At 62.9% G+C, this 186917-nt stretch carries 147 protein-coding genes (1 of these 147 only partly in view); 66 read left to right on the forward strand and 81 right to left on the reverse strand.

Going from position 1 to position 186917, the window contains the following annotated elements; genetic code table 11:
• Positions 1-583, reverse strand: the 5' end (the start) of a protein-coding gene (locus QN222_RS15700) for an acetyl-CoA C-acetyltransferase (protein ID WP_283960907.1). Its footprint begins 599 nt before the window's first position; 583 of the gene's 1182 nt are visible here — the first part of the coding sequence; it begins with the start codon at positions 581-583; the stop codon falls past the left edge of the window.
• A gap of 224 nt (positions 584-807) precedes the next feature.
• Between QN222_RS15700 and phaR the strand changes: the two genes are divergently transcribed.
• Positions 808-1386 (forward strand): polyhydroxyalkanoate synthesis repressor PhaR, encoded by a 579-nt coding sequence (phaR, locus tag QN222_RS15705; protein WP_136505331.1) that lies wholly within the window; start codon positions 808-810, stop codon positions 1384-1386.
• Between the two features lie 303 nt (positions 1387-1689).
• Here phaR and rpmF read toward each other — a convergent pair whose 3' ends face one another.
• From rpmF to mtgA, 3 genes are all read right to left on the reverse strand, one after another.
• Positions 1690-1875: a 50S ribosomal protein L32 gene (rpmF, locus tag QN222_RS15710; protein ID WP_003535764.1), complete on the reverse strand. Its 186-nt coding sequence runs from the start codon at positions 1873-1875 to the stop codon at positions 1690-1692.
• Positions 1876-2013: 138 nt separating this feature from the next.
• A complete protein-coding gene (locus QN222_RS15715) occupies positions 2014-2661 on the reverse strand; it encodes a glutathione S-transferase family protein (protein ID WP_283960906.1) in 648 nt (215 codons plus the stop codon).
• A gap of 77 nt (positions 2662-2738) precedes the next feature.
• A complete protein-coding gene (gene mtgA / locus QN222_RS15720) occupies positions 2739-3440 on the reverse strand; it encodes a monofunctional biosynthetic peptidoglycan transglycosylase (RefSeq protein WP_283960953.1) in 702 nt (233 codons plus the stop codon).
• A 310-nt stretch (positions 3441-3750) separates the two neighbouring features.
• Here mtgA and QN222_RS15725 point away from each other — a divergent pair, with 310 nt between their 5' ends.
• The 3 genes from QN222_RS15725 (at position 3751) to QN222_RS15735 (ending at position 6707) form a co-directional block, all read left to right on the forward strand.
• Positions 3751-4662 carry a polyprenyl synthetase family protein gene (locus QN222_RS15725; protein WP_283960905.1) on the forward strand — a complete coding sequence of 304 codons (912 nt, stop codon included), beginning with the start codon at positions 3751-3753 and terminating at the stop codon, positions 4660-4662.
• Positions 4663-4667: 5 nt separating this feature from the next.
• Entirely contained in the window at positions 4668-5723 is a 1056-nt protein-coding gene (gene hisC / locus QN222_RS15730) for a histidinol-phosphate transaminase (protein ID WP_283960904.1), read from the forward strand.
• Between the two features lie 342 nt (positions 5724-6065).
• Positions 6066-6707 (forward strand): LysE family translocator, encoded by a 642-nt coding sequence (locus tag QN222_RS15735; protein WP_283960903.1) that lies wholly within the window; start codon positions 6066-6068, stop codon positions 6705-6707.
• Positions 6708-6765: 58 nt separating this feature from the next.
• Here QN222_RS15735 and ispG read toward each other — a convergent pair whose 3' ends face one another.
• From ispG to QN222_RS15755, 4 genes are all read right to left on the reverse strand, one after another.
• Positions 6766-8019: a flavodoxin-dependent (E)-4-hydroxy-3-methylbut-2-enyl-diphosphate synthase gene (ispG, locus tag QN222_RS15740; protein ID WP_283960902.1), complete on the reverse strand. Its 1254-nt coding sequence runs from the start codon at positions 8017-8019 to the stop codon at positions 6766-6768.
• A gap of 170 nt (positions 8020-8189) precedes the next feature.
• On the reverse strand, positions 8190-9386 hold the full coding sequence (locus tag QN222_RS15745) for an MFS transporter (RefSeq protein WP_283960901.1): 1197 nt from the start codon (positions 9384-9386) through the stop codon (positions 8190-8192).
• A gap of 32 nt (positions 9387-9418) precedes the next feature.
• Positions 9419-9805 carry a VOC family protein gene (locus QN222_RS15750; protein ID WP_283960900.1) on the reverse strand — a complete coding sequence of 129 codons (387 nt, stop codon included), beginning with the start codon at positions 9803-9805 and terminating at the stop codon, positions 9419-9421.
• Positions 9802-10584 (reverse strand): DeoR/GlpR family DNA-binding transcription regulator, encoded by a 783-nt coding sequence (locus QN222_RS15755; protein ID WP_283960899.1) that lies wholly within the window; start codon positions 10582-10584, stop codon positions 9802-9804. Before QN222_RS15755 ends, QN222_RS15750 begins: the two co-directional genes overlap by 4 nt.
• Positions 10585-10875: 291 nt before the next feature.
• Between QN222_RS15755 and QN222_RS15760 the strand changes: the two genes are divergently transcribed.
• The 3 genes from QN222_RS15760 (at position 10876) to QN222_RS15770 (ending at position 13197) form a co-directional block, all read left to right on the forward strand.
• Positions 10876-11649 carry an amino acid ABC transporter substrate-binding protein gene (locus tag QN222_RS15760; protein WP_283960952.1) on the forward strand — a complete coding sequence of 258 codons (774 nt, stop codon included), beginning with the start codon at positions 10876-10878 and terminating at the stop codon, positions 11647-11649.
• Between the two features lie 109 nt (positions 11650-11758).
• Positions 11759-12439, forward strand: a complete 681-nt coding sequence (locus QN222_RS15765) for an amino acid ABC transporter permease (protein ID WP_283960898.1) — start codon at positions 11759-11761, stop codon at positions 12437-12439.
• On the forward strand, positions 12436-13197 hold the full coding sequence (locus QN222_RS15770; RefSeq protein WP_283960897.1) for an amino acid ABC transporter ATP-binding protein: 762 nt from the start codon (positions 12436-12438) through the stop codon (positions 13195-13197). The genes QN222_RS15765 and QN222_RS15770 overlap by 4 nt, the downstream gene beginning before the upstream one ends.
• A 413-nt stretch (positions 13198-13610) precedes the next feature.
• Here QN222_RS15770 and pyc read toward each other — a convergent pair whose 3' ends face one another.
• The gene (gene pyc / locus QN222_RS15775) at positions 13611-17069 is read right to left on the reverse strand and encodes a pyruvate carboxylase (RefSeq protein ID WP_283960896.1); all 3459 of its coding nucleotides are present in this window, start codon (positions 17067-17069) and stop codon (positions 13611-13613) included.
• 181 nt (positions 17070-17250) lie between these two features.
• Positions 17251-17991: an autoinducer binding domain-containing protein gene (locus QN222_RS15780; protein ID WP_283960895.1), complete on the reverse strand. Its 741-nt coding sequence runs from the start codon at positions 17989-17991 to the stop codon at positions 17251-17253.
• A 388-nt stretch (positions 17992-18379) separates the two neighbouring features.
• On the opposite strand from QN222_RS15780, the gene QN222_RS15785 reads away from it, so the two are divergent.
• Positions 18380-20137, forward strand: coding sequence for a glucan ABC transporter ATP-binding protein/ permease (locus tag QN222_RS15785; protein WP_283960894.1), 1758 nt, complete (start codon positions 18380-18382; stop codon positions 20135-20137).
• 299 nt (positions 20138-20436) lie between these two features.
• On the opposite strand, the gene QN222_RS15790 is transcribed toward QN222_RS15785, so the two are convergent.
• The 3 genes from QN222_RS15790 to QN222_RS15800 form a co-directional block, all read right to left on the reverse strand.
• Complete coding sequence (locus QN222_RS15790) at positions 20437-21537, reverse strand: OpgC domain-containing protein (protein WP_336621030.1); 1101 nt, start codon at positions 21535-21537, stop codon at positions 20437-20439.
• A 416-nt stretch (positions 21538-21953) separates the two neighbouring features.
• On the reverse strand, positions 21954-30563 hold the full coding sequence (gene ndvB, locus QN222_RS15795) for a cyclic beta-(1,2)-glucan synthase (protein WP_284005496.1): 8610 nt from the start codon (positions 30561-30563) through the stop codon (positions 21954-21956).
• A 355-nt stretch (positions 30564-30918) separates the two neighbouring features.
• A complete protein-coding gene (locus QN222_RS15800; RefSeq protein WP_283960891.1) occupies positions 30919-31812 on the reverse strand; it encodes a LysR family transcriptional regulator in 894 nt (297 codons plus the stop codon).
• Between the two features lie 113 nt (positions 31813-31925).
• Between QN222_RS15800 and QN222_RS15805 the strand changes: the two genes are divergently transcribed.
• From QN222_RS15805 to QN222_RS15820, 4 genes are all read left to right on the forward strand, one after another.
• Positions 31926-33326, forward strand: a complete 1401-nt coding sequence (locus QN222_RS15805) for a VOC family protein (RefSeq protein WP_283960890.1) — start codon at positions 31926-31928, stop codon at positions 33324-33326.
• Positions 33327-33336: 10 nt separating this feature from the next.
• Entirely contained in the window at positions 33337-34758 is a 1422-nt protein-coding gene (locus QN222_RS15810) for an FAD-binding oxidoreductase (protein ID WP_283960889.1), read from the forward strand.
• 86 nt (positions 34759-34844) lie between these two features.
• Positions 34845-36377 carry an aldehyde dehydrogenase family protein gene (locus tag QN222_RS15815; protein WP_283960888.1) on the forward strand — a complete coding sequence of 511 codons (1533 nt, stop codon included), beginning with the start codon at positions 34845-34847 and terminating at the stop codon, positions 36375-36377.
• Between the two features lie 41 nt (positions 36378-36418).
• The gene (locus QN222_RS15820) at positions 36419-37651 is read left to right on the forward strand and encodes a pyridoxal phosphate-dependent aminotransferase (protein ID WP_283960887.1); all 1233 of its coding nucleotides are present in this window, start codon (positions 36419-36421) and stop codon (positions 37649-37651) included.
• 170 nt (positions 37652-37821) lie between these two features.
• Here the strand turns inward: QN222_RS15820 and QN222_RS15825 are convergent, their stop codons facing one another.
• Positions 37822-38370, reverse strand: coding sequence for a cupin domain-containing protein (locus tag QN222_RS15825; RefSeq protein ID WP_283960886.1), 549 nt, complete (start codon positions 38368-38370; stop codon positions 37822-37824).
• Positions 38371-38515: 145 nt separating this feature from the next.
• On the opposite strand from QN222_RS15825, the gene QN222_RS15830 reads away from it, so the two are divergent.
• Positions 38516-39853 (forward strand): aspartate aminotransferase family protein, encoded by a 1338-nt coding sequence (locus tag QN222_RS15830; RefSeq protein WP_283960885.1) that lies wholly within the window; start codon positions 38516-38518, stop codon positions 39851-39853.
• A 108-nt stretch (positions 39854-39961) separates the two neighbouring features.
• On the opposite strand, the gene QN222_RS15835 is transcribed toward QN222_RS15830, so the two are convergent.
• The 9 genes from QN222_RS15835 to QN222_RS15875 all read right to left on the reverse strand — a co-directional run bounded on the left by QN222_RS15835 (position 39962) and on the right by QN222_RS15875 (position 49889).
• Positions 39962-41233 carry a glycerate kinase gene (locus QN222_RS15835; RefSeq protein WP_283960884.1) on the reverse strand — a complete coding sequence of 424 codons (1272 nt, stop codon included), beginning with the start codon at positions 41231-41233 and terminating at the stop codon, positions 39962-39964.
• A 4-nt stretch (positions 41234-41237) separates the two neighbouring features.
• On the reverse strand, positions 41238-41555 hold the full coding sequence (locus QN222_RS15840) for a Dabb family protein (protein WP_283960883.1): 318 nt from the start codon (positions 41553-41555) through the stop codon (positions 41238-41240).
• 11 nt (positions 41556-41566) lie between these two features.
• Positions 41567-43222: a GMC family oxidoreductase gene (locus tag QN222_RS15845; protein ID WP_283960882.1), complete on the reverse strand. Its 1656-nt coding sequence runs from the start codon at positions 43220-43222 to the stop codon at positions 41567-41569.
• A 102-nt stretch (positions 43223-43324) separates the two neighbouring features.
• Positions 43325-44098, reverse strand: a complete 774-nt coding sequence (locus tag QN222_RS15850; RefSeq protein WP_283960881.1) for a 3-ketoacyl-ACP reductase — start codon at positions 44096-44098, stop codon at positions 43325-43327.
• Positions 44095-45603 carry a GMC family oxidoreductase gene (locus tag QN222_RS15855; RefSeq protein WP_283960951.1) on the reverse strand — a complete coding sequence of 503 codons (1509 nt, stop codon included), beginning with the start codon at positions 45601-45603 and terminating at the stop codon, positions 44095-44097. Before QN222_RS15855 ends, QN222_RS15850 begins: the two co-directional genes overlap by 4 nt.
• 8 nt (positions 45604-45611) lie before the next feature.
• Entirely contained in the window at positions 45612-46724 is a 1113-nt protein-coding gene (locus tag QN222_RS15860; RefSeq protein WP_283960880.1) for an ABC transporter ATP-binding protein, read from the reverse strand.
• A 4-nt stretch (positions 46725-46728) separates the two neighbouring features.
• Positions 46729-47610, reverse strand: coding sequence for a carbohydrate ABC transporter permease (locus tag QN222_RS15865; protein WP_283960879.1), 882 nt, complete (start codon positions 47608-47610; stop codon positions 46729-46731).
• Complete coding sequence (locus tag QN222_RS15870; RefSeq protein ID WP_283960878.1) at positions 47610-48488, reverse strand: sugar ABC transporter permease; 879 nt, start codon at positions 48486-48488, stop codon at positions 47610-47612. Before QN222_RS15870 ends, QN222_RS15865 begins: the two co-directional genes overlap by 1 nt.
• A gap of 168 nt (positions 48489-48656) precedes the next feature.
• Positions 48657-49889: an ABC transporter substrate-binding protein gene (locus tag QN222_RS15875; RefSeq protein ID WP_283960950.1), complete on the reverse strand. Its 1233-nt coding sequence runs from the start codon at positions 49887-49889 to the stop codon at positions 48657-48659.
• Between the two features lie 342 nt (positions 49890-50231).
• On the opposite strand from QN222_RS15875, the gene QN222_RS15880 reads away from it, so the two are divergent.
• Positions 50232-51302 carry a LacI family transcriptional regulator gene (locus tag QN222_RS15880; RefSeq protein ID WP_283960877.1) on the forward strand — a complete coding sequence of 357 codons (1071 nt, stop codon included), beginning with the start codon at positions 50232-50234 and terminating at the stop codon, positions 51300-51302.
• 105 nt (positions 51303-51407) lie between these two features.
• On the opposite strand, the gene QN222_RS15885 is transcribed toward QN222_RS15880, so the two are convergent.
• Genes QN222_RS15885 through QN222_RS15905 form a run of 5 tightly spaced genes read right to left on the reverse strand, consistent with a single transcriptional unit; the run spans position 51408 to position 57348 of the window.
• Positions 51408-52916 (reverse strand): aldehyde dehydrogenase family protein, encoded by a 1509-nt coding sequence (locus QN222_RS15885; protein WP_283960876.1) that lies wholly within the window; start codon positions 52914-52916, stop codon positions 51408-51410.
• On the reverse strand, positions 52916-53695 hold the full coding sequence (locus QN222_RS15890) for an enoyl-CoA hydratase/isomerase family protein (RefSeq protein ID WP_283960875.1): 780 nt from the start codon (positions 53693-53695) through the stop codon (positions 52916-52918). Before QN222_RS15890 ends, QN222_RS15885 begins: the two co-directional genes overlap by 1 nt.
• Positions 53688-55301, reverse strand: coding sequence for an acyl CoA:acetate/3-ketoacid CoA transferase (locus tag QN222_RS15895; RefSeq protein ID WP_283960874.1), 1614 nt, complete (start codon positions 55299-55301; stop codon positions 53688-53690). Before QN222_RS15895 ends, QN222_RS15890 begins: the two co-directional genes overlap by 8 nt.
• 5 nt (positions 55302-55306) lie before the next feature.
• Complete coding sequence (locus QN222_RS15900; RefSeq protein ID WP_283960873.1) at positions 55307-56308, reverse strand: Gfo/Idh/MocA family oxidoreductase; 1002 nt, start codon at positions 56306-56308, stop codon at positions 55307-55309.
• The gene (locus QN222_RS15905; RefSeq protein ID WP_283960872.1) at positions 56305-57348 is read right to left on the reverse strand and encodes a LacI family DNA-binding transcriptional regulator; all 1044 of its coding nucleotides are present in this window, start codon (positions 57346-57348) and stop codon (positions 56305-56307) included. Before QN222_RS15905 ends, QN222_RS15900 begins: the two co-directional genes overlap by 4 nt.
• Positions 57349-57662: 314 nt before the next feature.
• Here QN222_RS15905 and QN222_RS15910 point away from each other — a divergent pair, with 314 nt between their 5' ends.
• Positions 57663-58835: a dihydrodipicolinate synthase family protein gene (locus QN222_RS15910; RefSeq protein ID WP_283960871.1), complete on the forward strand. Its 1173-nt coding sequence runs from the start codon at positions 57663-57665 to the stop codon at positions 58833-58835.
• Here the strand turns inward: QN222_RS15910 and QN222_RS15915 are convergent.
• Together QN222_RS15915 and QN222_RS15920 are read right to left on the reverse strand one after the other, a co-directional pair.
• On the reverse strand, positions 58832-60919 hold the full coding sequence (locus tag QN222_RS15915; RefSeq protein ID WP_283960870.1) for a M3 family metallopeptidase: 2088 nt from the start codon (positions 60917-60919) through the stop codon (positions 58832-58834). The genes QN222_RS15910 and QN222_RS15915 overlap by 4 nt on opposite strands.
• Before the next feature lie 91 nt (positions 60920-61010).
• On the reverse strand, positions 61011-61652 hold the full coding sequence (locus tag QN222_RS15920; RefSeq protein ID WP_283960869.1) for a LysE family translocator: 642 nt from the start codon (positions 61650-61652) through the stop codon (positions 61011-61013).
• Positions 61653-62035: 383 nt separating this feature from the next.
• On the opposite strand from QN222_RS15920, the gene leuB reads away from it, so the two are divergent.
• Positions 62036-63148, forward strand: coding sequence for a 3-isopropylmalate dehydrogenase (gene leuB, locus QN222_RS15925; protein ID WP_283960868.1), 1113 nt, complete (start codon positions 62036-62038; stop codon positions 63146-63148).
• 159 nt (positions 63149-63307) lie between these two features.
• Complete coding sequence (locus tag QN222_RS15930) at positions 63308-64006, forward strand: phosphatase PAP2 family protein (RefSeq protein ID WP_284005497.1); 699 nt, start codon at positions 63308-63310, stop codon at positions 64004-64006.
• A 102-nt stretch (positions 64007-64108) separates the two neighbouring features.
• Here the strand turns inward: QN222_RS15930 and QN222_RS15935 are convergent, their stop codons facing one another.
• Positions 64109-65998: an MFS transporter gene (locus QN222_RS15935; RefSeq protein ID WP_284005498.1), complete on the reverse strand. Its 1890-nt coding sequence runs from the start codon at positions 65996-65998 to the stop codon at positions 64109-64111.
• 102 nt (positions 65999-66100) lie between these two features.
• Positions 66101-66394 (reverse strand): hypothetical protein, encoded by a 294-nt coding sequence (locus QN222_RS15940; protein ID WP_283960579.1) that lies wholly within the window; start codon positions 66392-66394, stop codon positions 66101-66103.
• Positions 66395-66558: 164 nt separating this feature from the next.
• Here QN222_RS15940 and QN222_RS15945 point away from each other — a divergent pair, with 164 nt between their 5' ends.
• Both QN222_RS15945 and QN222_RS15950 read left to right on the forward strand, forming a co-directional pair.
• Positions 66559-67593: an aspartate-semialdehyde dehydrogenase gene (locus tag QN222_RS15945; protein ID WP_283960580.1), complete on the forward strand. Its 1035-nt coding sequence runs from the start codon at positions 66559-66561 to the stop codon at positions 67591-67593.
• Between the two features lie 192 nt (positions 67594-67785).
• Positions 67786-68607, forward strand: coding sequence for a lytic transglycosylase domain-containing protein (locus tag QN222_RS15950; protein WP_283960581.1), 822 nt, complete (start codon positions 67786-67788; stop codon positions 68605-68607).
• Between the two features lie 191 nt (positions 68608-68798).
• Here the strand turns inward: QN222_RS15950 and QN222_RS15955 are convergent, their stop codons facing one another.
• Positions 68799-69446, reverse strand: a complete 648-nt coding sequence (locus QN222_RS15955; RefSeq protein WP_283960582.1) for a carbonic anhydrase — start codon at positions 69444-69446, stop codon at positions 68799-68801.
• A 237-nt stretch (positions 69447-69683) separates the two neighbouring features.
• Complete coding sequence (pdxY, locus tag QN222_RS15960; RefSeq protein WP_283960583.1) at positions 69684-70565, reverse strand: pyridoxal kinase PdxY; 882 nt, start codon at positions 70563-70565, stop codon at positions 69684-69686.
• A gap of 282 nt (positions 70566-70847) precedes the next feature.
• Here pdxY and QN222_RS15965 point away from each other — a divergent pair, with 282 nt between their 5' ends.
• Complete coding sequence (locus QN222_RS15965) at positions 70848-75635, forward strand: NAD-glutamate dehydrogenase (RefSeq protein ID WP_283960584.1); 4788 nt, start codon at positions 70848-70850, stop codon at positions 75633-75635.
• A gap of 122 nt (positions 75636-75757) precedes the next feature.
• A complete protein-coding gene (locus QN222_RS15970) occupies positions 75758-77146 on the forward strand; it encodes an MFS transporter (RefSeq protein WP_283960585.1) in 1389 nt (462 codons plus the stop codon).
• 53 nt (positions 77147-77199) lie between these two features.
• Here the strand turns inward: QN222_RS15970 and purH are convergent, their stop codons facing one another.
• From purH to htpX, 4 genes are all read right to left on the reverse strand, one after another.
• The gene (gene purH, locus QN222_RS15975; protein ID WP_283960586.1) at positions 77200-78810 is read right to left on the reverse strand and encodes a bifunctional phosphoribosylaminoimidazolecarboxamide formyltransferase/IMP cyclohydrolase; all 1611 of its coding nucleotides are present in this window, start codon (positions 78808-78810) and stop codon (positions 77200-77202) included.
• A gap of 239 nt (positions 78811-79049) precedes the next feature.
• The gene (locus QN222_RS15980; RefSeq protein WP_283960587.1) at positions 79050-80735 is read right to left on the reverse strand and encodes a heparinase II/III family protein; all 1686 of its coding nucleotides are present in this window, start codon (positions 80733-80735) and stop codon (positions 79050-79052) included.
• 411 nt (positions 80736-81146) lie between these two features.
• The gene (locus QN222_RS15985; RefSeq protein ID WP_283960588.1) at positions 81147-82571 is read right to left on the reverse strand and encodes an RsmB/NOP family class I SAM-dependent RNA methyltransferase; all 1425 of its coding nucleotides are present in this window, start codon (positions 82569-82571) and stop codon (positions 81147-81149) included.
• Positions 82571-83530, reverse strand: coding sequence for a zinc metalloprotease HtpX (htpX, locus tag QN222_RS15990; RefSeq protein WP_283960589.1), 960 nt, complete (start codon positions 83528-83530; stop codon positions 82571-82573). The genes QN222_RS15985 and htpX overlap by 1 nt, the downstream gene beginning before the upstream one ends.
• A 186-nt stretch (positions 83531-83716) precedes the next feature.
• Between htpX and QN222_RS15995 the strand changes: the two genes are divergently transcribed.
• Positions 83717-83917 (forward strand): DUF1674 domain-containing protein, encoded by a 201-nt coding sequence (locus QN222_RS15995; RefSeq protein WP_283960590.1) that lies wholly within the window; start codon positions 83717-83719, stop codon positions 83915-83917.
• Between the two features lie 336 nt (positions 83918-84253).
• Here the strand turns inward: QN222_RS15995 and acs are convergent, their stop codons facing one another.
• Positions 84254-86203, reverse strand: coding sequence for an acetate--CoA ligase (gene acs, locus QN222_RS16000; protein WP_283960591.1), 1950 nt, complete (start codon positions 86201-86203; stop codon positions 84254-84256).
• Positions 86204-86512: 309 nt separating this feature from the next.
• Between acs and QN222_RS16005 the strand changes: the two genes are divergently transcribed.
• Positions 86513-87211 (forward strand): DUF1013 domain-containing protein, encoded by a 699-nt coding sequence (locus tag QN222_RS16005; RefSeq protein ID WP_283960592.1) that lies wholly within the window; start codon positions 86513-86515, stop codon positions 87209-87211.
• Positions 87212-87475: 264 nt separating this feature from the next.
• Here QN222_RS16005 and QN222_RS16010 read toward each other — a convergent pair whose 3' ends face one another.
• Both QN222_RS16010 and QN222_RS16015 read right to left on the reverse strand, forming a co-directional pair.
• Positions 87476-89383, reverse strand: coding sequence for an AMP-binding protein (locus QN222_RS16010; protein ID WP_283960593.1), 1908 nt, complete (start codon positions 89381-89383; stop codon positions 87476-87478).
• Positions 89384-89715: 332 nt separating this feature from the next.
• The gene (locus QN222_RS16015) at positions 89716-90375 is read right to left on the reverse strand and encodes a YggS family pyridoxal phosphate-dependent enzyme (protein WP_283960594.1); all 660 of its coding nucleotides are present in this window, start codon (positions 90373-90375) and stop codon (positions 89716-89718) included.
• A 327-nt stretch (positions 90376-90702) separates the two neighbouring features.
• On the opposite strand from QN222_RS16015, the gene leuS reads away from it, so the two are divergent.
• Genes leuS through holA form a run of 3 tightly spaced genes read left to right on the forward strand, consistent with a single transcriptional unit; the run spans position 90703 to position 94912 of the window.
• Entirely contained in the window at positions 90703-93333 is a 2631-nt protein-coding gene (gene leuS, locus QN222_RS16020) for a leucine--tRNA ligase (RefSeq protein WP_284005499.1), read from the forward strand.
• Positions 93320-93865, forward strand: a complete 546-nt coding sequence (locus tag QN222_RS16025; protein WP_283960596.1) for an LPS assembly lipoprotein LptE — start codon at positions 93320-93322, stop codon at positions 93863-93865. The genes leuS and QN222_RS16025 overlap by 14 nt, the downstream gene beginning before the upstream one ends.
• 12 nt (positions 93866-93877) lie before the next feature.
• Entirely contained in the window at positions 93878-94912 is a 1035-nt protein-coding gene (gene holA / locus QN222_RS16030; RefSeq protein WP_283960597.1) for a DNA polymerase III subunit delta, read from the forward strand.
• A 240-nt stretch (positions 94913-95152) separates the two neighbouring features.
• Here holA and QN222_RS16035 read toward each other — a convergent pair whose 3' ends face one another.
• The 8 genes from QN222_RS16035 to hemE all read right to left on the reverse strand — a co-directional run bounded on the left by QN222_RS16035 (position 95153) and on the right by hemE (position 104336).
• Positions 95153-96043 (reverse strand): ParB/RepB/Spo0J family partition protein, encoded by an 891-nt coding sequence (locus tag QN222_RS16035; RefSeq protein ID WP_283960598.1) that lies wholly within the window; start codon positions 96041-96043, stop codon positions 95153-95155.
• 33 nt (positions 96044-96076) lie between these two features.
• On the reverse strand, positions 96077-96871 hold the full coding sequence (locus QN222_RS16040; RefSeq protein WP_180939524.1) for a ParA family protein: 795 nt from the start codon (positions 96869-96871) through the stop codon (positions 96077-96079).
• 16 nt (positions 96872-96887) lie between these two features.
• Positions 96888-97529: a 16S rRNA (guanine(527)-N(7))-methyltransferase RsmG gene (gene rsmG, locus QN222_RS16045; RefSeq protein WP_283960599.1), complete on the reverse strand. Its 642-nt coding sequence runs from the start codon at positions 97527-97529 to the stop codon at positions 96888-96890.
• Positions 97526-99409, reverse strand: coding sequence for a tRNA uridine-5-carboxymethylaminomethyl(34) synthesis enzyme MnmG (gene mnmG / locus QN222_RS16050; RefSeq protein ID WP_283960600.1), 1884 nt, complete (start codon positions 99407-99409; stop codon positions 97526-97528). The genes rsmG and mnmG overlap by 4 nt, the downstream gene beginning before the upstream one ends.
• A 111-nt stretch (positions 99410-99520) precedes the next feature.
• Complete coding sequence (mnmE, locus tag QN222_RS16055; RefSeq protein WP_283960601.1) at positions 99521-100846, reverse strand: tRNA uridine-5-carboxymethylaminomethyl(34) synthesis GTPase MnmE; 1326 nt, start codon at positions 100844-100846, stop codon at positions 99521-99523.
• A 458-nt stretch (positions 100847-101304) separates the two neighbouring features.
• On the reverse strand, positions 101305-102570 hold the full coding sequence (gene rho / locus QN222_RS16060; RefSeq protein ID WP_180939528.1) for a transcription termination factor Rho: 1266 nt from the start codon (positions 102568-102570) through the stop codon (positions 101305-101307).
• A gap of 195 nt (positions 102571-102765) precedes the next feature.
• Complete coding sequence (gene hemJ, locus QN222_RS16065) at positions 102766-103308, reverse strand: protoporphyrinogen oxidase HemJ (protein ID WP_283960602.1); 543 nt, start codon at positions 103306-103308, stop codon at positions 102766-102768.
• On the reverse strand, positions 103305-104336 hold the full coding sequence (gene hemE, locus QN222_RS16070; protein ID WP_283960603.1) for a uroporphyrinogen decarboxylase: 1032 nt from the start codon (positions 104334-104336) through the stop codon (positions 103305-103307). Before hemE ends, hemJ begins: the two co-directional genes overlap by 4 nt.
• Before the next feature lie 406 nt (positions 104337-104742).
• Between hemE and QN222_RS16075 the strand changes: the two genes are divergently transcribed.
• From QN222_RS16075 to dnaQ, 5 genes are all read left to right on the forward strand, one after another.
• Positions 104743-105564: a pyruvate, water dikinase regulatory protein gene (locus QN222_RS16075; RefSeq protein WP_180939532.1), complete on the forward strand. Its 822-nt coding sequence runs from the start codon at positions 104743-104745 to the stop codon at positions 105562-105564.
• 28 nt (positions 105565-105592) lie between these two features.
• Positions 105593-106192, forward strand: coding sequence for a Maf-like protein (locus QN222_RS16080; RefSeq protein WP_283960604.1), 600 nt, complete (start codon positions 105593-105595; stop codon positions 106190-106192).
• Positions 106185-107045 carry a shikimate dehydrogenase gene (locus QN222_RS16085; RefSeq protein ID WP_283960605.1) on the forward strand — a complete coding sequence of 287 codons (861 nt, stop codon included), beginning with the start codon at positions 106185-106187 and terminating at the stop codon, positions 107043-107045. The genes QN222_RS16080 and QN222_RS16085 overlap by 8 nt, the downstream gene beginning before the upstream one ends.
• Entirely contained in the window at positions 107042-107626 is a 585-nt protein-coding gene (coaE, locus tag QN222_RS16090; protein WP_283960606.1) for a dephospho-CoA kinase, read from the forward strand. The genes QN222_RS16085 and coaE overlap by 4 nt, the downstream gene beginning before the upstream one ends.
• 217 nt (positions 107627-107843) lie before the next feature.
• Positions 107844-108542 (forward strand): DNA polymerase III subunit epsilon, encoded by a 699-nt coding sequence (gene dnaQ, locus QN222_RS16095; protein WP_283960607.1) that lies wholly within the window; start codon positions 107844-107846, stop codon positions 108540-108542.
• Between the two features lie 116 nt (positions 108543-108658).
• Here dnaQ and secB read toward each other — a convergent pair whose 3' ends face one another.
• Positions 108659-109162, reverse strand: coding sequence for a protein-export chaperone SecB (secB, locus tag QN222_RS16100; RefSeq protein ID WP_225168271.1), 504 nt, complete (start codon positions 109160-109162; stop codon positions 108659-108661).
• 200 nt (positions 109163-109362) lie between these two features.
• Positions 109363-109869: an FxsA family protein gene (locus QN222_RS16105; protein ID WP_283960608.1), complete on the reverse strand. Its 507-nt coding sequence runs from the start codon at positions 109867-109869 to the stop codon at positions 109363-109365.
• A gap of 134 nt (positions 109870-110003) precedes the next feature.
• On the opposite strand from QN222_RS16105, the gene QN222_RS16110 reads away from it, so the two are divergent.
• The 5 genes from QN222_RS16110 (at position 110004) to gyrB (ending at position 115321) form a co-directional block, all read left to right on the forward strand.
• Positions 110004-110708 carry a Tim44/TimA family putative adaptor protein gene (locus tag QN222_RS16110; RefSeq protein ID WP_283960609.1) on the forward strand — a complete coding sequence of 235 codons (705 nt, stop codon included), beginning with the start codon at positions 110004-110006 and terminating at the stop codon, positions 110706-110708.
• Positions 110709-110715: 7 nt separating this feature from the next.
• Positions 110716-111822, forward strand: coding sequence for a murein transglycosylase A (locus QN222_RS16115; protein WP_283960610.1), 1107 nt, complete (start codon positions 110716-110718; stop codon positions 111820-111822).
• Positions 111815-112378, forward strand: a complete 564-nt coding sequence (locus QN222_RS16120) for a Smr/MutS family protein (RefSeq protein WP_283960611.1) — start codon at positions 111815-111817, stop codon at positions 112376-112378. The genes QN222_RS16115 and QN222_RS16120 overlap by 8 nt, the downstream gene beginning before the upstream one ends.
• On the forward strand, positions 112375-112752 hold the full coding sequence (locus tag QN222_RS16125) for a helix-turn-helix transcriptional regulator (RefSeq protein ID WP_283960612.1): 378 nt from the start codon (positions 112375-112377) through the stop codon (positions 112750-112752). Before QN222_RS16120 ends, QN222_RS16125 begins: the two co-directional genes overlap by 4 nt.
• A 133-nt stretch (positions 112753-112885) precedes the next feature.
• Positions 112886-115321, forward strand: coding sequence for a DNA topoisomerase (ATP-hydrolyzing) subunit B (gene gyrB, locus QN222_RS16130; protein WP_283960613.1), 2436 nt, complete (start codon positions 112886-112888; stop codon positions 115319-115321).
• A 63-nt stretch (positions 115322-115384) separates the two neighbouring features.
• On the opposite strand, the gene QN222_RS16135 is transcribed toward gyrB, so the two are convergent.
• Positions 115385-115981, reverse strand: coding sequence for a nitroreductase family protein (locus tag QN222_RS16135; protein ID WP_283960614.1), 597 nt, complete (start codon positions 115979-115981; stop codon positions 115385-115387).
• Between the two features lie 138 nt (positions 115982-116119).
• Between QN222_RS16135 and QN222_RS16140 the strand changes: the two genes are divergently transcribed.
• The 3 genes from QN222_RS16140 to QN222_RS16150 all read left to right on the forward strand — a co-directional run bounded on the left by QN222_RS16140 (position 116120) and on the right by QN222_RS16150 (position 120083).
• Positions 116120-117526 carry a pyridoxal-dependent decarboxylase gene (locus tag QN222_RS16140; protein ID WP_283960615.1) on the forward strand — a complete coding sequence of 469 codons (1407 nt, stop codon included), beginning with the start codon at positions 116120-116122 and terminating at the stop codon, positions 117524-117526.
• Between the two features lie 33 nt (positions 117527-117559).
• Entirely contained in the window at positions 117560-119014 is a 1455-nt protein-coding gene (gabD, locus tag QN222_RS16145) for an NADP-dependent succinate-semialdehyde dehydrogenase (protein WP_283960616.1), read from the forward strand.
• 268 nt (positions 119015-119282) lie between these two features.
• Positions 119283-120083: an HpcH/HpaI aldolase/citrate lyase family protein gene (locus tag QN222_RS16150; RefSeq protein ID WP_284005500.1), complete on the forward strand. Its 801-nt coding sequence runs from the start codon at positions 119283-119285 to the stop codon at positions 120081-120083.
• Between the two features lie 32 nt (positions 120084-120115).
• On the opposite strand, the gene QN222_RS16155 is transcribed toward QN222_RS16150, so the two are convergent.
• A complete protein-coding gene (locus QN222_RS16155) occupies positions 120116-120994 on the reverse strand; it encodes a GntR family transcriptional regulator (protein WP_283960618.1) in 879 nt (292 codons plus the stop codon).
• 351 nt (positions 120995-121345) lie between these two features.
• Between QN222_RS16155 and QN222_RS16160 the strand changes: the two genes are divergently transcribed.
• The 15 genes from QN222_RS16160 (at position 121346) to QN222_RS16230 (ending at position 138253) form a co-directional block, all read left to right on the forward strand.
• Entirely contained in the window at positions 121346-122851 is a 1506-nt protein-coding gene (locus QN222_RS16160; RefSeq protein WP_283960619.1) for an altronate dehydratase family protein, read from the forward strand.
• Between the two features lie 41 nt (positions 122852-122892).
• Positions 122893-123912, forward strand: a complete 1020-nt coding sequence (locus QN222_RS16165; RefSeq protein WP_283960620.1) for an aldo/keto reductase — start codon at positions 122893-122895, stop codon at positions 123910-123912.
• A 268-nt stretch (positions 123913-124180) separates the two neighbouring features.
• Positions 124181-125170: an ABC transporter substrate-binding protein gene (locus tag QN222_RS16170; RefSeq protein ID WP_283960621.1), complete on the forward strand. Its 990-nt coding sequence runs from the start codon at positions 124181-124183 to the stop codon at positions 125168-125170.
• A gap of 160 nt (positions 125171-125330) precedes the next feature.
• Positions 125331-126878 (forward strand): sugar ABC transporter ATP-binding protein, encoded by a 1548-nt coding sequence (locus QN222_RS16175; protein WP_283960622.1) that lies wholly within the window; start codon positions 125331-125333, stop codon positions 126876-126878.
• A gap of 40 nt (positions 126879-126918) precedes the next feature.
• A complete protein-coding gene (locus tag QN222_RS16180) occupies positions 126919-127896 on the forward strand; it encodes an ABC transporter permease (RefSeq protein WP_283960623.1) in 978 nt (325 codons plus the stop codon).
• 14 nt (positions 127897-127910) lie between these two features.
• The gene (locus tag QN222_RS16185; protein WP_283960667.1) at positions 127911-128933 is read left to right on the forward strand and encodes a zinc-binding alcohol dehydrogenase family protein; all 1023 of its coding nucleotides are present in this window, start codon (positions 127911-127913) and stop codon (positions 128931-128933) included.
• Positions 128930-129763, forward strand: coding sequence for an amidohydrolase (locus QN222_RS16190; RefSeq protein ID WP_283960624.1), 834 nt, complete (start codon positions 128930-128932; stop codon positions 129761-129763). Before QN222_RS16185 ends, QN222_RS16190 begins: the two co-directional genes overlap by 4 nt.
• 327 nt (positions 129764-130090) lie before the next feature.
• Entirely contained in the window at positions 130091-131365 is a 1275-nt protein-coding gene (gene phaZ / locus QN222_RS16195; RefSeq protein ID WP_283960625.1) for a polyhydroxyalkanoate depolymerase, read from the forward strand.
• A gap of 169 nt (positions 131366-131534) precedes the next feature.
• The gene (locus QN222_RS16200) at positions 131535-131957 is read left to right on the forward strand and encodes a DUF2852 domain-containing protein (RefSeq protein WP_283960626.1); all 423 of its coding nucleotides are present in this window, start codon (positions 131535-131537) and stop codon (positions 131955-131957) included.
• Between the two features lie 89 nt (positions 131958-132046).
• Positions 132047-132802, forward strand: a complete 756-nt coding sequence (locus QN222_RS16205) for a SprT family zinc-dependent metalloprotease (protein WP_283960627.1) — start codon at positions 132047-132049, stop codon at positions 132800-132802.
• 302 nt (positions 132803-133104) lie between these two features.
• Positions 133105-133779, forward strand: a complete 675-nt coding sequence (locus QN222_RS16210) for a phosphoribosylanthranilate isomerase (RefSeq protein ID WP_283960628.1) — start codon at positions 133105-133107, stop codon at positions 133777-133779.
• Positions 133776-134996 carry a tryptophan synthase subunit beta gene (gene trpB, locus QN222_RS16215; RefSeq protein ID WP_283960629.1) on the forward strand — a complete coding sequence of 407 codons (1221 nt, stop codon included), beginning with the start codon at positions 133776-133778 and terminating at the stop codon, positions 134994-134996. Before QN222_RS16210 ends, trpB begins: the two co-directional genes overlap by 4 nt.
• 5 nt (positions 134997-135001) lie before the next feature.
• A complete protein-coding gene (gene trpA, locus QN222_RS16220) occupies positions 135002-135841 on the forward strand; it encodes a tryptophan synthase subunit alpha (RefSeq protein ID WP_283960630.1) in 840 nt (279 codons plus the stop codon).
• Positions 135842-135891: 50 nt separating this feature from the next.
• Positions 135892-136806, forward strand: coding sequence for an acetyl-CoA carboxylase, carboxyltransferase subunit beta (gene accD / locus QN222_RS16225; protein ID WP_180939561.1), 915 nt, complete (start codon positions 135892-135894; stop codon positions 136804-136806).
• Positions 136807-136909: 103 nt separating this feature from the next.
• Entirely contained in the window at positions 136910-138253 is a 1344-nt protein-coding gene (locus tag QN222_RS16230) for a folylpolyglutamate synthase/dihydrofolate synthase family protein (RefSeq protein ID WP_283960631.1), read from the forward strand.
• A gap of 91 nt (positions 138254-138344) precedes the next feature.
• Here QN222_RS16230 and trxA read toward each other — a convergent pair whose 3' ends face one another.
• From trxA to chvI, 12 genes are all read right to left on the reverse strand, one after another.
• The gene (gene trxA, locus QN222_RS16235; protein ID WP_180939563.1) at positions 138345-138668 is read right to left on the reverse strand and encodes a thioredoxin; all 324 of its coding nucleotides are present in this window, start codon (positions 138666-138668) and stop codon (positions 138345-138347) included.
• Between the two features lie 159 nt (positions 138669-138827).
• A complete protein-coding gene (gene addA, locus QN222_RS16240; protein ID WP_283960632.1) occupies positions 138828-142394 on the reverse strand; it encodes a double-strand break repair helicase AddA in 3567 nt (1188 codons plus the stop codon).
• Positions 142384-145560 (reverse strand): double-strand break repair protein AddB, encoded by a 3177-nt coding sequence (addB, locus tag QN222_RS16245; protein WP_283960633.1) that lies wholly within the window; start codon positions 145558-145560, stop codon positions 142384-142386. Before addB ends, addA begins: the two co-directional genes overlap by 11 nt.
• A gap of 1 nt (position 145561) precedes the next feature.
• Positions 145562-146293 carry a nucleotidyltransferase family protein gene (locus QN222_RS16250; protein ID WP_283960634.1) on the reverse strand — a complete coding sequence of 244 codons (732 nt, stop codon included), beginning with the start codon at positions 146291-146293 and terminating at the stop codon, positions 145562-145564.
• Positions 146294-146302: 9 nt separating this feature from the next.
• A complete protein-coding gene (gene tsaE / locus QN222_RS16255; RefSeq protein WP_284005501.1) occupies positions 146303-147811 on the reverse strand; it encodes a tRNA (adenosine(37)-N6)-threonylcarbamoyltransferase complex ATPase subunit type 1 TsaE in 1509 nt (502 codons plus the stop codon).
• Complete coding sequence (locus QN222_RS16260; RefSeq protein WP_283960637.1) at positions 147811-150294, reverse strand: ATP-binding protein; 2484 nt, start codon at positions 150292-150294, stop codon at positions 147811-147813. Before QN222_RS16260 ends, tsaE begins: the two co-directional genes overlap by 1 nt.
• A 396-nt stretch (positions 150295-150690) precedes the next feature.
• Entirely contained in the window at positions 150691-152091 is a 1401-nt protein-coding gene (gene ahcY, locus QN222_RS16265; RefSeq protein ID WP_283960638.1) for an adenosylhomocysteinase, read from the reverse strand.
• A gap of 200 nt (positions 152092-152291) precedes the next feature.
• Positions 152292-152585 carry an HPr family phosphocarrier protein gene (locus tag QN222_RS16270; RefSeq protein ID WP_283960639.1) on the reverse strand — a complete coding sequence of 98 codons (294 nt, stop codon included), beginning with the start codon at positions 152583-152585 and terminating at the stop codon, positions 152292-152294.
• Positions 152582-152983, reverse strand: coding sequence for a PTS sugar transporter subunit IIA (locus tag QN222_RS16275; protein WP_153440569.1), 402 nt, complete (start codon positions 152981-152983; stop codon positions 152582-152584). Before QN222_RS16275 ends, QN222_RS16270 begins: the two co-directional genes overlap by 4 nt.
• Positions 152984-153138: 155 nt before the next feature.
• Positions 153139-153597 carry an HPr kinase/phosphorylase gene (locus QN222_RS16280; RefSeq protein ID WP_283960640.1) on the reverse strand — a complete coding sequence of 153 codons (459 nt, stop codon included), beginning with the start codon at positions 153595-153597 and terminating at the stop codon, positions 153139-153141.
• Positions 153594-155378, reverse strand: coding sequence for a two-component system sensor histidine kinase ChvG (gene chvG, locus QN222_RS16285; RefSeq protein ID WP_283960641.1), 1785 nt, complete (start codon positions 155376-155378; stop codon positions 153594-153596). Before chvG ends, QN222_RS16280 begins: the two co-directional genes overlap by 4 nt.
• A 311-nt stretch (positions 155379-155689) precedes the next feature.
• Positions 155690-156415, reverse strand: coding sequence for a two-component system response regulator ChvI (gene chvI, locus QN222_RS16290; protein ID WP_180939573.1), 726 nt, complete (start codon positions 156413-156415; stop codon positions 155690-155692).
• Positions 156416-156746: 331 nt separating this feature from the next.
• On the opposite strand from chvI, the gene QN222_RS16295 reads away from it, so the two are divergent.
• The 4 genes from QN222_RS16295 to QN222_RS16310 all read left to right on the forward strand — a co-directional run bounded on the left by QN222_RS16295 (position 156747) and on the right by QN222_RS16310 (position 160440).
• Complete coding sequence (locus QN222_RS16295; protein WP_283960642.1) at positions 156747-158357, forward strand: phosphoenolpyruvate carboxykinase; 1611 nt, start codon at positions 156747-156749, stop codon at positions 158355-158357.
• 271 nt (positions 158358-158628) lie between these two features.
• Positions 158629-159063 (forward strand): alternative ribosome rescue aminoacyl-tRNA hydrolase ArfB, encoded by a 435-nt coding sequence (gene arfB / locus QN222_RS16300; protein WP_283960643.1) that lies wholly within the window; start codon positions 158629-158631, stop codon positions 159061-159063.
• 142 nt (positions 159064-159205) lie between these two features.
• Positions 159206-159679, forward strand: a complete 474-nt coding sequence (gene lysM, locus QN222_RS16305; RefSeq protein ID WP_283960644.1) for a peptidoglycan-binding protein LysM — start codon at positions 159206-159208, stop codon at positions 159677-159679.
• A 149-nt stretch (positions 159680-159828) separates the two neighbouring features.
• The gene (locus tag QN222_RS16310) at positions 159829-160440 is read left to right on the forward strand and encodes an alpha-ketoglutarate-dependent dioxygenase AlkB (protein WP_283960645.1); all 612 of its coding nucleotides are present in this window, start codon (positions 159829-159831) and stop codon (positions 160438-160440) included.
• 176 nt (positions 160441-160616) lie between these two features.
• On the opposite strand, the gene coaA is transcribed toward QN222_RS16310, so the two are convergent.
• The 7 genes from coaA to hisB all read right to left on the reverse strand — a co-directional run bounded on the left by coaA (position 160617) and on the right by hisB (position 165378).
• Entirely contained in the window at positions 160617-161612 is a 996-nt protein-coding gene (coaA, locus tag QN222_RS16315) for a type I pantothenate kinase (protein ID WP_283960646.1), read from the reverse strand.
• Positions 161609-161932, reverse strand: a complete 324-nt coding sequence (locus QN222_RS16320) for a phosphoribosyl-ATP diphosphatase (protein ID WP_283960647.1) — start codon at positions 161930-161932, stop codon at positions 161609-161611. Before QN222_RS16320 ends, coaA begins: the two co-directional genes overlap by 4 nt.
• A 132-nt stretch (positions 161933-162064) precedes the next feature.
• Positions 162065-162841, reverse strand: a complete 777-nt coding sequence (hisF, locus tag QN222_RS16325; protein WP_225108806.1) for an imidazole glycerol phosphate synthase subunit HisF — start codon at positions 162839-162841, stop codon at positions 162065-162067.
• A gap of 4 nt (positions 162842-162845) precedes the next feature.
• Positions 162846-163583, reverse strand: a complete 738-nt coding sequence (hisA, locus tag QN222_RS16330; RefSeq protein WP_283960648.1) for a 1-(5-phosphoribosyl)-5-[(5-phosphoribosylamino)methylideneamino]imidazole-4-carboxamide isomerase — start codon at positions 163581-163583, stop codon at positions 162846-162848.
• A gap of 34 nt (positions 163584-163617) precedes the next feature.
• Positions 163618-164268: an imidazole glycerol phosphate synthase subunit HisH gene (gene hisH / locus QN222_RS16335; protein ID WP_283960649.1), complete on the reverse strand. Its 651-nt coding sequence runs from the start codon at positions 164266-164268 to the stop codon at positions 163618-163620.
• Positions 164268-164744 carry a DUF2628 domain-containing protein gene (locus tag QN222_RS16340; RefSeq protein WP_283960650.1) on the reverse strand — a complete coding sequence of 159 codons (477 nt, stop codon included), beginning with the start codon at positions 164742-164744 and terminating at the stop codon, positions 164268-164270. The genes hisH and QN222_RS16340 overlap by 1 nt, the downstream gene beginning before the upstream one ends.
• Before the next feature lie 25 nt (positions 164745-164769).
• Positions 164770-165378: an imidazoleglycerol-phosphate dehydratase HisB gene (gene hisB, locus QN222_RS16345; RefSeq protein ID WP_283960651.1), complete on the reverse strand. Its 609-nt coding sequence runs from the start codon at positions 165376-165378 to the stop codon at positions 164770-164772.
• 431 nt (positions 165379-165809) lie between these two features.
• Between hisB and hslV the strand changes: the two genes are divergently transcribed.
• From hslV to QN222_RS16380, 7 genes are all read left to right on the forward strand, one after another.
• Positions 165810-166367 carry an ATP-dependent protease subunit HslV gene (hslV, locus tag QN222_RS16350; protein WP_283960652.1) on the forward strand — a complete coding sequence of 186 codons (558 nt, stop codon included), beginning with the start codon at positions 165810-165812 and terminating at the stop codon, positions 166365-166367.
• Complete coding sequence (locus tag QN222_RS16355) at positions 166357-166875, forward strand: GNAT family N-acetyltransferase (RefSeq protein WP_225108801.1); 519 nt, start codon at positions 166357-166359, stop codon at positions 166873-166875. Before hslV ends, QN222_RS16355 begins: the two co-directional genes overlap by 11 nt.
• Positions 166872-168176 carry an ATP-dependent protease ATPase subunit HslU gene (hslU, locus tag QN222_RS16360; RefSeq protein ID WP_283960653.1) on the forward strand — a complete coding sequence of 435 codons (1305 nt, stop codon included), beginning with the start codon at positions 166872-166874 and terminating at the stop codon, positions 168174-168176. The genes QN222_RS16355 and hslU overlap by 4 nt, the downstream gene beginning before the upstream one ends.
• A gap of 299 nt (positions 168177-168475) precedes the next feature.
• Complete coding sequence (locus tag QN222_RS16365) at positions 168476-169426, forward strand: DUF1402 family protein (RefSeq protein WP_283960654.1); 951 nt, start codon at positions 168476-168478, stop codon at positions 169424-169426.
• A 117-nt stretch (positions 169427-169543) separates the two neighbouring features.
• A complete protein-coding gene (locus tag QN222_RS16370; protein ID WP_283960655.1) occupies positions 169544-170944 on the forward strand; it encodes a cytochrome P450 in 1401 nt (466 codons plus the stop codon).
• 177 nt (positions 170945-171121) lie between these two features.
• On the forward strand, positions 171122-173125 hold the full coding sequence (locus QN222_RS16375; RefSeq protein ID WP_283960656.1) for a hydantoinase/oxoprolinase family protein: 2004 nt from the start codon (positions 171122-171124) through the stop codon (positions 173123-173125).
• A 312-nt stretch (positions 173126-173437) separates the two neighbouring features.
• Positions 173438-175609, forward strand: coding sequence for a malate synthase G (locus QN222_RS16380; RefSeq protein WP_283960657.1), 2172 nt, complete (start codon positions 173438-173440; stop codon positions 175607-175609).
• Between the two features lie 236 nt (positions 175610-175845).
• Here QN222_RS16380 and QN222_RS16385 read toward each other — a convergent pair whose 3' ends face one another.
• Positions 175846-176520 (reverse strand): L,D-transpeptidase, encoded by a 675-nt coding sequence (locus QN222_RS16385; RefSeq protein WP_283960658.1) that lies wholly within the window; start codon positions 176518-176520, stop codon positions 175846-175848.
• A 232-nt stretch (positions 176521-176752) separates the two neighbouring features.
• Between QN222_RS16385 and QN222_RS16390 the strand changes: the two genes are divergently transcribed.
• Positions 176753-177280, forward strand: a complete 528-nt coding sequence (locus QN222_RS16390) for an MmcB family DNA repair protein (RefSeq protein ID WP_283960659.1) — start codon at positions 176753-176755, stop codon at positions 177278-177280.
• Positions 177281-177315: 35 nt separating this feature from the next.
• Here the strand turns inward: QN222_RS16390 and QN222_RS16395 are convergent, their stop codons facing one another.
• From QN222_RS16395 to QN222_RS16430, 8 genes are all read right to left on the reverse strand, one after another.
• Entirely contained in the window at positions 177316-177900 is a 585-nt protein-coding gene (locus QN222_RS16395) for an ActR/PrrA/RegA family redox response regulator transcription factor (RefSeq protein ID WP_280660665.1), read from the reverse strand.
• Positions 177901-178005: 105 nt separating this feature from the next.
• The gene (locus tag QN222_RS16400; RefSeq protein ID WP_283960660.1) at positions 178006-179304 is read right to left on the reverse strand and encodes an ActS/PrrB/RegB family redox-sensitive histidine kinase; all 1299 of its coding nucleotides are present in this window, start codon (positions 179302-179304) and stop codon (positions 178006-178008) included.
• Between the two features lie 93 nt (positions 179305-179397).
• On the reverse strand, positions 179398-181857 hold the full coding sequence (gene hrpB, locus QN222_RS16405; RefSeq protein WP_283960661.1) for an ATP-dependent helicase HrpB: 2460 nt from the start codon (positions 181855-181857) through the stop codon (positions 179398-179400).
• The gene (locus tag QN222_RS16410) at positions 181857-182522 is read right to left on the reverse strand and encodes an ATP-binding cassette domain-containing protein (protein ID WP_283960662.1); all 666 of its coding nucleotides are present in this window, start codon (positions 182520-182522) and stop codon (positions 181857-181859) included. Before QN222_RS16410 ends, hrpB begins: the two co-directional genes overlap by 1 nt.
• Positions 182523-184223, reverse strand: a complete 1701-nt coding sequence (locus QN222_RS16415; RefSeq protein WP_283960663.1) for an ABC transporter permease — start codon at positions 184221-184223, stop codon at positions 182523-182525. It lies immediately after the preceding gene.
• The gene (locus QN222_RS16420) at positions 184207-185433 is read right to left on the reverse strand and encodes an ABC transporter substrate-binding protein (RefSeq protein ID WP_283960664.1); all 1227 of its coding nucleotides are present in this window, start codon (positions 185431-185433) and stop codon (positions 184207-184209) included. Before QN222_RS16420 ends, QN222_RS16415 begins: the two co-directional genes overlap by 17 nt.
• Positions 185434-185642: 209 nt before the next feature.
• Positions 185643-186590: an ornithine cyclodeaminase family protein gene (locus tag QN222_RS16425; protein ID WP_283960665.1), complete on the reverse strand. Its 948-nt coding sequence runs from the start codon at positions 186588-186590 to the stop codon at positions 185643-185645.
• Between the two features lie 120 nt (positions 186591-186710).
• The coding region (locus QN222_RS16430; protein ID WP_283960666.1) for a hypothetical protein at positions 186711-186917 on the reverse strand (207 nt) is incomplete at its 5' end.

Here is a 186917-nt window from a genome sequence, read left to right on the forward strand (position 1 = left end):
GGCCGGCCTTCTGTGCGGCTTCGGCCTTGTTCTGCGATGCGAGCGCGAATTCATCCTGCTCTTCACGGGTAAGCTGCCACTTGCGCGCGACGTTCTCGGCGGTGATGCCCATGTGATAGCCGTAGAAGGCGTCGGTCAGGCCGTCCTTGATCATCGTGTCGATCATCTTGAAGTCGCCCATCTTCACGCCGCCGCGAAGATGCGCGCAATGCGGTGCCATCGACATCGATTCCATGCCGCCGGCCACGATGATATCCGCATCGCCGGCCACGATCTGCTGCATGCCGAGCGCCACGGCGCGCAGGCCCGAACCGCAAAGCTGGTTCATGCCCCAGGCGGTCTTTTCCTGCGGGATGCCGGCCTTCATCGCTGCCTGACGGGCCGGGTTCTGCCCTTCACCCGCGGAAAGAACCTGGCCGAGGATCACCTCGTCCACCTCTCCCGCGTCGACGCCCGCCCGCTCGAGCACCGCCTTGATGGCGCCCGCGCCCAACTCGTGCGCAGGAGTGTTGCCGAAGGCACCGTTAAAGGATCCGACGGCGGTGCGAGCCGCGCTGGCGATCACGACGGAGGGATTGCTCATGGGACGTTTCCTCATATTTCGTTTGCCTGATTTAGCCAGACTGACAAAGCCGTGAGCGCAAGTCAAACGCCTTGATGCACTGCCGCAAAAGCTTCACGATTCGCGCGGTTACCATATTTCGCAGGTGCGTCGCCGCATTGCACAAATAGATTGTCAGAGCCTCGATTTTGCGGATACTCTAAAAAATACAATAAAGACGGGACGATGGGTAAGAGGAGACCCTGATGGCGAAGAATGAAGGCCAGATCGTTATCAAGAAATATGCGAACCGGCGCCTCTACAATACCGGCACCAGCACTTACGTGACCCTCGACGACCTGGCAGTGATGGTAAAGAAGGGTGAGGAGTTCGTGGTGCAGGACGCGAAGTCCGGCGAAGACATCACCCACTCCGTGTTGACGCAGATTATTTTCGAGCAGGAATCGAAGACCGGAAACACGCTCTTGCCGATTTCCTTTCTGCGCCAGCTGATCTCCTTCTACGGCGACCAGATGCAGATGGTGGTGCCGAGCTACCTCGAACATTCGATGCAGGCCTTCACCGAACAGCAGGCGCAGATGCGCGAGCAGATCAACAAGGCGTTCGGCGACACGCCGCTTGGCAAGAACCTTCAGGTGCCGCTGCAACTGGTCGAGGAGCAGGTGCGGCGCAACACCGAAATGTTCCATCAGGCCATGCAGATGTTCTCGCCCTTCATGGCCGCGCCCCCGGCCAAGGAAACGAAGAAGGCCGAAGCCAAGGATATCGACGAGCTCAAGGAACAGTTGCGCGCCTTGCAGACGAAGCTCGACAATCTCGGCTAAACTCAGTTCCCCCCTATCCAACTGCCGCCGCGGATCGGCCGACACAAAATCGCGCGCGGGAGCAATTCCAAGAAATAAACTGGGGATGCCGCTGGAAGGCCGATGGCTTTTCTACGGTTTTCGCGCGCTGGAGCAAATCCAGGAAAAGTGTAACGGTTTTCCGTCCGGAATTGCGTAGTTTCAAGAGTTAGATCATTTCACTGTTTCAATGAAACAATGAAATGATCTAACGGCAGAGATGCACACCAAATGAAAAAGGGCCGGCAGAGCCGACCCTCGAACTTTATCCGCGAACGGTAACGCTTATGCGTTTTCCTTCGGCGTCAGAACCTGGCGACCGCGGTACATGCCGGTCTTCAGGTCGATGTGGTGCGGACGGCGCAGTTCGCCGGAATTCTTGTCTTCGATGTAGGTCGGAGCCTTGAGGGCGTCAGCGGAACGGCGCATGCCACGCTTGGACGGGCTCGTTTTTCTTTTCGGTACAGCCATTTCATTCTCCACTTATCGGGCAAAACACTGTTCAGCAGCCGAAAATGGCCGGGTCAAACAGATGTCGATCTCGGAAATTTCGCGCGCTTATACATGGCCAACCGCAGTTTGACCAGTCCCCGCCTATAATTTTTCGAGTCACGCTTCGTCTTCCGGCACGATCCACGGTTCGGCCCTTGCCGCTTCCTCCCATTTGCGGAAGGCAGGGTGCCTCTTGACGGCATCCATATAGGCGAGCGTGGCGGGATCTGTCACCAGTTCGTAGACATCAAAACGGTTGACAACCGGGGCGAACATCGCATCCGCCGCCGTAAAGCGGCCGAAGAGAAACGGTCCGCCTGAGCGGGCGATCGATTCCCGCCAGATTTCTTCGATGCGGGCGACGTCGGCCTGGACATCGTCCGGGAGCGCGATCGCCCGGCGCGGCCGGCGAATGTTCATCGGGCAGGCGCCGCGCAGCGCCCGAAAGCCCGACAGCATCTCCATCGAATAGCTGCGGGCGCGGGCACGGTCCTCGCGGTTTTCCGGCCAGAGTCCGGCCTCGGGGAAAAGCTCCGCGACATATTCGATGATCGCCAGCGATTCCCATACACGGACATCGCCATGATGGAGCACCGGCACGCGTCCTGTCGGCGAGATCTCGCGGAAGCGCGGATTTCCGGCGGGGAAATCGAAGGGAATAACGACATCCTCGAACGGAACTCCGCAGGCTTGAAGCGCCAGCCAGGGTCGAAGCGACCAGGAGGAATAGTTCTTGTTGCCGATATAAAGGACGAGCTTCGTCACGTGCGTGTCTCCCACCTGCTTTGTGAGGCGCAGGCTTGCCACATCAGCGACAGGGAGGCCAATGAATTGCTGTCATCTTAATCATAAAGGCATGTGATGTAACCGCCGGAGCGGCTGGCGCGTCGCTCGATGAGCGATGCAAGCCGCCTCAGGCCCCGCCCGGGCTTGCCGGCGTTGCGGTCGATCGGATTGGGCAGCGATACGGCGAGCAGGGCAGCCTGGCGGCGCGACAGTTTGGCGGCCGAAACGCCGAAGTGGTGCTGCGCGGCCGCCTCGATACCGTAGATGCCTTCGCCCCACTCGGCGACGTTCAGGTAGATTTCCATCATCCGGCGCTTGCTCCAGACGAAATCGGCGACGATCGCAAGCGGCAGCTCCATCGCCTTGCGGACAAAGGAACGGCCGTTCCAGAGAAACAGGTTCTTGACCGTCTGCATCGGGATCGTGCTTGCGCCGCGCGTCTGTTCACCGTCGAGCGCATCCTCGACGACGCCGCGCATCTGGTTCCAGTCGATACCGGCATGCGAGCAGAACTGGCCGTCCTCCGACATCATCACCGACTGGACGAGCACAGGCGCGATGTCGTCGAACTCCACCCATTGCCGGTCAAAGCCGCGCAAGAGCACGAGGTCGCGCAGCATCAGTGTCGATATCGGGCGAACGAAATCCAGGGCATAGAAGACGATCAGCACATAGGGGAGCACAAGGAGGGCAAGGACGGCAAGAAAGAAGCGGCGAAGCCTTGCCCGCCATGCGGCAGACCAGCGATTGGCGGACATCTGGCCCTCCTCCAACGCTTCCGGAACGATGTCCACGCTCTTACTGTCCACCTCTTTGTCCATCCGCCTCTCTTATTTCATGGGCGAGCAAAGTTGAATGGCGTTTCTTGCAAAAGGCAAGACACTTGCACGCTCATCCCACGTAAAGCACCACAGCGCCGCGCGTCCAATCGAACGCGCTAAGTCGCTGTAGCACGTTGAAGTGCTGCATGATTTTGTCCTTAAATCGATTCCGATTTCAGGAATCATGCAGGCCCTGCGACGCGAATGCCCGTTGAAAGCCTCTCTGCCGCATGCCAAAGAGCGCTGCATGAAAGAGACGTCATCCTTTTCCGCACACCTGAAGGCCAATGCGCTTGCGGTGGAAGAACTGCTTTCTGCCCTTCTGGGGCCAGCCGTCGGCGCAGATGAAATCGCGCGGCCAGCGCAGCTGCTCGCCGCGATGCGCCACGGTGTCCTCAACGGCGGGAAGCGCCTGCGCCCGTTTCTCGTGAGCGAATGCACCGCGCTTCTCGATGGCGACGCCGATGCGGCGCTCAGGGTCGGCGCCGCGCTCGAATGCGTACATTGCTACTCGCTCGTCCACGACGACCTGCCGGCGATGGACGATGACGATTTGAGACGCGGGCAGCCGACGGTGCACATCGCCTTCGACGAGGCGACCGCGATTCTCGCCGGTGACAGCCTGCTGACCTTCGCCTTCGACATCATCGCCGCACCGGAAACGCCGCTTCCCGACCGGCAGAAGACGGCGCTGATCTTGGCGCTCGCGCGTGCCTCCGGGCACGGCGGCATGGCTGGCGGGCAGGCGCTTGACCTCGCCGCCGAGAAAACGGCGCCCGGCGAGACGGGGATTGTCACGCTGCAGGCGATGAAGACCGGGGCGCTCATTCGCTTCGCCTGCGAGGCAGGCGCAATCATCGCCGATGCCTCCGACGAGGATCGGCGGCGGCTGCGCGCCTTCGGTGAAAAGATCGGCCTCGCCTTCCAACTCGCCGACGATCTGCTCGACCTGACGGCGGATGCCGAGGCGATGGGCAAGGCCACAGGCAAGGACGCCGCGCGCGGCAAGGGCACGCTTGTGGCGCTTCACGGCCAGGCCTGGGCCGAGCGCGAACTGGAGCAACTGGTGGCGCAGGCGGAAAATCTGCTTCAGTCCTATGGCGCTCGCTCGGCCATCCTCGTCGAGACCGCCCGCTTCATCGCCAACCGCAGGAGCTAGTGCCCGTGAGCAAATACTGGTCGCCGATCGTCTCAACGCTGAACCCCTATGTTCCGGGTGAGCAGCCGCGCATGGCGAATCTCGTGAAGCTCAACACCAACGAAAACCCCTACACGCCTTCCGACAAGGCGATCGAGGCGATCCGGGCTGCGGCAAGCGCCGATCTCAGGCTCTATCCGGATCCGCTCGCGCTCGACCTGCGGAAAGCGATCGCCGCGCGATACGGGGTCGAACCGGAGCAGGTGTTCGTCGGCAATGGCTCGGACGAGGTGCTGGCGCATGCCTTCGCGGCGCTGCTGAAGCACGACCAACCGCTGCTCTATCCGGATATCTCCTACAGCTTCTATCCGACCTATGCGGGTCTTTTCGGCATAGACGCGGTCGAAGTGCCGCTCGATGCCGCCTTCGGCATCGACATCGCCGACTACCGGCGCCCCGCCGGCGCGATCATTCTTCCCAATCCCAATGCCCCGACCGGAATTGGCCTGCCGCTTGCGACGATCGAGGCGCTGGTGGCCGAGCATCCCGACCAGCCGGTGGTGATCGACGAGGCCTATGTCGATTTCGGCGGCGAATCCGCGACCGCTCTGGTTCCGAAATACGAAAACCTGCTCGTCGTGCAGACCTTTTCGAAGTCGAGGGCGCTTGCCGGATTGCGGGTCGGCTTCGCGATCGGCCAGAGGCCGCTGATCGACGCTTTGGAGCGCGTCAAGGACAGCTTCAATTCCTACCCGCTCGGGCGCACCGCCCAGGCCGGCGGCACCGCGGCGATTGAAGACGAGGCGTGGTTCGAGGAAACCCGCGGCAAGATCATTGCATCGCGGGAGAAGCTGACAGGCGAGCTCAAAAAGCGCGGCTTCGAGGTTCTGCCCTCCCAGGCAAACTTCATCTTCGCCCGCCATCCGGACCATGCCGGGCAGACGCTGGCAGCGAAGCTGCGCGAACGTGCGGTCATCGTCCGCCACTTCGCCAAACCGCGGATCTCGGATTTCCTGCGCATCACCATCGGCACGGACGAGGAATGCGCAAGGCTGGTTGCTGCGCTCGACGAGATTCTGTGAGAGTGGGACAGGGACGCCGCCAAGAGGCGAACGGCTCGTTTTGCCCCTCACCCTAACCCTCTCCCCGCATGCGGGGAGAGGGGATTTGGTCGCGGCATACCCCGTTTACGCGCCTGTTGGCGAGAGCGGGTGAGGGGCGCCGCGAGTCCCTTCGCCCCGCCTGCGGGGAGAAGGTGGCCGGCAGGCCGGATGAGGGGGAGCAGATGGCACAGCACCCATATTTTCCCGCCCGCAGCCCGAGCGGTAAGGGCAAAGCGGTTGAGACCCGCACACCGCCTCCCATTGGCACCGCCGGAAGCCTCGGCTACTGTCGCCTCCGCAATCATCGACGGACGCCGCGCCATGCTCGACCTCACGCCCTATCTGCCGCAACTCCTCGTCGCCTGGACGGCCTATATCATCGCCGTCGTATCGCCGGGGCCGGCGGTTCTGGCGATCATCGCGACGTCGGTCAGCCAGGGACGAAAAGCGGGCCTTGCGCTCGCCTTCGGCGTACTGAGCGGCAGCTATACCTGGGCGATGCTGACGGCCTCCGGCCTCTCGGCGCTCATCCGGACCTACGGACAGGCGATCGTCTTCCTGAAAATCGCCGGTGCCTGCTATCTCTTCTGGCTTGCCTACAACGCGCTCCGGGCGGCGATGCGCAGCGAGGCGTCACGGGCAGCGCTTCGTGTTCCGCCGCAGATGTCGTTGAAGAAGCTCTATCTCAAGGGGCTCGGTATCCACCTGACCAATCCGAAGGCGATCTTTGCCTGGATCATGCTGGTTTCGCTCGGCATGCCGCCGGGGGCGCCGGTCACCGTTACTGCCACCTTCATCGGGGGGTGTATGCTGATCGGCCTCGTCAGCTTCTGTGGCTTCGCGATCGTCTTCTCGCTCTCGCCGGTCCACCGCGCCTATCTCAAGTCACGGCGCGTGATCGAGAGCCTGATGGCGGGCTTCTTCGCTTTCGCCGGTTTGAAGCTGCTGACGGCGCGACTCTGATTAAAATGCGGGACACGGGCGGAAAAGCGCCTCACACTTTTCCTGTCCCGCTCTGGGACTATTCCGCCGCCGCCTGGCCGCCGCCGTAACGCTTCTCGATATAGTCGGCGACGAGAAGCTGGAAGTCCTCGGCGATCTTCGGTCCACGCAACGTCATCGCCTTCTGGCCATCGATGAAGACGGGTGCCGCCGGCGTCTCGCCGGTGCCGGGCAGTGAAATGCCGATATCCGCATGCTTGCTTTCGCCCGGGCCGTTGACGATGCAGCCCATGACGGCGACCTTCAGCGCCTCGACGCCCGGATATTTCTCGCGCCAGACCGGCATGCTTGCGCGGATGTCCTCCTGGATCTTCTGGGCGAGCTCCTGGAAGACCGTGGACGTCGTGCGGCCGCAGCCCGGACAGGCAGCGACCACGGGAATGAACTGGCGGAAGCCCATGACCTGCAGCAATTCCTGCGCCACCTGCACCTCGCGTGTGCGGTCGCCACCGGGCTCCGGGGTCAGCGAAATGCGGATCGTGTCGCCGATGCCCTGCTGCATCAGGATGCCGAGCGAGGCGGAGGAGGCGACGATGCCCTTCGTTCCCATGCCGGCTTCGGTGAGCCCGAGATGGAGCGCATGATCGGAACGGGCCGCCAGCATCGCATAGACCGCGATCAGGTCCTGCACGCCGGAAACCTTGGCGGAAAGGATGATGCGGTTGCGCGCCAGGCCAAGCTCCTCGGCCAGCTCCGCCGAGAGAAGTGCCGACTGCACGATCGTCTCGCGCGTCACCTGCTGCGCCGTCAGCGGCGAGCCCTTGGTCTGGTTCTCGTCCATCAGCCGGGTCAAGAGCTCCTGGTCGAGCGACCCCCAGTTGACGCCGATGCGCACCGGCTTGTCGTAGCGCATCGCCATCTCGATGATCTCGGCGAACTGCTTGTCCTTCTTGTCCTTGAAGCCGACGTTACCCGGATTGATGCGGTATTTCGCCAGCGCTTCGGCACAGGCCGGGTGATCGGCCAGGAGCTTGTGGCCGATATAGTGGAAGTCGCCGACAAGCGGCACGTCGATGCCAAGGCGCAAGAGCCGCTCGCGGATCTTCGGTACCGCGGCAGCACTTTCGTCGCGATCGACGGTGATGCGCACCAGTTCGGAGCCCGCCTTGTGGAGCGCCGCCACCTGGGCGACAGTCGCATCGACATCGGCCGTATCCGTGTTCGTCATCGACTGGACGACGACCGGCGCGCCGCCACCAACGATCACGCCGCCGACATCGACGGCGACGGAGGCGCGGCGCGGCTGTGGCTCGAAATCGAAGGCAGAAGTCATGAAGGCCTCTTCTTGGGTCCCGTTTCGCCCGAGCGGCATGCCGGCCGCGCCGAGCTTTCGCCTTTCAGGTGGCGGAGGAAAGCGTGCTTGTCAACGGCAACATCACGCGCTGACGGCGAATTGATGGCAGGGTGGCCGGCATGAGCCCCTGATCCGCCCGTGCACGCGAGTTACGAATGTTCCCTGCCGTGGTCCGCATGAACGGCGTGATGCGAGAGCAGGAGCACTACGATGAAGAGCACGGGGACGGAGGTGAAGATGATGGCGAAGCCGCTATGCTCCGCGATGAAGCCGATCAGTGACGGCGCGAAGAGCATGCCCGAGTAGCCCATCGTGGTCGCGACCGCGAGCCCGATGCCCGGCTGCAGCCCCGGCATGTTGCCGGCAGCCGAGAAGGCGATCGGCACCATGTTGGAGATGCCGATTCCGGCCAGCGCAAAGCCGAGGATCGCAATGACTGCGTTGGGCGCAAGCCCGGCGAAGACCATGCCGACAAGCGCGGTGACCGTGCAGATGCGCAAGGTCCGCTTGGCGCCGAGCAGATCGCGCACGTGGTCGCCGGCAAAGCGCATGGCCGCCATGGTCGCGGAGAAGGCGGCAAAGCCGAAGCCCGACAGCTCGACCGAGGCGCCGAGTTCGTTCTTGAGGTAAAGCGCGCCCCAGTCGAGCACCGCGCCCTCCGGCACCATCGAGAACAGGGCCATGATGCCGATCAGCCAGGGCAGGGGCGTGAGCGGCAGGCGCAGTTTCTCCTTGTTCGCCGCCGAATGTGGCCGGTCGGCAAGGATCATCGGCCAGGCGACGGCCAGAAACACGAGGCAGAGCACCGTGACCACAAGCACGTGCGGCAGGACGCCGACGCGCGCCATCAGGAAGCCGCCGATGCCGGCGCCGATCAACCCGCCGAGACTCCAATAGGCGTGGCAGGAGGACATGATCGCGCGGCGCATCGACTTTTCGACCTCGACCGCGTTGGCATTCATCGCCACGTCCATGGCGCCGACGAAGCCGCCGAGCAGGAACATGCCGATTGCCGCCGTCCAGACATTCGGCGTCAGTGTCAGGATGAGGAGCAGCGGCGACAGAACGATTGCCGTGACCTTGACCACCTTCTGCGAGCCGGCGCGGGCAATGAATCCGCCGGCAATCGGCATCAGCACCAGCGAGCCGATGCCGAATACCAGGATCAGCAGGCCGAGCACGCTCTCGCCGATCCCGAGCCGGTCCTTAAATTCCGGAATCTTCGGCGCCCAGCTGCCGGTGACGAAGCCGTTCATCAGGAACAGCAGCGATACGGCAAGCCGGTTCTTCGACATGTAACCCTGTCGGACGAGGCCTTCGGAGGCAGTTTGCGTGCGCTGATCCATGAATAACCTTCCCGCAGCCGGAACCGTCCGGCTCAAATGGTGATTTCGATGAGATTGCCGTCGGGATCACGGATCACGGCCTCGTAGAAGCCGTCACCCGTCCATCGGGCCTTGGAAACGAGCACTCCCTTGCGATCGGCCCGGTCCGCCATGTCGTCCACGGCCTCGCCACTGCCCAGCGAAAGGGCGAGATGCGCATAGCCGGCGCGTTCCACGGTCGCCTCGTCATGGGGAGTAAGCCACGGCCCTTCCATCACCTCGATCGAAGGCCCGCTCTCAAGCGTCAGAAAACGCGAGCGGAAACCGGGGCGGCGGCGGCTTTCATAGATTTCACCGGCCTCAGCCCCGAAGAATTCGGCCCAGAAGGCGGCGATCCGGTCGATGTCCTTCGTCCAGAGGGCGACATGCGCGACATTCATCGAGCCGGCTCCTTCGCCAGAACGACGTCAGCGCCGCGCGCGCCGAGGGCGACGATCGCGGCTTCGGGCGCGTCGGCCTCCAGAACCAGCGCCGTCACCGCGTCGATGCCGATAACCGCGTGTGGCGCAGCGGTTCCGAGCTTGTCGCTCGTTATGGCGGCGAGAACCGAGCGGCTCCGCGAGGAGATGAGACGCTTGAATGCCGCATCCTCGAAATGGAATGCCGTCAGTCCCGCTTCCGCGTCCGCACCGCAAGCGCCGAGAACGCAAAGGTCGGGCCGGAGAAGCTCGGCATCGCGCTGCGCTCGCGCGCCGACGGCCGCACCCACGGCGCGATCGAGCGGGCCGCCGATAAGGATAAGCTCCACGCCCGCCTTCTCCATCAGGGCGGCCGCAATGAGCGGCGTGTTGGTGACGATTGTTACCGGGAGGTCCGGCTCAATCGCCTCGGCAATCGCCAGATTGGCCGAACCCGCATCGAGGAACACCGTCATGCCCGGCCGGATGAATCCGACCGCGGCCCGGGCAAGCGCCGCCTTGCGCTCCGGCGCGAGAGAGGCACGCTGGCTGAGCGAGCCGGCCATCGGCGCGAGCGGCAAGGCTCCGCCATAGACGCGCTCACACAGGCCGGCCGCGGCCATCTCGCGCAGGTCGCGACGGATCGTGTCTTCCGAGACTCCGAATTCGCGCGCGAGATCGGCGGCCAGCACCCGGCCATCGGTTTTCAGCCGTTCCTGGATCAGGAATTTCCTCTCGCGCAGCAGCAGGTCAGTCGCCATATTTAAAATCGTGCATAAACGTGCATGAATCGGTTGAAACGTGAGTACCAGCCTTTCGCGGAGAATTCAATTGCTCCCCTGCGTAGAACTTCGCCCGCGCGCGGAACTTGGATTGACCCAGCACATTCACCAACGGAGTGTTTTCGCTGAGATTTTGGCCCGTTCGAGGAAAAATCTTCATCGAAAGCCGGATGAATTGGTGTTTTATGCGCTCAGATACGTCCGGTTTTATGCGAATCTCACTGCAATCCGGACGACGGGCCGGAGAACAAAAAGATGGAAAACAAGACAATGAAATTCCTTCCGACGCTTTTCGCTGCCGCACTTCTGCAAATCGCCGCCTTCGCTCCCGCCCATGCGGAATCGAACCTCGATCAGATCAAGTCTGCCGGCGTTCTCAAGATCGGCACCGAGGGCACTTATGCCCCCTTCACCTTTCATGATGCCGGCGGCGCGCTGGTCGGCTTCGACGTCGAAATCGGCCAGGAGGTCGCCAAGCGTCTTGGCGTCAAGGCCGAATTCCTCGAGGGCAAGTGGGACGGCCTGATCGCCGGCCTCGACGCCAACCGCTACGACACGGTCATCAACCAGGTCGGCATCACCGAAGAGCGCAAGAAGAAGTATGACTTCTCCGAGCCCTATATCGCCTCCAAGGCCGTGCTGATCGTCAAGGGCGACAACGAGGAGATCAAGGGCTTCGCTGATCTCAAGGGCAAGAAATCTGCCCAGTCGCTGACCAGCAACTTCGGCAAGCTCGCTCAGGCCTCCGGCGCCGAGCTCGTCGGCACCGACGGTTTCGACCAGTCGATCCAGCTCGTGCTGACCGGCCGCGCCGATGCGACGATCAACGACAGCCTGTCCTTCCTCGACTTCAAGAAGCAGAAGCCGGACGCGAACGTGAAGATCGCCGCCGAACAGGCCGACGCCGATTATTCCGGCATCATCATCCGCAAGAACGAGCCGGACCTTCTGGCCGCGATCAACAAGGCGCTCGCCGAAATCAAGGCCGACGGCACCTACGACAAGATCTCGCAGAAATATTTCGGCGCTGACGTCTCGAAGTAACGCTTGTGAAAGCGCGGGCCGATCGGGTTTTTCCATCGGCCTTTCTCGGTTATGAATCGCGATCCGTTCCGGCCCCCGGAGCGGATCGCGCTTTTTGAAAGGCTTCCCCTTGCCCCAATGGCTTCACCTGATGGCGGAATCGCTGCCGACCCTGCTCTGGGCCGGACTGATCTTCACGGTCCCGCTGACCCTGCTTTCCTTCGTGCTCGGTCTTTTGCTGGGACTTGTCACCGCGCTCGTCCGGCTCTTTGCGCCGGCTCCCTTCGTCGCCGTGGCTCGATTCTATGTCTGGGTGATCCGCGGAACGCCGCTCCTCGTCCAGCTCTTCGTCATTTTCTATGGTCTGCCGAGCATGAACATCTTGCTCGATGCATTTCCCGCCGCGTTGATCGGATTCACGCTCAACATCGGCGCCTACACATCCGAAATCATTCGCGCCACGATCTCCTCCGTGCCGCGCGGCCAATGGGAAGCAGCCTATTCGATTGGGATGAGCTGGAGCCAGGTGATGCGCCGGACGATCCTGCCGCAGGCGACCCGGGTTGCAATCCCACCGCTCTCGAACACCTTCATCTCGCTGGTGAAGGACACTTCGCTCGCCGCAGCCATTACCGTGCCCGAGCTCTTTCAGACGGCGCAGCGCATCGTCGCGACCACCTATGAACCACTGATCCTTTATATCGAGGCGGCGCTGATCTACCTTGCCATGAGTTCCGTACTGTCGGCCCTTCAGGCGAGACTGGAGCACCGCTTCGCCCGCTATGGCGGATTCCTGGAGGCGCGCGCATGATCGAACTCACCGAAATCGAAAAGCGCTTCGGCAACAACCTGGTGCTCAAGGGAATCACTGTGACGATGGCCGAAGGCACGGTAACGGCGCTGGTCGGCCCGTCGGGCGGGGGCAAGAGCACGCTTTTGCGATGCGTCAACTTGCTGGAAATCCCGACACAGGGCGCTATCCGGCTTGGCGAGGAGCGGCTGGAGTTCGCACCTCACCGTACGGTCGGCTGGAGGGCGATACAAAAACTGCGCCGGCAAACCGGCATGGTCTTTCAGAACTTTCAGCTCTTCCCCCACCAGACCGCGCTCGGCAACGTCATGGAAGGTCTTGTGACCGTTCTCAAATGGCCGGCCGACCGCGCCCGCGCCCGTGCACTCGAACTCCTGGAAAAGGTCGGCATGGCACACAAGGCTGATGCCTGGCCGTCGACCCTTTCCGGCGGCCAGCAGCAGCGCGTGGCGATCGCCCGGGCGCTCGCCCCCTCCCCACGCGTGCTCCTCTGCGACGAGCCGACCTCCGCGCTCGATCCGGAACTTGCCGAGGAAGTGGTGGAGGTGCTCAGCCGTCTCGCCCGCGAAGGCACGACAATGATCATGGCCACCCACGACCTGCGCCTCGCCTCACGCGTCGCCGATCACGTCATCTTCCTCGACGGCGGCGTCGTCGTCGAAAGCGGTCCGCCAAGGAAGATCTTTTCAACGCCCGAGCGCGAGCGCACGAAGAAGTTCATCGCCTCGCTGAGCGCGCCGATGAGCTATGATATTTGAGCGACCTTCGGACGCGATGACGGAGTTCCCGGGCGCACTGCTGCGCGCATTGTGCCGCGGGCATTTCCCTCTCTACCGTCATCCTCGGGCTTGTCCCGAGGATCCACGCGCGAGCATGCACGTCCACGGCATTCTGGGCGCGCGGTCGCTCCGTTCACGGATGCATATCTCTCGCTGCGTCTTGTGAATGGATCCTCGGGTCAAGCCCGAGGATGACGGCGGAGAAGAGACCGGCCTACTGCATTAATCGGAGCCGATTAAAGGACAAGAACATGCAGCAAAGGGCTACAGCGTTCTTTGCGCATCGGAAAAGACGCGCGGCGCTGTAGCTACTACCGCGGGCCTACCACAGCTTCACTTCCCAAAATGCGGCCGGAACACTCCGGCCGCTTTGGACACAAGGGCCTGGCGCATCAAGCACCAAATACGATCAACAAATCCTTGGCGTCGATCTGGTCGCCGGCCCTGACCAGCACCTCGGCGACCACGCCGTCCTTTTCGGCATGCAGCGCGGTCTCCATCTTCATCGCCTCGATCGACAAGAGCACGTCGCCGGCCTTGACCGGCTGGCCGGTGATGACGGCGACGGTCGAGATGACGCCCGGCATCGGCGCGCCGAGCTGGGCGGCATTGCCGGCTTCCGCCTTGCGCCGGATCGCGGCGGAAGCGCCGCGATTGCGGTCCGGCACCTTGATCGAGCGCGGCTGACCGTTCAGTTCGAAGAACATCTTGACCATGCCCTTCTCGTCGATCTCGCCCTGCGCCTGGTTGAGGATGACGAGCGTCTTGCCCTTCTCGATGTCGGCGAAGAGCTCCTCGCCCGGCGCCATGCCGTAGAAATAGGCCGGCGTCGGCAGCACACTGACCGGGCCGTAGGTCTCGGCGGCCAGCGCGTAGTCGGTGAAGACCTTCGGATACATCAAATAGGAGGCGAACTCGAAGTCGGTGACCTCGCGGCCGAGCTTCTCTTCGATGCTTTTGCGCTCCGCGTCGAGATCGGCAGGCGGCAGCAGCGAGCCCGGCACTGCCGTGTACCGCTCTTCGCCCTTCAGCACCTTCTTCTGAAGCGCCTCCGGCCAGCCGCCCGGGGGCTGACCGAGATCGCCCTTGAGCATCGAGACGACCGATTCCGGGAAGGCGATGTCTTTCGCGGGGTTCTCGACGTCGGCGACCGTCAGGTCCTGGGAAACCATCATCAGCGCCATGTCGCCGACGACCTTGGAGGAGGGCGTCACCTTGACGATGTCGCCGAACATCTGGTTGGCGTCGGCATAGGCCTGCGCCACCTCGTGCCAGCGGGTCTCGAGCCCGAGCGAACGGGCCTGCTCCTTCAAATTGGTGAACTGGCCGCCGGGCATTTCGTGCAGGTAGACTTCCGAGACCGGTCCCTTGAGGTCGCTCTCGAAGGCCGCGTATTGATGGCGCACGGCCTCCCAGTAGAACGAGATGCGGCGGATCCATTCCGGATTAAGACCCGGGTCGCGCTCCGACCCCGATAGCGCCTCGACGATCGAGCCGAGGCAGGGCTGCGAGGTGTTGCCGGAAAGTGCATCCATCGCCGCGTCGACGATGTCGACACCCGATTCGACCGCGGCGAGCACGGTCGCGGCGGCGATACCGGAGGTGTCGTGCGTGTGGAAATGGATCGGCAGGTCGGTCGCTTCCTTCAGCGCCTTGAACAGCACGCGGGCCGCGGCCGGCTTCAGAAGGCCCGCCATGTCCTTGACCGCGATGATGTGGGCTCCGGCCTTCTCCAGTTCGGCTGCAAGCGCCGTGTAGTACTTCAGATCATATTTCGGCCGGGCGGAATTCAGAATGTCGCCGGTATAGCAGATCGCCGCCTCGCAGATCTTGTTCTCTGCGGCGACCGCCTCCATTGCGACGCGCATGTTCTCCACCCAGTTCAGGCAGTCGAAGACGCGGAAGACGTCGATGCCTCCCTTCGCCGCCTGCGCGACGAAGTATTTGACGACGTTGTCCGGATAGTTCTTGTAGCCGACGCCGTTGGCGCCGCGCAGAAGCATCTGCAGGAGCAGGTTCGGCGCGCCCTCGCGCACCATCGCCAGGCGCTCCCACGGGTCCTCCGTGAGGAAGCGCATCGACACATCGAAAGTCGCGCCGCCCCAGCATTCGAGCGAGAAGAGGTTCGGCAGCGCCCGGGCATAGGTGCCGGCGATGCGGGCAATATCATAGGTACGCATGCGCGTGGCGAGCAGCGACTGATGGCCGTCGCGCATCGTCGTGTCGGTCAGCAGCACCTGAGGCTGCGCCTTGACCCATTCGGCGAACTTCTTCGGCCCGAGCTGATCGAGCCGTTGCTTGGTGCCCGGCTGCACCTCGCCGCCGATGAACGGCACTACGGGAGCGGCAATGTCATCATTGGGCTTCGGCCGGCCCTTGGCCTCCGGATGGCCATTCACCGTGACGTCGGCGAGGTAGGTCAAAAGCTTGGTGGCACGGTCCTGGCGCTTGACCTGCTGGAACAGTTCCGGCGTCGTGTCGATGAAGCGGGTGGTGTAGCTGTTGTCCTGGAAGCTCGGATGGCTGATGATCGCTTCCAGGAAGGTGAGGTTGGTCGCCACGCCGCGGATGCGGAATTCGCGGAGCGCCCGGATCATGCGGTGGATCGCCTCGTCCGGGTTCGGCGCCCAGGCCGTCACTTTTTCCAGCAGCGGATCGTAGTAGCGCGTGATCACCGCACCGGAATAGGCGGTGCCGCCGTCAAGCCGGATGCCAAAACCGGTGGCGCCGCGATAGGCGGTGATGCGGCCGTAGTCGGGGATAAAGTTCTGCTCCGGATCTTCGGTGGTGATGCGGCACTGCAGCGCATGGCCGTTGAGGCGGATGTCCTCTTGGCGCGGCACGCCCGATTCCGGCGTGCCGATGGCGAAGCCGTCGAGGATGTGGATCTGCGCCTTGACGATGTCGATGCCGGTGACGACCTCGGTCACCGTGTGCTCGACTTGGATGCGCGGGTTGACTTCGATGAAGTAGAACTTCCCGGTGTCGGCATCCATCAGATACTCGACGGTGCCGGCGCCGATATAGTTGGTCGCCTCGGCGATCTTCAGCGAATAATCGGCGAGTTCCTGGCGCTGCGCGTCGGTCAAGTAGGGGGCGGGGGCGCGCTCGACAACCTTCTGGTTGCGCCGCTGAATCGAGCAGTCGCGCTCGAAGAGATGCACGACGTTGCCGTGCGTGTCGCCGAGGACCTGGCTTTCGACGTGGCGGGCGCGCTCGACGAGCTTTTCGAGATAGACCTCGTCCTTGCCGAAGGCGGCCTTCGCCTCACGCTTCGCCTCCGTCACCTCGCGGATCAGGTCTTTCGGGTCGCGGATCGCCCGCATGCCGCGGCCGCCGCCGCCCCAGGAGGCCTTCAGCATCACCGGATAGCCGATCTCGGCGGCTAGCCGCTTGATCTCGTCGGGATCCTCCGGCAGCGGCTCGGTCGCCGGCACGACCGGTACGCCGATCGAAATCGCCAGGTTGCGCGCCGCCACCTTGTTGCCGAGCTGGCGCATCGTCTCCGGCTTCGGGCCGATGAAGGTGATGCCGTTGGCGGCGCAGGCTTCCGCAAACTCCGGGTTTTCAGAAAGCAGGCCGTAGCCCGGATGGATGGCGTCGGCACCGGAAAGCCTGGCGACGCGGATCACCTCGTCGATCGACAGATAGCTCTCGATCGGCCCGAGATCGCGGGCAAGGTGCGGGCCGCGCCCGACCTGATAGCTCTCGTCCGCCTTGAAGCGGTGCAGCGCCAGTTTGTCCTCCTCAGCCCATATCGCGACCGTTTTCAGTCCCAGTTCGTTGGCCGCGCGGAACACGCGGATGGCAATTTCGGAACGGTTGGCAACAAGGATCTTAGAGATAGGCAAGTCGGACTCCTCAAGACTTGAAAACGCGGGAATGCTGCACCCGCGAAATAAAGTTTTAGCGAGTCACTTGAGGAAGTGCAATTTCAGATGCGACATGGCGCAGGATGAGAAAAGCGCGTGCGGTTTTCCTCCCGCATCACGCTCTGAGCCTTTGGAAACGATCGCGCCTAACAGAATCCGTTCAGGAAATCAGCCCCAGACGGAAGGCGATGGCGACGACGTGGTGGCGGTTCTTCGCCTTCAGCTTTTCCTGAATGCCATTCATGTACCAGTCGACCGTGTGGCTCGATATGTCGAGGACCTTGCCGATGTCGTTCGATGTCATGCCGTCGGCAAGATAGTTCAGCGCCTCCATTTCGCGCCGCGTCATCTGGACTTCGACGCGCGAGATAAGCTCGGCCATGATCTCCGGATCGGTGAGTTCCAATAGCTTCCAGAAGAGCCTCTTGGCGATGGCGTCGAAAAGGCTCAATTCGACGGGGCTCAAGTCGACCACCCGACCGCCGACCGTGAGGTTGCCCATCAGCCCGCGCCGGCCGTGCACCGGGAAAATATAACCGTCGAACAGGCCGTGATTGCGCGCCTCGACCATCATGCTTTCCATGCGCTTGCGATGCGGGTCCGAGCGGAAGGCGGCGAGCGTGTCGCGCCAGCGAAAGCCACGCTGGGCATGGCCGAGATAACGGATCGTCGGATCGATGACGACATATTTCTTGCGGATGTAGATTTGCGGCCACCCGTCCGGCCAACGGCCGGCAAGCAGCAGCCTCAGCGGGTTCTCGTTGGGCTTCGGTTGGCGCACGATACCGTAAAAGTCGAAACCGCAACGATCGAGCAGCCGTTCGAACTCGGGCAGAATCTCCTCGCGCGTCTTCATCTCCTCCAGGAGCGCCAGAAACTGTACGAGCAACGTGATATTCATGGAACACCTTCAGGTCGAGAATGCGGCGGGCGCAGCGCTTGAGAACCTCACATGAACGCGCCGTTCAGAAGCCATTCATGTTGCAACCGCGATAATTCTTCTTATCACGCCCGGTCTTGCACGAAACCTGCAAAATATCGGAGTGGAGGCACAAAGATAGCGGACTATGGATTATCCCGCCAATCCTCCCTTGGCAACGGATCTTCCCGCAGTCGGCAGCGTTTAGCCTCCACGTTTTCGGCAGGGATTTCACAGGGCCGCCCAATAGGGCTTTGACGGCCGGCACGGTGGGAATTTCCGCCACCCCGGGGACTGTCAGAGGCGCAATGCACTGCCGCATCGAAACATTGCTGCGGCGCAACATCCGATGCCCAAAAGGGGTGAGACAGTGTCTTTGTTCCAGGTGTATGCAAGAGCCCTTCAGTATCTTGCCGTTCACAAATTTCGCGTCGGGGCGATCGTCATCGCCAACATCGTTCTCGCCGTCATCACGATTGCCGAGCCGGTGCTCTTCGGCCGCATCATCGACGCGATTTCGTCGCAAAAGGACGTCGCACCGATGCTCTTCCTGTGGGCGGGCTTCGGCCTTTTCAACACGATCGCCTTCGTGCTGGTCTCCCGTGGGGCCGATCGGCTCGCGCACGGTCGTCGCGCAACGCTGCTGACTGAAGCCTTCGGGCGGATCGTCTCCATGCCGCTCTCCTGGCACAGCCAGCGCGGCACCTCTAACGCGCTGCACACGCTGCTGCGCGCCTGCGAAACCCTCTTCGGCCTCTGGCTCGAATGCATGCGGCAGCATCTGTCGACCGCCGTGGCGCTCATCCTGCTGGTGCCGACCGCCTTCGCCATGGACCTCCGCCTGTCGCTCGTCCTCGTCGTTCTCGGCGCGACCTATGTCGCCATCAGCAAGGTCGTGATGAACCGGACGAAGGACGGTCAGGCCTCGGTCGAGAACCATTACCATACGGTCTTCTCCCACGTCTCCGACGCGATCAGCAACGTTTCCGTGGTGCACAGCTACAACCGCATCGAGGCCGAAACGCGCGAGCTGAAGAAGTTCGCGGATCGTCTCCTGTCGGCCCAGTACCCGGTGCTCGATTGGTGGGCACTGGCAAGCGCGCTTAACCGCATGGCCTCGACCATCTCGATGATGGCGGTCCTCGTCATCGGCACCATTCTCGTGCAGCGCGGCGAGCTCGGCGTCGGCGAAGTGGTCGCCTTCATCGGCTTTGCCAACCTGCTGATCGGCCGTCTCGACCAGATGAAGGCATTCGCCACCCAGATCTTCGAGGCGCGCGCCAAGCTCGAGGACTTCTACCAGCTCGAGGACTCGGTGCGCGAACGCGAGGAGCCGGCCGGCGCCAAGGAACTGACGGGCGTCGTCGGCGAGGTCGAATTCCGCGACGTCTCCTTCGACTTCGGGAACTCCGGCCAGGGCCTGCGCAATGTCTCCTTCACGGCGAAGGCTGGGCAGACGGTGGCCATCGTCGGCCCGACCGGCGCCGGTAAGACGACGCTCGTCAACCTTCTGCAGCGGGTCCATGATCCGAAGCACGGCCAGATCCTGATCGACGGCGTTGATGTCTCGGCCGTCACCCGCAAGTCGCTGCGCCGGTCGATCGCGACCGTCTTCCAGGATGCGGGTCTCATGAACCGCTCGATCGGCGACAACATCCGCCTCGGCCGCGAGGACGCCTCGCTCGACGAGGTGATGGCCGCCGCCGAAGCCGCCGCCGCATGCGACTTCATCGAGGGCCGCCTCAACGGCTACGACACGCTCGTCGGCGAGCGCGGCAACCGCCTCTCGGGCGGCGAACGCCAGCGTGTCGCGATCGCCCGGGCGATCCTCAAGAACGCGCCGATCCTCGTGCTGGACGAGGCGACGAGCGCGCTCGACGTCGAGACCGAGGCGCGTGTGAAGGACGCGATCGATGCGCTGCGCAAGGACCGCACGACCTTCATCATCGCCCACCGCCTGTCGACGGTGCGCGAGGCCGATCTGGTAATCTTCATGGATCAGGGCCGGATCGTCGAAATGGGCGGCTTCGCCGAACTCAGCCAAAGCAACGGCCGCTTCGCCGCGCTGCTGCGCGCCAGCGGGATCCTCACGGACGAGGACGTCCGCAAGAGCCTCACGGCGGCTTGATCCCTCTGCCACCGCGCCATGGAAACGAGATGCCCCGGGAGTTCCGGGGCATTTTTCATTTTCAACACACGCTTTTGTACGCCCACACGTTGGGTAAACTCGCTCCTACGCCCGGCGCTGGTGCGGCCGGTCACCCCGTCGGCGTTCGGCAGCTAAGTCGTGCTCGGTTTCCGGCTCATTCGCCCCTCATCCGCCTGCCGGCACCTTCTCCCCGCAAGCGGGGCGAAGGGACAAGCCACGCCGCCTTCGTCCCTTCTCCCCGCGGGTGGGGAGAGGGCTAGGGTGAGGGCGATTCTTGCTCACACAGCCCTAAGCGGCTTCGCGACCGCCACATCCTTCAGCCAGTCGAGGTAGTAGGCATAGACGAAGTGCAGGGCGATGCCGGCGATGACGAAGAGCGAACCGATGATCGGGTCGCGGCCGGTGACGAAGAGAAGCACCTGACCCGCCATCGCAAGGATTGTCCCGAAGATGAAGACTGCGAGAGAGTGGCGCCCGATCATCACCAGCGGATGGTTGTTCTCCAGCCTGGTCAACCGGCTGATACCAGGGATGATCGCCAGCAGATAGGCGAGCGCCAGCACATGCAGGAGCCGCGTCAGCGACAGGAAGGTCTTGTCGAAGCCGGTCAGCACCGCCGGCAGCCCGAAGGAGAAGTCGATGTTCCACCAGGAGAACAGGACCCAGAAGGCGGAGACGGTGAGATAGGCGGCGGAAACCCCGATCAACAACCAGTGCCGCGGCAGGCGTCCGCCGGCCCGCACATGGCTCATCGCAAGAATGCCGATGACGAAAAGGAACTGCCAGGACCAGGGATTGAGGAACCAGTAGCCTTCGTCGAGGAAGTTGGACGGCACCAGCTTGAACCAGCCGGCGGCGAGCCATAGCGCCGCCGATAGCGCGAGGACCAGCCAACGGCCCACAGCGTTCAGCCACAGGATGCCCGGCAGCATCAGGAACAGCGCCGCGTAGAGCGACAGGATATTGTTGTAGCCGAGCTGATGGCCAAGCAGCACCATCGCGACGATGCCCTGCTCCGCCTGCTCGACGATCGGCCGGATGTTGATTTCGCCGATCAGGTCCTGGCGGCCGAAATAGAGCGCGCCGCCGGCGAAAATCGCCAGCGTCACGACGCTCGTCATGATATGCGCGACATAGAGCGTCAGCGCACGCCGCCACATCTTCAAGGTCAGGGCGAGCCTTGCGCCGGCGACGAATTTTCCGCCATAGGCAGCACCCACCGCCAGGCCGGAGATCAGCACGAAGGCCTCGGCAGAGTCCGAGAAGCCGATGTTCTTGTGGGTCAGATATTCGAGATATTGGCCTGGGACGTGATTGATGAAGATCGTCAGCAGGCAGAGCGCGCGAAAGACGTCAAGGCGTGTATCGCGGTTGGTAATCGGCACAGGACGAGGAACGCTGATCTTGGACTGGTTGGAGCCGGGATCGTCGTAATCCGAGCCGGCGGCCTTGATCGGGTCCTTGCCAAATGTCGTTTGCAGCATGCGGTCTGGTATCCGGGATTTGGCGCCCCGCCCCACCCCTGTTGAAACAGGATGCCGAAAACGCGCTCCGGCGATCTCCGAGAGGCTTTCGGCACCGTCGATGAAGCGCGATCCCGAACACTGCATGTTTCCTTAGATCGTAGCCGATTTAAGGATAAAACATTCAGCAATTCGAAATGCTACAGCGTCCTTTGCGCGTCCGAAAAGACGCGCGGCGCTGTAGGGGTCGCGGCTGAAACTGAGCGGCAAACGAAAACCGGCCTTGCCCGTCTGGTACAAAGCCGGCTTCCTCCCATGCTCAATTCCGGCGGTTACAGCAAAATGCCTTCATGCGCGTTTTTTGTGACACTATTATTTACGCTGACGATCGGTTCACCGGTTTTTGAATCGCGACCCACGGAAATCCGATGCGTCGCGCCATTTACCCGGACCTCGGCGGAATAGCCCGCCCAGTCCGCCGGCAGCACGGGCCGAATCACCAGCTTCTTACCCTTCAGGCGAATGCCGAGTATGCCCTCGACGCCCGCGCGATAGAGCCAGCCGGCCGAGCCGGTATACCAGGTCCAGCCGCCGCGCCCCGCGAGTTCGCCCTCGCCATAGACATCGGCGGCGACGACATAGGGTTCGACCCTGTAGTGCTCGGCATCGTCGCGGCTCAGCGCATGCGATACGGGGTTGAGCATCTGGAAGGTTCGCCACGCCTCTTCCGCCCGCCCCTGAGCGGCAAAGGCGAGCACGACCCAAGTGGCCGCATGCGTATACTGGCCGCCGTTTTCGCGCACGCCCGGCGGGTAGGCCTTGATGTAGCCCGGGTCCTGCTGCGTCTTTTCGAGCGGCGGCGTGAAGAGTCGCACGATCCGTTTCTCCGGATCAACGAGTTCCGCCATCACCGCGTCCATGGCGTGCCTGGAGCGTTCTGCCTCGCCCTCGCCGGATAGCGCACTCCATGACTGGGCGATGGAATCGATTCGGCACTCGACGTTTTCGGCGGATCCGAGCGGCGTGCCGTCGTCGTAGTAGCCGCGGCGATAGTAATCGCCGTCCCAACCTGCGCCCTCGAGCGCGGCTTTCAGCATCTCGAGATGCGACTGCCAAAGCTTGGCGCGCGGCTCATCCTTCCGCTTGCGGGCATAAGGCAGGAAGGCACGCAGCGCACCGGCCAGGAACCAGCCAAGCCAGACGCTCGTGCCCTCCCCGGCAATACCGACGCGGTTCATGCCGTCGTTCCAGTCCCCGCCGAGAATGAGCGGCAGACCGTTCGCGCCGGTCCGCTTGATCGCGAGATCGAGCGCGCGGGCGCAGTGCTCGTAGATATCGGCCGTCTCGTCCGCGCCCTCGGGCGGGAAGAAGCTGTCGTGCTGCCCCTCTTCGAGGGCAGGCCCGACAATGAACGGCACCTTCTCGCCGAGGATGTCCGTGGCGCCGGTAACCGCGCAATAATGCGCGACCGCGTGGGCGAGCCAGACGACATCGTCGGAAATCATCGTGCGGACGCCAGCACCGGTGCCGGGCAGCCACCAGTGCTGCACGTCACCCTCGACGAACTGCCGGGCGGCCGCATTGAGGATCTGCGCGCGTGCAAGCTCCGGCCGATGCATGAGGAAGGCAAGCGTATCCTGCAATTGGTCGCGGAAACCGTAGGCGCCACTTGCCTGGTAGAAGGCGGAGCGCGCCATGATGCGGCAGCCGAGGCTCTGGTACGGCAGCCAATGGTTGACCATGTGGTTGAAGGCCCTGTCAGGCGTTTCAACCTTCACGACGCCGGTGAATTCGCTCCAGAATGCCTTCGCCGCCGCGAGCATCGTGTCGAAGGCGGTTCCCCGCAATTCGGCAAGAATCGACTGCACCTGGTCGCCGCTGTCGGCGTCGCCGAGGAAGAAGGTGATCTGCCGTTCCGCCCCCGGTTCGATGAAGAGATCGGACGAAAGGGCCGCGCAGGCATCGCCATCGGTCTCCGTGACACCGGTCAATGCAGCACCGGCGATAACCGCCTGCGGCGCCAGAATTCCGCCGGCCTGTCCCAGGAACTCCCGCCGGCTCGCCGTGTAGGAGGCGACCTGCGCGTCGATCGCGAGAAACGCCGAACGGCCGGCATAGTCGAGACTGTACGGATTGGTCGCAACAAGCGCCTGAGCGTCCTCATGCCATTCGGGCAGGACGAACGGAGCCATCCGGCCGCGATTGTTGCCGAGGACCCATTCGGCATAGCCGTAGATCCGCAATTGCCGCGCGGAGGCACCGCGGTTGCGAATCGAGAGCCGCACGAGTCTCACCGGCAAGGTCCTGTGCACGGTGTGGACCGCCTCGATTTCGAGCTCGTCCTGGGTGCTTGCAAAGCTCGAATAGCCAAGCCCGTGACGGGCCTCGAACACGACCGACTTGCGCCGCGAAAGCGCGGCATAGGGCGTCAGCACCGACCCGCTCGCCATGTCGCGAACGAAGATCGCCTCGCCCGGCCGATTGACGACCGCATCGTTGGTCCACGGCGTCAGCTGGTAGTCGCGCGAATTGCGGCTCCAGGAGAACGCCGAGCCCTCGGCAGAAACATGGAAGCCGAAGTGCTCGTTGGAAATGACGTTGATCCACGGATGCGGTGTCGCTTCGCCACCGCGCAGCCGAACGACATATTCACGGCCGTCGTCTGCGAAGCCGCCAAAGCCGTTCCAGAATTCCAGGCCGTCGCCGCTGATTTCGGCTGCAGTGGCCTCGCCCGCCTCCTGGATTACCGGCAGCAGCATCTGGGTGCTCTCGGTGATTTTCGCGGCAGGCTTCGCGTAAAGCGCCGTGGCGCGCGCGATCTGGTCGGAGATCGTGCCGTTGCGGGCGTGGAAGACGGCGCGCGACGCCGAAAGCAGCGTCGACCAGGTCTCAGGCTCCATCAAATCGCGACGCACCGCGAAAATGTGCTGCCGCGGACCATCGGAAAGGCCGCGCAGCCGCAGGTTTTCGCACATCGAATCGAGCGTGTGCTGGAGATCCTGGGCATAGGAGGACGCCCGCTCGTTGATGACGACAAGATCCGCGGTAATGCCGCGGGCTCTCAGGTATTCCTGCGCACGCAGCGCCTCGCGCGCAATGCCGAGATCGCCGTCGTCGTTGATCCTCAGGCAGAAGATCGGATAATCGCCCGAGATCGCCAGCGGCCACAGCGTCGCCTGCGAGGCGAGCCCCGACTTGACCGTCGCCGTATCGGCACGAAGGTGCATGTCGGGATAGACAAGGTAACGGCCGAGCATCTGGAAGCTCGCCGCCTCCTGCGACGTCACCCCGACATGGCGCATCTGCACCTGGCTGCGCGTCCAGGCATGGATCAGTTCGTGATTGAAGGTTTCCGGGTGCCGGTAGCGATCGATCGCCCGGTCGACGGTCTCGCGGTTCGGTGCGGCGATCGTCCAGAAGATGACGCTCACCTTTTTGCCCGCCGGAACGCGCACGACGCGGCGAAGCGACATTACCGGATCGAGCGTGAAGCCGTCGGTTCCCGAAAGCGTGACACCTGGGTCGAAAGCAGCAGCTTCCGAAAGCGTACGCCCCTGGCCGATGAAGCGGCGGCGGTCGGTTTCCGCCTGGGTATGGCGGTCGCTGCCGGCATTGTCCGTGATGAGGTGCGCGATTTCCATGTCGGCATCACCGGGGCTGCGCTTGTTGCGCGAGACACGGATGACGTCGCCCTGGCGGCTGATCTCGGTACGCAGGAACATCTTGGAGAAGGCGAGATGCGCGCTGTCGGCATCGTCCGTCGCAACGACCGGCTCCGCATAGGACGTGACTTCGATGAAGCGGTCCTCCGTGCCCGTATTGACCAGGATGACCCGGCGGCCCTCCGCATCGTGCTCGGTCGCGACGATGCATTCGACCTCGCTTGTGAGATCACCGACGATCTTGACGAATTCCGCCTTGTCGTCGCCGAAACGGGTCATGGTCTTTTCGCCGGCCGCGCGCCGCGGCTCGGCTGTGGCCGACCACCAGTCGCCACTGACGGTGTCGCGCAGGAAGATGAACGTCCCGGTCCGGTCTTCGACCGGGTCAGGCTTCCACCGCGTGACCGACTGGCCGTTCCAGCGCGCATAACCGGCGCCGGTCGCGGTCAGCATGATCGAATAGTGCCCGTTCGACAGGAACACCGTTTCGCGGTCCTGCGTCAGGGGATCCTCGATGACGCGGACTTCCGGTCTGAGGAGATCGGCCTGGCCCTTGCCGAGCGATTCCGGCTCGCGTTTGGCGTTCATCACCGGAATGTCGCGCGGCGCCTTCTCCTGCAGCAGCAGCTCGGCCGCTTCGATCACGGGATCGGCGTGGAACCACTCGCGCAGGCGCCCGTTGAACACGACGTTCGCGACCGCCGCAACCGACATGCCATGATGGTGCGCGTAGTAGTTGCGCACCACGGCGCATTTCTGCCCTTCGGGAACACGCGTCGGCGTGAAATCGACGGCGTCATGGAAGCCGTAGGCGCCGAGAGCACCGACCTCCCTCAACCGCGTCAGATTGGCGAGCGCAGACTTCGGATCGTACATGCAGGCGAGGATCGACGCGTAGGGCGCAATCACCGCATTCTGGCCAAGGCCGCGCTTCAGGCCGAGCGTCGGCACGCCGAAGTTCGTATACTGATAGGTCAGCTCGTGATCGCGCGCGTTGAAGGCGGCTTCCGAGATGCCCCACGGGGTCCCGAGGCGCCGGCCGTGGTTGATCTGCTCCTGCACCACCAGATTGCTCGTCTGGTTGAGAATGCCACCCTGGCGCTCCTGCATGACCAGCGGCGGCATCAGATATTCGAACATCGAGCCGGACCAGGAGACGAGCGCGCCGCGCGCGCCGACCGGTACGATCGGACGCCCGAGCTTGTACCAGTGCTCCGTCGGCAGGTCGCCCTTGGCGATCGCAAAAAGGCTCGTCAGCCGCGCTTCGGAGGCCAGCAGATCGTAGCAGGCCTCGTCGAGCTCGTTGGCGTTGACGCGGTAGCCGATGGACAGCAACCGCCGCTCCGGCCGGAACAGGAAGCCGAAATCCATCGAGAAGGCGATGTCGCGCGCGCGCTCCTTGAGCACCATGAGACGCTGGCGCAGTGCCTCGATCGCGCCGAGGTCGAAGACGCCGTCGGCAATATGCGCCTCGCAGGTGGAGACGAGCGAACCCGCCCATTTCGCCACCTCGGCGCTCTGGGCAGTGCGTACCTCGTGATCGAGGTTGGCCGCAAGCTTGTGCATGTCGCGCGCAAGCACGGCCAGGTTGATCACGCGGATCGATGCGAATTCACGCTCGCGCTTGACGGCGGCAAGCGCGTTCCGGAAGCCGGCGATGCGCTCTTCGATCAGGTGACGCAACGGCCGCACGGTCTTGCGATCATCGGGCAGTTCGTTGAGCACTTCCGAGAGAATGGCGGCGACGTCGCCGATGCCATCGAGACTGCCCTGGACATGGGCGGAGGGTGCCTCGGCCCATTCCCGGCACATGGACGAAACCGCGATCAGATGCCCGGCGAGGTTGCCGCTGTCGACGGACGAGACGTAGCGCGGCTCCATCGTTTCAAGCGATCGCGTCCGATACCAGTTGAAGAGATGGCCCCGATACTTCGGCATGCGGTCGATCGTCGCGATCGTCTGCTCGAGCCGCGTGATCGTGTCTTCGAAACCGATCCAGCCGAAATCGCGCGCGGACATCACCGACAGCAGATAGACGCCGATATTGGTGGGCGACGTACGCTCCGCGAGCACCGGTTGCGGCGTTTCCTGGAAATTGTCCGGCGGCAGGAAGTTCTGCTCGGCGGTCACGAAAGTTTCGAAGTAGCGCCAGGTACGCCGGGCGATCTTGCGCATCTCGTCGATCGCTTCATCCGACACGACCAGTTGGTCCTCGGTTTCGGCCGATTGGCTGACAAACCACGCAACCAGGGGCGAAGCCGCCCAAATGAGCGCGAAGGGGATGCCGATGTAGGGCAGTCCGGTATCGGACACCGCGGCAAGCGCCAATGAAATGACCGAGAGAGCCGGCGCCGTCCACATCGCGCCGAAATAATCGCCGATCGAGCCGTGGCCGGCGCTCTGAACCTGCGCGGCGGTGCGCCACTCGAGCATCAGCTTGCGGCTGACAAAGGTTCGGTAGAGCGAACGAACGATCGCATCCGCCATCATCGCGGCATTGTGGGCGATGAAGACGATGCGGAGCGCCACCTGGGCATTGGCGGCGCGGATATCCGAGAGCACCGTATGCAGATGCGCCCTTGCGACGATATCGTTGCGGCGCGGCATGATCCCGTTGATCAGCGACAGGGTCGGCGCGACGAACAGGCTGAAGATCAGCACGAGCTGCCAGATCAGCGCCTCGGTCGGCTCCATGTAGTACCAGCCCATGACCGACGCGACGAGCCAGGCGACCGGGATGAGCGACCGGCGCAGGTTGTCGTACATCTTCCAGCGGCCGAGCATCGACAGGCCGTTCGACGGATTGAAGATATAGGGCAAGAGCTGCCAGTCGCCACGTGCCCAGCGATGCTGGCGCGACATTTCCACCTCGTAGCGGGTCGGGAAATCCTCGACGAGCTCGACGTCGGTGACGAGCGCACAGCGCGCATAGGACCCTTCGAGCAGGTCGTGGCTGAGCACGGCATTCTCTTCGATCCGGCTCTTCAGCGCCGCCTCGAAGGCATCGACATGGTAGAGACCCTTGCCCGTGAAGGTGCCCTCGCTGACGATGTCCTGATAGACGTCGGAGACCGTGAAGACATAGGGATCGATGCCGCGGTGGATCGAGAAGATGCGCTGGAAGGCGGAAGCCTCGCTGCCCGTGGTGAGCGATGGCGTCACGCGCGGCTGCAGGAGGCTGTAGCCGGTAAGCACTTCCTGCTTCTTGTTCACGACCGGCCGGTTGATTGGATGGTAGAGCTTGCCGACGAGCTTCGTCACCGCGTCGCGCATCAGGCGCGTGTCGGAATCGAGCGTCATCACGTATTGGACGCCGTCGGGAACCATGTTGGCCCCCTGCAGGAACGAGGTGTCGCGGTCGCCACGGAGCAGAAGGTTGAGCTCGTGGAGCTTGCCGCGCTTGCGCTCCCAGCCCATCCAGACACCCTCGGCCTCGTTGAAGAGCCGGCGGCGATGCAGCAGGAAGAAGCGCGTCTTGCCGTCATAAGCGTATCGGGCCGAGAGCTCGGCGATTTCGCGCTTCGCATATTCGAGGACGTCCATGTCGGTGGGCGTTTCCTCGAACTTGCTGTCGGCCCAGTCGCTGAGCAGGGCGAAGTAGATCTCGCCGCGCGGGTTGGCGAGATAGTGGACCTCCAGATTGCGCACCAGTTCGTCGACATGGTCGCGCTTGGCGATCAGGCACGGGACGACGACAAGCGTGCGCGCATCCTGCGGGATGCCGTTGAGGAACTCGTAGCCGACGAGCCGCGACGGTTTGACGACCAGCGTGACCAGCGTGTTGAAAAGCCCCATCGCGCCTTCCGAGGCCGGCAGCGCGAAAAGCAGCAGCATGATCAGCTTGGCGCCGTTTGGGATTTCCATCGGGCTGACGAAGGCATAGACCGTGACCATCGCGAGAATGGTCAGGAGAATATTCGGTCCGGCGATCGCGAACCAGCCGAGCTTGCGGCCGAAACGGATGATGTGCTGGAGCGGCGACGGTGAATAGCCGATCCTGTTCTCCAGGTCCTTGTACTGTGTGCCGACCAGGAAGGAGCCGACGTTCGGTTCCTGCAACGGCGCTTCGACCGCCGCCGCCGCCCTTGCTTCCTCGACCATCTCGATCGCGATCTGGGTGACTTCATGCTCGCTGTGGCCGGAGCGGCGCGCCAGTTTCTCGATCGTTTCCCTGTACTTGTTGCGCGAGCCGAAATCGAGCGAGGCATAGTCGGAGCCTTCGCGAAGCGTCGCATCGATCTTGCTTACGCTCTCGAACCAGACGGCCCAATCCGTGTCGTCGATCTCGCGCAGGCTACGGATGATGTTGCTCATCGTCGCGTTGCCGGAGCCCAGGCGGTTCTGTTCGGCGACGAGCGCCTCCTCGACGTCGGTGCCGCGCCTTTCGAGCCGTTCCTCGATCCAGCCGATCACCGCGCCCGAAGTCTGGGAACCATCGCGCATGCGATAGAGAAGCTGCGCGATGAACGTATTGTCGGCCGAAAGTGCCTCCGACTCCGCGAGCAGTGTGCGGCACCTTTCGGGATCGTTCAGCCGCACGATCTGGTCGGCGACCTCGTTCGCCTTCTGCCGCATCCCGCGCGAGCGCTCGACCCGGATGGCGATCCGGCGCAGGTTCTCGATCAGCACGAAACGCAGGATCGATGGCAACGCCCACAACTCGCCGATCTTGAAGGTTTCATGCTGCTGGAAACCCTCGACCATCGCGGTGATGTTTTCCCGCGAAACCATGCTGTGGGTGTGGGCGACATAGAGCCAGGCCAGCGCCATCGTGCGCGGGATGACGACACCCGACACCGAAAGCGTCGGCAACTGCCGGTAGAACCTGCGCGGAAAATCGCGCCGAACTTCCTGGATCGCCTCCTCGACGACGTGGTGGTTGTCGAGCAGCCACTCGGCTGCAGGCGTGATCGAGGCGCCGGCCTCCACGTCGGCCGCCGTCGCGCGATAGACGCGGAGGATTTCCTTTTCATTTTCGCGATGGCGCGCGCGGAAATCGAACGAAAAGAAACCGGGTAGCGACGAAGCACCCTTCAGGGCGAGATTTTCACCGCATTGCCGAAGGTCGTCGATCGAGAAATAGGTCGAGCGAATCGAATCGTTATAATCGATTTGTTTGGCTTCGGGGTCGCGCGGCGAATGGGACGGCTTGTTCTGAAGGAGCATGGCTGCGGTTTCTGATTCCAACCGGGGTTGATCGGCCCGGCTTTCGTTGTTCGGCCAGGTCGATTGCGGCCCTGGTGGTCCAAGCGGCGTCGGCGCGTTTCTAGACACGGTCATGTGTCCCCCCATCCGCCATCATCCTCAAAGCGGGAATGCGCCGGAAGCGGGCGCCGCCTGGGATTTGGGCATCGGAGATCGCAAAGCCGACGGCGCGTTGGATTTCACGGCCGCGTGATGCATGAAAGTGGCATTTTTTAGCCACAGTGTCAGCAGCTTGCAAGGATTGCGAGCGCAGGTTCGGACGAATTGGGCGAGTCCGGAACGGGAGAAAGCGGACCACCGCGCAGACTCCCGCCGGTTCGATGAACGTTCCTGTCAAGTCAGCCCCTTCCTGGTCGTGTTGCGGCATGGCGGAACAAGACACGGAGCCGCCGGCAAAGGTCCGCTTCAGGCGGTCCGCGACGGACCGACCTCAACCGACCTGTTCGACGATCCATTCCCTGAAGGCGAGGCTGATTGGGTTTTCACGCTTGCCCTCCGGAACGGCGAGATAGTAGCTGTTTTCGGTCTGCATCGGTCGGTCGAGAACGATCCGCAGCGTGCCTGCGGCAAGTTCCTGTTCGATCAGATAGCGAGGCAAAAGGGCAAAACCGAGACCTGCGGTTGCCGCCTCGATCACCATCGAGAACTGGTCGAACCGGTTGCCGCGGTAGGCGCCATGTCCGTCCACCCCGTTTATCTCGAACCATTGCGCCCAGAGCTTGGGACGTGTGGCGAGATGGAGCAGTGGGCCGCCGCCAATATCCTCCGGCGCCTCGACCGGATTGGTCTTGAGGAGTGAGGGACTGGCGGCCGGAACGATAACTTCGTTGCAAAGATAGCTGCAGGTTGCGCGCGCCCAGACCGGCTGGCCATAGTGGATCGCCAGATCGAAATTCTGCTCGTCGAAATCGAACGGTGCCGAGCGCGAGGCGATATTGATGACGGTGCCCGGATGACGCTTCAGGAAATCGGGCAGGCGCGGCACCAGCCAGCGGCTGCCGAAAGTCGGCAGCGATGCGATGGACAAAGTTGAATCAGCACGCGCCGAAGCCATGGCGCGCACCATTAGCTCCTCGGTCTGGTGCAGCAGCCGCCGAACCTCCGGCAGAAACTTCTGCCCGGCGTCGGAAAGGATGACCCGCTGGCGCACGCGTTCGAAGAGCAGGACGCCGAGCTGGGTTTCGAGGTCCTTGATCTGTCGGCTGACCGCGCTTTGCGTAAGGTTGAGCTCGGCCGCGGCCTGGGTGAAGCTGCCGTGGCGCGCGGCGCATTCGAAGGCCTGCAGCGTCGTCACGTCAGGAACCAGTCGTCGGCTTAACTTCATTCCAGCCTCGCATCAACATAGTCAGAAGCAGCGCGATCCAAGGCTGCGTCGTTCGGATATGATCAGAAATAAGAATGACCTTGTCCTTCACCCTTAGCGCGAGGCGAGCCACAGTGAAAGAAAATAGTTTCGTATCTGCCGACGAGATCCGCTCGGCTTTCTCTGCCGCCATGTCGCTCATGTACCGTGAAGAGGTTCCGGCCTATGGCACGCTCATGGAACTGGTGGCGAGGGTCAATGCCGATACGCTGGCGGTGGACGCGACGTTGAAGGGGCGCCTCGAGGCGACCGACTCGCTCGACCGCATCTCGGAGGAGCGCCACGGGGCGATTCGCCTTGGCACGCCGGCAGAACTCTCGATGATGCGCCGCGTCTTCGCCGTCATGGGCATGTATCCGGTCGGCTATTACGACCTTTCGACCGCCGGCGTGCCGGTCCATTCGACCGCCTTCCGGCCGGTCGGCGACGCCGCGTTGAAGCGTAATCCGTTCCGCGTCTTCACTTCGCTGCTGAGGCTCGACCTCGTTGCCGACGAGACCTTGCGTGCCGAGGCGGAAGCAATTCTGCGCGAGCGCCGGATCTTCACCCCCGGCGCGATCGAACTGACCGAGAAGGCCGAGCGCGACGGCGGGCTCGACAAGGACGATGCCGAGCGTTTCGTTGCCGAGGTGCTCGAAACCTTCCGCTGGCATGACAGGGCCAATGTCGGTGCCGATATGTACGAGCGCCTGCACGACGCGCACCGGCTGATCGCCGACGTCGTTTCCTTCAAGGGACCGCACATCAACCATCTGACGCCGCGCACGCTCGACATCGACAAGGTTCAGGCGCTGATGCCCGAATACGGCATTGCCCCGAAGGCCGTCGTCGAGGGCCCGCCGACGCGCAAGTGCGCGATCCTGTTGCGCCAGACATCGTTCAAGGCTCTGGAAGAAGCCGTCTGCTTCCGCGACACAGATGGCGGCTGGAAGGCCGGATCGCACACGGCCCGCTTCGGCGAGATCGAACAGCGCGGCATCGCGCTAACACCCAAGGGGCGCAGCCTCTACGACCGGCTGCTCGACGAATCGCGCAAGATCGTGCGGCCCGCTGCCGACGGCTCCAACGCGATGCAATACGAAGCAGCCCTTGCCCGGGCCTTCGAGGCCTTCCCCGACAGTTGGGCTGAGATCCGTGAAGCGGGGCTTGGCTATTTCAGCTATTCTCTCACTGAAAGGGGCCGGCGGACGAAGCTCGCCGGACGCCGCGACCTCGATACGCTGATCGCCGACAGCCTCGTTGAATTCGATCCGATCGTCTACGAGGACTTCCTTCCGGTCAGCGCCGCCGGTATCTTCCAGTCGAACCTCGGCGACGGCGCCCAGCAGGAATTCGTGGCAAGCCCGAACCAGAAGCGCTTCGAGGCCGACCTCGGCGTCGCCGTGCTCAACGAGTTCGATCACTATGCCGGTATCGAACAGGCATCGATTGAAAGCTGCCTTCAGGCGCTCTCGGCGGCGATGGCAGCGGAATGATACGCTGACGATGATTGACGAGCACCATATCGACGCGTTGACGAAGATCCTTGGCGACAAGGGCGTCGTCACGCGTCCGGAAGACATGCAAGCCTACGAGACCGGCGCGCGCTACGACCAGGGCTGTGCGGCCGTCGTGCTGCGCCCGTCGACAACGGCGGAGGTCTCGGCCGCGCTTGCCTATTGCGTCCGCAACGGCCTCGCGCTGATCCCGCAGTCCGGCAATACCGGCGTCGTGTCGGGATCGACGCCGGACAATACGGGCAGCGAGACCGTTCTCAGTCTCGATCGGCTGACGAGGCAGTTCGAACTCGACAGCGACAACCGCTCGGTGCGCGTCGATGCCGGCTTTCGGCTCTCCGATCTCAACCGGCGGCTGGAAGAACACGACCTGTTCTTCCCGATCGATCTCGGCGCCGATCCGCGCATCGGTGGCATGATCGCGACCAACACCGGCGGCTCGCGCTTCCTGAAATACGGCGACGTGCGTCGCAACACGCTGGGCCTGAAGGTTGTGCTCGCCGACGAGGACGGCACGATTCTCGACCTCGATTGCGACCTCCGCAAGAACAATACCGGCGTCGACTGGAAGCAGATCTTCATCGGGACCACCGGCGCCTTCGGCATCGTCACTGAATGCGTGCTGAACCTCGAGCGGGTGCCGAAACAGACGGCGACGGCTTTCCTCGTTCCTGCAAGCGGCGCCCATGTGCTGCCGCTGTTGAACGCGATGGAAGAGCGGCTTGGCGCCTACCTTTCGGCCTTCGAAGGCATGTCGAAGAACGCGATCGCAGCCACCTTCGCTCATGTGCCGTCGCTGAAAAATCCCTTCCAGGGCGGCAATGTCCCGGACTATGTGATCCTCGCGGAAATCTCCCGCACCTGGGCGCCGCGCGAGGGCGAACAGGCGCTCGACGCCGTTCTCGAAGGCGTGCTCGCCGAAATCTGGGAATCGGAAGAGGCGCCGCTCGCAGACGCCTTCGTCGGTCCCCCGCATGAGATCTGGGCGCTCCGCCACGCGCTTCCCGAAGGCGTAAAACATCTCGGCAAGTTGATCGCCTTCGATCTTTCGTTCCGCCGAGGTGATATCATGGCCTTCTGCGACCATATGAAGGTCGAGATGCGGGAGAAATTCCCAGGCGTCACTGTTTGCGATTTCGGCCATATCGGCGACGGCGGCGTGCACTTCAATCTTGTCGTGGCAACGGATAGCCCGCTACTGACCGAGGCGAGCTTCGAACAGCGCCTGCGCGAATGGGTCTTCACGGTCGCCGTGGAGCAATTTGGCGGCAGCTTCAGTGCCGAGCACGCGATCGGCCGGAGGAACCAGGCCTTCTACGATTTCTACACGCCGGAAAAACTGAAACGGATGGCCGGCGGCCTGAAAACACTTACATCGCCGGGAAAACTCGGCAGCGTGCGTTTCGGTTAAGCCCGCGGGATGAGCAAAAGTGTGAAGCGGTTTTCCGCCCGCATCCCGCGTAACCAATAAATGAGACAAAACGGGAGTCAGATCAAATGAACATTGCAACGAAGAAAGTCGACGTCGCCAAGGAGGCCGCCGCCCTCCTCGACAAGATGGGCGTCGCTCGCGAACTCTATGTCGGCGGCGACATGCCGTCCTTTAGCCCCGTCACCGGCGAACAGATCGCCAGCCTCAAGACCGTTTCTGCCGCCGAGGCCGCTGCCCGGATCGAGCGGGCCAACGAAGCCTTCCGTGCCTGGCGGCTCGTGCCGGCGCCGAAGCGCGGCGAGCTCGTCCGCCTGCTCGGCGAGGAGCTGCGCGCCTTCAAGGCCGATCTCGGCCGTCTGGTCTCGCTCGAAGCCGGCAAGATCCCGTCGGAAGGCCTGGGCGAAGTGCAGGAAATGATCGACATCTGCGATTTTGCCGTCGGTCTCTCCCGCCAGCTCTATGGCCTCACCATCGCCACCGAACGCCCGGGCCACCGCATGATGGAAACCTGGCATCCGCTCGGCGTCGTCGGCATCATCTCCGCCTTCAACTTCCCGGTCGCCGTCTGGTCCTGGAACGCAGCGCTGGCGCTTGTCTGCGGTAACGCCGTCGTCTGGAAGCCGTCGGAAAAGACGCCGCTCACCGCGCTTGCATCGCAGGCGATCCTTGAACGCGCCCTCGCCCGCTTCGGCGATGCGCCGGAAGGCCTGTCGCAGGTGCTGATCGGCGACCGCGCGATCGGCGAAGTGCTCGTCGATCATCCGAAGGTGCCGCTCGTTTCGGCGACCGGATCGACCCGCATGGGCCGCGAAGTCGGCCCGCGTCTTGCAAAGCGCTTTGCCCGCGCCATCCTCGAACTCGGCGGCAATAATGCCGGCATCGTCTGCCCGTCGGCCGATCTCGACATGGCGCTCCGCGCCATCGCCTTCGGCGCCATGGGCACCGCCGGCCAGCGCTGCACGACGCTGCGCCGCCTCTTCGTCCATGAAAGCGTCTACGACCAGCTGGTTCCTCGCCTGAAGAAGGCTTACACGTCGGTCTCCGTCGGCAACCCGCTGGAATCGACCGCGCTCGTCGGCCCGCTCGTCGACAAGGCCGCTTTCGACAACATGCAGAAGGCGATTACTGAAGCCAAGTCGCATGGCGGCGCCGTCACCGGCGGCGAACGCGTCGAACTCGGCCATGAGAACGGCTACTACGTGAAGCCGGCACTCGTCGAAATGCCGAAGCAGGCCGGCCCGGTTCTCGAAGAGACCTTCGCGCCGATCCTCTATGTCATGAAGTACAGCGACTTCGACGCCGCGCTGTCCGATCACAACGCAGTTGCAGCAGGCCTTTCGTCGTCGATCTTCACCCGCGACATGCAGGAATCGGAACGCTTCCTCGCAGCCGACGGTTCGGATTGCGGCATCGCCAACGTCAACATCGGCACTTCCGGTGCGGAAATCGGCGGTGCTTTCGGCGGCGAGAAGGAAACCGGCGGCGGCCGTGAATCCGGCTCCGACGCCTGGAAGGCCTATATGCGCCGGGCCACCAACACGGTGAACTATTCGAAGGCTCTGCCGCTGGCGCAGGGCGTCTCGTTCGATATCGATTAATTCGCGACATCGAATAATTGGGCATCGAATAGGGATCGGCCATGACCATCAATCCAACGGTGAAGGAGGCGGGCTTTCTGCCCGCCTCGCGGATCGCCTCGATCGGCGTTTCCGAAATCCTGAAGATCGGCGCCCGCGCCAACGCCATGAAGCGCGAAGGCAAGCCGGTAATCATCCTCGGTGCCGGCGAGCCGGACTTCGACACGCCGGACCACGTCAAGCAAGCGGCCTGGGACGCGATCCAGCGCGGCGAGACGAAGTATACGGCACTCGACGGCACGCCGGAATTGAAGAAGGCGATCCGCGAAAAGTTCCAGCGCGAGAACGGCCTCGCCTACGAGCTGGACGAGATAACGGTTGCGACCGGCGCCAAGCAGATCCTCTTCAACGCCATGATGGCGACGATCGATCCCGGCGACGAGGTGATCATCCCGACGCCCTACTGGACCTCCTATTCGGACATCGTCCAGATCTGCGAAGGCAAGCCGGTGCTGATCGCCTGCGATGCATCGTCGGGTTTTCGCCTGAGCGCTGAAAAACTCGAGGCGGCGATCACGCCGAAGACGCGTTGGGTGTTGCTCAACTCGCCCTCGAACCCGTCCGGTGCCGCCTATAGCGCTGCCGACTACCGGCCGCTGCTCGAAGTGCTGCTCAAGCATCCTCACGTCTGGCTGCTGGTCGACGACATGTACGAGCACATCGTCTATGACGGCTTCCGCTTTGTCACTCCGGCCCAGATCGAGCCTCGGCTAAAGGACCGTACACTCACTGTCAACGGCGTGTCGAAGGCCTATGCGATGACCGGCTGGCGGATCGGCTATGCCGGCGGACCGCGCGACCTTATCAAGGCAATGGCCGTCGTGCAGAGCCAGGCGACCTCCTGCCCCTCCTCGGTGAGCCAGGCGGCTTCTGTTGCGGCGCTGACCGGCCCGCAGGAGTTCCTGAAGGAGCGCACCGCGAGCTTTCAGCGCCGCCGAGACCTCGTGGTCAGCGGCTTGAACGGCATCGAAGGTCTCGATTGCCGTGTTCCGGAAGGTGCCTTCTACACTTTCTCTGGCTGCGCCGGCATGCTCGGCAAGGTGACGCCATCGGGCAAGACGATCGAAACCGATACGGACTTCTGTGCCTATCTGCTCGACTACGCCCATGTCGCCGTCGTTCCCGGCTCCGCCTTCGGCCTTTCGCCCTTCTTCCGCATCTCCTATGCGACCTCGGAAGCGGAGCTCAAGGAAGCGCTGGAGCGCATCGCCGCCGCCTGCGCGCGGCTGTCTTGAGAGGCTCCTGCGCCTCTGCTTCTCGTCTCAAATGCCCCTCACCCTAGCCCTCTCCCCGCACAGGCGGGGAGAGGGAACTGACCAGCCGCCGCGAGTCCCTTCGCCCCGCTTGCGGGGAGAAGGTGGCCGGCAGGCCGGATGAGGGGCATTCTCACCGCAGCGCCCCCTTCTCAAAACGTCGGCGGCGTACAGGCGCTGATCACTTCGCACGACACCGGCCCGATACAGCGAAAGCGATGTGGCCGGCGGCTTTCGAAATAGTAGGCGTCGCCCGGCCCGAGGATGCGCCGCTCGTCATCGACGGTGACCTCCAGGCGCCCGGAAAGCACGATTCCGCCCTCCTCACCCTCATGCACCAGCGGCACCTTGCCGGTGTCCGCCCCTGGCTGGTAACACTCCTTCAGGATCTGCAGGCTGCGGCCGAAGAGATTGTCACCGATCTGGCGATAGGAGATCGGCCCTTTGCCGATCTCCACCAACTCCTCCGCCGCGTAGAAGGCCTTGCGCGGCTTTTCCGGTTCGAAGGAGAAGAACTCCGCAAGCCCGATCGGAATGCCGTCGAGAATGCGCTTCAAGGCGCCGACCGACGGGTTCGAGGCATTCGACTCGATCAGCGAAATGGTGGAGTTCGTGACGCCCGCTCTCTTGGCCAGTTCGCGCTGGGACAGATTGTGCATCAGCCGCACATGGCGGAGCCGGTTGCCGATATCGACACTCATCTGAGCTTCCGTGTTGATGTTGTTCGGAATATCGAAACTCTAGCAAACAGTTTCTATGAAATACAACGGCTTAGCTGAGCGAAGAAAAGGACTTGTTCGGCAAATGAAATCATGGCGTCAATCGCGAACTCGACAGGAGGATGCCATGGACGCCCACAACAAGCCCAACGCCCCGGTACTCGACAGCTACTGGATGCCCTTCACCGCCAACCGCCAGTTCAAGGCGGCACCCCGTCTGCTCGCGAGCGCCGAGGGCATGCACTATACCAGCGTCGACGGCCGGACGATCCTCGACGGCACCGCCGGCCTCTGGTGCGTCAATGCCGGCCATGGCCGCCGCCAGATCGCCGCCGCGGTCGAGCGCCAGCTCTCGGTGATGGATTTCGCCCCCTCCTTCCAGATGGGTCACCCGATCGCCTTCGATTTCGCCGAGCGGCTCGCTGAAATCGCGCCCGGCCCGACCGGCGCCAAGCTCGACCGGGTGTTCTTCACCGGCTCCGGCTCGGAATCGGTCGACACGGCGCTGAAGATTGCGCTTGCCTACCAGCGCTCGATCGGCCAGGGCACGCGCACCCGGCTCATCGGCCGCGAGCGCGGCTATCACGGCGTCGGCTTCGGCGGCATCTCCGTCGGCGGCATCGTCAACAACCGCCGCGTCTTCCCGCAACTCCCGGGCTCCGACCATCTGCGCCACACCCATGACCCGGCGAAGAACGCCTTCGTCAAGGGCCAACCCGAACATGGCGCGGAACTCGCCGACGATCTCGAACGGCTGGTGGCGCTGCACGGCGCGGAAACGATCGCCGCCTGCATCGTCGAACCGGTCGCCGGCTCGACCGGCGTGCTGATCCCGCCGAAGGGTTATCTCGAGCGGCTGCGCGCGATCTGCGACAAGCACGGCATTCTCCTGATCTTCGACGAAGTGATCACCGGCTTCGGCCGCCTCGGCTCCGCCTTCGCGACCGACTATTTCGGCGTTACGCCGGATCTCGTCACCACCGCCAAGGGCCTCACCAACGGTGCCATCCCGATGGGCGCGGTGTTTGCGAGCCGCAAGGTGCACGACGAGTTGATGCACGGGCCGGAGGGCCAGATCGAGCTTTTCCACGGCTACACCTATTCCGGCCATCCAGCCGCCTGCGCCGCTGGCATCGCGACGCTCGACATCTACCGCGACGAGGGCCTGATGACCCGCGCCGCCGAGTTGCAGGAAGACTGGCACGAAGCGATGCATTCGCTGAAGGGTCTGCCGCATGTCATCGACATCCGCACCATCGGCCTCATCGCCGGCATCGAACTCAAATCGCGCGACGGCGCGCCCGGCGCACGGGCCTATGACGTCTTCGTCGATTGCTTCGAAAGGGGCCTGCTTATCCGCGTCACCGGCGACATCATCGCCTTCTCGCCGCCGCTGATCGCCGAAAAGAAGCATTTCGGCGAGATCGTGTCGACACTCGCGGACGCGCTAAAGCGGGTGAAGTAGCGGTTCCGATTATCGGGAGATAAGACCCCTCCCATAGGTGGGAGGGGTTGGGAGGGGCGTTCACGCGCCGTCCCAAATGTGGCGCCCATCCGCTTTTGTCGAAGCGGCTCACCGTATCAGCATTGCCCTGAAATCGTTGACGTTCGTCCCGGTCGGGCCGGGCACGAAGAGGTCATCGCTCGCCGCAAAGGCCGACCAGGCATCATGGCGGGCGAGATGTGCGCGAGGATCGACGCCCGCTGCTCGCATCCGGGCGACACTCGCCCCGTCGGCAAAGGCACCGGCATTCTCCTCGGAGCCGTCGATGCCATCGGTGTCGGCGGCAAGCGCATCGATGCCGGTAACACCGTCGATGTCGAGCGCCAGCGACAACAGGAATTCGCTGTTGCGTCCGCCCTTGCCGTAGCTGTTGCCGGAAATCGTCACCGTCGTCTCGCCGCCGGAGAGCAGAACGACAGGCTTTGCGAAGGGTCGATTTCGCAACGCCACCTCGCGCGCAAGCGCCGCATGCATGCGGCCGATGTCGCGGGCTTCACCCTCGATTGCATCCGAGAGGATTACGGCCTCAATGCCGAGTTCCCGCGCCTGCGCCGCTGCCGCCTCCAGCGAGACGCTCGCCGAGGCGATCACATGAACTTCGTTGCCAGCAAAAACGGGGTCGTCGGGCCCGGGCGCCCGCGCGGCATCCGACGCGAGATGCCCCATCACACGCTCGGGCAGCGCCATGGCGTAACGCGCGACGATCTCGCGCGCCTCTTCGAGGCTCGACCGATCCGGCACCGTCGGGCCGGAGGCGACGAAGGCGGGATTGTCGCCTGGCACGTCGGAAACGACGAGGCTGACGACGCGGGCGGGCGATGCGGCAAGTGCGAGCCGGCCGCCCTTGATGCGCGACACGTGTTTTCGGACAACATTCATCGCCGAGATCGGCGCTCCGGAGGCGAGCAGCGCCCGGTTGACCGCGATCTCGTCTTCGAGTGTCAGCCCGTTTGGTGGCGCCGGCAACAGCGCCGAGCCGCCGCCGGAAACCAGCGCCACGACGAGATCATCCGCCGTCAGTCCCTCGACCAGTTCGAGAAGCGCGGATGATGCGGCAAGCCCGGCCTCGTCCGGCACCGGATGCGCCGATTGCAGCACCTTGATGCGCTCGCATTTTTCGACCGGTCCATGGCGGGCGACGACGGCACCCGTGAGCGGCGCGTCCCAGAGCCGCTCGAAGGCGGCCGCCATCTGGCTTGCGGCCTTGCCGGCGCCGACGACGATCGTACGCCCCTTCGGCCTCTCGGGCAGGTGGGCACGAATGGCGGCTTCAGGATCGGCCGCCAGCACGGCAGCTTCGAAGAGGGCGGTCAGGAAGGAGCGCGGCTCGATCGATGTCATGGAGTCAGTCCGGGAGTTCGAGATCATAGACGAAGACACCTTGTACGCCGCCTTGCGCCGCCGCAACGATTTTTGCGCCGGTCTTTTGATGTTCTGCGTCGTCGAGATAGGCGTCGCGCGCCGCGGCATCGGCGAAATCGGCGATGAAGCCCTCGCCGTACCCTTTGTCCATGCCGGTTTCCGGGCTGACATTCACACCGATGTGCACGGCGAGAAAGCCCGGCAGGCGGTCTCTCAGCGCAGCGATCTCGGCGTGGATCGCCTCCCTCTCGGCATTCGTCACCTCTGGACGGAAGCGGATGAAAACGCAATGTCGAATCATCTGGCGTCCCTCTAACGAACGTCGGCTCGGGCACGCGCGCGGGTGTCGTTGCGCTCGTGCTGGAAGATCGCGGGCGGCAGCGCCGGCAGGCCGCGGATGATATCCGCCCCCTTCTCGCCCATCATGATCGTCGGCCCGTTGGTGTTGCAGGACGGCACGCGCGGCATCACCGAACTGTCGCAGACCCGCAAGCCGTCGAGCCCGCGCACCTTAAGCTCCAGATCGACCACCGCCATCTCGTCCGTACCCATCTTGCACGTACCGACCGGATGGTGATCGGTCTTGGCATTGGCGCAACCATATTCGAAGAGCTGCTCTTCCGTCCCGATATTGTTACCCGGCAAACGTTCGGCAAGCACATAGGGCTTCAGCGCGGCCTGCTGCATGATTTCGCGGGCGATCCGCAGCCCTTCGAGCGACATCCTGCGGTCGTGCGGATCCTCCCAATAGTTCGGATCAATGAGCGGAGCCGCGGCCGGGTCAGCGGAGGAAAGCCGGACAGTGCCGCGCGAGCGGGGGTGCAGATAGGCGGAATTAAGCGTTACGCCGGCGTTCTTGAGGCGCGCGACGCCGGCCTCGATGCCGGAGCCGAGACCGAGATGGAACTGGATGTCCGGTGAGCGCGCGTCGGGATCGGCATACCAGAAACCGCCGGTCTCGAAGAGCGAGGAGGCAACGGGGCCGGTGCGGAAAAGCACATATTGCAGGCCCGCCCAGAGCGTGCGGTGCAGCTTGGCGACATTGTCATAGGTGTGGTCGCCGGTGCATTCGGAGATGACGAAGAGATCAAGATGATCCTGCAGATTGCCGCCGACGCCAGGCAGATCATGGCGAACGTCGACGCCGACCGCGCGCAGATGATCGGCAGGACCGATACCGGATTGCAGCAGCAGTTTCGGCGATCCGATCGCGCCCGACGTGACGAGCACCTCGTGGTCGGCGCGGATGGTTTCGTTCCCCTTGGACGTCACCACTTCGACGCCGACCGCCCGCTGGCCCTCGATCACGATGCGGGCGACGCGGGCACCGGTGCGCACCGTCAGGTTCCGGCGATCCTTGATTGGCGAGAGATAGGCAAGCGACGCGGAGGAACGACGCCGGTTGCGCTGGGTTAGCTGATAGAAGCCGACGCCCGCCTGCTGCTTGCCATTGAAGTCGTGGTTGTAGGGAATGCCTAGTTCCTGGCCGGCGCGGATATAGGCGTCGCAGATCGGCAGCGCCGAGACCGGCATCGAGACACCGAGCGGCCCGCCATAGGAATGATAATCGTCGGCAAAGCGCTGATTGTCCTCGGCCCGCTTGAAATAGGGCAGCACGCTTCGGTAGTCCCAACCGCTGCAGCCGTCTTCGCGCGCCCAGAGATCATAATCGGCGGCGTTGCCGCGGGTATAGAGCTGCGCATTGATCGAGGAGCCGCCGCCGATCACCTTCGCCTGGGTGTAGCGCAGTACCCTGCCCTTCATGTGCTTCTGCGGCACCGTGTGCCAGCCCCAGCTCGCAACCCCCTTGGTCATCTTGGCGAAGCCGGCTGGCATGTGGAACAACGGGTTCCAGTCGCCGCCGCCCGCTTCGAGCAGCAGCACCTTGACCGTCGGGTCCTCGCTCAATCGGTTGGCGAGCACGCAGCCCGCCGGACCGGCACCGGTGATGATGTAGTCGTATGTCATTCGCTGTTTTCCTCCAGCGCCTGTGATTTGGATCGTTCCAAATAACCGGCGCACCAAACTCCGCTAGGCTTTCGTGCGAGGTATTTCCCCGTCCCGGCTGCTTCAAAGACGGCTGATCGAAAGGCCGCCATCGGCCTGGATGACCGAGCCCGTGGCGAAACCGAATTGCCCGCCGGCGAGCCCGGCGACGATCTTGCCGATATCGTCGGGCTCTCCCCATCGCCGCATCGGCACCAGCCCATCGGCAATCAGCGTGTCGTATTTGCCGGAAACGGTCGCGGTCATGTCCGAGCGAATGATGCCCGGCCGAACTTCGAAGACCGAGATACCGGTCTCGGCCAGTCTCAGCGCCAGGCCCTGGCTGAAAGCGGCAAGCCCCGCCTTGCTCATGCAGTAGTCGAGCCGCTCCGGCGAGGTCATCGCCGCGGAGACCGAGGTGATGTTGATGATCGAGCGGAGCGCTATCGCCTGCGTCGGAAGCATCGCCTTCAGCACTGCCTGGGTGAAAAAAACCGTGCCGCGCAGGTTGATGCCGACGATGGTGTCGAAGTTCTCCGATTTCAAATCGAGGAAATCGCCGCGCACGACGGAAGCGATTCCGGCATTGTTGACGAGGCAATCGATCTTGCCGAACGCCTCGGTTACCGCGGCCACGGTTGCCTGGTGGGTGGCAAGGTCCGCGAGATCCGCCTGGAGAAAGATCGCACGGGCACCAAAAGTGCCGAGCTCTGCGAGTACCGGCGCCACGCCGTCGGCATCACCGATGCCCGTGATGGCGATGTCGAAACCTGCTGCCGCCAGCGCCCGGGCAATGCCGAGGCCGATGCCGCGGCGGCCGCCGGTGACGATCGCGACGGGACGTGCTTTCTCCGTCATGACCGAAGATCCTCTTTAGCAATGTGATCAGCGACGCGGAGCGCCTGCGCCGCCACGGTCAGCGCCGGGTTTACCGCCGCCGAAGTCGGCAGGAAGCCGGCATCGACGACGAAGAGGTTCGGATGATCGAAGGCGCGGCAATAGACATCGAGCGGCGACCCGTTCGGGTCCTTGCCGATCCTGACGGTGCCGCATTGATGGGACGGTGTGCGCTTATCGAAGGCGCGGGCAAGGACGACCGGAAAGCCGGCCTTTCGCAGCACCGCCTTCAATTTGGCAACGAGATCGAGATGGGCCTGCCAATTGGTGCGCACCCACTGGAGCACGACGCGATCGCCGTCGACCATGACCCGGCTATCCGGCGACGGCAGGTCCTCGCTCATGGCATAGAAGTCTATGCCGCGAGCCGAGACCTGATTGAGGAGCCATTCCGGCACCGTCGGCATGTTCGCCTTCAGGATCGCGCCCGACACCCGGCCGAGAAGCTGGATGTTGCCGAGCGGCGGCCCGCCCGCCCCGTCCGACAGATAAAAGTCGTTGAGGCCGAAGGTCTTCTGGTAGATGGAATCGTTGCGGTACCAGGGGCTGAGCGCTATCACCGCACTCGAGTTGTGGTTCATGAAATTGCGGCCGACCTGGTCGGACCGATTCGCGAGCCCTGCGGGATTGCGGCCGTCGGCCGACCGCAACAACAGCACTGCCGATTGCACGGCCCCGGCAGAGAGGATGACCAGCCTCGGCGAAACGCTCCGCTCCTCGCCGTCCTTGACATAGTGAACAGTCTCGATCGCCTTGCCGTCCGAGGCGGTCGCAAGCCGCGTCACGCGCGAACCGGTTTGCAGCCGGACATTCGGATATTCGAGCGCCACGGTCAGTGCCGCCGTTTCCGCATCCATCTTGCCGTCGAAGCTGTTCGGGTGCGCGTCCCAGGGCGTCTTGCCCTTGGCAAGCCAGCGGTCGATGTCAATGCCGAGCGGCAGCGAATAGGGATTGAGCCCGATCTCCGCCAGGCGCTTGCGAACCTTGGCGATCGCCGGTTCGTCCGGCACCGGACCATGAGGATAGTCGCGCGAGTGCGCGGGCTCGGTCGGGTCCTCTCCAAGCGTGCCGCGCACCTGATAGAGCGCCTCCGCCTTGGAATACCAGGGCTCCAGCTCTTCGTAAGGAAACGGCCAGGCCGGCGAAACGCCGTCGAGATGCTGCATCTCCTCGAAATCCTCACGGCGATAGCGTGTCAGCACCGCACCGTAGAATTTCGAGTTGCCCCCGACATTGTAATAGTTGCCGGGGTTGAAGCCGACGCCGCCCGCTTCGTACCAGGTCTCCTTCGGCCGGAAATGGCCGCGCTGGAAGATCGCCCGCTGGTCACGGTTTTCCGGACGGTCCTCGATGTGAACGCCCGCCTCGAGGATCAGGATCTCGGCCCCCGACGGGGCGAGGCCCGCCGCGATGGTCGCACCGCCAATCCCCGACCCGATGATGACGATATCCGGCTCAGCACGCATGGCCATGCTCAAGCGATCCGCATCTGGCTCTGCGGGTCGAAGAACACCGCCTTGTCGAGATTGAAGGCGAGCCGCGACGTCTGACCCGGCGCGATGCGCGCGTCGGCCCTGAGGCGGGCGACGATCTCCTTGCCGCCGAGGCGGGTGACGGCAAAAGTGTCGGAGCCGGCCGGCTCGACCACTTCGATCAGGCAATCGCCCTCGGCGACGAACTTGGCATTGCGATCCGCGCCGTCCGGGTCGGTCAGGGCCTCCGGACGGATGCCGAAGACGACTTCCTTGCCGGCATAGGCCGACAAGGCGCCGTTGTGCGGCACGGCGAGCTTCAATGGCTCGGCGTTTGGCCGCGCCAGCGTGACCGCAACATCGGAGCCAGCCTTTTCAATGCGGGCGTTCAACAGGTTCATCGCCGGCGATCCCATGAAATCGGCGACGAACATGTTGGCGGGGTTGTTGTAGATCTCGGCCGGCGATCCGAACTGCTGCAGGACGCCGTCCCGCAAGACGGCTATCTTCGTGGCGAGCGTCATTGCCTCGATCTGGTCGTGCGTCACGTAGACGATCGTCGTCTTCATGCGGTTGTGCAGGCGTTTGATCTCGGTGCGCATGTCGACGCGGAGTTTTGCGTCGAGGTTCGAGAGCGGCTCGTCAAAGAGGAAGACCTGCGGATTGCGCACCAGCGCGCGGCCCATCGCGACGCGCTGGCGTTGGCCTCCGGAGAGCTGGCTCGGCTTGCGGTCGAGCAGGTGACCGATCTGCAGCATGTCGGCGACTTGGCGGATCGCCTTCTCGCGCTCTTCTTTCGGCACGCCGCGGATCTCCATGCCGAAGGCGATGTTCCCGGCGACCGTCATGTTCGGGTAGAGCGCGTAGGACTGGAACACCATGGCGATGTCGCGCTTCGACGGGTGCAGCCCCGAGACAGACCGACCGTTGATGGCGATGTCGCCCGAGGTGATCGGCTCCAGGCCCGCGATCGTGTTCAAGAGGGTCGACTTGCCGCAGCCGGACGGGCCGACGAGCACCAGGAATCCGCCCCGTTCGATCTCGATATTGATGTCCTTGAGAATCTCAAGCGAGCCGTAGGACTTGCGCAGGTTGCTGATTTTCAAGAATGACATGAGCTTATCCTTTCACGGCACCGGACATCAGCCCGCGGACGAAGTAGCGGCCGGACACGATGTAGACGACGAGCGTTGGCAGGGCGGCGAGGATCGCGCCTGCGAAGTGAACGTTGTATTCCTTGACCCCGGTCGACGAGCTCACGAGGTTGTTGAGCGCGACCGTCATCGGCGTCGAGAAGGGGCCCGAGAACGAGGCGCCGAACAGGAAGTCGTTCCAGATATTGGTGAACTGCCAGATGACCGAGACGACGATGATCGGCCCCGAGGACGGCAGCATGATCCGCCGGAAGATCTGGAAGAAGCCGGCGCCGTCGATCTGCGCTGCGCGCACCAGCTCGGTCGGGAAGGCCTCGTAGTAATTGCGGAAATAGAGCGTCGTGAAACCGATGCCATAGACCACGTGCACGAGGATCAGCCCCCAGATCGAACCAGCGAGGCCGAGGACTCCGAGGATACGCGCCATCGGGATCAGCACGATCTGGAACGGGATGAAGCAGGAGAGCAGCAGCATGCCGAAGAAGATATTGGCACCCGGAAAGCGCCACTTGGTCAGGACGTAGCCGTTGAGCGCGCCGACGACCGTCGAGATGGCGACCGCGGGAACCACCATCAGGATCGAGTTGATGAAGAAGGGGCGCAGCCCTGTCGGCTGAACGCCGATCTGCGCCGTCGACCAGGCTGAAAGCCAGGGTTCGACCGTCCAGCTCTGCGGCAGGTTCAGCATGCCGCCCTGGCGGATCTCGTCGAGCGGCTTCAGCGAATTCACCACCATCACGTAGAGCGGCAGCAGCGAATAGAGCGCGAAGATGATCAGCGCCGTGTAGATCAATGCCCGCGTCAGGCGGTTGTGCGAGATGACATTGTCGGGATTGGGCGCGCGCATCAGCGTTTTCCTCCCCGGATTTCGGAATAGAGGTAGGGAATGATGATCGAGAAGATCATGATCAGCATGATGATCGCCGAGGACGCGCCGATGCCCATCTGGTTGCGGGTAAAGGTGTAGGAATACATGAAGGTCGCCGGTAGCTCGGTCGCCTGCCCCGGCCCGCCGCCCGTCAGCGCGATGATCAGGTCATAGGCCTTGATCGCCAGGTGGGCGAGGACGACGAAGGCCGAGAGGAACACGGGCCGCATCAACGGAATGATGATCCGCCGATAGATGGTCGGGGTCGTCGCCCCGTCGATCTGCGCCGCCTTGATGATTTCGTTGTCGACGCCGCGCAGGCCTGCGAGGAACATCGCCATGATGAAGCCGGTCGACTGCCAGACTGCTGCAATGACGACGCAGTAGATCGCGAAGTTGCGGTCCTTGATCCAGTTGAAGGAAAAGCTTTCCCAACCCCAGAGATGCATGGTGTTCTCAAGCCCGATGCCGGGATCGAGAAACCACTTCCAGGCCGTTCCCGTGACGATGAAGGACAGCGCCATCGGGTAGAGATAAATCGGCCGAAGGAACCCTTCCGCCCGAATCTTCTGGTCGAGCAGGATGGCGAGCGCCAGGCCCAGCACCGAGCAGATGACGATATAGAGCGACGCGAAGATCGCGAGGTTGCTGACCGCCCGCCACCAGTGCGGCAAGGCCCAGAGCCTGCTGAAGTTCAACAAGCCGACGAAATTGTAGGACGGCAGCATCTTGCTGTCGGTCATCGACAGGAAGCCGGTATAGGCTATGAAGCCGTAGACAAAGATCAGGACGATAAGGAAGCTCGGGGCCAGTACCAGCTTGGGCACCAGTTCCTGCAACCGGCTGCGGCTATCCATGGTCGTTCACCACTTCTGGCGCAGGATACCCCGCCGGCATCCTGCACAGGTTTGAAGTCTCAAAACCTCTCCTTGCGTCCGCGGTGGCGCGGCGCTTCGAAGACGCTTTCATTTCCGTAACGGTGTCCGGGACGCTCGCAAGCATCCCGGACCGGGCAACCAGGCCCGTTACTTCGCGGCCTCGACCGCCGCGGCGAGTTCCTTCACCGCGTCTTCCGAGCTGAGCTCGCCGTTGAACTGGCGGGTCACGACGTCGTAAATCGCGTTCTTGACGGAGGCCGGATTGGCATGGCCATGGGCCATGGAACCGAAGAGGGTGCCATTGGCGTTTGCTTCCGCAAGATCCTTGATGCCCTTCTTGCCGCAGGCGTCGAAGTCGGTGTCCGGAACATCGGTGCGGGCCGGAACTGATCCCTTGACTACGTTGAAGGCCGACTGGAAGGTCGGGCTTTCGATGGCGGAGGCCATCTGCAGCTGGGCCGGAACCTTGTCATCCGAGACCTTGAACATCGCGAACTGGTCGGAGTTGAAGGTGACGGAGCCTTGCGTTCCCGGGAAGCGCATGCAGACGAAATCGGTACCCGGCACCTTCTTCGCCTTCAGGAATTCACCCTTGGCCCAGTCGCCCATGAACTGCAGGCCGGCCTTGTTTTCGATAACCATCGCCGAGGCGAGGTTCCAGTCGCGGCCAGAGAAGTTGTCGTCGACATAGGAGCGCAGCTTCGTCATGCGGTCGAAAGCTTCCTTCATCTTGTCGCCGCCGAGCGCTGCCGGGTCGAGGTCGATGAAGGCCTGCTTGTAGAAGTCGTTACCGAGCGAGAGCACGACGGCGTCGAAGATCGTCGCATCCTGCCAGGGTTGACCACCGTGGGCGACCGGCGTGATGCCCTGCTCCTTGAACTTGTCGAGCAGCGCGATCAGCTCATCCCAGTTCGTCGGCTCCTTGCCGCCAGCCTTGTCAAGGGCGGCCTTGTTGATCCAGACCCAGTTCGTCGAATGGACGTTGACCGGGGCAGCGATCCAGTGGCCGTCATACTTCGAGAATTGCTGCAGCGCGGACGGAACGACCTTGTCCCAGCCTTCCTTGCCAGCAATGTCGTCGAGGTTGCCGAGTGCGCCTTCCTTCGCCCAGTCGAGGATGTCGAAGCCGAGCATCTGCACCGCGGTCGGAGCGTTACCGGCGGTGACGCGGGCGCGAAGCACGGTCATGGCTTCCGTGCCGCCGCCGCCGGCGACCGGCATATCGGTCCAGCCGATGCCCTTGCCTTCCAGGTCCTTTTTCAGAACGTCGAGTGCCGCAGCCTCGCCACCGGACGTCCACCAGTGCAACACTTCCACGTTTTCTGCTGCGCGCGCGGCCGTCGCCGCCAACATCAGTGCTGCAACAGCCGTCGTCGTCATCAACTTGCGCATCGTTATCCTCCCGTTTGCAAGTTACCGAAGCGGAATCTCCTCCCGCCTTATTGGATGCCACCCGTCTTCGCCGGTCGGCAATGGGCCTGCGGCGTGCGCCGCCCGGCCAATTTAAAACGTTACAAATACCGCCAAGTCAAGCGCACGGGGTGTTTCCACCGCCGCGCCACCTAAACAGCCTGAATTTGCTGGATTATACGGCATCGCGGATATGGTGCAACGCAACAAATCCGGCTCCTTCGATCTATTTAAAACGTTTTCATCATACGATTGCCTAACGGTTCGCGTCACGTTACAAAACCGCTCTTGATCGTTCGCAGGAAGGAACCATTGGCCGCTCGCTCCAAACCCGTCAGTGCCGGCGCCGGCCCGGCAAACAGTCGCGGCAAGCCGACGCTGCGCACCATAGCGGACATTACCGGCCTTGCTGTCACGACGGTGTCGCGGGCGCTCGCCAACGCCCCGCAAATCTCGATCGAGACGCGCAACCGTGTGCGTCAGGTGGCGCTCGATATCGGTTACTCGCCGGACCGCGCCGCCCAGCGCCTGAAAACCGGTCGCACCAATGTTATTGCGATCCTGCTTGAGCCGCACGAGGAAATTCTGGGATACGGAACCTCCGTGATGGCCGGCATCGCCAAGGCGCTGCAGGGCACGGCGTATCACCTGATCGTCATGCCGAATTTTCTCAATGCGGCAAACATCGATGCGATCAACTACATCATCCGCAACAGCATGGCGGACGGCCTGATCTTCTCGCGAACGGAGCCACTCGACCCGCGGGTCATGCTGCTCTCCGAGAACGGCTTTCCTTTCGTCACGCACGGCCGCACCGAACTCGCGACCGCGCACCCCTTCGTCGACTACGACAATTTCACTTTCGCCTACGAAGCGACGCGCCGGCTGATCGCCAAGGGACGGCGCAGGCTGGCGCTGATCAGCGGACCCGCGGGCTACACATTCGCCGGCCACATCCAGCACGGCTTCATGACCGCGGTGCGCGAGGCCGGCTGCGCCTATGAAATCCTTTCCGACATCGATCTCGATTGCCCGGCGGGCGCAATCCGCGACCGCATCCGCCGGCGCTACGCCGAGAAGGACCCGCCGGACGGCTTTGCCTGCGGCGGCGAGGTCTGCGCGCTCGCGACGATCACCGGCATGACCGACTGCGGCCTGACGCTTGGGCTCGAATACGACATCGTCGCCAAGCAGACGTCGCAGTTGCTGAGCGCAATCCAGCCGCGGGTCGACACGATCTACGAGGACCTGACCGCGACCGGCGAGCATATGGGCCGCATCCTCCTGCGCCGCATCGCCGGCAGCACGAACATCAACGAACTGCAGTTGCTGCTGAACCCCGAACTTCCCTTCGAGACGCAACCGGCGAGCGTTGCAGACTGACCCCGGCGCGACAGGCCAAAGCGCACGGGCATGCGAAAATCGCCTCCCGATCCTCTCCGCGCCTGCCTTCCGCGTCCGCATGTTCAACTCCCCTCCCAATCCGCCTCAGCGCGGCATCCACCAGTTGGTGCGCTGGCCGATATGCATGTTGAGCGTCTTGGTCTCGGTATAGTCCTCGACCGCGTGCCGCCCGAGCTCCCGGCCAAGGCCCGACTGACGGTAGCCGCCGAAGGGCAGCTCCGACGCGCCATCCATGAAGGTGTTCATCCAGATCGTGCCGGCGCGCACGCGCCGTCCGATGGTGAGACACGTATCGAAATCGCGGCTCCAAACGCCGGCCGAAAGCCCGTAATCGATGGAGTTGGCGATCCGGATCGCCTCCTCCGTCGTCTCGAAGGTGAGGACGGACAGGACCGGCCCGAAAACTTCTTCGCGGGCGACCGCCATTTCCGGCCTGACGGAAGAAAGGATGGTCGGCGCCATGAACTGGCCGATACCGAGATCGAGTGCCGCACCGCCATGGGCGACGGTCGCGCCATCGCTCGAGGCCGAAGAAACATAGCCGGCAATCTTTTCGAGGTGCTGCGGCGTGATGATCGCCCCCACCTGCGTTTCGGGATCGAGCGGATCGCCGACCTTTACTTTTGCCGAGAGGCTGGCGATGCGCACCGTCACCTCATCGGCGATGTCACGATGCAGGATCAGACGCGAACCGGCATTGCAGCATTCGCCGGCGTTGAAATAGGCGCCGAAGACGGCGGCATCGATGAACTCGTCGAGATTGGCGTCGGGAAAGACGATCTGCGGGTTCTTGCCGCCGAGTTCGAGCGAGACCTTCTTCAGGGTCTGCGCCGCGTTCGCCATCGTCAGCCGGCCGACCCCGGTCGAGCCGGTGAAGGAGACCATGTCGACGTCCGGATGGCTCGTCAGCGGCGCACCGGCCTCCGGTCCCGTGCCGACGATGATGTTGACGACACCGGCTGGCACGCCCGCCGCCTCGAGAATTTCACCGAGAACGAGCGTCGAGGCGGAGGTGAGCTCCGACGGTTTCACCACCGTCGTGCAGCCGGCGGCGAGCGCAAACGGCAGCTTCTGGCTGACGATCAGGAAGGGGAAGTTCCAGGGCGTGATGATCGACACGACGCCGATCGCCTCGCGCAGCACGACGCCGAGTGTGCCGTCCCCGAGCGTATTATAGCTTTCGCCGGAAAGATCGCGGGCGAGCGCTGCGGCATAGCGCCAGATATCGGCGGCTCCCGCCAATTCGCCCTTGGCCTGGCTGATCGGCTTGCCGGACTCGATTGCATCGAGAAAGGCGAGCTCATCGGCGCGCGCGGCGATCATGTCGGCGGCGCGCAGCAGGACGAGCGAGCGCTCCGACGCGGTCATGCGCGGCCAAGGGCCGTCATCGAAGGCACGCCTTGCCGCCGCGATGGCCCGCTCCGCATCCACCTTCGTCGCCGCCTGGTAGCGGCTGACGGTCACGCCGTGACCGGGCGCCACCCGCTCGATCGTGCGGCCTTCGGCGCCGTCGACCCACTTGCCGTCGATCAGCATCCGGAATTCGCGAACCTTGTAATCGCCGAGCGCTTTGGGTTTCACCAGAACCGTCATCACCATTCTCCCTTGAAGCGCGCTTCGCGCTTTTCACTGAAGGCCGCGACGCCCTCCCTGAGATCGCCGGTCTTGGCGACAAGGATCGAGCCGAGCGCCTCGACCGCAGCCCCCTTGTCCTCGCCATTCGCCGAAGCGATCATCAGCTTTGATACTTCCAGCGCCGCCGGCCCGCGGCTTCCGATGCGGCCGGCATAGTCCCGCGCCGCGACCATCACGCTGCCCATCTCGACCACCGCATCGACCAGCCCTTCGGCCTTCGCCTCCTCCGCTGAAAACATCTCGCCGCCAAGCACCATGCGGCGCACGATCTGCGCGCCGAAGCGGGAGACCAGGCGCTGCGTGCCGGACCAGCCCGGCACCATGCCGAGGCTCGTTTCGGGAAGGCCGATCTTCACCTGGCGTTCGGCGATGCGGATGTCCGCCGCCGCTGCCAGTTCCAGCCCGCCGCCGAGCGCGTGACCGTTAAGCGCCGCGATCACCGGCATGCGGAGCGTCGCGAGCCGCTCGAAGACACGGTGGCCGAAGCGCACCCACTCATGGCCGAAAGCCGCGGCATCCATGCCGCCCCAGGCCTTGATGTCGCCGCCGGCGGAAAATGCCTTGCCCTCGCCGGTCAGGATGGCGACGCGCACATCGCGGTTCGCCTCGACCGTGTCGCAGGCGGCAGCGAGCGCCTTCAGCATATCGATGTCGAAGGCGTTGAGTTTTTCGGGCCTCGCCACGGTCATGATTGCGACCGCGCCTTCGACTTCGATCCGGATGCGTTCGTCAGCCATTCGCGCCTCCCGCAATCTTCCGGGCGGCCTTCGCCGGCAGCCTCAGACCGAGCGGCGCCTCGTGGAACAGCGCGCTATCCATCTGCTTCAGCCGGTCGGACACGATCAGCGGGAATTCCGATTGGTCGAGGATATGTTCCTGCAGGTCCGCACCGGGCGCGATTTCGGTGAGCACGATGCCCTCGGCCGTCAGCTTCATCACGCAACGCTCGGTAACATAGGTGACGTCCTGCCCCTGCTCTACCGCCCGGCGCCCGGAGAAGGTGACGTGCTCGACCGCATTGACGAGTTTCTTCAGCTTGCCTTCCCGCTCGATGACAAGCCTGCCGTCGGCGACCGAGAGTTTCGCGCCGGCATTGAACATACCGGAGAAGACGATCTTCTTCGCCCGCGCGGTGATGTCGACGAAACCGCCCGCGCCCGCCGTCACGTGCGGCCGGAAGCTGAGTTTCGACACGTTGACCGAGCCGGTGCGATCGATTTCGAGGAACGAAAGCAGCGACGCGTCGAAGCCGGCGCCTTGGAAATAGGTGAACTGATAGGGCGACGGCATGAAGGCGTCGGCATTCGACGCGCAGCCGAAGGCGAAATCGAGAAGCGGTACGCCGCCGACCGCCCCCTGCTCGATCACCCAGGTGACCGCGCCGTGCAGCCCTTCCTCCAGCAGGATCCGCGGTACATTGGCGGAAATGCCGAAGCCGAGATTGACGGCGCTGCCCGTTTCGAGCTCCTGCGCGACGCGCCGGGCGATCACCTTCTGGATGCTGAATTCGGGAACGCGGAAGCTGTCGAGCGGACGGAAAATCTCGCCGGAAATGGCGGGATCGTAGAGCGTCTGCGTCGTCTGCTTCTGGTCCGGATCGACGACCACATAGTCGACCAGCACGCCCGGGACGCGCACGTCATGGGGTTTCAGCGAGCCTTCCTTGGTGATGCGTTTGACCTGGGCAATGACGATGCCGCCATTGTTGCGGGCGGCGAGGGCCTGATCGAGCCCGCCGAGATAAGCGCCCTCATGCTCGTAGGTGAGATTGCCGCGCTCGTCCGCCGTCGTTGCCCGGATGATCGCCACCTGGGGTGCGATCGCCTTGAAATAGAGCCAGTCCTCGCCCTCGAACGCGATCTTTTTCACCACCGGCTCCGCCGCAGCGGACGCGTTCATGGCGCAGCCTTCGCGCGAAGGATCGACGAAAGTGTCGAGCCCGATCTTGGTCACGACGCCTGGCCGTTTGGCCGCCGCCTCGCGATGCATGTCGAAGAGAATGCCGGACGGAATGTTGTAGGCCGCCACCTCGTTGGCGCCGATCATCTGCCAGATCGCCGGCGGCTCGGCGCTCGACGGACCGGATGGGTAGGATCCGCCGATGATCTTTTTCAGTAAGCCCTTCTTGGCGATGTAGTCGACGCCCTTGATCCCACTCATGTCGCCGGCTGCGATCGGATGCAGCGTCGTCAGGTCGCGCGGATGGCCGGTCGTGTCGAAGCGCTCGCCGATCGCCTTCAGCATCAGGTCCGGGCAGCCGAGGCCGCTGGAGGAAGAGACTGAAACGACCGCGCCGTCCGGTATCAGGGCTGCCGCTTCCGCCGGTGAAATATGTTTGTTCATCGAATTCAAAGTCCCGTTTCGATTGCCGCCGCCGTGCCGGTCGCCGCCGCCTTCAGCACCGCAAGGCCGGTCGCCAGCGACCAAACGCCGTCTTCGCCGGTGGCGGAGGGCGCGCCCTTGCCTTCGATTGCCGCATGGAAAGCGGAAAGCGCCGTTTCGTAGAGATTGCTGTGGTCGAGCGGCAGTTCGCTCTCGCCCTCTTCGTTGCGCAGCACGACGGTACCGACCGGCCGCTGCGTCATCACGTTGCGGCCGATCAACGAACCTTCAGTGCCGTGCACTTCGAGCCCGGTCTCGGCATATTTCGTCGTGAAGGCATCGTGGAACTGGGCGATGACGCCTGAGCGGAAGCGTAAGACCCCCATGACGCCGTCCTCAAGCCCCTCCTTGCCCATGCCGGCGCTATGGCTGATCGCCACGGCTTCCAGCGGGTCGTCGTTCAGAATGAAGCGCAGCGTGTCGGCGTCGTGCACGGTGATGTCGAGGATAACGCCGCCGCCCGCTTCCGGCCTGTCGAGCCGCCAACCCTGGAGATGCGGCGGCAGATAGACGGCGTGAAAGACACGCGCGGCGATCGGCCTGCCGATCCTGCCGGCAGCGATTGCATCGCGCATTGCGCGATGGGTCGCGGCATTGCGCAAGTGATGGTTGGTGCCGAGCACGACACCGGCCTCGCACGCGGTCAGAACCATTTCGCAGGCGTCGTTGAGATTCATCGCCAGCGGCTTTTCGCAGAGCACGTGTTTTCCGGCGCGGATTGCCGCCAGCGCCTGGTCGTGATGCAGTTCGTTGGTGGTGGAGATGTAGACGGCGTCGACGTCCGGATCGCCGACGAGGTCAGCGACGCTGGTGACGGCCTTGGCGATGCCGTTTTCCGCCGCATAGGCCTGCCCGCGTTCCTCGCTCGAGCTCATAACCGAGACCGCCTCTCCGCCCGCGGCGCGGATGGCGCCGATCAGCCATTCGTGCGCGATCGTGCTCGCACCGATCAATCCCCAGCGAATCATGACGAAACCTCCTTCATTCTGCGTTCGACGGCGGCCCCACAACTCTGGCGAATGACGAGCCGCACCGGACTGACAATTGCCTCTGGTTCCGCGCGACCCGCCTTGATCTGCTTCAACAGAAGTTCCGCAGCACGCTCGCCCATGCCCTGCGGATCGACAGAGACCGTCGTGAGCGCCGGCACGGCGGTCTTCGCCTCGATGACGTCGTCGAAGCCGATCACGGCAAAATCCGCGCCCGGCTCCAGCCGCCGCGCCCGCAAGCCGTCGCAGACCCCGAAGGCGACGGCGTCGTTGAAGCAGAGCGCCGCGGTCGGCCGATCCTCCAGCATCATCGCCTGCTCGATCGCGGTCACGCCGCCAGCACGCGACGGCGCGGAGCCGACGACGAGGTCATCTCCGGCTTTAAGGCCCGCCTCGCGGAGCGCGTCGCGATAGCCGCGCACGCGCGCCTCGAAGACTGCGGTATCGGCAAAGCCGCCGAGAAAGGCTATGCGGCGGTGGCCCCGCGCGATCAGGTGGCGGACGGCCGCCAGCGCGCCGGCGCGATTGTCCGAGATCAATGATGAAACGCCCGCCCCGGCAATGTCGCGCACGACGAGCACCACGGGAATGCCGCTCTCGACAAGCGGCGCGAGATCGGCGGCTTCCGTTCCGCGTGCCGGCGAGATGATGAGCCCCGACACGCCGTGCTCGCGCATCGAGGCGATGACCTCGCGCTGGCGCTCGCTCTTCTCGCCGGTGTTGGCGAGGAACTGCACGAAGCCCGCGGACTGCACGACGGCATCGACGCCGACGGCGAGTTCCGCGAAGAAGCTGTTGGTCAGATCGTTGACGACGATGCCGATGATCTTCGATTTCGCCTGGCGCAGGTTGGCGGCGCTGCGATTGTAGACATAGCCGAGCTCGCGGATCACTGCGTTCACCTTGGCCCGCGTCGCCTCGTTGACGAGAGGGCTACCCTGCAGGACGAGCGACACGGTCGACTTCGACACGCCGGCGGCGCGCGCAATGTCGATAACCGTGACCCGCTCCTTTGCCATCGATACCCTCCCGACCGGCGCTCATCTCTTTCCTACTTAATAATTGGAACGTTCCAATCTCGTCAAGAGGCTTCCGTTCACTTTTTTGGCGACCCGCACTCGGCTCTGGAGAACCAGACAGGCCGACAAGAATCGAAAATATGGCCGATACTTTCGTGACTTAAGTCACAAACCAGCCCTCCCGGGCAAAGAGCGGTGGCCCTTGGGGCGTGACCTAAACCAAATCCCAACCAGACACGATGGACAATTTCCACCTTGATATTTGGAACGTTCTAAATTATTCCATGGCGCAAACCTGAGGAGGATTCACGCTCATGACCAGCCTGCTCCTGCCGCGCCAAGACGGCTCGCTCGAACACTACCGGCTCCAGGGAACGCCAATTGCCCGGCCCGCAAAGGTCCCGACCTTCAACCGCATCGCCTATGCGGCCGCGCATGTCGTTTCCGATCCGTTCCGCGACAGCGATCCGTGGGGAAAGCCGGCAATCGACTGGGAAGCGACGATGGCCTTTCGCCATCACCTCTGGAGCCTCGGCTTCCGCATCGCCGAGGCGATGGACACTGCCCAGCGCGGCATGGGGCTCGCCTGGCCGGACGCGCAGGAGCTGATCCGCCGTTCGCTTGCCGAAGCGAAGAGCGTTCCGGGCGCCGATCTTGCCTGCGGCGCCGGCACCGATCATCTGTCTCCCGACGCGGCGCGCTCGATCGAGGACGTCATCGCCGCCTATGAGGAGCAGATCGGCTTCGTCGAGGCCGAGGGTGGCCGGGCGATCATGATGGCGAGCCGCGCTCTGGCCCGCGTTGCACGATCGGCCGACGACTACCGCCGTGTCTACGGCCATATCCTGCGCCAGGCCAAGGACAAGGTCGTGCTGCACTGGCTCGGCGACATGTTCGACCCGCAACTAATGGGATACTGGGGATCGGAGAATTTCGAGGAAGCGCTGGAAACGGTGCTGTCGATCATCTCCGAGAACAGCGCCAAGGTGGAAGGCATCAAGATTTCGTTGCTCGACAACACCAAGGAAGTGGCGCTGCGCAACGGCCTTCCGGAGGGCGTGCTCTGCTTCACCGGCGACGATTTCAACTATGCGGAACTGATCGAAGGGGACGGCGAAAAATACAGCCACGCGCTGCTCGGCATCTTCGACGCCGTGGCCCCCTCGGCTTCGAAGGCGCTTGCCGCCTTGGCGGATGGCGATGCCGCCACCTTCCGCGGCGTGATCGAGCCGACGGTGCCCCTGTCGCGCAAGATCTTCGAGGCGCCGACGCAATACTACAAGGCCGGCGTCGTCTTCCTCGCCTGGCTGAACGGCCACCAGCGCCATTTCACCCTGCCGGCCGGCCTGCAATCCGCCCGCGGGCTCCAGCACTATGCCGATATCTTCCGCCTCGCCGACGGTGCCAATGTGCTCGACAAGCCGGAGCTCGCGGCGGCGCGGATGCGGAATTTTCTCGCTGTGCTCGGCGTCGAACAGATAGACTAAGTGGCGGGCGAGGGCGGCGCTACAGCCGCCAGCCCCTTCTTTGCCAGCATCGCATCCGGATTCGGCAGCTTGCCGCGGAAAGCCTTGTAGGCATCCTCCGGATCTATCGAGCCGCCGACCGAATAGATGTTGTCCTTGAGCTTCTGCGCCGTCCGCGGATCGAACGGGTTGCCGGTCTCCTCGAAGGCGGCGAAGGCGTCGGCGTCGAGCACCTCCGACCACATGTAGGAATAGTAGCCGGCCGAATAGCCGTCGCCGGAAAAGACGTGCAGGAAATGCGGGCTGCGGTGGCGCATGACGATCGATTTCGGCATGCCGATCTTTACGAGCGTCGCCGCTTCCAGCGCCATCGGCTCGGCGATGCTTTCCGCCGTGTGGTAGGCCATGTCGACCAGCGCCGAGGAGGTGAATTCGACCGTGGCGAAGCCGGAATTGAAGGTTCTCGCCGCAAGCACCTTGTCGAGCAGGGCCTGGGGCATCGGCTCGCCGGTCTGATAATGCACCGCGTAGGTACGCAGAATGTCCGGCACCGTCAGCCAATGCTCGTAGAGCTGCGACGGCAGCTCTACAAAATCGCGCGAAACGCCGGTGCCGGATACGGACGGGTAGGTGACGTTGGAGAGCATGCCGTGGAGGGCATGGCCGAATTCGTGGAAAAGCGTGCGCGCGTCGTCGATCGAGAGCAGCGCCGGCTTGCCGTCGGCGGGCTTCGCGAAATTGCAGACATTGTAGACGATCGGGATTTCACCGACGTCACCATTCTTCAGTTTCAGCCTGTGCTGCGACTGGAATGAACTCATCCAGGCGCCGGAGCGCTTGGAGGAGCGGGCGAAATAATCGCCGAGGAACAGCGCGGCCAGCCTGCCGGCGGCGTCGCGGATCTCGAAGACGCGGACATCGGGATGATAGGCGGGAACGCCCTTCTTCTCCGTGGCCGTTACACCGAAGAGGCGGTTGGCGACATCGAAGCAGGCATCGATGATCTTCTCGAGCTGGAGATAAGGCTTCAGCTCGCTTTCCGAGAAGCTGAATTTTTCGGCGCGCAGTTTTTCCGCGTAGTGGCGCCAATCCCACGGCATGACCTCGTGATTGCGGCCTTCGGCGGCGATCAGCTTGGCGAGATCCACCTCTTCCTCGCGGGCGCGCACCGCCGCCTTCTCCCAGACCTGCATCAGCAGGCCGTTCACGGCATCCGATGTCTTCGCCATGGTGTCGTCGAGCTTCAGCGCCGCGAAATTCTCGTAGCCGAGCAGCCTTGCCTTCTCGGCCCGGAGCGCCAGCGTCTCGGCGATAATGCCGCGATTGTCGGTCTCGCCGCCGTTTTCACCGCGGGCCGTCCACGCCCTGAACGCCTGTTCGCGAAGCTCGCGATTGTCCGAGAAGGTCAGGAACGGCTCGATGATCGAGCGTGAGAGCGTGACCGCGTATTTGCCGCCTTCGCCTCGGTCGCGGGCCGCCGCCGCCATGGCATCCTTGAGGAACTCCGGCAGGCCGGCGAGTTCCTCGTCGCTCGTCAGAAACAACGCCCAGTTCTTCTCGTCGGCAAGCACGTTCTGGCCGAACTTGGCGCCAAGGCCGGCAAGCTTCTCGTTGATGGCGGCGAGACGCTCCTGCTCGGGCTTTTCGAGCTTGGCGCCGGATTTGACGAAGCCCTTCCAATGCCGCTCGAGGACGCGTGTCGCCTCGAGGTCGAGGCCGAGCTCTTCGCGCTTCTCCCACAACCTGTCGATGCGGCTGAACAGGGCCGGGTTCATGCCGATCTTCGAATAGTGCCGCGACATCTTCGGCGCGATCTCGCGTTCGAGCGCCTGGATCACGTCGTTGGTATGGGCGCCGGCCTTGTTCCAAAAAAGCGCCGAGACGCGCGAAAGCTCATCTCCGGCGATTTCAAGGGCGACGACGGTGTTCTCGAAGGTCGGCGGTTCCGGATTGTGGGCGATCGCGTCGATCTCCGCTTCGTGCGCCGCGAGCGCCGCATCGAAGGCGGGAGCAAAATCCTCGTCCTTAACCGCATCGAAGCGCGGCAGGCCTTTGTGTCCGGTCCAGTTCACCAGGGCAGGGTTGAGCGAAGCGCTTGCAGTCATCGGGATTCCTTTCGCATGCGGAACCGGCAGACGCAGGAGAGCGTCGGCGTGCCGGCGGAGACGTTTGAAGTGGTTGGCAATCTGACCAACGTCAAGGCTTGCGCACGCCGAAAAGACCGGGCGCCGCATGCCAGACCGCCTGCGCGGCGAAGCCGATGAACAGAAGACCCGAGAGCCGGACGATGGCCAGCTCATGGCGGCGATAGAAACGGCGGACGACGGACGCGCCGATGATCGCGATCAAGATCAGGTCGGCGACGAGGAAACCGATGAGCGACACGGCGAGCAGCATCGGCAGGGCGTTGAACTCGAGCGCATTGGCGGAACCGGCAAGCAGCGCCGTGAATGTCGCCAGCGCCACCGGATAGCCCTTGGGATTGGTGAGTCCGAAAATCAGGCCGCGGCGCAGCGGTCGCTCCACCGTCAGCAATGCGCGGTTCTCGCCCTTCGGCCGGGCGCGAAGCGCCGTCCAGCCGATCCACGCTAGGTAGGCGCCGCACAAAAGGCCGAGCACGTCGAAGATTGCCGTGCCGACCGATCGCGCACCGACGATCGCAACAAGCGCCAGCGTCGACCAGACGATGTCGCCGGCGAGATGCCCGCCCATGAAGAGCGCGCCGGCCTTCCGGCCCTGGCCGGCACCGATGCCAAGCAGCGCCAGGAAGGCGGGGCCGGGGATCAGCGTATAGGAAAGCGCCGCGAGAAAGGCACCGACAAGAAGCGTCTCGGACATCTCGAATCCCCGGTTTCAATGGCGCCATTCGAACGTCCGGCAGTCGTTCCGTCAAGCGGAAACGGGTTGAGAAGCAGGAAGGCGATACCGCATTTGTGGCAACGTCAGCGGCCACGTGAATGGTTGCGGAAGGTGAGGGCGTCGATCGTGGCGCGGATCAGGTCCGCAACGGCCCGAGCGAAATTGCGCATGGGTCTTTCCTTCGCCTTTGCGCGAACAAGATTTGGTTACCGCTCGACAATCCTCTCACGGGCGGGCGAACACGCCTGTTTCGCGGGGAACCAACGGAGCGGACGCACAAATCTTTCGTTACAAAGATTTCCCTCGATACGAAGTTGCGCTAAGAACCCGCCCGAGCTTTTTCCCCTCGAGAAGGATTTCCTATGACTGTGCGCAATCTCTTCCTTCTGCCCGGCGACGGCATCGGTCCGGAAGCCATGGCGGAAGTCCGCAAAATCATCGCCTACATGAATGCCGAGCTTAATGCCGGCTTCGTGACGGACGAGGGCCTTGTGGGTGGCTCCGCCTATGACGCCCATGGCGCGGCGATTTCGGAAGGGGACATGGCGAAGGCGCTTGCCGCCGATGCCGTGCTCTTCGGCGCCGTCGGCGGACCGAAGTGGGATGCGGTGCCTTATGAGGTGCGGCCGGAAGCCGGGCTCCTGCGCCTGCGCAAGGATCTGGAGCTCTTCGCCAATCTGAGGCCCGCCATCTGCTATCCGGCGCTTGCCAATGCCTCCTCTTTGAAGCCGGAACTGGTCGAAGGCCTCGATATCCTGATCGTCCGCGAACTGACGGGCGGCGTCTATTTCGGCGAGCCCAAGGAGATCATCGACCTCGGCAACGGGCAGAAGCGCGGCATCGACACCCAGGTCTACGACACCTACGAAATCGAGCGCATCGCCGGCGTCGCCTTCGAACTGGCGCGCACGCGCAAGAACCGCGTCTGCTCGATGGAAAAGCGCAACGTGATGAAGTCGGGCGTGCTCTGGAACCAGGTCGTGACCGAAACGCACAAGGCGAAATTTGCCGACGTGCAGCTGGAACACATGCTGGCGGACGCCGGCGGCATGCAGCTCGTACGCCAGCCGAAGCAGTTCGACGTGATCGTCACCGACAACCTGTTCGGAGACATGCTGTCCGACGTCGCCGCCATGCTCACCGGTTCGCTCGGCATGCTGCCCTCCGCCTCGCTCGGTGCGCCGGATCCCAAGACGGGTAAGCGCAAGGCGCTCTACGAGCCCGTGCACGGCTCGGCACCGGACATTGCCGGCAAGGGCATCGCCAACCCGATCGCCATGATCGCCTCCTTCGCCATGTGCCTGCGCTATTCCTTCAACCTCGTGAAGGAAGCCGACAACCTGGAAAAGGCGATTGCCAACGTGCTCGACAAGGGCATCCGCACCGGCGACATCATGGCCGAGGGCGCTCGCCAGGTCGGGACCGCCGAGATGGGCGAGGCGATCCTCGCCGAGTTCAAGGCGCTTTCGGCCTGATCCGGCCACAATCCCGCCGAACCGCGGCGCCGCGCGCTTAATTGGAAGCACTTATGCAGGAACACCTCCGGAGCATTCCGGGGGTGTTTTTCTTTGCTGACGTCTTGATTTCGTCCCGCTCGCTTTCACATGCAGGAAAATGCGAAGGAAAAGGCAGATATGAATCAGGCGCTTGCTTCCACCGGCTGGATCCTGCTGACGACGCTAATTCTCGTGCCGGCGCTGGTCCCCCTCGATCCGCAAGTATCGCAGTGGGCGCAGGGCCTACCGGACGAGATCGTCGATTTCAACCGGACGATCACCGATATCGGCAGCGCCGCCTGGATGATCTACGTCTCGGCCTTCCTGCTGCTCATCGCCTACATCGCCCGACGCGCCTCGCGCCAAGATGCAGTTCGGCACAAGGCTCGAACCGCGCGCAACCTTTCCGCCTATTTCCTGCTGACGGTCGGAACCGCGAGCACGCTGGTGCATGGGCTCAAATTCCTCATCGGCCGGGCGCGGCCGGAACTCTTCGCCGACTACGGCGCCTACAGCCTCACACCCTTCACGGGTGACAGGTTATTCGAAAGCTTCCCCTCCGGCCATTCGACCGCCGCTGGCGCGTTCTTCGGCGCCTTCGCGATGCTGGTGCCGCAGCTAAGGCCGCTATTCCTGGTAATGGCGCTGGTGCTCGGCTTTTCGCGGGTGATCGTCGGCGCCCATTATCCGAGCGATGTCGCCGCCGGCCTGCTGCTCGGCCTCTGGGTCGCGATTGTGGTCGCCTTCGTTTTTGCCCGGCAAGGCTGGCTCTTCCGGCTGGACGCGGGTGGCTGGCCGGCGCCGAAAAGAGCGCGTCCCCGGCAAATGGAAAAATAAAAAAAACCGGCGCAGCGAGCCGCGCCGGAGTTCAGGAGAGTTAGCCGGCGGGATGAGGACGGGTCTCCGCCCGCATCCCGCCTCGTGATTTTGGATCGCCGCTCAATCCATTGCGTGGATATCGCGGTCCTTGGTTTCCGGCAGGAACAGCATGCCGATGACCAGGGTGATGCCTGCGAAGACGATCGGGTACCAGAGGCCGTAATAGATGTCGCCCCGGGCTGCGCTCATCGCGAAGGCCGTTGCCGGCAGCAGGCCACCGAACCAGCCGTTGCCGATGTGGTAGGGCAATGACATGCCGGTGTAGCGGATACGGGTCGGGAAGAGTTCGACCAGCAGGGCTGCGATCGGGCCGTAAACCATCGTCACATAGATGACGAGGACGGTCAGCACGGCGATGATCGTCGTCCAGTCGACGCGGGCCGGATCGGCCACCATCGTGAAGGCGCCGCCCTTGTCGATCGAGTAGACCGCCATTTCGGTGGCGCCGCCGACTTCTTCCTTGGTCAGCAGCTTGTCGGCAATCAGCTTGTCGGCTGGTACCATGGTCTTTTCACCGGCGCGGACAGCAGCCGCGTCGAGCGCCAGTTCCGGATTGGCCGCAACGAAGGCGTCGAGCTTGGCTTCCGGCACCTTGGCGACGCCGCGCACGAGCGGGTAACCGGAGGCCTGCAGCGCCATGTTGACCTTCTTGCTGAAGGCAGCGTCCTCGGCCTTCGCCTTGTCGCCGGCGGCAACCGCATCGTAGCTGGTGATCGTCGTTTCGCCGATCTTGACGGTCGCCGGTGTTCCCGCCGCCGCAGTGCTCACGACGTCATAGGGAACGGAGTTCTTGGTCAAGAATGCAGTCGCGATGTCGCACGAGCTCGTGAACTTCTGCACGCCCGTCGGGTTGAACTGGAAATTGCAGCCCCCGGGGGCCGCGGTAACCGTGGCGCGGACGTTCTCCTGCGCTTCGGCAAGTGCCGGGTTTCCGGCCCAGGTCAGCGCCTTGAACAGCGGGAAGTAGGTGAGCATGGCAAGCAGCAGGCCCGCCATGATGATCGGCTTGCGGCCGATCTTGTCCGACAGCCAGCCAAAGACGACGAAGAAGCCAGTGCCGAGAAGCAGCGAGGCGGCCACCATCAGGTTGGCCGACTGGCCATCCACCTTCAAAACACCTGTGAGGAAGAAGAGCGCGTAGAACTGGCCCGAGTACCAGACGACCGCCTGGCCGACCACCGCACCGAAGAGTGCCAGAAGTGCAATCTTGGCATTCTTCCACTGGCCGAAGGCTTCCGTCAGGGGCGCTTTCGAGCCCTTGCCCTCTTCCTTCATCTTCTTGAAGGCGGGCGATTCGTTCATCCTCAGGCGGATCCAGACGGAGACGCCGAGAAGCACGCAGGAAAGCAGGAACGGCACGCGCCAGCCCCACGCGGCGAAGGCTTCCTTGCCGACCGCGAACTGCACGAGCAGGATCACGACCAGCGACAGGAAGAGGCCGAGCGTCGCCGTCGTCTGAATCCACGAGGTGAAGTAGCCGCGGCGCCCATGCGGCGCGTGTTCGGCAACGTAGGTCGCCGCACCGCCATATTCGCCGCCGAGCGCCAGACCCTGCAGCAGGCGCAGACCGATCAAGATGATCGGCGCGCTGATGCCGATGGAGGCCGAACCGGGCAGGACACCGACCAGGAAGGTCGACAGGCCCATGATCAGAATGGTGACAAGGAACGTATATTTGCGGCCGACGAGATCGCCGAGACGGCCGAAAACAAGCGCGCCGAACGGGCGCACCAGGAAGCCGGCCGCGAAGGCGAGCAACGCGAAGATGGACTGCGTTGTGGTCGGATATTGGCTGAAGAAGGTCGCGCCGATGTAGATAGCAAGCGAACCGTAAAGATAGAAATCGTACCATTCGAAGACGGTACCGAGCGACGAAGCAAGGATAACTTTCCTTTCCTCGCCGGTCATGGGACGGGCTTTTACGCCGTCCACTGTTGCGACATTTGCCATTTTGATGATCCTCCACTCCAAAATCGGCATATTGGAGCGCCCATTCCCCGATCCGACGTTCCTCCCTGAACATCCGGACGTGGTGCGCCTTTTATGAAGATGTCAGAAAAGTGGCGCGCGAGGCAGCGATGCTTTGGGCTTATGACTTTGGTCTAATGCGGCGATCGGGCGCGCCGCCGAAACGGGATCACGCAAAAGTGTGGCGCGGCTTTTGCTCTTTCCGGCATTCATGCCCGCGAAGCGCTCGCGGCAAACGCCGGCGACGGTTTGACTGGCTTGACTCTTGCTGAAAACCGCGTATGAGCAGCGGCGAACGAGGAAACCGCCATGCGACCGAACGGTCCGTCCATCGCTGCGCTGATCTTGCCGGCCGCTGTCGCCGGGCAAGTTCGCCATTTCTCGCTCGCTAGCAAAACAACGGCCAAAACGACGACGAAAACCGTCTGACGTCTCTGGCCCTCCGCTCTCTCCCCGGTAAGGCCGGGGACAGGAACCTCGCGGCCCTCCCGTGCGGCTTCCCCCTCCACCAGACGAGGAGAGACAGAAAGAGAGCTTAGATCATGGGTTTCAAGATTGCAGTCGCAGGCGCCACCGGCAATGTCGGCCGGGAGATGCTGAACATCCTTTCGGAACGCGGTTTTCCCGCCGATGAAGTCGTGGCGCTCGCCTCGTCGCGCTCCATCGGTACCGAAGTCTCCTATGGCGACAAGACGCTGAAGGTCTCCAACCTCGAAACCTATGATTTCTCCGACACCGATATCTGCCTGATGTCGGCCGGCGGCGCGGTTTCGCAGAAGTATTCGCCGAAGATCGGCCAGCAGGGCTGCGTCGTCATCGACAATTCCTCCGCCTGGCGCTACGACGCCGACGTCCCGCTGATCGTCCCGGAAGTCAACCCCGACGCGATCACCCTTTTCTCGAAGAAGAACATCATTGCCAACCCGAATTGCTCGACGGCCCAGCTTGTCGTCGCGCTGAAGCCGCTGCATGACCGCGCCAAAATCAAGCGCGTCGTCGTTTCCACCTATCAGTCGGTTTCCGGCGCCGGCAAGGATGGCATGGACGAGCTCTTCAACCAGACCCGTGCCGTCTTTGTCGCCGATCCGATCGAGAGCAAGAAGTTCACCAAGCGTATCGCCTTCAACGTCATCCCGCACATCGACGTGTTCATGGAAGACGGTTACACCAAGGAAGAGTGGAAGGTTCTGGCGGAAACCAAGAAGATGCTCGATCCGAAGATCAAGGTGACCTGCACGGCCGTGCGCGTTCCCGTCTTCATCGGCCATTCGGAATCGGTCAATATCGAATTTGAGAACGAGATTACCGCCGATGAGGCGCGCGACATCCTGCGCGAAGCGCCGGGGTGCCTGGTCGTCGACAAGCATGAGAACGGCGGCTACGTGACGCCTTACGAATGCGCCGGCGAAGATGCGACCTATATTTCGCGCATCCGCGAGGACGCGACCGTCGAGAACGGCCTCAACCTGTGGGTCGTCTCCGACAACCTGCGCAAGGGCGCCGCGCTCAATGCCATCCAGATCGCCGAATTGCTCGTCAACCGCGGCCTGGTCAAGCCACGCAAGCAGGCCGCTTGATCGGCCTCGCCCAGGCTTGAATTGAAGCCCCGCTCGGTCCGAACAGGACCCGCGGGGCTTACCATTGGTTTTTCCGCACATGTTGGGGGCGGATTCACGTGAAACATGACATCCCGCGACGCGGGACCAGGGCCGGCACGGGCCGGCATTTTTGAAGACAAGCGATTGTTCGGGCAAATGACGGGGTATTTCATGCACAGGGCAAAGTGCGTAGTGGCGGGGCTTGCGGCCCTGGTTTCAACGGCGATCCTTTCCTCGAACGCGGCGGCGGCCCAATGCGGCAACGACGCCAGCGGCTTTCAGGCCTGGGTGGCCGAGTTCAAACAGGAAGCCGCGGGCAACGGCATCAGCCTCGCCGTCATCGACCAGGCGCTCTCCAATGTCGCCTATAGCAGAGCGACGATCCGCGCCGACCGCGGCCAGAAGAGCTTCAAGCTCTCGCTCGACCAGTTCATGCAGAAGCGCGGCGGCCAGACGATCATCTCTCGTGGCAAGAAAATGCGGGCACAGAACGCCAGGCTCTTCGACAGCATCGAGCAGCGCTTCGGCGTGCCGGCCGGTCCGCTGATCGCAATCTGGGGCATGGAAACCGGCTTCGGCTCGTTCATGGGCAAGGAACACACGCTCTCGGCCGTCTCCACGCTCGCCTATGACTGCCGCCGTTCGGACTATTTCACCAATCAGCTCTACGCGGCGCTCCAGCTCGTCGAGCGCGGCGACCTGAGCCCGGCCGCCCGGGGGGCTGCCCATGGTGAGATCGGACAGACCCAGTTCCTGCCGGTCAACGTCCTGCGATTTGGCGTGGACGGCGATGGCAACGGCCATATCGACATGGTTCGCTCCAAGGCGGACGCTCTTGCCTCGACGGCGAACTTCCTGCGCGGCCACGGTTGGCAGCCGGGCGGCGGCTATCAGCCCGGCGAAGTCAACTACGCGGCCATCCAGGGCTGGAATGCAGCCAGCGTCTATCAGCAGGCAATCGCCATCATCGGCGCCGAGATCGACGGCTACTGAGAAAGTCAGCTATCGCGATAATTTCGCCCCTCTCCTCGGGTTTAACCCGAGGACTAACCCTCTCCCCGCTCGCGGGGAGAGGGAACTGAAGCGGCGCCGCGAGTCTCCTTCGCCCCGCTTGCGGGGAGAAGGTGGCCGGCAGGCCGGATGAGGGGCAGGTTTTTAGCAGTGCGAACCAATCGCGCCTGTTGTTACATGCCCGGTCGGGCAAAATCGCCGGTCTTGGCGTCCATCACCCAAAGCTCGCCGGTCGAGATGTCGAACCAGGCGCCATGAAGCTGCAGCTTGCCCTTTGCTTCGAGAATCTGGACACAGGGGAAGGTGCGCAGGTTGGCGAGCGAATTGCGGATCGACACCCGTTCGAGAGCCCGCTGGCGTTCCGCCTGGGTCATATATTCGTTGCTCTGGATCAGTTCGGCGGCCGGCCTCAACAGGTTCATCCAACGCCCGATGAAATCGCCGGGGGACAAGGGTTCCGCATCCGGATCGAGCGCCGCCTTGATGCCGCCGCAGCGCCCATGTCCCATGACGACGATGTTGCTGACGCGCAGGGACTGAACCGCGAACTCGAGCGCGGCGGAGGTCGAGTGATAGTGGCCGTCCGGCTCGTATGGCGGCATCATGTTGGCGACGTTGCGGATGACGAAGAGTTCTCCGGGACCGCTGTCGAAGATCGTTTCGGGTGCGGCCCGCGAATCGCAACAGGCGATAACCATCGTCTTCGGCTTCTGGCCGCTCTCGGCAAGCGTCTTGTATCGTTGCTGCTGCTCGTTGAAACGACCGCTCATGAAATTGCGGTAGCCGGTCAGAAGATGTTCCGGAAAACCCTGCATATCCATCGATAACCCCGCGTCATACACTCATTCATTGCTGCATCGCTCCTGCCGCATGGTTCCTTAAATCGGAATCGGTTTAAGGGCAAAATCATGCAGCAATCCAAAGTGCTACAGCGACCTTTGCGCGTCCGAGTAAGACGCGGCGCTGTAGGGACCAATGAAGCGCCGAAGTGTTACAGCGAGCGTGTCCCGCCTGAAAGGGCGACGAGCGCTTATGAGCCATTTCTTTTATATCCGCCGCTATTTCTTCCGCACCTGGCTCGGATGCAAGAGGCGCCGCATCTGCACCATGGCCATCGGCGTCGCGAGGCTCGAGGCATCCTGCTCGAGCGTCAGCTCGTCGGCGTCGCGCTTGCGACTGCGGGCAATGATCTCGAACACGCTGGCGGTCGCCATCTGCAGCGCCCGCTCTTCCGGGAGCCCCTGGAGCAGCCGCGACAGAAACACGGCGGCCAGCAGATCGCCGGTGCCGTTCGGCGGATTGTCGACCAGTCGGTGTTCGGCCAGCAGCGCATGACTGCCGGACAGGTAGAGATTGCCCGTGCCACCGGTCATCATCGGGACCGCCGAGGTCACCAGCACGCGTGAAGGTCCGAGACCGAGTGCCGCATCGAGGATCGCCGTATTCGTTTCAAGCGCAGCGCCGGCGAGCCAGGAGAGCTCGAACCGGTTGGGGGTCGCAAGCGTCGCCAGCGGCAGCAGCCGGTCGCGCACCGCGGCCGCGATCTCATCCGAAACATAAAGGCCGTTGCCGTCGCCGATGACGGGATCGCACGCGTATAGAAGCTCGGGATTGCGCTGGCGCAACGCCGTCACCAGTTGCGCAACACCGTCGACCTGGCCCGGCGAGCCCAGATAGCCTGACAGAACGGCCCGGACTTCACCAATCCAGCGCGCATTGACGAGATCATCGATGATCGACCGGAAGTCCGTGTCGGCGATCGTCACCCGTGTCGAGCGACCGTGACCCGGATGCCATGGCAAGATCACCGTCGGCACGGCCCAGACGCGATGCCCGAGCGTCTCCAGCGCGAAGACCGCGGCCCGGTTGCCGACGGTGCCGCGAACCACATGGCTTGAAATGACGATGACGGCGCCGGGTGCTGCAGGCATTTCGGGCATCGGGCAATTCCATTTCTTCGAATCGAAGTGTGATCGCCCGACTGTCACGGGCCTGTCAACAGGGCGTGTCAGACGGGGCCGAAACAGCTCTCCGGCGTTTTCGTTCGTTTCTACGGTTTTTCGAGCAATTTTTGCAAAATCGCCTTCGATTTAAATGGATTTATGTCGAAATCGCGTGAATTTCTCCAAAGTATGGCTCGATTTTGCCGAAATCGAGCATAAAACAATCGCCATTGGCCATGGTTCTGATAGGCTCGTCTATCACGAATGGGGAGAGAGTTCATGGGCGTGAAATACAATCCGAAACGGGACAGGCACATCGACGCGGCCAAGGCGGCTGCAAGCAAGATCGGCGCCGAGGCGCTGGCGCCCGAAATCCTTTTCGGCGGGGCAAGCAACGACGACCTCGATCTCTACACCGCCGACATGCTGGCGCTGACCGCCGCGCATGCGCGCAAGGAACTGGCGCGCTGGGACGGCGGCAAGCCGCAGGTTTCGGTCGAAACCGTACCGGGGGTCGCGCCGGGTGGCACCGATGTCTCGATCATCGCCGTCACCGAACGCAACATGCCATTCCTCTATGACTCGGTCATGGGCGAGGTGACGAGCACCCACCGCGACATCCACCTCGCGATCCATCCCATTCTGGTCATGGAACCGGGCAAACCCATCAAGCCGTTCGATCCGGACGAGGAAAGCGACCCGGCGCACCGGGTGAGCCACATCCAGATCCACTTGAACAAGCTCGCGCCGCTCGAAGCGCGTTCGCTGAGCAAGCGCATTGCCGAGGTTCTGGAGCAGGTCCATCAGGCCGTCCACGACTGGCCGGCGATGACGGCATTGCTCAATCAGGCGATGCAGGAACTGGAAGACTACAATGCGTCGCGCAAGAAGAGTGATCGCGACGAGGCGCTCGCTTTCCTTCGCTGGCTAAGGGACAACAATTTCACCTTCCTCGGCATGCGGGAATACACCTATTCCGGCAAGGGCGAGAAGGCGAAGGTCGAACGCGGCAAGGGCAGGGGCCTCGGCCTTCTCTCCAACCCCGACGTCCGCGTGCTGCGCCAAGGCAAGGACGCCGTGCTGACGACGCCGGAAATCCTCGCCTTCCTCGAGGGGCCTGAGTTCCTGATCGTCACCAAGGCCAATGTGAAATCCGTCGTCCACCGCCGTGCCTATATGGACTACATCGGCATCAAGCGCTTTGACGCATCCGGCAACGTGGTCGGTGAGCTGCGCATTGTCGGCCTCTTCACGTCGACGGCCTATACCCGCCAGGCTTCGGAAATACCGTTGCTCAGGCACAAGATCGAAAAGATCATCGACTATTTCGGCTACGATCCCCAGAGCCATTCCGGCAAGATGCTGGCAAACACGTTGGAATCCTATCCGCGCGACGACCTCTTCCAGATCGACGTCGGGCTGCTCGCCGCCTTCTGCGAGCAGATCAACGAACTGAGCGACCGGCCGCGCATCAGGGTGTTGCCGCGCATCGACCATTTCGACCGCTTCGTCTCGATCCTCGTCTTCGTGCCACGCGAGCAATACGACTCGGACGTGCGCGAGAAGATCGGCAACTACCTGAAGACCGCCTATGACGGCCGCGTTTCCGCCTATTACCCGGCCTTCCCCGAAGGCGGGCTGGCGCGGGTCCATTTCATCATTGGCCGCTACGCCGGCAAGACTCCGCGCGTTCCGCAGGCCAAGCTCGAGGAGGCAGTTCGCAGCATCGTCACCCGCTGGACCGATCGCTTCAACCTGCTTGCCCGCAAGGACGGCGTCGAGATCTCGGTTGGCGAAGCCTATCAGGCGGCCTTCACGCCGGCGGAGGCCTATGACGACCTTCACGACATCGCTGCCTGCAAGGCCGACGACCCGATCCGCATCTCGTTCTATCATAAGCAGAAAGAGCGGCCGGACACGCTGGAGCTCAAGATCTTTCACGCGGAAGATCCGGTTTCGCTCTCGCGGCGCGTGCCGCTCCTCGAAAATCTCGGCTTCCGCGTCATCAGCGAGCAGACCTATGACATCGGCGTCAGTTCGCATACGGAAGAACAACGGCACGTCGTGCTGCACGACATGGAGCTCGTTCACCGAGACGGACATGCGCTCAATCTCGCCAAGACAGGTCCGGCGCTCGAAGAGGCGTTCCTCGCCGCCTGGAACGGCACGACCGAGGACGACACCTTCAACCGTCTGATCTTGCTTGCGGGCCTCACCGCGCGCGAAGTCACGGTGCTGCGCGCCTATGCGCGCTATCTGCGCCAGGCGGGCATCACCTATTCGCAGGGCTATATCGCCGATACGCTGAACAAATATCCGGCGATTGCCGCCGACATCTTCCGGCTGTTTGCGACGCGCATGGATCCGAAGACCGAGGTGAAGGCGCGCACGAAGAAGAGCAATGCCTTGCTCTCGGCGATCGAGGAAGCGCTCTCGGCGGTGCCGAGCCTCGACGAGGACCAGATCCTGCGCCGCTACGTCAACGTGATCCAGTCGACGCTCCGGACCAACTATTTCCAGAGGGATGCGGACGGCAAGCCTCGCGCGGTCCTTGCCTTCAAACTCGACCCGAAGCAGCTCGACGGCCTGCCGGAGCCCCGGCCCTTCCGCGAGATCTTCGTCTATGGCACCGAGGTCGAAGGCGTGCACCTGCGCTTCGGCAAGGTGGCGCGCGGCGGCCTTCGCTGGTCCGACCGGGCGCAGGACTACCGCACCGAGGTGCTTGGCCTCGTCAAGGCACAGCAGGTGAAGAATGCCGTCATCGTCCCGGTCGGCGCCAAGGGCGGCTTCTACCCGAAGCAGCTGCCGATCGGCGGAACGCGCGATGAAATTTTCAAGGCCGGCACGGAGGCCTACAAGACCTATATCCGCACGCTGCTGTCGGTGACCGACAACATCGTCGGCCAGGATGTCGTGCCGCCGGCCGATACGCTGAGGCTCGACGGCGACGACCCCTATTTCGTGGTCGCGGCCGACAAGGGTACCGCCACCTTCTCCGACACCGCCAACGGGCTTGCGCAGGAAGCGGACTTCTGGCTCGACGACGCTTTTGCCTCCGGCGGCTCGGCGGGTTACGACCACAAGAAGATGGGCATCACCGCCCGCGGCGCCTGGGAAACCGTCAAGCGTCATTTCCGCGAAATGGACATCGACATCCAGACGACGCCCTTCACCGTCGCCGGCGTCGGCGACATGTCCGGCGACGTTTTCGGCAACGGCATGCTGCTTTCGGAGAAGATCCGGCTGATCGCCGCCTTCGACCATCGCGACATCTTCATCGATCCGAATCCGGATACCGATCTTTCCTTCGCCGAACGCAAGCGCATGTTCGCGCTTCCGCGCTCGAGCTGGCAGGATTACGACCGCAAGACGCTGTCGCAGGGCGCGATGATCATTTCGCGGGCCGAGAAGTCCGTGACGCTGACGCCGGAAGCGGTGGCGGCAATCGGCATCGACAAGCAGAAGGCGACTCCCTTCGAGATCATGAATGCCATCCTCAAGAGCCAGGTCGACCTGCTCTGGTTCGGCGGCATCGGCACCTATGTGCGCGGCAGCAATGAAACGGACGCCGAGGTCGGTGACCGCGCCAACGACGCGATCCGCGTCGCGGCGGAAGAGGTGCGTGCCCGCGTGATCGGTGAAGGCGCCAATCTCGGTGTCACCCAGAAGGGCCGCATCGGCTTCTCGCTCGCCGGCGGGCGCTGCAATTCCGACGCGATCGACAATTCGGCCGGCGTCAATTCCTCCGACGTCGAGGTCAACATCAAGATCGCGCTGGCCTCGGCCATGCGGGACGGTCGGCTGACGCGGCCGAAGCGCAACACGCTCCTGGCGTCGATGACCGACGAGGTGGGCCATCTGGTCTTACGCAACAACTACCAGCAATCGCTGGCGATCTCGCTCACCGAAATGCAGGGCCTCGCAAACCGTACGTCGCTGGCACGGCTGATGGCGCGGCTCGAGGCCGACGGCCACCTCAACCGCAAGGTCGAGACCCTGCCGACGGAACTCGCCATGAGCGAGCGTTACCAGGCGGGCAAGCCGCTGACGCGCCCCGAGATCGGCGTGCTGCTCTCCTATGCGAAGCTGGTGCTGTTCGAGGAACTGATCGTCGGCGATCTGCCGGACGATCCCTATTTCACCGCGACGCTCGAGCGCTATTTCCCGGCAAAGATGCGCAAGACCTATGCCGGAGACATCCGCGGACACCGGCTGCGCCGCGAGATCATCGCGACGGTCCTCGGCAACGAAACGATCAACCGCGGCGGTCCCGCCTTCGTTTCGACGCTCACCGATTCGACCGGCTTTCTTTCCGGCGACGTCGTCAAGGCGGCCGTACTGGCGCTCGACGGCTTCGAGCTGCAGCGGATTTACGGAGAGATCGACGCGCTCGACAATAAGGTCGGTGGCCGCGTTCAGAATGCGCTCTACCAGGAAGTGGGCCGCATCTTCGCCCTCGTCACCGAGAAGGCGTTGCGCACGGGCGCCGCAAGGGGACCGGTATCCGATGCGGTTTCGCGTCTGCGTGACGGCTTGCAGAAGCTGCGCGGCACGATGCGCACTGCGATTTCCGGAGAAAGCGCCGAAGAAGCGCGATTGAAGGCCGCGACCTTCATCGAAAGCGGCGTACCGGCAAAGCTTGCGGAGGAAATCGCCGAGCTGTCGCTGATGACCCTCGTGCCGGAGATCATGCAAATCTCCACCGAAACGAAGGAAACGCTGAGCCGCACGGCGCAGGGCTATTTCACCGTGACGGGGAACCTCAGGATCAACCGGCTGCTCGCCGCCGCCGACCGCGTTCCCGCCACCGAGCAGTTCGAGGCCATGGCGCTCTCGCGCGCCGTCGCCGATATCGGCGCGGCACGGCGGGATATCACGGTGGCAGCCCTCGTCGAGCAGAAGGGCGAACGCAATCCAGTGCTTGCCTGGCAGGACAACGATCGCGAACGCGTCTCGCGCGTCGACGACCAGTTGAAGCTGCTCACCGAGAAGGGCGAGACGACACTCGCCAAGATCACGGTAGCGGCTGGCCTGCTCAACGACCTTGCACGCGCCAAGGCGAAATGACACAGTCCGTCCGGGCAAAGGGCCCGGAGGACTGATTCCGCTCCGGGTTTAGTCGCGATTTCAACGCGTTATCGCCCTCGCCGAAATCGGTCGGCGGGGGCGATAAAATCCAGGAGGGGAGATTGGACGTTACGGCCGAAGCGAGAGAGCAGCCCAGAGCGTCGCGCCTCGGCATCATCGGCTGGATGCTGTTCGACTGGGCCGCGCAGCCTTTTTTCACCGTCATCACCACTTTCATCTTCGCGCCCTATTTCGTTTCGCGGCTCACGGCCGACCATGTGCAGGGGCAGGCAATCTGGGGCTATACGCTCACTGTCTCGGGCATCATCATCGCGGTTCTTTCGCCCGTGCTCGGCGCGATCGCCGACGCGACGGGACCGCGCAAGCCCTGGATCGGCTTCTTCGCCGTCATCAAGATCGTCTCGCTCGCCATGTTGTGGTTCGCCGCACCGGGCTCGCCCATCCTCTATCCCGCGATTTGCCTCGCCCTGGCGACCGTTGCCGCCGAATTTTCCATCGTCTTCAATGATTCGATGATGACGCGCCTGGTGAGCGAGAAGGAAGTCGGCCGCATCTCGAACATTGCCTGGGGCCTCGGCTATCTCGGCGGCATGATCGTCCTGATCGCGGTGGTTGCGCTCATTGCCGGAAATCCTGCGACGGGAAAGACGGCACTCGGGCTCGACCCGATTTTCGGCATCGATCTCGCCAAAGGGGAGGATGCCCGCATCACCGGACCGATCTCGGCCGCCTGGTACCTGATCTTCATCCTGCCGATGTTCCTGTTCACTCCGGATGCGACCAAGGCGGCGATGCCGTTGGGCAGGGCCGCCGCGACGGGGCTTTCGGAGTTGAAGGGCACGCTCGGGGAATTGAAGCAAAGGCCCGGGATACTGCGCTTCCTGATCGCCCGGATGATCTTTCAGGACGGCGTCAATGGTCTGCTGGCGCTCGGCGGTACCTTTGCTGCGGGGATGTTCGCCTGGCAGACGATGGAGCTCGGCATCTACGGCATCATCCTCAACGTCGTCGCTATCGGCGGCTGCCTTTGTGCGAGCTGGCTCGATGCGCGGCTCGGCTCGAAAACGATCGTGGTATGGAGCCTCATCTGCCTCACCATTGCCACGCTCGGGATCGTCTCGACCGGCCCTGGCTTCACCCTGTTCGGGCTGCTCACGCTTCCGACGGAAGACACCGGCGGTCTCTTCGGCACGGCGGCGGAAAAGGCCTACATTTTCTACGGCCTTCTGGTCGGCATCGCCTTCGGACCGGTTCAGGCCTCGTCTCGCTCCTACCTCGCCCGAAGCGTCGCGATTGAGGAAGCGGGGCGCTATTTCGGCCTCTACGCCCTTTCCGGACGCGCGACCTCGTTTCTTGCTCCCGCTTCCGTCGCAACGATCACCGTGATGGCCGGTTCCGCCCGCATCGGCATGATGGCGCTCGTCGCCTTCCTCGCCGTGGGTCTCGTCATCCTTCTGCGCACGCCCTATCCGGCGCATCGCCCGGCATGAAAAACCCGCCGCGAGGGTTTTCGCGGCGGGTTCGTGAAGGGGTATCAACCGCGTCAATGCCGGAAATGGCGCATGCCGGTGAAGACCATGGCAACGTTGTGCTCGTTTGCCGCGGTAATCACCTCCTCGTCACGCATCGAGCCACCCGGCTGGATAACGGCGGTGGCGCCGGCTGCGATCGCCGACAGGAGGCCGTCGGCGAAGGGCAGGAAGGCTTCCGATGCGACCGCCGAGCCGCGCGTCAGCGGTTCGGCGAGACCGAGCGCCTTCGCAGCTTCCTCCGCCTTGATGGCTGCGATGCGGGCCGAATCGACGCGGCTCATCTGGCCGGCGCCGATGCCGGCCGTCTGGCCGTCCTTGGCATAGACGATGGCGTTCGACTTGACGTGCTTCGCCACCTTGAAGGCGAACTTCATGTCTTCGAGCTCCTGCGCGGTCGGTGCGCGCCTGGTCACGACCTTGAGTTCGAGGTCCTCGACCATGCCGTTGTCGCGCGTCTGGACGAGCAGGCCGCCGGCGACCGTCTTTGCGGAAAGGCCCGGCAGGCGCGGATCCGGCAAGCCACCGGTCGCAAGCAGCCGGAGGTTCGGCTTGCGCGCGATGATCGCCTTCGCCTCGTCGCTGACCGACGGCGCGATGATGACTTCGGTGAAGAGCTTGACGATCTCGTCCGCCGTCTCGGCGTCGAGTTCCTGGTTGAGCGCGATGATCCCGCCGAAGGCCGACGTCGAATCGCAGGCGAGCGCCCGGCGGTAAGCTTCCGCAAGCGACGGCGCCGTCGCGACGCCGCAGGGGTTGGCGTGCTTGATGATTGCGCAGGCCGGCGCCTTCTCCGGCAGGAACTCGGCAACGAGCTCGAAAGCGGCGTCGGTGTCGTTGATGTTGTTATAGGAAAGCTGTTTGCCCTGCAGCAGCGTGGCGGTCGCGACCCCCGGCCGGTTCTCGCCGGTCACGTAGAAGCCCGCCTTCTGATGCGGGTTTTCGCCGTAGCGCATCTCTTGCCTGAGCACGCCGCCGATCACGCGATGGCGCGGCATCGGCGTATCGAGCACGTCGGCGAACCAGTTGGAGATCGCGGCATCGTAGGCCGCCGTGCGGGCGTACGCCTTTGCCGCCATTTTCTGGCGGAAGGCATAGTGCGTCGTGCCGCCGGCGATTTCTTCGAGAAGGGGCGTATAGTCGGCGGGATCGGTGACGATGGTGACGTAGGCATGGTTCTTCGCCGAGGCGCGGATCATCGCCGGGCCGCCGATGTCGATGTTCTCGACCGTCGTCGGATAATCGCCGCCCTTGGCGCGAACCTCCTCGAACGGATAGAGATTGATGACGGCAAGATCGATGGCTGTAATGCCGTGCTTGCCCATCGCCGCCACGTGCTCGGCATCGTCGCGAATGGCGAGCAGGCCGCCGTGAACACCCGGGTGAAGCGTCTTGACGCGGCCATCCATGACCTCCGGAAAGCCGGTCAACTCCGAAACGTCGCTCACCGGGAGGCCGGCGTCCGACAGTGCCTTGTGCGTGCCGCCGGTCGAAACAAGCCGTACGCCCTTTTCGTGAAGAGCACGCGCGAGCTCGACAATGCCGGTTTTGTCGGAAACCGAGAGGAGGGCGGTGCGGATCCGGACTTCGTCCGGGGCGGGGATTTTCTTGGAGGCGACAGCCATCAACCATGCTCCTTTGGCGGCGCCGGACGCCTGGGGAGAAAGGTGCCGGCGATTGGGATGGCTGCCCGTTAGCATAGCTTGCCCCGGGAAGGAACCTTCAGCACCGTTGGCAGCGGAAAATAGGCGGCAAGCTAGAGCAATTCCAGGAAAAGTGTGTAACGGTTTTCCGTCCGGAATTGCGTAGTTTCAAAGAGTTAGATTATTTCACTGTTTCAATGAAATAATCCAGACTCGGAAGCCTAGCTCTCGCGGGTAAGGGTCCACTGGATTTCCGGCTGTCCCGCGGCAGCGAAGGTGACGGTTATCTGCGACGAGGCCCGCACGCCCGAAGGATCGGCGAAGAAGATATCCTCCTCGATCGCCAGTTCCCCATCCCGGCAGGCGAACAGCCAGGCCTCGCCATCGGGCGCGGCCAGATAGATTTCGCTGTCGCTCGCCCGCCGCATCGCGATCGCCGGGTGGATGTGAAAGCGGGCGACGGCACTGGCAGCGTTGGCCGCATCGGGATCGCCGCCATCCCCTCGCGAAAGCCGATCGCGTCCGCGAAGCAGCCGGCCGCCGTTCAAGATGCTGATATCGCGTTCATGAAGCAGGCCGAAGGAAGCGAGATAACCGTCGTGGCTGGCCCAGAGGGACTCGATGCTGCCCGGCTCGTCCCTTCGCTCGACCAGCACCGTGGAGAGCCCGGACGTCATGATCGGCCCGAGGAACCGCGATTGGGAAAAGCGGCACGAGGACGTATCGTTGACCGTCACCGTGGAATGGGCGGCGGTCGCCCGGGCCATCTGACGAAATCGTTCCCCTGCAAACTTCGGTGCGCCGGAGTTGATGACGAAGCGGTTTCTGCCCGACGACATCTCGAAGGAGAGGCAGCCCGCATGGGCACTGCGCGAAAGGTCGATCGAGAGCGGGCGCCCGGTATCCATGATGACGACGGTTTCACCGAGAAACAGCCGCTCATAATGGGCATGGGGCAGCGAGTGGAACGGCTCGCCGGCCGTTTCGTCATACCGCAGCACAGAGGCGAGTTCATGCGCGAGAACCGAGGTCGCACCGTTGAAAAGCGCGAGTTCGCCGCCCTGGTGACGGAAGAAACGCAAGGCCGGATACATCCGGTCGATGCAGGGAATGAGCCGTGACGGCACATCGTGGCCAAGGTTGACGTAGGTTTGCCGGAGCGGCAGCAGATCGAGCAGAAGCTCGAGCCCCGCCCGCGGGCTGCGCGACGAATGCGCGCCGTCCGGCAGGATCTGGCGATCGAGCTCCAGATCGAGATTGCGGGAGGCCTTGCGGATGGCGGAAGCGGAGGCCGGCATCGACACGGACGCCATGGCGAGCGCCATGCGCACGCGAAGCCGCGCCTCGCCGTCGCAGACCGTGTCCGCAATGTGCCGGAGGTAGCGAACCTGGAAAGCCAGGCTTTTCAGGAAGCGGCGGTAGAACCCGTGCTCTGCGTTCCGCAGCACCACCGGCGAATGCGACAGCCAGGCGATGATGCGCTGGGCGATCACGTCAGCTTCCCAGGAGATGTCGCCGATCGTGCGGCCGTGGCTGCCGATCCAGTCGTCGAGGATCTGCCGGAGCCTGACGTAGCCGGCATCGTCGCGGATCGCGCGCATATGCCTGAGCCAGCCGAAGGAATGGAGGCGGGCCGCAAATTCGTGCGACGGCAAATCGATCTCAAAGGGGGATTCGCCTTCGGTATCGAGCACGCGGCCCGCAAGCGGAAAGCGGCCTTCGAGAATCTCTTCGGCAACGAAGGGATCGATCGCCCTCAGATCGGTCGGCGCAACGATCAGTCGATCCGGAGTCGACCCGGCAAAGCGCATCGCTGTCAGGCGGCCGAGCGAGATGCGGCGCGAAAATCGGCGCCAGCCTTCCCGCAGATACAGGTAAAGAAGCCTTTGCTTACCGGAAAACACCATCAGCGCCCGTCGGTTTCCCTATTCCTGCAACGGACCCTTTCGAAGCGCCTGAGGCCACTGTATGTGTCCCTAAATCGGAGCCGATTTAAGGACACATACAGTAATCCTAAGTGCTGCAGCGGCGGTTGGCGCCTGAAAGACGCACGGCGCTGGAGCGCATGCCGGCTTGCGCCAGAATCCCTTTCCGGCAGATGGTGCCGGAAAGATCATTAAACTTTTATCAATCCTGTCGACATTGATAGGCCGACGGCCCGATAGCGTCAATTGTCGCGGCAAAACAGCCTGTTGACGGCGGCTGTTGCGCCAGTACCGGCCGGTCCCTACAGCACCGCGCGTCCAATCGGACGCGCAAAGGTCGCTGTCGCACTTTGAATTGCTGCATGATCCTTGAATCGATTCCGATTTAAGGATTCATGCCGTGGCGCGCTTGCGGCGAAGCACTGCCGCATAAAAACCGTCGAGCCCGCCAGCGAACGGTGCTGCAAGCGGCAGCATGGCGGGCGTCGTCCGAAATTCGCCGCGCTCCGTGATCGCCTCACCGAGGCCAGGCCAATCGGCAGCAGCAATGGGCACGCGCTCACAATCCTCGCCGTCGCCGACGACGCGCGCAACAACGTCTTCACCCTCGCGCGGATCAAGCGAGCAGTTGGAAAAGACCACCAGCCCGCCGGGCTTTACGACGGTCAGCGCGTGGCGCAGCAAGCGTTCCTGCAGCCCTGCAAGCTTCTCGACGTCCTCCGGTCCCTTCGTCCAGAGGACATCTGGATGACGGCGCGTCGTTCCCGTGGAAGAGCAGGGGGCGTCGAGCAACGCCGCATCGAAGAGTTCCTCCGGCTGGAAGTCCGCCATATTGACTTCCTTCGTCCGGGCTTCGAGGCCGAGCCGCGCGAGGTTGGCCTTCAGGCGCCGCAGGCGGCTGGACGACTGATCGAGCGCCGTCACTTTTGCTCCGGCGAGGATAAGCTGCGCCGTCTTGCCGCCCGGGGCCGCGCAGAGGTCGACGACGCTCTTGCCGGCCAGATCGCCGAAGAGGCGCGCCGGGATCGAGGCAGCCGCATCCTGGACCCACCACTCCCCCTCCGAAAATCCCGATAACGCGGGAATGGTGCCCGAGAAAGCGCCAAGCCGGACAGAGCCGGTCGGAAGAATTGTGCCGCCAAGGCGCTCGGCCCAGGCGGCCGGGTCGGACTTCACCGACAGGTCGATTGCGGCCGGAACCTCTTGCGCCGCCGATATGCGCTCGGCCTGTTCCCGGCCGTAGTGGACTGCAAGCCTGTCGTAAAACCAGTCGGGCATTGCCGGAATGGCCTTCACCTTGTCGAGAATGGTGTCCTTTTCCCGCGAGAGCCGACGAAGAACGGCATTGACGAGGCTCGCAAAGCGGCGATTGCGCGGATCAGCCTGCGCCTGCTCCACGGCAAGGTCGACAGCCGAGTGATCCGGAATGTCGAGATAGAGAATTTGCGCCGCGGCAACCGTCAGCACGTGGTCGAGCGCACGAGCCCCCTCCGGCAGCGGTGTTTGCAGCAGCGTGTCGATTGCCGCCCGAATACGTGGCAGGTGCCGAAGTGCCGAATTGAGGATGGCCCGCACGAGTGCGCGGTCGGCGTCATTGAGTTCGCGATAGGCCGGATTGCCGTGCTCCTGGTCGAGCATGCCGTCAAGCGAGGTCTTGCGGTCGACGACGGCTGCCAGGATCTTGGCGGCCGCCTGGCGGCTCTTCAAGCCCGGCTTCTCCGCCGTCGCGGTACCGGCGCCGCGCTGCGATGTCTTCGGCGGCGCCTTGTGAGCTCGGCTTCGTTTCGGGCGTGAATCGTTTTTCTTGTCGTCGGGCATCAGGACCAGGGACCTTTGGGCGGTTCGGAACCACCGCGACCCCAGCCGGTTTTCGGGACAGAGCGCGATTTGCGCACGGCATTATCAGTGCGGACCGGCGGCGTCGAGCCCATCGACATTCCGCGCGCCATCTCCTCCAGCGCCGCAACGCGATTTTCGGTGGCCGGATGGGTCGAGAAGAGATTGTCCATCCGCTCCCCGGAGAGCGGATTGATGATGAACATGTGCGCGGTCGCGGGGTTGCGCTCGGCGTCGTCATTGTGGATCACATGCGCGGCACCGGCGATTTTCTGGAGCGCCGAGGAAAGCCAGAGCGGATTGCCGCAGATCTCTGCGCCGCGTCGGTCGGCGGAATATTCGCGCGTCCGGCTGATCGCCATCTGCACCAGCATCGCCGCAAGCGGCGCGACGATCATCGCGACAAGGACGCCGACGAATCCCAGCGGGTTGTTGTTGTCGCGGTTGCCGCCGAAAAAGAAGGCGAAGTTGCCAAGCATCGAAATCGCGCCGGCAAGCGTCGCCGTCAGCGTCATCGTCAAGGTGTCGCGGTACTGGATATGCGCAAGCTCATGCGCCATCACGCCGGCGACTTCCTCATAGGAGAGCGAATGCAACAGGCCCGTGGAGGCCGCAACCGCGGCGTTCTCCGGGTTGCGGCCGGTGGCAAAGGCGTTCGGCTGCGGACTGTCGATGACATAGACGAGCGGCATCGGCAAACCTGCATTCTGCGCCAGATCCCGGACGATTCCGTAATATTCGGGCGCGGTGCGTTCATCCACTTCCTGGGCCCGGTACATGCTCAAGACCATGCGGTCGGAATTCCAGTAGGAGAAGAAGTTCATGCCTGCGGCGATGACAAGGGCGATCATCATGCCGCCTCGGCCGCCGATGGCGTAGCCGACGGCCATAAAGAGGACGGTCATGACGGCAAGCAGCATTGCGGTGCGCATGAGGTTCATGGATGAGCTCCAGGCATATCCGTATCGTTCAGCGATTGCGTGAAAAGCGTTTGCAGCCGCTTTCGTTCCGTCCAGCTCGCCCGAACGTTTCACGTGAATCAGGGTTTCCGTTCGAACGCCGGCCCCTTATATGATGGGGATGAATCTTCCGCTCTTCAATATCGTTACGGAAACCCGGACCGCCTAATGCAGAACGACAACGACAATGCGCCCGATCGCCCCAAACGCCCGCTGCCGGCGGCTGCGCTGCGCGCGCTGAAGGAAGCCGAGGAGAGACGGCGGGCGGCGGAACCACAAGTCATGCCGACCGAGCATGGTGGTCGCGGAGGCCTCGATCCGGCCCGATTCGGCGATTGGGAGATCAAGGGTCGGGCGATCGATTTCTGAGATGCCGCAGGTCGCCATAGCGGTGAAACATAATTTCGCCGACGAATCGATAGTGCTACTTTCGAGATAGAGTGACTTGGGGGTCCTCGGCCCGCGTCGTTCGCTCGAGTAGGATGGGAATCCGGCTCAAGGAACACGAGCCGGTTGCTTGAGTCCTCCAGCGCGGGGGCGCACATGCCCCTCACCCTAGCCCTCTCCCCGCAGGCGGGGAGAGGGGACTTCGGTAAGCGCCGCGAGTCCCTTCTCCCCGCCTGCGGGGAGAAGGTGGCGGTAGCCGGATGAGGGGCCGTCGGCGCGTACAGCCACCCGCCACACAGCGGCCTCACTACTATAAGCTCACGCGCGATTCTGGCGATTGGCGATCAGATCGTCGACCACCGCGGGATCGGCAAGCGTCGAGGTGTCGCCCAAAGAACCAAAGTCGTCCTCCGCAATCTTGCGGAGAATGCGGCGCATGATCTTGCCGGAACGTGTCTTCGGCAGGCCGGGCGCGAACTGGATCTTGTCGGGCGTGGCGATCGGCCCGATCTCCGAGCGAACATGCTTGACGAGGTCCTGGCGAAGGTCGTCGTTGCCGGTCTCGCCGGCCATCAGGGAAACATAGCAATAAATGCCCTGTCCCTTGATCGGGTGCGGATAGCCGACGACCGCGGCTTCCGAGACGAGATGGTGCGACACGAGTGCCGACTCGACCTCGGCCGTGCCGAGGCGATGACCGGAAACATTGAGCACGTCATCGACGCGGCCGGTGATCCAGTAGTAGCCGTCCTCGTCGCGACGGCAGCCGTCGCCGGTGAAATATTTCCCCTTGTAGGTGGCGAAATAGGTCTGGATGAAGCGGGCATGGTCGCCATAGACCGTCCGCATCTGGCCCGGCCAGCTGTCGGTGATGCAGAGATTGCCGTCGGCCGGGCCCTCGAGCACATTGCCCTCGTTGTCAACGAGCTGCGGCTGGATGCCGAAGAAGGGCCGGGTCGCCGAACCGGGCTTGAGATCGGTCGCGCCCGGCAGCGGGGTGATCAGGATGCCGCCCGTTTCCGTCTGCCACCAGGTATCGACGATCGGCGAGCGCTGGTCGCCGACGACATTGTAGTACCATTCCCAGGCTTCCGGATTGATCGGTTCACCGACGGTGCCAAGCAGGCGTATGGACGAACGCGAGGAGCGCTCGACGAACTCGTCGCCGGCACCCATCAGCGCGCGGATCGCCGTCGGCGCCGTGTAGAAGACGTTGACCTTGTGCTTGTCGATGACCTCCCAGAAGCGCCCGGCATCCGGGAAGTTCGGCACGCCTTCGAACATCAGTGTCGTCGCCGCGTTGGCGAGCGGGCCGTAGACGATGTAGGAATGGCCGGTGACCCAGCCGACGTCGGCCGTGCACCAGTAGATATCGCCGTCCCGGTAGTCGAAGACATATTCATGCGTCATCGACGCATAGACGAGATAGCCGCCGGTCGTGTGCAGCACGCCCTTGGGCTTGCCGGTCGAGCCCGACGTGTAGAGGATGAACAGCGGGTCCTCGGCTTTCATCTTCGCCGGCGGGCACTCCGGCTTCACCGTCGCGATTTCCTGATGGTACCAAAGGTCGCGGCCGGGCGCCCAGCCGACCTTGCCGCCGGTGCGGCGCACGACCAGGACTTTGCTGACATTGACGTGCTGTTTGGCGGCGATGTGGATCGCCGTGTCGGTGTTTTCCTTGAGCGGCACCGGTTTGCCGCCGCGCACGCCCTCGTCGCAGGTGATGACGAAAGTGGATTCGCAGTCAACGATACGACCGGCGAGCGCGTCCGGCGAGAAGCCGCCGAAGACGACCGAATGGATGGCGCCGATGCGGGCGCAGGCGAGCATCGCATAGGCCGCTTCCGGGATCATCGGCATGTAGATGGTGACGCGATCGCCCTTTTTGACGCCGTGTTTCTTGAGCACGTTGGCGAGACGGCAGACCTGGTCGTAAAGCTGGTTATAGGTAATCTTTTTGTCGATGTAGGGGTTGTCCCCCTCCCAGATGATCGCGGTCTTCTCGCCATGGGTTTTCAGATGGCGGTCGATGCAGTTGTACGAGACGTTGGTAATGCCGTCCTCGTACCACTTGATCGAGACCTTGCCCTTGAAGGACGTGTTCTTGACCTTGGTGTAGGGCTTGAACCAATCGATCCGCTTGCCGTGCTTGCCCCAGAACTTGTCCGGATCGGCAACGCTCTCCTCGTACCACTTCAGATAGTCAGCGTTGTCGAGCAGCGTCCGGCTCTTGGCGGATTTCAGAACCGGATAGGTCTTTACGGACATGTGTTTCCTCCCTGCGCATTCCTGGCCAGATCACAAACGTGATCGCTTCTTGATGACAGCGCGGGATGCCGGCGGAAAGCCGCACACACGTTTCTCATCCCGCTCCGGGGGCGACGCTCCGAGCCGCCCACGGTTCCGTCACAATTCATAGCAGGTCAAAACCCGCCCGCAATTAGACAAAAGGACATTCGGTACTGAAAGAATTGCAATTTCGCGACAGTGACGTTATAGAGGCGCTCAATTCCCGGAAATCAGTGGTAGACTCCACGGCCCGCGACACCGGCGCGGACGGACAAAAGGACTATATCCATGGCTCAGCAACTGCTTATGCCCAAGGCAACCGCCGTCTGGCTCGTTGACAACACAGCGCTGTCGTTCGACCAGATCGCGCAGTTCTGCAAGCTGCACCCGCTCGAAGTGAAAGCGATCGCCGACGGTGAATCGGCGCAGGGCATCAAGGGCCTCGATCCGATCGCCACCGGTCAGCTTTCTCGCGACGAGATCGCGCGCGCCGAGGCAAATCCCAACCACAAGCTCAAGCTCTCCGAACCGAAGGTTCGCGTTCCGGACTCCAAGCGCAAGGGCCCGCGCTACACGCCGGTCTCCAAGCGCCAGGATCGCCCGAACGCCATCCTCTGGCTGGTGCGCAACCACCCTGAGCTCAAGGACGCGCAGATTTCGCGGCTGGTCGGCACGACGAAGACGACGATCGAGCAGATTCGCGAACGCACCCATTGGAACTCGGCCAACCTGACGCCGATGGATCCGGTGACGCTCGGCCTGTGCTCGCAGATCGACCTCGATCTGGAAGTCGAACGCGCCGCCAAGGGCCGCCCGCTGCCGACGGCAGCCGAGGCGGGTGCGACGCTGGAGGCAGCACAGGAGACCGAGAAGCTCGGCTACAACTACGACCGCGAGGAAGAGAAGGAAATCGACGCCGATGCCGTCTTCGCCAAGCTGAAGTCGCTGAAGTCGGATCGCAAGGACGACGAAGACGACGACTACTGATTGTTGTCGACCTTAAGGACATGCGCCAAACCCGGATCGCGAGATCCGGGTTTTTTGTTGGCCACGCATCGATTGCAGGTGCGGCCGCAAGATTTGCCCCCACCCTGACCCGGAGAAGGTCGCGGCAGCGGGATCAGGGCCGAAAAGCGCCAGTTCGGCGCTCTAGAGCAATTCCAGGAAAAGTGCGTAACGGTTTTCCGTCCGGAATTGCGTAGTTTCAGAGAGTTAGATCACTTCACCGTTTCAATGAAACAATGAAATGATCTAAACACCGATACCCTTCGCGTGCAGCGCTTCGGTGATCTCGTCGAGGATCGCCGGGTCATCGATCGTCGCCGGCATCTTCCAGGGCTGGCGGTCGGCGATCTTCTGGATCGTCGCCCGGAGGATCTTGCCGGAACGCGTCTTCGGCAACCGCTTGACGCAGATCGCCATCCTGAAGGCGGCAACGGGTCCGATCCGCTCGCGCACCAGCGAGACGACTTCCCTTTCGATTTCCGACGTTTCACGGGAAACATTGGAATTAATCACCAGGAAGCCGGCCGGGACTTGCCCCTTCAGCGCATCGGCGATGCCGATCACTGCGCATTCCGCCACATCCGGATGGCTGGCGCAGACCTCCTCCATCGCTCCGGTCGACAACCGGTGGCCGGCGACGTTGATGATGTCGTCGGTGCGAGCCATGATGAAGATGTAGCCCTCGTCATCGACAAAGCCGGCATCCGCCGTCTTGTAGAAGCCGGGATATTCGCTGAGATAGCCCGCGTGGAAGCGGTCGTCGGCGTTCCACAGCGTCGGCAGGCAGCCAGGCGGAAGCGGCAGCTTGACCACCACATTGCCCAACGTGCCTGGCCCCACCGGGTGTCCGGCATCATCGAGGACCTGAACGTCGTAGCCGGGCAGGGGAACAGCCGGGGAGCCGTATTTGACCGGCAGCAGCCCCAGACCCATCGGATTGCCGGCGACCGGCCATCCGGTTTCCGTCTGCCACCAGTGATCGATGACCGGAACGCCGAGCGCCCGCTCGGCCCATTGGATCGTATCCGGGTCCGCCCGCTCGCCCGCCAGGTAAAGCGCCCGGAAACGCGAGAGGTCGTAGCGGGGCACATATGTCGCGTCGGGATCTTCCTTGCGGATCGCACGCAGCGCCGTCGGCGCGGTGAACATCACCGCGACGCCGTGCTCGGCGATGATGCGCCAATAGGTCCCGGGATCGGGTGTACCGACCGGCTTGCCTTCGAAGAGGATGGAGGTGTTGCCGTTCAGAAGCGGCCCGTAGACGATGTACGAGTGCCCGACCACCCAGCCGATATCGGAGGCGGCCCAGAAGACCTCGCCGGGGTGCACGCCGAAGAAATGCTCCATCGACCATTTCAACGCGACCATGTGGCCGCCATTGTCGCGCACGACTCCTTTCGGCTGGCCGGTGGTTCCGGACGTATAGAGCACGTAAAGCGGGTCGGTCGATGCGACCGGAGTGCAGGGCGCCTCTTCGCCCGCCTGCTTCGCCGCTGCGAGCGCGTCGGCAAAGTCGATATCCCGTCCCGGAACCATGTTGGCAGCGAGCATCTCGCGCTGAAAAATCAGGCAATGGGCCGGCTTGTTGGCGGCAATCTCGATCGCCGCATCGAGAAGCGGCTTGTAGGCGACCGAGCGCCCGGGTTCGAGACCGCAGCTCGCCGAGACGACCAGTTTTGCCTGGCAATCGTCGATGCGCACGGCAAGCTCGTTGGCGGCGAAACCGCCGAAGACAACGGAATGCACCGCGCCGATGCGCGCGGCGGCAAGCATCGCCACCGCCGCCTGCGGGATCATCGGCATGTAGATGATGATCCGGTCGCCCTTGCCGATCCCAAGATTGCGGTAAACCGCAGCCATCGCCTTCACGTCGGCGAGCAAGTCGCCATAGGAAATCTTTTCGATCCGGCCGGTGACGGGGCTGTCATAGATGAAGGCGGGCTGCTGAGCCCGGCCGCCTTCCACGTGGCGGTCGAGACAGTTGTAGCAGGTGTTGGTCACGCCATCCGGAAACCAGTGCCCATAGGTACCGCGCTCGGGTTCGAAAATGCGCTCGGGTGGCTGGAACCAATCGATCGATCCGGCCGCGTCGGCCCAAAATCCCTGCGGATCGGCCTTCCACGCGGCATACACTTCGGAATAGCGGCTCGCCATATCCGTTCTCCTCCCACTGACTTTTCCGGACAAAGCCCGGCTCCTCGGCGAAAGAAGATAGGCCAATGGAGGCAAACGAGAACCCCGACGAAAGGGTAAGACGGTTCTATGGAAGGCCGACGAGGCCCGGTCGGCATCCTTGCATCCGTTGATAAGACCGTCCTCTCGAACGGCCGCAGACCTGCGGGCCGACCTCGGCAAGAGCGCCAGCGATTGTGGCGAACCTGTTACCGGTCCGGCACACGCCCGGGCAGAAGAAAGCAGGCAACGTTTGCCGGTGAGTGCCCAGACCCAATCCGAAGCGTGTGGAATTGGCTTGGCTGCGAATACGCTCAGCGCGCCCCGAAGATCGCCGAGCCAACCCGGACGCTGGTGGCGCCGAAGGCGATCGCCGTCTCGAAATCACCGGACATGCCCATCGAGAGCTTGTCGAGACCGCATTCGGCGGCAAGCTTCGCAAGCAGTGCGAAATGCGGGCCAGGGTTCTCGTCGATCGGTGGAATGCACATCAGGCCCTCGATCTTCATCGCCAGTTCGCCGCGGCAGAGTTCGACGAAGGCGGCGGTGTCTTCCGGCGCGACGCCGGCCTTCTGCGGTTCAAGACCGGTGTTGACCTGGACATAGAGGCGAAGGCTGCGGCCCTGCCGCTTCATCTCGGCGGAGACGGCCCGGGCAATCTTCTCGCGATCGATGGTCTCGATGACATCGAAGAGCGCGACAGCATCGGCGGCCTTGTTGGACTGCAACGGGCCGATCAGATGCAGTTCGACATCAGGCGTCTCCAGACGGAGCGCTGGCCATTTGCGCTCGGCCTCCTGGACGCGATTTTCACCGAACACGCGCTGGCCAGCGGCAATGGCCGGACGTATCGTGTCGGCATCGAAGGTTTTCGACACGGCAACCAGTGTGACGGCATGTTCGGGCCGTTTTGCCGTTTTTTCGCTCGCGCGAATCCGGCTCAGGACATCGTTCAACCGCTCCTGCACTTCCATCCTTGCGCTCCCCACGTCCGAAGACCACGACAAACCTTCCCTGCGGCTTATTGAAACTTGCGATGCTTGCCAAGGCCTACCGTCTGTTTCCTTGAATCGTACCCGATTTAGGGACAAAACATGCAGCGACTCAAAGTGCTACAACGTCCTTTGCGCGCCTGGTACGACGTGCGGCGCTGTAGCGGCCGCATCGCCGGCTCAAATATGCCAAAGTGCGCTGGCAACCCCTTCAAAACTTGACGCTCAGGCGGTTTCATGATGAAGGTCACCCCAGCTATCATGAGGGTGCTCGAGCGCCCCGCAGAATTTCCGGAACATCGAAAAGACATGGCGACCGAACGATATAATCCGCGTGATGCCGAACCGCGCTGGCAGCAGGAATGGGAAGCAGGCAAGGTCTTCGAGACCAGCAACGACGATCCGCGCCAGAAATACTACGTGCTCGAGATGTTCCCCTATCCGTCGGGCCGCATCCACATGGGGCACGTGCGCAACTACACCATGGGTGACGTCGTTGCCCGCTACAAGCGCGCCCGCGGCTTCAACGTGCTGCACCCGATGGGCTGGGATGCGTTCGGCATGCCGGCGGAAAACGCCGCCATGGAACGCGGCGTGCATCCGGCGAGCTGGACCTACCAGAACATCGCCTCGATGAAGGCGCAGTTGAAGGTCATGGGCCTGTCGCTCGACTGGAACCGCGAGTTCGCCACCTGCGACCCCGCCTATTACCAGCGCCAGCAGCACCTGTTCCTCGATTTCCTCGAGAAGGGTCTCGTCTACCGCAAGCAGTCGAAGGTCAATTGGGACCCGGTCGACAACACAGTGCTCGCCAACGAGCAGGTGATCGACGGCCGCGGCTGGCGTTCCGGCGCCCTGGTGGAGCAGCGCGAGCTGACGCAATGGTTCTTCCGTATCACCGATTTCAGCCAGGAGCTGCTCGACGCGCTCGACAGGCTCGACCAGTGGCCCGAAAAGGTCCGGCTGATGCAGAAGAACTGGATCGGCCGCTCCGAGGGCCTGCTGGTGCGATGGGAGCTCGATGCTGCGACCGTCCCGGACGGCACGACGGAACTGACCGTCTATACGACACGTCCCGATACGCTGTTCGGCGCCTCGTTCCTGGCGATCTCCGCGGACCATCCGCTCGCCAGGGAAGCGGCAGCCAAAAATGCCGAGATCGAGGCCTTCTGCGAGGAATGCCGGCGCGCCGGCACCTCGCTCGCAGCACTCGAAACGGCCGAAAAGAAGGGCATTGACACCGGCATTCGCGCCAGGCACCCGCTCGATCCGAGCTGGGAACTGCCGGTCTATGTCGCCAATTTCGTGCTGATGGACTACGGCACCGGCGCCATCTTCGGCTGCCCCTCCGGTGACCAGCGCGACCTCGACTTCGCCCGCAAATACGGCCTGCCGGTTATCCCCGTGGTGATGCCGAAAGAGGCCGACGCGGCGAGCTTCACGATCGAGAACGAAGCCTATGTCGGCGACGGGGTGATGATCAATTCGCGCTTCCTCGACGGCCTTTCGACGGACGAGGCTTTCGAAACGGTCGCCTCGCGGCTCGAGAAGGAAATGCTGGGCGGGGCTCCGCGCGCGGAGCGAAAGGTCAATTTCCGCCTGCGCGACTGGGGCATCTCGCGGCAGCGCTACTGGGGCTGCCCGATTCCGGTGATCCATTGCGATGACTGCGGCGTGCTGCCGGTGCCAAAGGCGGATCTGCCGGTGACGCTGCCGCCGGACGTGACCTTCGACAAGCCCGGCAATCCGCTCGACCGTCATCCGACCTGGCGGCATGTCGCCTGCCCGCAGTGCGGCAAGGACGCTCGGCGCGAAACCGACACCATGGACACTTTCGTCGATTCCTCCTGGTACTTTGCGCGCTTTACTGCGCCCTGGGAAGACAATCCGACCGACCCGAAAGTCGCCAACCATTGGCTTCCGGTCGACCAGTATATCGGCGGCATCGAGCACGCGATCCTGCACCTGCTCTATTCGCGCTTCTTCACCCGCGCGATGAAGGCGACGGGTCACGTGGCGCTGGACGAACCGTTCAGGGGGCTGTTCACCCAAGGCATGGTGGTCCACGAGACCTACAGCCGCGGCGAGGGCGCCCAGCGCGAATGGATCACGCCGGCCGAGGTCCGCGTCGAGGAAATCGACGGTGAGCGACGCGCGCTTCTGATCGAGACCGGCGAGGAAATCGCCATCGGCTCCATCGAGAAGATGTCGAAGTCGAAGAAGAACGTCGTCGATCCGGACGATATCATCGGCTCCTACGGCGCCGACACGGCTCGCTTTTTCGTACTTTCCGATTCGCCGCCGGACCGCGACGTGATCTGGTCCGAAGCGGGCGTCGAGGGTGCTCATCGTTTCGTTCAGCGCGTCTGGAGGCTCGTCGCCGCGGCAGCGGAAAACCTGCGCGTCAGCGAAGCTTCGCCGGCGAAAGAAGGTGATGGCCTGGCGATCTCGCAGGCCGCGCATCGGACGCTGCGCGCTGTCGAAGCCGACTACGACAAGCTTGCCTTCAACAAGGCGGTCGCGCGGATCTATGAACTCGTCAACGTTCTGGCCAGTCCGCTGACCCAGGTGGCCGGCGGCAAGGCCGATCAGGCCGTCACCGCGGCAGTCAAGGACGCCGTCGCGGTCCTGATCAACCTGATCGCGCCGATGATGCCGCACCTGGCGGAAGAATGCTGGCGCGAAATCGGCGGCGATGGCTTGATTGCCGAGCGGACTTGGCCGGGCTTCGATCCGGCCCTGGTCGTCGAGAACGAAATCACCCTGCCGGTACAGATCAACGGCAAGAAGCGCGCCGATTTGACAATCGCGCGCGACGCTGATCAGAGTGCGATCGAAAGCGCCGTGCTTGCTCTCGACGCCGTCAAGACGGCGCTCGCGGGCAGCAACCCGAAAAAGATCATCGTCGTGCCGCAGAGGATCGTCAATGTCGTTGTCTGATAGAGCTGCCTTTCGCCTCCGGTCGTTTTCGGTTCTGGCGGGCGGCCTGTTGCTGACCGCATTGGCGGGTTGCCAGGTGAGACCGCTTTACTCCGATGGCCCCACGGGCTCGACATCAGTGGCACTCGCCTCGATCGAGATTTCGGATGCGGACGACCGCGTCGAGCAGGAGGTGCGCAACGCACTCGTCTTCCTCACCGCGCGCGGCGCTGGCGAGCCGGTCAACCCGCAGTACCATCTCGCACTCAACGTCTCGCACCGAACCATGGGTGTGTTGTTCGACACGACGGACAATGACGATGATGATGACGACGCTGGGGCCGGCCGCATTGTCGTGAAAGCGGACTACAACCTGACGAGGACCGCCACCGGCGAGACCGTGAGGGCGGGCAACCGAACAGCCGTCGCGCTGGTCGACTTCCCCCAACAGGAATTCGCCAAGGTGCGTGCCGTACGCGACGGCGAGAACCGCGCGGCGAAGGAACTCGCGGAAATCATCGGCGCCGACATAGCATCGGCCCTCGGCCGCTGATCCGGTGGTCGGATGAGTGAGATCAAGTCGCACGAGTTCGACGGCTTCCTGCAGAAGGCGGCTGCAAGCTACCGGCTTTTCTTGCTCTACGGCCCCGATCGGGGACTCGTTTCCGAACGCGCCGCGCTGCTTGCCTCAAAATTCGGGATCCCGCTCGATGACCCGTTTGCCGTCGTCAAACTCGACGCCAGCGACTTGCAGCAGGATCCCGGGCGATTGCTGGACGAGGTCAATGCCATTGGCCTTTTCGGCGGCGAGAAACTCGTCTGGATCCGCGGCGCTTCCGCCGAGAAGGCGCTTTCCGAAGCGTTGCAGATCCTTGCCGCCGAGCCGCCGACCGGCAGCTATCTCATCATAGAGGCTGGCGACCTCAAGAAGGGGGCAGCCCTTCGGAAGGCCGGCGAATCGGCCCGCTCGATCGCGTCGATCGCCTGCTACAGCGACGATGTCCGCAGCCTGCACGCGCTGATTGATCAGGAACTCGCCGAAGCGGGGCTTCGACTGAGCCCCGCCGCACGCGAGCGCCTGCTCGAAGCTCTTGGCGGCGATCGTCTTGCCTCGCGCAATGAGGTTCGAAAACTTGCACTCTACTGCCGCGGCAAGGAGATGATCGATGAAGGCGATGTGCTCGACATCGTCGGCGATGCCAGTGCGATTTCTGTCGACGATGCGGTGGATGCCGTGCTGAAGGGCGACGTGGACGCGCTGCTCCATGCCATCAGGAAGATTACAACGTCGAAGACTCCGCCGTTTCTCGTGCTCCAGGCCTGCTTGCGGCAGTTCCAGCAGTTGGACGCCATGCGCGCAGAAATGGATGCCAGCCGCCAAACTTCGAGCCAGGTGATCGCCAGCCTTGGAAGGGGCCTGCATTTCCGGCGCAAACCGATTGTCGAAGCCGCCCTTCGGCACTGGACGGGGCCGGCAATACGCCGGGAAATGAACCGGCTACAGGCCACGATCTATCAAAGCCGCACACGGCCGAGCCTGGAAGACAGTCTCGTTCTGCAGAATCTCTTGGCGATCACCGTTCAGTCTGCACGGCGTTGAAAACCGCCCGCCGGTTCTTGCGTCCTCGCATTGCTGTCAAGCGGAACCGCCGATGCTTGCGTGAGCGTCTGCCCACGTCGTTGACGCGCGGAGAGCACGACGCATTGCCAGCCTGGCGGACCGCCGCATTCTTCTCCCGTCAGATCGGCAGGGAGGCTGTTGCAGGATACCGGCTCCGCCGCGCCTTCTCGCGAAAGGCGCGGAATCGCCCAAAAATCAAGAGGTTACGTGATTTCTAGGCTACCGGCGCTCCAGCAGTCGGCAAATCTCTTCGAGCTGGTCAAGCGTTTTGTAGGCGATGCGCAGGTGCCCGCCCGACGCCTTATGGCTGACGGTGACTTCGAGCCCGAGGCTGTCCGAAAGTGTGCGCTCGAGAGCCAGCGTATCGGCGTCCTTTTCCTCGCGACGCGGCGCCTTGGCGAAATTGGGATCGTTCTGCGCCCGGATGTCGTTCTGCGCCAGGCGCTCCGTCTCGCGCACTGAAAGCCCCTTCGCAACGATGTTGCGCGCCAGGGCCACCGGATCGGACGTCGGAATCAGCGCCCGTGCATGGCCGGCCGAGAGGCTACCGTCCGACAGCATGTCGCGCACAGGCTCAGGCAGCTTCAGCAGCCGCAGGCTGTTGGCCACATGGCTGCGGCTCTTTCCGATGATGTCGCCCAGGTCGTTTTGCGTATAGCCGTGTTCAGCGATCAGCTGTTCGTAGCCCAGCGCCTCTTCGAGCGGGTTGAGGTCGGATCGTTGAACGTTCTCGACGATCGCGATCTCCAGCGCGGTGCGATCGTCCACGTCTCGCACGATCACCGGGATTTCGGTGAAACCCGCAAGTTGGGCCGCCCGCCAGCGGCGCTCGCCGGCAATGATCTCGTAGCGGTCGCTCCCAACGGTACGCACGACGACGGGTTGCACAATGCCGTGCTGGCGGATCGAGCTCGCAAGATCCTGCAGCTCCGCTTCGTCGAACTGGCGGCGTGGGTTGCGAGGATTGCGTGACACAAACTCGATCGGCACGCGGCGATCGGGATTGAACGGCGTCTGCGGTCTTGCGCCGCCTTGCAATGGCTGATCCATTTCGCCGATCAATGCCGCCAAACCACGGCCCAGACGCCTCTTGGAGCTGTCGTCGTTCATCTGTCATCCAATCTTATTACGATACCGAAACGATTACGCAGCCTTGCGTTGCCGCTCGCGCTGGATCACTTCGGACGCCAATTGTAGATATGCCTGGCTGCCGGCGCACTTTAGATCATAGAGAATGGCCGGCTTTCCATAAGAGGGCGCCTCCGAAACCCGAACATTCCGCGGGATTAGTGTGTGATAGACCTTATCACCCAGATGGGTGCGGACGTCACTCACGACCTGCTGAGCCAGATTGTTACGGGAATCGAACATAGTCAGGACGATTCCTTGAATGTCCAGGCTTGGATTGACCGTCCGGCGTACCTGATCGACGGTTTCCAGCAGCTGGCTCAAGCCCTCCAGCGCGAAGAATTCGCATTGCAACGGCACAAGCACGGAATGCGCTGCGGCCATCGCATTCATCGTCAAAAGATTGAAAGACGGCGGGCAATCGACCAGAACATAAGAATAGGCAAGAGCCTCGCTGGCGGCCAATGCCTTGCGGAGGCGAAAGACCCGGTCCGATTCGCGGGCGATCTCCATCTCGATGCCAAGCAGGTCCATTGTCGAAGGCACGATCGAAAGATTCGGTACTGCGGTACTTTGGGCGATCTCGCCGATCGAATGGCTACCCATCATCAATTCATAGGAGGAAAGATGCCGGTCGCGGCGCTGGATCCCGAGGCCCGTGCTGGCATTTCCCTGCGGGTCGAGATCGACAATCAGGACTTTCTCGCCAATTGCGGCCAAAGCGGTCGCAAGATTGATGGCGGTGGTCGTCTTTCCGACCCCGCCTTTCTGGTTAGCAATCGTGATAATCCGATTTCTGAGGCCAAACATGTTTTCCGCTCGCCTATCACTTCGTCCGACGTGAAAGATTTGCAATCTCGAGCACGACCGAATCTGGCTCGACAACACTTGCATGTTTTATCAGATCGAATTGAAAGCGGCTAACGGCTTTGTCGATTTCCTGCTGGTAATCCCGCCCTTTGTGGAAATAAGCGACGGCATCGGCGCCTTCTCCGAGCATCCAAGGCGCGCAATAATCCAACAATTGGTTCAGATCGGCGAGCGCACGCGCCGAAATCGCGTCGCAACGGGGAATGATTGCACTCGCATTTTCGATTCGAATCGGATGCACAGAACCTCTGGCACCGGTTTCATTCAAGGCGACGCGCAAGAAGGCGCATTTTTTGTTGTTGCTTTCAACCAGGTGAACCCAGCCGCCCTCGAGCTCCGACAGGCAGATCGCGGTTATCACGCCGGGAAACCCACCACCGCTGCCGAGGTCGACCCAGACCTTTGGCGTCGGCGCCAGTTGGAAGATCTGCAGGCTGTCGACGATATGGCGCCGCCATAAATCCTCAAGTGTCGACGGCGCGACGAGGTTGATCGACTTCGCCCATTTCTGAAACAAGGCGCCAAAGTGCTCAAGCTTCTCGATCGTTTCACGTGAAACACGCAATCCGTTCAGGCTTCCGGCGAGACTCGTTTTCATTGTACTGCTTGCCTCGCCACACGCAGATCGTCGCGGTCCTGGCGCTTCAGCCATGTGAGGATCAGCGACACCGCCGCCGGCGTCATCCCGTCGACCTTCGTTGCCTGCGCCAGATTGCGTGGTCTCTGCTGCGTCAGCTTCTGCTTCAGCTCGTTCGATAATCCCGGCAACAGGCTGTAGTCGAAGTCTTCGGGAATGCTGGTGCTCTCTTCGCGGCGAATGCCGGCAATGTCTGCCGCCTGCCTTTCCATATAGACCGCGTAGGCCGCGTCGATCTCCAGCGCCTCGACCACACGCCCGTCGATCCCTTCGAGCTCCGGCCACAGCGGTTTCAACCCGGCTATTGATTGCTCAGGGTAGGACAGGATCTCAAACGCTGATCGGCGCTGGCCGTCCTGATTGAGCTTCAGGCCAAACCGCTTGCCCTCTGTCGGCGTCACCGAGAGAGACTGCAACAGCGCGCGCCCGCGCTCATAGTTGCCCTTCCAATCTTCAAAGCGCTCCTGTCGCGCCGCGCCCACTAGGCCGAGATCGATGCCGATCGGCGTCAGCCGCATGTCGGCATTGTCGGCGCGAAGCGAGAGCCGATACTCGGCGCGCGATGTGAACATGCGGTAGGGCTCGGTGATGCCGCGCGACGTCAGATCATCGATCATCACACCGATATAGGAATCAGTACGGCTGAAATTGAATGGTGCGCGGCCCAAAGCGGAGAGGGCGGCATTCAATCCCGCGACCAGACCCTGGGCGCCCGCCTCTTCATAGCCCGTGGTTCCATTGATCTGGCCAGCGAGAAACAGGCCGGGCGCCTTCCGTACCGCAAGAGACAGTTGCAGCTCCCGCGGATCGACATGGTCGTATTCGATCGCGTAACCGGGCTGCAGGATCGTTACCTCCTCCAGTCCCGGAATGGTTCGGACAAAGGCGTCCTGGACCTCTTCGGGCAGAGAGGTCGAAATGCCGTTGGGATAGACGGTATCGTCGTCCAACCCTTCAGGCTCCAGGAAAATCTGGTGCCCATCCCGCTCGCCAAAGCGGACGATCTTGTCCTCGATCGACGGGCAATAGCGAGGCCCGACGCCTTCGATCTGGCCGGAATACATTGCGGAGCGATGGATGTTCTCGGCGATGAGCTTGTGCGTGGCCTCTGTCGTCCGCGTCACGCCACAGTCGATCTGCCGATTCGCGATCTTGTCGGTCAAGAACGAGAATGGTACCGGATCCTCATCCGGTCCTTGGCGACCGACGCGGTCCCAATCGATCGTGCGGCCATCGAGCCGCGCCGGCGTGCCGGTCTTTAGTCTTCCGAGATTAAGCCCAAAGCGCGCCAAAGTTCCCGAAAGACCGATCGACGGTTCTTCGCCCACGCGACCGGCCGGAATCTTGCGATCGCCAATATGGATAAGACCCTTGAGGAAAGTGCCGGTCGTAAGCACGACCGCTGGCGCCCGGAAGGTCCGACCATCCTTCATGACAACGCCGCAGACCGCGCCATCTTCGGTCAGCAGGTCAAAAGCATCCCCCTCGATAACCGACAGACGGTCGACCGCACCGATCGCGTTTTGCATCGCCTCCCGATAGAGCTTGCGATCCGCCTGCGTCCGGGGACCGCGCACGGCGGGTCCCTTGCGGCGATTGAGCAGCCGAAACTGGATGCCGGCGGCATCGGCGACGCGACCCATCAGGCCGTCCAGGGCGTCGATCTCACGCACTAGATGACCCTTGCCCAAGCCACCAATCGCCGGGTTGCAAGACATCACCCCGATTGTGTCACGCCTATGCGTGATGAGAGCGGTGCTCGCGCCAAGCCGCGCCGAGGCCGAAGCCGCTTCGCAGCCGGCATGTCCGCCACCAATCACGATGACATCATAACTCGTCATTCCAATGCTCCAGCTGGTTCCAGCCCTGACTCTGAATTTCATTCGGGCGAGTCAAGTGGTTTCACGTGAAACGCCGCGAATGACTCGCTATCGTTGTATCTGCACTGCCATTTACTTGCCGATGCAGAACTCCGAAAATATTACATCGAGCAGGTTCTCGACATCAACGCGTCCCGTGATTCGGCCCAACGCATCTGCCGCCACCCGCAATTGCTCCGCCTGAATATCCAGCCCCATAGCCTCTGACGACAGGCTCCGCTCCAGGGCAGCACTTGCCTGACGTAGGCAATCGACGTGGCGCTTTCGCGACGGCATCGACAGCGCCGTCTTGCCGGCCAGGTCCGGAAGGTACGCTCCCAACGCCTCCAACAGATCCGCGATGCCAGCTCCGGTCTTGGTCGACAGGAATATATCAGCATCGCTCGGCAACCACGAAACATCGTCCCGGTCGATCTTTGTCGCGACCCTTATGGTCGGGATATTGTCCGGTATGGCTTCGCTCAAGCAAAAACGTACCGGATTATCCGATAACAACAGCACGAGATCGGCTCGCCCGATAGTCTCGCGCGCACGGCGAATTCCCTCTCGTTCCACCAGTTCATCGGTCTCCCGCAACCCAGCCGTGTCGAACAGTTTCACGGAGAATCCGGCTAACGAAAGATCCACGGAGATGATATCGCGCGTGGTGCCGGCGACCTCGGTCACGATCGCGACATCGCGCTTCGCCAACGCATTGAGGAGACTCGACTTGCCGGCGTTCGGTTCGCCGGCAATGACGATCTTGAGGCCATCGCGAATGATCTCCGCCAGGCCCGCCTGACCGATGTGCTCTTCGATTTCACCGCGAAGCTTCCGCATGTCCTTCCAGATCGAAGCGCTCACGGAACCGGGAACGTCGTCCTCATCGGCGAAATCGAGCTCTGCTTCGATCATTGCGCGTGCATGCGTCAGGCGCCGTGCCCAACCTTCGTAGAGCGCCGACTGCCCGCCACCGGAATGCTCGAGCGCCAGGCGACGCTGCATCTCGGTCTCCGCCGCGATCAGGTCCGCCAGGCCCTCGACCTCGACCAGATCCATCTTGCCGTTTTGAAACGCCCGCCTCGAAAACTCGCCCGCCTCCGCGTGACGCAGATCGACGACGTGCGCAAGCTCTTCCAATATCGCATGGACAACTGCACGCCCGCCATGCACCTGCATTTCGCAGCAATCCTCGCCGGTGAAGGATGCCGGTCCCGGAAAGTAGATGACCAGCCCGCTATCCAGCGGGTCACCGTTTCGAGTCCGAATCGTTCTCAAGGTAGCGATCCGGGCTTGCGGCACAGCCCCGCAAAGCCGCCCAATCGCCTCGACTGTGGCCGGGCCGCTGATGCGGATAACGGCAACGCCCGCAGGCAGGGCGCCGCTCGATAGTGCATATATCGTGTCCGTAACTTCCATCGGCCTACCGCGCGTCCCCGAGCACAACGCGTTGGCTGCAAACTCGGTTTCATTTTCTGTCTTTGAGGGCTAGGGCCAGTTGCATCAAGGGACGGCCATCAATTCGTCCAAGCAACTCTCGCCATTTCTGCACGGAGTGCAGAACGCCGCGACTTATGCACCCACCGGCGGCGGAAATCAAGCATCTCCCACTACAGCGTCGTGCGTCTTTTCAGTCGCGCAAAGGACGCTGTAATCGGCCACGATTAAGGGCGGCCACGCAGCAGGCACTCCCCCGGCCGCGGACGAACACAATTCGGTTGTTTCACGTGAATCATCGTGAAGCTGACGGGTCATATCGCATCTGCGCTCAGCCACTTTCGCCGAATCCGGCTAATGAAATCAGCGGTCTCGGCAAATAGAAAATGGCCAGGGCGTGGCACGCCCCGGCCATTTGCTGCAGAGAACCTGAAATGTCGTCAGGTGTTCATCGATTCGAAGAAGTCGCCATTGGTCTTCGTCTGCTTCAGCTTGTCGATCAGGAATTCGATTGCATCGGTCGTACCCATCGGAGCGAGGATGCGGCGCAGAACGAAGATCTTCTGGAGATCCTGGCGCGGGACGAGCAGATCCTCCTTACGCGTGCCGGATTTCAGAATGTCCATGGCCGGGAAGATGCGCTTGTCGGCGACCTTGCGGTCGAGCACGATTTCCGAGTTGCCGGTGCCCTTGAACTCTTCGAAGATCACTTCGTCCATGCGGCTTCCGGTATCGATCAGCGCCGTCGCTATGATCGTCAGCGAGCCGCCTTCCTCGATATTGCGCGCGGCGCCGAAGAAACGCTTCGGACGCTGAAGCGCATTGGCGTCGACACCGCCTGTCAGCACCTTGCCGGATGAAGGAACAACCGTGTTATAGGCGCGGCCGAGGCGGGTGATCGAATCGAGCAGAATGACAACATCCCTGCCATGCTCGACAAGGCGCTTGGCCTTCTCGATGACCATTTCTGCAACCTGGACGTGACGGGTCGCCGGCTCGTCAAAGGTCGAGGAGACGACCTCGCCCTTCACCGAGCGCTGCATGTCGGTCACTTCTTCCGGACGTTCATCGATCAAGAGAACGATCAGATAGCATTCCGGATGGTTCGCGGTGATCGAATGGGCGATGTTCTGCAGAAGTACCGTCTTACCGGTGCGCGGCGGCGCCACGATCAGCCCGCGTTGACCCTTGCCGAGCGGCGCCACCAGATCGATGACGCGAGCGGAAAGGTCCTTCGACGTCGGAACCTCAAGCTCCATCTTGAAGCGCTCGTTCGGATAGAGCGGCGTCAGGTTGTCGAAATGCACCTTGTGCCGGATCTTTTCCGGATCGTCGAAGTTGATCGTATTGACCTTCAGCAGCGCAAAGTAGCGCTCGCCTTCTTTCGGACCGCGAATCGGCCCTTCGACCGTATCACCGGTCTTCAACGAAAAACGGCGGATCTGCGAGGGCGAGATATAGATATCGTCCGGGCCGGGAAGGTAGTTGGCATTGGCGGAGCGCAGGAAGCCGAACCCGTCCTGCAGCACCTCGACGACGCCTTCCCCGATGATCTCGATGTCCTGGGCGGCGAGCATCTTGAGGATTGCGAACATCAGCTCCTGCTTGCGCATCGTGCTGGCGTTCTCGACCTCGAGCTCTTCGGCAAAGGCCAGGAGATCGGTCGGCGTCTTGTTCTTAAGTTCTTGAAGCTTCATTTCAGCCATGAAGAGTCCATGTGTGGTATGGGGAATGGAAGTTGGCGTGATTTTTGTAAGGGAGCTGCGAGGGGAAAGAGGCAGGCTCTAAACTTGGTCAGGCCACAGGAAGAAGGAGATGGGTGAAAATAGCGATTCACGTGAAACGCCGCAAGGGGCTGCGGCAAATTAGCGACAACTATTGCAGCTAAAAATCGATTGAATTCAAAATGGTTTCACCACGACCATAATGACGATGAGGATCATCAGCAGCGTCGGCGCCTCGTTCATCAGCCGCCAGTAGCGTGCATCACGGCGATTCTCGTCGCGCTCGAAGGCTCTCACCGCACGGCTGAAGTGCACATGCACGATGGTCAAGAGCACGACGAAAAAGAGCTTGGCATGCAGCCAGCCGCCCTGAAAGCCATAGACGCTCCATGCAAGATAGAGCCCGAGCGCCCACGAGATCATCATCGCCGGGTTCATGATGACCTTCATCAGGCGCTGCTCCATCATCTTGAACGTTTCCGACTGCGCCGATCCCGGCGCCGCATCGGTGTGATAAATGAAGAGACGCGGCATGTAGAGAAGTGCAGCCATCCAGGATATCACGGCAATGACGTGCAACGCCTTGATCCACAGATAGAGGTCGTCCGGCCGCCAGACGAAGAGGCCGACCAGCAGCAGGAAAAACGCCGAAAGGGCGACCCATGCGCGCAGGCGCGCCCTGTTCCCCGGCGCGCTGTCAGTCTGGCGCTCCGCCATCATCGCCTCCCGCGGACCCGCGACACCAATGCCGTCACGTTCTCCGGGTCCGCTTGCGGTGTAATCCCATGTCCTAGATTGAAGATCAGCGGTCCATTGCCAAGCACATCGAGAATCCGGTCGATTCCGCTTTCCAGCGCCGCGCCGCCAGCCACCACCCGCATCGGATCCAGATTGCCCTGCACTGGGCCGTCCTTCTGCAGCTCGGCCGCAAAGGACAGCGGCACCGACCAATCAAGCCCGATCGCATCCGCCCCGGTCGCCTGCCGGTAATCCTTGAGCAAAAGCCCCGCGCCTTTCGCGAAGGCAATGACCTTGGCCGACGGCCGCCGTGCGCGAACCGATGCGACCATCCGGCGCACAGGTTCGGCGGCGAAGCGGGCAAATTCCTCCTCGCCGAGCACACCCGCCCAGGAATCGAAGATCTGTACCGCATCTGCACCGGCGTCGATCTGCTCAACCAGATAGTCGGCGGAAATGTCAGCGAGGAACGCCAGCAGATCGTCGAATTCCTTCGGATGGCGGTAGGCAAAGAGGCGGGCGGGGGCCTGATCCGGCGTTCCATGACCAGCAATCATGTAGGTTGCGACGGTCCAGGGCGCGCCACAGAAGCCAAGCAGCGTCGTTTCCGCCGGCAATTCCCGCCGCAGTCGCGAAACCGTCTCGATGACGGGCCGTAGGTGATCGGAGACGCCGACGACGCTTAGTCGCGCAATGCCGTCCGCATCGATTGGATCCATCTTCGGTCCATGACCCTCCTCGAAGCGAACATTTCGATGAAGCGCGTCCGGGATGACCAGGATATCGGAAAAGAGGATCGCGGCATCGAACGCATATCGCCTTATCGGCTGCAGTGTCACCTCGACAGCCAGATCGGGCGTATAGCAGAGATCAAGGAAGCTTCCCGCCTTGGCCCTCGTCTCACGATATTCCGGGAGGTAACGTCCCGCCTGGCGCATGAGCCAAATCGGTGGAGGGGTCAGGCATTTCCCATCCAGCACCTCGAGGACCTTGCGACGTATCTCGCTCACTCGCGGCTTCTCCAATCTATAATAAAACTGAATTTAAGAAGGTTTCTATTTCTTAGAGTCGGTGGCTATCAAGGATTAAAATCAATCCGCAATTCATCCAGTGGCCCTGCCGCAGCCGTGCGATCGGGGGAGAAGAAAACCGTTCTGGTAAAAAAGACCAGGGAGAAAGCGGAAAACGCTAAAGAATCGGTAACTTACGCTCGTCGCGAATTTTGCCCTTCCTGTGGACAAGCTGTCGAAGCGCGTGACATTTTGTCGTTGCCATGAGTCTTGTCCACATGACGCGTTCGATGTTCTCCGGCTGGGTCAGGGATGTGAATAAGTCGGCGCTTTTCCACTTGCCTGGACAGCCGCCGCGCCGTTAGCTGTTTCTGTCCCGGCCTATCAACAGCCCCCGGAGAATTGCGTGGAGAACCGAAAAAACTATTTCCACCTGCACCTCGTCTCCGATTCGACGGGCGAGACGCTCATTGCTGCGGGACGCGCGGCCGCGGCGCAGTTCCAGTCATCCCATGCGCTGGAGCACGTCTATCCGCTGATCCGGAACCGGAAGCAGCTCATGCAGGTGCTGGACGCGATCGACGGTGCGCCGGGCATCGTTCTGTACACGATCGTCGACCGCGAGCTTGCCGACGTCATCGATCAGCGTTGCCGCGAGATCGGTGTGCCCTGCGTCTCCGTGCTCGATCCGATCATCGATCTGTTTCAATCCTATCTCGGCTCGCCGTCCCGCCGCCGCTCGGGCGCGCAACATGTGATGGATGCGGAGTATTTTGCCCGGATCGAGGCACTGAACTTCACCATGGACCATGACGACGGCCAGATGCCGGCGGATTTCGACGAGGCCGACGTCGTTCTCGTCGGTGTAAGTCGTACATCGAAGACGCCGACGAGCATCTATCTTGCCAATCGCGGCATCAAGACGGCAAACATCCCGATCGTACCCGGCGTGCCGCTGCCGGATGGTCTGCTCAGCGCGACGAAACCGCTGGTCGTCGGGCTCATCGCGACAGCCGACAGGATCTCGCAAGTCCGCCAGCACCGGCTGCTTGGATCGACCCAGACCTTCCACGGCCAGGAATATACCGACCGGGCCTCGATCGCCGAGGAGTTGAAATATGCTCGCTCGCTCTGCGCGCGCAACAATTGGCCGATGATCGACGTGACGCGCCGCTCGATCGAGGAAACCGCCGCGGCGATCGTTGCCCTGCGTCCGCGGCTCAGATAGAGCGAAACGAAGAACCCGGGATGGAAGAATGACGACTACCCTTGTGTTGGCTTCCGCCAGTCCATTTCGCCGCGCCCTCCTGCAAAACGCCGGACTTACGTTTCAGGCGAGGGCTGCCGAAGTAGACGAGCGGGCACTGGAGCAACCGCTTGAGGCAGCGGGTGCTTCCCCCGTCGATGTTGCGCTGGTCCTGGCGGAGGCCAAGGCAAAGGATGTCGCGCGACATTTCGACGGTGCGCTCGTCATCGGCTCGGACCAGACGATGTCACTCGGGTCGCGCGTCTATCACAAGCCCAAGGATATGGCGGAGGCCGCTGACCACCTCTTCTCGCTGTCAGCCAAGACGCACAGTCTGAACAGCGCGGTCGTTCTTGTCCGCGACGGCGAAGTCGTCTGGCGCCACGTTTCCTCGGCCCACATGACTGTCCGCCCGCTCAGTCGCGGCTTCATCGAAAGGCACCTTGCAAGGGTTGGCGAGAAGGCGCTTGCCAGCGTCGGCGCCTATCAGCTCGAAGGCGAGGGCATCCAGCTCTTCGAAAAGATCGAAGGCGACTATTTCACGATCCTCGGCTTGCCGATGCTGCCGCTGCTATCCAAACTCCGTGACCTGGGCTCGATCGATGCGTGATTCACGTGAAACATTTGTTAACCATGCCTTCGTCACCGGGTTTCCGGTGAAGCATTCACGTTCGCCGTTGATCCACGGCTACTGGCTGAAACAGCTGGGGATCGCCGGCAGCTACCAGGCCCATGAAGTCTCGCCGGAGGATTTTCCGGATTTTATGCGTCGATTGAAAAGCGGTGCAGCCGGCTTCTGCGGCGGCAACGTCACCATTCCGCACAAGGAAGCAGCTTTCCGTCTTTCCGATCGCCCGGACGAACTGAGTGCCGAGCTCGGCGCTGCCAACACCTTGTGGGTCGAAGACGGAGAGATTTGCGCAACGAACACCGACGGGCAAGGCTTCGTCGCCAACCTCGACGAGCGCGCGAAGGGGTGGGACCGGATTTCGACCGCCGTCGTTCTCGGCGCCGGCGGTGCCAGCCGCGCCGTGATCCAGGCGGTTCGCAACCGCGGCATCAAGGCAATTCACGTCGTAAACCGGACGCCGACCAGGGCACAGGAACTGGCGGATCGCTTTGGCGCGGCTGTTCACGCGCACCCGCTCGGGGCGTTGTCCGAGGTGATGACCGGTGCCGGGCTCTTCATCAACACAACCTCGCTTGGCATGGATGGCGAACCGGCGCCGGATATCGACTTCTCGATGATGGCCAAGGACGCGGTCGTCACGGACATTGTCTACGTGCCGCTGAAGACACCATTGCTGCGCCAGGCCGAAGGGCAGGGCTATGCGATCGTCGATGGGCTTGGCATGCTCTTGCATCAGGCGGTGCCTGGATTCGAAAGATGGTTTGGCCGTCGGCCGGTCGTCGACGACACCCTTCGGCAGATCATCATTCGCGATATGGATAGTCACAAATGATCATTGTCGGCCTCACGGGATCGATCGGAATGGGCAAGTCGACTGCGGCCCAGATGTTCCGTGAACTCGGCGTTCCGGTGAACGATGCCGACGAGGTCGTCCATGAGCTCTATCGTGGCGAGGCCGTGGCGCCGGTCGAGGCGGCGTTTCCCGGCGTGGTGAAGGATGGCGTCATCGACCGGGCCGAACTCTCGCGGCAGCTTCTCGCCGCGCCGGGGCGGCTTTCCGAACTGGAGCAGATCGTCCATCCGCTGGTTCGTGCCAGGGAGAGGGAGTTTATTACCGCCCACCGGGCTGCAGGTGCCCCCTTTGTCGTCCTCGATATACCGTTGCTCTTCGAGACGAAAGCGGAGGGGCGCGTCGACCAGGTCGTCGTGGTCACCTGCGCGCCCGAAATACAGCGCGAACGGGTGATGAAGCGACCGGGAATGACGGCGGAAAAATTCGCGATGATCCTCGCGCGCCAGGTGCCGGACAGCGAAAAGCGCGCACGGGCGGACCACATCATCGACACGAGCGACAGTTTCGATGTCACCCGCGGGCAAATTCGGTCGGTCGTCGACCGATTGCGCGCCAGCTAGAGCATCCCGCTTTCAAGTGGCATCACTGAAGCGGATAAGATGCTCTAGAATCAAAGTGCTAGAGCGTCCTTTGTGCGTTCATTTGAACGCACGGCGCTCGAGGGCGTGGATGGACGGCCTCGGCCCTGGTTTTTCGCCCACACAATGGTCCAAGTTGCTAGTATTCACTCGCGTGGGATTGATTCGCTCCGATCCAGCGTGACCCGGGAGAGATTGCATGCGTGAAATCATTTTCGACACGGAAACGACCGGCCTCGATAGCCGCGACGACCGCGTGATCGAAATCGGCGGCGTCGAACTCGAGAACCAGTTTCCGACGGGGCGAACGCTGCATCTCTACATCAATCCGGGCGACCGCAAGGTCCATCCGGATGCCTTGGCCGTTCACGGCATCACCGACGAGTTCCTGAAGGACAAGCCGAGCTTTGGTGATGTTGCCGACCAGATCCTCGATTTCTTCGGCGGCGCGCGCTGGGTAGCACACAACGCAACGTTCGATATCAGCTTCATCAATGCTGAATTTACCCGTTTGGGCCTTCCGCCGGTGGCAGGCGAGCACGTGACGGACACGCTTGCGCTTGCCAGGCGAAAACATCCCATGGGTCCGAATTCGCTCGATGCCCTCTGCCGCCGGTATGGCATCGACAATTCCCATCGCGCCAAGCACGGCGCGCTGCTCGACTCCGAACTGCTCGCGGAAGTCTACATCGAGATGATCGGCGGCCGGCAGGCGGCGCTCGGCCTTGTGACGAGCGTGGCCGGGGGCCAGGCGCTCGACGCGGAGGACGGGCCGATCATCGTCCTTGAGAGACCGAGGCCCTTGCCCGTCCGGTTGACCGAGGTCGAGATCGCGGCGCATGCCGCCCTTATCGCCAAGATCGGCACCAAGGCAATCTGGTCGAAATACGAGTGCTGAAATGGAAAGGCCCGGTGAAAACCGGGCCTTTTTCTTAAAGTGGTAAAGCAATTCCAGGAAGAGTGTGTAGCGGTTTTCCGTCCGGAATTGCGTCGTCCAAAAAGTTCGATGGCCGATCAGTTGGCCGTGTCGTTGCTGTTGGCGACCTGAGCGCGGACCTTTTCTTCAGCCATGCGCTGCGCGAACATCTGGGCGAAATCGATCGGGTCGATCATCAGCGGCGGGAAGCCGCCGTTGCGGGTCGCGTCGGCGACGATCTGGCGCGCAAACGGGAAGAGCAGCCGCGGGCACTCGATGAAGAGCAGCGGCAGCATGTGTTCCTGCGGGAAGCCGGAAACGCGGAACACGCCGCCATAGGCGAGTTCGACGTTGAACAGAACCTTGTCGCCGTCCTTTGCTTCCGCGTTCAGCGAAAGAACGACGTCGAAATCGTTCTCGGCGAGCGGATTGGCGTTGACGTTGACATTGATGTTGATCGACGGTGCTCGCTCGCGAGCCTGCAGAGAACGCGGCGCACCGGGATTCTCGAAGGAAAGATCCTTGACATACTGGGCCAGGATATTGAGGGCAGGGCTTTGCTGGGCGCCGCCGTTGCCATTGGATGCGGTATCAGTCGTCATAAGAGTTTCCTCGGACTTCAAATCGGTGAGGCCATCTAACATTTCGGACTTGGGCTTACAACCCTTGCCAGCCGGGCCTTTTTTGGGGAGCGGGCACGCGATTTTCGCGCTTTCCCGTAGCCGTGCGGCACGCATTATAACCCTGTTGCCGCGTAAACGGGCCAAAAGCGCGAAGCAGCCTCCGCTATCGTTCTTGATTTCTACCGGGAAATCCGATTCGTCGGCGAGGACCCGTCGTCATCCTTCTTCTCACGGGAGAATTCGTCCTCGTCCAGGTCGATGACGCGCGGTCCGGTGCGTCCTTCGCCTCCGCCAGGACCCGAGCGGTAGAAACCGGTTCCGGCCGTCACTATAGTCATTCTTGTCTGCAGGAATGTGGCGACGGCACGCCTTACCGGCGGCAGGAACAAGATGAGGCCGATGATGTCGCTGATGAAGCCCGGCACGATCAGGAGGATCGCTGCGACGAAGACCAGCGCGCCCTCGAGCACCTCGCGGCCCGGGTCACGTCCCGCGCGAGCGGATTCCTGTACACGGCGAAACACCTCGAAACCCTGGATGCGCAACAGCGCAATGCCGACCGCGCCGCTCAGGAATACGAGGAGCAGCGTCATCAGCAACCCCACTTCGCGACCGACGATGACGAAGCCGGCGATTTCAGCGAGCGGCAGCCCGAGGATGACGAGCGGGAGGATCAGGGAACGCATCGACGACGCTCGCCAGAAGATTCGTGCAATTGGTTGGCCTCCGGTTTAAGGGTGCGACATCGCCATTTGAATGGTTTATCCTTGCGGACTATATGGGATAGTAAGAGAAATTCTAACAGCGGTTCCGGGTGGAAATGGGCTCTTTCGACTTCATCACGTTTTTTTTCCTGATCGCTGCCGTGGTCATCTTTCTGCAGTTGCGCAGCGTTCTGGGGCGCCGTACTGGCAATGAACGCCAGCCTTTCGATCCCTATTCGCCGCGCGAAATGAGCAAGGGGCCGGAAAGCGCCGACAACGGCAAGGTCGTGCAGCTTCCCCGCCGCGAAAGTGCCGCCGAAGACGAGTCCCGCTACGCTGCCATAGATACCTTTGCAAAGGCTGGCACGCCGTTGAACGGACAGCTCAGGGCCTTGAGCGACGCCGACCGCAGCTTCAGTCCGGAGGATTTCGTCAACGGCGCCAAGATGGCCTACGAGATGATCGTGATGGCTTTCGCCGATGGCGACCGCAAGACGCTGAAGGGACTTCTGTCGCGCGAGGTCTATGAGGGCTTTGATTCCGCCATTGCCGAACGGGAGGCCAAGGGCGAGGTCGTCAAGTCGACCTTTGTCGGCATCGAGAAGGCTGACATCACCCATGCGGAGATCAAGGACAACGAGGAAAACATCACCGTCCGGATCATCAGCCAGCTCATCTCCGCTACCTATGACAAGCAGGGCAAACTCATCGACGGCGATGCGGACTCCGTTGCCGAAGTGAACGACCTCTGGACCTTTTCGCGTGACATCCGATCGCGCGATCCGAACTGGAAACTGATCGCCACCGAATCGGAAAACTGAGGCGATCATGGCCTTTCAGCTCGAGCCGGTCGCCTTTTCCGAACTGCCCGGCTGGCAGTCGGACGACCCGACACCCGTTATCGCCGCTCTTCGCCGCTGCCACCACCACGTCACCACGACGAAACCCTACAAGACAGGCTCGCTCGGCATTTCCGTCGCTGATCTGTTGCCCGCTTTCGAGGCTGCCCGCGCGCAGGTTGCCGACGCGACGGCGGCGCGCGCCTTCTTCGAGGAGCAGTTTCTTCCGTTCAGGGTTCGAACCGACGAGGGCGGCACAGGATTCGTTACGGCCTTTTACGAACCGGAAATCGAGGTCCGTGCCGAACCGGACGAGATGTTTCGCTTCCCTTTCTACCGCCGGCCCGCCGATTTGATCGACATCGACGACGGCAACCGGCCGGAAGGCATCGATCCGTATTTCGCCTTCGGGCGCCTTCGCGGCGACAGGATCGAGGAATATCCGGACCGCGAGGCGATCGAGCGGGGCTTTCTCGCGGGGCGAGGACTCGAGATTGCCTATGCCCGGTCGAAGGTCGACGTCTTTTTTGTTCATGTCCAGGGTGCGGCCCGGCTCGTCTATCCGGACGGATCGCGTCGCCGCATCACCTATGCGGCAAAGACGGGGCATCGCTTTTCCGCAATCGGAAAGCTGCTGATCGATCGCGGCGGGATCGATGCCGCGACAGTGTCAATGGCCAGCATCCGCGCCTGGCTTGCGGCCCATCCCGAAAAGGTCGACGAGATCCTGTGGCACAATCGCTCCTTCATCTTTTTCCGCGATGCGTCGGTAGACGATGACGGCCTGGGGCCGGTTGCTGCGGCCAAGGTGCCACTGGAACCCGGCCGGTCGCTCGCCGTCGATCGGTTGATCCATACCTTCGGTGTCCCCTTCTATATTGCCAGCGAGACCCTTACCCATCTCGACGGCGGACGCTCGTTCGCACGTCTGATGCTCGCGCTGGACACCGGCTCGGCGATCGTCGGGCCCGCCCGCGGAGACATCTTCACCGGTTCCGGTGACGAGGCGGGCAATCTGGCGGGATCGGTCCGCCATGCCGCGGACTTCTTCATCTTCGTTCCCCGAACGGCCGCGGCCAGATACCGCCATGGCTAGAGAAAAGAAGCTTTCGCCCGAGGATCGCATTCTTTGGGGGAAGGTCGCACGGTCGACCCGGCCGATGCCTGGCCGTCTCGAGGATCTCGCGGATCTGCTTGCCGAGGATCAGGAGGTTGCGCCTGCCCAGCCGGATTCGCCGAAGGTTGCGGCAGCCCCGCCTGAAAAAGCCGAACAGGGTTTTGCGCTCAGCAAAGGCAAGGCCGAGCACCGGCACCATCCGCTTGAAAGACCGGTGAAGCGCAAGCTCGCAAAGGGCCGCGTGGCGTTGGAAGCGCGGATCGACCTGCACGGCATGATCCAGAGTGAAGCGCACGGCCTGCTCTTGCAGTTTCTGCTGAAAGCGCACGAGCGTGGCCTTCGCCATGTCCTGGTCATCACCGGCAAGGGCACGTCGCTCGGAAGCGACGGTGCGCTGAAGCGGGCGGTGCCGCTCTGGTTTTCGCTTCCCGAGTTTCGTCCGCTGATCTCGTCCTACGAGCCTGCGTCGCGGAACCATGGGGGCGAGGGCGCGCTCTACGTCCGCCTGGCACGCGCCAAGGGAAGTGCGATATGACGCCCTTTGGCGAGGCCATGCGCGAACTGCGACGCAGAAAGGGTGTGTCGCAAAAGCAGATGGCGGCGGCGATCGGCGTTTCCGCGGCCTACCTTTCGGCGCTCGAGCATGGCAAACGCGGTCAGCCGAGCTTCGACTTTCTTCAGCGCGTCGCCGGCTATTTCAATGTGATCTGGGACGAGGCGGACGAGCTCTTCCGGATCGCCGATATTTCCGATCCGAAGGTGGTGCTCGACACGTCCGGCCTGCCGCCCGGCCACACCGCATTTGCCAACCGGCTGAGCGGGCGGATACGCGGTTTGTCGCAAGAGACGATCCGCGCCTTGGAAGATATTTTGGAAAAAGCCACAATTCCTGATAATGACAGGGGATGAAAGCCTGTTCCCGACCGCCCGGCGCGGTCCGGGATTTGGAAGCCGTGGACAAATTTCCTATAGTCCGCAAGGCCTCCGCGCTGTGATTCGCACCGAATCACGACGTCCGCAACCTGGAAAGACCTGAAGCCGAATGACCGATTTTCCTGAGACCGAAGCCGGCGCCATCGCCGAATATGGTGCCGATTCCATCAAGGTGCTGAAAGGGCTCGATGCCGTCCGCAAGCGGCCGGGCATGTATATCGGCGATACCGATGATGGCTCCGGTCTGCACCATATGGTCTATGAGGTCGTCGACAATGCCATCGACGAAGCGCTGGCCGGTCACGCGGATATCGTTACGGTGACCCTCAATCCCGAAGGTTCGGTGACAGTCACCGACAACGGCCGCGGCATCCCGACCGATATTCACAAGGAGGAGGGCGTGTCTGCCGCCGAGGTCATCATGACCCAGCTTCACGCCGGCGGAAAATTCGACCAGAATTCCTACAAGGTCTCGGGCGGCCTACACGGTGTCGGCGTTTCGGTTGTCAATGCGCTCTCGACGTCCCTGAAGCTCAAGATCCGCCGCGGCGGCAAGATCCACGAGATGAGCTTCACCCACGGGGTGGCCGACGGCCCGCTTCAAGTGACGGGCGACGCCGGCACTGACACCGGTACGGAGGTCACCTTCCTGCCCAGCGAGCAGACCTTCTCGAACGTCGAATTCGAATACACGACGCTCGAGCATCGCCTGCGCGAACTCGCCTTCCTGAATTCCGGCGTCCGCATCGTGCTCACCGACAAGCGGCATTCGGACATCCGCCGCGACGAGATGATGTATGAGGGCGGGCTGGAGGCATTTGTCGCCTATCTCGATCGCGCCAAGAAGCCCCTTGTGCACAGCCCGGTCTCGATCCGCGGTGAGAAGGACGGCATCACGGTTGAAGTGGCGATGTGGTGGAACGACAGCTACCACGAAAACGTGCTCTGCTTCACCAACAACATTCCGCAGCGTGACGGCGGCACCCATATGGCCGGCTTCCGCGGCGCGCTGACGCGCCAGGTGACGTCCTATGCGGAGTCGTCCGGGATAACCAAGAAGGAAAAGGTCACGCTTCAGGGCGAGGATTGCCGCGAGGGACTGACAGCCGTGCTGTCCGTCAAGGTGCCCGATCCGAAGTTCTCGTCGCAGACCAAGGACAAACTCGTTTCGTCCGAAGTCCGGCCCGTGGTCGAAAGCCTGGTCAACGAGGCGTTGAATTCCTGGTTCGAGGAGCATCCGAGCGAAGCCAAGGTCCTCGTCGGCAAGGTCGTCGAGGCGGCGGCCGCCCGCGAAGCGGCGCGCAAGGCGCGCGAACTCACCCGCCGCAAGGGCGCGCTCGACATTTCGTCGTTGCCCGGCAAGCTCGCCGACTGTTCCGAACGTGATCCGGCCAAGTCGGAACTGTTCCTGGTCGAGGGTGACTCGGCAGGCGGTTCGGCCAAGCAGGGTCGTTCGCGGGAAAGCCAGGCGATCCTGCCGTTGCGCGGCAAGATCCTCAACGTCGAGCGCGCGCGCTTCGACAAGATGCTGTCGAGCCAGGAAATCGGCACGCTGATCACGGCGCTCGGTACCTCGATCGGCAAGGACGAGTTCAATGCCGACAAGCTGCGCTACCACAAGATCATCATCATGACGGATGCCGACGTCGACGGCGCTCACATCCGCACGCTGCTGCTCACTTTCTTCTTCCGGCAGATGCCGGACCTGATCGAGCGCGGGCACCTCTATATCGCCCAGCCGCCGCTCTACAAGGTGACGCGGGGCAAGTCCACGCAATACCTGAAGGACGAGAAGGCGCTCGAAGATTACCTGATCAGCATGGGCCTCGAGGAAGCGTCGCTCGCGCTCGCGACCGGCGAGGTGAGAGCCGGGCAGGACCTGCGCGAGGTCATCAACGACGCGCTACGCGTGCGTTCGTTGATGGATGGGCTGCATTCCCGCTACAACCGGGCGATCGTCGAGCAGGCCGCCATCGCCGGTGCGCTGAACGTCGAATTGAATGGCCGGCGCGATGAATATCAGGACGTGGCGGCGGAAGTAGCGCGACGCCTCGACGTCATCGCCGAGGAGACCGAGCGCGGCTGGGTCGGGACGGTCACCGCGGAGGGCGGCCTGAAGCTCGAGCGCATGGTGCGGGGCGTCAAGGAAGTCGCGGTGCTCGACATGGCGCTGATCGGCTCGTCCGATGCCCGCCATATCGATCAACTGACGGCGAAACTGAAGGAAGTCTATGCCGAACCGCCGGTGCTGCGCCGCCGTGACGGCACCCAGGACATCAGCGGACCGCGTGCTCTGCTCGACGCCATCTTCGCGGCCGGTCGCAAGGGCCTCTCGATGCAGCGCTACAAGGGCCTCGGCGAGATGAACGCCGAGCAGCTCTGGGAAACGACGCTCGATCCGAACGTCCGTTCGCTGCTCCAGGTGAAGGTTTCCGATGCGACAGACGCCGACGGTCTGTTCTCGCGCCTGATGGGCGACGAGGTGGAGCCGCGGCGCGATTTCATCCAGGAAAACGCGCTGAGCGTCGCCAATCTCGATATCTGATCAGCTTGACTATGGGATCGCAAAATCGCCGGCGCCGTAAGGCGCCGGTTTTCTTTTGGGTGATCAGTCGGCCTTGAACCGGCCTTCGAAAACGAAATCCGCCAGCGGCTTGCGCTGGCTCGGCTTTTCGCGCTCGCGCAGATCGTCCGGGAGCGTCGACGGGTCGGCAAGTCTGCCGATCGCGACGGCGGCTTCTACGCGATAATGCTCCGGTACGCCCAGCACCCGCATCGCCTTGTCCCGGTCGATCCCCGCCATTCCATGCGCGTACAAACCGGCAAGTCGCGTCTGTAGCGCGAGCGCGAACCACGCGGCACCGGTATCGAAGGCATGGGTGTAGGCCGGGCGCATCTCGCCCGTCGACGTAAGCCTGTGGGTCTTTGAAAGAATGATCACGATCGCCGAGGCGTTTTTCGCCCAGCGCTGATTGCTTTCGTCGAGAATGTCGAGCAACGACGCAAAGTGCTCTGTGCCGCGCCGGGCATAGACGAAGCGCCAGGGCTGGACGTTGGCCGCCGAGGGCGCCCAGCGCGCGGCCTCAAAAAGGGCAAGCAGATCCTTTTCGCTGATTTCCTCGCCGGTAAAGGCGCGCGGTGACCAGCGCTCCAGGAAGATCGAGTGGATCGGGTGGTCGGCTCTTCTATGGTTGATTTCTGTCACGAACGAACATCCTTATTTGCCGCGTGAATCCTCTTGGGAGATCCCAGCATCTCGATAATGGCCAGGAGGGCGGATTCGGCGTCACGCTACAAAAGTTCCAGCATCGATGGAACCGCAACATGAGTATGGGAGGGAACGATGGACGAAGCGACGTTCAGGCATTGGTCGGCCAAGGCCGCGGATTGGGGTGTGGACTACAGGCAATCGCTTCGGGACCGTCCCGTCCGGGCGCAGACCGCCGCCGGCGAGATAGCCGGCCAAATTGCGCAATCTCCTCCCGAAGCGGGTGAGGCGATGGAGCGAATCTTCGAGGATTTTGAGACGATCGTCATGCCGGGCATGACCCATTGGCAGCACCCGCGTTTCTTTGCCTATTTCCCGGCCAATGCCGCGCCCGTCTCCGTCGTCGCCGAATATCTCGTCACAGCGGTCGCGGCGCAATGCATGCTCTGGCAGACCTCGCCGGCGGCGACCGAACTCGAGACGAAGATGCTCGATTGGCTGCGGCAGGCGATCGGCCTTTCGGCAGACTTTTCCGGAGTCATCCAGGATTCGGCGTCCTCCGCTACGCTCGCTGCAGTCCTGGTGATGCGGGAAAGGGCGCTCGCCTGGAACGGCAATCGCGCAGGACTCGCCGCCAATCCCAGGGTCCGCATCTATTCCTCCGATCAGGTCCACACCTCGATCGATCGCGCCACCTGGGTGAGCGGCATAGGCGAAGAGAACCTCGTTCGCATACCGACCGTTGGTGAACGTCGCGGCATGGACTGCGCTGCCCTTGCTGCGGCGATCGAGGCGGATCGCAAGGCGGGTTACATTCCGGCAGGCATCATCGCCTGCACCGGCGGCACCAGCACCGGCGCCTGCGACGACATTGCCGAAGTTGTCCGCGTCGCCCGCGAATACGGGCTCTACGTCCATGTGGATGCCGCCTGGGCGGGTGCCGCCATGATCTGCGAGGAATTCCGGCACCTCTGGCAGGGCGTCGAGGGCGCCGATTCGGTCGTCTTCAATCCCCACAAGTGGTTGGGTGCTCAGTTCGACTGCTCGGCCCATTTCATCCGTAGCCCGGACGATCTGGTCCGCACGCTGGCAATCCAGCCGGAATATCTGAAGACCCATGGGCAAGACGGGATCATCAACTATTCCGAATGGTCCGTGCCGCTCGGGCGGCGCTTCCGGGCGCTCAAGCTGTGGTTCCTGCTGCGCTTCCACGGGCTATCCGGACTGAGGCAGATGATCCGCAACCATGTACGCTGGTCGGAGGCGCTCGCCGAGCGTTTGCGGAACGAACCGGGCTTCGAAATCGTTACAGAACCGGTCCTGTCTCTCTTTTCGTTTCGACATGCCGGCGGCTCCGATGCCGACGCCCATAACCTCGCCCTGGTCAAGGCGATCAACGATGACGGCCGCATCTACCTGACGCAGACGCGTGTCGACGGGCGCATGGCCATTCGTTTCCAGGCGGGGCAATTCAGCATGGCCGAGGAGGATGCAGAAACGGCGTTCAGGACCATTGTCGAGTTGGCGAAAAAAGTTGTATAAGTTCTGTAGATTTTTTCCGAGGAAGGACGCGCCATGAACTTGAAAGACCCGTCGCTGTTTCGCCAGGCCGCTCTCGTGGGTGAAAACTGGATCGAAGCCGACCCGAAAAACGCGATCGAAGTGAACAACCCGGCGACCGGCGAGATCATCGGTCGTGTCCCGAAACTCGGCGCCGCCGAGACACGGACTGCGATCGAGACCGCCGCACGGGTGCAGAAGGAATGGGCGGCGAAGACCGCCAAGGAGCGCGCGGGCGTGCTGCGCCGCTGGTTCGAGCTGATGATCGAGAACAAGGACGATCTCGGCCGGATACTGACACTCGAGCAGGGCAAGCCGCTCGCAGAAGCGACAGGCGAAATCGTCTATGGTGCAAGCTTCATCGAGTGGTTTGCCGAAGAGGCGCGTCGCGTCTATGGCGACCTTGTGCCCGGCCATCAGAAGGACAAGCGCATCCTGGTGATGAAGCAGCCGATCGGCGTCGTCGCCGCGATCACACCATGGAACTTCCCGAACGCGATGATTACCCGCAAGGCCGGTCCCGCCTTTGCCGCCGGTTGCGCCATGGTGCTGAAGCCGGCCGGGCAGACGCCCTTCTCCGCAATTGCCATCGCGGTGCTCGCAGAGCGCGCCGGCATGCCGAAGGGCCTCTTTTCGGTCATCACCGGCTCGGCACGCGAGATCGGCGCCGAGATGACCTCCAATCCAACCGTCCGCAAGCTGACCTTCACCGGCTCGACGGAAGTCGGCGCCGAGCTCTATCGCCAGAGCGCCGGCACGATCAAGAAGCTCGGCCTGGAACTCGGCGGCAATGCCCCCTTCATCGTTTTTGACGATGCCGATCTCGATGCGGCCGTCGAGGGGGCGCTGATCGCGAAGTTCCGCAACAACGGCCAGACCTGCGTCTGCGCCAACCGCATCTATGTTCAGGACGGCGTCTACGAGGCCTTCTCCGAGAAGCTTGCCGCCGCGGTCGCCAAGCTGAAGACCGGCAACGGCATGGAGGAGGGCGTCATTCTCGGTCCGCTGATCGATCAGCCGGCGCTCGCCAAGGTCGAGGAGCATGTCGCCGATGCGCTTGCCAAGGGCGCCCGGGTCGTCCAGGGCGGCCGACGCCACACGCTCGGCGGCACATTCTTCGAGGCGACGGTGCTTGCCGACGTCACGCAGGCCATGGCGGTCGCGCGCGAAGAGACATTTGGGCCGGTTGCGCCGCTCTTCCGCTTCAAGGACGAGGCAGACGTCATCCACCAGGCGAATGACACCGAATTCGGCCTCGCCTCCTATTTCTACGCCAAGGACCTGGCGCGCGTCTTCCGCGTCGCGGAAGCGCTGGAATACGGTATGGTCGGCGTCAACACCGGCCTGATTTCGACCGCCGAGGCGCCCTTTGGCGGCGTCAAGCTTTCCGGCCTCGGCCGTGAGGGCTCGAAATACGGCATCGAGGAGTTCATGGAGATCAAGTACGTCTGCCTCGGTGGTATTGCCTGAGGTAACGGCGCTCCCGTTCTTCAATCCAACCGGCCGGAAAGTTCTGGCCGGTTTTTTCTTTTGCCGGTAAGACGTTACCGACTCGACATTAATGAGAGGAATGCGAACTGCCCCTCACCCCAGCCCTCTCCCCGCTCGCGGGGAGAGGGGGTCTTGAGGCGAAGGCGTGCCGCTTGCCCCTTCTCCCCGCCTGCGGGGAGAAGGTGGCGGCAGCCGGATGAGGGGCAGATTACGGCCAGCCGATCCGGAAAGGACAGGAGAGCGATCAATGCCCGCCCCGAAAAACCCCTTTAAAGCGGCGATCCGCGAAAATCGTTTCCAGCTCGGCCTTTGGGTGGCGCTGGCGAGTCCCTATGCCGCCGAAGTCGTGGCCGACAGCGGCTACGATTGGCTGCTGATCGACGGCGAGCACGCGCCGAACGATCTGCCGCTCCTTTCGGCGCAGTTCCGCGCGATCTCCGGGCGCGGCAGCCATCCGATCGTTCGTCTTCCTGTCGGCGATACGGCGCTTATCAAGCAGGCGCTCGACACCGGCGTTCAGACGCTGCTTATCCCGATGGTCGATAGCGTCGAGCAGGCGCAGCAATTGGTCCGCGCAGTGCGTTATCCGCCGCACGGCATTCGCGGCGTCGGCGCCGCGCTTGGCCGCGCCTCGAATTTCGGGCGGATCGGCGACTATCTCACGACCGCCAACGAGGAGATCTGCCTCATCCTGCAGATCGAGAGCCGGAAGGGGTTGGACGCGATCGATGAGATCGCTGCGCTGGATGGGGTCGACGGCCTCTTCATCGGCCCGGCCGACCTCGCCGCCGACATGGGTCATCTCGGCAACTCAGGTCATCCGGAAGTCCGGGCCGCCATCGTCGATGCCTTTGCGCGCATCAAGCGCGCCGGCAAGGCGCGCGGCATCATGACCCTCGATCTCGCCCACGCACACGACTATCGCGGTCTCGGCGCCGATTTCATGGCCATCGGCACCGATGTCACGCTCCTCGTCAGCGCGACTGAGCGCCTGCGCGAGGAATTTTCAGGCGAGCAACAAACGTCGAGGCCACCATCCGGCTACTGAGCGGCCGCCGAGTTCTGTAAGCCTTTAGTCGGCTACGGAATGGATTGCAGCAAGGTCTCCCGCGCAGATTTCAAATGCCGCCGGCAAGCCTGGTCCACCTGCTTCGGGTCGCGTGACTGGAGTGCGGCGATATAGGCGAGATGCTCTTCGAGCGCGCGTGCATTGCGTTCCCGCGAGTTGGCCTTGTTCCACTGATAGTGATAGTGGAAGACGATCGCGATGATGTCGTAGAAATCGATGATGAAGCGGTTGCTGGACGATTTATGCACCAGCAGGTGAAAGCGCTCGTCGAGCTCGGAGAATTCCTTGTAACGGTTGTCGATGTCGGCAAGGATTTCGCGGTGTACGGTCTCGATCTTCTTCAGCTCTTCCCAGGCGGGGTGGTCTTCCGGCAGGCCGACGAAGCTCGCCGCGGACCTTAGCTCGAACATTTCCCGCACTTCCGTAAGTTCGAGCGCGAATTCGCGGGTAAAACCCTTGAGCACCCAGTGGCTGTTCGGCCGTTTCTCGATCAGGCCGAAGCGGCTGAAGCGGATCAGAAACTCGCGCACGCTCGTCGTGCCAGTGCCGATCTCGCGTGCGAGTTCCAGCTCGTTGATCTGCATGCCGGGTTCGGCGCCGCCGGCCAGAATCCGGCGCATGAAACTGCGCTCGATGATTTCTGCGAGCGAATTGGTCTCTTCGGTCGGAAAATAATCGGAGGGGTCGGGACGGCGCAGCACGATCTTCCGGCGCTTGTCCCAGATGATCAGCTTGAGTTCCTCGCAGCGGGCGAGAATGGCGCGGACGGTGGTGCGGCTTACCCCGAGCACCTGCCCGAGTTCGGGCTCGGACGGCAGCGTGGAGGTCTCCGCCAAGAGTTTCAGGCAGCGATTGAAGGCGTCCTTGAAAACGGTGTTCTGCTTGGCCATGGAAGGTCCGGCTGGTTCCCTGTTGCTTCGGGCATCGGCCCGGAACGTGTTGCTGCTCTATCGCGTGGCGCATCTGAACCGACGCAGAAGGGTCGCTGTAGCACTTTGATTGCTCATGACCCCTTCATCCGAAACCGTCCGAAGCGATCACGCTGTAGCGCGGCGGCGCGTATTTGTCTCGGCCGTTACGGGCATATTTCGACATCTGATGGCTCCAGTCCCCGCACACCCGCTTCGGCCGACGACGTCGGTTTTCAATCATAATACCTGTTGACGTATTTCTGTCTATTGTGGATAAAAGACAAATTGATTGTGCGACCATGCACAGGAACGAAATCCAGGAGTGCCGCTTTGTCCGCCCCGTCTTCAATCCTTCTTTCGCCGGAGGATAATGTCGCCGTAGCCACCTTTCCGATCGAGGCAGGGCAGCCGCTTCCGGGAGGCGCCAGGGCCAAGCTGCGGATCGAGCCCGGGCACAAGGTGGCGGTGCGGGCGATCGGAAGCGGCGAGCCGGTGGTCAAGTACGCCCAGGCAATCGGCCGCGCGACCAGCGACATCGGCGCGGGAGACCACGTGCATTCGCACAATCTCGCCTTTGACCAGGACCGTCTTGCGATCGGCGCCGCAGTTGCGCCCGAATCCGCAAGCGCCGCCGACAGGGCGCGGACTTTCCTCGGTTACCGCAGGGCCGACGGACGGGCCGCCACGCGCAACTATATCGGCATCGTCGCCAGCGTGAACTGTTCCACCACGGTCTGTCGCGCCATCGCCGACGAGGCCAACCGGCGTATCCTGCCGCGATATGAGGGCATCGATGGCTTCGTGCCGATCGTGCATGATCAGGGCTGCGGCATGTCGTCCACCGGCGACGGAATGAAGAACCTGCACCGGACACTTGCCGGCTATGCCCGCCACGTCAATTTCGGCGGCGTGCTGATGGTCGGGCTTGGTTGCGAAGTCAACCAACTGACGCTCTACGGCCAGAGCGGCTCCGGCGCGGAAAAGCGTCATTTCAACATCCAGGAGGCGGGCGGATCCCGCCGCTCTGTCGAGCGCGCGCTCGGCGTGCTCGATGAAATCGCCCAGGAAGTCGCAACGGCCCGGCGGGTGCCGATACCGGTCAGCGAGATCATTGTCGGCCTGCAATGCGGCGGCTCCGACGGTCTTTCGGGCGTTACGGCGAACCCCGCACTCGGAGCGGCGGTCGACATTCTCGCCGGTGCCGGCGGCACCGCGATCCTCTCGGAAACCTCGGAGATCTACGGCGCCGAACATCTCTTGCGCAGCCGCGCGGTCAATGAAGACGTGGGAGTGAAGCTCGACAGCTTGATTTCCTGGTGGGAAAATTACGTTGCGTTGCACGGGGCATCGCTCGACAACAATCCTTCGCCGGGCAACAAGCGCGGCGGCCTCACCACCATCCTGGAAAAGTCGCTCGGTGCAGTCGCGAAGGGCGGACGATCGCCGTTGACGGCTGTCTACAACTACGCCGAGCGCGTAACCGAGCACGGGCTGGTATTCATGGATACACCGGGCTACGATCCGGTTTCGGCAACCGGCCAGGTCGCCGGCGGTGCCAATGTCATTGCCTTTACGACTGGACGCGGCAGCTGTTTCGGGTGTCGCCCCGCGCCATCGATCAAGCTCACCAGCAACACGCCGCTTTATCGCGCCATGGAGGAAGACATGGACATCGATTGCGGCGTGATCGCTTCGGGGGAGGCGACCATCGCCGGGCTTGGCCGCGAAATCTTCGAACTGATCATCGATACCGCTTCCGGCCGCAAGACCAAGAGCGAACTATTCGGCTACGGCGACAATGAATTCGTTCCCTGGCATCTGGGGGCGACACTCTGACGATGTGAGAACTGCGCATCTTTGGAGGGAGGAGACAGGGAATGCAAACGAGAAAAATCGGCCGGACGGATCTCTCCGTGACCGAATACAGCTTCGGCGCGGCCGGGCTCGGCGGCCTCTATCGCGAATGCACGCGCGAAGCCGCAATGGCGACGCTGGATGCCGCCTGGGCCGCTGGCATCCGCTATTTCGACGTCGCGCCCTATTACGGGCTGGGATTGGCCGAGCGGCGCGTCGGCGATTTCCTGCAGGACAAGCCGCGCGACAGCTTCGTGCTCTCGACAAAGGTTGGCCGCCTGCTTCGTCCCGTGCCGGAGGACGCGGTTCCCGACTATTCCTACGTCAAACCGCTGAATTTCGACGTCACCTTCGACTACAGCTACGACGCGATCATGCGGTCCGTCGAATTCAGCTATGCGCGCCTCGGTCTCAATCGCATCGACATCCTCTATGTCCATGACATCGGCGTCTACACCCACGGCGCCGCGAAGAATGCCGTGCTCTTGCGCCAATTGATGGATTCCGGCCTGAAGGCCCTGGAAGAGCTGAAATCGAGCGGTGTCATTTCCGCCTACGGCCTCGGCGTCAATGAAGTGCCCGTCTGCCTGGAGGTCATGCGGCAGGCCGATATCGACTGCATCCTCCTGGCCGGGCGCTACACGCTTCTCGACCGCTCGGCGGTCGCCGAATTGCTCCCGCTTTGCGAAAAGAAGGGGACGTCGCTCGTCGTTGGCGGCGTGTTCAATTCCGGCATTCTCGCCACCGGGCCGGTGGACGGGGCGCATTTCGACTACATGCCGGCAAGCGACGATGTGCGGACACGGGTTGCGGCGATGGAAAAAATCGCACGCGACCGTGGCATGCCGCTTGCGGCGCCGGCGCTTCAGTTTCCGCTTTCCAATTCGCAGGTTGCCTCGGTTCTGCTCGGTACCGCGAAGCCTTCAAGTCTCGAGCGCAATATGGAACTCACCCGCCGGAAGATCGCAACGGAAGACTTTGCCGCCTTCGAACCTTACACGCTCGTCGCACCCGAACTCGGGCTTGACGCGGTACGGGCCTGACGCATGACGCTGCGTTCGCTTGATGCCGGCGCGGCGGCCAAAAAGGGATAGCGGCACGCCGGTATCCTGTTCACATACCGAAATGCCTATGAAAACATGTTGTTGCGTTTGGGAGGAACGCAATGAAGTGGAACCGGCAGAACGGCTTGCCATTTCAAATTCACTGCGCTAGCGTGCCTATCTGTTTTTTATAGATAAAAGATCGATCCGTGTGCACCTTGCGGATCGCATTCGATAACGGAACAGGTGTAGTTGAGAGGAGAACCCGATGAACATCACAAAACACATTCTATCCCGCCGTGCCTTCACGGCACTGGCTGGTGCCGCCTTCCTTGCAACGATGGCGCCGGTCGCGTCATTCGCCCAGGACGTCACGATCCCGATCATCGTGAAGGACACCACTTCCTTCTATTGGCAGATCGTTCTTGCGGGTGCGCGCGCCGCCGGTAAGGACCTCGGCGTGAATGTGCCGGAACTTGGCGCCCAGTCTGAATCGGACATCAACGGCCAGATCAGCATTCTCGAAAACGCCGTCGCCGGCTCGCCGGCCGCGGTCGTGATCTCGCCGACCGAGTTCAAGGCGCTCGGCAAGCCGATCGACGAGGCAGCAAAATCGGTTCCGATCATCGGCATCGACTCGGCGGCTGATTCGAAGGCCTTCACCTCGTTCCTGACAACAGACAACGTCCAGGGCGGCCGTATCGCCGCCGATGGGCTCGCCGCGGCAATCAAGGAGGCGACCGGCAAGGAGGAAGGCGAAATCGCCATCATCACCAGCCTGCCCGGTGTCGGCTCGCTCGACCAGCGCCGCGACGGCTTCCTCGACCAAGTCAAGACCAAGTATCCGGGCTTCAAGGTCGTTGCCGACAAATATGCCGATGGTCAGGCTACGACCGGTCTCAACATGATGACTGACCTGATCACCGCCAACCCGAATCTCGTCGGCGTCTTCGCCTCCAACCTGATCATGGCGCAGGGCGTCGGCCAGGCAATCGCCGAAAACAAACTCGGCGACAAGATCAAGGTGATCGGCTTCGACAGCGACGAAAAAACCGTCGGCTTCCTCAAGGAGGGCGTACTTGCGGGTCTCGTCGTGCAGGACCCCTATCGCATGGGTTATGATGGCGTGAAGACGGCGCTGGCGGTTTCGAAAGGCGAGAAGGTCGAAGCGAACGTCGATACCGGCGCGAACCTCGTCACCAAGGCCAACATGGCCGAGCCGAAAATCGATGCGCTGTTGAACCCGAAGGTAAACTAGACCCGGGAGGCATGACAAAGGCGACGGCCGATACGAGGGGACGCCGTCGCCATCCGGGTTGGCGCATAACCCCGGGAAGCGATTTTCGGGGTTATGCGCGGACAGCTGTTGCAGCGGCGAATCGCCTTTGACGGAAGGCGCTGCCGAGGAGGAGGCATTCATGATTGGACTTCAAGAGGTCGGCCATCGACACGAGCTCAGAACGCCCGCCGGCCACCCCGTTCCCAAGGGTGAACCGATCCTCGAACTGCACAGCCTGCGCAAGAACTATGGCGCCGTCGAAGCACTGAAGCCGGCAACCATGACATTCCTCTCCGGCGAGGTGCACGCGATCGTCGGCGAAAACGGCGCCGGCAAGTCGACGCTGATCAAACTGCTGACAGGCGTGATAACCCGAACCGCCGGCGAAATCCTCTGGTGCGGCGAGCCGGTTCAACTCGCGAACCCCAACGAGGCGATTTCGCGAGGCATCAACGCCGTCCATCAGGAAGTCGTGCTCTGCCCGCACCTGAGCGTCGCGGCCAATATGTTCCTCGGCGACGAGATGAACAGGCGCGGCCTGATGCGCAAGCGCGCCATGACCGATGCGGCCCAAGGGGTGCTCGACGATCTCGGTTTCAATCTGCCCGCGGGCGCGGTCCTCGGCAGCCTGACGATCGGCCAGCAGCAACTGGTCGCGACAGCGCGGGCGGCGATGCGCGGCACCCAGTTCCTGATCTTCGACGAGCCGACCGCCTATCTTACGCGCCAGGAATCCGAGCAGCTGTTCCGCCTCATTCGCCGGCTGCAGAGCGAAGGTGTCACGATCGTCTATATCAGCCACCGCCTGGAGGAGGTGTTCGAGCTTGCCGACCGGGTCTCCGTCCTGCGCGACGGCACCCATGTCGGCACGCGGGCGACCGGCGAGACGAACGAGGCCGAGCTGATCGCGCTGATGATCAATCGCACGATCGAACAGATCTATCACAAGGAACATTTTACCGCGGGCGAGACGCTCGTTGAAACGCGTGGACTCTCCGGCCCGGGCTTTGCCGACGTATCGCTGACGGTCAAGGCCGGCGAGATCGTCGGCCTCTACGGCCTGATCGGTGCCGGCCGCAGCGAATTTGCACTCGGCCTTTACGGTCGCCATCGGCTGAGTGCCGGAGAGGTCTTCTGGCAGGGGAGCAAGGTTGAGATCGACAGCGAGCGAAAGGCGATGGAACTCGGGATCGCCCTTGCGCCGGAGAGCCGCCGTGACCAGGGGCTCTGCCTCAATCTGCCGATCGGCCTCAACATCAACCTGCCGGTTTTCCGCAAGCTGACGCGCGGGCTGACGATCAACCGCGCCGCAGAGGCCGCGAACGCCGACCGCCAGATCAGGGATCTGAAGATCAAGACGCCGTCGCGCCGGGTGCTGGCGTCCGCCATGTCCGGCGGCAACCAGCAGAAGATCGTCATCGGAAAGTGGCTGAGCCACGGGGCGAAGCTGTTCATCTTCGATGAACCGACCGTCGGCGTCGATGTCGGCACCAAGGCCGAAATCTATCGGCTTTTCGCGCGGCTCTTGGAGAAGGGGGCGGGTATCATCCTGATCTCGTCCTACCTGCCGGAGGTCTACGAACTGTCGGACCGGCTCCATGTGTTCCGGCAGGGGCGGCTTGTGGGAAGCCACGGCTACCGCACGGCCAGCCATGAAGAAGTGCTGGCGCAGGCGATCGGCGCGTGATTGCGACAACAGGGCATAAGGGACTGCAGGGAGGAACGACATGAGTGTGGAAACGGTTGAAAGCAGCGCGGGGCCGACGCCGAGGAAGGGGATCAGCATCCTGTTCGGCTTGACGCTGGTCGGGCTGCTGCTCTTCCTCTGGCTGCTCCTCGGCTTCGCGACCAACAGCTTCTGGACGCCGAACAACATCAGCAACCTCTTGCGCCAGGGCGCGATGACGGCGATCCTCGCCGTCGGCCAGACCTTCGTGATCATCACCGCCGGCATCGATCTCTCGGTTGGCGCGGTGGTCGGCTTCACCAGCGTCATCGTCGCATGGCTGCTTGCCGCCGGGGTTCCCCTGTGGCTTGCCCTCATCGCCACCTTGGCGATCGGCGTCCTGATTGGCGCCTTCCACGCCTTTGGCATCGTCCGCATGGGGCTGCCGGCCTTCATCATCACGCTGGCAACCCTGACCTCGCTGCGCGGCATCGGGCTGCTCATCACCAACGGCTCGACGATATCGATCACCAACGAGGCTTTCACCAATTTCTCGCGGGCCGATTTCCTCGGTGTGCCGAGCCTGTTCTGGATGGTGATCGTCGTCGCGGTGCCGGCCTATATCTTCCTGCATTTGAGCCGTTTCGGCCGATATCTCTTTGCCGTCGGCTCGAACGCCGAGGCGGCGCGCCTTTCCGGCGTCAACGTCAACCGCACGACCTATCTCGCCTATATACTGTCATCGACCTGCGCCGCCTTTGTCGGACTCCTGCTTGCCTCGCGCATCGGCATCGGCAACGCCACGCAGGCAGAGGGCTGGGAACTGCAGGCGATCGCCTCGTCGGTGATCGGCGGCACGAGCCTGTTCGGCGCCGTCGGTTCGGTCCACGGCCCGCTGCTCGGCGCCTTCATTCTGGCGACGATCAACAACGGCGCCAATCTTTTGAACGTCAATTCCTTCTGGCAGCGCATCATCACCGGGCTGCTCATCATCGTCATCGTCTACTTCGACCAGCTCCGCCGGCGGGGCGAGCGATGACCAGGATTGATGGCATGAAAGCCATTCTCTGCCCGGAACCGGGCCGCCTCGAAATCGTCGACCGCAGCCGGCCAGAGGCGCCGGCCGCCGGCTGGCTGCGCCTCGCCGTCAGCCACGTCGGGATCTGCGGCACCGACTATCATATCTTCGAAGGCAAGCATCCCTTCCTGCAATATCCGCGTGTGATGGGACACGAAATCTCGGCGAAGGTGATCGAGGCTGGACCCGAAACGTCGATCGCATCCGGAACGCTGGTGGTGGTCAATCCCTATCTGTCCTGCGGAAGCTGTGTGGCCTGCAGAAGCGGAAAGCCGAATTGCTGCACGGCGATCCGTGTCCTCGGCGTGCACACCGACGGTGCCTTCTGCGAGGAGATCGTCATGCCGGAAGGAAATCTCTATCCGGCTCAGGATCTGTCGCCCGAAGCCGCCGCTACGGTCGAGTTCCTGGCAATCGGCGCCCACGCCGTGCGCCGGTCGAAGGCAGTGCCCGGTGCGCGTTCGCTGGTCATCGGCGCCGGCCCGATCGGCCTCGGGACGGCGATTTTCTCGCGCATTGCCGGGCACGACGTGACGCTTCTCGACACGAGCGTGGACCGACTGGCCTTCGCCGGCGACGGGCTCGGATTCTCGCACCGCATCGTTGCCGACGGCGACACGGAACATGCAGTCGCGCGGGCGACGGATGGCGATGGCTTTGACGTCGTCTTCGATGCCACCGGCAATGGAACGTCGATGGAACGGTCGTTCGCGCACGTCGCCCATGGCGGAACGCTGGTCTTCGTCAGCGTCGTCAAGGACGAGATTCGCTTCTCCGATCCGGAATTCCATAAGCGCGAGATGACGCTGGTTGCCAGCCGCAATGCGACACGAGCGGATTTCGATCATGTCGTCGCGTCGATCCGTGACGGCCTGGTGCCAGTCGACGCGCTGATCACCCATCGCACGACACTCGCTGAGGCGGTGAACGATCTGCCGCGCTGGGCGCACGACAAGACCGACCTCGTCAAGGCCGTGATCAAGGTGGGTGCTGCATGAGCTTGATCGATGCTCACCAGCATTATTGGACGCTCGGCCTTGGCCATAACAACTGGCCGGGGCCGGATCTCGCGCCGATCTACCGGGATTTCGGACCGGACGACCTGAAATCTAGCCTCGCGGCGGCAGGAATTGCGCGAACCGTCCTCGTCCAAGCAGCACCGAACGTGACGGAGACCGAGTTCCTGTTGTCCGTCGCCGAACGGGAGGAGACGGTCGCCGCCGTCGTCGGTTGGGTCAATATCCTGGCCGCCGATGCCGTTTCAGAGATCAGTCGTCTCAAGGCCCGCCGGAAATTCAAGGGCATCCGACCGATGCTGCAAGACATTGTGGAGACCGCCTGGATCCTGCAGCCGCGGGCGATCGTTACGCTCCAGGCATTGCCGCAGTTGGACCTGCGGTTCGACGCGCTGATCCAGCCGCGGCATTTGCCGGTCATCGCGGCCCTTGCCGATGAGGTGCCCGAGCTTGCGATCGTCGTCGACCATGGTGCCAAACCCTTTATCGCCGCCGGAAAGATGGAGCCGTGGCGGTCGGACATGGCGGCGCTCGCCCGTCGCCCCAATGTCCACGTCAAGCTCTCGGGGCTTGTGACCGAGGCCGGCGGCCAATGGTCGGTCGAGAGGCTCAAACCCTACGCCGCGCATCTCCTCGATGTCTTTGGCGCGGACCGAGTGATGTTCGGCAGCGACTGGCCGGTGGTGCTGCTCGACGCCGACTATGGCGCGTGGTTCGCTGCGGCGCAGGAGCTGACGGCGCACCTCACGTCCTCAGAGCGGGAGGATGTCTTTTCACGCACGGCGGCCCGGTTTTACGGAATTTCCGGCTAAGCAATTGCCTTGCCCGGCTTTCCTAAAGCGCCGCGTGTCCAATCGGACGTGCAAGGGTCGCGGTAGCACTTTGAATTACTGCATGATTTTGTCCTCAAATCATGCAGCAGAAGAGAAACAGCCTCGCGCAAGGGAACGGGCGCAGCGTCGGAAATCCAGTAACATTTTACTGAGAGATCTTGTTCCGGAGCGGAAAGGGCATATTGTTGCACCGCACAAGAAACATGGTAGTCTGGCAGCGATTGCGGACACCAAGACAAACAATCGCAAGCTTGCGTCCGACTGGGAGCGGCGTTGTCATTGATTGAAACAAGGGGTACGCGTCCCATGTTCTACCAGCTCTACGAATTGAACCACGCCATGATGGCGCCGTGGCGCACGGCCGCGGACGCCCTGCGGCTCGCCTTCAACAATCCCATGAATCCGGTCTCGCACACCTATTTCGGTCGTGCGACGGCGGCGGGACTGGAGGTTTTCGAGCGCGCCACACGGCGTTACGGCAAGCCGGAATTCGGCCTTCCCGAAACGATCATCGACGGGCAACCGGTGCCGGTGCACGAAAAGATCGTCTGGCGCGCGCCTTTCTGCAATCTCATCCACTTCGAGCGTTCTCTTCCTAAAGGGAGAGCGTCGGATCACAAGGTTCTGATGGTCGCGCCGATGTCCGGCCATTACGCCACGCTGCTGCGCGGCACCGTCGAAGCGCTGCTGCCGCATGCCGATATCTACATCACCGACTGGATCGACGCCCGGATGGTGCCGCTCGCCGAAGGCACGTTCGATCTCGACGACTATATCGACTACGTCATGCAGATGCTGCGCTTCCTCGGGCCCGATACCCATGTGATCGGCGTCTGCCAGCCGGCGGTGCCGGTTCTGGCCGCGGCCGCGCTGATGGAAGCGGCGGAAGATCCGCTCGCACCTGCGTCGATGACGCTGATGGGCGGGCCGATCGACACGCGCATCAATCCGACGGCCGTCAATCAGCTGGCGAAAGAGCGGTCGATCGAATGGTTCCGCGACAATGTCATCATGCCTGTGCCGTGGCCGCAGCCGGGTTTCATGCGCATGGTCTATCCGGGCTTCCTGCAGCTCTCCGGCTTCATGTCGATGAACCTTGATCGGCACCTGATCGCCCACAAGGAATTCTTCGCGCACCTCGTCAAGAACGACGGTGACGCCGCCGATAAACATCGCGACTTCTATGACGAATATCTGGCGGTCATGGACCTGACGGCGGAATTCTACCTCCAGACCGTCCAGGTCGTGTTCATGCAGCATGCCTTGCCGAAGGGCGAGATGATGCATCGCGGGCGGCCCGTCGATCCATCGGCGATCCGCAAGGTTGCGCTTCTGACCGTCGAGGGAGAGAACGACGACATTTCCGGCGTCGGCCAGACGAAGGCCGCGCAGACGATCTGCACCAACATCCCGGAACATATGCGTCAGCACTACATGCAGCCGGATGTCGGCCACTACGGCGTCTTCAACGGATCGCGCTTCCGCCGCGAGATCGCGCCGCGCATCGTCGCTTTCCAGCGCGAGCATTCGCGTCGCGCACGGCCGGTCAAGCAGCTCATCAAGGGCGGAAAGTCGGCCTGACAGGAACGGCCTCCGCTTTCGGCAATTGAAGGCGGTCGTTTTGCCCGTGCAGAGTCAAGATCTTGTCCGATTCCGACATGGAAAGTCTTGCAGTGACGGCGGGCCTTTCCCACATCGTTTTCATCGGGTCGCGATTGTCGCGGCCCGCTGATTGCGAGGAATCGTGAAGATGAACCAATCTGCATTGATCCGTCCGGACTGGACGCCCGCGACCATTGCATTGATGGTGCTCGGCTTCGTTGTGTTCTGGCCGCTTGGCCTGGCAATGCTCGCTTATATCCTCTTCGGCGAAAAGCTGAGGGCGTTCAAGAAGGACGCCAACGGCAGTGTGGATCGCATGTGCGCCGGCTTCCGGCGCAACCACCGCCAGCACTGGGCGCATCATCGCACCGGCAACGTCGCTTTTGACGACTGGCGCGAAGCGGAGCTTGCCCGCCTCGACGAAGAGCGCCGCAAACTGGACGAAATGCGCGAGGAATTCGACGCCTATGTGCGCGAACTTCGCCGCGCCAAGGACCAGGAGGAGTTCGACCGCTTCATGCGCGAACGCAAGAACGGCGGCCCCTCGCCGTCCTCCGGTGAGACGAACTGAGCCGAAAGCAGCGATCCGGCGTTTCATGTGAAACGCCGGATGTCTAGGCCTCTGATGCGACTGGTCCGCGAATCGGATAGAAAGGCGCCATGTTCTCTTCTCTCAAGCGGCGCCGCCTCAATGGAACCCCTGGCGATGTCACGCGCGACATCGAGGTCGCCGGCAAGCTCCTGCCGCTGACCATCCGCCAGAATGCGCGCGCCACGCGCATGACGCTTCGCATCGAACCGGGCGGCCGGGCACTGAAGCTGACCGTCCCGGAAGGCCTGCCGGAGCGCGAAGTTCAATCCTTCCTGAACCGTCATCAGGGCTGGCTGATGACCAAGCTTGCGCGGTTTTCCGGCGAAAGCGAAATCGAGGAAGGAGGTTCCATCCTGATCCGCGGCGTTGCTCACCGCATCGAGAGAACGGGCCGGATCCGCGGCCTGACCGAGGCCATAGTGCTCGGCGAGGAGAGTGTCTTGCGGGTGAGCGGCGGAGAAGAGCATTTGCGCCGGCGCATCGCCGATTTCCTGAAGAAGGAGGCGCGCAACGACCTCGAGCGTCTCGTCGCGGTTTACACCGGCAGGATTGGGCGCCGGGCGCGGTCCTTGAGTTTGAAGGACACCCGCAGCCGTTGGGGGTCCTGCTCCGTCGACGGTGACTTGAGCTTTTCCTGGCGCATCGCCATGGCGCCGCCAAAGGTGATCGCTTATCTCGCGGCGCACGAGGTAGCCCATCTTCAGGAGATGAACCACGGGCCGGACTTCTGGGCGCTTTGCGAAAAACTGTGTCCGGACACCCGCGATGCCAAGCACTGGCTGAAGCGCAACGGCACCATGCTGCACGCGATCGATTTCGGCTGACGCAGCCCTGCTGCTGCGTTACGGGTTTCGGCCGCTGGTTGAAAGCGCGTCTGAAAAAGACGCGCGGGCGCTGTAGGGCAGCATGAGAGCGATCGGCAGACGCACGGTTTCTTCGCCGTTGTGGTACAATGCATCTGGTGAGAAGCTGGCCGCGCCGCAACGTTGCGCCGGCCGCACTTGCAGCGCCGCGCGTCTCGTCAGATCGGACGTGCAAGGACGCTGGAGCGCCGTGCTGCATGATGCAGTAAGGGACGCAACGTTTTGGCTCGACTCGGGCGACATTTCGTGCAAGGTCGCTTCCCATGAAAACTGACGTGAAGATTTGCGGGCTGAAGACCGCGGAGGCTGTGGAGCGTGCTGTGGCGCTTGGCGCATCGCACACCGGCTTCATCTTCTTTCCGAAAAGCCCGCGCAATATCGAACCGGATGACGCCGGCCGTCTTGCCGCGCGCATCCGCGGGCGGGCGAAGATCGTTGCCGTCACGGTCGATGCCGGCAATGACGACCTCGATGAGATCGTCTCAGCCCTCAACCCGGATATCCTGCAGCTTCACGGTTCCGAGAGCCCGGAGCGTGTGCTGACGGTCAAGGCGGTCTACGGCCTTCCTGTCATGAAAGCCTTGTCGATCCGCGAAGGTTCCGACCTCGACCGGGTCGGACCCTATGTCGGCATTGCGGATCGTTTCCTCTTCGATGCCAAGCCGCCGGTGGGTTCCGACTTGCCGGGAGGCAATGGCGTTTCGTTCGACTGGCGGCTGCTCGACGCGCTTGACGGCGGCGTCGATTACATGCTTTCCGGTGGGTTGAATGCAAACAATATCGGCGAAGCCCTTGCGCTGACCGGCGCACGGGCCATCGACACATCCTCCGGCGTCGAGAGCGCGCCGGGCGTCAAGGATTTGGAGCTCATGGAAGCATTTTTTGATGCCGTTCGCCGGGCGGATGACGAGCGCGCACGAGCAGGGAGCAAGACGTGAACGAGGCGCCTAAACTGAACTCCTTCAGAGCCGGACCCGACGAGGAAGGCCGCTTCGGTATCTTTGGTGGCCGTTTCGTTGCCGAAACGCTGATGCCGCTGATCCTCGACCTTCAGGATGAGTGGAACAAGGCAAAGTCTGATCCGGCCTTCAAGGCCGACCTGGACAAGCTTGGAGCGCATTACATCGGCCGCCCGAGCCCGCTCTATTTCGCCGAGCGCCTGACGGCCGAACTCGGCGGCGCAAAGATCTATTTCAAGCGCGAGGAGCTGAACCACACGGGCTCCCACAAGATCAACAACTGCATCGGCCAGATCCTGCTCGCCAAGCGCATGGGCAAGACGCGCATCATCGCCGAAACCGGCGCCGGCCAGCATGGCGTCGCTTCCGCGACCGTCGCCGCCCGCTTCGGCCTGCCTTGCGTGGTCTATATGGGCGCCACCGACGTCGAGCGTCAGGCGCCGAACGTCTTCCGCATGAAGCTCCTCGGCGCCGAAGTGAAGCCGGTGACTGCCGGCCACGGCACGCTCAAGGATGCGATGAACGAGGCGCTGCGCGACTGGGTGACGAACGTCGACAGCACCTATTACCTGATCGGCACCGCCGCCGGTCCGCATCCCTACCCGGAAATGGTCCGCGACTTCCAGTCGGTCATCGGCCAGGAGGCCAAGGAACAGATTCTCGCGGCGGAGGGTCGGCTTCCCGATCTCGTTATCGCGGCGGTCGGCGGCGGCTCCAACGCAATCGGCATCTTCCATCCGTTCCTCGACGACGAAGGCGTCAAGATTGTCGGCGTGGAGGCCGGCGGCAAGGGCCTTGAGGGCGACGAGCATTGCGCCTCGATCACGGCCGGTTCGCCGGGCGTCTTGCACGGCAACCGCACCTATCTGCTTCAGGACGGCGACGGCCAGATCAAGGAAGGGCATTCCATCTCCGCCGGTCTCGACTATCCGGGCATCGGCCCGGAGCACGCCTGGCTGAACGATGTCGGCCGCGTCGAATATGTCCCGATCATGGATCATGAGGCGCTTGAAGCCTTCCAGGTCCTGACGAAGCTCGAGGGCATTATTCCGGCGCTCGAACCGTCGCATGCGCTGGCCGAGGTCATCAAGCGGGCTCCGAAGATGGGCAAGGACGAGATCATCCTGATGAATCTCTCCGGTCGCGGCGACAAGGACATTTTCACGGTCGGCAAAATTCTGGGTATGGGGCAATAACGATCATGACCGCACGTATGGAGAAGAGGTTTGCCGACGTAGCGGCGGAGGGTCGCCCGGTCCTCGTCACCTATTTCATGGGGGGCGACCCGGATTTCGACACGTCGTTGGCGATCATGAAGGCGCTGCCCAAGGCGGGCGCCGACGTCATCGAACTTGGCATGCCTTTTTCCGACCCGATGGCCGACGGGCCGTCGATCCAGCTCGCGGGGCAACGCTCGCTGAAGGGTGGCCAGACGCTTGCAAAGACGCTTGAGCTTGCGCGCCGCTTCCGCGGAGAGGACCAGCACACGCCCATCGTGCTGATGGGCTACTACAATCCCATCTACATCTATGGCGTCGATCGTTTCCTGACCGATGCACTGGAAGCAGGGATCGATGGCCTGATCGTCGTCGACCTGCCGCCGGAGATGGACGACGAGCTCTGCATCCCCGCGCTGAAGAGGGATATCAACTTCATTCGCCTGGCGACGCCGACGACCGATGACCGTCGCTTGCCGAAGGTGCTCGAAAACACGTCTGGCTTCGTGTATTACGTCTCGATGACCGGCATCACCGGTTCGGCTCTGCCGGATCCCTCGCTGATTGCGGGCGCCGTTCAGCGGATCAAGTCGCACACTGAGCTGCCCGTCTGCGTCGGTTTCGGCGTCAAGACAGCCGAACACGCACGGGCGATCGGCGCGTCGGCCGACGGTGTCGTCGTCGGCACCGCGATCGTCAATCAGATCGCCTCCAGTCTCACGGAAGACGGACGTGCGACCGATGCGACGGTGCCGGGTGTCGAAGCGCTGGTCAAGGGCCTCTCGGCTGGTGTGCGGGCGGCAAGGCTCGCTGCAGCCGAATAATCGCCCAGATTAACGCGCACAACCCGAAGGAAATCTTCAGGAGTTTATAAGTGAACTGGATCACAAACTACGTTCGGCCGAAGATCAATTCGATGCTGGGCCGCAGGGAAGTTCCGGAAAATCTCTGGATCAAGTGCCCTGAAACCGGCGAGATGGTGTTTCATCGCGATCTCGAAGAGAACAAGTGGGTCATTCCGCAGTCCGGATACCATATGAAGATGCCGGCGAAAGCTCGGCTGAAGGATCTGTTCGACGGCGGGATCTACGAGACGCTGCCGCAGCCGAAGGTTGCGCAGGACCCGCTCAAGTTCCGCGATTCGAAGAAGTACACCGATCGCCTGCGCGACAGCCGCGCGAAGACCGAGCTTGAGGATACGATCGTCGCCGGCCTTGGCCTCGTTCAGGGCGTCAAGCTCGTTGCCGTCGTCCACGAGTTCAACTTTATCGGCGGCTCGCTCGGCATGGCGGCAGGCGAAGCGATCGTGAAGGCCTTCGAGAGGGCGATCGCCGAAAAATGCCCGCTGGTGATCTTTCCGGCCTCCGGTGGCGCCCGCATGCAGGAAGGCATCCTGTCACTGATGCAGCTTCCGCGCACGACCGTGGCGGTGAACATGCTCAAGGAAGCCGGGCTTCCCTACATCGTCGTCCTGACGAACCCGACGACAGGTGGCGTGACCGCTTCCTACGCGATGCTCGGCGACATCCACATCGCAGAGCCTGGCGCGGAAATCGGCTTCGCCGGAAAACGGGTGATCGAGCAGACCCTGCGCGAAAAGTTGCCGGAGGGCTTCCAGACGTCCGAATACCTGCTGGAGCACGGCATGGTCGACATGGTGGTCAAACGGCATGACCTCCCGGCGACCCTTGCACGTGTACTGAAGATCCTGACGAAGAAACCGGTCGAAGCCGCCAAGCGCGAGAGTGGATCGCAAGCGACTGCCTTGCCGGTTGCGGCGCGGGCCTAAACCTCGCACGGCTCGGTTTCGGTTGACTTGGCATCCCGGTGCGATGCCGCTTCATACTCTTTCGGTGGTGCGTCCCGGCGGACGATTTTTCGAGGCGATTGACATGACGGCGACGCAGGTCAGCGAAGCGGCGCAGGAGATCGAAAAGCTTCTCGCCCTGCATCCCAAGGGGTTCGACCTGTCGCTCGACAGGATTACCCGGCTTTTGGCGGCGCTTGACAACCCGCAGGACCGGTTGCCGCCCGTCATCCATGTCGCTGGCACCAACGGGAAAGGCTCTGTCACGGCCTTTTCCCGGGCGATCCTCGAGGCTGCAGGCCTCAGCGTCCACGTCCACACGTCGCCGCATCTCGTGAACTGGCACGAGCGCTATCGGCTGGGCGCCAAGGGTGGCAAGGGTACGCTGGTTGGCGATCGCGTGCTTGCCGATGCGGTGCGGCGCGTGGCTGAGGCCAATGCCGGTCAACAGATCACGGTCTTCGAAATCCTAACCGCGGTCACCTTCCTGCTCTTTGCCGATCATCCCGCTGACGTCGCGATCATCGAGGTCGGCCTTGGCGGCCGGTTTGACGCGACGAACGTGATCACCCGGCCGGCGGTTTCCGTCATCATGCCGATTTCGCTCGATCACCAGTCCTATCTCGGCGATCGGGTGGAACTGATCGCCGCCGAAAAGGCAGGCATCATGAAGCGCGGCTGTCCGGTGGTGATCGGTCACCAGGAGGAAGACGGTGTGCGCGACGTGCTCGTCGCTACCGCGGAGCGCCTCGGTTGCCCGATATCCGTCTACGGTCAGGATTTCATGGCGCATGAGGAGTTTGGCAGGCTCGTCTTCCAGGACGAGCGCGGATTGGCGGATCTGCCGCTGCCGCGATTGCCCGGTCGGCACCAATACGCCAACGCCGCCGCAGCGATCCGCGCCGTCAGGGCGGCCGGCTTCGATGTGCCGGAGGCAGCGATCGAGAAGGGCCTGGCCACCGTCGAATGGCCCGGGCGCCTGCAGCGCCTCGCCGGCGGCAAGCTTGCGCATTACGGTCCGCCGGGCGCCGAGATCTGGGTCGACGGCGGTCACAACCCCGGCGCCGGTCAGGTCATCGCCGAGGCGATGGCGAGTTTCGAGGAGCGCGAGCCACGGCCCCTGTTTCTGATCATCGGCATGATCAACACCAAGGATCCGGTCGGCTATTTCAGGGCCTTCCTCGATCTTGCGGAGCAGGTTTTCACTGTGCCGATCCACGGATCCGATTCCGGCCTGGACCCGGTCGCCCTGGCCGAGGATGCCGGCTTTGTCGGCTTTGAGACCACCGCGACCTCGTCTGTTGCCGAAGCGCTCGGGATCATTGCCGAGCTTGTCGACGAGGATCCGGTTCCGCCGCGCATCCTGATCGGCGGATCGCTTTATCTCGTCGGCGACGTGCTCGCCGAAAACGGCACGCCGCCGCGGTAGGCGGCGTTTCGGGGGCCGCGCGCTCCGTTTTGACGGCAAGAAAAAAGCCCGGCAAGCCGGGCTTTTCGATGTTTCTCGAGATTTGGGCAGTTCAAGCTGCGGCCGTCGAAATCCAGGAAGTCAACGCGGTCTTCGGAGCGGCGCCAACCTTGATGTCCGCCACTTCGCCGGCCTTGAACATGGCAAGCGTCGGGATCGAGCGTACGCCGTATTGAGCGGCGAGCTCGGGGTTTTCGTCGATGTTGAGCTTGGCAACCTTGACCTTGCCAGCGAACTCGGTGGCGATCTCCTCAAGGCTCGGAGCGATCATCTTGCACGGACCGCACCATTCCGCCCAGAAATCGACGACGACCGGCTCGGCCGAGTTCAGGACTTCCTGCTGAAAATTGGAGGTATCGACTTTCACAGTGGCCATCTGCTGCTCCTTGCTTTCGGAAATGGCGACCGTACGATCTTGATCGTGCGGTTCTTCAAAATATTACCGCGCCTTTCGGTTCGAACCGGGGCGGCGCGGCGTGTCCAGATGTTGTGCCTCATGTGAGGCGTCGCCACCGGATTTTCAATATCGTGTATCTCACTTTGTCGCGAGCTCTTCAAGACTCCTGTCCAGCACCGCGTCGGGAAGCACCTGGATTGCCGGTCCCTCAGTGAAGATCAGCGCACATCGAAACCGTCGCCCGGGATAGAGCGGCTTGAGCAGTTCCCGGTAAATGGCAAGCTGCGTTCTGTAGACAGATAGCACCTCCTCAAGTGACATCGGCACCTGGCGATTCGTCTTGAAGTCCGCAATCGTCACCGTATCACCGGAAACGGCCAGCCGGTCGATGCGACCCGACACGGCGAACTCGCGCCCGCCGAGGGTGAGCGTTCCCATGACGGAGACTTCCGCCCGGCTGTGCGCGGCAAAGAGCGTCTTGAGGTCCGGGTAGTCCAGCACATCCATTACGGCATCGGCAAGCGCGCGGCGCTCCGGCTCGGGCCAGCGCGGGACCGACCGCAGCAGATAGCGCTCCGCCGCTGCGGGGCGTTCTGTGGGATCGATCGACGGGAGAACCTGCAGCAAGCGATGAAGGATCGCGCCGCGCAGCAGTGAGCGATTGGGTGCCGCCTTTTCGGCGAAGAGCGCCGATCCGACGATCGATTCGCTGTCCGGATCATCGATGACGATGCCGGTGCCGGATGGGGTGAGCGGCCGCGGCAGCCGGCGCGGCGGCGGCAAGGGTGCCGAAAGCGCAGCGGGCAGGCCCGGCGCGCTGCGCTCTCCCTCGGCCTGCACACCCTCTGCCACTGCGGCGTCGATATGGGGATGGGTCTCGCGCCACCCGTGGCCGGTCCATTCTTCGCCGCCCGCACGAAACACCATGGGCGTCCCGCGTCCCTTGATGTCCTGTGCCAGCGTCCCCTGGACCATGGCGTGCCAGGTGTCGGTATTCTCCCTCTGTCCGCGATAGCCGCAAATGACGAGCCGGTCCGCGGCGCGCGTCATGCCGACATAAAGCAGCCGCCGGTATTCCTCCTCCGCCAGCGCCTTCAGCCGCGCATTGTCGGCGTTGAGCAGGGAATTCGTTCCGGAGCCGGGCGCCCGCCAGACAGGAACGGTGACGACGGGACCGTCGGGCCGCTGCTTTTCGAAAAGGCGCAGATCGGGAACATGCTGGTTGTTGAACGCCTTGCCACCGCCGTCGACGAGGAAGACGACAGGCGCCTCCAGGCCCTTTGCCGCGTGCACGGTCATGACGCGCACTTCGTCGCGCTCCTTGTCCTGTTCGCGCTTGACCGTCGGCGCTTCGATCTCGAGCGTCGAGATGAAGGCCTGCAGCCCGGGCAAGCCGGCTCTTTCGTGATCGAGCGTGAAAGTCAGGAATTCATCGAGAATGTCGCTGACCTCGCTGCCCAGCCGGGCAAGGAAAGCGGCTCGGCCACCCAGAACACCCAGGATGCGGGCATAAAAATCGTGCGGCAGCATATGGCGGGCGAGGTCGGCATAGTGCGAGAGCGTGCGCGCGACCCGGTGGTACCGGCTCGTCTCGTCGACGCCGAAGCTCTGCAGGCGTTGCCAGAGGCTCTCGGTTTCCGCCCTTCCCGCCGCAAGTTCGAAAAGATCGTCCTCACCGAGATTGATGAGCGGGCTTTTCAAGAGCGCCGCGAGAGAAAGGTCGTCCTCCGGCAAAAGGGCAAAGCGACCGAGCGCCATCAGATCCTGAATCGCGATGTGGCTGGTCAGCACGAGGCGGTCGGCACCCGCGACCGGGATGTTGTTTCTGCGCTTCAGCGCCCGCGTCAAGGCATTGACGAAGGCGTCGCGCTTACGAACGAGGACGATGACGTCGCCGGGACGCATCGGGCGGCGAAGGCCCTTCTCGATGACGGTTTCCTTGCGGATCCAGTCATCGAGAACCGCAGCGATGCGTCGGGCGAGAATGTTTGCCGGCGCGCGCTCAGGCGTCGCATCGAAAGCGGCCGTCCATTCCTCTTCGGCGAGCACCGGTTCGGGCGCGATCACGTCCCATATGTCGACCGCGCCGGGGTGGCCGATCCGATTCGAGGCATGGACGATCGCCTCGTCCTCAGCGCTGAGCCCCTTGGCGTTCGCCTTGTTGGCAAAGACGGTGTCGACGGCCGACAGGACGTCGATAGTCGAACGGAAGGAAAGCTGCAGGCGGATCGGGCTGAAGTATTTGCCGCCAGCGCGTACCCGCCGTTCCGTCACGATGCTCTCGCGGGAGAAGCGCTCCGGCCGTGCACCCTGGAACGAATAGATCGATTGCTTCTCGTCGCCGACGGCGAAGATCGTCCGCTCGTCCGCTCTCGCCGTCTCGCCGGCGAAGAAATCGGCGGCAAGCGACTGGATGATCGTCCATTGCGCGGGGCTCGTGTCCTGTGCCTCGTCGACGAGGATGTGGTCGATACCCTGGTCGAGCTTGTAGTGAACCCAGGCGCCGACATCGCCGCGGGCAAGAAGCGCTGCCGTGCGATTGATCAGATCCTCGAAGTCGAGCTGGCTGCGCGCCTTCTTGATTTCCTCGTAATCGCGGTTGAGCCTTTCGGCGAGCGTGAGTGCGGCCCGTGTCGCCTCGTACATCCTGACGATGCTTAAGCGGTCGACGCAGGCGACGACATGATCGCGCGCCTGATCTACGAGCGGTGCGAGGTCAGGCGCCTCGCGCCGCATCGCGGCGTTCAAAAAGGTGGAGTCGGCCCGCGGCTTGCCGCCGCCGTTGAAGAAAAGCCCAAGCAGCTTGCGGTAGCGCTCCTCGGGATCGGTGAGCCTTGCGACCGCCTTCAGTCCTTCTGCAAACTCGGAAGGCTTGGCGCCGCCCTTGCGTGCTGCGAGGTCGAGATATTGCTCAAGAGCCGCCCCGTTCAGGCCAGCCAGCGGCCAGACCTTCGCCAGCACGCTTTCTGCAGTCTCGCCCGGCGCAATCGTCAGCGACGAACGCAGATGCGCTTCCAATCCACCCCGCTTCGAGGCGCGATCGAGAAAGGCTTGAATGGGCGTGCGATTGGCGACGATCGTCTCCAGCAGCCTTTCGAGACCGGTATCGTCGGCGCGATCGAGAACGGTGGCGAAGGCGTCGGTGAGCTCCGGGTCATCCGCCGCAGTGGCGGCCAGCAAGGCGCGCCGTGCATCCGCGAGCAAGACGGCGGCGGCGCTGTCGTCGAGCACGGAAAAATGCCCGGCGACATTGGCTTCGAGCGGAAACTGATGCAGGAGCGCTTCGCAGAATGCGTGGATCGTTTGGATCTTCAGGCCGCCGGGCGTCTCGAGAGCGGCGGCGAACAACCGACGCGCCTCCTGGATTTTGATGGCTGAGGGCCGGGCGCCCTCGATCGCTTCGATACGCTTCTCCAGCGAAGCATCGTCAAGCGTCGCCCATTCAGCCAGGCGCTCGAACACTCGGTTCGACATTTCCGAAGCGGCGGCCTTCGTATAGGTGAGACACAGGATCGCGGAAGGGCGGCAGCCGGCGAGCAGCAGCCGGATGACGCGCTGCGTCAACACATGCGTCTTGCCCGATCCGGCATTGGCGGAAACCCAGGCCGAGCGCGCCGGGTCGGAGGCGAGCGATTGCCGCTCCGTCGTCCAGTCGAGCCAAGCCCGGGGTGTCGTTTCCCGAGGCCCGAAAGTGTCATCCCTCATCGGCATCATCCTCGCCTTCGGCAGTCGCCCATTCGGCGACCCGCGCCAGATGATCGTATTCGCCGCCGTAGTCGCGCTCCTTCTGCACGATCAGGCGCGAAACAAAGCCGTGGCGGCCGCTCATCAGTGCCGCGAGCAGCTTGCGCAACTCGGTGAGCGATTCTTCCGCCAATTGGTCCGCGGATTTCGTTTCCTTCTGCCTGCCGCCCTCGTTGTTGACGGCATCGACGCTGAAGCGGTTGCCGGGTTTCAGGCGGACGTAGAGAAGCGCATTCGGTTCGGCGCGTCCCGTCGCGCCGAAGGCTCCGGCCTTGAGTGCGGCGGCCTCGAGCGAAAGCTGCGGATCGAGCAGACTCCGCGCCTCCTTCGGCGAGGGGCTTGAGCCGGTCTTGTAGTCGATGATGTCGATTGTGCCGTCCGGGCGTCGGTCGAGGCGATCGGCGACACCGGTCAGCCGGATATCCGCAAGGCCGATATCCATCGATGCGGGAACCTCGGTGAAAGATTTCACAATACTTTTCCGGCGTTCGCGCTCCCAGCCGAGGAATGCCTTCCCGACGGCGGCAAAACGCGGACGCCAGATCGTGTCGATATGCGGCGGAAGTGCCTCCTCGTCGAAGGCTTCGTTGAGCAGTCTCGTCATCACGGCTTCTGCGTCGGGCGAGGCCGGATCGAAGCCGCCTTTGACGAAGCGGTCGACTATTCGATGGTAGAGCGTTCCGCGCTCGGCCGCCCCCGGATCACGATTGAACGGCTCGATCGGCTGCAGCCGCAGGATCCGCCGAGCGTAGACGGCGTAGGGATCGCGACGGAGGCGGGTCACTTCGCTGAACGAATATCTGCGCGGCTGCAGCTCGGCGGGCGGCCGCGGTTCCGGCCGCGTCGCAAGCGGCTGGCTTTCGCCTGCATCGAGAAGACGCGCCCAGTGCAAATAGTCCGCGCCGTTGGACTTGATGAGTTGCGTCAGTCTATCGCCGCCGAGCGCCTGCAGGCGCTGCAGCCACCTCGAAGCGACCGTTGGTGCCGAACCCTGGCGCATGGAGCGCGAGAGGATCAGACGGCGCGTGCCGCAGGCCATCTGGAAATCGTGGGCGAGCTGGCCGATACGCCGCTCCGGCGGTTCGAGGCCGATTCCGGATTTCATCGTCCGCGACAGGAAGGGATCGTTTGACGTCTGCCCCGGCCATGTGCCCTCGTTCATGCCGCCGAGCACCACAAGATCCATGCTTTGCAGGCGCGATTCCAGCGCCCCGAAGATGAAGACGCGGGGATGCCGCATCGATCGTGGCTTGACCGCTTCGCTCGCCGCGAGCGCCTCGACGATGTCGCACCACTGCGGTCCGTCGGCGCGCATCTGACCTTCCGTCTCGATGATGCCTTTGAGAAGCGTTGCCAGTGTTTCGCCGGCTTCCGTCGACCAGAGATCGCCGAGGCTGCCGCGCTCGTCCACGCAAACTGCCTCCAGTGCGCGACCCGTTCGCTCCGCCCAGTCGGCAAGGGTGAGAACCTTGGACCGATGCTGGCCGTCGACGCGAAGCACGGACGCACTCGCCAAGGGTTCGGCGGCCAACGCGATGCGTGCGGCAAGCCTGCGGGCGGCGGCTATGTCCTCGTCATTGAGGCGGCTCTGCCACGGCGGCGGATGACGGTCATGCTTCTGCCTTTCGAGTGCCTGCTCGATCAGCGGGCCAAGGGCCGAAATGTCGGCGCTGCCGGTGCCGCCACGCAACGCCAGCAGTTCCAGCGCGTCGGCGGCGCGCCGGACATCCTCGGTTGTCTCGCCGAAGCGGGCGAGCGGATGCTTGAGGAGAGCCACCAGCGGCACGGGATCGCCCGGCCGCAATGCGGCCTCCAGCAATAAGCGAACGACGGCGCCGGCGGCTGTGGCCGCGAGCGGCGTGCCGGCAGAATCGTCGGCCTCGATGCCGAAGCGGGCGAGTTCCGCCCCGACGCGGCGCGCAATCCCCCGATCCGGCGTGATCAACGCCGCCTGGCTTTCATCGTCGTCGGCAAGCGCGAGCCTGAGTGCGATGGCGATGGCCGTTGCCTCTTCCCGCTCATTGGCCGTCTCGATCAGCGCGACGTCCGCGAATGCGGACAGAAGCCTTGCCGGATCGAAATCTTCACGCGTGCGGGTCCAACTGTCTGTCGCCTTCGCCGGGAGCAGGGCGCGTGAGAGAACCATGCTGCGATAGTCGAGGGCGCCATCGGACGGCTCGAGTGTCAGGACATCGCGCCGGCCGATGCCCATGCGTTTCAGCAGCCGGTAGAAGCCGTATTGCGGGTGGCTGCGGCTTGCCGGATCCCTTGCGGTGCCGGTCGAAGCATCGCCGACGATCAGCTCCCATTCGGTATCGCTCATCGTCTGATCGAGGCCCGGCAGAACGATGGTGCCGTTCGGCAGCCTGCTCACGGCTGCGATCAGCGCGGCCGTCACCGGGATCGAGCCGGTCGAGCCGGCAATGATGATCGGGCCAGTCACCCTGCCGGCGGCTATGCGCTGTGTTTCCGCCTGGAGAATGGCATTGCGGTGGCGCGAAGGCGAGGATTGCTTGAGCTCGTCCAACCGCTCCGGCCAATAGGTGCGGGCGATCTTCAGGAAGGCAAGCGTCAACTGCCACCAGAGCGCATGTTCGCCGGCGTCGAGTCCATCGAGAGCCTCCCAGTCGAGCTCCTCGGTTTCGACGGCGTCGATCAGGTCGGCGAGATTGCGCGCGAGCCAAATGGCATCGGCGGGGCTCGCCGGCGCGATCAGCGGACTTTCGCCGTGGATATCGAGAACCGCCTGGGGCAGCTGGTTGCGCCAGGCGAGAATGAGGCGGCCGAGTTCGATCAGGCGTGCGGTGCCGGAAAGAGGCGGGGCGAGATCGAGTATCGCCGGCATCTCGGCATCGAAAAAGCCGCTGTCGTCGTCCGTCTCGCCGAGCGCGCGGATCGTCGGCAGGATGGCCGAGCGACCGCCGAGCAGATCGACGAACTCCGAGCGAAGCACACGCGCCGAGCGTCGTGTGGGAACGAAGATCGTCACGCCGGCAAGCATCAGCGGATCTGCCGGATCGTAGCTGAAATCCGGAACCAGCCCACCGTCGCAGAGCTTCCGCGCCAGCGTCCTCAGGAACGGCAGGCCGGCGGAGATCGTAAAGATGTTGGGGGCGTGGCCGGGCATCTTATCCTCCCGGCTGAAAACGGCGCACGGCCGCCTCGGCTTCAGCGATCGCTTCCGGCGTGCCGACCGTCATCCAGTGGCCGTCGAGCATCAGCCCGAAGAGGCGCCCCCGGGCGACGGCGCGGTCAAAATAGATGTTGAGATTGAATGCGTCGCTTGGCGCGTCGGCAAAAAGACGCGACTCCATGGCGATCGCGCCGGCATAGACGATGGGATTTTCCATGCCTTCCTCGTAGCGGATGAGCCTGCCGTCCTCAGCCAGCGAAAAATCCTTCTTGCCGTTGTGCCCCGTCGTGTCTTCGAGCCGCACACAGAGCAGCGCCATGTCCATCGTCTCAGGATCGAAGAAATCGGCAAGCCTTTGAAGATTGCTCGGCGTTCCGGCCTTTTCGCCGATCCAGAAGAGATCGGCATTCATCACGAGCAACGGCCCGTCGTCCAGCAGCTTCAGCCCCTTGGCAAGCCCGCCACCGGAATTCATCAGGCCGTCGCGCTCGTCCGAAATCAGGATATGCGGCGTCTCGCGGCGACGGAGATGTTCTTCCATTTGGTCGGCAAAGTGATGGACGTTGACCGCCGCCTTGGTCACGCCGGCGGCCGCCAGGATGTCCAGCACGTAGTCGATCATCGGCTTGCCGGCGATCCGGACGAGTGGCTTCGGCAGGGTATCGGTGATTGGCCGAAGGCGGGTGCCCAGTCCGGCCGCAAGCACCATGGCATTGGTGATGGGCATGATTTCCTGTCAGTTGGCTGATTCGCTAGCCAGGATTCCAGCCTTAATGCACCAATCGCGCAAGGGTGTCAGCACCTCATGACCGAGCGCACGGCTCAGATAGGCGAAGGTGCGTGGCATGTGCTTCATGTAACCGGGCTTGCCGTCACGCTGCATCAGCCGCACCCAGATGCCGGCGAGCTTGCAGTTGCGCTGTGCCGACATCAGGTGCCAGTCGCGAAGGAAGGTTGCCTCGTCGAATGGGCCAGCGGCCTTGCGCTCGGCCAGATAGGCGTCGATCAGCCGGTCGGCCAGATCCGGGTCGATGGTCACGCGCGCATCCTGCGTGAGCGACGCGACATCGTAGGCGGTCGGACCGATCATGGCGTCCTGGAAATCGATGATGCCGACGCGGTCGAGCCCTTTACGATCTGGGCGCCAGAGAATGTTCGGCGAGTGAAAATCGCGCAGCAGCAGGTTCTTCTCGGCCGATGCAAGAACGTCGATCAGTTGATCCCAGATGGCGAAGTACTCTTTACGCTCGCTGTCGGAGGCCGCTTCGCCACGCTTCCACGGCAGGTACCAGTCGACAAGCAGGCTCGTCTCGATCTTGATCGCCGTGCGGTCGAAATCGGGAATGCGGTGGGTGAGGCCATCGCCAATGGCAATCTCGCGTCTCGTCGGCTCGCCGTGAAGGCGGGCGAGCAGGCGCACACTTTCGAGATAGCGCTCGGCGACCGGTCTTCCCTCCGTGTTGAGAATGCCCTCGGAGCCCAGGTCCTCGATCAGCAAGATACCCTTGTCGAGGTCGCGGGCATAAATTGCCGGCGCGGCGAAGCCGCGTCCACGCAGCAACTCGGAAATCGCGACAAACGGAACGACATCCTCCGCAAGGTGCGCAAGCTGCTGGTAGTATTTGCCGCCCTGGAGAATGGGGCCGGGTTTATGCCTTGCCGCATCCATCAGGATTTTCGCCGGCTCACCATCCGTCACGACCCGCTCATAGGCCCTGATCGAGGCGTCGCCGCTCAAATGCCGGCGCCGGGCGGTCGCATAGCCGTTTTGCGAGAGGAAACTGCGGATCGCGAGCGAGCGGGAGATACGCTCGAACGAAGCGTCGGGCGCGGAAATGGCAAGTTGACGCCCGTCGCCATCATGGGTGAAGGCGAGTGTGATGCGGTCGGATGGAAGCGCTTCGTCCCCTTTTTCCGGCCATTCGACAAGACAGATCCCTTCGGAAAGGGCCTCGTCGAAGCCGAGTTCTTCGAGCTCCGAAGCGTCGGCGAGACGATAGAGGTCGAAATGGGCGACGGGGATGCGCAGGTCGTAGTTCTGGACGAGCGTGAAGGTGGGGCTCGGCACTTCGAGCGTCTCGTCGTCGGCGATCGCGCGGAGCAGGGCGCGCGCGAAGGTCGATTTTCCCGCGCCGAGATCGCCCGACAAGGCGACGCAATCGCCGGCCTTCAGCGCCAGCGCCAGGTCTTCGCCAAGCTCGATGGTGGCTGCCTCGTCCTTCAGGAACCGTTGCAGATGCTTCATTATTCGGCCGCGATGATCTTCGGCATTTCGGACGACGGAATGCGGCAGGTGACCTCGGTGCCTTCGCCCTCCTTGCTGCGGATCGAAACGGTGCCGTGATGCAGGCTGACGAAGCTCTCGACGATCGAAAGCCCGAGGCCGGCGCCGCCGTGCTGGCCGTAGCTTTCGAAGCGGTTGAAGACGGTATTCAAGACGTCCTGCGGAATGCCGGGGCCGGAATCGCTGACGGAGAAGACGAAATCGGTGCCTTCGCGCCGGCACTTGAGATCGATGGCGCTGCCATCGGGCGCGAAGTTGGCGGCGTTGGTGAGAAGCTTGATGAAGATCTGCTTCAGCCGCTGCTGGTCCGCGATCATGCGGCCAAGGTTGTCGGGCGCATCCACCTGCAAGGTGACGCCGCTTTCGACAAGCCTGTCGGCCATTTGATGCGCGACGTCGTCGAGGAAATCGACGAGGTTCACCTCGGACATGTCGAGCTCGACGATGCCGGCGTCGACGGTGGCCAGGTCGAGGATATCGTTGACGATCGTCAAGAGCAGCGATGAGGACGTGGCGATGTGGTCGACATATTCCGCCTGGCGCTCGTTGAGCTCGCCGAATGCGGGCGTTTTCAGGAGATCGGCGAAACCGATGATGTTGGTGAGCGGCGAGCGCAATTCATAGGAGACGTGATGAACGAAGTCGTTCTTCAGCGCATCGGCCTTGCGCAGCGCCTCGTTCTTCTCGGTCAGGGCGCGCTCGACCCTGACGCTGTCGGTTATGTTGACGAAGGTCAGCATCGTCTGGGCGTTCGGCAGCGGAATCACGGCATAGTCGAGGATCAGGCCGGTCCGCAATTCCAGAATGCCGCGGCTCGACGGACGCTCGTCGTCGAAGCTGGTGATGATATGGGCAAATCGCTTCCAGCCATCCGGCTGGTCGTAGGAGGAGAGGCATGCCTGTTCGACGGCGCGAATGTGGGTACCGGGCTTGGCCTCCGCCTCGCTGATGCCCCAGATCGCCCGGAACGCCGGGTTGGAAAGCCGGATGCGCCCATCAGGCCCGAACACCGCGACGCCTTCGGCGAGATGGTCGATCGTTTCGCCCTGGACCTGGACAAGGGTATTGTAACGGGTCTCGAGATCGACCTTCTCGGTCAGGTTCTCGAAGACCCAGGTTGCGCCCCCCTGCGGACGCGCGGTGGCGAAGACGCGCAGCGTCTGGCCGTTCGGCAGGTGCCAGAGGTCTGACTGCGTGTCGAGCGCCTGATAGACGGACAGCGCATTGGCCTTCCATTGTTTCCAATTGAGCTGCTCGGGGAGCTTGCCGCCGGCCCGCAACCGGTCGAGCACCTCGCCGTTGTCGGGCTTGCGCTCGAGGAAGCCCATGTCGAGGTTCCAGAGCCGCTGGAATGCCTGGTTGTAGAACTGCAGGCGCTGATTGCCGTCGAAGATCGCCACGGGCGTGGCCAGATGGTCGAGCGTTTCGGCATGGCTCTTCAAGGTCCGTGCAAGCTCTTCACGCACGGCTTCGGTGCCGGAGATGTCGATGGCGATACCGGCCGAGCCGACCGGGCTGCGGGCGTCGACGACATCGAAGAAAGTGCGATTGCCCTTGACGACGGTCGAAACCTTGTCGCTGAACGGCGTTTCAAGAGTTGAGACGGCGCGGATTTTTTCGCGCGCCGCGGTCGAGAGCAATTCGCGCCCTTCGGCGACGGCGAGGTTCGCGCTCTGCGCGTCGACCGCCTCTGCGAAGGCTTGGTTGACCCATTCAAGCTTGCCGTCCGTCGTGCGCTGCCAGACAGGCAGGTCAATCTCATCGAGCAGCGTGCGGAAGGTCGATAGCGATGCGTGCAGGCGATCGCGTTCCAGCTTCAACTCGGCAAGTTCGGCCCTGAGATTGTTGAGCGCGATGAAACGCACGAATGCCCGTCCGCCGGAAACGCGGCCCTGAGCCTCCAGGACCTCGTTGCGCTGCGTTTCAAGCACGAGATCGAAGCTTTGCGCCTGCGCGCGCAGCGTCTCGATCGCCTTTTCGAGCTGGCTGGCAGACGGCGCCTTGAGCCAGCGCCCGAAGGCGAGAAAGGCACGGTCGTCCTGCGGGGCGCCGGTTTCGACCGGGAGCTGCCCGAGGAATTCGGGACGTTCGGCCAGACCATCCCAGATCACGATGCGTCGGTTCTTGTCGGCGATGAGGGCCTGGAAACGGGAAATCCGCTGGTTTGCATCGGAAAGACCGGATCGCAGTTCGCGGTTCTCGGCCTCGATATTGCCGCGCTGGCGGATGAGCCAGATGGCGGAAATCATGGCCGCGGAAATGACGCCGATCAGGACGGAAAAGGTGACGACTTCGGAGGAGCCGAAGATGGCCTTGGCAACCGGCGTCGACGCCTGGGCGGCTGCGTCGGTTGCCGCGAAGAAGGCGGTGCCGGCGAGCAGTCGCCGCAGCAAGGCTGGCGCCCTGAGGCCTCCGCCGAAAAGCGTGGATCGTTCTGTTTCCATGGCGCCGCCGTCCCCGTTTGTCCGGAAATTGCCGCCGACCTTACGCCGCCATGCACCGAAACCCCTGGAAGGGGTTTGCGTCAGTTGCGATTGCATCCCCGGTCTGTCTCCGTCTGTTTGCCGCATGTCCGACAAGACATCCCCATCCGCGACGCTCGAAGGTCCGCACTGCAGCGCCGCGCGTCTCATCCGACGCGCAAAGGACGCTGTAGCACTTTGAATTACCGCATCTTTCCTCAAATCGGTACGATTTGCCGAACATGCAGTAGCGTCACGAATCAATGACTTAAGCATACTTGTTTGACGAATCGCCGGAAAGTGCGCGGCTCAAAAAAGAGGCCGCGATCTCTTGTCAAGATCGCGGCCACAACATGTTGTGGATTGTCCGGCTAACGATTAGTACCGGTAGTGTTCGGCCTTGAACGGGCCCTGCGGCTTCACGCCGATATAGGCGGCCTGGTCTTCCGAGAGCTCGGTCAGCTTGGCGCCGAGCTTTGCGAGATGCAGGCGGGCGACCTTCTCGTCGAGCTGCTTCGGCAGCACGTAGACCTCGTTCTTGTAGTTCCCGCCCTTGCTGAAGAGCTCGATCTGCGCCAGCACCTGGTTGGAGAAGGAGGCCGACATCACGAAAGATGGATGTCCGGTGGCGTTGCCGAGGTTGAGTAGCCGGCCCTCCGAAAGCAGGATCATGCGGTTGCCCTTCGGGAACTCGATCATGTCGACCTGCGGCTTGATGTTGGTCCATTTCAGGTTGCGCAGCGCCGAGACCTGGATCTCGTTGTCGAAGTGGCCGATGTTGCCGACGATCGCCATGTCTTTCATTTCGCGCATGTGGTCCATGCGGATGACGTCCTTGTTGCCGGTCGTCGTGATGAAGATATCGGCGGTCGAAACGACGTCCTCGAGCTGAACCACTTCATAGCCGTCCATTGCGGCCTGCAGGGCGCAAATCGGATCGACTTCGGTGACTTTCACGCGTGCGCCCGCGCCCTTCAAGGAAGCGGCCGAACCCTTGCCGACGTCGCCGTAGCCGCAAACGACCGCGACCTTGCCGGCCATCATCACGTCGGTGCCGCGGCGGATGCCGTCGACGAGCGATTCCTTGCAGCCGTACTTGTTGTCGAACTTCGACTTGGTGACGCTGTCGTTGACGTTGATCGCCGGGAAGGGCAGCAGGCCCTTGGCCTGGAGCTGGTAAAGGCGGTTGACGCCGGTGGTCGTTTCTTCGGTGACGCCCTTGATGGCGTCCCGCTGCTTCGTGAACCAGCCGGGGGTTGCGGCGAGGCGCTTCTTGATCTGGGCGAAGAGGATTTCCTCCTCTTCCGAGCCCGGGTTCGAAAGCACGTTCTCGCCGGCTTCGGCGCGCGCGCCGAGCAGGATGTACATGGTAGCGTCGCCGCCATCGTCGAGAATCATGTTCGACAGGCCGCCGTCGGCCCACTGGAAGATCTTGTCGGTATACGCCCAGTAGTCCTCAAGCGTTTCGCCCTTGACGGCGAAGACCGGAACACCGCTTGCCGCGATGGCGGCTGCGGCGTGGTCCTGGGTCGAGAAGATGTTGCACGACGCCCAGCGAACCTCGGCACCGAGCGCAACCAGCGTCTCGATCAGCACGGCCGTCTGGATGGTCATGTGCAGCGAGCCGGTGATGCGCGCGCCCTTCAGCGGCTTCGATGCACCGAATTCCTCTCGGCAGGCCATCAGGCCCGGCATTTCCGTTTCGGCGATGGCAATTTCCTTACGGCCGAAATCGGCCAGGCCGATATTGGCGACAATATAGTCCTGAGTTGCGGTCATGGAGTTCTCCAGGGCTGATCTTTTCCGGCCGCGCCGGCCCTCTGGCCTTTTGGCGGCGTGACAACGCCTCCCGCGCAGGATCACGGGGAGAGTGGGCACGGTCTATCAGGAATCGGCGGGCAGGGCAACCGCGATATAAAGAAGTCTTTATATGTTTATATCGCCGGAATGGCTTCAGTTTGAACGCGCGATGAGCCGCGTCAGATTTCTTCGCCGAACTTGTCGCGCACCAAAGCGTCGAGGGCGTTGAGCGCCTCTTCCGCCTGGAGGCCGCTGGCGGTCACGAAAACGGTGCAGCCGGTGCTGGCGGCGAGCATCATCAGGCCCATGATCGACGTGCCGCCGACCGTCATACCGTCCTTGGAGACGGTGATCTCGGCATCATAGGCTTCGACGGTCTGGACGAATTTCGCCGACGCGCGTGCATGCAGGCCGCGTTTGTTGATGATCAGCAGCTCCCGAGTCAGCGACATGTCCGGGCGATGGTCCATCATTTTCCACTCAGCACACGGCTGGCGACATTGATGTATTTGCGCCCCGCCTCGGAGGCCTCGACGAGGGCCTTGTCCATGTCGCTTTCGCCGCGAACGCCGGCAAGCTTGATCAGCATCGGCAGATTGACGCCGGCGATCACCTCGACGCTGCCGCTGCGCATGACCGAGATGGCAAGGTTGGAGGGCGTGCCGCCGAACATGTCCGTCAGGATGATGACGCCATTGCCCTCGTCCGCGCCCGCAACCGCATCGAGGATGTCCTGACGCCGCTGGTCCATGTCGTCCTCGGGCCCGATGCACACGGTCTCGATAGCTTTTTGCGGACCAACCACATGCTCCAACGCATGCCGAAACTCTTCCGCCAGCTTGCCATGGGTGACAAGCACAAGTCCGATCATGGGTATCTTTGCTCCAACTGCATAGCAACTCGTTGATGGTCAGATATCGCAATGCAGCAATTTCGTCCACCTGTTGGGGCGGCCATCTTGGCAAGGAAAAGGGGAAGTGCAAGCCAAAAATGCCGAAAAAGCAGCCTTTGTGCCCTCGGATAAGGCTAAAGTGCTAAATTTTTGGGTAGCAACGCGTGCAGTGCATCGAAAGGGGAAACGGGGTTTTCAACGGGAACGCGCAGCAGCGGCAGACTTCGCCCAATTTCTAGCTGCAACTCTTCGTTCTCGGGCGGCAGGCGCGCGTCGCGGGACGGCCGGACTGGCATGATCGCCCAGTCGAGAACGCAGGCGGAAACCGTTTCGACGGCCACGATGCCGCTGCCGCGGATCTCGATCAGGCCGCGAATGGATGGCGGGCACCGCGCGATGATCCGGTCGTTCTCAAGGCTGAGATCGACCCGGTCATCGGCGACGAGTGCCGCGAAACGTCCGCGGCGCCTCGCCTCGGAGATGCAGGAAAGCGCGAGCGCCGACTTGCCCGAGCCGGAACGGCCGGTAACCAGAAATCCGGTCGTGCCGAGAACGATCGCCGTTGCGTGGATATTGCAGGCCGGCGCGGTCACTGGTGTGGCTCGGCGGGCAGCGAGAGGATGAAGCGGGCGCCGGTCACGTGCCCGCCCTGGCCGACGATGTTTTCCGCCTTCAGCGTGCCGCCATGCGCTTCGGCGATCTGGCGGGAAATCGAAAGGCCGAGGCCGGAATTCTGACCAAAATCCTCGCCCTCGGGCCGGTCGGTATAGAAGCGTTCGAAAATCCGGTCGATGTCCTCGGCCTGGATGCCTGGTCCGTTGTCTTCGATATAAACGATGCAGCGGGAGCGTGAGCGGGTCAGGCGGACGATGATGCGGCCATTCTGCTCGGGAACGAAGGAGCGGGCGTTTTCGATGAGGTTCGTGACGATCTGGCCGATGCGCAACTCGTAGCCGTTGACGACAAAGCTCGCGCGCGGATTGTCCTTGCGGTCGATGACGAAGTCGAGGAGCACCGGCTTCTTCTTGCTGCGGATCTGTCGGGAAATGTCGATGAGATCGCCAAGCAGCTTCTCCAGGTCGATCTTCTTGGCGTCGCTGCGCGCCAGTTCCGCATCGAGGCGCGAGGCGTCGGAAATATCGCTGATCAGCCGGTCGAGGCGGCGCACATCGTGCTGGATGACGTCGAGCAGCCGTTTCTTCGAATCCTCGTTGCGCGCGAGCGGCAGGGTCTCAACGGCGCTGCGCAGCGATGTGAGCGGGTTCTTGAGCTCATGGCTGACGTCGGCGGCAAAGTTTTCGATCGCCGCGATGCGGTCATAGAGTGCCGTCGTCATTTCCCGGAGCGCCACGGAGAGGTTGCCGATTTCGTCCTGGCGCGAGGAAAAGTCCGGGATTTCCTCCCGTTCCTTCGCACCGCCGCGGCGCACGCGGATCGCGGCAGCCGACAGCCTTCTCAGCGGATTGGCGATCGTCGACGACAGAAGCAGCGACAGGATGACGTTGACGAGGGCCGCAACGCCGAAGACGCGGATGATGGCGAGGCGCTCGGCGTGGACGATCTTGTCGATATCGCCCGCCTGCGTCGAAAGCAGGAGCACGCCGAGCACGGCGCGGAAACGCTGCACGGGCACCGCGACCGAAACGATCAACTCGCCCTTCTCCGTCACCCGCACGACGGCGCCGCGCACACCGGTCAGTGCGTTCATGACCTCCGGGTAGATCGAACCGTTGCCGCCCGGCGGCTCCTTGTAGAGCGGCAGGTCGCCCGGCTGCAGCAGCCGGTTGAGCCACACGCTGAGCTTGTCGGCGATGCCGGTCGTTTCCGGATCGACCGGCGGCAGGTCGAAGCGCAGCACCTGGCCGCCGCTATAGAGGTGGCGGGAGTCGAGCAGCAGATCGGCATCGGCGTCGAAGAGGCGGGCGCGCGTCCGCGTCGGCGAAATCAGGCGTCTCAGGACCGGCGCTACGCGCTCCTGGATGATCGGAAACTCGAGGTCTTCGTCGCTCGGCAGCGGCGTGATGCTTTCACCGGCCTGGAGTTCGAGCAGTTTTTCCGGATCGATGGTGATCGAGTTGGTATCGACCGAGGCGGAGGCGGAAATTGCCCCGGCGATGATCTCGCCCTGGGTGAGGAGGCTTTCCACACGGGCGTCGATCAGACCCTCGCGGAACTGGTTGAGATACATGATGCCGCCGACGAGCACCACGAGCGCAACGAGGTTGAAGAAGACGATGCGGCGGGTGAGGCTCGAAAAGACGGCGTTGCCGAACAGGCGTCGGATCAGGGTGAAGGGATGCGCCCACCGGCGCTGGCCGCGCGCCGATGCCCGCCCTTCGATATCCTCGAGATCGCCCTGCAAGACTTCTACCAAGTCTCCTGCTCCCACGACGAAATTTTCGTCGCCTTCCTTTCCTTGCAGCGCCGCGCGCCTTGTCAGGCGCGCAAAGGACGCGGCAGCATTTTGAATTGCCGCATGTATCCTTAAATCGGCTAGGATTTAAGGATACATGCAGTGGCGCCGGCACATCACATCTATCTGCCTGATCCGGGCTCATGCGCGCCGGTGCGGCTCGTGTCCCGTGGGTGCGGCATGCCCGACGCGGGCTGCCACTCCCGCATCGCCGTTACGCCATTTCTGCATGATCCACAATCGCCGCTGTGGCAAGCGTGAAGCGGCGGCCGTCAGGCCGTCTCGCGAAAACGATAGCCGACGCCGTAGAGCGTTTCGATCATGTCGAAGTCGTTGTCGACCATCTTGAACTTCTTGCGAAGCCGCTTGATGTGGCTGTCGATCGTGCGGTCATCCACATAGACCTGCTCATCATAGGCGGCATCCATCAATGCGTCACGGCTCTTCACCACGCCCGGACGCTGCGCCAGCGAGTGCAGGATGAGAAATTCGGTGACCGTCAGCGTCACCGACTCGTTCTTCCAGGTGCAGGTGTGGCGCTCCTGGTCCATCACGAGCTGGCCCCGTTCCAGTGAACGGGATGGCGCGTCGGAAGGCTTTGCCGTGCCGATGGCGCCGACCGCGGCGAGGTCGCGGTTCGGGGCGCGACGCAGGATCGCCTTGACGCGCTCGACCAGCAGGCGCTGGGAGAAAGGCTTGGTGATGAAATCGTCGGCACCCATCTTGAGGCCGAAGAGCTCGTCGATTTCCTCGTCCTTGGAGGTCAGAAAAATCACCGGCAGGTCGGACTTCTGCCTGAGCCGGCGCAACAGTTCCATGCCGTCCATGCGCGGCATCTTGATGTCGAAGATCGCGAGCTGTGGCGGACGCGCCAGCAGGCCTTCGAGTGCCGATGCACCGTCGGTGTAGGTTTCGACCTTGTAGCCCTCGGCTTCCAGCGCGATGGACACGGACGTCAGGATGTTGCGGTCGTCATCGACAAGCGCGATGGTCTGCATCGTATTCAACTCCGTCTCTTGAGGTCCGTTGGCCAGACCCGCCTTCAAGAATCGCGGCAACCGCGAGTCACCGGCGTTACTTGAGTATAAAGGTGGAACAAATTGTGGCGAAGCACAAAAGCGCCGCCTGCCAATCGTCTCGGGACTGGCCGACAAATGTGTCTCGCAGAGGCATAATTCAACCGATTAAAAAATACACATTTTTCTTTAAATCGATTAATATACTGATATCATTATTGTTTTAGGAGTCGATATCTTGTCTTCGATCAACCTTGTCGGTATGTTCCGACGACATTCCCCACCAATGGCCAATGACAAAGGAAGCTTGACCATGGAGCAACTCGGCACCCGCAATCCCTCGAACGGACTGGAAACAATCGGCTTTTCGGACTTGGCTTTCGTCCGCTACAACTTCGAGGCAGCGGAGCTTTACGAGGACGCCCTTCGCCGCGGCGAGGCGCAATTGACGGCGCACGGCGCGCTCTGCGCCCGGACCGGGCAGCACACGGGTCGCTCCCCCAAGGACAAGTTCGTCGTCCGCGACGCGGCGACCGCTGGAGAGATCTGGTGGGACAACAACAACGCGATCTCACCCGAAAACTTCGAACGCCTGCGCCAGGACATGGTTGCGCACGCCAAGGGCAAGTCGCTTTACGTTCAGGACCTCATTGGTGGCGCCGATCCGGCGCATGCTCTGCCGACGCGCGTCGTCACGGAGCTCGCATGGCATTCGCTGTTCATCCGCAATCTCTTGATCCGTCCGGCACGCGAGGCGCTTGCAGCCTTCGAGCCGAAGCTGACGATCATCGACCTGCCGAGCTTCAGGGCGGATCCGGAGCGTCACGGTTGCCGCAGCGAAACGGTGATCGCCTGCGACCTGACGAACGGCCTCGTCCTGATCGGCGGCACCTCCTATGCCGGCGAAATGAAGAAATCGGTCTTCACGGTGCTCAACTATCTCCTGCCGAAAAAAGCCGTCATGCCGATGCATTGCTCGGCCAATGTCGGCCCCGCGGGAGACACGGCGATCTTCTTCGGTCTGTCCGGCACCGGCAAGACCACGCTCTCGGCCGACCCCGCCCGCACGCTCATCGGCGACGACGAGCACGGATGGGGCGAAGACGGCGTCTTCAATTTCGAGGGCGGCTGCTACGCCAAGGCGATCAAGCTTTCGGCCACGGCCGAGCCGGAAATCTACGCCACCACCCGGCGCTTCGGCACCGTTATGGAGAACGTCGTGCTCGATGAGCGGCGCCTGCCCGACTTCGACGACGGTTCCCTGACGGAAAACACCCGTATCGCCTATCCGCTCGACTTTATTCCGAATGCCAGCGAAACCGGAACGGCGCCGCAGCCGCGCACCGTCATTATGCTGACGGCGGACGCCTTTGGCGTCATGCCGCCGATCGCCAGGATGACACCGGAACAGGCGATGTATCACTTCCTGTCCGGCTACACCGCCAAGGTCGCCGGCACCGAAAAGGGCGTGACCGAACCGGAAGCGACCTTCTCGACCTGCTTCGGCGCTCCGTTCATGCCACGCCATCCGTCCGAATACGGCAATCTGCTCAAGGACCTCATTGCCAAGAACGGCGTTACCTGCTGGCTGGTCAACACCGGCTGGACCGGCGGCGCCTACGGCACCGGAAACCGCATGCCGATCAAGGTGACGCGTGCGCTGCTTTCGGCAGCACTCGACGGCTCGCTCAACGACGCATCGTTCCGCACCGACGCGAACTTCGGCTTTGCCGTGCCGGTGTCAGTACCGGGCGTCGACGACGGCATTCTCGACCCGCGGTCGACATGGGCGGACGGCGTTGCCTATGATGCGCAGGCGCGCCGCCTGATCGACATGTTCATCGCCAACTTTGCCAAATTCGAACGCCATGTCGACGGCAGCGTGCGCGATGCGGCTCCGGGAGCGAAGGTCGCCGCCGAATAAAGATCGCTGGCTATGATTCACGTGAAACCCGGCCCGCTTGGGCCGGGTTTTCGCGTTCTATCCTGATTGTTTTCAAATGCTTCGCTATAGCTGTTTTCTAGGTGCGCAATTCCAGGCGGTAAACCGCTGCACGCTTTCCCTGGAATTGCTGGCCACGGTGATTTTCGGATTGATTCGATCCAAAATCATGAACGTGATCGATTCTGATGAGTTAGAGACGGGAAGGGCAACCGCTTGCCCGCGGCATCAGGACGATTGAAACGGAGCAAACATGGCCAGCGATCCGCTTTACATCAACGACCGCATCGTCATTGCCGGCTGGGAATTGACGGAGCAGTTCGTGCTGGCCGGCGGACCGGGCGGACAGAACGTCAACAAGGTGTCAACGGCCGTCCAGCTCTTCTTTGACATCCAGGCGTCGCCGTCGCTGCCGGACAGCGTCAAGGCGAATGCGTTGAGACTTGCCGGCCGCCGTGTTTCCAAGGACGGCGTGCTGATGATCGAGGCCAATCGGTTTCGCAGCCAGGAACGCAATCGCGAGGATGCGCGCGAGCGGCTGAAGGAACTGATCCTGAAGGCGGCCGAGCCGCCGCCACCGCCGCGCAAGAAAACGAAGCCGACCCGCGGTTCGATCGAGCGGCGGCTAAAGGAGAAATCCGGCCGCGCCGAAATCAAGAAACTCCGCGGCCGGCCCGGTGGCGAGTGAGGGAATCCGGACTGCGTGCGTGCGCCGGAAAACCGTGCCCGCGTCTCTTCGCACCGGCCAAGCGAATCTTTCGGCCGCTCTCTTGAACTTTCGCCGGTGCCGCCCTCTTTTATCGAGAGGCATCTGCGAAGAGGAGGCAACCATGGGTTTGTTCAGCTTTATCAAGAATGCCGGCAAGAAGCTCGGGATCGGTGGTGACGACACACCGCCGGATGCCGACAGTGTCCAGAAGGAGCTCGCCTCGCATGACCTCGGCACCAAGGACGTAGAAGTCGAAGTCGTGGACGACAAGGTTGTCCTCAAGGGCGTCGTGAAGGATCAGTCGACGTTCGAAAAGGCCGTCGTCGCCGTCGGCAACACGCTCGGTGTGTCGGCCGTCGAAGCGTCCGATCTCAAGGTCGCAGATGCAGGCGCTGCGCCCGCACCGGCCAAGGCGCCCGTCTTCTACACGGTGAAGAAGGGCGACAATCTCTGGAAGATCGCCGAGGCGCAGTACGGCAAGGGCAAGGGCGTCAAACACACGCTGATCTTCGAAGCGAACAAGCCGATGCTGAAAGACCCCGACAAGATCTATCCGGGGCAGGTGCTGCGCATTCCGGATCTGGATGCCGGCTGAACGACGGTATTTTCGGGTGGCGACCAGGTCCCGCGAAGACTATATCGCTGTAGGACTTTGAATTGGTGCATGTTTTCTCCCCAGGGGCGATTTAGGGAAACATGCCATAGGGCCCGTCGATCGCTGCGGCGGATGACGGGACAGACGCGATGCAGGTGCTGCCGAAAGGTATAAGACACATTCCGGGTTTTCTTGACCGCTCCCGCCAACAGGAGCTGATCGAGGCCATCCGTCTGGTCGTTGCGGAGGCGCCACTCTTCGTGCCGGAAATGCCGAAGACCGGAAAGCCGATGTCGGTGCGCATGACCAATTGCGGTCCGCTCGGCTGGGTTACCGATCGCGAACGGGGCTATCGCTATCAGGCGGAGCACCCGGTGACGGGCAAGCCTTGGCCGGCAATGCCGCCGACGCTCATCGACATCTGGCACGCGGTTTCGGCGAGCGACAAGGAGCCGGAGGCCTGCCTCGTCAACTTCTATTCCGCGGACGCGCGCATGGGTCTGCATCAGGACAGGGACGAACGAGACCTCGAGACGGCCGTCGTTTCGATATCGCTCGGCGATACCTGCCTCTTTCGCGTCGGCGGCCGGGAGCGCAGCGGACAGACGATCTCGTTCAAGCTTGCGAGCGGCGATGTCGTCGTGCTTGGTGGCGAAGGCAGGCTCGCCTTCCACGGCGTCGACCGCATCTATCCGAACACCTCGACGCTTTTGAAGAACGGCGGCCGGCTCAACCTGACCTTGCGGCGGGTCAACGTCTGAGGTCCTTTAGAGGTTGCCTAACGATGACGCTCGTAGCGCGGCGCCCCTCACCCTAACCCTCTCCCCGCAGGCGGGGAGAGGGGACTTGTCATGACGCCGGGCCGCGAGTCCCTTCTTCCCGCAGGCGGGTAGAAGGTGGCCGGCAGGCCGGATGAGGGCCCCCTTGCATAACCGCTTCAAAGCTTCCTGAGCGCGACCGTCTCCGTCAGGTGGTTCGGACCCTTCTGCAGGATCAGGTCGGCGCGCGGCCGTGTCGGCAGGATGTTCTGGTGCAGGTTTTTCAGGTTGATATTGTGCCAGAGCCCCTCGGCAATGGCGCGCGCCGCGTCCTCGCTGATCGTCGCATAGCGGTGGAAGAAGGACTGCGGGTCCTTGAAGGCCGTTTCGCGCAGCCGCATGAAGCGGCTCACGTACCAGCTGTGAATGAGACTTTCCTCGGCATCGATATAGATCGAGAAATCGAAGAAATCCGAAACCATCGGCACGATCTTGCCGTCGGCCGGCAGATTGCGCGACTGCAGCACATTGATTCCTTCAAAGATCAGGATGTCCGGCCGGTCGATGGTCTGAAACCGGTCCGGGATGACGTCATAGGTCAGGTGCGAATAGGTGGGCGCCTTGACGTTCGGCTGGCCCGCCTTGATCGCCGAGAGGAAGCGCAGGAGTGCGCCGATATCGTAACTCTCGGGAAAACCCTTGCGATCCATCATGTTTTCCCGCTGCAGGATCGCGTTCGGGTAGAGAAAGCCGTCGGTGGTGATCAGGTCGACCTTCGGGCTCGAGGGCCAGCGCGCCAGTAGCTCGGCGAGGATGCGCGCCGTCGTCGACTTGCCGACGGCGACCGAACCGGCGATGCCGATGACGAAGGGCGTCTTCGTTTCGTCGGACATGCTGAGGAAGCGTTTGCGCTGCTGGAACAGGATCTGCGAGGCCTCGACATGGGCGGAGAGCAGCCGCGACAGCGACAGGTAGATCCGGCGTACCTCGCCAAGGTCGACCGGGTCGTTGAGCGAGCGCAGGCGTTGCACCTCGCCGGCCGTCAGCGTCAACGGCGTGTCGGCGCGAAAGCGCGACCACTCCTCGGCCGAGAACACGTGGTAGGGCGAGTACTCCCCGCCCTGGAGGTTGCCCGGAAGATCCCCGGCGTCGATGTCTTTCGCGGCGATAGTCATGGGTTTTGCCGGTTTGCCTTCTCCTGCAGGCCGGACTGGCTGGTCCGCCTGGCAAGCTCGTCCATCACATCCTGCAACGGGACGGCTGCAATATTCAATACGACCATAAGATGATAGAGAAGGTCGGCACTCTCATCGACCAGATTCTTGCGGTCGTCGCTGATCGCCGCGATGACGGTTTCGACCGCTTCCTCGCCGAGCTTCTTGGCCGCCTTGCGCTGGCCCGCCGCGACGAGCTTGGCAGTCCAGGAGTCCTCCGGCGCCGCCTTTGCCCGCACGGCCACGATGTTTTCGAGATCGGAAAGAGTGAAGCCGGTCATGCTGAAATCCTCCTGGATCACGATGATTTTGGGTCGGACCGACCTAAAATCACAAAACGTGATCGATTCTCCTAAGTTAGAGCGGGATGCGGGCGGAAACCGCGCACACTTTTCCGCATCCCGCTCCAAGCGTCAGTCGAGCCGCATGGCGATGCCGTGCTCGGCCATGTAGCGCTTCGCCTCGCCGATGCTGTAAGTGCCGAAATGGAAGATCGATGCTGCGAGCACCGCCGTCGCGTGGCCGTCGCGAACGCCTTCGACCATGTGGTCGAGCGTCCCGACGCCGCCCGAGGCGATGACGGGCGCCCGCACCGCATCGGCAATCGCCCGCGTCAGGGCGATGTCGTAGCCGCTCTTCGTGCCGTCGCGGTCCATGGATGTCAGCAGGATTTCGCCGGCGCCGAGATCGACGACCTTTCGGGCGAATTCGACCGCGTCGATGCCTGTCCGCTCCCGACCGCCATGAGTGAAGATCTCCCAGCGGTTCGCCTCGCCTTGCGTCGACACCTTCTTGGCGTCGATCGCGACGACGATGCACTGGTTGCCGAACTTGTCGGCAGCCTCCGCGACGAAATCCGGATTTTTGACGGCCGCCGTGTTGATCGACACCTTGTCGGCGCCGGCGAGCAGCAGTTTGCGAATGTCGGACACCTGCCGCACGCCGCCGCCGACGGTGAGCGGCATGAAGCATTGTTCGGCGGTACGGGCTACGACATCGAAGATGGTCTCGCGGTTGTCCGAGGACGCGGTGATGTCGAGGAAGCACAGCTCGTCGGCGCCGGCCGCATCATAGGCGCGCGCCGCCTCCACCGGGTCGCCCGCATCGATCAGATCGACGAAATTGACGCCCTTGACGACGCGTCCGTCTTTCACGTCGAGGCAGGGGATTACACGGGCTTTCAAGGTCATCGGATCATCCTTTTCTCGCAGCCCGGATCAACGCCAGCGCTTCCTGCGGGTCGATGCGGCCATCGTAAAGCGCCCGACCGGAGATCGCGCCCTCGAGTTTTTGCGCATCCGGCTCAGTCATGCGGCGAACGTCGTCCATCGAGGCGAGGCCGCCCGAGGCGATTACCGGGATCGACACCGCGTCGGCAAGTTCCAGCGTCGATGCCCAGTTGATGCCGGTCAGGATGCCGTCGCGGTCGATATCCGTATAGATGATCGCCGCAACGCCGGCGCCCTCGAATTTCTTCGCAAGCTCGATGATCCCGAGTTCGGAAGCTTCGGCCCAGCCCTCGACCGCCACCTTGCCGCCCTTGGCATCGATGCCGACGGCGACCCTGCCGGGGAATTTACGGCAGGCTTCGAGGACGAGCCCCGGATCGCGCACGGCCACGGTGCCGAGAATGACGCGCGCGAGCCCGCGCGAAAGCCAGTTCTCGATATGCGCCAGCGTGCGGATGCCACCACCAAGTTGCACCGGGTTCCGGGTTGCCTTGAGGATCGCGTCGACCGCCGCGCCGTTCACCGTCTCGCCGGCAAAGGCGCCGTTCAGGTCGACGACGTGCAGCCACTCGAAACCCTGCTCCTCGAAGGCTCGCGCCTGGGCGGCCGGATCGGGATTATAGACGGTCGCCTGGTCCATGTCGCCGAGCTTCAGGCGCACGCATTGTCCGTCCTTGAGGTCGATCGCAGGGAAGAGAATCATGTGTGGATCCGATCAGGAAAGAACGCCGGCAGCCTCAAGGCTTCCAACGCAGGAAATTCGAAATGAGGGCGAGTCCGAGCGTCTGGCTCTTTTCCGGGTGGAACTGCGAGCCCGCCTTGTTGTCGCGTGCGACGAATGCGGTCACCGGCCCGCCGTAGTCCGCTTCCGCGATGACGTCCTCGGGGTTCTCGGCAGCGAGGTGATAGGAGTGGACGAAATAGGCATGCAGGCCGTTTTCGCCCGTCGGAATGCCCTCGAAGAGCGCGTGCGGCCGGTTGAGCCTTAGCGTGTTCCAGCCGATCTGGGGAATCTTCAGCGACGGATCGGCCGGCGTCATTTCCTTGACGTCGCCCGGGATCCAGCCGAAGCCCTTGGTGATGGTCTTTTCAAGCCCGCGCGACGACATGAGCTGCATGCCGACGCAGATCCCGAGAAAGGGACGCCCGTCCTTCTCGACGGCCTGCGTCAAGGCGTCCTCCATGCCGGCGACGGCGGCAAGACCGCGGCGGCAATCGGCATAGGCGCCGACGCCCGGCAGGACGATGCGGTCGGCGGACGCCACGCGTTCCGGCCTGTCGGTCAGGTCGATCTCGGCGGCGATGCCGGCTTCGCGTGCCGCCCGTTCGAAGGCTTTCGTGGCCGAGCGCAGATTGCCCGACCCGTAGTCAATGATGGCGACCCGCATCAGCGTTCTCCATAGGGTTGAAAGAGGCCAAGGCCGGCGCTGCTTTCGGCCTGTTTCGTGGCAGACCTATCGAGTGGCGGCAACGGAGTTGCCGTTCTGCGATCCGCCGTGGCCGGCGTGTTGGAAAAATAGATCTCTTCCGCCGTTTCCAGGTCGCGTGCTGGAACGATCGAGCGAAGCGTCCAGTCTCGTTTCCTGAGATTCCGCGCGACCAGAAGCGGACCTTCCAGCGATACCAGCAGGCTGAGCGCCAGTTGCATGAAAAGCGAGGCTGCAAGGGCGCCGGGGACGGCCGACAAGAAGATCAACAGGATTTGCAGAACGGCAACCAGGATTCCAAGGAGCCAGGCACGCTTGCTCATCAGCCAGAGCGCGGGAAAGAAAAAGGCGGGCCAGGAAAAGCCGTCCGCGATGAACCGCGCCCTTTCGTCATCGGCCGGCGCGCCGGGCGGGGTCATGATCAGATAAGAAGCCATGGGTCTCAGCCGGGTATTGGCCAGCTCAGGCGAGCGTTCCCTTGGTCGAGGGCACGCGTCCGGCCTGGCGCGGATCGATTTCGGTTGCGGTGCGGAGCACGCGGGCGACGGATTTGAAACAGGTCTCGGCGATATGATGGTTGTTCGCGCCGTAGATGTTCTGGATATGCAGCGTGATGCCGGCATGCTGGGCCAGCGCCTGGAAGAATTCACGCACCAGCTCCGTGTCGAAGCTGCCGATCTTCGGCGAGGTGAAAGTCACGTTCCAGACAAGGAAAGGTCGCCCGGAAACATCGACGGCGGCGCGCGTCATCGTTTCGTCCATGGCAAGGTCGATCGAGGCGTATCGGGTGATGCCGCGGCGATCGCCGAGCGCCTTGGCAAGCGCCTGGCCGAGCGCAATACCGGTGTCTTCGACAGTGTGGTGGTCGTCGATATGCAGGTCGCCGTCCGCCTTGATCTCCATGTCGATCAGCGAGTGCCGCGAAAGCTGGTCCAGCATGTGGTCGAAGAAGCCGACTCCGGTCGCGATTTTCGACGTTCCCGTTCCATCGATGTTGACGGAGACCGAGACGGCGGTTTCATTTGTCTTTCTGGAAACTCGGCCGCTGCGGCTGGGCATGCTTTCTGCCATCAGGCTCTCCTGTATGCGCTCGATCGGATGATTTCGCGCTGAAACGATCCCAAAATAAGCGGGATCGACACCAAAACCAGAGCTGGACGCGGGAGCAAAACCGCTTCACGCTTCTCGTAAGATCGCTCCAGAGCCGCTCCATATCAGGGGAGCCGCGAAATATCCAGAACTGTGACGGAAATTCGGCCGATCTGCAGACCTCAGGAAGGGAAGACCGCGAGGAGGGCAAAGGGCATTTGCAATCGCGCGGTGCGCACTTACATAGGCGTCAAGCAACCAGGCTCGCCTACAGCGATGCGCGTCCAACTGGACGCGCAAAAGCCGCTGTAGCACTCTAGAGTCGCGGCATGGTCTTGCCCTTGAATCATTCCGATCCAGGGAATCATGCAGCGGAGCCGCAACACCCCGGATCGGGGCCAACAGGTATCTTCATGAGCGAACACAATCCCTACGGAACGATGCACGCGACCACCATCATCACGGTACGAAAAGGTGGCAAGGTGGTGATGGCGGGCGACGGTCAGGTCAGTCTCGGCCAGACCGTCATGAAGAGCAACGCCCGCAAGGTCCGGCGCCTGTCGAAGGGCGACGTGATCGCCGGCTTCGCCGGTGCGACGGCCGATGCCTTCACGCTGCTCGAACGGCTCGAGGCCAAGCTCGAGCAATATCCCGACCAGCTCATGCGTGCCGCCGTCGAACTCGCCAAGGATTGGCGAACGAACAAATACCTGCGCAATCTCGAGGCGATGATGCTCGTTGCCGACCGATCCATAACGCTGGCCATCACCGGCAATGGCGACGTGCTCGAACCCGAACACGGCACCATCGCGATCGGCTCCGGCGGAAACTATGCCCTGGCGGCCGCGCGTGCGCTGATGGACAGCGACAAGTCGGCGGAAGAGATCGCTCGGCGCGCGCTCGAAATCGCAGGCGATATCTGCGTCTACACCAACCACAATCTCGTGGTGGAGACGCTGGATGCCGAATGACGGGGTCGATGTCAGTTTCCTGTCGGTCGCCGACAGCCACTTGTCGATGCTGCATGGCTGGCTTTCCGAGCCGCATGTACGGCAGTGGTGGGGCGACCCGGACAAGGAGCTGGAATCGATCCGCGATGGCTGCGCGAGCGGCGAGGTGGAGGGCTTCATTTTTCATGTCGACGGCAAGCCCGCCGGATACATTCAGTCCTGGACGCCGTCGCAATATGACGAGCCCTGGGCGAAGGACCTGCCGTCCGACACGCCGGGCGTGGACATCTTTGTGGGCCCACCCGAAATGACTGGAAAAGGCATCGCCGCCCTGGCGCTCAAGGCCTTTGCCGAAAGACTGTTCGAAAACGGCGCCGCCCGTATCGTGATCGACCCAGACGCCGGCAATCGCCGCGCGGTCCGGGCCTATGCGAAGGCAGGCTTCGTGCCCTTTGGCGAATGGATAGACGAGTCCGGCCGGACACTCCTGATGGAGCTGACGCGCACGGAGTTTGAGAGGAATTCATGACCAACTTTTCCCCCAGAGAAATCGTGTCGGAACTCGACCGCTACATCATCGGCCAGAAGGACGCGAAACGTGCCGTGGCCATTGCCTTGCGCAACCGCTGGCGGCGCCAGCAGCTTGACGACGATCTGCGCGACGAAGTCATGCCGAAGAACATCCTGATGATCGGCCCGACCGGCGTCGGCAAGACGGAGATCTCCCGGCGGCTGGCGAAGCTCGCCGGCGCCCCCTTCGTCAAGGTCGAAGCGACCAAGTTCACCGAGGTCGGCTATGTCGGCCGTGACGTGGAGCAGATCGTTCGCGACCTCGTCGAGGTCGGCATCACATTGGTGCGGGAGAAGAAGCGCGCCGATGTCAAGGCGAAGGCACATCAGAACGCCGAAGAACGTGTGCTCGACGCTCTGGTCGGCGCGACGGCCTCGCCCGCGACGCGCGATTCCTTCCGCAAGAAATTGCGCGCCAACGAGCTCGACGACAAGGAAATCGAGATCGACGTTGCCGAGACCGGCGCTCCGGGCGCCTTCGAGATTCCGGGCATGCCGGGCGCCAATATCGGTGTCCTCAATCTTTCCGAAATGTTCGGCAAGGCGCTCGGCGGCAGGACCAAGAAGGTCAAGACGACCGTCAAGGCCTCCTATGAACTCTTGATCAACGACGAGTCCGACAAGCTGCTCGACAACGAGCAGATCCAGCGCGAAGCGGTGGCGGCGGCCGAGAACGACGGCATCGTGTTCCTCGACGAGATCGACAAGATCGCCGCCCGCGATGGCGGCATGGGTGCCGGCGTATCGCGCGAAGGCGTCCAGCGGGACCTGCTGCCGCTGGTCGAGGGCACGACGGTCGCGACGAAATACGGGCCGGTGAAGACGGATCACATCCTCTTCATCGCCTCCGGTGCGTTCCACGTCTCCAAGCCGTCGGATCTGCTTCCGGAGCTGCAGGGCCGCCTGCCGATCCGCGTCGAGCTGCGCGCGCTGACCAAGGAGGATTTCCGCCGCATCCTGACGGAGACCGAGGCGAGCCTCATCCGCCAGTACAAGGCGCTTCTCGACACCGAGGAAGTGAAGCTCGATTTCACCGAGGATGCGATCGACGCACTCGCCGAGGTCGCCGTCCAGCTCAACACCAACGTCGAGAATATCGGCGCGCGCCGCCTGCAGACGGTGATGGAGCGCGTCCTCGACGACGTTTCCTTCAACGCGCCGGACCGTGGCGGCCAGACCGTGATGATCGATGCGGATTATGTACGCAAGCACGTCGGCGACCTCGCCGCCAACACCGACCTGTCACGCTACATCCTGTGACCACAGCGCCGCGCGTCTCATCGGACGCGCAAAGGTCGCTGCAACAGTTTGCATGCTTGCATGTTTTGTCCTTGAATCGGTTCCGATTTAAGGAAACATGCAAGTCTTGACGCGCCGGAGCTGCGCAAACTCCGGCAATCGCCGAATTGTGAGGCGCCCGTCCCTCGACAGGCGCCTTCATTTTTTCTACAGCGATCGGTAATCGATCGAAGGCCGGGCATTATTCCGACATGATCTTGCCGTAGGGGCCGCGCGCTCGAATGACCGGGGGTTCCGGAGTTTCATAGGAAGAACAGATCGTGCGTCTCACCGCCTGCTTGCTCGTCATTGCCATGCTTTGCCTCTCCGCCGGTCCGGGAGCCGCGGGAGAAATCAACGTGGTTCCGGCGGGCAACCGCCACGTCGAGCAGCCGAAGATACCGGGCGCCTCGGTTCGCCGCACAAAAGCGGGCCGGACCTCCTTCGATGCGAAATACGAGAAGGTGCGTGATCTGCTCGCCAGCGACCGGCAGCTCGTCGGCAAGATCAAGTCGGTCGCCAGCGCCTACGGCATCGCGCCCATCCACATGATCGGCGCCATCGTCGGCGAGCACACCTACAATGTCGATGCCTACGACCGGCTGCAATCCTACTACGTCAAGGCGGCCGCCTATGCCGGTAACAGCTTCCAGTTCGGCCATGACGGCGAGTCCGTTGACGAGTTCGTCGCGCGGCCGCAATTTGCCGCCTGCGCCGGCAAGGACAACTCCTATGCGCTCTGGAGCTGCCGCGAGCGTATTTGGGACAGCGAGTTCCGCGGCCGTTCGATCGGGGGGCAATCCTTCCCGGACAACCGCTTCAGCGCGGTCTTCTTCCAGCCCTTTTTCGCCGGACAGACATTCGGTCTCGGCCAGATCAATCCGCTGACCGCGCTGATGCTGACGGACATGGTCGCGCGCGTTTCGGGCTATGAGCGCCTGGACGAGAACAACGCCGCCGGCGTTTATGAGGCGATCATGGATCCGGACGTCTCGCTCGCTTACATGGCAGCTTCGATCCGCCATTCGATCGACGCCTATCTTTCGATTGCCGGCATGGACATCTCCAACAATCCGGGTCTGACGGCGACACTCTACAATGTCGGCAATCCGGACCAGCGCGCCGCAACGCTCGCAGCGAAGAACCAGGACGCTGAGGTCCATTGGCCGGAAGAAAACTATTACGGCTGGCTCGTCAACGACAAGCTCGCGGAACTCGAAGGCCTGCTCTGAGCCGGATCGCCGGGTTCCGTCTCTATCTTTCCGTTCTTCCGTGATTCACGTGAAGCATCTTCCTTGATTGCGCCGTATATAATTGAAACGGTAGACGATCGAGAAAGGCACTCCATCATGGACACGCGACCGGAACCCTTCGAGCCACCCGCGCCCGAACCCCGCGTCGGCATTCCCTCGCGGCTGCAAATCATCCGCACGGTCTTTCGCAATCCGCTGGAACTCTGGGGCGAGCCCTCTTACACGCTGCCCTGGATCGAGACGAAGTTCATCAATCAGCGCACCTTGATCGTCAACGATCCCGGTCTCATCCGCCATGTTCTCGTCGAGAATGCCGGCAATTACGAGATGGCGAGTGTCCGGCAGCTGATCCTTCGCCCGATCCTTCGCGACGGTCTGCTGACGGCGGAAGGCGAGGTCTGGAAACGATCCCGCAAGGCGATGGCGCCCGTTTTCACGCCGCGGCACGCCAAGGGCTTTGCCGGCCAGATGCACCGTGTTGCGGAGGAATTCGTCGAGCGCTACGAGCGGGCTGGTTCGGAGCCATTGGTGACGAATGTCGCCGTCGACATGACCGAGCTTACCTTCGAGATTCTCGCCGAAACCCTCTTTTCCGGCGAGATCGCCGTCGAAAAGCAGGGCTTTGCAGGCAACGTCGAGGAGTTGCTGCACCGGATGGGCCGGGTCGATCCCATGGATCTATTGGTCGCGCCGCCGTGGGTGCCGCGGCTCACCCGCATCGGCGGCAAGAAGGTCCTGAACCGGTTCCGGGGCATCGTATCCGAAACGATGGCGCAACGACGGCGGCGGATGACCGAGGAACCCGAGCGCGTTCCGAACGATTTCCTGACGCTGTTGCTGCAGCTCGAAGGACCAGAGGGTCTTTCGACGTCCGAGATCGAGGACAATATCCTGACCTTCATCGGCGCCGGACATGAAACGACGGCGCGCGCTCTCGCCTGGACCCTCTACTGCATCGCCAACACGCCGGCCTATCGCGAGGTGATGGAGCGGGAAATCGACGAGGTGATGGCAAGCGGGGCGGATCCGGTCGAGTGGCTCGGCCGCATGCCGCATGTGCTTGCCGCCTTCGAGGAAGCGCTCAGGCTCTATCCGCCCGCGCCGTCGATCAACCGCGCGGCAATCGAGGAAGATGAGTGGACGTCACCGGAGGGTGAATACGTCCGCATCGAGAAGGGCATAACGGTGCTGATCATGCCGTGGACCCTGCACCGGCACGAGCTTCATTGGCAGAAGCCGCGCGCCTTCATGCCGGAGCGCTTCCTTCCCGAGAATCGGGAGAAGATCAACCGCTTCCAGTACCTGCCCTTCGGTGCCGGGCCGCGCGTCTGCATCGGCGCGACCTTCGCCCTGCAGGAGGCGGTCATCGCGCTCGGCGTCCTCATGCACCGCTTCCGCTTCGATCTGACCGAGGCGACCCACCCCTGGCCGGTGCAACGCCTAACCACACAGCCGAGGGGCGGCCTGCCGATGAAGGTGTCGGTGCGGGCGGAGTAGCATCTCCGGGTTGCCCGAGGCGACACCTGCTTTCGCGATTGCCGCTCTTTCAGACGCACGAAGGTCGCTCTCACGCGATGGTCTTTCGCCAAAATATGCCCTATCACCAGGCGATCGCTTCCCGTTCGGACGGCTTCTCCCGATCCTCCCGACCCTCAACACTGGACTGAGCAGAAATTGACCTCGCATCTTCTTCTCGGCATCGACACCGGCGGAACCTATACCGACGCCGTTCTTTTCAGCGAAGCGGCGGGCGTCGTCGCCAAGGCCAAGGCGCTGACCACGCGCCATGATCTGGCGGTCGGCATAGCCGGAGCGGTCGAAGCCGTTCTCGACAAGGCGAAGGTTCCTGTCACGGCGATCAGCCTCGTCTCGCTGTCGACGACGCTCGCCACCAACGCGCTGGTCGAGGGGCAGGGCGGCAGGGCGGGCCTGGTGATGATCGGCTTCGGCCCGGAGGACTTGAAGCGCGACGGGCTGCTCGAGGCTTTGGGCTCGGATCCCGTCCTTTTCCTTCCCGGCGGGCACAATGTCCATGGCGGCGAGACACCGCTCGACATGAGCGCGCTCGAGGAGGCGCTGCCGACGCTCGCGAGCCAGGTTTCGTCTTTCGCGATCGCCGGCTATTTCGCAGTGCGCAATCCGGCCCACGAGAAGCGTGTGCGCGACCGTATCCGCGAGGTTTCGCACCTGCCGGTGACATGCAGCCATGAGCTTTCGTCGAAGCTCGGCGGCCCGCGCCGGGCGCTGACGACACTTCTCAATGCCCGCCTGGTGTCGATGATCGATCGGCTGATCGGCTCCTGCGAGGATTTCCTCAAGGTCCGCGGCATTCACGTGCCGATGATGGTGGTGCGCGGCGATGGCGCATTGATCTCGGCGGCGGAAGCGCGGCTGAGGCCGATCGAAACGATCCTCTCCGGGCCGGCTGCGAGCCTCGTCGGCGCTCGGCATCTGACCGGCCTTGAAAACGCGGTCGTCTCGGATATCGGCGGCACGACGACGGACGTCGCCGTGCTTGAAAAGGGCCGTCCGAGGTTGGATGCCGAAGGCGCCGTCGTCGGCGGCTTCCGCACCATGGTCGAGGCCGTCGCCATGCGCACCTATGGGCTCGGTGGCGATTCGGAAGTGCGGATCAACGATCGCGGTCTCAAGGCAAAGATCGATCTCGGTCCGCGGCGGTTCCTGCCGCTGAGCCTGGCGGCCGCTCTGCATGGTGACGCCGTGCTGTCCGTGCTCGAAAGGCAGTTGCGCGCGACGCATGCGGGACGGCACGACGGCCGCCTCGCCGTGCGGACCGGTCTGCCCGATCATCTCGCGAGCGGCCTTCAGCCGCAGGAACAGGCGCTTTACGATCGGATCGGCATGGTACCGGTGGCATTGGCGGACGTGCTGCTCAGCACCCCGCAGCGGGCGACGCTCGACCGCCTCGTGGCGCGCGGGCTGGTGCATATCTGCGGCATCACGCCATCGGATGCGATGCATGTGCTTGGCAGGCAGGCGCAGTGGAACGCCGCGGCGGCACGCCTTGGTCTCGAGATTGCGGCACGTACGAAGGATGGTTCCGGCCAGCCAATCGCCCCATCCGCCGAAGGGCTGGCGCAGAGGATCGTCGGCCGGCTGACGCGGCAATCTTCGGAAGTGGTCCTGCAGGCCTGCCTCGGAGAGGACGGCGCCGGCGCCATCGACCCCGCGACATCCCTTGCAGTCGATCGCGCCCTGACGCGCGAACCCGGCATCGTCCGCTTCTCGATCGGGCTCGACCGGCCTCTCGTCGGCCTCGGCGCCTCGGCGCCCGTTTACTACCCGGCTATCGCCGACATGCTGGGTACGGATGCGGCGATACCCGCGGAGGCGGACGTGGCGAATGCCGTCGGAGCGGTGGTCGGGCAGGTCAGGGCTTCCGTCACGGTGTTCGTGACGACGCCCGAAGAGGGCATCTTCATCGTCAACGGCGCCGGCGCAAGCGAACGCTTTCTCGATCAGGAGCAGGCTTTCGGCGTCGCCCGCCGCCGCGCCCAGACCATGGCGCTCGAAACCGCCCGCGCGAACGGTGCCGAGGAACCGGCGGCGACGATGTGGGAAGAGATCGACGCACCGGAGGTCGAGGGCGGCCGCAAGCTGATCGAGGCGCGGTTCATCGCCTCGGCCAGCGGCCGGCCGCGTATCGCGCACCACTAGGGCAATTCCAGGAAAAGTGTGTAACGGTTTTCCGTCCGGAATTGCCTAGTTTCAACGAGTTAGATCATTTCACTGTTTCAATGAAACAATGAAATGATCTAAGGCGGGATGGGAAATCCGCGGCGGCCGTCCACCCGTTCAGCATGCCGATCTTTTCCATTTTGGAAACAATTCTTCACATCCTTGCGGAATTGACAGGCAAAGGATTGATGAGAGACTGTCCGCGCGCGTGAGCGGGTCAACGCGCTTCCCCATCTGCATCCCGCCCCTACCTATCGGAATACCGAGAACAGAGAATTCAGGAGTTATCGCATGGACCGCGTTGAGAAGTATGGGCTGAAGATCGATGCTGGTCTCCATGATTTCCTGGTTGATGAGGCGATCCCGGGCACGGGCGTCGACCCCGAGCGGTTCTTTTCTGCTCTCGCCGACGTCATCCACGATCTCGCGCCGAAAAACCGCGCGCTTCTTGCCAAACGCGATGACATGCAGGCGCAAATCGACGCCTGGTATCGCGATAACGGCGCACCTGTCGACCTCGACGCCTACGAGGCCTTTCTGAGGCAGATCGGTTACCTTCTGCCGGAAGGGCCGGCCTTTTCGGTTTCGACCGCCAATGTCGATCCCGAGATCGCGACGATTGCCGGACCGCAACTGGTCGTGCCGGTGATGAATGCGCGCTATGCGCTGAACGCCGCCAACGCCCGCTGGGGTTCGCTCTATGACGCGCTCTATGGAACCGACGCAATTCCCGATACCGACGGCGCCGAGCGTGGCAAAGGGTACAATCCGAAGCGCGGCGCCAAGGTCATCGCCTGGGCCCGGGACTTTCTGGATGCGAGCGCGGCACTCGCCAAGGGCCGCTGGAGCGATGCGACTGCGTTGACGGTCGAAGGTTCTGCACTTGCGATTGCGCTTGCGGACGGCGCGAAGACGGCGCTCGCTGATCCATCCTGCTTCGCCGGTTATTCGGGCTCTGCCGACGCGCCGTCGGAAATCGTTCTGCGCCGAAACAATCTTCACATCGTCGTCGTTCTCGATGCAACAACGCCGATCGGCAAGAACGATCCGGCTAACGTTTCCGACATCATCCTCGAATCGGCAATCACGACGATCATGGACTGCGAGGACTCCGTCGCCGCCGTCGATGCTGAAGACAAGGTCGTCGTCTATCGCAACTGGCTGGGTCTGATGAAGGGCGACCTCGAGGAAGAGGTTTCCAAGGGCGGCAGCACATTCACCCGCAAGCTCAATGCCGATCGTGTTTACACAAGCCCGAACGGCGCGGCGCTGACGCTGCCCGGACGCTCGCTGATGCTGGTGCGCAATGTCGGCCACCTGATGACCAATCCGGCGATTCTTGACCGCGACGACCGCGATGTCCCGGAAGGCATCATGGACGCCATGGTCACCGCCCTGATCGCGCTCCACGATATCGGACCCAAGGGCCGCCGGGCGAACTCGCGCGCGGGTTCGATGTATGTCGTCAAGCCGAAGATGCATGGGCCGGACGAGGTTGCCTTTGCCTGCGAAATCTTCGCGCGCGTCGAGACGGCGCTCGGAATGCCGGCAAACACCATGAAGATGGGCATCATGGATGAGGAGCGACGCACGACCGTCAACCTCAAGGAATGCATCCGCGCCGCCCGCGAGCGCGTGGTCTTCATCAACACCGGCTTCCTCGACCGGACCGGCGACGAGATCCACACGTCGATGGAAGCCGGCCCGATGATTCGCAAGGGCGACATGAAGCAGGCGGCCTGGATCGCGGCCTACGAGAACTGGAACGTCGATATCGGCCTCGAGTGCGGGCTCTCCGGCCACGCGCAGATCGGCAAAGGCATGTGGGCGATGCCCGACCTTATGGCCGCAATGCTCGAACAGAAGATTGGCCATCCAAGGGCGGGCGCCAACACCGCCTGGGTTCCGTCGCCGACCGCGGCGACGCTGCATGCGACGCACTACCACCGTATCAACGTCGCCGAAGTGCAGGCGGGACTGAAAAGCCGGCCGCGTGCCAAGCTCGCCGATATCCTCTCGGTGCCGGTGGCGGCGCGGCCGAACTGGACCGAGGCCGAAATCCAGCTTGAACTCGACAACAATGCCCAAGGGATCCTCGGCTATGTCGTGCGCTGGGTCGGCCAGGGCGTCGGCTGCTCCAAGGTGCCGGACATCAACAATATCGGCCTGATGGAAGATCGCGCGACGCTGCGCATCTCGGCGCAGCACATGGCGAATTGGCTGCAGCACGGCATTGTCAGCGAAATGCAGATCGTCGACACGATGAAGCGAATGGCGGCCGTCGTCGACCAGCAGAATGCTGACGACGAAAACTACACGCCGATGGCCGGCCGCTTCGACGAATCGGTCGCCTTCCAGGCCGCGCTGGACCTAGTGCTCAAGGGCCGCGAGCAGCCGAACGGCTATACCGAACCGGTCCTGCATCGCCGTCGTCTGGAGTTGAAGGCGAAGTTAGGGGCATAAAGTAAAAATCGAGGCGGTTTTCCGAGCATTTGCCCCTCATCCGCCTGCCGGCACCTTCTCCCCGCAAGCGGGGCGAAGGGATATGTCGCGCCGCCTCGGTCCCCTCTCCCCGCACGCGGGGAGAGGGCTAGGGTGAGGGGCAAGCAAGGGCGTCATTGCCACTTAATTGGCTGGAAGCCAAACAAAAGAGCCGCCGGATCGACCGACGGCCCTCTCATTATCAAGACGTGGCAGTGTTACTGCTGAACGACGACCCTTGCGCCCTTGCCCGGCCGGACACGCGAATAGAGGTCGATGATATCCTGGTTCATCAGCCGGATGCAGCCCGACGATGCGGCGGTGCCGATCGAGGCCCATTCCGGCGTGCCGTGCAGGCGGAAGAGCGTGTCCCTGCCTTCGTCGTTGAAGAGATAGAGGGCGCGCGCACCGAGCGGATTGCTGATGCCCGGGCCCATGCCGTCTTCGACGTATTTGGCGACTTCCGGCTTGCGCTCGGCCATCTCCTTCGGCGGATGCCAGGTCGGCCATTCCTGTTTCCAGGCGACGTAGGCCTCGCCTTCCCAGGCGAAGCCGGCCTTGCCGACGCCGATGCCGTAGCGCACGGCCTTGCCACCCGGCAGCACATAGTAGAGGAAGCGATTCGGCGTGTTGACGATGATCGTGCCCGGGCGTTCCTTCGTCGCGTAGTCGACGATCTGGCGATGGAAACGCTGATCGACACGCTTGATCGGTATTGCAGGCAGCGCGTAGCCGTGGTCCTCGACCGCGCCATAATTACCGGTAAAGATCTGATTCGTCGCAATTTTCTGGCCCTCGGGAGCAGGGCCGGTCGTGGACGTCGTTTGCGAGCAGCCGGCAAGGGCAACAGTGGCGGCCAGGCTGCACAAAAGGAGAGCGTTGCGGAAGCGCATTGGGGGGTCTCGTGAAAGGAAGTAAGGAAATACGGGAGGGAGGGTGCCCGGCCGTCAGCGCCATCAGCTTATTTTCGATTGCATCGCGCCGCGCAAGGGACTGCGCCGCCGCAATTTGGCCGAAAAGTGTAAATTCCGTGACGATTGCTTTTTTGCAACAAAATGGCGGAGAGGGAGGACGCGACGCAATTCCGGATGAACACTGGAATTGGCCTAGCGCAAGAGTGAACCGATGACGATTCTATCGATCCATGGCGACAATCCGCTGGCGGACGGGCGCCAATCGGAGCGGGCGATGAAAGTACGCCGCGGCGTTCAGCGGCTGCTGGCGGAATTGCGCCACGCGGTCCTGCCCGAACTGACGCTCGCAAGCGGCAGGCGCGCCGATCTCATTTCTCTTACGGCGAAGGGCGAAATCTGGATCATCGAGATCAAGACGTCGATCGAGGACTTTCGCGTGGATCGCAAATGGCCCGAGTATCGGCTGCATTGCGACCGGCTGTTCTTCGCCACGCACGGAGACGTGCCGCTGGACATCTTTCCGGAGGAATGCGGCCTTCTGCTTTCCGACGGCTACGGGGCGCATATGCTGCGCGAAGCACCGGAGCACCGCCTGGCGCCGGCGACGCGCAAGTCCGTCGTCCAGTCATTTGCCCGTACGGCGGCCCAGCGACTGATGCTTGCCGAATGGGCGGCGGAGCGAAACGGGGAGCTCGGCGACTCGATTCGCGATATCGTTGCGGGTACGCGCGACGGTTAGACGGAGATCACGTCTTCCGAATTGCCAATCGATGATTATTTCGGGGCGCGTTTCGCCAGAATGCGCTGCAGGGTTCTGCGGTGCATGTTGAGCCGGCGGGCCGTTTCCGAGACGTTGCGTTCGCACATCTCGTAGACACGCTGGATGTGTTCCCAACGGACCCGATCCGCGGACATCGGATTTTCCGGCGGCTCCACCCTTTCGCCCTGGCGCTGGACGAGCGCGGCGAAGATGTCGTCAGCATCGGCCGGCTTTGCGAGATAGTCGACCGCGCCGAGCTTGACTGCATTCACCGCGGTGGCGATGTTGCCGTAGCCGGTAAGCATGATCATTCGCGTGTCGTCCCGGCGCCCCCGGATCGCTTCGATCACATCGAGGCCGCTGCCGTCGCCAAGCCGGAGATCGATGACGGCGTGTTTCGGCGGGTTGCTCTTGGCCTTGGCGATGCCTTCGGCGACCGACTCGGCAATATCGACGGTGAAGCCCCGCGCTTCCATCGCCCGCGCCAGACGGCGCAGGAACGGGCCGTCGTCATCAACGATCAGCAGCGTCCTGTCAGGCCCGATCAGCTCGGCATCCGGAGACTGTGCGCTTGGCGCGGTTGTCGATTTTTCCGTCATTTCTTCCGATCCCTAAGCAAAAACCTGTCCATAGGCAAAAAATCGGGCGGTTTCGCTGAAATTATGTGGGTTTTCTCGTGACTGTCTTCAATAAACTGCCAAACGTCATTTCGCCAGCTTGGTGTCCATCAGCGCACGCGGCCATTCGACGCTGACGCGCGCACCCGGGCTGCCGTTTTCGAAGCGCAGCCGCGCCCCTGAGCGCTCCAGCAAAGTCTTGGCGATGAAGAGGCCGAGACCAAGGCCGCCGGCGCTGTCGTCCTTCTGTCGCTTGGTGACGTAAGGCTCGCCGATGCGCATGAGGATATCCGGCGAGAAACCGTCACCATCATCCTCGATCGTCACCTTCACGCGTTCGGCCGTGTGCTCCGCGGTGACGGTCACTTTCTTGCGCGCATAGTCGACCGCGTTTTCGAGCAGATTGCCGAGCCCGTACAGGATGCCTGCATTGCGGATGCCGACCGGTTCCGAGGCGCGATCGCCTTTTTCCTTAAGCTCGATCTCGATCCCGAATTCACGGTGCGGCGCCATCACTTCCTCGATCAGCGAGGAAAGCGGCAGCAGCCGCATGTGTTCCTCGCTCTCGGACGAAAGGGTGGTCAGCCGCTTCAGGATATCGCGGCAGCGTTCGCTCTGGCTGCGCAGGAGGTGAACGTCCTCGCCGAAGCGGGGGTCGTCGCCGAGCTCGCGCTCCATCTCCTTGGCGACGACGCTGATGGTGGCGAGCGGCGTTCCGAGTTCGTGCGCGGCGGCGGCGGCGAGACCGTCGAGCTGCGATAGGTGCTTTTCGCGCTGGAGCACAAGCTCGGTTGCGGTCAGCGCTTCTGAGAGCTCGCTCGCCTCCAGCGAAACCCGGTAGGTGTAGAAGGCGGCAAACGCTGTCATCGAGACGATCGCAAACCAGATACCTGCCGTCAGTACCCGCGGGATCAGAAGGACGGTTCCCGGATACCAGGGCAGCGGGAAGGGCGAGAAGGCAAGCGCGGTAACGCCGATGACCGCAAAGCCCGCCAACACGATACTGTGCGGCTTCGGCTGCGAGGCCGAGGAAATGATCACCGGCACGCACAGCAGCGGTGCGAAGGGATTGGCGAGGCCCCCGGTGATGAAGAGCAGTGCGGTCAACTGGGCGAGATCGAGGCCGAGCAGCGCGAAGGCGGCCGGCGGCGTCAATCGGTGCGTCGGCGGAAAGCGGATCGTGAGAAAGGTATTCAACAGCGCCAGGCTTGCAATCAGCGCCGAAGACGGAGCGAGCGGCAAGGGAAACTGCAGCCACAACGCTGTAATGATGACCGCGAGCGACTGGCCGCCCACGGCCAGCCAGCGCAGCCGAACGAGCGTCTGTAGTCTGAGGCTGCGATTGCTGTTCATGTCATTGTAATCGAGTGCCATTGCTGCTGCCATGCTGCCGCTTCCCGCTTCACCGCTGCGTCCGCCGAGATCGCAGTGTTCATATAATGCCCCAAAGCTGTCCGATCGCGGAATTATACCGTGGATTCATGTACCACGCGGCTTGGCGCGTGTCGTTGGCATCGCGTTCGCCGGGTCCTCCGGCCAGGGATGCTTCGGATAGCGCCCGCGCATGTCGGCTCTTGCGTCCCGCCACGAACCGGCCCAGAAGCCCGGCAGGTCGCGTGTCGTCTGGATCGGGCGGTGGCCGGGCGAGATCAGCTCCAGGAGCAGCGGCAGCCGGCCGTTACCGATCGCCGGATGCACCTTAAGGCCGAAAAGCTCCTGTACGCGGATAGAAAGCAAGGGCTCGTCGCCATCGTAATGGATGGGATGGCGGTGTCCCGTCGGCGCTTCGAAGTGCGTCGGCGCGAGCTTACCAAGATCGCGCTGAAGATCGTAGGGAACGAGCGAAAGCAGACCTTCGGCGAGGTCATGGGCCTTGATCCCGTCGATACTGCCGGCGCCATGCTGAAACGGCACGAACCAGTCGTCGAGGCGCGACAGCAATGCCTGATCCGAGACGTCCGGCCAGGGTTCGCCGATTGATCTGTGGAGAAAGCCGATACGGTCGCGCAATTGCGCCGCTTCCTTCGAGAAAGGCAGGACTGCAAGCCCCAATTGCCGAACGCCGTCGGCGAGCGCGCGTGCGGCCGCTTCACCGCCCGGGCGCGAAAGCGGCGTTTCCTCGAAGATGATGGCGCCGAGCCGGGTGACGCGGCGCGCGCGCGCCTGGCGGCTCGCCCGATCGAAGAAGATCTGCTCCTCGCGCCGGATTGCCTCCGGCATATGTGCCTCGACGTCTGCCCTGGTGATTTCTGCGGCTGCCAATACGCGCTGCGCGCCCGCTCTTCCGGTCAGGTCGGCGATGACCAGCATCCCCGCCGCGGCAAGTCGCTCGGTCTCCGACACCTCGGCGCCGCGTCCGTTCGCCATGACGAAGCGCCCGCGGCCGCCACGCTGGAGTGCGATCCGGTCGGGAAAGGCATGCATCAGCAATGGACCCGGCAGCGCGCTTTCGCCATTGCTCTTCTGTGCCTTTAGGTCGGCCGCCATGCGTCTTGCCAGACCCCGTGCGGCGTCCGCACGATCGCCGCGGTCCGCCCGGAACCGGCGCAGGCGCTCCTCGAGATCGAGACTGTTGCCGCCAAGGCCCTGCTCGGTCAGCATCACCGCCAGCAGGCAGGCTTCCTGTGCCTCGCCCTCTTCGGCCGCCGAGACTGCCATTGCCGCCAGCCGGACGGGCAATGCGAGATCGCGAATCCGGCGCCCGCGCGGCGTCAGTGCGCCGTTGTCATCGAGCGCTCCAAGCTCGATCAGCAGGCTGCGCGCCTCGCGCAACGTCGTCTCCGGCGGCGGGTCGATGAAGGCGAGCGACGATGGATCGGCGACGCCCCAATGGGCGAGATCGAGCAGAAGACCCGAAAGATCGCTCGCAAGGATCTGCGGCGGCGTGAAGGCCGCAAGGGCTGCGGTCTGGCCTGGGTGCCACAGGCGTATCGCGATTCCTGGCTCCGTTCGTCCGGCGCGCCCGGCGCGCTGGTCGGCGGAAGCCCGTGATACGCGCACGGTCTCAAGCCGCGTGATCCCTGTCGAGGCTTCGAACACCGGCAGCCGTTGCAGACCGCTGTCGACGACAATCCGCACGCCGTCGATGGTGATCGACGTTTCGGCGATCGACGTCGCAAGCACGACCTTGCGCGTGCCGGCAGGTGCCGGTCGTATCGCCGCGTCCTGCTCCTTCTGGCTCAGATTGCCGTAGAGCGGCACGATCGCAGTCGTCTCGTCGAACCGCCTGGCGAGACGCTCAGCGGTGCGGGTGATTTCCGCCTGCCCCGGGAGGAAGGCGAGGATCGAGCCCGCTGCGGATCGGTGCGCGTCCACGATGGCACGCGTAACCGCGTCCTCGGCGCTCTCGCCAGCGCTCCTGTCCTCGTAGCGAATATCGATCGGAAAGCTGCGGCCCTGGCTTTCGATGACCGGAGCATCGCCGAGCAGCTTGGCGACCCGCCCGACGTCGAGCGTTGCCGACATGACGACGATCTTCAGGTCGTCGCGCAAGGCCGATTGCACGTCGAGCGCCAACGCCAGGCCGAAATCGGCGTCGAGCGAGCGCTCGTGGAATTCATCGAAGAGCACGGCAGAAATGCCGGAGAGTTCCGGATCGTCGAGGATCATCCGGCTGAAGACGCCTTCGGTCACCACCTCGATCCGGGTCCGCGCCGATATCCTGTTGTCGAGCCGCATGCGATAGCCGACGGTCTCGCCGACCTTTTCTTCGAGCAGTTCGGCCATCCGTCCCGCGGCCGCACGAGCGGCGAGCCTGCGCGGCTCCAGCAGGATCACCTTGCCGCCCTTGAGCCAGGGCTGATCCAGAAGGAAGAGCGGCACAAGCGTCGTCTTGCCGGCGCCGGGCGGCGCCGAGAGCACGACGGACGCCGCCTTTTTGAGCGCTTCGCCCATACGGGGCAGAATGTCACGAACCGGCAGTGGCGGAAGATCGCGCATCAGGTCTCTGCCTCGCTCCCGACCTCGATCACTCTGCCGCCGGCCGCCTCCGCGTCAGCGCCGTCATGGGTAACGAGGATAATCGGCACGCCCGCAGCTTTCGCTTTGGAGAAGACCAGCGCGCGGGTCTGCTGCCTGAGTGCCGCATCGAGTTTCGAAAAAGGTTCGTCCAGCAGGAGGTAATGCGGCGCCGACACGAGCGTCCGCTGCAGCGCCACGCGTGCCTTCTGGCCGCCGGAAAGCGTTTCCGGATCGCGATTGAAGAAGCCGGCGAGCCCGACCTGTTCGAGTGCCTGCTCGGCGATCTGTCGTCTCATCCTATGTCCTTTTACCGCCTGCGGTATCGCGAACACGATGTTGCCGCCGACCGAGAGATGGGGGAAAAGCAGGGGATCCTGAAACAGGATGCCGGCGCGGCGTTCGTTTGCCGGGACATCGGTCAGGTCTCTGTCCCCGATCAGAATTCGACCGGTGACGCGGAAGGCCGGATCGAGAAACCCGCCGGCAAAGGCGAGCAGCGTCGACTTGCCGGAGCCGGACGGGCCCATCAAGGTCAGAACCTCGCCGGGCATTACCGTCGCCGATACGGACAGCAGCGTTCGCTCCGCGAGCCCAATCGTCACATCCGCCAGCATAAGCGGCATCGGGTCGTCAACCGCCTGCATTCACATCCTCATTGCGCGACGGCTGCGGAATAGCAATTGAGGGCCAAGCGACGCAACGAGAAATGCGAGAAAGGGGAGAGCCGCCTGGACGAGCGCATAGACGCCGATGACGCGCCGGTCGCCACCCGCCGAAAGAGCGACCGCCTCGGTGGTGACGGTGCTTAGCCGGCCGGCCCCGACCAGCACTGTCGGAAGGTAAAGGCTTACCGACACCGAAAACCCGACGGTAAGGGCGGTGAGGCAGGCTCGAAACAGAAGCGGCAGCCGGATCGTCAGGAGCACCCGCAGCGGCGATTTCCCGAGCCCGGCGGCTATCCGCTCGAAGCGTGGGTCGAGTTCGCGCCACGGTGCCGACAGCGACAGGAGGACATAGGGCAAGACAAACAGCAGATGGACTGCGAGCACGCTTGAAAACGCGGGCGTGAAGCCGATCGAGATCGCCAGGATCTGCAAACCGAAGACGAAGCTGATCTCGGGCACGATGAGCGGCAGATAGAGAAGCTTGTAGGTTGCGCCATTGCCGCCCCGACCGTCTCGATGAAGCAATGAAACCGCGATGACCAATGCCAGCGCCGAGGCGGAGAGGGCGAGCCCCACGGTCGTCAGAAGCGGCTCGGTGATCTGCGGCAGCACGCGCAGCCAGATCTTGGCCGTAATCGCTCCCGGCAGTGCTTTCGGAAACGGCCAGAGACCGGCGACGGACCAGATGAAGAGGGCGCCCAGTCCCGAAAATATGATGACGGCACAGCCGGCCATGGCCAATCCTGACGTTGCGCGAAGCAGCTGGTCCTTCCGGAGCCGCGTCCCTGCAAGCGTCATGAAGGTCAGTCCGAACTTTCCGATCCGTTCGAGCGCGAGCCAGATTCCGATCGCCGCAAAGACGACGAAGAGTTGCAGCAACGCTCCTGCCGAGGCAAGGAACCGCATCTTGAGGTCGTGATCGGCGGCCCAATGGGCGATGCGCACAGGCAGTGTCGCCGGCAGTTGCGGACCGAGGATCATCGCGACATCGACGACGGAGACCGAATAAACGAGCACCGCGAACACCGGCAGCCGGATCTGGCTGTAGAGCGTCGGCCAGAGGCTGATCAGAAAGCCGGACACACGTCCGTAGCCAAGCGCTGCCGTCATCTGCCCGGCCCTGCGCAGCGGAATTTGCGGCAAGGCCGCGAGCGTCACCAGGAAGAGAAAGGGGACCTCCTTGGTGACGAGCCCAGCGATCATCGAAAGCGCAAAGGGGTCGTTGGGCAGAAGCCAGTCCGGCGGCCGCGTGAAGCCGGTCAGCTCCGGCGAGATCAGCCGGAGAAGCAGGCCGGAAGGCGCGATGAGAAAGGCGAGCGCGAAGGCGGCGGCGGCATGCGGTACCGCAAGCAGCGGCGAAACCAGATGGTGGACCCGCGCAAAAACCGGCATCCCCGCAAAGCCGGCAATGAAGGTTCCGACAATTGCAAGCGCCGCAAAGGTGGTGATCAGGCCCGCCGCCAGGGCGACGAGGACGGATCGAAGGATGTGGGGCTGGCCGGCAAGCTCGGCGAGATGTGCCGTCGTCGGATGAAGACCGCCGAGAGCGGGCAGGTAGCCGAATGCCGGCAGGATCGTTCCGGCGACCCCCGCTAGGACCGGCAGTCCAAGGATGATGACAAGGAGGCCGTTGCCGCTGGGCGAGTAGGTGATCCCTCGGTCTTTAGTTCGCTGCCCCATATCGCCGGGTCCACTCTGCTTCGATTCGCGTCATCCAGTCCGGATGCGGCTCGTCGAGCGCAGGTCCAAGTTGGTCGGGGCCGAGCGTCGCGACGCCGAGATCGAGTGCTTCGAAGGCTTGTCGCTCTGCGGCCGGCAGCTTTGCCAGCGACAGGACGGTCGGATCGCCCCAGATTTTCGGGTCCTGCTTGTGCAACTGCGCCTCGGGCGAGAGCAGGAAATTGGCGAAGAGCAGCGCCCCCGCCTTCGCCGATGCATTGTAGGGAATCGCGACGAAATGCGTGTTGCCGAGTGTGCCGCCCGAAAAGACGAAGGAACGCACGCTGTCCGGCAGCTCTCCATTGGCGATCGCCGCCGACGCTTCCGCCGGATTGAAGGCGAAAATGATGTCGAGCTCGCCATCGGCGAACTTCTGCTTCATGTCGGGGTAGTTCTGCGGATACGCCTTGCCCTCGCGCCAGAGCAGCGGCGTGAGCTTGTCGAGATAGGTAAAGAGCGGCGCTGCATCCGCGGCAAAGGTCGCTTCGTCGACGGGCTTTTGCAGCTTGGATTTGTCGGGGATCAGCTCGGTCAGTACCTGTTTGAGGAACGACGAGCCGGTGAAGTCCGGCGGCTGCGGATAGGAGAAACGGCCGGGATTGGCTTCGGCCCATTTGAGCAGATCCGCGGCCGAATCGGGCAGCTTGGCGCTCGGGGTTCGCGCCGAATCGTGGAAGAAAACGAGCTTGGCGCCACCCCACGGGCTTTCCAGTCCCTCGGTCGCTGTCGTGAAATCGCTGAGAACTGTCGGTTTGGTCTCGTGATCGACATAGATCCAGTTCGGCAGTTTCGTCGCCCAATCGGGAGAGAAGAGCAGGCCTTCGCGTTTCATCGCGGCAAAGTTTTCGCCGTTGATCCAGACGAGATCGACAGCGCCGTCCTGGTCTTTTCCGGCGGATTTTTCGGCGACGACCGTCGCGACCGCCTTTGCCGTGTCGTCGAGCTTCACATGGACGACGGTGACGCCATAACGCGCCTTCATTTCGTTACCGGCCCATCTGATGTAGGCGTTGACGTTTTCCGCTCCGCCCCAGGCGTTGAAATAGACAGTCTGGCCCTTGGCTTCCGCGACGACCGAATTCCAGTCGTTGACGTCGAGCGCGGCCGCTTGGCCCGCGAGAGCGAGCGCCAGGATTGCGGCCGTGATGAACTGTCTTGCCCGCCGGATCATGCGCCGCTCCGTCTCCACTTCTGCATGTTTCCTTAAATCCTAGCCGATTTAGGGATAAAAACATGCAGCATTTCAAAGTGCTACAGCTGTCGTGCGAGCGTAGGCCGCGTGCCGCTCGCGTCAATGCGCGCCAGCGGCCGCCCCTCTCACGATTCGGTGAAACCTGTCCCCGGATGCCGGACACGGAACGGCATGATCGCCTGCGTCGATCAGCTGTTGTCTCGCTGCGCTTCGAAGGCCAGCACTGCGCCGGCCAGATCTTCCAATGCGGCGCCGACTGACTTGAACAGCGTGATTTCCTCGGCTTTCGTGCGGCCGGGATGCGCGCCGCGGGCAAGGTCGAAGAGATCGGCGCAGATCGCATCCTCGGTGATCACGCCTGAGCGGATCGCCTGGACGATATCACCGCCTTCGCTGAGTGCGCCTTCGCGCGTGTCGACGAAGATGCTGGAGCGCTCGGCGGCGCGGTCGTCCGATTCGCGCATGGTCGGCTTGAAGGCGCCGATCAGGTCGAGATGCGCGCCCGGTTTCAGCCAATCGCCGCGGATCAGCGGTTCCGAGGAAAGGGTAGCGCAGGAAATGATGTCCGCCTCGCGCGCCGCCGCCTCGAGATCGGTCGCGATCGTCACCGCGATATCCTTGAGGCTGAGCTCCTTGGCCGTCGCTTCGGCCTTTCTTGGATCGCGGCCCCAGATCGTCACATTGCGGATCGGGCGAACGGATGCGTGCGCCTCGATGACATTCGTCGACAGCCGGCCGGTGCCGACCATCAGCATCCGGCTTGCATCCTTGTGGGCGAGATAGCGGGCGGCGAGTGCCGAAGCGGCGGCGGTACGCCGGGCAGTCAGTTCGCCGCCATCGACGATCGCCAGCAATTCGCCGGTCCTGCCGGAAGAAAGAAGATAGCTGCCATGAATGGCGGGAAGTCCGCGCGTCTGGTTGCCGGGGAACACCGAAACCATCTTGACGCCGACATAGGCGCCTGGCTGCCACGCGGGCATCAGAAGCAGCGTTGCGTCCGCCTCACCCGGAACCGCGACATCGTGATGATGGCGCACGGGCATGACGCATCCTTTGGCGAACATGTCGCCGAGCGCCTTGATAAGCCCGTCCCATGGTAGAGCCGCGCGCGTCTGCGTCGCATCCAGTACCAGCATTTCGATACCTCCCTGTGCAAAAATCCGAGCGACACTAACAGTGTTTGACGGCTGCCGAAATGCGCGTTCGGAAGCGAGGAAGACGCCATCTAGCGAGAGGGAGGCCCGCCGGCTGAGATTTTACCAAGTGGTCAACCTTTTCCGCACGCATTGATAGAGCTTCGACGGTGATTTTCCCGTCAACAAGAAATCAATCAACGATTTCAGCATCTTATCTTTTTTTGACGATTTTTTGAAAATGGATGTTGACGTGTCGGAGGTGGTGGGTCTATAAGCCCGATCACTGACGAGGGCGGCGGCGCTGCTGGCGACGATGACCTTCGCTCT

This window comes from Sinorhizobium sp. 6-70, from assembly GCF_030124375.1.
In the GTDB taxonomy this organism is placed as follows: Bacteria; Pseudomonadota; Alphaproteobacteria; order Rhizobiales; family Rhizobiaceae; genus Sinorhizobium.

What these genes read in the sequence shown, in the direction of transcription:
- phaR (WP_136505331.1), top strand. Translation starts at nt 808, where the DNA reads ATGGCGAAGAATGAAGGCCAGATCGTTATCAAGAAATATGCGAACCGG.
- rpmF (WP_003535764.1), bottom strand. Translation starts at nt 1,875, where the DNA reads ATGGCTGTACCGAAAAGAAAAACGAGCCCGTCCAAGCGTGGCATGCGC.
- mtgA (WP_283960953.1), bottom strand. Translation starts at nt 3,440, where the DNA reads ATGTCCGCCAATCGCTGGTCTGCCGCATGGCGGGCAAGGCTTCGCCGC.
- QN222_RS15725 (WP_283960905.1), top strand. Translation starts at nt 3,751, where the DNA reads ATGAAAGAGACGTCATCCTTTTCCGCACACCTGAAGGCCAATGCGCTT.
- QN222_RS15735 (WP_283960903.1), top strand. Translation starts at nt 6,066, where the DNA reads ATGCTCGACCTCACGCCCTATCTGCCGCAACTCCTCGTCGCCTGGACG.
- ispG (WP_283960902.1), bottom strand. Translation starts at nt 8,019, where the DNA reads ATGACTTCTGCCTTCGATTTCGAGCCACAGCCGCGCCGCGCCTCCGTC.
- QN222_RS15745 (WP_283960901.1), bottom strand. Translation starts at nt 9,386, where the DNA reads ATGGATCAGCGCACGCAAACTGCCTCCGAAGGCCTCGTCCGACAGGGT.
- QN222_RS15750 (WP_283960900.1), bottom strand. Translation starts at nt 9,805, where the DNA reads ATGAATGTCGCGCATGTCGCCCTCTGGACGAAGGACATCGACCGGATC.
- QN222_RS15755 (WP_283960899.1), bottom strand. Translation starts at nt 10,584, where the DNA reads ATGGCGACTGACCTGCTGCTGCGCGAGAGGAAATTCCTGATCCAGGAA.
- QN222_RS15760 (WP_283960952.1), top strand. Translation starts at nt 10,876, where the DNA reads ATGAAATTCCTTCCGACGCTTTTCGCTGCCGCACTTCTGCAAATCGCC.
- QN222_RS15770 (WP_283960897.1), top strand. Translation starts at nt 12,436, where the DNA reads ATGATCGAACTCACCGAAATCGAAAAGCGCTTCGGCAACAACCTGGTG.
- QN222_RS15780 (WP_283960895.1), bottom strand. Translation starts at nt 17,991, where the DNA reads ATGAATATCACGTTGCTCGTACAGTTTCTGGCGCTCCTGGAGGAGATG.
- ndvB (WP_284005496.1), bottom strand. Translation starts at nt 30,563, where the DNA reads ATGACCGTGTCTAGAAACGCGCCGACGCCGCTTGGACCACCAGGGCCG.
- QN222_RS15800 (WP_283960891.1), bottom strand. Translation starts at nt 31,812, where the DNA reads ATGAAGTTAAGCCGACGACTGGTTCCTGACGTGACGACGCTGCAGGCC.
- QN222_RS15810 (WP_283960889.1), top strand. Translation starts at nt 33,337, where the DNA reads ATGATTGACGAGCACCATATCGACGCGTTGACGAAGATCCTTGGCGAC.
- QN222_RS15815 (WP_283960888.1), top strand. Translation starts at nt 34,845, where the DNA reads ATGAACATTGCAACGAAGAAAGTCGACGTCGCCAAGGAGGCCGCCGCC.
- QN222_RS15820 (WP_283960887.1), top strand. Translation starts at nt 36,419, where the DNA reads ATGACCATCAATCCAACGGTGAAGGAGGCGGGCTTTCTGCCCGCCTCG.
- QN222_RS15825 (WP_283960886.1), bottom strand. Translation starts at nt 38,370, where the DNA reads ATGAGTGTCGATATCGGCAACCGGCTCCGCCATGTGCGGCTGATGCAC.
- QN222_RS15830 (WP_283960885.1), top strand. Translation starts at nt 38,516, where the DNA reads ATGGACGCCCACAACAAGCCCAACGCCCCGGTACTCGACAGCTACTGG.
- QN222_RS15835 (WP_283960884.1), bottom strand. Translation starts at nt 41,233, where the DNA reads ATGACATCGATCGAGCCGCGCTCCTTCCTGACCGCCCTCTTCGAAGCT.
- QN222_RS15840 (WP_283960883.1), bottom strand. Translation starts at nt 41,555, where the DNA reads ATGATTCGACATTGCGTTTTCATCCGCTTCCGTCCAGAGGTGACGAAT.
- QN222_RS15845 (WP_283960882.1), bottom strand. Translation starts at nt 43,222, where the DNA reads ATGACATACGACTACATCATCACCGGTGCCGGTCCGGCGGGCTGCGTG.
- QN222_RS15850 (WP_283960881.1), bottom strand. Translation starts at nt 44,098, where the DNA reads ATGACGGAGAAAGCACGTCCCGTCGCGATCGTCACCGGCGGCCGCCGC.
- QN222_RS15855 (WP_283960951.1), bottom strand. Translation starts at nt 45,603, where the DNA reads ATGCGTGCTGAGCCGGATATCGTCATCATCGGGTCGGGGATTGGCGGT.
- QN222_RS15860 (WP_283960880.1), bottom strand. Translation starts at nt 46,724, where the DNA reads ATGTCATTCTTGAAAATCAGCAACCTGCGCAAGTCCTACGGCTCGCTT.
- QN222_RS15865 (WP_283960879.1), bottom strand. Translation starts at nt 47,610, where the DNA reads ATGCGCGCGCCCAATCCCGACAATGTCATCTCGCACAACCGCCTGACG.
- QN222_RS15870 (WP_283960878.1), bottom strand. Translation starts at nt 48,488, where the DNA reads ATGGATAGCCGCAGCCGGTTGCAGGAACTGGTGCCCAAGCTGGTACTG.
- QN222_RS15875 (WP_283960950.1), bottom strand. Translation starts at nt 49,889, where the DNA reads ATGACGACGACGGCTGTTGCAGCACTGATGTTGGCGGCGACGGCCGCG.
- QN222_RS15885 (WP_283960876.1), bottom strand. Translation starts at nt 52,916, where the DNA reads ATGACGGTTCTGGTGAAACCCAAAGCGCTCGGCGATTACAAGGTTCGC.
- QN222_RS15890 (WP_283960875.1), bottom strand. Translation starts at nt 53,695, where the DNA reads ATGGCTGACGAACGCATCCGGATCGAAGTCGAAGGCGCGGTCGCAATC.
- QN222_RS15895 (WP_283960874.1), bottom strand. Translation starts at nt 55,301, where the DNA reads ATGAACAAACATATTTCACCGGCGGAAGCGGCAGCCCTGATACCGGAC.
- QN222_RS15900 (WP_283960873.1), bottom strand. Translation starts at nt 56,308, where the DNA reads ATGATTCGCTGGGGATTGATCGGTGCGAGCACGATCGCGCACGAATGG.
- QN222_RS15905 (WP_283960872.1), bottom strand. Translation starts at nt 57,348, where the DNA reads ATGGCAAAGGAGCGGGTCACGGTTATCGACATTGCGCGCGCCGCCGGC.
- QN222_RS15910 (WP_283960871.1), top strand. Translation starts at nt 57,663, where the DNA reads ATGACCAGCCTGCTCCTGCCGCGCCAAGACGGCTCGCTCGAACACTAC.
- QN222_RS15915 (WP_283960870.1), bottom strand. Translation starts at nt 60,919, where the DNA reads ATGACTGCAAGCGCTTCGCTCAACCCTGCCCTGGTGAACTGGACCGGA.
- QN222_RS15920 (WP_283960869.1), bottom strand. Translation starts at nt 61,652, where the DNA reads ATGTCCGAGACGCTTCTTGTCGGTGCCTTTCTCGCGGCGCTTTCCTAT.
- leuB (WP_283960868.1), top strand. Translation starts at nt 62,036, where the DNA reads ATGACTGTGCGCAATCTCTTCCTTCTGCCCGGCGACGGCATCGGTCCG.
- QN222_RS15930 (WP_284005497.1), top strand. Translation starts at nt 63,308, where the DNA reads ATGAATCAGGCGCTTGCTTCCACCGGCTGGATCCTGCTGACGACGCTA.
- QN222_RS15935 (WP_284005498.1), bottom strand. Translation starts at nt 65,998, where the DNA reads ATGGCAAATGTCGCAACAGTGGACGGCGTAAAAGCCCGTCCCATGACC.
- QN222_RS15940 (WP_283960579.1), bottom strand. Translation starts at nt 66,394, where the DNA reads ATGGCGAACTTGCCCGGCGACAGCGGCCGGCAAGATCAGCGCAGCGAT.
- QN222_RS15945 (WP_283960580.1), top strand. Translation starts at nt 66,559, where the DNA reads ATGGGTTTCAAGATTGCAGTCGCAGGCGCCACCGGCAATGTCGGCCGG.
- QN222_RS15950 (WP_283960581.1), top strand. Translation starts at nt 67,786, where the DNA reads ATGCACAGGGCAAAGTGCGTAGTGGCGGGGCTTGCGGCCCTGGTTTCA.
- QN222_RS15955 (WP_283960582.1), bottom strand. Translation starts at nt 69,446, where the DNA reads ATGGATATGCAGGGTTTTCCGGAACATCTTCTGACCGGCTACCGCAAT.
- pdxY (WP_283960583.1), bottom strand. Translation starts at nt 70,565, where the DNA reads ATGCCCGAAATGCCTGCAGCACCCGGCGCCGTCATCGTCATTTCAAGC.
- QN222_RS15965 (WP_283960584.1), top strand. Translation starts at nt 70,848, where the DNA reads ATGGGCGTGAAATACAATCCGAAACGGGACAGGCACATCGACGCGGCC.
- purH (WP_283960586.1), bottom strand. Translation starts at nt 78,810, where the DNA reads ATGGCTGTCGCCTCCAAGAAAATCCCCGCCCCGGACGAAGTCCGGATC.
- QN222_RS15980 (WP_283960587.1), bottom strand. Translation starts at nt 80,735, where the DNA reads ATGGTGTTTTCCGGTAAGCAAAGGCTTCTTTACCTGTATCTGCGGGAA.
- QN222_RS15985 (WP_283960588.1), bottom strand. Translation starts at nt 82,571, where the DNA reads ATGCCCGACGACAAGAAAAACGATTCACGCCCGAAACGAAGCCGAGCT.
- htpX (WP_283960589.1), bottom strand. Translation starts at nt 83,530, where the DNA reads ATGAACCTCATGCGCACCGCAATGCTGCTTGCCGTCATGACCGTCCTC.
- QN222_RS15995 (WP_283960590.1), top strand. Translation starts at nt 83,717, where the DNA reads ATGCAGAACGACAACGACAATGCGCCCGATCGCCCCAAACGCCCGCTG.
- acs (WP_283960591.1), bottom strand. Translation starts at nt 86,203, where the DNA reads ATGTCCGTAAAGACCTATCCGGTTCTGAAATCCGCCAAGAGCCGGACG.
- QN222_RS16005 (WP_283960592.1), top strand. Translation starts at nt 86,513, where the DNA reads ATGGCTCAGCAACTGCTTATGCCCAAGGCAACCGCCGTCTGGCTCGTT.
- QN222_RS16010 (WP_283960593.1), bottom strand. Translation starts at nt 89,383, where the DNA reads ATGGCGAGCCGCTATTCCGAAGTGTATGCCGCGTGGAAGGCCGATCCG.
- QN222_RS16015 (WP_283960594.1), bottom strand. Translation starts at nt 90,375, where the DNA reads ATGGAAGTGCAGGAGCGGTTGAACGATGTCCTGAGCCGGATTCGCGCG.
- leuS (WP_284005499.1), top strand. Translation starts at nt 90,703, where the DNA reads ATGGCGACCGAACGATATAATCCGCGTGATGCCGAACCGCGCTGGCAG.
- QN222_RS16025 (WP_283960596.1), top strand. Translation starts at nt 93,320, where the DNA reads ATGTCGTTGTCTGATAGAGCTGCCTTTCGCCTCCGGTCGTTTTCGGTT.
- holA (WP_283960597.1), top strand. Translation starts at nt 93,878, where the DNA reads ATGAGTGAGATCAAGTCGCACGAGTTCGACGGCTTCCTGCAGAAGGCG.
- QN222_RS16035 (WP_283960598.1), bottom strand. Translation starts at nt 96,043, where the DNA reads ATGAACGACGACAGCTCCAAGAGGCGTCTGGGCCGTGGTTTGGCGGCA.
- QN222_RS16040 (WP_180939524.1), bottom strand. Translation starts at nt 96,871, where the DNA reads ATGTTTGGCCTCAGAAATCGGATTATCACGATTGCTAACCAGAAAGGC.
- rsmG (WP_283960599.1), bottom strand. Translation starts at nt 97,529, where the DNA reads ATGAAAACGAGTCTCGCCGGAAGCCTGAACGGATTGCGTGTTTCACGT.
- mnmG (WP_283960600.1), bottom strand. Translation starts at nt 99,409, where the DNA reads ATGACGAGTTATGATGTCATCGTGATTGGTGGCGGACATGCCGGCTGC.
- mnmE (WP_283960601.1), bottom strand. Translation starts at nt 100,846, where the DNA reads ATGGAAGTTACGGACACGATATATGCACTATCGAGCGGCGCCCTGCCT.
- rho (WP_180939528.1), bottom strand. Translation starts at nt 102,570, where the DNA reads ATGGCTGAAATGAAGCTTCAAGAACTTAAGAACAAGACGCCGACCGAT.
- hemJ (WP_283960602.1), bottom strand. Translation starts at nt 103,308, where the DNA reads ATGATGGCGGAGCGCCAGACTGACAGCGCGCCGGGGAACAGGGCGCGC.
- QN222_RS16080 (WP_283960604.1), top strand. Translation starts at nt 105,593, where the DNA reads ATGACGACTACCCTTGTGTTGGCTTCCGCCAGTCCATTTCGCCGCGCC.
- QN222_RS16085 (WP_283960605.1), top strand. Translation starts at nt 106,185, where the DNA reads ATGCGTGATTCACGTGAAACATTTGTTAACCATGCCTTCGTCACCGGG.
- coaE (WP_283960606.1), top strand. Translation starts at nt 107,042, where the DNA reads ATGATCATTGTCGGCCTCACGGGATCGATCGGAATGGGCAAGTCGACT.
- dnaQ (WP_283960607.1), top strand. Translation starts at nt 107,844, where the DNA reads ATGCGTGAAATCATTTTCGACACGGAAACGACCGGCCTCGATAGCCGC.
- secB (WP_225168271.1), bottom strand. Translation starts at nt 109,162, where the DNA reads ATGACGACTGATACCGCATCCAATGGCAACGGCGGCGCCCAGCAAAGC.
- QN222_RS16105 (WP_283960608.1), bottom strand. Translation starts at nt 109,869, where the DNA reads ATGCGTTCCCTGATCCTCCCGCTCGTCATCCTCGGGCTGCCGCTCGCT.
- QN222_RS16110 (WP_283960609.1), top strand. Translation starts at nt 110,004, where the DNA reads ATGGGCTCTTTCGACTTCATCACGTTTTTTTTCCTGATCGCTGCCGTG.
- QN222_RS16115 (WP_283960610.1), top strand. Translation starts at nt 110,716, where the DNA reads ATGGCCTTTCAGCTCGAGCCGGTCGCCTTTTCCGAACTGCCCGGCTGG.
- QN222_RS16120 (WP_283960611.1), top strand. Translation starts at nt 111,815, where the DNA reads ATGGCTAGAGAAAAGAAGCTTTCGCCCGAGGATCGCATTCTTTGGGGG.
- QN222_RS16125 (WP_283960612.1), top strand. Translation starts at nt 112,375, where the DNA reads ATGACGCCCTTTGGCGAGGCCATGCGCGAACTGCGACGCAGAAAGGGT.
- gyrB (WP_283960613.1), top strand. Translation starts at nt 112,886, where the DNA reads ATGACCGATTTTCCTGAGACCGAAGCCGGCGCCATCGCCGAATATGGT.
- QN222_RS16140 (WP_283960615.1), top strand. Translation starts at nt 116,120, where the DNA reads ATGGACGAAGCGACGTTCAGGCATTGGTCGGCCAAGGCCGCGGATTGG.
- gabD (WP_283960616.1), top strand. Translation starts at nt 117,560, where the DNA reads ATGAACTTGAAAGACCCGTCGCTGTTTCGCCAGGCCGCTCTCGTGGGT.
- QN222_RS16150 (WP_284005500.1), top strand. Translation starts at nt 119,283, where the DNA reads ATGCCCGCCCCGAAAAACCCCTTTAAAGCGGCGATCCGCGAAAATCGT.
- QN222_RS16155 (WP_283960618.1), bottom strand. Translation starts at nt 120,994, where the DNA reads ATGGCCAAGCAGAACACCGTTTTCAAGGACGCCTTCAATCGCTGCCTG.
- QN222_RS16165 (WP_283960620.1), top strand. Translation starts at nt 122,893, where the DNA reads ATGCAAACGAGAAAAATCGGCCGGACGGATCTCTCCGTGACCGAATAC.
- QN222_RS16170 (WP_283960621.1), top strand. Translation starts at nt 124,181, where the DNA reads ATGAACATCACAAAACACATTCTATCCCGCCGTGCCTTCACGGCACTG.
- QN222_RS16175 (WP_283960622.1), top strand. Translation starts at nt 125,331, where the DNA reads ATGATTGGACTTCAAGAGGTCGGCCATCGACACGAGCTCAGAACGCCC.
- QN222_RS16180 (WP_283960623.1), top strand. Translation starts at nt 126,919, where the DNA reads ATGAGTGTGGAAACGGTTGAAAGCAGCGCGGGGCCGACGCCGAGGAAG.
- QN222_RS16185 (WP_283960667.1), top strand. Translation starts at nt 127,911, where the DNA reads ATGAAAGCCATTCTCTGCCCGGAACCGGGCCGCCTCGAAATCGTCGAC.
- QN222_RS16190 (WP_283960624.1), top strand. Translation starts at nt 128,930, where the DNA reads ATGAGCTTGATCGATGCTCACCAGCATTATTGGACGCTCGGCCTTGGC.
- phaZ (WP_283960625.1), top strand. Translation starts at nt 130,091, where the DNA reads ATGTTCTACCAGCTCTACGAATTGAACCACGCCATGATGGCGCCGTGG.
- QN222_RS16200 (WP_283960626.1), top strand. Translation starts at nt 131,535, where the DNA reads ATGAACCAATCTGCATTGATCCGTCCGGACTGGACGCCCGCGACCATT.
- QN222_RS16205 (WP_283960627.1), top strand. Translation starts at nt 132,047, where the DNA reads ATGTTCTCTTCTCTCAAGCGGCGCCGCCTCAATGGAACCCCTGGCGAT.
- QN222_RS16210 (WP_283960628.1), top strand. Translation starts at nt 133,105, where the DNA reads ATGAAAACTGACGTGAAGATTTGCGGGCTGAAGACCGCGGAGGCTGTG.
- trpA (WP_283960630.1), top strand. Translation starts at nt 135,002, where the DNA reads ATGACCGCACGTATGGAGAAGAGGTTTGCCGACGTAGCGGCGGAGGGT.
- QN222_RS16230 (WP_283960631.1), top strand. Translation starts at nt 136,910, where the DNA reads ATGACGGCGACGCAGGTCAGCGAAGCGGCGCAGGAGATCGAAAAGCTT.
- trxA (WP_180939563.1), bottom strand. Translation starts at nt 138,668, where the DNA reads ATGGCCACTGTGAAAGTCGATACCTCCAATTTTCAGCAGGAAGTCCTG.
- addA (WP_283960632.1), bottom strand. Translation starts at nt 142,394, where the DNA reads ATGAGGGATGACACTTTCGGGCCTCGGGAAACGACACCCCGGGCTTGG.
- addB (WP_283960633.1), bottom strand. Translation starts at nt 145,560, where the DNA reads ATGCCCGGCCACGCCCCCAACATCTTTACGATCTCCGCCGGCCTGCCG.
- QN222_RS16250 (WP_283960634.1), bottom strand. Translation starts at nt 146,293, where the DNA reads ATGCCCATCACCAATGCCATGGTGCTTGCGGCCGGACTGGGCACCCGC.
- tsaE (WP_284005501.1), bottom strand. Translation starts at nt 147,811, where the DNA reads ATGAAGCATCTGCAACGGTTCCTGAAGGACGAGGCAGCCACCATCGAG.
- QN222_RS16260 (WP_283960637.1), bottom strand. Translation starts at nt 150,294, where the DNA reads ATGGAAACAGAACGATCCACGCTTTTCGGCGGAGGCCTCAGGGCGCCA.
- ahcY (WP_283960638.1), bottom strand. Translation starts at nt 152,091, where the DNA reads ATGACCGCAACTCAGGACTATATTGTCGCCAATATCGGCCTGGCCGAT.
- QN222_RS16270 (WP_283960639.1), bottom strand. Translation starts at nt 152,585, where the DNA reads ATGATGGACCATCGCCCGGACATGTCGCTGACTCGGGAGCTGCTGATC.
- QN222_RS16275 (WP_153440569.1), bottom strand. Translation starts at nt 152,983, where the DNA reads ATGATCGGACTTGTGCTTGTCACCCATGGCAAGCTGGCGGAAGAGTTT.
- chvI (WP_180939573.1), bottom strand. Translation starts at nt 156,415, where the DNA reads ATGCAGACCATCGCGCTTGTCGATGACGACCGCAACATCCTGACGTCC.
- QN222_RS16295 (WP_283960642.1), top strand. Translation starts at nt 156,747, where the DNA reads ATGGAGCAACTCGGCACCCGCAATCCCTCGAACGGACTGGAAACAATC.
- arfB (WP_283960643.1), top strand. Translation starts at nt 158,629, where the DNA reads ATGGCCAGCGATCCGCTTTACATCAACGACCGCATCGTCATTGCCGGC.
- lysM (WP_283960644.1), top strand. Translation starts at nt 159,206, where the DNA reads ATGGGTTTGTTCAGCTTTATCAAGAATGCCGGCAAGAAGCTCGGGATC.
- QN222_RS16310 (WP_283960645.1), top strand. Translation starts at nt 159,829, where the DNA reads ATGCAGGTGCTGCCGAAAGGTATAAGACACATTCCGGGTTTTCTTGAC.
- coaA (WP_283960646.1), bottom strand. Translation starts at nt 161,612, where the DNA reads ATGACTATCGCCGCGAAAGACATCGACGCCGGGGATCTTCCGGGCAAC.
- QN222_RS16320 (WP_283960647.1), bottom strand. Translation starts at nt 161,932, where the DNA reads ATGACCGGCTTCACTCTTTCCGATCTCGAAAACATCGTGGCCGTGCGG.
- hisF (WP_225108806.1), bottom strand. Translation starts at nt 162,841, where the DNA reads ATGACCTTGAAAGCCCGTGTAATCCCCTGCCTCGACGTGAAAGACGGA.
- hisA (WP_283960648.1), bottom strand. Translation starts at nt 163,583, where the DNA reads ATGATTCTCTTCCCTGCGATCGACCTCAAGGACGGACAATGCGTGCGC.
- hisH (WP_283960649.1), bottom strand. Translation starts at nt 164,268, where the DNA reads ATGCGGGTCGCCATCATTGACTACGGGTCGGGCAATCTGCGCTCGGCC.
- QN222_RS16340 (WP_283960650.1), bottom strand. Translation starts at nt 164,744, where the DNA reads ATGGCTTCTTATCTGATCATGACCCCGCCCGGCGCGCCGGCCGATGAC.
- hisB (WP_283960651.1), bottom strand. Translation starts at nt 165,378, where the DNA reads ATGGCAGAAAGCATGCCCAGCCGCAGCGGCCGAGTTTCCAGAAAGACA.
- hslV (WP_283960652.1), top strand. Translation starts at nt 165,810, where the DNA reads ATGAGCGAACACAATCCCTACGGAACGATGCACGCGACCACCATCATC.
- QN222_RS16355 (WP_225108801.1), top strand. Translation starts at nt 166,357, where the DNA reads ATGCCGAATGACGGGGTCGATGTCAGTTTCCTGTCGGTCGCCGACAGC.
- hslU (WP_283960653.1), top strand. Translation starts at nt 166,872, where the DNA reads ATGACCAACTTTTCCCCCAGAGAAATCGTGTCGGAACTCGACCGCTAC.
- QN222_RS16370 (WP_283960655.1), top strand. Translation starts at nt 169,544, where the DNA reads ATGGACACGCGACCGGAACCCTTCGAGCCACCCGCGCCCGAACCCCGC.
- QN222_RS16380 (WP_283960657.1), top strand. Translation starts at nt 173,438, where the DNA reads ATGGACCGCGTTGAGAAGTATGGGCTGAAGATCGATGCTGGTCTCCAT.
- QN222_RS16385 (WP_283960658.1), bottom strand. Translation starts at nt 176,520, where the DNA reads ATGCGCTTCCGCAACGCTCTCCTTTTGTGCAGCCTGGCCGCCACTGTT.
- QN222_RS16390 (WP_283960659.1), top strand. Translation starts at nt 176,753, where the DNA reads ATGACGATTCTATCGATCCATGGCGACAATCCGCTGGCGGACGGGCGC.
- QN222_RS16395 (WP_280660665.1), bottom strand. Translation starts at nt 177,900, where the DNA reads ATGACGGAAAAATCGACAACCGCGCCAAGCGCACAGTCTCCGGATGCC.
- QN222_RS16400 (WP_283960660.1), bottom strand. Translation starts at nt 179,304, where the DNA reads ATGGCAGCAGCAATGGCACTCGATTACAATGACATGAACAGCAATCGC.
- hrpB (WP_283960661.1), bottom strand. Translation starts at nt 181,857, where the DNA reads ATGCGCGATCTTCCGCCACTGCCGGTTCGTGACATTCTGCCCCGTATG.
- QN222_RS16410 (WP_283960662.1), bottom strand. Translation starts at nt 182,522, where the DNA reads ATGCAGGCGGTTGACGACCCGATGCCGCTTATGCTGGCGGATGTGACG.
- QN222_RS16415 (WP_283960663.1), bottom strand. Translation starts at nt 184,223, where the DNA reads ATGGGGCAGCGAACTAAAGACCGAGGGATCACCTACTCGCCCAGCGGC.
- QN222_RS16420 (WP_283960664.1), bottom strand. Translation starts at nt 185,433, where the DNA reads ATGATCCGGCGGGCAAGACAGTTCATCACGGCCGCAATCCTGGCGCTC.
- QN222_RS16425 (WP_283960665.1), bottom strand. Translation starts at nt 186,590, where the DNA reads ATGCTGGTACTGGATGCGACGCAGACGCGCGCGGCTCTACCATGGGAC.